Genomic DNA, 230,686 nt, shown 5'->3' on the forward strand with positions numbered 1-230,686 from the left:
CGCTTTTGCAATCGTGGCTAGCACTGGATGATTACGACTTTTACTTATGTGGCCCCACTGGCTTTATGCAGGCGACGTGGCAACTTTTACGTAGCGTAGGGGTGGCCGCAGATCGTATACGCTATGAGTTTTTTGGCCCCGCTACGTTGCTTGAGGCTGACACCTGTGCGTTACAGCCCGTTAAGGCAGAGGTGAAGACGTCAGGGGCTATGATTCAGCCAGACGACGCGACTTCAGCGGTCACGGCGACGCTTAAGGGTGCGGACAGCGTACAGTTTTTACCGCAATCCGAGGTGCACGCTTGGGACAGCGAGAGCGCTTCGCTGTTGGATTTCGCTGAAGCTCAAGGCTTATCGCCAAACTTTAACTGCCGATCCGGTTTGTGTAATACCTGTTTGTGCACCTTGGTGTCAGGCGAGGTGCAATACGTTGAAGAGCCTTTGGATCCACCACCGTCAGGAAAAGTGTTGTTGTGTTGTGCTAAACCAGTTGGTCCTGTTGTGGTGTCCGTTGGTGACCATTAAATCTTGCCAGTGAAACGGTAACGGTTACCGGGGTGCCACAGGGTAGCTTGAGAGGTGAATTTAGCCTTAGAGTAGGTAGACCGATTCATCAATAAGCAAGGCTGCTCGGTAGGGATGTCTAGTGAGGTTGCAATGCTGCTGGTGGGAAATCGGACTTCAATGGTGTAGTCGCCTGTGGGTAGGGGGGCGACTCGCATTAGGTATTCGTTAGGGGTCATCTGCTCCCAGTTTTGCCGTAGATAATCGGGTGCCATGGCGGCATCCACGACACGGTCCTCTAACTGGATGGGCGTGCCATTATCGTAATGCACAATCACGGAATGAAAGAGGGTTGCCCCCGGGGCGATGCCAAAACGTTGAGATTGAGAGGCCGACGCGGTGATGCTGTCAAGCGATAAGACTCGGCTAGTATGACGATGCCCACGTTCACGAATGTCTTGTGCAATGCTACGAATCTCGATCAGCGTAGATTGAAATTTAGGCTGAGCCACGTAGGTGCCCGAACCTTTAATGCGTATTAATAACTGATCAGCGGTTAATTCGCGCAGGGCGCGGTTGACGGTCATGCGTGAGACGCTGAATTGCTCGCATAACGCCATTTCAGTGGGAATGAGATCGCCCTCTTGCCACACGCCATTCTGTATCTGAGCCAAAACATAATTTTTAATTTTCAGATAAACAGGCTCTGCAGGGGTGTTCTTTTTGTTTTCGGATGACAACATCATGCTTTGTGGGTTTCCTGTGCAAGCACACCGAGGGCTAGGTGGTTTCCAGAATATGTATAGACATTTAAAAAATTTGACTATACATTGGAATTTAACCCCTACAAGATAACAGGATTCCATCCACTTTTCATCGGCTTAGCCGGATGCGAAGGCGTATGGGAATCACGAACCTCCTGACGGGCGCTAACCGTAGGCTAAGGGAGTCAAAGGACGGATATGGCGACACATTCAGAGTCAACAATACCTAACGACCCGCGCTTTGATGCAAGCCGCGAGATCCGTGCTCCACGCGGCAGTAACTTGCACTGCAAAAACTGGATCAGTGAAGCGGCATACCGCATGATTCAAAACAATCTGGATGCCGAGGTGGCCGAAGACCCTCAACACTTGGTGGTATATGGCGGAATTGGTCGTGCTGCGCGTAACTGGGAATGCTATGACCAAATTTTAGCATCGCTGCGCGAGCTTGAAGAGAACGAGACCTTACTGATTCAGTCAGGCAAACCCGTCGGTGTTTTTCGTACGCATGCGGATGCACCACGTGTTTTACTCGCCAATTCGAACTTGGTGCCCAAATGGTCCTCATGGGAGACTTTCCACGAACTGGATCGAGCAGGGCTGTTTATGTATGGGCAGATGACGGCCGGAAGCTGGATTTATATTGGTAGCCAAGGCATTGTGCAGGGTACTTATGAGACCTTTGCTGAAGCCGGTCGCCAGCATTATGGTGGTGATTTGGCTGGGCGCTGGATACTTACGGCAGGGTTGGGTGGAATGGGCGGAGCACAACCCTTAGCCGCCTCTTTTGCGGGGGCGGTCTCGTTAACGGTAGAGTGTCAGCAAAGCCGTATCGATTTTCGCTTGAAAACAGGCTATGTGGACGTACAAGCAGCAGATGTGGACGAGGCGATGGCTTTGATTCAGCACCATACGCAGCGTAACGAGGCCGTTTCTATTGCCTTGCTTGGAAACGCTGCTGAGGTGTTTCCCGAGTTGGTACGTCGTGCCAAAGCAGGAGGTATCAAGCCGGATCTGGTGACCGATCAAACGTCGGCTCACGATCTGATCAACGGCTATTTGCCCTTAGGTTGGACGATAGCGCAATGGAAGGCCGCACAGCAACGCACTGAGCAGCACACGGCGTTACAGCACGAGGCGGCACAGTCCTGCGTTAAGCATGTGCAAGCCATGTTGGACTTTCAAAGCATGGGCATTCCGGTGGTGGATTACGGGAATAACATCCGCCAAGTCGCGAAAGATAATGGGGTGGAAAATGCCTTTGATTTTCCGGGGTTTGTGCCTGCTTACATTCGTCCGTTATTTTGTGAAGGTAAGGGCCCGTTCCGTTGGGTCGCGTTGTCAGGTGATCCTGAAGACATTTACAAAACGGATCAAAAAATCAAATCACTTTTTCCTGACAATACGCATGTGCATCGTTGGTTGGATATGGCCAACGAGCGCATTGCGTTTCAAGGTTTGCCGGCTCGCATTTGTTGGTTGGGTTTGGGTGAACGCCATCGTGCCGGTTTGGCTTTTAATGAAATGGTGCGTAGCGGTGAGCTTAAAGCCCCTATTGTGATCGGACGCGATCATCTGGACACGGGCTCAGTGGCTAGCCCTAACCGCGAAACTGAAGCCATGAAAGATGGCACGGACGCGGTGTCAGATTGGGCCTTATTAAATGCCTTACTGAATACAGCGGGTGGAGCTAGCTGGGTTTCCTTGCATCACGGCGGTGGGGTGGGGATGGGTTACAGTCAGCACGCGGGTATGGTGATTGTTGCGGATGGCACAGACGCCGCTGCCGCCCGTCTTGAGCGAGTGCTGATTAACGATTGTGGCAGCGGTGTCATGCGTCATGCGGATGCTGGCTACGAACTTGCGATCAAAACGGCCCGCGAATTCGGCTTAAAATTGCCGATGATGAAATCCTAATCAGGTAGAGCGTTTAATGAGTAAACAGAAAGTCACCATCCAGCCCGGCAAATTAAGTCTTGATGTGATTCGTGATATTTGGCATGACAAGGTAGAGCTTGTGCTCAGCGCGTCGGCCATGGCGGACATGGAAGCCTCTTCGGCCATTATTCAGCGAATTATTCAGAAGGGGGACGCGGCCTACGGTATTAACACGGGCTTTGGGAAGTTGGCGCAGACGCGCATTCCCGATGATGATCTCGCGCTACTGCAGAAAAATCTTATTCTTTCGCATTCGGTAGGCGTGGGAGAGCCCTTGTCGGCGACGGTGGTACGGCTGATTTTGGCGTTGAAAGTGGCCAGCTTAGCGCGTGGGTTTTCAGGTATACGTGCCGAGGTGGTGCAGCGATTGTTGGATATTTATAACGCTGGCATTGTGCCAGTCATTCCTGCAAAAGGCTCTGTTGGCGCATCGGGCGATTTAGCGCCGCTTTCGCACATGACGCTAACCTTAATCGGTGAAGGCGACGCCTTCTATCAGGGGGCGCGCTTGCCCGCTATCGAGGCCTTGACGAAGGCGGGCTTAACGCCCGTGGTTTTGGAAGCCAAGGAAGGTTTGGCCTTAATTAACGGTACTCAAGTCTCTACCGCGTTGACGCTCAATGGATTGTTCTTGAGCGAAATTTTGTTCAAAAACGCGATAACAGCCGGTGCGCTTAGTGTGGATGCCGCCAAAGGCAGCGATGCGCCGTTTGATGCACGTGTTCATGAAATACGGGGTCAGGCAGGACAAGTCTATGCAGCATCCCTGTATCGTAAGCTGCTTGAGGGCAGCGAGATTCGTCACTCGCATGTGGAGAACGATAACAAGGTTCAAGACCCTTATAGTTTGCGTTGTCAGCCTCAAGTGATGGGGGCCATCTACGATGTTATGCAACAGGCTTGCAGTACCTTATTAATTGAGGCCAATGCCGTGACCGATAACCCGCTGGTGTTTTCGGGTAAAGAGGGTGAGCCAGATCAGGTGATTTCTGGGGGTAACTTTCATGCTGAACCCGTTGCGTTTGCAGCCGATATGCTGGCGATGGCCATTGCAGAAATCGGCTCGTTATCTGAAAGACGTGTGGCCTTATTAATTGATACTACGATTTCGGGCTTACCCCCGTTTCTGGTGCCGTCGGCGGGCATTAACTCGGGGTTTATGATTGCTCACGTGACCGCGGCAGCCTTGGCGTCTGAAAACAAGTCGCTGGCGCATCCTGCTAGTGTTGATAGCCTGCCCACCTCGGCCAATCAGGAAGATCACGTCAGTATGGCGACGTTTGCAGGGCGCCGTCTTATCGATATGGTTCAGAATACAGCCACCATTGTTGGCATTGAGATGCTGTGTGCCGCGCAGGGTATTGATTTTCATGCACCGCTGCACACCTCTGAGCCACTGCAACGGGTGATGACATCGATACGCGAGATTTCTCCGTTTTATAGTGAAGATCGCTACTTGGCACCCGATATTGATGGCATGACCGATGCGGTATTAACGGCGAAGGTGATACAGGCCGTGCCTGAATTATTTACCGCCGCGACCTAAAGGATTTCTCTGTTTACGCCACTACGCGTTTAACAGTCGGCGTAATGTTTGACGGTAATGGTGCAGGGCTTGATCTTCGTTCGGATGGCGTCCCTCTTTTATGTGTTGCACACCGGCGACATATACATCACGGATAGGATGGCTTGATCGTTCACTAAAGACAAGAGACGCTAACCACGTCTCGGGCGCGAGTTCTGCAAGGGTGGGGTGCTCCAGGTCCAGCACCATAAAGTCGGCTTGATTACCCACTGTGATGTCGCCGATGGGGCGTGCAGAGGCTTGGGCGCCACCTCGCAAGGCAGCGTCGAACAGTCGATCGGCTACTTGTGGCTGTTGGGCCGTGCTAAGTACATTGCGCTCGTGTCGCGTTAGCCGCTGACCGTATTCAAGTAAACGAAGTTCGCTACGCCAATCTACGCTGATATGGCTGTCTGAGCCTACGCCAAATGTTCCCCCAGCCTTGAGGTAATCGTGAGTGGGGAAAATGCCATCACCTAAATTGGCTTCAGTGCTTAAGCAAAGGCCAACCACGGCGCCGCTGTTGGCAATTTGGTTCAGCTCGGTCGGGTTGACATGCGTCGCATGCACTAAACACCAGCGTTGATCGACGTTGAAATGATCAAAAAGGTATTCAACCGGTCTCGCATCGTGGATGGCAAGGCACGCCTCAACCTCAGCAAGCTGCTCGGCGATATGAATGTGTATAGGGGCGTGCGGAAAATCGTGTTTTAGTCCTGCGATGAGTGTGTTTAACGAGACTTTGCTCACGGCGCGTAACGAGTGTGGGGCAACGCCATAATGGCGTTGTGAGCTTTCAGGAAAGTGTTCCCGTAGCTGTGTTAATAACGACAGTAGTTGGTCAGGTTCGTTCAAAAAGCGGACTTGGTCGGCCCTGGGGGCCTGTTCGCCGAAGTGACTGTACTGATATAAGACCGGCAGCAGGGTAAGCCCGATGCCTGCGCTTTGGGCGGCCATACAAATACGCGAGGCCAGTTCGCTTTGTTGCGCATAAGGGCGGCCATCGGCTTGATGATGTAAGTAATGAAATTCACAAACAGAGGTGTAGCCCGCTTTGAGCATCTCAATGTACAGCCAGTGTGCAATGTGCTGGATGTCTTCGGGGGTTAGCGCAGCGGCAAAGCGATACATCAGGTCTCGCCAACTCCAAAAGCTATCAGAGGCTGTACTGCGATATTCCGTTAAGCCCGCCATCGCGTTTTGAAAGGCATGAGAGTGCAAGTTAGGCATTCCAGCGATTAAGGCCCCACTCGATCGATGTGTGTCTGGGGGTAGCTGATGGTGCTGCTGCTGTGTTTTCAGTTCGGTAATGGTGCCGTTCTTATCCCAACAAAGTACGACATCTTGTTGCCACGCGCCGTCAATGCGTACGTAAGGGGCAAAGATGGCTGAAGCTCGACTCATGGCAGCACCGTAGATTGATCAATCACAATGCGCCCATTTTGTACGACGAGAGCACAACGATCATAGCCGCTCCAGTACACAAGTTCGGAGAGGGTTTCGATGTCCCATGCTACAAAATCGGCTTTGGCACCCACGCTTAGTATTCCTGTGACATCGGTATGCCCCAACGCTTGCGCGGCATGCCGAGTGACCCCTGCTAAGCCCTCTCTGACAGAGAGCCTGAATAAGGTAGAGGCCATGTTCAACATCAATAATAGCGACGTGGTGGGCGAGGTGCCAGGATTGCTATCGGTAGAGATTGCCATCGGCACACCGTACTGGCGTAAAAGCTCGATGGGCGGTAATTGGGTTTCTCGTAAAAAGTAGTACGCGCCAGGAAGTAAGACAGCCACCGTGCCCGCTTGGCTCATGGCTTGGATGCTGGCCTCATCCAGATATTCCAAATGGTCCGTAGACAATGCCCGATATCGTGCAGCTAATTGACTGGCGCCCATCAATGACATTTGTTCGGCGTGCACCTTACTGTCTAAACCCAGTGATTGCGCCTTATTCAGCACACGTTCTGTTTGCGCTAAATTAAAAGCGATGTGTTCGCAAAACACATCCACCGCATCAATAAGCCCCTCGGCTGCGAGAGCCGGCATCATCACATTACAAACTAGATCAATGTAATCGTCAGCCCTATCGCTGTATTCGGGCGGCAAGGCATGCGCACCCAGAAAGGTGGTGCGTACCGTCACGGGGCGAGACTCGCCCAAACGACGGGCCACGCGCAGCATTTTTCTTTCAGTCTCCAGATCCAAACCATAACCTGACTTGATTTCTATGGCCGTCACCCCTTCACGGCGCAAATTATCTAAGCGGCGTAGGGCAGAGCGATAGAGATCGTCTTCGCTGCTTTCTCGTGTGGCACGTACCGTAGAAAGAATGCCACCGCCTTGTCGAGCGATGTCTTCGTAGCGGGCTCCCGCCAGACGCATGGCGAACTCTTGTGCCCGATTGCCCCCATAGACAAGGTGAGTATGACAATCAATAAGCCCGGGCGTAACGATAGCCCTTTGTAGTCCGTGTTGAACGCTGTTTGAGTCCACATAAGTAGCAGGTAATTCGGCCTTCTTTCCTAACCAGACAATACGGTCATCGACCACCACGATGGCTGCATCGGCGATGAGCTTTTCAGGATCAGCCGTGGGAGCAAGCGTTAGGTCGGTCCATATTATCGGCTTGGTCATGGTGGCCTCCTCTGTATTTGTATATACATTATCATTCAGTTTTTAGGGCATGACAATGTGGCGTGGGGGTAAATACTAGGGCTTTAGCCCGCTTTAATGACGACTTACTGTTCAGGGGACTGTTGCGAATTGCTTTGGCATGGCATCATTTGTTAATAGCAAACGGTGTAGAGAAGCGTTATTACGGTAATCTATACCTTTGCTTTTTCATTACCTACGTTTTTATCGTTCTTATTCAGGGCCGGCGTCGTATTATGCAATCTCAATCTCCTTCTTTTACTTTCAGTCAACGCGCACAGAACTTAACGAGTTCGGCCATCCGAGAAATCCTCAAAATCACGACACGCCCGGAAGTGATCTCTTTTGCCGGTGGTCTACCCTCTGCGGATGGCTTTCCTGTAGAGCAAATTCATGATGCCTTCGATCGTGTGCTGAAGCGTGACGGTCGCGTCGCGTTGCAATACGGTCCTACCGAAGGATATGGGCCGTTACGTGAATGGGTGGCGTCCGAATTAGGTCGTGACGGTACCGACGTTAGCCCGCAAGAAGTATTGATTGTATCGGGCTCGCAACAAGCGCTTGATCTCTTGGGTAAGCTCTTCATTGATGCAGGAAGTAAGATTCTTGTCGAATCGCCCACCTACTTAGGCGCGTTGCAATCGTTTTCGGTGTTCGAACCTAATTATGTGTCGATTGCCACAGACGAAAATGGCTTGATCCCTTCTGAAGTTTCAGAGCCAAAAGCCCAAGGGGCGCGTTTTGTGTACGCCTTACCGAATTTTCATAATCCGATGGGCGTGACGCTACCTGCACAACGTCGTCAGGAGTTGGTTGAACGTTGTGCGGCGGCGAATATTCCGATTGTTGAAGATGACCCCTATGGCGAGTTGCGTTATTCGGGCGCGCATCAACCCAGTTTATTCAGTTTGGGGCGTAAGGCCGGTGCCACGGTCATCCGTTTGGGCTCGTTCTCGAAAGTGCTCGCACCTGGATTGCGCTTAGGCTATATCGTTGCGCCCGTTGAGATCATCAATAAGCTAGTGCAAGTTAAGCAAGCCACTGACCTACATTCTTCATCCATTACACAGATGGCAGTGTACGAAGTGGTGAAAGACGGTTTCTTAACGCAGCATTTACCCGCCGTACAAGAGCTCTACCATCGTCAATGCGACTACATGCTGGATGCGATGCAAGAGCATTTTCCAGATAGCGCTTCCTGGACACGACCTGAGGGCGGCATGTTTATTTGGGTGACCTTGCCCGCACACATTGATGCCGAACAATTGCTTGCTAAAGCGATTGAACGCAATGTGGCTTTTGTGCCGGGTGCGCCGTTTTATGTAAACGATGATTTTCAACGTAATACACTGCGTTTAAGCTTCGTTACGGTCAGTGAGGCGCGTATTCGCGAAGGGATTGCCATCTTGGGACAATTAATACGCGAAGCGGCATAAAACTAAGCGCTACAATGCTACGTTGGTAGCTGTGCTGGGCACAGCTACATTCTGTTCGTTTGCGCCATGCGCGAAGTGTATTGCTCCGAAATGTCAGTGAATAAGCCCGTTAATAATACGCATCCTATCGATTTAAATGACATGCGCCCCGATGACTGGGTGGCCCGATGGCTGCCATCATCGTGGGGGCCCTATGCGCGTTTGTGTCGTTTAGATCGCCCCGTAGGGACGTGGCTGACGTTGTTGCCCACCATTGCCGCACTCATTCATGCGGCAGATGGCTTACCCACCTTATGGCGGCTGTTCATTTTTTCGCTGGGTGCCTTGTTGATGCGCGGGGTGGGGTGCTGCTTTAACGATATCTTCGATAAAGATTTTGACCACAAAGTCGAACGAACTCGGTTTCGTCCTTTAACCAGTGGGCAGCTTAGTTTAAAAAACGCATGGATCTTTGTCGTCGCGCAGTTGGTCGTATGTGCCTTGTTATTGCTCGCGATCAATCCTTATAGTCGTTTGTTGGCCGTGGCACTTGTGCCCATTGTGATTATTTATCCCCTTTGTAAACGTTTCACCTATTGGCCTCAGGCAGTGTTGGGTATTGCGTTCAATTGGGGAATGTTAATGGCGTGGTCCGATACGCAAAATACGGTTCCTTTGGCGGCGATCGCCATGTGGTTAGGTACTGTTTTATGGCAAATTGGTTACGACGCCATTTACGGCTATATCGATATTCAAGATGACCTGAAATTAGGGTTGAAATCGGCTTCTATCCGTTTTGGGGACCGTGGCAAACAATGGATAGGGGGCTTTTATTTTGCCACCTTAGTCTTGTGGTGTTGGGCGGGCTTCCAATTAGCATTGAACGGCTTGTACTTCATCGTCTTGGCCGTCATTGCCCTGCATTTTGTTTGGCAAGTGATACGCTTTAATCCACGGGCACCAAGCCAAGGTTTAGGGTTGTTCCGTGCCAATATGACGGTGGGCGTTTTAATGGTGGTGGCCGCGTTACTTGGCACGATTTAGTGCCGCGCTTAAGCGGTTTACAAATTTGTTCCTGTTATTTCGTCGTCTCTTTGCCGCGCGTATGTAAAATAGGCGGGTTTTTTTATTTTTAACCTAAAGGTTTCAGGGTCCCGCTAGCGAAAAACGATACGCAAAATGCGTACGTTTTGTGACGACTGTCGGGCTTTATAAAAAGGTTGAACATGCCTAGTACTATGGAAATGATCGCGAGTGTGCTTTTTGCCATCGCTGTCATTCACACATTTTCAGTTCCTGTTTTTGCTCGCTTAGCGGACCGTGGTGGTAGCCATGCTGGTTTATGGCATTTGCTGTCGGAGGTTGAGGCGGTTTTTGGTGTGTGGGCTTGTGTGCTCGTCGCCTACATTGCTGTCTTTATTGGTTTAGATACCGCGCTTGACTACATGAATACTCGGAATTTTACCGAGCCAGCGTTTGTATTTGCCATTATGGTGGTGGCGGCCAGTCGGCCGGTGCTGGAATTAGTCGCTAAGGTGGTTAATGGGCTAGCTCGAGTGTTGCCATTGCGCCGTGAGTACGCCATGTTTTTTGTCATTATGGCGGCTGTTCCACTGGCAGGGTCATTAATTACCGAACCAGCCGCTATGACGTTGGCAGCGCTGATGATTCGGGATCGCTACTTTACGCATGCAACAAGCGACACCTTTAAGTATTTAACGCTAGGCGTATTGTTTGTAAACATCTCTATTGGTGGGGTGTTAACCGCTTATGCCGCACCACCCGTGTTAATGGTTGCCCAAACCTTTAACTGGGATACGGCCTTTATGTTTTCAAACTTCGGGGGTCGAGCCGCCGCTGCTGTTTTTATTAACGCTGCTGTACTGACTTTTATATCTCGCTCGTCGCTATTAGAAGCTGGTGCAAAAGAGCAAGAAACCCAGAGTGAAAAACAGGGGGGCACGGTTCCTTTTGGTGTGATTGGTATCCACCTATTGTTCTTGGTGGGGATCGTATTATCCGCACACCACCCCATCGTATTCTTAACATTGTTGATGTTATTTATTGGTTATACCCAAGCCTATGCGTCTTATCAGAACCCGTTGCTGATCCGTGAAGGCTTGATGGTCGGCTTCTTTCTGGCCGGCTTGGTGGTGCTGGGCGGTTTACAGAAGTGGTGGCTGCAAGATCTGTTGGGCGGTCTGTCGCCCATGGTTCTGTTCTGGGGGTCTACGGCCTTAACGGCGATCACCGACAATGCGGCGTTAACGTATTTGGGTTCGTTGGTTGAAGGTACCAGTGAACTTTGGCGTTATATGTTGGTAGCCGGTGCAGTAACGGGTGGCGGGTTGACGGTCATTGCTAATGCGCCGAATCCGGCGGGCTTTTCCATACTTAAGAACTGCTTTCCGAATGGTGCCATTTCACCGTTGCGCTTACTCGGGGCGGCGGCCATTCCTACCATGGTGGCCGCATTCATGTTTTTATTGCCCAATTCCTTTCATTAAAGCCTGAAAACAACAGGTTTTACGACTATCTGAGGGCACGGCCCGTGACGAGGTTGGCGAAACGATGCGCCAATTTACTAATCGGGCTAAAATCAATGCTTTACGGTTTAATGTGGGGCGTCTTGCTTCGTATGTTTTAACGTTAAACCTTTGGTCTTTCTTATTGTCTTTAGGTTTGAGTCGTGCCTATTTACGCTTATCAATGCAGTCAGTGCCAACACGCCGCAGACGTGTTGCAAAAAATGTCTGATCCCGTGCTTGAAGTTTGTCCTAGTTGTGGGCAAAACACCTATGTGAAACAAGTGACAGCGGCTGGGTTCAGATTAAAGGGTACGGGTTGGTACGTAACCGATTTCCGTGATGGTGGTAAAGCACCTGCAGCGGCTTCCCCCGCAACGTCCGACGCTGGCTCAGGCTCCAGCAGCAGTTCCAGTTAAGCCTATCGGGTGATGGTAGGCGCTACTTACCTAATTCGCTGTTCGCTGTAAGCGTATCCACAGTCGTTTTTAATAGCGCAGGCGCACCCCGTTGTAACGTGTTGGGCTTAGCTGTCGAACATTTTTAACCCATTATTTTCAGTTTACTTAGGGAGCTCTCCTAAATGCGTACCTGCTATACCGGTGAGGTCAACACCCAACATTTGGGGCAAACCGTAACGCTTTTTGGCTGGGTACATCGCCGACGAGATCATGGCGGTGTTATTTTTATCGACTTACGTGATCGATCCGGTCTGGCGCAGGTTGTAGTGAATCCGGAGAACGTCGAGGCGTTTGCCATCGCAGAGCGTATTCGTAACGAATACTGTTTGCGTATTACCGGTGTCGTGCAGGCACGCCCTGAGGGCACTGTGAACACTGAGCTTGCCTCGGGTGAAATTGAAATCGTTTGTTCCAACATCGAGATCTTGAACGCTTCGGTGACACCGGCGTTCCAGCTTGATGACGATAATTTATCTGAAACCACGCGCCTGACCCATCGGGTTCTGGACTTACGTCGTCCTGAAATGCAGAACAATTTAATGCTGCGCTACCGGGTTGCGATGGAAGTGCGTAAGTATTTAGACGGCTTGGGCTTTATCGACATCGAAACACCCATGCTGACCAAAAGCACGCCTGAAGGGGCTCGCGATTACCTTGTGCCATCGCGTGTGAACCCCGGTGAGTTTTTTGCATTGCCGCAGTCACCCCAGCTATTTAAGCAAATGCTGATGGTTTCTGGCTTTGATCGCTACTATCAAATCACTAAGTGTTTCCGTGACGAAGATTTGCGTGCCGATCGCCAGCCTGAATTTACCCAAATCGATTGCGAGGTTTCCTTTTTAAACGAAGTTGAAATTCGCGAGATTTTTGAAGACATGGTGCGTCATGTCTTTGCAACGGTTCAAAACGTCGACCTACCTAAGCCTTTCCCCACCATGACATGGGCGGAAGCCATGAAGCGCTTTGGCTCTGACAAGCCTGACCTACGCGTCAAGCTTGAGTTCACGGATGTGGCCGAGCTGATGCGTAATGTCGACTTTAAGGTGTTTTCGGGCCCAGCTAACGATCCTAAGTGCCGCGTGGTGGCCTTGCGCGTGCCCGGTGGTGGTGCGATGCCTCGTAGCGAAATTGATGCTTACACCAAGTTTGTGGGCATCTACGGTGCTAAAGGTTTGGCGTACATCAAAGTTAACGATGCCACGTCCATTCCTGCTGGGTTGCAATCGCCAATTGTCAAAAACATCAGCAATGATGTGCTAACGCAGCTTATCGAGTTAACCGGTGCGCAAGATGGAGACCTGATCTTTTTTGGTGCAGACAAAACGCAAGTGGTTAACGACGCCATGGGCGCTTTGCGTATCAAAATTGGCCATAGCGAGTTGGGTCGTGCCAACGGCTTGGTCGACGCTGGTTGGAAGCCATTGTGGGTCGTGGACTTCCCCATGTTTGAATACGATGACGAAACCCAACGCTACTATGCGGCGCATCATCCGTTCACTAGCCCCAAAGACGGACATGAAGATTTGCTGGAAAGCGATCCGGCGAACGTGTTGGCTAAAGCGTATGATATGGTGTTAAACGGTTGGGAAATGGGCGGTGGTTCGGTACGTATTCATCGTGCAGAAGTCCAAAGCAAAGTGTTTGCGGCGCTTAACATTGATGCCGAGGAAGCCAGCGAAAAATTTGGCTTCTTGCTTGATGCGTTGCAATACGGTGCACCGCCCCACGGTGGTGTGGCGTTTGGGCTTGATCGTTTAGTAACGATGATGGCGGGCGCAGACTCGATACGCGACGTCATTGCCTTCCCTAAAACACAACGAGCACAGTGTCTACTGACACAAGCACCTTCTAGCGTTGATGAAAAACAGTTAAAAGAGTTGCATATTCGTCTCCGACCACAGGAAGTAAAGCCTGCCTAAAGGAGGATTGCGGTGGCAGTAATCCGAGTAGTCAGTTACAACATTCATAAAGGGCGCACGGCTACTGGCAAGCGTGAGTCCATGGATGCGTTAAAGCTGGGACTCTACGGGCTGTCACCCGACTTACTGTTCCTCCAAGAGGTGCAGGGTCGCAACGATTTACGTGCGACCCTCAATGCGCAGCACGAGTTATTAGCAGCCGTGTTGCGCATGCATAATGTGTATGGTTGTAATGCTGTTCGTCAGCATACCGATCACGGTAATGCGTTGTTGTCCCGCTTTCCTATTCTGTATTACGAAAACGAAGACATTTCTGATCATAAGCTAGAGCAACGTGGTCTCTTGCATGCGGTGGTGCAGATCGAAGATCGCCATGTGCATTGCCTTGTTGTGCACTTGGGTTTGTTTTCAGGTGGTAGAACCCGGCAAATTTCGGCGCTGGTCGAGCGTATTAACCGCATTGTGCCGGAAGATGAGCCTTTACTCATCGCGGGTGACTTCAACGATTGGAATAATCGTCTGGCGCCTATCTTTGTGAAGCAATTGGGCTTGTACGAAGTCTTTTCGTTTGCCCCCGAGATGTATGCCAGTTCGCGGTTTAAGCTACGACAGCCCATGCAATGGCTGCGCGGTAGCCGAAATAGCGGTAAACAAAATAATGACGATATGGCCGGCTCTCCGGTTCTGGGTGTAGATGGCAATGCTCGTCTGACGCCTCCCCCTCGCACTTTTCCTGCGGTTTTCCCATTTTTACGCCTTGATCGTATCTATCAACGAGGCTTTGCTGTGCGCAACGCCCGTGTATTGCAAGGCGCTCCGTGGAAACAAATCTCTGATCACTCTCCCATTCTGACCGAGCTAGAACTGCCCTGAAAACCGCACGTCCTCGTTGCGCAACCCTTAACAGGGCTGTTGTACGGGAAAAAAGCCTAAGCTAAAGACTGGAATCCCGTCGCGTATTGTTATATGGTTAAACAGTTCCTCAATATATGAGTAACGGAAAGAAATATAGCCTGTACCTGATGATGATCTGCTGTGTTTGAAACAGAGGCGACGCTACGCTACTTCATGATGGTTGTTTCATCGATGAGGGTTTAGGTATCGATAATTAGATTGCTTTACTGAGGAGGTTTGATTCAATGAAAACCAAAGCAGCTATTGCTTGGAAAGCGGGTGAACCGTTAACCATTGAAGAAGTTGATTTACAAGGCCCACGCGCAGGCGAGGTCTTAGTAGAGATTAAAGCAACCGGTATTTGCCACACTGATTTATATACCCTATCGGGCGCTGACCCAGAGGGTTTATTCCCTGCTATTTTAGGTCACGAAGGCGCTGGTGTTGTGATGGAGGTGGGCGCAGGCGTTACCTCGTTAAAACCTGGGGATCACGTTATTCCACTGTACACACCTGAGTGTCGTCAGTGTAAGTCGTGTCTTTCACAGAAAACTAACTTGTGTACCGCTATACGCGCTACACAGGGTAAGGGTTTGATGCCGGACGGCACATCACGCTTCAGCATTGATGGCAAACCCATTCATCACTACATGGGTACATCCACCTTTGCTAACCACATTGTGGTGCCTGAAATTGCGTTGGCAAAAATTCGCAGCGATGCGCCATTCGATAAAGTTTGCTACATCGGTTGTGGTGTGACCACAGGCCTTGGTGCTGTGCTCTTTACCGCCAACGTTGAAGCGGGTGCTAACGTTGTGGTGTTTGGTTTGGGTGGCATTGGTCTGAACGTAATTCAGGGTGCCAAAATGGTCGGTGCCGATAAGATTATCGGTGTAGACCTTAATCCCGAACGTGAAGCCATGGCGCGTCAGTTTGGTATGACGGATTTTGTGAACGCCTCTGAAGTTGAGAATGTGGTTGACCATATTATTCAACTAACAGATGGTGGTGCCGACTACACTTTTGAGTGTGTGGGTAACACCAAAGTCATGCGTCAAGCCTTAGAGTCTTGTCACCGTGGTTGGGGTCAGTCAGTCATTATTGGTGTGGCTGAAGCGGGCGCCGAAATCGCCACACGTCCTTTCCAATTGGTTACAGGTCGTGTGTGGAAAGGCTCTGCATTCGGTGGTGCACGTGGTCGTACCGATGTACCGAAAATCGTTGACTGGTACATGGATGGTAAGATCAATATCGATGATCTGATTACTCACCATTTACCGCTTGAGCGTATTAATGAAGGCTTTGATCTGATGGAGCGCGGTGAGTCCATCCGCTCTGTTGTTGTGTATTAACGCTTAGTTTATACGTGTACCAAGCACGGGTTGCCTAGATCTAATCTATGCAACCCGTTTGTTTAATATCGAGCCGGTATTGTTATCAGTGAATGTCGCTTGACGTTGCTTAATAGGAAATTCATATGTCTGGTCAGTTAGAACTTATCAGTGAACACCGTTGTTTTGAGGGTTGGCAAAGGTACTATCAGCATGCCTCTCAAACTATTGGTTTGCCCATGCGCTTATCGGTGTATTTTCCACCTCAAGCAGGGGCCGAGTCCGCTAAAGAGGCTAACGCTGGGGCGAACGTGATGGGGGTCACGAAACTGCCGGTGTTGATCTACTTGGCAGGTCTAACGTGCACGGAAGAAACCTTCATGATTAAAGCGGCAGCGCAGCAGTACGCCGCCGAGCACGGCATTATTTTAGTAACACCCGATACCAGTCCACGTGGGGCAGGTTTTCCTGGCGAAGACGATGGTTGGGACTTTGGAACCGGTGCGGGCTTTTATGTGGATGCTACCGAGGCGCCATGGAACAAGCACTACCGTATGGAAAGCTACGTGGTGAACGAGCTATACGATATTGTCACCACTGTTTTCTCGGGCGATGCTGAACGCGTCGGTATCTTTGGGCACTCGATGGGTGGACATGGTGCTTTGGTGCTCGCTCAGCGTTACCCTGGTAAATTTAAATCGGTATCGGCCTTTGCACCCATTGCAGCACCCACTCAGTGCCCTTGGGGTGAAAAAGCGTTTAGCGGTTATTTGGGCTCTGACAAATCAACATGGGAGGCGTACGATGCTAGCTTACTTATGCAAAAGCAAAGTGCAGCGCCCTATCCCAAGGGAATATTAGTGGATCAGGGTTTAGCCGATAATTTTTTAGCCGAGCAGCTTTATCCCGAAGCGTTTGAGGCAGCGTGTGAGAAAGTTGGCCAGCCATTAACCTTACGTCGCCATGAAGGCTACGATCACGGTTATTACTTTATATCGACCTTCATGAAAGACCATATGCGCTTTCATGCCGAGCGTTTGTCATAAATACACTGTAGACTGTGTTAGCAACGACGCGCCTTCGGGCGCGTCGTTGCCCTTATATCGGCGTTCCAAAAGCTTAACGGCCCTAGTTTATCTGGATATGAGTAGACGTAATGATGTGACTTTTGATGTAAAACAGCTTGAATACGGAACCTTTTGATGTAAAAACTATCGTATAGGCTGTACTTGCAACATTAGCACTCATCAGAGTAGAGTGCTAAAATACAGAAGTATTAATGCAAATGTTGCTTGTGGCGACGTTATCAGCAGATCGCGAACAAGCACTTTTACAGGACGATTTATGACCCAAACTTCGCAATCCTTGGCCCTTGCTCCTGCCAATAATTTGGCAGCGGCGGTATCCAATCCGGGTGCTCTGGGCACAATTGAGGCCTATATTTCTGCGGTTAACGCCCAGCCAATGCTTACTCCAGAAGAAGAGCTTAGCTTAGGCCGTCGCTTAAAAGAAAGTGAAGACCTTGAAGCGGCACGTCGACTAATCATGTCGCATTTGCGTTTGGTGGTTTCCATTTCTCGTCAGTATCTGGGCTACGGCTTACCTCATGCTGATTTGATCCAAGAAGGCAATATTGGGCTGATGAAAGCCGTGAAGCGTTTTGACCCCGAGCGCGGTGTGCGCTTGGTTTCTTTTGCTGTGCACTGGATTAAAGCGGAAATCCACGAGTACGTGGTGCGCAATTGGCGCTTAGTTAAAATTGCGACAACCAAAGCTCAACGTAAGTTGTTTTTTAACTTACGACGCATGCGTCCCGAAGACGGGCAAACCTTGAACCCCGATGAAATCGATCATATCGCCCGAGAGCTAAATGTACGTCCGCAAGACGTAAGCGAAATGGAAATTCGCATGTCGGGCGGCGAGTTCGGTATCGAGCTTCAAAACGACGACGATGAATCTTTTGCGCCGATTAGTTATTTGTCTGACGAAGGCGAGTTCGAACCTACCCAAGTTCTGGAAACTCGGGCAGAACAGTCGTTGCAAGGTGAAGGGCTTGGAGCGGCTTTAGAGCAGTTAGATCCACGTTCGCGTCGCATTATTGAATCCCGTTGGTTGCAGGATGATAAAGGCTTAACGCTGCATGATTTAGCCGCTGAATACGGTGTGTCGGCTGAACGCATACGTCAGATTGAAGTGGCCGCCATGAAAAAGATGCGCAATTTGCTGCAGGTTGCTGCCTAGGTATGCAGACGAAATATATTTTTACACTTTAGCTTTGGGGTAATTTGAACTTAAGCCTCTAGCACGCCACTAACTTATATCAACAGCGCAATTGCACTTCCCTGAGCGTTGCGTTGGTGTGCATCGGCTTCGGCTTCTCCTCTTCCCCTCCCTATTGAAGCGGATGCGATTTATTGGGACACCCTTTGTGGTGTCCCTTTTTTTATGGTTGCGCAGACGATTGCAGGAGGCCGCTGGGGTCTTGAAACGGGACGACAGCTAGTTAACTAACGGTTTTCAGTAGCTGCTGTATATCGTGGCTAAGCTCGTCAGGTGTGGCATCCCCACGTAATAACACGCGGGCTTCGCCTGTGGCGTCAAGCAAATAAAACGACGAAGAGTGATCCATGGTGTACTGCTCGGGCGTAGGGCCTTCGGCTTTGGCGTAATAGGCTTTGAACGATTGAGCAGTTTTATGTAACTGGGCCGGTGAGCCGGTTAAGCCAATAAAGCGTTCATCGAAGGCGCGCACGTATTGGCTAATGACCTCTGGGGTATCGCGTTCTGGGTCCACCGTGATCAGTACCACCTGCACGTTGTCAGCATCAGAGCCTAGGCTGTCCATTGAGGCGGCTAATTGACTTAAGGCGGTAGGGCAGATATCTGGGCAGTGGGTAAAACCAAAAAACACAACGACCACTTTGCCGTTAAAGCTTTCGATGGTGCGTAAGTTGCCATTACCGTCGACCATGGCGAGTTCGCTACCTAAATCCGAACCACTGATGTTACTGCCGTGAAATTGCAATTCGGCTTCGCTAGGACCACAGGCACTTAGGCTTAGACTGAGCAGTATCAAAACAAACAGCATTAACCCGTTTTTAACGGAGAAACCAGACAATGCAGACATAAAAGGTGATGCTTATAGAAGGGGTAGGTAGGTTAATGGTATTAGAGCAGTGCTACCCAGTGATCAATTAAGAGTGCAGCGAACAATAGGGCCAGATAAATAATCGAGTATTTAAAAACGCGCCGAGAAAGCTGATCGGAATAATTTCGGTGTAAAAGCCAAGCGTAGTGGATGAAGCGACCACTTAGTAAAACGGCGGCAATTGCATATAAGGGCCCACTCATTCTGATCACGAAAGGCAGTAGGCTCGCCGCAAACAAAATGAGGGTGTAGAGTAAAATATGCAGGCTTGTGAAGGGGTTACCGTGGGTAACGGGTAGCATGGGTAAGCCTGATTTTTCGTAGTCGTTTTTACGGTATAGGGCCAGAGCCCAGAAGTGCGGTGGCGTCCAGATAAAAATAATCAGCACCAACAGCCACGCTTCAGCTGGCACAGCGTTAGCCACTGCCGCCCAGCCTAACGCGGGGGGCATGGCCCCCGATAAGCCCCCGATAACAATATTTTGTGGGGTGCGGGGCTTTAAGACCACGGTATAAATAATGGCGTAACCAATAAAGGTGGTGACGGTTAACCACATCGTGAGTTCGTTTACGAACACGTACAGGATCACCATGCCACTTAGGCCAACTAAGGTAGACATAGTGATGACCTGAGGGCTGCTGATGTCACCACTGGCGGTTGCGCGACGCGCTGTACGCAGCATGCGGGCGTCAAGTTCGCGCTCGATTAAACAGTTAATGGCAAAGGCGGCGGCAGCCAGTAGCCAGATGCCCAGCGTCGCGGCAATAACGGTCGTAGGATTGGGTAGGCCGGGGCTGGCAAGAAACATACCAATAACGGCACAGAACACCGCTAACTGGGTGACCCTAGGTTTGGTTAGTACCCAGTACTGACGCCAGAGAGTGCTCGGGCTAGCAGTTACAGTCGTCATGCAGCTTACTCCTTCACGAAGGTTTTAGAGCGCGATGTTCGGACTAATAATAAGATGCAGCACAGGATCATTCCTGCTGCTCCACCATTGTGTAGCACAGCAATTAGTAGGGGCCATTTAAAGAAAATAGTGGTTAGGCCGGTAAATAGCTGTAGACACAGTAATAACAATAGCAGTCTAGCAGGCCCTTGCAAAGCGGGTTTGTCCCGTAGCTTCCAGGCGGTTGCTCCCACAATGAAAAACACCACAAAAGCAAAATTCCGGTGTGTCCAATGAATGGCGGTGAGCGCCTCGCGTGGCAGGAAGTCTCCGGTTCGAGTCATGCCTAGGTCGCGATTAAGTGAGTATCCGCTGGCAAAATCCATGGGTGGGAATACTTGACCGTGACATAAAGGAAAGTCCATGCAGGCTAAGGCCGCGTAGTTGGTGCTAACCCAGCCACCCAAGGCGATTTGTATAAACAATAAAATGAAAGAGGCCAACACCAAGGGGTGCCAATGGCTATAGTCCACCTGTACGTTAGGTTGACGCTCGCGGGCAGCAAGCCACGTCAATAAAGACAATACGGTCATGCCGCCAAGTAAGTGGGTGGTGACAATGACTGGCATGAGCTTATGGGTGACGGTCCATGCCCCAAAAGCGCCTTGAACACATACTGCCACCAGTGTCACCCAAGCCAGAGCTGAGCTGCGTCCAATAAGCGAGCGATAACGTGTTGCCATGTACACAATGGCAATGATCAACAGGCCTAAGGTGGCGCCTACGTAGCGATGCAGCATCTCAATCCACGCTTTGGTGTGGCTTACCGGACCCCACGGCATGGCTTCATAGGCTTGCTGGATTAGCGCATTGGCGCCAATAGGGCTGAATTTTCCATAGCAACCGGGCCAGTCAGGGCATCCTAAGCCGGCATCAGCAAGGCGCACGAAGGCACCGAACATGATGAGGTCTAGGGTTAAGAACCACGTAAAGAAGACCAGACGGCGATAGCGTTTACGTACAACGTCGTCACTCATTCGTTAACCTATGCGTGAGTGATAAAGCAATTTACTGATGTCTTTGCGAACCTTTAAGGGGTCGGCATTAGGGGGAAACTCCAGCATGAGGTTACCCAGAGGATCGATAATCCACATACCGGCTTGCAGATAGGCGCCTTGCTGTTCGGGGGCGATCGAGGGGGCAAGTAATGCTGCTGCGCTGTCTTGATCTGTACGTAAAATACGTGTCCCCACATAGGCATCTTGTAGTGATTGTTCAGGGGTGGCGTCATCGGTAACCAACCAAACGCGGGCAATGCGGTCCACGTTCTTACCTTGGCTGGCATGCGAGTTACGCAAAATAAAAAGTTTGCGCACGCAGGCCTCGTCGCATTGACCACTGTCAACGCTTAATAAAACCCATTTGCCTCGTAACGATTCAAGATCAAAGGGCTCGCCGTTCAGGGTGTTGAAGTTGGCCGGAGCCGTCTCTAAAACGGGTTGCTGTTTAAGTAATGTGCCGTAATTGGAGCTTTCTGCAGGGCGCAGGCCAAGTGATGGAAGAAAGTAAGCCAGTGTGGCGAGCACAACGGGTGCCAACGACACGATAGCGATGAGAACCAGAGGAGTGAGTGAGCGTTTTCGGATCGTGTTAGGCATTTGAATCTCGTGAAAGCTTTTTGAAACGGCGTGAACGCCACAGTAAAACGATGGCTGCTACGCCTGCAATGGTGGCAAAGCCAAACCACTGTATGGCGTACCCTCGATTCTGATGAGCATCTAGATTGGGGTGTGGCCAGTCTTGAATCAAGTTGGGGTTTTCGCTAGGAAGCGACTCGTGAAGGAGTAATACATAGGGTCGTAATGTCAGGCCTGTGGCTTGCTGTAAGTCGGTTAAAGCGAGATTTTGTACGATGGGGGGTTGCCCGTCGGGGGTGGGTAACGAGGAAGCTAAGGTCTCTGCCTCGGGGCCCCAAAGGTTTGTTAACTCGTACATGCGTGGCACATGACTACGCAGCTCGCCTTGCACCGTAACGGGATCATCCACCGAGGGTGGTGGAAGTTGTGGTGTGGAAGACGGCGTGCGTTCAAGCCACCCCCTTAGCACAAGCACGGCCTCGCTGCTATCGGGTTCTAAAACCAACGGTGTTCCCACCCAATAGCCTGGGCGACCTTGATGATTACGATTTTCTAGGAGTACAGTAAGGTCTGGACGCCAATAACCGCTAGCGGACGATGGCTGCCAATTATGGGTTTCGCTTGGAGAGGTATTGAGATTTAGACGGGGCTGACTGCGGCCTTCGTGAATCTCTTGGCCGATGGCAAGGCGTTCTTGGGCTCGTCCTAATTGCCACACGCCAAGCCGAGCGCAGAGTGCACTCAAAGCAATTAACACAACCATAGCAACTAGGTTTTTTTTAGTCATTCCTTAGTGGCCATAACATCGTCATTGTGATTCGCTGGAGGCAATATGCATGTAGTGATTGTCGTGATGTTTTTGTTGATCATTCTCAGTATGGCGGTTTCCCTTGTCTTTTTACTCAAAGATAAACAAGGCGCCAACAATGTGGTCCTCGCGCTGACTTGGCGGGTGGGTTTGTCGATTGCGCTGTTCTTGTCAGTGCTAGGCGCCCACGCTTTGGGTTGGTTACCTAGCACTGGTTTTTCGTAATTTAGAACCAATACACGTACAAATACAAACCAAGCCACACCACGTCAACAAAGTGCCAATACCAGGCCGCCCCTTCAAAACCAAAGTGATGTTGGCTGGTGAAGTCACCCCTTGCTAGCCGTATCCAAACGACGGTGAGCATGGTGGCGCCGACAATGACGTGAAAACCATGGAAGCCGGTAAGCATGTAAAACAGCGCCCCATAAGACCCTGAGCTAAAGCGCAGATTAAGGTCGGCATAGGCGTGTACATACTCATAGGCTTGGCAGCAAATAAACAAGAAACCGAGCACCACCGTCAGACCTAACCAAATAACCGCCTTGCTGCGATTGGCAGCGCGAATGGCGTGGTGCGCAATCGTTAAGGTTAAGCCTGAGGTAAGCAGTAGGGCAGTGTTAATCGTCGGTAGCCAGAAAGGGCCGACGATTTCAAAGGGGGCGATGGTGCCTGCAGGACCAAAGTTAGGCCACGTGCCAGCAAAATCTGGCCACAACAAGTGACGGTGATCCAAGTCGCTGAGCAACGGGGTTGAGATTTCTCGCGTGTACCAAAGGGCACCGAAGAAGGCCGAGAAAAACATGACCTCAGAGAAAATAAACCAAGCCATGCTCCAACGATAGGAGCTGTCAACGCGTTGGCTGTTTAACCCAGTCTCTGATTCTTTAATGGCTTCGCCAAACCAGAAGTAGAGCGAGATAAAAAAGCAAAAAAGCCCAATGAAAAAAACCCATTTTCCGCCAGGGAAGTGGTTAATCCATAAGGCCGCGCCCAGAAGGCCGACCAGCATGGTTAGGCTGGTGCGTACTGGGTGCGAAGACAGTCCGGGCACAAAGTAGTAAGGCGCCTCTTTGGACCGAACAACTGGTTGGGCATCCATGCTCTTCTCCTTCGTTAGGCATTATCCCGATGTGATCCATAACGTGTAGGATCAACTTAAATAAGCAATAAATGCACGTGCAATAAAAATTAAAGCAATAACAAAAATAATCGTGGCGATCAGTGCGGCAATAATCAGCACCACCGGGTTCAAGGTGGCAATGTCTTCATTGTGTTCTTTACTGCGTCGTACCCCAAATGCGCCCCAGGCAATGGCTTTTAACGTCTGCCCTAAACTCATTTTGCGTCGACTTAATTTGCGTAAGTTATCGTCCATAATGTCACCCCAAGAGACTGCCACCACGTAGGAAAGTCCAAACCATAATGGCGATGACGATAGCGGCAAGAATCAGTCCGGTAATGCGATTTCGCCTGCGCTGCTCGGGGGTCATCCTGTGTCTCCTAAATGGTCTCTCTTCGCTTATTTGAAGGGAGGCGGTGTTTCAAAGGTGTGATGAGGGGCAGGTGAAGGCACGGTCCACTCAAGACCGTCTTCCACGTAGTCCCAAGGGCTGGCTGAGGCTGGCTCTCCTTTGCCCATCGCGGCACGGATCACAATGGCGATGAGAATCAGTTGAGAGAAGCCGAACCAGAACGCGCCGATGGTGGCAATTTGGTGGAAGTCGGTAAATTGCGAAGCATAGTCTGCATAACGTCGTGGCATCCCAGCTAAGCCCAAGAAGTGCATGGGGAAGAAGGTGATATTGAACGAAATCATGGTGGACCAAAAGTGGATCTTGCCCCATTTCTCGCTATACATGCGTCCGGTCCACTTGGGTAGCCAATAGTAGGCGCCGCCGAATAAGGCGAAGAGCGAGCCAGCCACCAATACGTAGTGGAAGTGGGCCACGATGTAATAGGTATCGTGTACGGCGATATCAATGGGCGCGACCGCCACAATAAGCCCCGTAAAGCCACCAATGGTAAACACGAAGATAAAGCCGATGGCAAAGAGCATGGGTGTCTCGAAGCTTAAGGCACCGCGCCACATGGTTGCCACCCAGTTGAAGATTTTTACCCCAGTAGGGATGGCAATAAGCATGGTCGAGTACATGAAGTAAAGCTGACCCGTGACAGGCATACCACTGGTAAACATGTGGTGAGCCCAAACCAAGAACGACAGAATGGCAATGGCGGCGGTGGCATAGACCATCGAGGCGTAGCCAAATAATGGTTTACGAGAGAAGGTGGGCACAATGGCTGACACAATGCCGAAGGCCGGCAAAATCATGATGTACACCTCAGGGTGACCGAAAAACCAGAATACGTGTTGATATAACACGGGGTCACCGCCACCCGCGGCGTTAAAGAAGTGCGTGTCGAAGTGTCGATCGGTCAGAAGCATGGTGACCGCAGCCGCTAATACCGGCATCACGGCAATTAACAGATAAGCGGTAATTAACCATGTCCAGCAAAACAAGGGCATGCGCATCATGCTCATGCCGGAGGTGCGCATGTTCAACACCGTCACAATAATATTAATGGCCCCCATAATTGAGGAGGCCCCCAATATGTGTACCCCAAAAATGACGAAATCCATTCCGGGGCCCATTTGTAGCGATAAGGGCGCATACATGGTCCAGCCCCCAGCAGGAGCGCCGCCCGGAACAAAGAAGGAAATCGTGAATAACGTAGCCCCCACGGGCAACAGCCAGAAGCTGAAGTTATTCATCCGTGCGAATGCCATGTCAGAAGCCCCAATCTGCAGGGGAATCATCCAGTTAGCAAAGCCCACGAATGCGGGCATAATCGCACCAAAAATCATGATCAGACCGTGCATGGTCGTGAACTGATTGAAGAGCTCTGGGCGGAAGAATTGCAATCCGGGCGAAAACAGTTCGGTACGTACCAGCAAAGCCAATACGCCGCCCTCTAGCAGCATGATGAACGAGAAGATGAGGTACATCGTCCCGATGTCTTTGTGGTTCGTTGCAAACAGCCACCTACGCCAGCCTTTAGGCGCACCGTGATCGTGGTCGTGAGTGACCGATGTGTTATCGGCAGCGGTAACGGTGTTCATTCTTTGCTCCTTCCTCCATGACTAAAGCCAGTTGGCTTTAGGGGGTATGCGCATCATTTTTTTTAAGCTTGCCAATTAACGTAGTGCACTGACATCACTGGGCTGGACCACCGGATCGGGGCCTTCACCCGCATTACTCCATGCTTGACGCGTGTAAGTAATGACTGAGGCGATTTCCACGTCATTTAATTGATCCCTGAACGCCGCCATGGCCGTGCCTGGATGACCGTTTAAGACCGTGAGGATTTGCTCTTGCATCGGTGCGAGCACATAGTTCTCATCGCCATCAAGGGCGGGGAAGACATTAGGCAAGCCTTGGCCGTTAGCTTGGTGGCAGGCCACACACGTTTGCGTATAAACGTCTTTGCCTCGAGCGATGAGCGTTTCTTCGTCCAGGGTGGTGACGCCTTCATCATCGTTAGCGGAGGCGGCTGCAGTTTGCTCGGCAGCCCAGGCTTCGTAGTCAGCTTGAGAGACGACTTCCACCACAATGGGCATGAAGGCGTGGTCGCGACCGCAAAGCTCAGCGCACTGGCCACGATATGTACCGATTTTTTCAGCTCTGAACCATGCGTCACGCAAGAAGCCGGGTATGGCATCTTGTTTGACACCGAAGTCAGGTACCATCCATGCGTGAATCACGTCAGCGGCTGTGATGATGACACGAACCTTTTTGTCCACCGGAACCACCAGCGGTTTATCGACCTCCATCAGGTAGGTATTGGATTTGGGTTCGAGGTTTTCGATTTGAGCTCTGGGGGTAGAGAGATTAGAGAAAAACGAGACGCCCTCGGCGGGGCCATCTATGTATTCGTAGCCCCAATTCCACTGATAGCCCGTTACCTTGACGGTTAGGTCGGCGCCCGTGGTGTCTTTCATGGCGACCACGGTTTTGGTGGCTGGAAGCGCCATGCCGATCACAATAATGAATGGGACAACCGTCCAGGCGACTTCGACGCCCAAGTGCTCGTGAAAGGTAGAGGCTTTGCGACCACTGGACTTGCGGTGCATGATGATGGAGTAGAACATGACTCCGAATACGGCGATAAAAATGATGGTACAGATGATGAGCATCATCCAATGTAACCATGCGATATCGCGAGCGATTTCAGAAACACCAGGAGGCAGGTTGAGTTGATTGACCCTTGGGCCGCCCGGCATGTCTGTGACTTGGGCGCTAACAGTACTGGCAGCGCAAAGGGTGATAAACCCTGTAAGACCTCTCCACATCTTCATGTAGTCCCTCGTTTTATGCTTGTTTATCACCATGCAAGGTGTACTGACTGCAACGGCAAGGAGAACGACTGAAATACGGCTTGGTACTGCTAACCAGCTTAGGCTGCGGGCTGATTACTGGATTCTTTTTATGGTATTCACTTTAGCGAAATTATAGCGAACAAGTTGAAAGCTTCAAGGGCAGGGTATGCCCTACGATGCTTTTTATGCAATTTCATACCTTGGCTTACCGCTAGTTGCGTGGCCATGAACTACAATCCGGATTATGAACGATAACACTAAGAAATCATTTTCCTCGGCGTTGGTACAGCGCTTTCAGACCTTGCTTTTGCAAACACAAGAATTGCCGCCTATAGGATGCAGACCATTGACCGTTTGTGGACGCGTATGCGGGTGGGCGCACGAGGGGGCGGTGCAGGTTTTACGTCAATTGGAAAACGTTTCTGTCGATGCGGAAGCGGTGCATATCGCCGCTAATGAGCCGCCATGCGAGCACGTTAACGAGCAGTTAGCCGACGTTGCTGTGGCGCTGAACGAGGCGGGTTACGTTAAAGCATGGCGAAATGAGTTGTTAGATGTCTTGGGTGAAGGCCTGCATCTTGGTGTGATTGAGCGTGGTGCGGTACGTCCATTAGGGCTATTGACCCAAGCGGTGCATTTAAATGCGTGGACACCTGATGGTCGGTTGTGGGTACAAAAGCGTGCTGCGCATAAACCGACCGATCCGAATATGTGGGACACGTTGGTAGGCGGGCTTGCAAGCGCTAACGAAAGTTTACATGTGTCGTTATTGCGGGAAAGCGAAGAAGAAGCGGGCTTGCTCGAAGGGCAGTTACAGGCACTTGAGCCGATGCGATTAATTTCGCGCATGCACCGACGATTACCTGAAGGGTATCAGGTGGAGAATGTGTGGGTGAATGATTGCATCTTAGAGGCGTCTACCACCCCGAAAAATTTGGATGGCGAGGTCAGCGAAATACGAGCGATTAGTCTTGATGAGTATTATGAGATGGCCTTTTCGGGCTTATTCACTATTGAGGCAGAAATTGTCATACTGGATAGTATTCGTCGACGCATGCAACAGTAAAAAATACTGAATGGTTTTAACGTTAAGCACTGACACACATTTATCAGGAGCACGGTTATGAAAAACCCTTTTGACATCCCTGGCATGATGGGCGCCGGTGGCGATTCGGCTGATCACTCAAAAAACCCTATTTTCGCATCCTTAGACATGATGCGTTCGGTATGGGAGTCCATGGGTGGCTCTGGCTTTGCTGGGGTCGGAGATTCTTCAGCCGCTTTTTTAGCGCCCGAAGAGTTAGAGACGCGTATTCGTGATTTGCGTGCCATTGAAAACTGGCTAAAGCTGAACCTTTCGATGTTAGAAAGTACCATCCAGGGGCTGGAAATACAAAAAGCCACGTTAAGCACCGTTCAAGAGTTTGCTCAACGAGCGGCACAGATGGCGAGTATGCCGGATGCAAACGCTGCCACTGATGATAAGGCGAAAGACGCTGCTGAAACGACGCCAGAGGCGCAATCCGCGCAGGCATGGTGGGGGCTGATGCAGCAACAGTTTGAAGCCATGGCCAACGCGACAACGGCATCCATGCAAAGCGCTCAAACCATGGCAGATACGCTAGCGTCCACGGTAGCTGAGGTGTCGGGCGATTCTACCTTTAGCAAACCGGCAGCAACGAAGACAGCCGCTAAGAAAGCGGCCAAGAAGGCAGCTAAAAAAGCAGCCACCAAAGCGAGCCGTACTGCAAGCTCTTCCACGAAAACTGCTTCAGCGGCAAAAAAAACCACTCGTACTACCCCAAAGAAATAACACCTGCTGTGTTTAGGAAAAATTTATGTTGAATGTTGTGATATTGGCAGCGGGTTTAGGCAAACGTATGCGTTCGTCTTTACCTAAAGTGCTACACCCTATTGCTGGTAAACCCATGCTAGAGCACGTGTTGGATTCGGCACGGGCGTTAAATCCCGAGCGGATTATCGTGGTGGTGGGCCATGGGGCAGAGGAAGTTCAAGCTAAATTTGCCGATCAGAACGATTTACGCTTTGTACTGCAACAGCCCCAACAAGGTACCGGTCATGCCGTAATGCAGGCTGTGCCACAGTTAGTGGGCGAGCAGGCTACCGACACGACAATCGTGTTGTATGGCGATGTGCCATTGGTGCAGGCTGATACTTTACAGTCCTTATTAGAAGCCAGACAACAGGGTTTGGCCGTGTTAACCGAGCATCTAACGGATCCCAGCGGATACGGGCGTATCGTACGAAACGACGCGGGTGGAATTACTCGCATTGTTGAGCATAAAGATGCCACAGATGCCGAGCGCACGATTAATGAGGTGAATACAGGCATTATCGCAGCACCTACCTCGCAGCTTAAAAACTGGTTAAGTCGCTTAGACAACAATAACGCTCAAAAAGAATACTATTTGACCGATGTGGTTGGTTTTGCTGTTGCCGATGGCGTAACGGTGGGCGCCGCTCACCCCACGCACGCTTGGGAAACCTTAGGTGTAAACAGTCGCGTACAACAGGCCGAGCTTGAGCGTGCATGGCAAAAAGAGCAAGCCATGCGTTTATTAGAGCAGGGCGTGACGTTGGCTGATCCTAATCGCTTTGATTTACGCGGTACCTTACAGTGCGGGCGTGATGTGTTCATTGATGTGGGTTGCGTGTTCGAGGGTGATGTCACCTTAGGCGATGGCGTGCATATTGGTCCGCATTGTGTGCTCAATAATGTCAGTTTGGGTGATCAAACGCGCGTTGAGGCCTTTTCGCATTTACATCAAACGCAAACGCAAGCGGCCGTCAAGGTGGGGCCTTTTGCACGGTTACGCCCCGGTACTCACCTAGGTGAAGGCGCACAAATCGGTAATTTTGTTGAAGTTAAAAACAGCCAGTTTGGACAAGGCTCTAAAGCCAGTCACTTAAGTTATATTGGTGATACGGTGTTGGGTCAGCAGGTCAACATCGGTGCGGGCACAATTACGTGCAATTACGATGGCGCGAACAAGCACCAAACCGTCATCGAAGATAATGTTTTTATCGGTTCTGACTCTCAGTTAGTAGCGCCGGTACGTGTTGCAGAAGGGGCCACGGTGGGCGCCGGAACGACCGTAACGTCGGACGTACCCGCAGGCGCATTGGTCATATCACGTACTCCACAACGAGTGATTCAGACTTGGGTGCGGCCTAGCAAGAAAAAAGCGGAGTCGTAAGCCACACGTGTTGCCCATAGAGAATATTGAAACGGATGAACAAGCAGCGGTAAAGAAAAAGGCCAAGTTGCCCGATGGGTTACCGATGCCGCAGCGCGTTCGCGCCGCAGCAACGTTACTGCTCGCCATTGCGATCACAGTGTTGGACGCGACCATGTCGAACGTGGCGCTGCCCACCATTGCGGCCGAGTTACGTATCGAGGCCTCGCAAGTGGTATGGATCTCGATTGCGTACAGCTTAACGGTGGTGATGACCTTATTGCCGTTGTCAGCGCTCGCTGATCGAGTCGGTTTGCGCCGTTTATTTATAGTGGGCACTTTTGTATTTTTGGCGGCTTCGCTAAGCGCCACCTTTGCGCAAAGCTTTACGTCATTGCTGTGCGCCCGTATTGCACAAGGGCTTGGCAGCTCAATGCTGATGTGCATGTTTGGCGGGTTGGTACGCAACATTTATCCTGCCAGTCGGCTTGCCATGGGCTTAAGCTTGAATGCCTTAACGGTGGCCTTAACCGCTGTCATGGGCCCTTCAGTCGGGGCGTTTATTTTAGGCGTGGCCTCTTGGCGTTGGATCTTTTTAATCACGGTGCCGCTCTGCGCGTTAACCTGGTTAGGCATACGCTATCTGCCAGAGGCCCCACGTAGCACGAAAAGCTTCGATTGGTTCGCTTGTTTATTAAGTGCACCGGTTTTTGGGTTGTCTATTCTGGGTTTGGACTTATTGACCTCTCAACCCTTATGGGCTGGGGCCTGTTTAACTATTGCGGCACTGTGCGCACGGCTTTTGGTTGCGCGATCATTAAAGCAAGAAGCACCTATTGTGCCGGTGGATTTACTTAAAATCACCGCGGTAGGCTATGCCGTATTAGCGTCGCTTTTTTCGTTCGCCTCGCAGATGGCAGCGATGATTGCACTGCCTTTCTATTTTAAGCAGGTGCTGGAATACAGCTACGGTGATATTGGCATCTTTTTGGGGGCGTGGTCTATCGGTGTGGCCGTTATGGCGCCGTTATCGGCTTACATGTCCAACCGTTATCCTGTCGCCATTCTGTGCGCGATTGGGGCAGGGGTAATGGCGATTGGGATGACGCTACTGCTGCTTATCGATGCTCAGCAGGCCTATGCCTTAGTCATTCTTACCATGCTGCTAAGTGGCATCGGCTTTGGCTTTTTTCAAACCCCCAATAATCGTGCCTTATTAGCGGGGGTTCCACGTCATCGAAGTAGCGCCGCTGGGGGCATGCAAGCCACCACACGTGTGTTTGGACAAAGCTTTGGCACGGCGCTGGTGGCGCTGGTATTTGGTGCGAGTGTGGCAAATGGCCCCGTGTTAGGGGTGGTCGTTGCCATCTTGTGTGCGCTGATATCGCTGGGCGTTAATATTGCGCGCCAATTAAACCCGGCCTCCGATCCCGAATTCTAACCTTGGTTATGTATGCGTATTTTGTTGTTAAACCTTGAGCGCGAAGGGCATGGCATAGCGCATCAAAGCGTGTTACTTGCCACCACCTTGCAGCAGGAAGGGCATCAAATTAGCTTGGTGGTTAACCGTTCAAGCTCATGGGCCCACAGTGCGGCAGCGGCTGGTGTGTCCATTATTGAGGTAGGCCACCCCATTGGATTAGCCTTTTACTTACTTCGTCATGCCAGTCAGTTCGACATTATTCATGTGCAAACAGCGGCGGCGTTGTCGGTGGTAGCAGGGCTAAAGGGCTTCATTAAAAATAAGGTGGTTTACACCCATGACGAGGGTGCTAAACAGGACGCTACTCGTGAAGTAGTGTCCATGCCTAAAGCGTGGCACCGAGTTGATGCCTTTGTGGCAACGCACGCTGGCGCTGCCACGGTGCTTCAGGACCTTGGTGTTGAGGTCGCGCTAATTCCCAATGCCATAGCCTTTGCGTCACCCAATATGGACGAAATTATGCGTTTTTCAGACGCCTATGATTTGTCGGGTAAATACGTGGTGGCAACGTGCGCGGCAGTAACACACGAGAACGACCCCGCTCTTAGTATTCGTGCCATACATGCCCTGTGGCAGAAGCGCCAAGATTTTGTGTTTTTGCATTTTGGCGAGGCTGGCGATGCGCACGCGTCAGCGCAGGCGCTGATTGCCGAGCTGGGATTGCAAGAGGTGTATCAGCTTGTGGGGCACGCCGATCGTCTTGAGGATATGTATCGTTTGATGCATGTTTTTATCTCAACCGCTAGCGATCGCTTACACAGTAGGCGTATTGTAGAGGCGTTTAGCTATGAAGCCGCTGTGGTAGCGAGTCATAGCCCTCGTGCTGCTGATTTGCTTGCCGATGGGCGAGGTGTGTTATGTGAGCAGGGCGATTTCAGTGCGATGGCACACGCCTGTGATGAGCTGCTTGAAGATGTTAACAAGCGACAACACTATACCAACGAAGCCGAGCGTTGGGTCAGTGAGGAGCATGCTGTTTCACGTATGGCTAATGGTTATCTTGATGTTTATAAATCACTCGTTTAAGGTGGTTTTATTTACGCCAGCTAATCGCTATAAGGAATGGCTACTATGTGTGGAATTGTCGGGGCTGTAGCACAAAAAAATATCGTTCCAGTGTTACTTGAGGGCTTAAAGCGACTTGAGTATCGGGGCTACGATTCTTGCGGTATTGCGGTTTATCAAAACGAGACACTTCGTCGTGCACGCAGCACAGACCGCGTCGCCGAACTTGCCGCACAGGTAGAGCAAGAGCACATCGAAGCCTTTACGGGCATATCCCATACCCGGTGGGCCACACATGGCGCACCTTCCACCTATAACGCACACCCACACTTCTCGGGTCATGCGGAGGGCAGCGCCCGTATTGCGTTAGTCCATAACGGCATCATCGAGAATCACGACGATTTACGCGCTGAGCTAGTGACGTTGGGTTATCACTTTGAAAGCCAAACCGATACCGAAGTTGTTGCGCATCTAATCGATCATTTGTATGTTGATGATTTGTTTGAGGCGGTAAGCCAAGCGACGAAACGCTTAGTGGGTGCCTATGCTTTAGCCGTAATCGCCAGTGCTGAGCCGCATCGTATTGTGGGCGCACGCCACGGCTCCCCCATGGTGTTGGGGATCTCTGCACAGGCGAACTATTTGGCCTCAGACGCGTTGGCATTGGCCGGAACCACGGACCAAATCATCTATTTAGAAGACGGCGATGTGGTGGATTTGCAGGTGGGGCATACGCAAATTCGTGACGTCGATGGTTCTGACGTTAAGCGCCCTGTGCACACGGTGCATTTGCATTCTGGCGAAGCCGACCTTGGACCGTATCGTCATTACATGCAAAAAGAGATTTTTGAGCAGCCACGTGCCGTGGGCGATACCTTGCAAGATGTGGATGCGATTTCGCCAGCACTATTTGGCGAGAGTGCGGCGGACAGCTTTGAGCAAATTGATCGAGTGCTAATTTTGGCCTGCGGGACCAGTTACTACGCAGGCTTGACCGCAAAGTATTGGGTGGAATCCATCGCTCGTATCCCAGTTAGCGTAGAGATTGCGAGCGAGTATCGTTACCGAGACAGCGTGCCGAACGCGAACACGCTGGTGGTGACGATTTCGCAGTCGGGTGAAACAGCTGATACCTTATCGGCGTTAAAGCATGCGCGGTCGTTGGGCATGGAGCATACCTTAACGGTTTGTAATGTGGCGACCAGTGCGATGGTGCGTGAGTGCAAGTTGGCCTACATTACGCGAGCCGGTGTGGAAATTGGTGTGGCTTCCACTAAAGCGTTTACGACGCAGTTGGCCGCTTTGTTTTTATTGGCCTTGGCGCTGGCTAAAGTGAAAGGCCATTTAGCAGCGGATCAAGAAGCTGATTTTCTAAAGGCCTTGCGCCATTTGCCCACCGCGATTGCTGCGGTGTTGGCGCTAGAGCCTCAGATTATTGATTGGGCAGATCGCTTTGCCAGTAAAGAGCATGCGTTGTTCTTAGGGCGGGGTATGCATTTTCCGATCGCCCTAGAGGGCGCCTTAAAGCTTAAAGAGATTAGTTATATTCATGCTGAAGGGTATCCGGCGGGCGAGTTGAAGCACGGGCCGCTAGCGTTAGTGACCGAGGCGATGCCGGTGGTGACGATTGCTCCTCGTGACGAGTTACTGGAGAAGCTTAAGTCGAACATGGAAGAGGTGCACGCTCGTGGCGGTGAATTGTATGTGTTTGCAGATGCCAATACGAATATTCTTTCAAGTTCGAGCATTCACGTGATTCGGATGCCTGAGCATTACGGAATGTTGTCTCCGATTTTGCATGCGATTACCTTGCAGCTTTTGGCGTATCACACGGCGTGTGTGCGGGGTACGGATGTGGATAAGCCGAGGAATTTGGCGAAGAGTGTGACGGTGGAGTGAGGGGTTATTGTTGCGCTGAAAGTGCGGCAAATTAATGAGGTTGTGCTATTTGATAATGATCCGTATCGCATTTTGGCTATAGAGGATGGCCAAGTTGTCTGGATACAAATAAACGCTGATAAAGCAGTTCCACAAGCTAGGGCTGAGTTGTTGCTAATGCAGTATTTAGATGAAGGCCGCTTAGTTAGAACTGATTGGACTGCCCAGTGAGAGGGTGGTTCAAGTTCAATGAGTTATAGGATAAAGGGGTGGTTAAGACTATTCTTTAGTGTGGACTGAGTCGATCAGGCCTTTATAGACTGCTCCCTACCACAGAAAAACAGTTCAATTCATAATTAAAATATAAGGATTGGCTTTATGTCTATACCGACGGATTGGTCTGTAAAGCATTTTAATGTGGTCTAAAAATAGTTTGTTATGTTTGTGCTCAGGTGCTGTGTAAGTGTTTTAGCTTGGTGGATTCTACACTTTCATTCTGACAGTTTGGTGTACTTCTCTTATACCGTTGAACACACATATGCAAGTGACGCGTTGAGCAAACTCTAATTAGTTTATCATTGTGTATAGGTTGTCTTGACTATAATTCAATATATCTTGTATTATTGAATTATGAATGAATCTCAAGTTATTAACTCCTTGTCTGCACTAGCTCACCAGGCACGATTACGAGTTTTTCGTGCGTTGGTCGTGGCTGGCGATGAAGGTATGACCCCGAGTGCGCTAACTAAACTGTTGGAGATTACGCCAACAGCGCTGTCTTTTCATTTGAAAGAATTGGCACATGCTGGTTTAGTGAGCCAAGAAAGGCAAGGTAGGAATGTGTTATATCGTGCGCTTTTTCCTATGATGAGTGAGTTATTAGCTTACTTAACGGAAAATTGCTGCCAAGGTGAGGCTTGCATCTCTGTTGACAAAACGGTAAATGTGACTGGGAGCTCTTCCTAGGGCCAATTTCGGCTGGCTTTAATGAGATTGGTATAGGAGTAGTAAGCCAGTGGATAGTAACTGCGATAGTTCATATGCAATCTGCTTTCTTCGTTAAAAAATATTGAGATTATATGAACGACAATCGTGCGACACCATTAAATGTATTGTTTCTGTGCACACATAACTCAGCGCGTAGTATTTTGGCCGAAGCATTGTTGAATGACATGGGTCAAGGTCATTTTAAGGCTTACTCTGCGGGTAGTACTCCAAGTGAAAATCAAAAACCTAATCCCTTTGGATTAAAAGTGTTGCAACGAGCAAGGGTATCGGTCGAAGGACTCCGCAGTAAGAGTTGGGACGAGTTTGCAGGCCATGAGACTCCTAAAATGGATTTGATTATTACGGTTTGCGATAACGCAGCTGGTGAGGTTTGTCCTTTCTGGCCTGGTCATCCTGCTACTGCTCACTGGGGTTACCCAGACCCTTCGGACGTGACAGGAACAGATGAGGAAAAGCTAGAGGCATTTGACCACACCATGCATATGATTCGGCGTCGTTTAGAGTTATTGGTCAATCTTCCTAAAGAGAAGCTTGAGCGAACCATGCTCCAGTCTACAGCTAGAGATCTATCCTCTCTCTAGAACTTTATTTTTCTCCGGTATGAGGCTCCGTACGAAAGCGAACGGAGCCTATTTAAGGTATTACTTATGCTAATTCCCATCCTGATTTTTATCCTTACGCTGGTACTTGTTATCTGGCAGCCGAGAGGGCTAGGTATTGGCTGGGGGGCATTAATTGGCGCAGCATTAGCCTTATCCTTTGGCGTAGTGCAATGGGCGGATATTCCTGTGGTATGGAATATTGTGTGGAATGCTACGGCCACGTTTGTAGCTGTCATTATCATTAGTCTCTTACTGGATGAGGCCGGTTTTTTTGAATGGGCTGCGCTTCACTTCGCTAGATGGGGAGGCGGGAGCGGGCTCAAGCTGTTTGCTTTGATTATCATTCTAGGCGCCGCTGTTGCTGCTCTATTTGCTAACGATGGGGCGGCGTTGATTTTGACGCCGATTGTTATGGCAATGTTGATTGCGATGGGGTTCTCAGCAGGTGCAACATTAGCATTTGTCATGGCAGCAGGCTTTATTGCTGATACAGCCAGTTTGCCGTTGATTGTCTCAAATTTGGTCAATATTGTATCGGCCGACTACTTTAACATTAGCTTTAATGAATATGCCTCTGTCATGGTCCCTGTCAACTTTGTCTCTGTGCTAGCTAGCCTTTGTGTGCTGATTTTGTTTTTTAGGCGTGATATCCCACACACATACAATCTAGGGCAGTTGAAAAGACCATCCGAGGCGATCAAGGATGGCACCACGTTTAAAGCTGGTTGGGTAGTGTTGGTATTGCTGCTTGTTGGTTTTTTCGGATTAGAGCCATTAGGTGTTCCGGTAAGTGCTGTGGCTGCTGTAGGGGCACTGCTTTTGTTGATTGTGGCTGCTCGGGGTAGTGTTATTAGCATTAAGAAAGTGATGCAAGGAGCTCCATGGCAAATAGTGGTGTTTTCATTAGGTATGTATTTGGTGGTCTATGGTTTACGCAATGCTGGTTTAACGGACTATATAGCAGTGTTGCTTAATAAATTCGCTGAGGGCGGGGTATGGGGTGCTGCTCTTGGGACCGGTGTGTTGTCCGCTTTATTGTCATCAATAATGAATAACATGCCTACGGTGCTTATTGGAGCACTGTCTATTGATGCTTCAACTGCTGAGGGGACTATTAAAGAAGCTATGGTTTATGCCAATGTGATCGGTAGTGACCTAGGTCCGAAGTTCACCCCAATTGGTAGCTTGGCCACACTGCTGTGGTTGCATGTCCTGGCTAAAAAAGGAACCACAATAGGTTGGGGGTATTACTTTAGGGTTGGATCGGTTCTCACTATACCGGTGTTACTGATTACTCTAGTGGCATTAGCGGTACGCCTTGGTGCTGGTACTTGAGCTTTGGAAGAGAGTTGAGCAATGACTGGTATTACGATTTATCACAACCCTGCATGTGGCACATCTAGAAATGTACTAGCCATGATTCGAAACAGTGGGGAGGAACCCAACGTAATTGAGTACTTAAAAACACCTCCAGATGCTGCTACGTTAGTAGCTTTGATCGATGCGATGGGCATGTCAGTGAGAGAGGTACTGAGACAAAAGGGAACTCCGTATGATGAGCTGCATCTTGATGATCCTAGTTGGACAGATTCACAGTTGATAGATTTTATGTTGCAACACCCGATCCTAATTAATCGGCCAATAGTGGTGACAGAGTTAGGAACTAAATTGTGTCGGCCCTCTGAGGCGGTATTGGATATCCTTCCGAAACGACAGCAAGGGGCATTCTATAAAGAGGATGGCGAGGCTGTGATTGATGAAAAAGGACAACGAATTGTTAAGTCATAATTTACCGAATATAGACGAGCAAAGCTTTAATGCTCCAGATATGGCCTCTTTGTTTCCGAACAAACATTCATTACACTCACCACGTATTTTACTGATGTATGGCTCTGTGAGAGAGCGCTCATTCAGTAGATTGGTAAGCGAAGAAGCTGCACGAATTTTGAAGAAAATGGGTGCGGACATAAGGATATTTGATCCAAGAGGGTTGCCACAACCTGACGGTGTAGAAGAAACGCATCCAAAAGTTGTTGAACTACGCGAGTTAGTTCAGTGGTCAGAGGGAATGGTTTGGACTTCGCCTGAGCGTCATGGGGCCATGACAAGTATTTTGAAATCCCAAATTGATTGGATTCCTTTATCAATCGGGGCGGTGAGACCAACACAAGGTAAAACTCTTGCAGTTATGCAGATTTCCGGCGGGTCGCAATCATTCAACGCTGTAAACCAGATGCGTGTTCTTGGACGTTGGATGCGCATGATTACGATCCCTAACCAGTCTTCTGTTGCTAAAGCATATTTAGAGTTTGATGAGCAAGACCGGATGAAACCATCACCCTACTATGAGAGGATCGTTGATGTGATGGAGGAGTTGATGAAATTTACTCTATTAACGCGGGACTGTGCGGAGTATTTAGTGGATCGCTATAGTGAGCGAAGAGAGAGTGCAGAGGAACTGTCTAAACGAGTTAACCAGAGCAGTATTTAACGACTCTTATGTCACTTAACCGTACGCACGTCACAATTGTTTTAGGTGTGGCACAGACGCTCTCATGGGCGTCTTCTTATTATTTATTAGCAGTACTAGCTGAACCTATTAGTCAGAAAGTAGAGATTTCTTATTCGTTTGTTTTTGGTGCATTTTCTCTTGCGTTGCTTGTTGCCGCAGCGATAGGGCCAATAGCTGGGCGTTTCATTGATAAGTTTGGTGGTCGTCCGGTTTTAATGACGAGTAATGTGGTATTTGCTGTTGGCCTGTTGATACTTAGTCAGGCAACACAAGCTTTTCATGTGTTTATAGCTTGGGCTGTGATTGGCGTAGCGATGGGCAGTGGATTGTATGAGGCAGCTTTTTCTGCCGTAGTGCATTTGTATGGGCAGAAGGCTAGGCCAGTGATTACTGGGATTACGCTTTTTGCTGGTTTTGCAAGTACAGTAGGTTGGCCGCTTTCTGGCTATTTAGAAGGCCTCTATGGATGGGAGACTGTCTGCATTGTCTGGGCTGCTTTGCATATGACACTAGGGCTCCCGCTGAACGCATGGTTATCGAAGGCAGCCTCCGAAAAAGGAAGTGCAGCAAGTATTGTTTCTATAGCGAAAGAGGTTGAAGGAGGCACGAGCGTAGAAGTTGAGGAGCATAACCGTCGACGTAATGCTTTTCTGATGGCGTACGTGTTCGCAGTAGCGTGGTTTATAAGCACGGCGATGGCTGCCCATCTTCCACAAGTTTTGCAAGGTAGTGGCGCTCTCTTTGTTGCAGCAATTGCGGCCGCGGCATTAGTTGGACCTGCGCAAGTAGCAGGAAGAATACTTGAGTATGGTTTTTTAAAGCAATCGCATCCTTTGCTTTCAGCTCGTATAGCTATTTTGGCACACCCTCTTGCGGCCCTATTTTTAGGAGTATTTGGTGCCTCTGCAATCTATGTGTTTACCGTTTTTCACGGCTTAGGGAACGGAATACTGACCATAGCGATTGGGACATTACCTTTAAAGGTTTTCGGGGCAGAGGGCTATGGTCAACGCCAAGGGTGGTTGATGGCTCCAGCTAGAGTAGTGCAGGCGGGCTCGCCTTTTTTGTTCGGATTAGCTTTAGCAAGTTGGGGTAGCTATGCCCTATGGTTATCTTCATTATTAGCGTTGAGCGCGTTTGTGGCGCTATGGTGTATGCGTATTAACACGCTACGATGAAAGGAGGGGAAATTCAGGTGCGCAAATTCTTGCGGAAGTTTCTTTGGTGGCAGAGGCGACAACATGGGTGACCTTGAGGCAGCCCGAGTTTTTACCTGATGATGTAGATGGGAGAGTACTCTTTGAACGAGCAACTGCGTGTTTGAAAGCTCAACAAGAGGGGAGAGATCCCACGAATTTACCTGGTGGTTTTGGGGATGTGGTAATGGTTCCTTCGGTCTTGGATGCAAGGGAGCGTGGGGTTCTGCAGGCAATTGAGCCTTTCGAACGATTTACACCAAATGGTGCAGTATGGAATGGTGGTATAGTTAAGAGCTTTGATGCAGTGATTTGGTGTACGGGTTTCCGTCCGGCTCTTCAGCCTTTGAGCTCTTTGGGTGTGGTTGTTGATTCGAAGGCTCAGGTCGATGGGACACGATCCACGCAGATTCTAGGGCTTTGGCTTGTGGGGTACGGTGAATGGACAGGTACTGCATCGGCAACGTTGGTCGGTGTAATGAGGACAGCGCGTAGTACAGCGCTTGAGTTGGATGAGTACTTAAAGCAGTTGTGATTGCTTTGAAAGCCCCTTGGCAGGGGCTTTTTTGTGTGGGTTTTTTATTTGGTTTGGGATAAGAGTATGGCTACTGACTTATTCGGGCCTCTTCCGCAGAAAGTAAGTGCAGCAATCCTACGCTTGGCGCATGGCTAGTATATAAATTATACTATGCAACCATTACCATTCCTTCTTGCTTTGACACTCAGCTGCAGATAATAAAAAACTATCTGGCTAGGTGGCTTTAATGTTCTGGTTTAATGAGGTAATTCTGGTGAAGCACCCCAGGCTCGAACAGAGGACCTGCGGATTATGATTCATGTGTCTCTTAAGTAGAAGCAAAGAGGTTCTAGTTCCGAACTATTTTGTCCGCCTACAAGCCCTGTTCTTGCAGATTCATTAGGCAGTGCTCGCTTCGCTGCGCGCTGAATCGTTCATCCCTAAGAGCAGGGTTTTTAAGATTAAAGATTACCCAAGCTATCTGCACTGCAGTGTGTGTAGGCCGTATTGACAGGCACTAACTACTGCGCGTCAGATAGGGCATGTACCGTAAACAGTTTTTGAGCTGTCTCTACCAATGTTTTGGCGATAAAAGAGCGGGGGCCCTGCGAGTCCCAAACCAGTCCGACCCGACGAACCGGTGGTGGGTTGGGGAGTGGAATGCGACAAATTTCTAATTGCGAGTTCCACATGGGGGGCCAATCAGGCAGTAGCGATACACCAAGGTTTCGGTTTATCAAGGTGGCGATGGCCATTAGGCTATTAATTTCCAACCGCTGGTTTGGATGAAGATTGTGGTCGCGTAGGTATTGCTCAGCAAGCTGTCCTCCCCATACGGTTCGGTCGTAGCGAATAAACGCTTCGGTAGACAGTAACTCGTGGGCTGAATGATGTTTCATTGATTGGTGTGCCACTACAACGAAAGGCTCTTCCATCAATACCGTCCACCGGCAGTTTTTTGCAACGGCAAACTGTGGTTCGACGACGATTGCCGCATCTAATTCACCAGCTGCAACAAGTCGGCAAAGTTCAACCGATGCACCCGGTAGTACGAACACGGCTAAGTCAGGGTAGCTGTCGTAGAGGCTTTCAAGGACTTGCGGCATGATACTGGTCAGCGCAGAGTTAAAGACACCGATGCGCAACTCACCAACGGGTACACCATCGTGAGCAATAGCTCGCAGATCGCGGATGTCGCGCAACAGGCTGCGAGAACGGTCAAGGATTTTAAGTCCCGCTTCGGTGGGTTTTACATACCTTCCTATACGGCGTAGTACCGTTACGCCGAGGTCAGCCTCAAGCGAGCGTATCCGTGCGGCAACCGCCGCTGGCGTAAGGTCTAGGCGACGGCTGGCCTCGGCAAAAGAACCGCTTTCCACTACCGTCACGAAGCTTTGTAAATAGCGAATATCCACATCGTAATTATACATATTCACTCTTGGATAATGCGTCGACGTTTTAGATGGGGGTCAGGCCAATGCTTTGCCGGGTACCGCGTCAAGCAATGCTTGGGTGTACGCGTGCTTGGGTTTAGAGAATAGCTCTGCTCCGGTTCCTTGCTCAACAATTTGTCCTTTTCGCATCACGATGATGCTGTCGCAAATATTAGATGCGACGCGTAAATCGTGTGTGATGAAGATCATTGAGAAATTCAGTTTTTTGCGTAGAGATTCAAATAGCTCTAAGACTTGGGCCTGAACGGAAACATCCAACGCGGATACGGCTTCGTCTGCAATGATCAGTGTGGGCTCCATTGCCAGAGCCCTTGCAATACAAATACGCTGGCGCTGCCCGCCGGAGAATTCATGAGGGTAACGGCTTAATACTTTCGGGTCTAAGCCCACAAGCGACATCAGTTCGCCGGCATCTTGCATGGCTTTTGCGGGGGCTGTGCCGTATTGCACTGGTCCTTCTATAATCGATTGGCCCACGGTACGGCGTGGATTCAATGATTTGTAGGGGTCCTGAAATATCATCTGTACCTTTTTACGGTACAGGGCCAAATCGGCACGTGAGGCATCAAGGATGGACTTCCCTTCAAAATGAACGGTCCCCCCTTCCGTTTGCTCAAAGCGCAACAGGGCTCGAGCCAGCGTGGATTTTCCTGAACCTGATTCGCCCACGACGCCGACGACTTCGCCTGCTCCTAAGGTTAAGTTTAGCGAATCCAGAGCAACGGTACGTTCTTTGGTTTTAGCGGCCGAGCGTGCGGGATAGGTAAGTCGCAGTCCCTTAACATCCAGCAGGGGGGCGGACGTTTTTTCTTTCGCTGGTTTGCTAAATAGCTTCGGAACGGCCGCCAACAGCATTTTTGTGTAGGGATGTTCAGGAGTTCTCAAGATTTGGTTAGGTAAACCTCGCTCCACAAGCTCGCCGTTTCGCATCACAACCACTTGGTTGGCCACATCGGCAACAACGCCAAGGTCGTGAGTAATCATCAACACCCCACTGCGGTGACGTTCAAGCAACTCTTTAAATAGACGCAGAATTTGCGCTTGAGTGGTGACGTCTAAGGCTGTTGTTGGCTCATCTGCAATAATAAGCGCAGGTTCTAGAGCCAGTGCCATGGCGATTACGATGCGCTGGCGTTGCCCGCCTGATAGTTGGTGTGGATAAGACTCTGCCATGGCTACTGGGTCAGGCAGTTGTACATCAACCATTAGCTCCTGAACGCGTTGCCTGACTTCAGTGTCTTGCAATTGCGGTTTGTGTATCTGTATGACCTCAGCGATTTGGTCTCCCACGCGCATAACGGGATTTAAGGCGGTTAAGGGTTCTTGAAATACCATGGCGATGCGGTTGCCGCGCAGCTCGCGTAGACGCTGGGGGTTGGCAAGTGTAATCTCTTCACCTTCCAACAGGATTGAGCCGCTTTCTATGTATAACGCGCTGCTGGGCAATAAACGCATTAGGCTTGAGGCTGTTACTGACTTACCTGAGCCAGACTCACCGACCAGACAGGTAATTTCTTGCGCACGAACGTCAAAGCTGACATCGTTGACCGCATATCGTTTTTTTCCTTCGTCGGCGATGCACACATGAAGGTTGCGCACCTGCAGAATGGCTTCACTAGACTCTTGCATTACAACACCTTCGAATTGTTAGACAGTTTGGGGTCAAGGCGATCACGCAGGCTATCACCTAGGATGTTTACGCTCAGTACGGTAAGAGACAGAAATATGCCCGGAAAGAGGATAATCCATGGTGCTCGCTGGAATACGGCCCGCCCTTCGGCCATTACATTTCCCCAAGTGGGTACATCAGCCGAAAAACCAACGCCGAGAAAGCCCAAGACCGATTCCATTAGGATGGCAGAGGCAAATACGAAGGTGGTCTGCACCACGAGCGGCGCAATGCAGCTTGGTAATATATGTCGCCACATGATTTTGTACGTAGGCAGTCCCAAACCTTCCGCGGCCTTTACGTATATTTCCTCGCGAGTCGTTAGCACCACACTGCGGAGCAAGCGGGCGATACGTGGAATTTCAGGGATAGCGATAGCAATAACAATGGAGGTTAAGCTGGCACCAAACAAGGAAACCAGAGCAACAGCCAAGAGAATGCCGGGAATGGCCATGATTCCGTCCATGATGCGCATCACGATGCTGTCTGTGAAACGGGAGACTCCAGCGCATAGGCCTACAATGACCCCGCCGATGGCCGCTATTAGCGCTACACCTACACCCACTAATAATGAGATTCGTCCACCGTGTAGGACACGAGCAAAAACGTCTCGTCCTAGCCCGTCCGCTCCAAACCAGTGTTCAGCACCGGGGGCTTGTAAGCGATGGCGTGGAAATAAGTGCAAAGGGTCGTACAGGCTTAACAGCTCTGCGAATATGGCAGATAAGACAATGAGACCCAAGCCGACCAAGCTGAATAAGGTGAGTTTATTTAATGAGCCGATACGACTCGGTTTTGTCTGAGGCATGTCGAGATTCAGTTTTTCAGTGTGCATAACTCAGTCCAGTTATTAATAGCGGATCCGCGGATCAACGAGTACGTAGATCAGATCTACCAATAAGTTAATGCCCACATACACGAGAGAAAAGAAAAGGATGAGACCCTGAACGAGGGGGTAGTCACGCGACATGATGGCGTCGATGGTTAGGCGTCCTACACCAGGAATGTTAAATACGCTTTCTGTGACCACGACGCCCCCGATGATGGAGGCAATACTGATGCCAACCACCGTGATGATGGGCACAGCGGCATTGGGTAAGGCATGCTTCCAAAGTACGCGTCGATCCGTGTTGCCTTTGGCTTTCGCCGTTCGAACAAAATCCTCGCCTAGTATTTCTAACAGGCTGCTGCGTGTGACTCGGGCAACTAGCGCCATCATTACAATTGACAAGGTAATGGCTGGTAGTGCCATGTGTTCCACGAAGCCGAAGAAGTCGCTAAACGGGCTTACATAGCCTTGTACGGGTAAAAGATTGAGGTAAAGCGAGAAAAAAAGAATTAACACATAGCCGATCACAAACGCTGGTACCGAGTAGCCAACGACCGAGAAGGCCATGACTAAACGGTCCAACAACGTGCGGTGGAACCACGCTGCAATGGCACCAGCTGGGATGGCGATGAGCAAAGTCAGGCAGATAACACTTAGAGTTAGAAAGAATGTGGGTTCCAATCGGCCCATAATCATGGAGGCGACCGATTGCTTGGTCAGAATTGACGTACCCAAATCGCCTTTAAGTAAATCTGCAAGCCAGATGCCGTACTGCACGGCTAAGGGACGATCTAGGCCCAAACTGATGCGCATGCTTTCGATTACCTCCGCGCTGGCGGTGTCTCCTGCCATAAGTAAGGCAGGGTCTCCAGAGCTTAGGCGTAATAGCAAGAAAATCAGCATTGTGACAATCAATATCACGGGGACAGTGCTTGCCAGGCGAACTAGAATTAATTTGAACATGCAGTACTCAACCTCTAAACAAAAACGTGCGCCTTAATTGTTTTTTTCAATATTCCAGTAAACAGATACAGGGGCTTGCGGCAAACGACTCACTGACTCGTGATGGGCCGAATAGTTGTAGTAACTGCCTAAGGGGATATAGAACACCAGTTCATAGGCCCGCTGTTGGATCTTGGCGGCAATAGCTTTTTGCTCGTCACGAGTGGTGGCTCTGGCAAAATCATCTTTCAGCGATTCCATAAGATCATCTTGCGACCAGCCGTCGTAACCGGTTTCCCCACGGGTATCGAGGTTGATATTGGCGATAGGCGACGTTAAATCCATCATGCTCCACCCACCAAACGCTACGCTCCATCCTCCTTCAGAGCTTGGTGTTTTGAGCTTACGGCGACTAAAGTACGTAGCAAAGTCCATTGATGGCATATCAACCTTCATGCCAATAGAGCGCAGCACTTGGGCCGTCATCGGGGCTAATCCTTGAAATGTCGGATTATCCGTAATATTTAGGACCACGGTTGACTCGCCGTCGTAGCCGCCTTGTTTTAGAAGCTCTTTGGCTTTTTCAAGGTCAGGTTCGACCACACCCAAGTCGCTGGCTAGCGGTGTATCACAACCAAATAAGGATTGGCATACCTTATAGCCGTCGGGATCACCAATCAAGGCGTCCATGAAGTCTTGCTGATTGATCGCGTGCAGCGCAGCACGTCGGTTTTCAATACTATTGAATGGGGGCTGCAACCAATTAAGGCGGATGGCAGGGCTTTGCATGTCCCCCGATCGATGGACGACAACCGATTCTTTGCCTTGCAGTAAGCCTGCCATGTCGTGGTTGAGGCGTTCGATAATATCGATTTCACCTTTTTGCAGGGCGTTTATGGCTGTTTGTGCGTCGGGAAATGAAATCCACTCTACTCGATCCACTTTCACCTCGCGGCCACCACTTAATGCGTCCATCGGTTCAGGGCGTGGGGTGTAATCTTGGTGCTTCTCGTAGACCACCCTTACACCGGGTTGGAATTCGTCTGCGACAAAACGTAGCGGTCCAGAGCCGATCACTTCACTGATGCTTTGATCAGAAGGTGTTTCAGCGATGCGCTTGGGCATGATGAAAGGGACATGTGAATTCCGTTTCGCGAGTGAGTCCAGCATCAAGCCGTAAGGTTCGCTAAGCTGAATTTTGAAGCTTTTTTCATCTATCGCTTCAATATTTTGGGTGATCGCGCCGATGCGACCGCCTGTAATATCGCGATTGAACCAGCGTTTGAGAGAGGCCACGGCATCTTCGGCAGTGACGGGTGCTCCATCATGAAACACCAAGCCATCTCGCAGGTTGAAGACCCACTCCAGTTGATCCTCGCTAACTGAATAGTCGCTTACCATCTGTGGCTTAGGCTCGTACTCGCTATCCAAAGAAAACAATGTTTCGTACACAGCATAAGCGTGATCACGAGTTATATCGGCCGTTGAGGTCATGGGATCAAGCAGCCGCAACGATGCGTGAGTTGCCACTTTTAACGTAACCGGCTCTTGGGCATTGACAGCTCCTGCTGGCGACAACGCCAGTATGGTGGCTGCAATCAACGGTTTATAAAATAATTTCATGTCTATCCTCCAGTTTTTAATTGTTGGGTTTCCCTTCTGGCCAGAAAGAAACCCCCGGTTTAGCTAATCCGCCTCCGATTCCCATCGGTGTTCCGTCTGCCCGCCAGCATGCTGCACCAGTCATCATGCCCGTAGCGTCAAATTGAATGGCATTCATGCCCCCTCCTATATGAGGGACAGGGCAGAGTTCGTGACCCATTTCAGTTAGTTCTGTATGCAGAACGTTGGGAAACTCATCTTCTATTTCTACGTGCTGGCCCTGAGTCCACACTCGGGGAGCCTCAACCGCTTGTTGTAGACTCATGTCGTGATCAATGATATTGACCACGCTTTGTAACGCCGAGGTATAGATGCGCGCTCCGCCCGGAAGGCCCAACGAGAAGTAGGGTTGATCGCCCTTGTACACAATGAGGGGCGATTGGGCGCTGGTCACCCGCTTGCCGGGTTGAATTGACATGGCGCCCCCTGGGTGGGGGTCGAATAAATACATGTAGTTATTCATCATGACGCCAGTTCCCGGAACTACCATGCGGGCACCGAAAAGACTGTTAATTGTGTGCGTTGCGCAGACGATATTGCCTTCACTGTCAGCGACGGTGACATGGGTTGTATTAGGCGACTCGTGATGTGGTAGCGCTGACGCGTAATGTCCCGCTCGATTTGGCTGGACCTGAGCCCAGCGTTTAGTTGCATAGGCTGCCGAAAGCAGGGTCTCTACAGGCGTATCGATAAAGGCAGGGTCTCCTACAGCCTGAGCACGATCCGACGCTGCGATCTTCATCACTTCAAGCAGTAGGTGGGTGCTAGCGGAAGTACCAAAACCTAAAGCACGCATATCGACATGCTCAAGCAGCTTTAGCATCTGCAACACATGTACCCCACCCGAACAGGGTGGGGGCGGGCCCACGATCGCGTAACCTCTGTAGTTGCCACATACTGGTTGACGCCATATCGCTTGATAGGAGCGGATGTCATCCATCGTCAATAGCGTATCAACGCTTGGTAACCAGGCTTCTAATGCGGAGCCCAAACTGCCTTGCCACAACGCGGCCGCGCCATCTTGAGCAATTTGCTCAAGGCTGTGAGCGTAGTCTTTTTGAATCAGCAGATCGCCCGCTGCTAAGGGGCGACCGTTGGGAAGGTAGATGGCAGACATTGCGGCGTCATTTCTCATATCCGCTACAGCGTCATTCAGGCATGCAGCGAAATAGTGACTGACAGCAAAGCCTTCGCGCGCATGACGAATGGCTGGTCCGAGTAATCGGCTCCAAGAGAGCTTGCCATACTTAGTATGAGTTTCATGCCAAGCCTTAAGATTTCCTGGAACAGCAAAAGAGCGAGGGCCTACACAGTTCTCGCGGCCTTTCACTTCCATATAATTGGGCCACGTGTCGGATATGGGTTCATAACAATCCGGGGTGGCGCCTTTGGGGGCGCAGGAAAGGCCATCGACGACGACATTTTCCCCACTGGCGGTTCGCAGTAATGTTGTGCCTCCGCCCATAATGCCGATCATCATCGGCTCAACAACGGTTAATGTTAGTAGTGCAGAAATTGCACCATCAATGGCGTTGCCTCCCAACGCTAGCATTTCGCTGGATGCTGCTGATGCTAAAGGGTGGTTGGTGACGCTCATTCCTTGTGATGCTAGCGCCGGATTTTTTTTGGTTCTTGGCGCGGGCATAGCATACGATGTAGATTCTTTAGGCCACATGTGACAATCCTCTTTTTTAGTTGCCGTAGTCTACTTGTCCATTACTGGATATTTAAATTTTTTTGTCGGGCGATGCAGAGCTCGCAACAAGAAAATCGAAATCTGCACCTTTATCAGCTTGCAGAACGGTTTGCAAAAATAAATGTTTATAACCTCGCGTGACGCCGTGCCTTTCTAACGGTGTGGGAATTTTCTCGGCCTGACGAGAAGCGAGTTCTGTTGGGCTAATGAGAAGGTCAATCGTGCGCTCACTGACTGAGAGACGGATACGATCGCCTGTGCGAACGCACATGAGCGGGCCGCCTAAGGCCGCTTCAGGTGTTACGTGCAACACAATCGTGCCAAAGGCCGTGCCACTCATACGACCATCAGAAATACGAACCATGTCTTTTACGCCGGCAGCGGCCAGCTTTTTCGGGATGGGGATATAGCCGGCTTCCGGCATGCCCGGAGCACCCTTGGGGCCTATGTTTTTCAATACCAAAACGTCATCGGCATTCACATCAAGATTTTCGTCGTCGATGCGGGATACGAGGTCGTCCATGTTATCAAAAACAACGGCGCGGCCTTCATGTTCCATCAGTGAAGGTGCTGCTGCAGATTGTTTGATAATGGCACCACCAGGGGCCAAGTTTCCGCGTAAGACAGCGACACCGCCTTGAGCATAAATAGGGCGATTAAAAGGACGTATTACGTCGGTGTTGTAGCTATCGTCATACTGGTCAATGATGTCACCTAGACATTGTCCACTGACCGACAGCGCATCCAGATGCAATAAAGGGCGTAATTCACGTAGCAACGCCTGCACCCCACCTGCTTTATGGAAGTCCTCCATATAGAATTGCCCTGTTGGTTTTAGATTGACTAAAACGGGGGTTTCGCGGCTCATTTGGTCTAGGCGATTAAGGTCTACACTCAAGCCTAGTCGGCCTGCAATGGCAGCCAAGTGCACAATTCCATTCGTAGAGCCGCCTAATGCCAATAGCACACGCATGGCGTTTTCAATGGCTTTTTCCGTCAATATTTTGTTAATGCCTTCACCCAGCTTGGCTAGCTCTACTGCGCGTGCACCCGTTTGTTCAGCAGTGCGCATGCGATCGGCGGTGACGGCAGGGGGGGTTGCGCCTCCAGGCAGCATAATCCCTAATGCTTCGGCGAGGCAGGCCATGGTGCTTGCCGTGCCCATTACAGAACAAGTGCCCACACTAGCGACGAGCTGATTGTTTACAACGCCCACTTCTTGTTCGGATATTTCGCCAGCACGAAACTTTCCCCAATAGCTGCGACAGTCTGTACAGGCACCTAGTCGAGTCCCTTTATAGGAGCCTGTTAGCATGGCACCGGTGGCTAATTGGATGGTAGGTATTCCCGCTGACGCCGCTCCCATTAATTGCGCTGGAATGGTCTTATCGCAGCCACCGATTAGAATAATGGCATCCATAGGCTGCGCTTTGATCATCTCCTCTACGTCCATCGACATGAGGTTTCGCAGATACATGCTGGTCGGCGTAGCAAAGCTTTCGTGTATGGATATAGTAGGAAAATCCATGGGTAAGCCGCCTGCTAGCATGACCCCGCGTTTTACCGCGGCAAGCAACTCCGGCATGTTCCCGTGACAAGGGTTGTAGGCGCTAGCTGCACCCGCGATACCAATAATCGGACGGTCCAAAGCCTCATCCGTGTATCCCGCACCTTTCAGAAAGGCTTTACGTAAAAATAAAGAAAACCCTTCATCGCCATAAGACGTTAGCGCCTTGCGCATTCCTTGGACCGCGTCAGAGCTAGTGATTGTTGTCTCTTTGTCATCGTTATTACTCATATCAATACTTAAGCCCTAAAAGCCATTGTCAGTTATTGATCTGAATCTTACGCATGGAAAGAACTTATAAAAAGCATCTAGTCATTTCTTCAGAGCATAATTTTTTTATTGTCTTCTGCCTACAAAAAAGCCCTGTTCTTGCAGATGAACGATTCAGCGCGCAGCGAAGCGAGCACCGCCTAGTGAATCTGCAAGAACAGGGCGTTTAAACTTGAGACTAATAAGATCAGTATTTCTGTAAAAACTGAAGAATGGTTTCCGACACAACCTGTGGTGCCTCTCGATGGGGAAAGTGACCAACCCCATCCAGCACTTGGCGCTCATAAGGCCCGCTAAAGAATGACTCTCGACCAGCAGAGTTGTCTGGGTAGGTACAACTATCGGCGCCACCGTGCAAGACTAGGGTGGGAACGGAAAGCACAGGAGCTGGGATGAGTCGTGCTTCATCTTGCGCATAGAAAGGATCGCCCTCGGCAAGCTCCCAGCGATGACGATAGGAGTGCAAAACGACCTCTGCCCAATCTTCTGTTTGAAAGGCTTTGGCCGCCTCATCAAAATCCGCCTGACTGTACCATCCTGTAGGCGCCCATGTATCCCACATCATCTTAGCGAATTCCTCTTTCTGATCTCTTACGAAATCAGCCCCGCGGGGGGTTGCCATAAACCAGTGATACCAATAATTACGTGCCTGAGGTAAGGACATTGATTGCTTGGGGTCATTCGTTCCGTATCCAACGGCTAGCATGACAAGGTGCGACCCTACGCCCTCGCGCAAACCACACGCATTGGCAACGGCGCGTGCGCCCCAGTCATGGCCGATTAGGGCAGGAGACTTAAGCTCCAGTGCGTCAATGAAATCAAGAAGGTCACGCCCTAAAGCCGATAGCTGACCACTACGAGGGGTTTCGGCATCCTTAAATCGCGTCGGGGCGAAGCCTCGTAGTGCAGGCATCAAGACGCGATAGCCTGCGTTTGCAAGATTAGGTGCCACATGGCGCCACGACTCAGGACTATCTGGCCACCCATGTACAAGCACCGCGGTTCGGCTTCCTTCTGGGTTTAGTTCTAGGTAAGCAATATCGAGTCTATTGGTTGTTATATAACGATATGTACTCATAACGGCTCTCACTTAATTCAAGAAAAGGGTAACGATTGCGTTAAGTGTACATAGACTATTGATGCTTATTAGTTAATAATCAAGTTCAATTGATGAGTTTTTGAGTTGAATGAGCAAATGATTACACCATCACTGTTTAACGGCCCTCTCTTGGAAACCGTACTGCTTCGCACATTTATGGAAGTCGTAGATAGCGGTAGTTTCGTCACGGCAGCAGAGCATTTGTCATTAACACCCTCGGCAGTCAGTGGGCACATAAAACGGCTAGAACAGATCGCTGACACCACTTTGTTATTGCGCACCACCCGTCGTTTAACGTTGACTGAGACCGGTAAATCCCTATATCCCTATGCAAAGCGCATTCTCGATCTCGAGCGCGAGGCCCGTGCGAAAGTGCAAGGCGCGCCGCTGCGTGGCCAGATACGTATAGGCGCTTCAGACGATTTTGCAACGTCGTGGCTTCCTCAAGTGTTACAACGTTTTCATCAATGGCATCCGGACACAACGATTGAGTTAAAAGTCGGTATTACCGTTGAGTTATTGCGCATGCAAGAGCGAGGGCAGCTTGATCTTGTATTTGGCAAGCAATGCAGTCGAGTGGAAACAAACGGTGCCTTATTGTGGGAAGAACCCCTGCATTGGGTTTTTAGTGCGGATCATTCGTTGTCATTGCACGCGCCGCTTCCGTTAGCCGTTTTTCCTGAGCCCTGCGTTTATCGAGAATCGGCTATTGCAGCACTGGATAAATCAAACCACGATTGGCGCATCGTTTTTGAAAGCAGTAGCATGGCGGGATGTCTATCCGCTGCACGCTCAGGGTTTGCTGTTGCCATTATTGCCGACAGTCAGCGCAGCCAAGATTTGCGTATTGTCGGTACGAAAGAAGGCCTCCCCCGACTACCCTCGGCCCGTTTTTATGCTTTTCCGACCAAACGTAATCCGATTACCGATGCATTGGTGGATGCTGCATGGCATGTTGGTCAGCAGAACCGCTTCAGTGCAAAGGCCTTGCACAGTTAAGGTAGAGCCGTGGGTGGTGGTTAAGTGCAGCTATTGGTACCGTTTGGCCATGTTGTCTTGATTAATCGTGTCAAATGACTCGTTCAATTGTGCGAATAGCCATTCTTTGAATGCGACCATTTTGGGTAAGTTAGCTTTGGACTCAAGATGAAGTAGGCGATGAAAAACCATCTGTGCTGGTTCGGGGCCCAAGGGCATCACCAATTTCCCGCTTTCTAGCTCACGCTCCATCATAAGTCGGCTTTCGATTGCAACACCAAGGCAATCCACGGCAGCACTGATCGTCATGAACGTTCGGTCAAACCTAGGGCCTCGCTTTAGGCTTAGTTCAACATTGGGGTGTTGCTTTGCCCAATCGCCCCATTTAAATAAGTTCACTTCAGAATGAATGAGGGTGTGGTGTTGCAAGTCTTCAGGAGTGCGGATTGGGTGCACCGTGTTCATTAGTTCTGGTGCACACACAATCGTTAACGGCTCTTTGGGAAACGGCGTCATATCCACTCCCGATTCCACCACTACCGTGCCGTAGCAGATAGCGAAGTCCGCTTGTTCTGCGACAAGATTGACATCACCCACGGACGCATTCAAGCGTAGATCGATATCTGGATACTGTGCTCCAAACCGCGAGAGCCTTGGCATTAGCCACTGCGTTGCGAGTGTTGGTACACAGTGTACGGTGAGCACATCACTCTTTCCGTGGTGTTCAATTCTTCGTGTTGCAAGCTCAATTAATCCGAATCCTTGGCCTATCACGCCGGCATAACGACGCCCTGCATCCGTCAGAATTACGCGACGATGGGCTCGGTGAAATAAAACAATAGCTAAGCGCTCTTCCAGATCGCGGATGTGATGACTGATTGCCGAAGGGGTCAGGTGCAGCTCGTCTGCGGCCGCTGCAAAAGAGCCGAGACGTGCAGCGGCCTCAAAAGCTTGAAGTGATCGTAGTGGTGGAAGTCTGCGCATTTTTCACATGAGTTTAACTAATCTATCCCACGAGTTTATTCGTTTGTATTCGCCATAAGCAATCCCTACACTACGCCAAAGCAAACTTAAACATCGCAGTCTAGCGAGATCATCGAGGCAAAACATGCAAAAACTTCTTCACGGAAAAGTCGCTGTCGTCACTGGCGCAGCATCTCCTAATGGCATTGGTCGTCGTACAGCACAAATTTTTGCTGAGCACGGAGCTCAGGTCGCCATTGTTGATTTGGATGGCGAGGCGGCCGCCACTGCTGCACAGGCAATAGGTTCGGATCACGCTGGATTGGCAGGAGACGTTACGAGTCGAGATGATTGCCAAGCAATAGCCGATCAAGTCCTTCAGCGTTACGGCAAGGTGGATATCCTCGTCAATAATGCTGGAATCACCCAGCCTGTTAAAACGCTTGAGATTTCAGCAAGCGATTATGAGCGCATTACCGACGTTTCTTTGCGCGGTACGCTTTATATGAGTCAAGCCGTACTACCAGCGATGGCGCTTCAAAGTTCGGGTTCGATCGTGTGTATGTCCTCAGTCTCTGCACAGCGCGGCGGCGGCATCTTTGGCGGTCCTCATTATTCAGCCGCTAAAGCTGGGGTTTTAGGCTTAGCCCGAGCCATGGCACGTGAGTTTGGCCCTGCTGGAATCCGCATTAATTCGATTACGCCGGGACTCATTCAGACGGACATCACTGCTGGCAAGCTGAGTGATGAAATGCGTACAGAAATCCTTAAAGGTATTCCTTTAAATCGCTTGGGCGAAGCGTCTGATGTTGCCAATGCTTGCTTATTCCTTGCAAGCGATCTCTCCGCTTATTTAACGGGTATTACGCTGGATGTAAACGGCGGAATGCTCATTCATTAAGGACAAAGTATGAACGCCGAAAAACTGACAGCATTGGAAGGCCACGCTTACAACATACGTCGCTACGCGTTACTAATGGGTGAGGTCCAAGGGCAGGGCTATATTGGCCAAGCGTTGGGCTGGGCTGATGTGTTGGCGGTAGCGTACTGTCATGCACTCAAATTGGATCCTGCTAATCCTCGCTGGGAAGGACGGGATCGGTTTCTGTTGTCGCACGGGCACTATGCCATCGCTCTTTATGCGGCTCTGATAGAGGCGGGCATTATTGCGGCCGAAGAGCTTGAAACTTATGGTTTTGATGATAGTCGCTTACCGATGTCAGGTATGGCTACTTACACCCCAGGTATGGAGATGTCGGGAGGGGCACTGGGTCAAGGCTTAGCCATCGCTGTGGGTATGGCGTTGGGTTTAAAGCATAAAGGTACAGATGAGTTTGTTTATAACTCGATGTCCGATGGAGAACTGGATGAGGGAGCAACGTGGGAAGCGGCTATGTCTGCGGCTCATCATCAGCTTTCTAATCTTATTTGTCTCGTGGATATTAATAGACAGCAGGCTGATGGTAACTCAAACAGTATTCTGGCCTTTGAGCCGCTCGCAGAAAAATGGGCGGCGTTTGGGTGGCACGTTCAACGGGTAGACGGAAATGATTTGAATGCGGTCGCCCAAGCATTTGATAGTGCGAGGCAGCTCGTCTCGAGTCAACCTCGGGTCATTTTGTTTGACACCCTGATGGGCAAAGGTGTGCCGTTTCTAGAGCAACGTGAAAAGAACCACTTTATTCGTGTAGAGGCCGATGAATGGCAGAAGGCAATCGCTATTTTAGATGCGAGCTATCAATCTCAACGTGAAACTGCTTTAAAAGGATCTGAGCTGTGAATACCACCGCCACTAAACCCAAGTTGACCACATCAGCGATGATCGCATCGATTGCTGCCGAAGGACAGCGGACAGAATCAGCGCCCTTTGGGCATGCCTTAGTCGCCCTTGCTAAAGAGCGGGCTGATATCGTTGGCATGACAGCAGATCTGGCTAAATATACGGATCTCCATATTTTCTCACAGGCTTTTCCCGAGCGATTTTTTCAAATGGGCATGGCAGAGCAGTTGTTAATGGGCGCCGCTGGAGGTATGGCAAAAGAAGGGCTCGTGCCTTTCATCACCACGTATGCTGTTTTCGGGACTCGTCGTGCCTATGACTTTATTCATCAAGTTATTGCTGAAGAAAACCTGAATGTCAAAATGTGCTGCGCCTTGCCTGGGCTGACTACTGGTTATGGACCCAGTCATCAGGCTACGGATGATTTAGCGATGATGCGCGCCATACCCGGTTTAACCATTGTTGACCCATGCGATGCACTCGACATACGTCAGGCCGTACCACAAATTGCCTCCCATGAAGGTCCTGTTTATATGCGTTTGCTGCGTGGACAGGTTCCCGTTGTGTTGGACGACTATGACTACGAATTTGAACTAGGCAAAGCTAAGTTACTGCAAGACGGTTCCGATGTGCTGATTATTTCTAGTGGTCTATTAACGATGCGAGCCTTAGAGGTCGCTAAGATGCTTCGAGACGAGGGCATCAGTATTGGCGTTTTGCACACCCCTACCATTAAGCCATTGGATGCTGACACGATCCTGCGTGAGTCTAAACGTTCGGGCAGACTTGTCGTTGTCGCGGAGAACCATTCGGTGATTGGTGGGTTAGGTGAGGCTGTTGCGTCTCTATTGTTACAAGCGCAAGTCACTCCAAACTTCAGACTGTTGGGGCTGCCGGATGCGTTTCTGGATGCTGGGGCACTGCCAACGCTACATGATCGGTACGGTATTTCGGCTGAGGTGATGAGCCAACGAATCAAGCAATGGCTTAAATAAAAACTTGCAGGTGCAATGCCTCAGGGTTTTGCACCTTACATACCAACAAAACGGAAGGAGATAAAGAAAATGAAGAAAATACTCATAGCAACATTAACAGCAGCATCTATGCTGGCGTCGACGGTGTCTGCCCAGCAAGTGCTTCGCTTGTCACATAATGGCGCGCCAGGCAATCCAAAATCGGACTCGTCATTACTCTTTGCCAAGCTGGTTGAAGAGAAAACCGAAGGTCGCGTCAAAATCCAAGTTGGCGGATCAGCACAGTATGGTGATGATGTAGAGTCACTAACCAACATGCGCTTGGGTACACTTGCTTTCAGTACAAACTCTCAGGGCGCTACCTCGGGGGTCATACCGGAGTTTTCCGTGCTCGGACTACCTTTTCTATTTCGAGACGCACAACATGCTTTTGATGTCATTGACGGGCCGGTGGGAGATGAGTTGGCAGAGCTTGCTAGCGCTAAAGGCTTAGAACTCCTTGCTTTATGGGACAACGGTATCCGACATACCAGCAATAATGTACATCCCATTGAGTCACCTGATGATTTGGCTGGACTAAAAATACGTACCCCACCCGATCCAATGACGATTGATATTTTCACGACCTTGGGTGCCAACCCATCGGCCCTTGCGTTTTCAGAGCTTTATATTGCGCTTCAGCAGGGCGTGGTAGATGGACAGGAAAACCCGTTATCCCATATCTACACGTCTAAGCTTTATGAATATCAAAAGTACATTACGCTTACGGGGCACAAATATGAAACGGCTCCGTTACTAGCTAGCAAGGCCATCTTTAATAGTTTTTCAAAACAAGACCAGGCCCTGATTAAAGAGGCGGCAATCGAAGCAGGTCAAGCTAATCGGAAGCAATCGCTTCAGCTTGATCAGGAGTTGAGAGAAACGCTTAGCAAAGCAGGCGTGCAATTTAACGAGATCAACCAAGCCGACTTTTCAGAAAAGACTAAAGCAGTCTATGACAAGTGGTCAAAAAACTATCCTGACCTTGTTCAGCTCGTCATAACAGAGGCGCAAGAACCATGAGTCAGCAAGACAGCACATTACTTAAAGCAGCGCTGTCTATTGATCGAGTGGTGACATGTCTTGCATTACTAGCAGCAATTGGCTCGCTGCTAGTGATGTTTGGTTCGCTATTGCTCGAAGTGATCATGCGCTATCTCACTAACGCAAGCTTAGGATGGACAACCGAAACACCTAATCTGCTGTTTCCTTGGCTAGTAATGGGAGGGGCGGTACTGGCAGCACAACATGGGCAGCATATTGTTGTAAAAGCGGTTTTACCGTTTTTATCAAAAAATGCCGCACGAGGGCTTTTCATCTGCCTTGAATTGCTAGCTCTGACCTTTTTTATCTATTTGGCCTATATCGGTTTGGATGTCATTGCAATTGTTGCAACGGAAGTCTATCCGGTGACCGGTGTCTCATCAAAGTGGGCGTATTTGGCGTTAATTGCAGGTTTTGGCGGAATTGTTTTAACGTCGTTAACCAACTTAATGCGTCTGTCCCTTACTCCTGATCCTTTTGTCATCAGAGTGCCGCTAGCGGAGGCAGAGATATGACGTTCTCAATGTTGGCAATATTTGGAGTCCTGCTTTTGCTGGCCATGCCTGTGGGCTATGCCTTAATTATCAGCTCTACTGCGGCGGCTGTTATTGCAGGAGGAATGCCGTCGGTCATCGCCGTGGTGAAGATTTTTCAGCCTACGCAAAGCTTCCCGTTATTAGCGATCCCATTTTTTATTCTTTCAGGGAATCTAATGATGGGTGGTGTACTGGGTAAGAAGCTTATTGAGTTTGCCACAGCTTTGGTGGGACGTTTTCACGGTGGATTGGGCCAGGTTGGTGTGGTCGGGTCGACCATCTTTGGGGGCGTATCTGGGTCTGCTGTGGCGGAGGCTTCGGCATTAGGGAGCATGATTATTCCGTGGCAAAAAAGAGTGGGGTACCCGCCTTCTTTTGGTGCAGCCGCTATCGCCTCGTCTTCCACCATTGCCGGGCTGATTCCACCCTCCATAGCACTGATTCTCTATGGTTCTATTTCGAACGAGTCCATTGCCGCACTATTTATAGCGGGCGTGGTTCCCGGAGCTTTTTTGTGTGCGGGTTTCATGCTGGTGTGCTACGTAAGCGGCAGGCTACGAGGTTTCCCTCGTCTAACAGAAACTCTTACCTTACGAAAACTTGGCAGAATTACCTTTGCTGCGCTACCAGCATTGTTAATGCCTATCTTCATTTTGATCTTGTTACGTGCGGGCATTGCTACCCCTACAGAGGTTAGCGTCGTCGCCGTTGCATATGGGTTTCTAATTAGTGCGTTTGTCTACCGAGATCTAAGCATTAAGCGCGTATACGATGCGCTGGTATTAACCGTCGTTACTACCGGTGTGGTCATGCTTGTGATTTCCGCTTCAAACTTGGTGGGTTATGTGTTGATTATGGAAGGAATTCCTAATGCTGTCGCACAATGGGCCATGGAAGTACTCGGTTCTCCCGTCTTAATTATTCTCATGATGAATATCATCATGTTGGCAGTAGGAATGTTTCTGGATTTACCAGCCGCCATACTTTTATTAGGACCAACCTTTGTCGCCATTGCCGAGGCAATCGGTTTAGATCTGGTGCAGCTGGGGATCATGATGGCGTTGAATTTAAGTATTGGCCTTTTCACTCCACCGGTAGGCACTACGTTATTTATTGCCGCAGCAATTTCACGACAACCTGTGGGTAGCGTCGTCAAAGAGCTTATTCCGTTCTATGGAGTCGTCTTACTTGCGTTGGTTTTATTTTCGTATGTGCCAGCCTTAACGATTTATTAGGTTGTTTTGGCACTAGGTAGGCGGTTCTGGAGAAACCGCCTGCCGACCCTCTGATCTTTTAGCCTTCATCTAATTAATAATTAATCTAAACCCGTCTTTCGTTACGCGTAAAAAGCTCTGTTCTTGCAGATTCACTAGGCAGTGCGCTTCGCTGCGCGCTGAATCGCTCATCTAAAAGAGCAGGGCTTTGAGGCCAGCGCTGCACTCCTCTTTGCTAATCCCACGAATACTTGTTTAACGAGGCATTTGGTAGAATCGGGAACCTAATAGCAGATTCATAAGCGGAGAGAGCGGATGTCGCGTGTGGTTCGATTTCATTCATTGGGCGGACCCGACGTGCTTCAACTAGAAGAACGCGCCACCCCTACGCCAAAGGCTGGCGAAGTGCTTATTAAGGTCGAAGCCATTGGCATGAATCGTGCAGATGTGATGTTTCGCACAGGACGCTATCTGGAAAAAGCCACGTTTCCCTCTCAAATGGGCTTTGAGGCATCAGGGATCGTACTGGCAGTAGGGGCCGATGTTGATCACGTTAGCGAAGGTGAAGCGGTAGGCGTCTTGCCGGGCTTTAACGTCAGTCAATACGGCACATATGGCGATCATGCCATTATCCCGCACGCCTATGTGCTACCGCAGCCGCAAGGCCTAACGCATGTTCAAGCCGCAGGGTTGTGGATGGCATACTTGACGGCGTATGGGGGGTTAATCGAAGCCGGGGGCCTCAAAGCGGGTGATGATGTCGTCATTTCCGCCGCGACCAGCAGTGTTGGCTTGGCCGCCATTCAAATAGCGCGCCACGCTGGTGCACGCCCCATTGCAACCACCTTAACAAGCGCCAACCGCGAAGCATTGATAGCGGCAGGGGCGCATGATGTGATTGCGACAGAGGAAGAGCCGTTAAGTCAGCGCTTGCGTGAGTACACCGACGGTGCGTTAAATTGTGTTTTTGATGCGGTAGGCGGTCCGCAAGTGATTGATCTGGCAGAGGCCATGGCGCCGAACGGTCGTATCGTTATACACGGAGCCCTCAGCCCCGAAGACACGCCATTTCCCTTAAAGCTGGCTTTAAAGAAAAGCCTTACCTTTAGGGGTTATGTTTATACCGAAGTCACCAAAAACCTCGACAATCTGGCACGTGCCCAAGGCTTTATCGCACAGGGCATCGCGGCGGGCACATTACGGCCGCATATCGACAAAACCTTCGCTTTGGATAAGGTAATTGATGCACATCGATACCTAGAGTCAAACCAGCAGTTTGGGAAGGTTGTATTAACAACCTAAGCCGTGAGTAACGGTTAAGGATGGCATCAAGTCAGCTTTCTTTCAGGTCTGTCGAGCAGGCGAATTATTTTCGATAACTATCAATTAGCTGGACGGTGCTCAACCCCCAAAACGTTCTGGTTTTAGGGATGAACGATTCAGCGCGCAGCGAAGCGAGCACTGCCTAGTGAATCGCTAAAATCAGAACGTTCTCCCCGAACCACCCAACTCCCACTCAAATACTTCCCCACAACAAGCCTCCACTTGTTGTATCCCACCCCCGTGCTTACCGCTACAACCTGTCTCAGCTTGTCCACCTTCAAGCACAGCGCTGTCACTTCAGTGTCATTTAACATTCACGCAAGTGTCACGGGCGCTCTCTATTATGCAGCTATCGTTCATACCAACCTGATTAAAGGGCATAAAAATGGTATCTGCAATTCAGGTCAAGAACCTCAGAAAAAGCTTTAATAAGAAGAACATACTGGCAGGCTTAGATTTAAACGTCGCCCAAGGCTCCATGGTCGCGCTAATCGGTGCATCCGGCTCGGGCAAATCCACATTGTTGCGACACCTCGCAGGCTTAACACAAGCCGATCAAGAAGTGGATGGCTCGGTAAGCGCTTTAGGTCAAACCATACAAGCAAAAGGCTCACTTAGCCGCGACATCCGCCGAATCCGCTCAGACATCGGCTACATCTTCCAGCAATTTAACTTGGTGGGACGCCTCTCGGTCATACAAAACGTATTGCTAGGCTGTTTGGGCCGCATGTCACGACTACGCGGCACCCTCGGCTTATTCAACAACGAAGAAAAAGAACGGGCGCTGCAAGCACTAGAGCGAGTCGGCCTGCTTGAACACGCCTACCGTCGCGCCTCCACCTTATCGGGCGGACAGCAACAACGAGTGGCTATTGCGCGTGCCCTCTGCCAACAGGCCGAAGTGATTCTGGCTGACGAACCCATTGCATCCTTAGACCCAGAGTCGGCGCGCAATGTGATGGAAACCTTAACCGACATCAATCAGAAAGACGGCAAAACCGTCATCGTCACCTTGCATCAAGTGGACTATGCCGTGAAGTACTGCCGTCATGCGATCGCCTTAAAAGCCGGCCGTAAACATTTTGATGGGCCGATAGCTGGGTTAACAACACAGTTTCTGAATGATCTGTATGGCTCAGATGTGGGTGGAAACTTGTTTTTTAGTGATTTTAATGAACCCGCGAAGCAACCTGAACTAAGCCGCCTGGACTTTGTGGCAGCGTAAATTTACATCCTTATTATTAGAGAGATAGGAATGAAGAAGATTTCCAAGTGGATCGGTACCTCTGTGTTGTGTGGGGTGCTGGCATCGGGCGCCGCCGTCGCCAATGAGCAAAAAGAATTGAACTTTGGGGTAATTTCAACGGAATCATCACAAAATCTGAAGCAAATGTGGGACCCGTTTTTAGCCGATATGTCAGAGCAAACGGGCTACAAAGTGAATGCGTTTTTTGCATCCGACTATGCCGGCATTATTCAAGGCATGCGCTTTGACAAGGTAGACGTAGCGTGGTTTGGAAATAAATCGGCCATGGAAGCAGTTGACCGTGCTAATGGTGAAGTCATCTACCAAACCGTGGATGCCGATGGTAACGGTGGCTACTGGAGCTTATTAATTGCTCATAAAGACAGCCCCATTAATAATCTGGACGACTTGTTCAAGAATGCCAAAGACCTGACCTTTGGAAATGGTGACCCGAACTCCACCTCTGGCTTTTTGGTGCCCGGCTACTACGTGTTTGCACAAAACAATGTAGACCCTAACAAGACCTTCAAGCGCACCTTGAACGGTAGTCATGAGGTTAACGCGTTATCGGTAGCCAATAAGCAGCTTGATATCGCCACCAATAACACCGAGTCACTAGAGCGTCTGGAAATTACCAATCCAGAAAAAGCCAAAGAAATTAAAGAGATCTGGCGCTCACCGTTAATTCCTGCTGATCCTATTGTGTGGCGCACCACGCTGGATGACGATGTGAAAGCAACCATCGATGCCTTCTTCACCAGTTACGGTGATAAGCCTGAAGAGTTGGAAGTACTAAAAGGCTTGCAGTGGGGAAAATTCAAAAAATCGGATAACGATCAACTGCTACCTATTCGTCAATTAGAACTGTTTAAAACACGCAGCGAGATTGAAGGCGACGAAAGAATGTCGGCTACCGACAAAGAAGCCAAGTTGAAAGAAGTGGATGCGCAATTGGATGAATTAAACAAAAAGATGAGTTCGTAATTCAGCTTTTACACGTTTATTTATAGGAAAAGCCCACACTTCGTTAAGTGGTGTGGGCACTAACACTCAATTATGACAACACTTTTATCCAGTGCAGAACTGCAAAAACCTAGCAAAAACAGTTGGCTAAGCCTACTGGGCTGGGGCCTGGTACTGGCTTTTTTAGCTTGGTCGTGGGAAGGCGCAGAAATGCGGCCTGCACAGTTATGGAAAGATGCCGGCAACATGGCGCAATTTGCTGCCGACTTCTTCCCACCTGACTTTAGGGATTGGCGCCTCTACCTCAAAGAAATGGTGGTAACGGTACAAATCGCGGTGTGGGGCACGGTACTTGCTGTGATTTGTGGTGTGCCGCTGGGCCTGATGTCGTCGGCCAATATCGTGCCGTGGTGGGTGTATCAACCGGTGCGCCGTTTGATGGACGCGCTGCGCTCCATTAACGAAATGGTGTTTGCCATGTTGTTTGTGGTGGCGGTAGGTCTGGGGCCTTTTGCGGGAACCCTAGCGTTATTTGTTGGTACCACAGGGGTATTGGCAAAGTTATTTGCTGAAGCGGTGGAGTCCATTGACCACGGTCCAATTGAAGGCATACGTGCAACGGGCGCCAGTTCACTGCAAGAAATTATTTTTGGTGTGATCCCTCAGGTGATGCCGCTGTGGATCTCGTACGTACTGTACCGATTTGAATCGAACGTACGTTCAGCAACCGTTGTGGGCATGGTGGGGGCGGGTGGTATTGGTGTGTTGCTTTGGGAAACCATACGTGGATTCCAGTTTATGCAAAGCGCAGCGATCCTACTCATCATCATCGCGATTGTCAGCATTATCGACATGATTTCACAACAGCTACGACGTTTGTTTATTTAATAACGCAGTTGGCAGTTCTCTGCCTTTTTTATTCGGCCAACATGTCTAGACAAGCTAATCCGATTTACCTATCGATTGCATCGGTACTGCGAGATGAGTTAGGCAATTATCAGCCTGGCGAGTTGTTGCCGGGGGAACTGCCTTTAGCCAAACGTTTTGAGGTGAATCGTCACACCATACGGCGCGCTTTAGATGTATTGGCCCAAGAAGGGTATGTGCTGCGCATTCAGGGCCGAGGGACAGAAGTGCTGGAGGCACCACTGCGTTACCCCGTAATGGGGAAAAGCGCCTACAGCGATTGGTTTAATGCTACCGGTCACGAGGCCGAGGCACGTTTATTGGGTAGTGTGCAACGGCCTGCCGAAGCGCTGGAAATTGAGCAATTGGGATTGTCGCCGCAGGAAGAAGTGGTGGAGTATCGCACCTTACGTCTGATTGATGACAGCCCCATTAGTTTGATTCGGCACTGCTTTGCAGCGCGTCATGCTGAGGTGTTGAAAGAATACAAAAAGGGATCAATGCGGCGCTATTTAAAACAGCAGGGCCACGAACTGACGCGAGTCTCCAGCTTAATCGGAGCGCGCCTACCGAGTACGCAGGAAGCGACTCGTCTCATGATGCCCGTGCAACGACCGGTGTTGACGGTGCAAACCGTATCAAAAAATCAGTACGAACAAGCGTTTGAGTTGGCATTAAGCGTAAGTCGAGCCGACCGGTTTCAATATCAAGTTCTCATCTAAGTAAGGGAGTTTATCGAATGACTGTGCAGTCAACAATGACTCAACGTCAGGAATGGATGCAGGTGCTAGCGCATGCTGGCGATGACTTGCAGCAATTTGAAGAGCAGTTAGCGGCGTTTGAGTATCGCTATATCCGCATTCCCGAGACTGGAATGGTCATGGCCCGTGGGCGCACCGGTGGGACGGGCCAAGCTTTTAACGTAGGTGAGGTGACCGTAACGCGTTGTGTGGTGCGTCTGGACGATGACGGGACTACCGGATACAGCTACGTGCTGGGCAGAAGCCAGCGCAATGCCAGCATTGCTGCGTTGGTGGACGCTTTACTTCAGGGGGCGAACAGTCAGCAGTGGATGCAGACCATCATTCGGCCTTTGCAGCAAGCACAGCAACAACGTCGAACGCAACGCGAGAGCGAAGTGGCGGGTTCCAAAGTGAACTTCTTTACGATGGTGCGAGGAGAGTAGGTCATGCAAGCAGCTAATTTAGTCCCCGCTTTTAACGATCCTGTCGGTGATGCGCAGCGCGTATTCCGTGTGCTGTTAAAGGCCTTGTCTGAGCCCGGCTTAACGCAGGAAGTCACGTTGGTGGATAGCCTTGAGACGTTAGACGGAGCCGCCTATGCGTTGGCCTTAACACTGTTGGACAGCAGCACGACCGTATGGTTAAGCCCGCAGTTTGCGACGGCTTTGATTCGTCAGAACTTGGCCTTTCATTGTGGCTGCCGTTTTGTGGAAACGCCCGAAGATGCCATGTTCGCGTTCCTATCGGCTGATGATACCGCGGTGCTAAGTCGGCTAAATATCGGTACTGAACGAGACCCTGAGTTCTCGGCAACAGCCATTGTGCAGTTAGCGCAATTGGATGTGGGCGATGAGCGGGTTTGGTCGGGGCCGGGCATTCAAGACTCTCGCAAGGTGGCGTTGCCGCTGGATGCAGAGTTCTGGCAGCAACGTGAACAGAGCAATCACTTTCCGCGAGGCGTCGATCTATTTTTTGTGGCGCAAAACCGGGTAGTCGGTCTGTCGCGCACGACGCACGTTCAAACAATGGTGGAGGCATAAGTTATGTATGTAGCCGTTAAAGGTGGTGAAAAAGCCATTGATCACGCACACGAATTACTGGCGCAAAAACGTCGTGGTGATCCTGCTATTCCCGAGTTAAGTGTGTCGCAAATACAAGAGCAGTTGTCCATGGCAGTGGCGCGAGTCATGACGGAAGGGGCTTTGTACGACCCGCAGCTGGCGGCATTGGCTATTAAGCAGGCGGCAGGTGATTTACAAGAAGCGATTTTCCTGCTGCGTGCCTATCGCACAACGCTTCCGCGTTTCGTGAATTCGGTACCCATGGATACCTCGGCGATGCAGATAGAACGCCGTATTTCAGCAACGTATAAAGACCTGCCCGGCGGGCAGTTGCTTGGGCCAACCTTTGATTACGCCCATCGCTTGCTGGATTTCAGCCTATTGGAAAACGACGATCAGCCCTTAAAAGAGATCTCCACAGAATCAGGGCCAGCGCAGCCATGCCCACGTGTGTTGGGTTTGCTTGAGCAAGAAGGCTTAATGCGCGTAGAGCAGCCTCAAGAGGGTGAGGTTGCTGACATCACTCGTGAGCCGTTGGATTTTCCTTCGAACCGGCAGCAGCGTTTGCAGATGTTGGCACGGGGTGATGAAGGCTTTTTGATGGCCTTGGCCTATTCCACGCAACGGGGTTACGGGCGCAATCACCCCTTTGCCGGAGAAATACGTATCGGACAGGTAGAGCTTTGGATTGAGCCCGAAGAGCTGGGCTTTCCCATCTCGGTGGGCGAGATTGAAGTGACGGAATGCGAAATGATTAACCAGTTTGTGGGCTCTAAAACCGAGCCGGTGCAGTTTACGCGCGGCTACGGCTTGGCTTTTGGCTATAACGAGCGCAAAGCCATGAGTATGGCGCTGGTGGATAGGGCCTTATGTTCGCCTGAGTTTGGTGAAGAAATCACCTCGCCTGCTCAGCAAGAAGAGTTTGTATTAATGCACTGTGACAACGTGGAAGCTGCAGGCTTTGTATCGCACTTGAAGCTGCCTCATTACGTGGACTTTCAGTCTGAGTTAGAGCTGATTCGTAAGATGCATCAGAGCGAAGTTAAATCGTCGGAACTTGAGGAGGCTTCGTTATGAGCGCCACGTTAACCCACGATAGCTACCGTAACGACACGGCCTATAACTTTGCTTATTTAGACGAGCAGACCAAACGGATGTTACGCCGTGCTTTGCTCAAGGCGGTTGCCATACCTGGTTACCAAGTGCCATTTGGGGGCAGGGAAATGCCGCTTCCTTACGGATGGGGTACCGGCGGTATTCAGTTAACGGCCGCTGTGATTGGGCAAGATGACGTACTGAAAGTCATTGACCAAGGCGCTGATGACACCACGAATGCGGTGTCCATCCGTCGTTTTTTCTCGCGCACGGCGGGCATACAAACCACCGAGAAAACCACCGAAGCGACCGTGATTCAAACGCGGCACCGTATCCCTGAATATGACCTGAGTAATGATCAGATACTGGTGTATCAGGTGCCGATTCCCGAGCCACTACGCTTTATTGAACCGTCGGACTCTGAAACAAAAGCCATGCATGCTCTCAACGATTATGGGGTGATGCATGTGAAGTTATACGAAGACATTGCCAAGTTTGGTCACATTGCCACGGCGTATGCCTATCCGGTTTTAGTGAACGATCGCTATGTGATGGACCCTTCGCCTATTCCTAAGTTCGACAACCCCAAGCTCGACATGAGTCCAGCCTTGATGCTGTTTGGAGCCGGTCGAGAAAAGCGGTTATACGCGGTGCCGCCCTACACCAAGGTCGTGAGTTTGGATTTTGAAGATCACCCTTTCGAGGTGCAGAAGTGGGAAGGTAATTGTGTGATTTGCGGCAGTGATACGTCCTTCCTGGACGAGATCATTACCGATGACACGGGAACGCGAGCCTTAGTTTGTTCAGATACCGATTATTGCGCCACCCGCGTGGCGGAGCAGGAGAAATCAGCATGAACGCGGTAACAGAACCCAGAGCGTGGTTTGATGCTTTGCAAGATGAGCCTTTATTAAGTGTGCGCGATCTGAGTCTTTTGTTTGGTCCCGATAAGGGCTGCCAAGAGGTGTCGTTTGATCTGTACCCCGGTGAAGTATTGGGCGTGGTGGGAGAGTCCGGCTCCGGAAAATCCACCTTATTGAGTGCCTTGTCAGGGCGAGCACGTCCACAACAAGGAAACGTAAGCTACCGCACCAAAGACCAGAAGCGGGTGGATCTTTACAGTTGTACCGAGGCCGAGCGTCGCACCTTATTACGTACCGAGTGGGGTTTTGTTGAGCAGAACCCACGCGATGGCCTGCGCATGGGCGTGTCGGCAGGGGCGAATATTGGTGAACGACTTATGGCACAGGGAATGCGTCACTACGGACAATTACGCGCTATGGGACAAGAGTGGATGAGCCATGTGGAAATCGACGCCGAGCGCTTTGATGATTTGCCCTCTACCTTTTCAGGTGGTATGCAGCAGCGGCTGCAAATTGCACGCAATCTGGTGTCGAGTCCACGCCTGATCTTCATGGACGAGCCTACCGGGGGTTTAGACGTGTCGGTGCAGGCTCGGCTACTGGATTTGCTGCGTGGGCTGGTGCGTGAATTGAATTTGGCAGTGGTGATTGTCACACACGATTTGGCCGTGGCACGTTTACTGGCTGATCGACTGATTGTGATGCGTCGGTCGCGGGTCGTAGAGACCGGTTTGACCGATCAGGTGCTGGATGATCCGCAACATCCGTACAGCCAGTTATTAGTGTCTTCCGTATTACAGCCTTAGGAGTTGAGATCATGCATAACATGATTGAGGTTAAGAATCTGCATAAAAGCTTTACCTTGCATCAGCAGCAAGGAGTCGTGCTGAACGTACTGGAACACATCAATTTTGAGGTGGCTGCCGGAGAGTGTGTGATTTTGCACGGCCAGTCGGGTGCGGGTAAGTCCACGTTGATGCGTACTTTATATGCCAACTACTTGGCGGGTGCCGGCAGTATTCGGGTTCTCCAGAACGGGGAATACATCGAGATGGTGGGCGCGTTGCCACGCACCATTATGGCCATACGTAAAGACGTGATTGGGTATGTGAGTCAGTTCTTGCGCGTTATCCCCCGTGTGTCGTGCTTGGACGTGGTGATGGAGCCTGCCTTGCTGCGAGGGTGGAGCAAAGCACAGGCGCAAGAGCGGGCTGAGGAATTGTTGACTCGCTTAGGTATCCCGCAACGGTTGTGGGGCTTGGCGCCGGGAACCTTCTCTGGGGGTGAGCAACAACGAGTGAACATCGCGCGTGGCTTTGTGGTGGGTTGGCCCATTCTGCTTCTGGATGAGCCAACGGCGTCTTTGGATGCTGCAAACCGTCAGGTTGTGCTCGAACTCATCAACGAGGCCAAGCAAGAAGGCTCGGCCATTATCGGTATTTTTCATGATGTGGTGGCTCGTGATGCGGTGATGGATCGCTGCATCGAGTTATCGACAGTGGAGTTAAGTCATGTCGCGTGAACAGGTTTATAGCAATGCCAAATTGGTGCTCGCCGATGAGGTGGTACATGGAACCGTGGTAATTGAAGACGGTGTGATTCGTTCGATTAGCGCGGGGCTGACGTCGGTTCCGAATGCAGTGGATTTGGGTGGCGACTATATAATGCCCGGCTTCATTGAGTTGCACACCGATAACTTAGAACGCTATATGAACCCGCGCCCCGGCGTGGATTGGCCTTCTATGCCTGCGGTGGTCGCTCACGATGCTCAGTTGGTTAGCTCAGGGATCACCACGGTGTTTGATGCCCTGTCGATTGGCGATGTGGATCCTAAGCAAACCCGCTTGAAACAGTTGCCCCGTATGATTCAGGCCATTGAGCAGGCCAGTAACAGTCAGGCATTGCGAGCGGATCATTATTTGCACTTGCGCTGTGAGGTCAGTCATGAGTTAACGCTTGATACCTTTAAAAACCTTGCGACGGAACATCCTTCATTGCGTTTAGTGTCAGTGATGGATCACACGCCCGGGCAGCGTCAATTTGTGAAATACGAAAAGTACCGTGAGTACTATCAAGGCAAATATCACTTAAGCGATGAGCAAATGGAAGCCTTCATCGTTAAGCAAAAAACCAATGGGCAAAAGTACAGCGATGTGTTCCGTAAGGAAATCGTCGCCTTTTGTCAGCAACGAGATATTGCGCTTGCTAGTCATGACGATGCCACACTGGACCATGTGGAAGAGTCGGCGGGCTTTGGCATGAGTATTGCCGAGTTTCCAACCACGGAAGTGGCGGCAGTGGGTAGCCATGAGCGCGGATTAAAAGTGCTGATGGGGGCACCCAATATTGTGCGAGGTGGCTCGCACTCGGGAAACATTGCCGCGGCCGATTTGGCTCGTCGGGGCGTGTTGGATATTTTATCCAGTGACTATTACCCTTCTAGCTTGTTGCGTGCGGTCAAAGGCCTGACGGATATGGACGAGGGCTATGCCTTACCCAAAGCGGTGGCAACCGTCAGTTTGGCCCCTGCTCAGTCGGTTAATTTGCATGATCGAGGTCAAATTAAAGAGGGCTTACGAGCCGATTTAATTCATGTGAAGAGTGTGGCTGATCAGTTTCTGGTGAGTCAGGTGTGGCGCGAGGGAAATCGGGTATTCTGATGACAGGAAAACTGGTCTATCTCGTCGGCCCTTCGGGAAGCGGCAAAGACAGCATTTTGCGAGAGCTTGCTCCCGATCTATCTTCTGACTTTGCTATTATGAAACGTGTGATCACCCGAGTCTGTTCTGCAGGCACGGAAGATGCAGAGTCCATCTCGCTTGATGACTTTGAGCAGCAAGAGGCCCAAGGTGAGTTTGCCTTGAGCTGGCGCGCCAATGGTTTGGCTTATGGGATCCGTTCTGAGTTAGACCAGCTTTTGGCTTTAGGCAAAACGGTGCTGGTAAATGGCTCTCGGGGGCACTGGGCGCAAGTTTTGGCGCGTTATCCGTCGGCTGTGCTGGTGTTGGTTAAAGTGGAAGACACGCTTTTGCGCGAACGGCTGATTGCAAGGGGGCGGGAGTCCATCCAAGACATACAGTTGCGTCTTGAACGGAATACCTATTTAGAGCAGGCGCTACGACATAAGGTAGCGTTGCTTCAGTCGCCCTTATGGGTACTGGATAACTCGCAAGAGCTGGAAGCTGCGGTTGCGTGTTTCCGTCAACATTTGTCATCGTTAACGGCAGGGCAAGAGGAGCGCTAATGAGCGTGAGCTTACGGTTTTTAGGAACGGGAAACGCGCCGCAGGTGCCGGTTTATAACTGTCATTGCGCGGCCTGCGAGCGTGCTAAAGCCGATGTTCGATTTCGACGTAGCCCCTGTAGTGTTGCTCTTGAGATTGACGGACAGCAATGGCTGATTGATGGGGGACAGACTGACTTAACGACCTTGTTTCCCGCCCCTGTTTTGAAGGGCATTTTGCAGACGCATTATCACGCCGACCATGCGCAGGGTTTGTTGCATCTGCGCTGGGGTGTGAATATGACGATTCCAGTGTGGGGGCCTAACGACCCAGAAGGGTTTGCTGACTTATATAAGCACCCCGGTATTCTCGACTTCTCACAACCATGGACCGAGTTCGAGTCTCGCCAAATCGGTAGCGTGCGTGTTACGGCTGTGCCGCTGAATCACTCTAGGCTTTGTATGGGTTATGTTTTAGAGCAAGGCTCGTTATGCATGGCTTACCTAACGGATACGGTCGGGTTGCCAGAGCGCACGCATCAATGGTTGCAGCAAAAAACGCTACGTTATTGCATCGTAGATTGTTCGGAACCGCCCGCTACGCAAACGCCGCGTAATCACAATGATGTAAACAGTGCCCTAGCCATGTGCGAGGGCTTGGCCATTGAGCAATTGGTGTTCACGCATATTGGACACGAGCTGGATGTTTGGTTGATGGAGCACCAAACGCAATTGCCTTCACACGTGGTGATCGCGGCCGATGGAATGGTGCTCCATCCTGATGGCTAGATCAGTTACAGCTGATCCGCTACCTTGGTCAGTTGTTGCATAAAATTGATACACTGTTTAAGTTGTTCGATTTCCACATACTCATCCGCTTTATGGCCTTGTGCCATCGAGCCGGGTCCGCACACGACGGTTGGAATACCAATTTGTTGAAATAAGCCGCCCTCAGTTCCGAACGAAAGCGTCTGGGTTTGCTCTGAGCCAATAATGCCCGCGACTAAGCGGCGCAAGGCTTCGCTTTCAGGGATTTCTTCTAAGGCAGGGTACGAGGCAATGGTTTCCCAGTGAAAATCAGTGTCGTGATTAACCTCGTGCATCTCGGGTAACAGCGTGGTCTGCGCGTAGGTTTGAATTTCAGAGAAAATGGTGTCGGGATCGTCTTCGGGAATGTGGCGTAACTCGAAGTCGATCTGGGCCAGTTCTGGGATGATATTTAAGGCCGTTCCGCTTTGGAATTTTCCCGTATGCAGCGTGGTGTAAGAGGGCTCGAACTGGTGGTTGTGTGGCCCTTGCTCACGTCGCTGTCGAGCAAGCTGGCGTAAGAATGACACGAGTTCGGCGCCATATTCAGCGGCATTCACGCCAAGGTGGGTTAATGCCGAGTGGCCCGTGTGCCCTTTTACCGAGCAGCGCCACGCCCGCTTCCCTTTGTGGGCCACCGCCACACGCATGCTGGTGGGTTCACCAATAATGCAGGCCAGCGGTTTTACGGGTTGGGTCTCCAGTTTTTCAATCAGTTTACGCACACCCACACAGCCGACCTCTTCGTCGTAGCTAATCGCCAAATGAAAAGGTATGTTGTCAGCGTGCTGAAGAAAAAGAGGCACATTCGCTAGCATGATAGCAAGGTAGCCTTTCATGTCTGCGGTGCCGCGGCCATACAGCTTGCCGTCGTGCTCGCTTAAATTGAAGGGGTCAACGCTCCAGTTTTGGCCGGTGACCGGCACTACATCGGAATGTCCCGACAAGCAAATACCCGATTGATTCGCATCACCGATGGTGGCGTATAAGTTGGCTTTTTTTCCTGTCTCGTCAAAGGTCAGGCTGGATGCTACCCCGTGCTTTTTGAGGTAATCCTCGACAAAGTGAATCAAGGCGAGGTTCGAGTTGGCGCTAACGGTATTAAAGCTGACTAAACTGCGCAGTAGCTCAACGGTGTGCTCTAAGGTAGTCATGACAAGCTCTCGTATCAATACAGGAAAAAGTAGCGGCACAAGCTGTCGTTAAGAAACGAGCGAAGCCTGTGCCGTTAGGTGCAGATAAGTGGGTTTACGAGTTCGCGTCGTCGATTAATGGCTCCCATTGGCCATCTTTTACGATGTAACGGTCAGCATCGATTTCAAGCAGAGTCTGCCCATTCTCATCGAAGTGCGTTAAGCCAACGGCACCTTCGTATTGGATATCACGAATGGCTTTGGCCAGTTTCGCTTTATCTTTAATGCCTTCTTTCTTAATGACTTCAAGTAGGATGTTGGTCGCATCGTAGCTGTATTTAGCGTACGTACCCGCAGCTTGATCAAAGTTTGCCGCAGCGTAGGCGTCGTCAAAGGCCTTCAAGTTAGGGTTGTCTTTTACCTTTTGCACGCTAGCGATGATGCCATCACCCTTTTCCTTGGTAATTTCGACTAATTTGTCATCAAAAATTCCCGAAATGCCCAGCATGGGAATATCTTGCATGCCTAAGTCGGTCATTTGAGTGCGTACTAACGCGGCTTCCGTTACCACGCCACCGAAGTAAACTGCATCAGGCTCATCAGAGCGAAGGCGGGAAAGCGCCGAACGGAAGTTGGTGGTGCCCACAGGCGACGCATCGGTGGATGTGACTTCACCGCCATATTCCTTGATGTAATTGGTGAATGCAGCGGTATTACTGGTGCCGTAGTCACTGGTATCGGAAATGATGGCAAAACGCTTCCAGCCTTTTTCTTTTAATGCCCATCGGGCCAAAGGCTCGTTCTCAATAACGGATGTTGGCACAACACGAGAGATTTCAGGGTGGCCGGCTTCCGTGATGCGTGGACTGATCGCGCCCCAAACAATGAAAGGCATTTTGCTGCGATGGAAAATGGGAATGGTTGCCAGCGCTACTGGGCTGTTCCAGTGACCGGTGGCGGCGACCACACGGCGATCATTTACTAATTTTAGTGCCGCTGATGCGCCAACAGTCGGGTCAGAGGCGTCATCCAATACAACCCCTTCGACCTGATAGGGATAATCCCCAGATTCATTCGCTTGCTGAATGGCTAATAAGAAACCGTTACGCGCCCCTTGACCTTCGTATGAGCTGCCTCCGCTAAGTGGGCCTAAAAAGCCTAGCTTAATGGTTTCCGCGGAATGGACGGCTGTACTTGTAGCAAATAGCGCTGAGCATACGACGGCAATACCGGTGATACGGTTTAAGAAATTCATTTTTTTCATGGTTGTCTCCTATATGAATTATTCACAGCCTTTTGTAGTACATGGAATAGCCCGTTGATCAGACTATTTTGTTCAGCTTTCTTTTCCTCCGTAGGTGAGTTCAGATCATGGTTAGAAGCTCGGTGCGCTTTTTGGGTTCTTAGCGCGTAATAGATAGTCTGGCATCTGGGGCTCGTAGCGCTGCCAGATTTCGGCCAGTTTGGTAATAGGCTTATCGTCCCAGTCCACACGCAAGTCGACAATCGGCCATGAGTCTGAACCATATACGATCAAACCCGCAGAGTGTTCATCGTCTTTTTCGCCGCCGGCATCCAGACCCGCCTGCAAAGCCGTTAAAAGACGTTGTGCCAAATGTTGTTCGTGGTTCTTCTCAAAGCTATCAATCATTTTTTGAGGGACTTCGTCGTTGGCCAACAAATTGCCCACCGCCACGCAGTTTTTACCTGTCGCACCCGCATGAATGCCTAAGGCCTCCTTCCCACTAAACCACGCGCTATCGCCATCGGTGTCAAGTACCGCTAATTGACGCCATTCGGTATGGGGGCGGGCGGCTTGTAAGTGGTTAAGCACCGCGTTAGCGCCGAAGCCTTGTTGTAAAAGCGTTAAGCCCAGTTGGCCCAAGCGCGGATCAGTGATGTTTTGGCTAAGTACAACCCCAGTATGCGAGCGCACCCAAACACAGCGGCTTGTGACGGCAATACTCGAGGTGGTAATGGCCGCGCCGACAGCACCCGTCTTCTCACATTTTCCAGCTATGGAATAAGTCATCTATCTCTCTCCGTGATTACCCTTGATCGCTTCTTTTTTTCCGCAATTTGTAATTTAAGTATACTACTATTGCATACATAAAACATTCTTAATAAATAGTTTGGATAGTATTTAATTATGATGTGCATTACTTTTACAAATGAGGTAATGCCAAGGAGGCGGGACTGAAATGACGGAAATAATCATTCAACAATCCGTGAACTGGTTGCTGATAGGTTGCGTCTATGCATTACTGGCGGTGGGCTTTAGCCTGCTATTTGGTGTGTTGGACGTGATCCATTTTTCACACGGTGATATTTCCATGACGGCACCTTTTTTTGTGCTGGCGTTGGCGATGTTGATGCCGGGTGAGATGTCGGCTGTGCAGTTGGCGTTGCTGTTTCTGATCGCGGTAGTGATAACCGGGATTTTGGGCGTCGTCATTGAACGGATCGTGATCCGTCCATTGCTGGACTCACCTCCTTTGATGGCGCTGGTCACAACGGTGGCTTTGGGAATTGTGGTGCGTGAGTTGATCCGTCATCTTTTCCCCGGCGGTAGTAACCCGCACGGTTTTTCTTTCCCCATAGGCGGAATTGCGACCTATGCATGGAATGTGGGAATCAGTTGGCTCTTGGTCGCTGAGGTGGCGTTAACCATTGGCATACTAGCGGGCATCTGGCTGTTCTTGCATCGCACGACATTGGGTATTGAGGTACGTGCCGTGACGCAAGATTTTGATGCAGCACGCTGGATGGGCATTAAGCCATCACGTATTTTCCGTATCACGTTCTTTATTTCAGCGCTAACCGGTGGTGTGGCCGCCTTACTCTATACCAGCAATATCGGCGCGGTACGCTTTGACTTTGGGGTTATGGTCGGCCTGATGGGCTTCTCGGCGGCAGTGATCGGCGGGTTGAGCAGTGTGCCAGGGGCCATTCTTGGTGGCTTGTTGTTAGCAGCGGTGGAAACGTTGGCGCAAGCTGTTATTCCAGATGGGTCTTCTTATCGTCTGGTGATTGCTTTCCTAGTGGTCATCTTGTTCTTGGTGTTTAAACCAGCAGGCCTGATGGGCAAAACGGTTGTAGAGAAAGTATAAGGAGCCTGAACATGAAAAATTTGATGACAGCCGACAGCCCCGAAATGGTTCGCCGTAATCCGGTCAGGGCCGTTACTGAAATTGTGGGTCTGCAACTGGCCGCCGCCGTGTGGCTCTACGCCTTTCTTAAAGTAGAAGATTGGCCCTTACTGACCGCGCTGTTCGCGATACCGGTCGTTTTGTTTGTACTGACTAATCGTAATCCTGGCCTTGAGCGTCGGATCGTGCAATCGTTTAAGGCGTTCCCTCGAACTGCCATGCTAGGGCTGGTCATTGTCGTGGTGCTGTTTCCCGTCGCGGTCGGCGAAGACACCTATGTTTTGCACTTGTTAATTATTGGCCTGCTTTATTCTGTTCTGGCCTTAGCGCTTAACTTTCAGTTGGGCAGTGCCAATATTCCTAACTTTGCCACGGGGGCGTCGTACGGCATTGGTGCGTATGTTTCAGCGTTATTGGCCATTCATTTTGGCATTAACTTTTGGTACGGTTTGATTGCCGCTGCCGCCGTAGCCACGTTTTTTGGCTTTGTGTTGGGCGTGCCTTGCATGCGTACGCGGGAATCGTATTTGGCCTTAGTGACCATTGCGTTCGGCATCATCATTCATCAACTATTAAATAATTTTGAATGGACGGGCGGGGCAAATGGGTTAGGGGGGATGCCGGCTCCAACCCTATTTGGTCATTCCTTTGATGATGACATCGTGTTGTTCGGCATTACGTTACCCAATCAGGCTAACTGGTATTACTTAGCGGGTTTACTGGTGGTGTTGTCGATTGTGTCGGCGGCTCGCCTACATAATTCGCGAGTGGGGTTAGCGTGGAATGCGCTGCGTAACGATGAGCTGGCTGCACGTTGTTCGGGCATTAATGTGACCCGTTATAAAGTGTTGGCCTTCATGGTAGATGCCTTCTTATCGGCTTTTGCTGGAACCGTTTACGCCTTCTATGTTAGTTACATCTCGCCAGATAACTTCACCTTCTTGGTATCGGTCACCATTATGACCATGGTGATTGTAGGCGGCATGGACAACATATTTGGGGTAGTGGCTGGCACATTGTTATTAACCATCTTGCCTGAAAAATTCCGTATGTTCTCTGATTATCGATTGTTGCTGTACGGCACCATTGTGATTGGCATGTTGATTATGCGCCCTCAAGGCTTATTCCCTAAACAATTACGTAAGCACGGAGGATAGCAATGACACACACTCCTGTTTTACAGTGTCGCAATATGGTGATGAAGTTCGGTGGTCTGGTTGCTACGAATGACGTATCACTTGAAGTTAACAAAGGGGACGTCCTGTGCTTAATTGGCCCAAATGGGGCGGGCAAGTCCACCATCTTGAATATGATCACCGGCATTTATCGGCCTACGAGCGGATCATTAATCTTTGATGGAGCAGACTTAACGAAGCTTGCGCCGCACGATATCGTGGCAAAAGGTATTGCTAGAACCTTTCAGAACAGTCGCTTATTTAGTGATCTGTCGGTGCTGGATAATGTGATTATTGGGATGCACACGCAGGGTAAAAGCGGCGTGTTAGACGCCTTCTTCCGGCCTAGGCGTGTACAGCGCGAGATGGATGAAGCGGCAGAAGAAGCAGGCAAGCTGTTGCAAGCGGTTAGCACGGAGCTTTACGAACAGCGCTATAAAGCGGCCAGTGATTTAGCTCAGGCCGACCGTAGACGCCTTGAGATAGCACGGGCGCTAGCGGCCAAACCAAAGCTAATCTTGTTGGATGAACCCTCAGCTGGCATGGACGAAAAAGAAACCTATGCCTTAGTTCAGGACATACGTCGTCTGCAACAAGATCAACCCGATTTGGCGCTGATTATTATCGAGCACGATATGCAAATGGTAGCGGCCTTGCCTGAGCGCGTCATGGTATTAGATTACGGCGTCAAAATCGCTGAAGGCACTTTTCAAGAAGTATGTGCAGTAGAGCGCGTACAGGAAGCGTATTTAGGAGGGTCTCATGCTTGAGCTAATAGGAGTGGACACAGCTTATGACGGCGTTCCCATGCTACGCAATGTGAACATGACGGTGAAAAAGGGTGAGTTGGTCTGCTTGCTGGGTCCGAACGGGGCCGGTAAAACGACCACCTTCAGAACCCTATCTGGATTGATCAAACCCACCAAGGGCACGGTGAAATTGCTGGGCGAAGATGTGATGAAAGTGGGCGCTGAAAGGGTGGCCCGCTTAGGGGTGGGCGTCGTGCCTGAAGGGCGCCGTTTATTTGGTTCGTTAACGGTCAGAGAGAATCTACTACTGGGTTGGCGAGCTGTAGGCGGGCGCGATAATTTCGGCGATGACCTTGACGCCATGTGCGTATTATTTCCGCGTATTAAAGAGCGCTTAACACAGCCAGCAGGTACCTTGTCAGGAGGCGAGCAGGCGATGGTGGCATTAGCGAGAGCACTGATTGCCAAGCCCGCTCTTATCATCATGGATGAACCGTCATTAGGCCTTTCTCCTAAGCTCATCGATGAGTATTTCGAGACCACCAATCAAGCCCGCCAAACGGGAACGACTATTTTATTGATCGAGCAGAATGCGCAAAAAGCGCTGGCGATTGCTGATCGCGCCTACTTCTTGCTTAAAGGCCAAGTAGCTGTGGAAGGCAGCGCGGAAGAGTTACGAAAAAATGACGTGGCGCGAGAAACCTATTTTTCATGATTTTTTGGAAGACGCTGCTTTGGCTTTCGTGTCTAGCACTCGATTCCAAGAAGCCAAAGCAGGGATGTGTTCTTGGCAAAACTCAGTGAAGTGTTGAATCACACGACGTTCTTGTGGCTGTTGTATACGCATTAAGCCTAAGGAAAGGGCTTGGTGTTTGTCGCTCAGGCGTTGGACGGTAAAGGGTTGACCGTCTAACGCTTGTAAGTTTCCTAAGGGGAAGTTCAACAGACCGACCCCACCGCCATTGGCCACAATGCCACGCATGACTTCAGCAGAGCTTGAGCGGTAGGCAATGTTTGGGGTGAGCTTTTCGTTACTGAATAGCGATAAGAAGTATTCGCGGCTGAGCGGTAAATCGAGTAGTACGTGGGGATACTTAGCCAAATCTGACAAGCTAAGGTCTGCTTTACCGACCAATGGATGATCAACCGGAAGGATGGCAAAAGGCGGCAAGGTGGCCAGTGGCGTGAATTCGATTTCCGGCGGTACCTGTAAGTCGTAACTTAAGGCGATTTCCAGTGAACCATCGAATAAGCGGTTAAACAATATTTCCTGATCGGCTTCCACAATGTCGAGCTGAATATCGGGATAGGCATTCAGAAACTGACGGCGCAAGCGCGGTATGGCTTGGGGGGCTAAGGACACTAAACAACCAAAGGCAATACGGCCGCTTAGTTTGTCACCGAGCTCCATCGCTTCACTTTGTAAGGCTTCGGCATGGCGCAATAACATTCGTGCGTCGCGCAATAAACTATGTCCGGCCTGCGTTAACGATAACCCTTGTGCATGGTGGCGTATGAATAGTTGTACCCCAAAGGTTTCTTCAATATCGGATAAGGCGGTGGATACCGAGGGTTGCGATACGTGCAGCAGTTTAGCCGCCGCTGTAAAGGATAAGGTTTCCGCTGCCGCAACAAAATAGCGTAGTTGACGCAGGGAATAACGTAGTTGGGTGATTTTCATAGTGCCAGCAAGTTTACCGTGTGTGTTGCATAGGATTGTATTATGCAATATGAATAAAAACAATGTTTTACAAATAACTGGCCATGTCGATAATGGTGGTTAAGCATCAAAAACAGAGACGGCTAATCACTCACGTGGTGTTAGTTGCTCTACAACATCAATAACGCTTTGTAGGATGAGTGGAGATGATAGAAAAAGTAGATACCCTTGTTGTGGGTGGTGGCCAAGCTGGTATTGCGGTAAGCGAACACCTGACGAATCAGGGCATCTCGCATCTGGTTTTAGAGCGTCACCGCATCGCCGAGCGCTGGCGCACCGAGCGTTGGGATTCGATGGTGTGTAACGGTCCGGCATGGCACGATCGTTTTCCGGGTTTAGAGTTTGAGGGTGAAGCGCCTGATGCTTTTATCCACAAGGAAGATGTCGCTCGTTATTTTGAGTCGTATGTAGAGAAATTTAACGTGCCGATGCGCACAGGCGTGGAAGTACAAAGCGTAAGACGTAATCAAGGTCGCCCTGGCTTTACCGTGGAAACCTCCGAAGGAACGATTGAAGCCTTACACGTGGTGGCGGCCACCGGTCCGTTTCAGCGCCCCGTGATACCGCCCATCGCACCCGTGTCGGACGGCTACACGCAAATGCATTCCGCACAGTATCGCAACCCCGATCAGTTGGCTGAAGGGGCGGTACTTATTGTGGGGGCGGGCTCGTCAGGCGTACAAATTGCGGACGAGTTACGGCGCGCGGGCAGACAAGTTTATTTGTCTGTAGGGCCTCATAATCGTCCTCCTCGCAGTTATCGTAATCGCGACTTTTGCTGGTGGTTGGGTGTGCTGGGTGAATGGGACGAACAAAGTGCCAAGCCGGGTATGGAACACGTCACCATTGCGGTAAGTGGCGCACGCGGCGGGCACACTATCGACTTCCGGCGCTTGGGTAATGAAGGCATCAAGCTGGTCGGTACGACGCGATCCTTTGAAGGTGACAGGGTACAGTTTGAGGAAAACCTAGCAGAAAACATCGCTAATGGAGACCAAAACTACTTAGCGCTACTGGATGCGGCCGACGAATACATTGAAGCGAATGGCTTGTCCTTACCCGAAGAGCCCGAGGCTCGAGTTTTACCCGAGGCACCGGACTGCGTAAAGAACCCCATACTCGAGCTAGATTTAGCGCAGGCGGGCATTAAGACCATCATCTGGGCTACCGGTTTTGCACTGGATTATCGTTGGCTACAGGTCGACACCTTTGATGAAAACGGCAAGCCTGTGCATCAACGTGGCATCGCTAAAGAGTCGGGCGTGTATTTTGTGGGATTACCTTGGCTTTCACGCCGTGGCTCATCCTTTATCTGGGGCGTTTGGCACGATGCTAAGTTCATTGCTGATCACATTGCCACGATCAATAAGTACGCCAGCTACAAAGCGGCCAATGAATAACGCTGATTTATTAATCATGATTTGTGAAGGTGATAAGAATGGTGCATAAACGTATCCGCCCTTTTAATACTAAAGAGACCTACCCCGAACAAAATCTGGATAACGACCTGTGTCAGGCTGTGGTCGCTGATAACATGGTTTTCGTGCGCGGTCAGATCGGACAAGACCTCGATACACGTGAATCAGTGGGCATCGGTGACGTAGCGGCACAAACGGAAAAGGCCATGCAAAACGTCGCCATGTTGCTTGAAGAGTCAGGCAGCGAATTAGGCGATATTTGTAAAATCGTTATCTATTTAACCGATATCCGCTACCGAGAAACGGTGTACAACGTGGTAGGCCGCTGGCTTAAAGGGGTGTATCCGGTATCCACAGGCTTGGTTGTGTCAGGGCTAGCCCGTCCGGAATGGTTGGTTGAGATTGATGTGACGGCAGTGATTCCCCGAGACAGAATACAAAGCTAAAAGCTTGTCCTTTTTATCGTTTACGTTAGCGCAATAAATAGAACGTCTCATTACAGTTTTAAGGCAAAGGTCTTGCTACTCTGAATACGTCATTCAATAGAAGGAGCAAGACATGCGTTTAAGAACATCTGTGTTTGCGGGAATGCTAACGGTAGGTGGGTTATTGGTAGGTTGCTCTACCCCTACTGAGATTACGACCGTTGATGGGCAAACGGTAACGTCTCCGGATAAGCCTGAAGTGAACGATAACGATGATTTTGTTACCTACGAGAAAGACGGTAAAGAGGTGCAGGTGAATAAGAACGAGGTGCGACGAATCGAAGAGGTTAAGTAAGTCGATTCATGCACCGCCGTTAGTAGGCTAGTAAAAACGAGCGCAGAAATGCGCTCGTTTTGTATGCTTACTCCCTGTCTTGTTTCTCATCTAGCGCTTGCGCCATCTGTAAATGCTCGCGCAGCTTAGGTAGCGTTTTGCTTATTAAGGCTTTCACCTCTGGGTCTTCAGCCGTCTTTTCTGCCTCTTCAAAAAGCTCAATGGCAGATTCATGCGCAGCCACCCCAATGCGATTCACATACATGGTGTCAAACGCATTACCCGTTAGGGCTTTTAAAGCGGTGATTTCAGTGGTTTGCATGATGGACGGGCCGTCCGGCGGAGTCATTCCTTTATCAGTTGCTAGCTTCATCGCTTCGTCGAGCATTTTTCGATGGTCATCGATCATCATCTGTGCAAATTGCTGCACATCGGCATTCTCTGTTTTCTCAAGAGCGAGTTCGCTGCCTTCAATTTCAGCATGGCTACTTTGAAGGGCATTTTCCATGAATTTATGATCGTCTGAGTTCAGCATAGATTCCTGACCTGGGGTAGGGGCATTGGGCGTCATTTGGTGAGCCTCTGGGCCGGTGGGCTGCACTTGACTGGAATTGGGACCAGCGGGTGGTGTTTGTCGAGTATCGGGGGGTGTGTTGGCGGTTTCTTGCTCTCCCGGACTTAGCGGTTGGCTAGGCGGGGAGGTCTGAGCATACGAACCGAAGCTAGCGAGTGTAAAAATGGCTGCACATACGGTAGTGATGCGTAAGGTTTTCATAACAACTCCTCGAAATTAACAGACACGCCGATAGGCGTTAATCTGTACCAGCAAGTTTTGTACCTGCTGGCGCGAGGCGAACTGTTAACGAAGTCGTGTTTAGGAGGGAATCGCTTACCGGTAGGTTATTTCATTCAAGATGTGAAATTTCTCGAACGCCGGATTTAGCAGCAAGAATTTTCTGTTTGATGGTGCTCTGAAACTTTGATTCGTTGTCAGGGGCAGCGACTCCACTTCCCTTTTTATGGTAAAGATGCAAGATGTAAGAGCCTAGCTTTCCGTCTTTGCGTGTAACGTTATTGAAGATCAAACGCATAATGAACTCGCTGTCCTCTCTTCCCCAGCCAATGAAATCATTATCGAAGCCGTTCACTTGTTCGTAATCCGATCGCCATACGGCGATATTGCATCCTACGGCCCCTTGCCAACGCTCCGGTCTTCGATATCTAAAAGATTGAAGTGGCCACTTAATAATGGGATGTATGCGCCGAATATGGCGCTGCATCCAGAGCCTTATTAAGGCTCTTCGGGTGAAGTCTGGCACATTTTTAGGGTCTTCTAATAGCTTAGCGGTAAGAGTGGGTGCTAATTGCACCCTAGAGCCCGCTACAAAATGCCCTTTTTGCGCTAGCCACACATGATCTGCGATGAAGCGAGGTGGCAAAAGACAGTCTCCATCGACAAAAATCAAATAATCCCCAGTGGCTTTTGCTACGGCTCGGTTGCGGATCATTGCTAAGCGAAAACCGGTATCGGAGTGCCAAGCATGTAGAATTTTTTTCCCCGTTGCTTGTTCCACCCGTTGAATGGTTTGAGCCGTGTCCTCTGTGGACCCGTCATCCGCTACGATAATTTCGTAATTCACATGATCTTTTTGACGGCAAGCCGTCATTAGCGAAGCCTCTAAGGCGGCGGGCCAGTTATAGGTGCTGATAATTAAGCTGACTTTCATAGTTATTTAGTAGGGAAGCGCTTGCGTTGATATACCTTGGTGTACTTGAAAAATACGCCTATGGCTTCACCGTAGGCAATGATAAAGCCACGAGTTCCTGACAAAACGCCGCCTTTTAAAAGATAGGATCGTACGAATCCGAACGCGCTTTTTAAAATAACAACTGGAAATGAGTACAAGCGAGCGCGGTCAGACTCGGCATAGAGTTCAGAGTAGTGTTGAGCCTTGTTCAGCATTTGTGCGACATCGGTTACGGCTTGATGCTCGATGCTGCCTTGTAAACGCGTGACGTGGCTGGTCTCATGCAGTTGAATTTTTTCGTGAACGGCGCTGTCGGTGAAGCGGTGTTGTTGACGATTATAGAGACGACACAGCCAATCATTTCCCCACCCATTGGTGCGTATGTGCTTGCCGCAGAAGTAATTGTTTCTTAGCACTTCACCCACTCTGTGTGGGTCATCGAACGACCAGCTTTGTAGGGCGTCTAGTAGTGATGTGGAAAGGCTTTCATCGATATCCAGAGAAAGCACCCAATCGGTACTGGCATGACCAGCTGCTGCGTTCTTGGTCGGCCCGAAGCCAAGAAAGGGGCCTTGGACTACGTGGACATTTTGATAGGACGCGAGACGCTCAAGGGTGTCGTCTGTGGACCCATTGTCATACACCACGACCTGTTGAAAATTGGCAAGCGAGCGAAGTGTACGTTCAATATAAGCAGCACCGTTTTTTACGATGATGACTGGGGTGATGTGTGTGTAGATATCCTTCATTTCATCGCAAAAAGGTGGTCAAAGTAGTGAAGATTATATCAGTGTGTGGGCCTATTACCTTTGCCCAGCCATGGTGAATCTGAAGGTGAGTGAACGACATAAAGCAGGGGACTTCCCTAGGTTAAGCGTGGTTTGATCGTGGTATCACGCGTTGCCCTTTCTTCTGGACTAGGTGAAGAGCACTATATTAGCGAGCAAACGCATCGGCTAAAATAAGCTTTAGCGCTGCTATTTACCTCAGTTTAAACCCGTCCGAGTATGTCAAAAAATAACGAAGAAACGCAAGCCGAGCTAACCGAGCTGCTTCAGTCTTACGATGTGACCGAGCAGATTGGTCATTTATTACGTAAAGCTGTGCAACGCCATACCGCTATCTTTCAACAGAATGTGGGCGATGAGCAGTTGACGGCAATACAGTTCGTGACCTTGTGCGTGCTAAGTGATCGAGGCCCCAGCTCGCAAGCCGAGCTGGTTGAGGCCACCGCAATTGATCAGGCGACCATACGAGGCATTATTAATCGATTAAAAGCGCGAGGGCTGATCACGCTTTCTTCAGGGCAGCTTGATCGTCGAAAGGTGATTGCAGAGCTAACGCCGGATGGCGTATCGTTATTGGCCACCACGATTCCGAAGGCACAAGAAATTAGCCGAATTTCGTTGGGTAAGCTTAATCCTGCAGAGCAAGTGGCGATTGTGTATCTACTCAAGAAAATGAACAGTTCGGATTTGGACGGAAATTAACACCTGAACAAGCCATGTACCGGTGCAACAATTAAGGGTACGCCACTTCAACGCGATTGCCGCCTTGATTTTTGGCACGATACAGCGCCTTATCGGCCGCCATCAGTGTGCTATCAAAGCTTTCTTGAGCACTATTCCATTGCGATACCCCAATAGATATTGTGATGGCTTTGCCCATGGGAGAGGGCGTGTTGGCAATGTCTGCGCGTAAACGCTCAGCAATACGTGCTCCATTTTCTAGATTAAGAGAAGGCAGCATCAATAAAAACTCTTCGCCACCGATGCGACAAACTTCGTCATTGGGGCGGGATAAGGCTTGAAGGCGTTGGGCTAAAAACACCAGTACTTCGTCGCCCATGGCGTGACCGTAGTTGTCATTAACGTATTTAAAATCGTCGATATCACAGGTGATGAGTACGAATTGACGGTTTTGCTCCATCCATGAGCTTGCCGTTAGTAGCATGCTTCGTCGATTGCGCAGCGAGGTGAGTGGGTCGGTTAAGCGTTCTTCGTCTAGCACCGTTAGTTTTTTGTTCAGCAGTCCCAAACCAACAAGCATCCCCTTTTGAATTTGCGAAGCCTCGAAATACCAGGAGTTAATTTGTTGGATACGTCGGCCTACGTCTTCGGTGTCCCAGTCAGAGGCCACTTTTGCGAGTTGGTGTAAGGGGGTGGCGATTAGCTTGGTTAAGTACCACAGCGCAATAATTAACAGCAGCAAGAAAGGCAGTGCAGAAAGAATGTTCTGTCGCAGTAGGATGTTCAGCTTGCTAAGTGCGACTTGTGTCGGGCGTTGGGCAATGACCTTCCAGTTAAGCGTGTCCACAGAGGCATAACCTAGCAGTACATCGTCGCCCAAGGGCGTCACGAGTTGTTGAGCCCCGGAGGTGGGCAGCGTTGCATCCATAATTGGATTGTCTTCACTAAGGGTCTCGCCGATAAGCGTACGGTTCTGGTGGTAAATGATCTGTCCACTTTGATCCAGAACGTAGACCTCAGAGCCGTCCTGATTGAAATGCTCTCCTAATAAGGCATTAAGGCTGTTGTCGGCTCGTAAATAAATAGAACCACCTAAAAAACCTAAATAGTCCCCGTCCTCATCAAAAAGAGGGTGCGAGATAAATAGCATAAGACGCCCAGTGTTACTGACATAAGGCTGGCTAATGAGTGGGCGCTTAAACAGTAGGGCTTGGCGCGCGCCTTCGCTATATATCAGTCGCCCTTGTAATCCTAAGCTTACAGGCGCAGTGGCTAAGCCTAAGGCGTTGTGGCTGGCAACCACAACGGAATTAAAACTATGGCTTTGCTCTTGAAGGCGAATGACTTCAGACTGAAGCGTATCGTGATCGTGGATGTTGCGTTGAATAATGGCGGCGCTGTAGGCCACTTGGTGCTGTAGCGACTCTAAAAAACGGTTGGTACTTTGTGCTAGTTTTTTCGCGTAAGCGTGATTGCTTTCTAAGCTATGTTGCAGCAGTAATGAACGTTGCGCCTGATGGTTACCCCAAAAGGTGTGCCAAAGGGTAAATAACGATGTGAGAATCGTTAACAGTAGTATCAGACGCCGTAAATCAACCTTAAACATTTTGCATAGACAGAGTAGTAAGAGAAAAGCTAAGACTAATAACGAAGCTGTATACCTAAGCTAGTATCATCATAAAACCAATAGGATTTTCTGTGTATAAAGAAATGTCAGGAATAAATTAAGCGCATTAATGAGCTAGCTAAAGATCGATTAAATACCGGAGGCGTGTACTATAAAGAGGCAGATATTACTCAACGGCAATTGAGTAATCCGTTATCGTAACGGGGTGGCCTTTTCGGGCGTCTCGACAATGGGAGAAAGTGGAATGAGTAACGTGAATAGTTTTGGCGCGCGTGCAAATTTACAGGTGAACGACCAGTCGTATCAAATTTACAGGCTTGACGCTGTTAAAGGGCCTGAGCTGGATGTGCACACACTGCCGTATGGCTTAAAAATTCTACTTGAGAACCTGTTGCGTACGGAAAATGGGGTGGATGTTAGCGCTGAAGATATTAAGGCCCTTGCGTCTTGGGATCCTAGCGCTAACCCTAATCGCGAAATTGCGTTCAGTCCGGCGCGTGTGGTGCTGCAAGACTTTACCGGTGTGCCGGCGGTGGTCGACTTAGCCGCTATGCGTGAAGCGATGTCGGCGTTGGGGGGTAATCCTGAAAAAATTAATCCGCTGGTGCCAGTAGAGCTGGTGATTGACCACTCTGTCATTGTCGATGATTTTGCGCACAATCAATCGTTTATGCGTAACGTGGAAATTGAGTACCAACGTAATATCGAGCGTTACGAATTTTTGCGTTGGGGGCAAGGGGCCTTTAACAACTTTAAGGTTGTGCCCCCCGGCACCGGTATTGTGCATCAGGTCAACCTAGAGCATTTATCACGTGTGGTATTCACCAATGACACGGATGGGGTTCGTGAAGCCTATCCCGATACCTGTGTGGGCACGGACTCGCACACTCCCATGGTGAATGGTTTAGGCGTGGTGGCGTGGGGTGTCGGCGGGATTGAAGCCGAGGCAGCCATGCTGGGCCAGCCCATTTCGATGTTAATCCCCCGTGTCGTGGGCTTTAAGTTGTCTCGGGCCTTATCCGAAGGGGTAACGGCAACCGACTTGGTGTTGACCATCACTGAAATGCTACGTAAACATGGCGTTGTCGGAAAATTCGTTGAGTTTTATGGGCCGGGTATTAGTGCGGTGCCCTTAGCCAACCGCGCCACCATCGGTAACATGAGCCCCGAATATGGTTCTACCGTTTCCATGTTCCCGATTGACGACGTCACGCTGGATTACATGAGGCTAACGGGGCGTAGCGCAGAGCAAGTGGCTTTGGTTGAGCACTACGCTAAAGAACAAGGGCTTTGGCATGATCCCACCCACGAGCCGCGTTACTCCGAGCGCTTAGAGTTAGATCTATCTACGGTTGTGCCATCCATCGCTGGGCCCAAGCGCCCGCAAGATCGCATTGCATTGAGTTCAGCACAGTCTGCGTTTCAGGCTGAACTGGCTGATTACCTCAAAGCTCACGGTGAAGCCGACTACGATGAAGCTTTAAAAGAGTCGTTTCCGGCTTCTGACGTGCCTTCTACCGATGCGCATGCGGCAGAGGACCGTAGCGTGAAGCTAGCCATGCCCACAGGCGAAAGCGTGTCGATCAGCGATGGCGCGGTGGTCATTGCGGCCATTACGTCGTGTACGAACACCTCAAACCCAAGTGTGATGGTGGCGGCCGGTTTGGTCGCCAAAAAAGCTCACGAACTTGGTGTTACACGTAAGCCTTGGGTGAAAACCAGTTTGGCTCCGGGCTCGCGTGTGGTGACTGACTATTACGAACGCTCTGGGCTTGATGTCTATTTAGATGCGCTTGGCTTTAACTTGGTCGGTTATGGGTGCACAACGTGTATTGGTAACTCTGGCCCGCTAATTCCTGAAGTCAGTGCCGCGATTAGCGAAAAGAATTTAACGGTGGCCTCGGTGCTGTCTGGTAACCGTAACTTTGAGGGTCGTATTCACCCCGAAGTGAAAATGAATTACCTGATGTCTCCTCCGTTGGTGGTGGCTTATGCCATCGCAGGCACGATGAACATCGATTTAAGTACGGATGTTATCGCGCATGATGCCAAGGGTAATCCGGTTTATTTGAAAGACATTTGGCCAAGCACTGAAGAGATTCAAAGCGTTGTTGATGCCTCGATTGCGGCCAGTATGTATCAGCAGGGCTACGAGGATGTCTTTGCTGGCGACGAACGCTGGCGTAATTTGCCCACCCCCGATAGTAAGCATTTTGTGTGGGCGCCCGAGTCTACGTATGTACGCAACCCGCCTTACTTTGAAGGGATGCAGCGCGAGCCTTCTCCGGTGCAAGATATCCATGGTGCGCGGGTGTTAGCGAAGCTGGGCGACTCCGTCACAACCGACCATATCAGTCCCGCAGGCACGATTGTGGCCATGACGCCCGCCGCCATGTACTTATCCGATCATGGTGTCAGGCCTGCTGACTTCAACTCTTATGGTTCGCGTCGAGGTAACCACGAAGTGATGATTCGGGGTACCTTTGCTAACGTACGACTGCGGAATCAATTGGCTCCGGGCACAGAAGGGGGTTACACCCGCGACTTGAGCTCTCCCGGGGCCCCCGTTACGACCATTTACGAGGCCTCAAGGCAGTATTTAGCTGCCAATATTCCCTTGGTTATTTTGGCGGGTAAAGAGTATGGTTCGGGTTCATCACGCGATTGGGCTGCGAAGGGAACCGTGTTGCTGGGGGTTAAGGCGGTGATTGCCGAATCGTTTGAACGTATTCATCGTTCGAACTTGCTGGGAATGGGGGTATTGCCTTTACAGTTTCCCGAAGGTGAGAACGCGCAGTCATTGGGCTTGCTCGGTGATGAAACCTTTACCATTAGCGGCATTACCTTGCTAAATAGTGGCAATATTCCGGCCACGGTTAAGGTGACAGCGGGAGACATCAGCTTTAACGCGATTGTGCGTATCGACACCCCATCCGAAGCCGAATATTACCGCCACGGCGGTATCATGCAATACGTATTACGTAATTTGCTATAAGGTTAAAGGTACTGATGTTGAAATTGGCCAAGTCATCGTCTGCTTGGCCAATTTTTTATGCGCCATGGTCAGTTATGAAAAAGCGATGAATCTGGACCAGACATGCACGCGTGGTGGTTGTGTCTAGCTGGTAGCGCTAGTGCTTTCGTTTTGGGTGACTTTGGTGCTATGGTGCCCTTGATGCGGCGTGACCGTGTGTTCACCCAGCGCTATATTGATGATCCAAAAATACCTATTATTCAGATGAGTTTGTCTCGTAAAAAAGGAGTTTTAGTATGAGTGTGCACAGTGAGATTAAGCGACGCACTGTCCCCGAGCTAATGGCATATAAAGGCGAGAAAAAGATTGTCTCGCTAACCGCTTATATTGCGCCTATTGCACGTCAGCTAGACCCCTACATGGATTTTATTTTGGTCGGAGACTCCACCGCGATGGTGGGCTACGCCATGGATAATACCTTGAGCATTACGGTAGAGCAGTTGGCGGCTCATGCTAAAGCAGTGGTGCGCTCTACGGCTAACGCTTGCATCGTAGTTGATATGCCTTTTGGTTCTTTTCAAGAGTCTCCTCAGCTGGCTTTTAAAAACGCTGCTTATCTATTGGCCACCAGTGGGGCCTCGGCAGTGAAACTTGAAGGGGGCGAGGCTCTCGCGGAAACGACTCGCTTTTTAGTCGATCGCGGCATACCCGTGTTGGCACACGTCGGCTTGATGCCCCAGTACGTGAATACTATGGGTGGGTTTAAGGCGCAGGGTATGAACGATGCCACCGCCGAACGCATCTACAACGACGCTATCGCGCAACAAGAGGCTGGGGCGTTTGCCGTGGTCTTAGAAGGCATTGCCGAGCCATTGGCGCGTCGCATCACACAAGATCTAGCGATTCCTACAATTGGTATAGGAGCCTCACCAGAATGTGATGGACAAGTGCTTGTAACCGAAGATATTCTGGGCTTAGGCGAAGGACGTATCCCCAAGTTTGCCAAACCCTTTGCCGATGTGGGTGCGCTTATACGCGAAGCTGCTTCTGATTACGCCTCGTCTGTGCGTGACGGTAGCTTCCCCACATTGGATCAGTGTTTTGGGGTGAAGAAACGCTAGGTCGTCGTTTCAACCTAAGCGTGTCAAGGTGTGGGGCAGCGCTCAGGTTTAGGGGCAGACGTGTCTGGCCCTTATTGGTTTCTCAACGTGGATGGAAATGGAAATTCGTCAACTCGAGGCTTTTGCAGCCGTACTTACAGCAGGAAGTGTGACAGCAGCAGGTCGCTTACTGGATCGTTCGCAACCTGTGGTAAGTCGTCAGGTGCAAGAGCTTGAGCAAGCCTTGGGCTTTACCCTGTTTCTTCGCACGCGCCCACAGGTCACGCTAACCGAGAAGGGGCGTGAGTTTTATGACGAGGTCCGCCCCTTATTGGCAGGGCTTGAGCTGCTTGAAACTCGAGTCAGAGAAATAGCCCGTGGCACAGGCCGTCCGTTAAAACTGGCGACCACGCAGTCGTTAGGCGTGGGCATTGTGCCGCAAGTGATTCATTTGATTGAGCAGTACGAGCCGCTTTTTCAGCAGAAACTGTATATAGACACCATGCTAGCCGATGAGGTGATACGCCAAGTGTCAGAGGGCGTGGTTGATGTGGGTATCACCAGTCTTCCTGTTGATTTGGGGACCTGTAAGTTGCACTGGTCGGGTCAGGCGCCTTGTGTATTGGTATTACCCGAAGATCACCCTTTGGCGCATCTGGACACCGTAGAGTTAAGCGACGTCGCTGACGATACCGTTATCTCAGTCTTTTCTCGTTATCGGCTGCGTCATCGCTTGGCCACGGCATTGGCCCGCTCACATCCGTCTCCGGATACGGTTCGACAAATTGAAACCTCATCGTCAATGAACGTCGTTAGTATGGTGGCGGCGGGTTTGGGAGTCGGTTTGGTTGACCCTTACGGTATTTGTGGCTTCTTGCCCGCCGGTGTGGTCGTCAAGAACGTCGCTAACTACATTCCGTCAATGATCGGTGTGGTTACACACCCCGAGCGAGCCCTTCATGCTCAAGCCCCGCGTCTTATTGAAGCCATCCGACAGTTTTCGGTAGAGCGCGTAGAGCACTTTACGATTGGTGATGACAGTGGCCTGCCCAGTAGTGCCGACCCCTCTGATGTGACAATAGATCACAGCGTAGAATAACTCGTTTTTTTAATTATTATTATGTCCAAAACTGAAAGCTTAGCCTCGGGTGTCGATTTTATCGATACGATGGCAGGAATTAGCGAAGAGCACACCTTATACGAGGTGCGACATGCTCGCAAAAAAGTGGTAGATGCCACGCAAGCGAGCCAACAATTATTTTTTAGCGCCGATTTACCGGGCTTAAGCTTGACCGAGCGTTACGTAGTAGCGTGGTATGCCAGCTCGCTTAGTAAAGCACCGTCTTTGGCAGGAGAGTACCGCCGGCAGTTGCAGCAATGTTCGGTCAGTGACGAGGTGTTAATGGCGATCGAGTTTGACCGTCCGACCGATGTTAGCGACACACGATTACAAGCCATTTTGCGTTTTACACGTTTACTGGTTCTTAGCCCCAAGCTAGGGGACCAAGAAGCCTTGCTTGATTTGAAGCAGGCTGGACTAAGCACCCCTTCAGTGGTTGCCTTAGCACAACTGATTGGTTACCTAAGTTATCAGATTCGTTTAGTCTCAGGTTTGCAAGCGATGAAAGCCTTAGAGGAAGCAAAATGAGCCAAACCCCTATACGCATTAATGGCTTCACTAACGAGGTCTTGAATTGGAAAGCATGGCTTGATGTGGTTGACCTTGAACAGGCCACGCCCAAGCAGATAGAAGTGTTAGAGCTAAGTCACCCACAAGCCAAACAACAAGACTATTACCGGTTTTTGGTGCACCAGCCCGAAATACTTCAACAGCGCTCTGAGGCTTACAACGCCATTATGTACGCGTCTGGCGGGCTTGCTCGTGCTGATCGCGAGCTAGGTGCTATGGTGGTTTCCGTCATCAATGCGTGCCCGTATTGCGTGTCGGTGCATGCACAGCGCTTTGAGCAATTGGAAAAACGTACTGACAGCGTTCAGCAAGCCTTTACCGAGCCCCGTGTGGCGGGCGTGAATGATCGCGAGAAAGCGATTAGCCATTTTGCGGGACGCATTACAGATAACCCTGAAAATCTAGGGCCTGATGATATTCAAGCATTAAAAGATCAAGGTTTAAATGAGGCGGAAATTTTAGACCTGATTCACACCACCTCTATTTTCGGCTGGGCGAACCGCTTAATGTTGAACTTAGGCCATGCTGAGAACAATGATTAAGTCATGAGCTGCGCTTTTGCACCGCTACGTCTCGTTCCCCAACGTTATTTAGGTCTGGCATGTTAGCGTGGTTTCAAGCCCCTGCTGGGCTGCTTATGTTGGGCGTGGCGGTGGGTGGGCTACTTGTCGGGTTCTTATTTATCGTTCATGGTGCGCGAACCCGCTTTGAGCGATTGCGTCTTGAGCAAGAGCATCAGCGTCTAGTTGCGGATTATGCTGAGCAACAATCCAGCGTTGCTCAGCAGCAGCAACATGCTTTGCAGCTTGAAAAACAGTTAGCCAGCTTGCAGGGTCATCTGGATGCAACAGCCGATCGTCTGGATGAAAGCCGGGATCGAAGTTCGTTTTTAGAGCAACAGCTTCAACAGTCTCGACACCAGGTCGCTGCGCTGGATAAGCAGTTGGCCGAGTTACAGGTGTTGCATAACGAGAAGCTACAGGCGTCAACACAACTGATTGAAGCGTTTGAGCAAGGCAAGCAGCAGATGCAAACCGAGTTTCAAAACGTAGCCAATCGTGTGCTTGAAGAAAAAGGGCGTAGTTTTCAGCAACATAGTCAGCAATCGCTGGATTCATTGCTACGGCCTTTTCGCGAACAGATCACGGCTTTTCAGCAACGTGTGGATCGGGTTCATGACGAGTCGATTAAAGGGCAGGCTAACTTAGGTGCTGAATTACGCCGAGTGCTAGATATCGGCTTGCAAATGAGCGCCGATGCGCAAAACCTTAGTTCGGCGCTTAAAGGCGATAAGAAACTTAGCGGTATATGGGGCGAGCTGCAGCTGGAGCAAACCTTGTCCTTAGCGGGGCTGGTCAAAGGCGACCACTTTCTTAGTCAGGCGTCGTTTAAAGCCGAGCAAGGTCAAACACGCTACCCCGACTTCGTCGTAAAACTGCCTGACGCTAAGCATTTAATTCTGGACAGTAAAACATCATTAGTCGACTACGAAAAAGCCGTCAGTGCTAACAGTGATGCCGAGCGTAGTGCGCATTTAGATGCGCACGTAAAGGCCATGAGACGTCACATTGATGATTTGGCCACGAAGCGCTACGACCAGCTTGTGGGGATAGGAAGCCCAGACTTTGTGTTCATGTTCGTTCCCATCGAGGCCGCCTACATTGAGGCGCTTAAGCATAAGCCCGATTTGTTCGAATATGGGGTTAAACGAAATGTGATTCTGGTTTCGCACACCTCGTTATTACCCATCTTGCGTACGGTTTCGAACTTATGGCTTATCGCTCGTAGCAATGAGCAAGCGCACGAGTTAGGAATGCGTGCCGCCGAACTTCATGATCAGGTGGTGTTGGTTACCGAACGTATGCGTCGGATGGGTGATAGTTTGCGACAACTGAATACGCATTTTAGTGCGAGTGTGACGGCGGTTGCTGGACAACAAGGCCTGCACGGTAAAATTAAACGCTTCACCGAACTTTCCGCTAAGGCAACCAAAGAGCTGCCTGAGCTTCAAACGCTAGAGTCGGATGTGGCGTTTGATATTCAGCGTCTGGATACGGCGTTGGAAGACCAGACAGCAATGACGAAGCCGAGCGATTCCAGTAAGTTGCAATAGCGTCTAATGCAAGGTGTGCGCTTTGATGTAGTTATCCCATTCTGATATGGGTATGGCTGGGGAAAATAAATGCCCTTGTAATGCCGAGCATTGGTAGTAATCTAAATACACGGCTTGATCGTTGGTTTCTACACCTTCAGCAACGGTATGTAGGCGAAGTTTTTGTCCTAATGACAAAACCGTGCGAACAATAATGGCGCTATCGCTGTCGAGATTAATGTCTTTAATCAAGCTGCGATCGATTTTCAGTTCATACACAGGAAGTCGTTTTAACGCGGCAAGATTCGAGTAGCCTGTGCCGAAGTCGTCAATGGCAAAACGTATGCCTAATTTGACGATACCCTCCATTAAATGAATGGTTTGTTGATGCTCTTCCATAAGCATGCCTTCGGTGATCTCAAAGATCAGACGGTTTGCGGGTGCGCGGCGTTCAGAGACAATAGCGCTAACTCGCTGTAAAAAGTCACGGTGCTGGAACTGTAATGGGCTGATGTTAATGGATACGGTAAATTGCTGTTCAGGATAGCGTAGAAGCAATTCGCAGGCTTGGATTAAGACCCAGTCGCCCAGTTTTGTAATTAACTGAGTTTCCTCGGCAAGTGATATAAAGCGATCGGTGGGAATAAGACCGCGTTCAGGGTGATGCCAGCGCGCTAGCATTTCACAACCTATAATTTCACGTCGTTGATTGAACTGAGGCTGCACATAAGCGTTAAGTTGCTCTGTGTTTAGTGCCTGAGTCAGGTCTCGTACCAGATTCAGCCGTTCTTCGATGTCTGCTGTCATGCTCTCATGATAAACAGAAATTTGGTTTCTTCCTGCATCTTTAGAATGATGCATGGCGGTATCAGCCTCTCGCAGCACTTCTTCAGCACTTTGTGTGGTGGCGTCTATGAAGGAAACACCGATGGAAACGCTCGTTAAGTGGGCTTGGGCTTCGATCAGCAGAGGCTGTTCTAGGGCTTGGCGCACCCGCTCGCTGATGAGCAATGCGGCTTTACGTGCTTCCTCATCGTGATCGCCTAAGCGGGTTAATAAGATAACAAACTCGTCTCCCCCAATGCGAGAAACGGTATCGTGTTCGCGCATCATTTGTTTAAGGCGTGCCGCTACGCGTTTTAGCATCAGATCGCCAATAGCATGGCCGCGAGCATCGTTAATGTGTTTGAAATGGTCGAGGTCAATGAACAGCACTGCGCCAATGATTTGGTATCGCCGTGCGGCGTGTAAGACGTTAGCTAAACGACTGAGTAATAACCGACGATTAGGCAGCTCGGTTAACGGATCAAAGAAAGCTAACTGATGGTTGGCCTCGCGGGTGGCCTTGTATACGGTGATATCTGTAGAAATGCCGCATAAGGCATCGTCTTGTTTGCCGTGCGAGGGTAGCGGTAATTTGATCGAGAAAAAGGTGCTTCTGATGCCGTTCGGGTCGTAGTGCTCTTCAACGGCAATGCGGTCGCCTCGAGTGATAACTTGACGGTCATTTTGTTTGATCTCTGCGGCAGCGCTGGGATGCACGCCAATTTCCAGATCCGTTTTTCCAATGATTTCACTAGGGCTGATATTGAAAAAGTCGCACATTTTTTTATTGGCATAACGATATCGCAGGTTGCGATCTTTGATATAAATGTGCGCTTCAATACTATCAAGAATGATATTAAGTCGTTCTTCAGACGCCGTAAGTTGCTTTTGTTGTTGGTTCAGTACATGCCGCAGACGAACAATAACCAGCAAGCTGCCCACTAATAACAAAAGCAGTAATAAAAACCCTCCCCAAAGCACGAATGGGGAAAGCGAGTTATTCGAACCGGAAGAGCTTACGGTTTCAGCGGCAACATGGGTACTATTCAGCAAGAGTAGACTGCCAAATAAGAGGCGGGCGATACTACGAATCCATACACTCATGATTGCTACGAAATAATCGGTTAAGGTTACGACATCCGACCGAAGAGGGCGATTACGGGCAGTATCTAGGCATAGGCCCGTATTGTAGGCATGGAATGGGTGGTTGCCTATCGCAAATTACAGAGAGAACGCATGATAGAGAACAGTATTCATATTGAAACCTTAGAGGTGGTGGTTACCGGAAAAGTGCAGGGCGTGGGGTTCAGGGCAGCAACATTGCGTCATGCTCATCTGTACAAGGTAACGGGTTGGGTGCGAAATGCACCGGATGGTTCAGTAGAACTGCTGTTGCAAGGTGATGTTAATAATATTGATTTGCTACTATCTTGGCTTCATAAAGGGCCAGAGCTGGCATCCGTTCAAAGTGTAGAAACTAGACGGTCTTATGACGATAAACGCTATGCGTATTTCCAATTACGATAGCGTAAGTGCGATGTGCTAGAAGATAACGTTATGCAGTAAGTAGGGCGATTTTAGGGAAAATACTAAGCAAAAGCGTCGCTTAAGCCGTGGCCTTAGCAGTACTATACGCCTTAATTCTTCACGTTATTTATTCTTTTATTCATAACGCCTATTTATGGTGCGACGTAAATAAGCAGTGAAAAGCATTGTGAATTCGTTCGCTAACTAGTGCAAAACCCCATAGTGCAAGTAGCGACTTATCGCTAATAATTAACCTCACTTACAGTTTGGGGTTGTGATTGCGAGACCAACAGCCTTTTTGAACTGAATAACACTGGGGTAATGGCACTGCTGCTTCTTCTGATGCATCTCGGTCTTTTACCTCAGTATGTGGTATCAATGATTTCTACAGAAAATAATCTGTGACCAAGTGGGGATAGCCCCAAAGGAGAAAAAGATGCGTAAGTTGTTTAACAAATCTATGTCTGGGAAAGGTGCGGCCTTAACAGCCGGTGCAGCACTCTGCGCTATGCTTGTTGCCCCGCTGCCAGCCGTTGCCCAGCAACAGTTTGTGAGCATCGGAACAGGGGGCGTAACAGGGGTTTATTATGCCGCAGGGGGAGCGATTTGCCGCTTGGTTAATAAAGATCGTGCCGACCACGGCGTGCGATGTTCAGTAGAATCCACAGGCGGTTCTGTTTTTAACGTCAACACCATTAAAGCGGGTGAGCTCGACCTTGGTGTGGTGCAATCTGACGTTGCCTACAATGCTTATCATGGCGCAGGCCAGTTTAGTGATGCTGGCGAGTACAAGAAATTGCGTTCAGTATTTTCACTGCACCCCGAGCCTTTCACTGTGGTGACTCGCAAAGAAGCCAACATCAGCGAGTTTAGCGATTTGAAAGGCAAGCGTTTTAACGTCGGTAATCCAGGATCCGGTACGCGTGCTTCGATGGAGCAATTACTTGAGAAAATGGGCACTGATCTCAGCTTTTTCTCGTTAGCTTCCGAGTTGCGTCCTGATGAGCACGGTCAAGCACTATGTGATGGTAAGATCGATGGCTTTTTCTATGGCGTAGGTCACCCATCTGCCAACATTCAAGACCCTACCACCACGTGTGGCGCTCAACTGGTCTCGTTAACGGGTGAAGCACCTGACGCGTTGGTTGAGGAATTCCCTTACTACGCGAATGTAAGTATTCCCGGTGGTTTATATCCTAACAATCCTAACGATACGGATACATATGGAGTGTTAGCTACATTTGTGACATCGGAAGATGTTGATGACGAGTTGGTTTATCAGGTGGTCAAAGCCGTATTTAATAACTTTGAAGACTTCAAGCGCTTACATCCCGCTTTCGGTTTGCTTGTGAAAGAGGACATGGTTGGTAATGGCTTAACCGCGCCTCTACATCCTGGTGCAGAGAAGTTCTTTAAAGAAGCTGGCCTACTCTAATTTGAGTGTTTAAAGCCCCATTGCGATTGATGTAAAGCATGGGGCGGTGTTATAGACGCCCGCTCTTAAGTAAATTTGTAGTGAAACGGGCTGCCCCAAAAGGGTGGCCCTCTTATTTGAGGGCCTAATAGGCTTAAAATGTATGACTAAAGCACAGGAAGTTCTAAACAGCGCTGGGGCTGACTCAAAAGAGGCAGAACTTGAGCAGCTGGTGGCGGAAATCGACCGTGGTGGCCGAAACGTTACAGGTATATTTGGTGCCGTTGTTTTTATCGGTGCCCTGATGTGGGCGGTATTTCAGCTCTGGTATGCCTCGCCGCTGCCGTTCAAGTGGCATATATTTATCTTTAATGATACTGAAGCGCGTGCTTTGCATTTGGCGTTTGCCATGTTTTTGGCCTATTTGGCGTTTCCTGCTACGAAGCGATCAAGGCGGGACACCATACCTATCCAAGACTGGTTCCTAGCCGTTGTAGCGGCGTTTTGTGGCGGCTATTTGTTTTTGTTCTACAACGAGTTAGCGCAACGCCCTGGCATTCCCACCACTCAAGATATTGTGGTTGCCAGTGTTGGTCTACTGCTGTTGTTGGAAGCAACGCGTAGGGCGCTAGGTGCCCCAATGGCTGTTTTAGGTGCTATTTTTATCACCTATGTGTTTTTAGGCCCGATGCTGCCCGATGCGCTAGCGCACCGCGGTGCGTCGCTCGAACGGTTAATCTCCCACATGTGGCTCACCACAGAAGGTGTTTTCGGGGTGGCTCTGGGGGTTTCCGTATCCTATATCTTTATTTTCGTCATGTTAGGCTCGCTGCTTGATCGGTGCGGAGCAGGGAACTACATGATGCAAGTGTCCTTTGCGTTGTTAGGTCACTTACGTGGCGGTCCGGCAAAGGTAGCTGTGATGTCATCCGCTGTGAATGGTTTGGTGTCGGCGTCCTCGGTGGCGAACGTGGTAACCACGGGTATTTTTACCATTCCATTAATGAAAAAAGCTGGTTATGGCGGTATCAAGGCTGGAGCGATTGAAACCTCAGCTTCCGCTGATAGCCAAATTATGCCTCCGGTTATGGGGGCAGCGGCGTTCTTAATGATCGAGTACGTAGGTATTCCCTATACCGACATTATCCGACACGCCTTCTTACCTGCCATGCTGTCTTATATTTCCTTGTTCTATATTGTTCACTTAGAGGCGCTGAAGATTGGTATTCAACCCATGGGTGGCACAGGCCGGGTGCGCACATGGTTCCAGAAAGTATTGGGTGTCGCCATGGGAGTGTCAGGTACCATCGCTGTTGTCGGCATGGTGTATTGGATAGGCGTTGGAGTGCAACAAATATTCCCACAGCACGCTTTTGGTATCTTGGTTTCGTTATTGGTGGTGCTGTATGTTTTCCTGATGTGGATCTCTGCTCGTCACCCTGAACTGCCGAAATCAGTTAGCGTAACCGACTTGCAGCGCCCCGAGGTTTGGCCAACGGTACGCACGGGTTTGTTCTATTTGCTACCAATTGGTGTGTTGGTTTGGAGTCTAACCGTCGAGCGTTTGTCTCCTGGTTTATCCGCCTTCTGGGCCGTTGTGACGATGCTGGTGCTGATGCTTACACAGCGCCCACTCATTGCCTTCTTTCGTAAGTTACCGATGGCGGGTGCGGTTAAAGAAGGGGTGGTGGATACGATTGGTGGGCTGCAAGCGGGCGCTCGTAATATGATTGGTATTGCGTTAGCGTGCGGCACGGCAGGTTTAATCGTTGGTGCAATCACGTTGACTGGCCTCGGTCTGCGCATGACCGCTTTCGTCGAGCTCGTATCCATGGGTAATGTGCTCGTGATGCTAGGCTTTACGGCTGTCGTGTGTTTGGTTTTAGGTTTGGGTATGCCCACTACAGCCAACTACATTTTGATGGCTACGCTAATGGCACCGGTTGTGGTCGAGCTAGGGGCACAAAGTGGCTTAGTCATTCCATTAATCGCTGTGCACATGTTTGTATTTTATTTCGGGCTAATGGCTGACGTCACCCCGCCTGTTGGGCTGGCGACCTTTGCTGCAGCCGCGATTTCAGGCGAAGATCCGCTTAAAACGGGTATTGAGGGTTTCAAATATGCCATGCGTACGGCTATTTTGCCCTTTATGTTTATCTTCAATCCGCTCTTACTGTTAATTGGAATTGGCAGTTGGTATGAACTCGTACTGGTGGTCACTGGTTCCATTCTTGGGTCGCTGGCTTTTGCCACAGTAACCATGCGTTGGATGCGTGTGAAGTCTAAATGGTACGAGGTGCTTATTTGCTTGCTCGTCACGTTTATGATGTTTAGACCTGACTGGTTCATGGACAAGATCGAACCGAAGTACGAGACCTTAGCACCAACTGAGATTTTCCAGCTGGCAGCTAATTTGCCCGAGATTGAAAGAATGGTTGTCATGATCGAAGGGGTCAACATCGAAGGTGATGAGATCTCTAAAACGGTTGCTACGTTATTGCCACCTCTGCCTGAAGGCAGTGATGCTACCGGCGAAGAGGCTGGACGTCAGCGCTTAGCCCTAGCAGGGGTCAATGTGATGGCTTTTGGTGACATGGTGCAAATTAGTAGTATTAACTTTGGTAGCCAAGCGCGTCGCGCAGGATGGGAGCAAGGCTGGGATATCGTCGGTGTGAAAGCCCCGAATCCGAGTCGTCCGTCAGAGTATTGGATGTATTTCCCTGCTTTTTTCTTGTTAGCTTTTGTTTACTGGAGGCAAGGGTTCCGCTTACGTAGCGAGCCCCAGCCTGTGCTGCAAGCAGGGACGCACGCCTCATAATAGGTTGTTATTGCAGCATTAGCGGTGTTCTCGCTTATTGATGGAAAAACCCCACGAGACTGTTTTATAGACTCGTGGGGTTTTTTGTGGACGTGGCTGGAATCAGCGATAATGTTGGTTGTTTTATTCTTACATAAACGTAGCCTGCTACGTGTAGCCATTGTGACGCCGTTACGACCCAATAAAAAAAAGAGCAGCCCCCGAGCCCCTTTGCCAATGAGGGACGGCGTGGCCCCTAGCCGAGTGTGGCTACCTCAAGGCTCGTGGCAACGCTTAGGCGAATTTTTACTGCAACGCTTTGACCGACTTGATCCCTCAGGGTTGGTCGATCGTGTTCAGCGGGGCGATGTGGTCAATAGCGCAGGCGTGCCCCTTAGTATGGAAAGCCCGTATCAGCCTGAGCAATGGCTTTGGTATTACCGAGAGGTAAAAAACGAGGTGGCTGTTCCTTTTGCATTAACCGTTTTGCACGCTGATGATTTTATTATCGCGGTGGATAAGCCTCATTTTTTAGCGAGTGTACCTACCGGTAATTACCTACGTGAGACCGCTTTAACTCGAGTTCGAGCTACCTTCGATAATGCTGATATCACGCCATTACATCGTTTGGATCGAGACACAGCAGGTGTTTTATTATTTTGTGTACAGCCTGCATTTCGAGGAGCCTACCAACGCTTGTTTCAAACGCAATCGATTTTTAAGCAATACGAGGCGGTTGCCCCGTCTTACACAGCACAAGCACTGCCATTGATACGACGCTCGTGCATTGAGGGGGTGGAGGGCGAGTTTGTTGTACGTGAAACGAATAACGAGGCCAATAGCGAAACCGTGATTGATGCCTTGAGCACATGGTATGACACGGAAAAGGCGCAATATTTAACGCATTATCAATTGCAGCCTTCAACCGGACGTAAACATCAATTGCGTGTGCACATGAGCGCGTTGGGCTGCCCCATTGTGAACGACAACTATTATCCGGTATGGCATAAAGATCGGCCGGCCCATGATTTCAGTCAGCCTTTGCAGTTACTGGCGCGACGTATTAGCTTTAAGGACCCCGTAAATGGTCGACTTAGAGATTACTGCAGTAAGCGACAACTAGCGTGTGTGCCGCCACAAGGCGCTAAATAACGATTCGTACTCTGCCGACGTGGTGAGCCCACTAGCATTGGCGAGCATCAATATCACCCGGCATTGCTGGGGTGAGAAAAACTGCCCACTAATGGTATGCAGTTGCTCGTCGAGCTCAGAGGTTGTGGTGGCACCTAAAGGAATACGGCTGCTACGTACGCAGGGAGTGTTATTGGCATGTAGCTGTTTTGCGCCGGCGTAGGCGGTGGGGCTTAGACTGCCATTACCTACTGATGCAATGACGACGCCAGCGCTGCCACTGTGTAGGGCTGCTTCATAAAACGCGGGGTTCGCATCAGGGTGGTCAAAAACAATATCGATGCGCGGTAAAGGTAATACGAGTGCATTCAAATTGATCAGGGCGGGCTTTGAATGCTTGGGGGCAGCCGCATGAAACTGCACGCCATCGGCGTTAATGGTGCCCACAGGGCCGCTATCGTTTGAATAAAATGCTTGAGTAGAGGTACTGTGCAGTTTGCATAACCGTGTTGCCAGATGAATGTTATCGTTTGCCACCACCAACACACCACGATGTGCGGCATCCGGGCTTAGAGCCACTTGCACGGCTTGATATAAATTCATGGGGCCATCGGCGCTAAGCGCAGAAGCTGGGCGCATCGCACCGACCATAACTACCGGCTTCGTGCTCGCTAAGCAAAGCTGTAAAAATAAAGCCGTTTCTTCCAGTGTGTCGGTGCCATGGGTTATCACGACGCCACTGATATGCGGTTGCTCTAAGAGCTGGGCTACGTGTTGTGCTATATCCAGCTGTATGGCGCTGGTCATGTTACGGCTATCAAGGTTACACACTTGATGGGTTTCTAGCGTAGTCAGATCACTCAACTGCGGCACGGCGGCGATCAGTTCGGCAACCCCTTGCGTGACAGCGTAGTCGCTCAGTTTGGTGGTTTTTTCAGTGGTTGCTGCAATGGTGCCACCAGTGGCCACAATGGCAATTGTTTTACGGTGACTCATGATAGCGGCGAGGATACCTTAATAGACGTTAACGGACAATTTTTAACCAGCGTTCGATAAGATTCACGACAACCAGCAAACTAAAGTTAATCAGCAAATACAACAATCCTGCGATCACAAAGGTTTCGATAATGGCGTAGTTTTGATTCATTAGCCGTTTAGCATGTCCAGTAAGCTCCATGACGGCGATGGTAGAGGCAAGGCTGGTGCCTTTAATGACTAGCACGATTTCGTTACTGTAGGCGGGTAAGGCTTGTCGTACGGCTAAAGGAAAAACGATACGATAAAAGCGCTTAAAGGGCGACATGCCAATGGCTTTAGCCGCTTCGATTTGCCCCGTGGGTATGGATTGGAAGCCTCCTCTAAAGACTTCGCTGATGTAAGCGCCGCTATTTAATGCAATGGCTAAGATAGCGCATTTTGCCCCATCGCTAAAGAGCCACCACAAGGAGGGAGTGTGTCGAATGAAACCTAAGGTGCCGATCCCGTAGTACAAAATAAAAAGCTGTACTAATAGTGGGGTGCCCCGAAATAATGTGCTGTACCCAAATGCAAAGCCCGCTACCCAGCGGTTCGTCGACATGCGCATCAAAGCAAACAATAGCCCGACGCCTAACGATAAGATGATCGAAACGATACCGATATAGACCGTAAGGCCCATACCCTTGAGTAAGGTGTCGACGGTGTAGTGAAAGAGCTCGGTATCAATCATGATATGGCTCTCATGCCGCGACCGAAATAGCGCTCTGCCATCACAAACATGGCTTGGCTTGCCAGCCCAACGATAAAGAACAGGGCGGCGGCGAGTAAATATAAAGCCAATGGTTCACGTGTGGCGGCCGCCCCAAGAACGGCAGCTCGCATAATTTCTACCAAACCGACTAAAGAGATTAAGGCGGTATCTTTTAGTGCGGTTTGCCAAACGTTATTCGAACCGGGCAGGGCATACCAAAACATTTGTGGAAGAATGATACGAAATAAGCGCTTATGAGCTGGCATCCCAATAGCTTTAGCGGCTTCAATTTGCCCTTCAGGAATGGCTTTAAGCGCCCCTCTGAAAACCTCAACACTGTATGAGCCAGAGATAATACCGATGGCTAATACACCCACCATAAGCGGGAACCAACGGTTTAGGCCTTCTTCCCAATTCAGGAAGGCTCCAAGGTCGGAAACAAACTGCACCGAACCAAAGAATAATAAATAAATAATCAGTAGCTCTGGGATGCTACGTACGATAGTGGTGTACAAACTAACGAGTCCACGTAATACCAGTGGACCGTTAGTTTTAATGCTGGCGCCGGTGATGCCAATGATGACGCCAAGCATCATGCCTAGGGTTGATACGAGCAACGTCATGCCGGTACCACGCAATAGCATCCAACCCCAGCCTTCCTGCAAGATGCGAATGATGGTATCGAGCATGGTGTTCGTCTAGTCCTGAATTACTTTTCTTCGCAAGCTTCGTAGTTAGCCAGATCAGTATCAAACCACTTTTCGCTGGCGGTTTTTACCGTGCCGTCTTCAATTAATTTGCACAGTGCCGCATCAACCTTTGCTTTGAGGTCGGTGTTGTCTTGGTGGATACCCACGGCAATACCGTAACCCAGCACCTCAGGATCAGAGGAGCCTTTGATCACGTACTCAGTAAGTGCGAAGTCGTCGTTCTTTAAGTTATTGAAAAAACGAGTTTGCGATGACAGATCAGCAAAGGTACCGTCTAAACGACCGGCGTCTAAATCGATTTGCATTTGATCTAAGGTGTCGTAATTACGAATGGTGGTGTTGGGTGCCATTTTGGCTAAATACGCACCGTGTGTGGTTCCACCTTGAACACCGATGGTTTTATCATCAATACCATTAAAAATGGTGTCGGCATCTGAGGCGCCGATGAGTTCGCTTTTCGCGGGCAAGATAAAGATGGCATCTTCAACGGCGTAAGGGACGCTGAAGTTAATGCGTTTAGCTCGCTCTGGCGTATAGGACATGCCCGAGATGATCAAATCGAAGCGATTGGCGCTTAGCGATGGGATTAGGCTATCAAAGGCTTGTACGACGAAATTGCAATCGGCTTCTAGCTCTTTACAGAGCGCAGCGCCCATATCGGCGTCAAAGCCGGTAACGTTACCGGAGGCATCGACCATGCTCCAGGGCGGGTAGCCGCCTTCGGTACCGATTTTGAGTGATGTGGCGGATACGGCTGTTAAGCTGAATAAGGCTAAGCTTGCGCCCAGTATGGTTTTTTGAATCATTTTCATAGTAAGAATCTCCCTAGGGGTCTGCTGTCGGTAGGGTTATGTATTCAGAATAAATAACACCTGTAAGTCCGGCTACTGATGCTACAACAAAACTGCCAAAACGTATTTCAGTGTAGGGGTGCTAAAAATTGACGTAAGCGCTGTGATTCCGGGTGCTCGAAGACGTCTTCCGGTGTACCTGACTCTTCCGTGACGCCATTATGCATAAAAATCACATGATTAGAGACTTCTTGCGCAAATTTCATCTCGTGCGTCACCAGAATCATCGTACGGCCCTCTAGGGCGAGGTCGCGTATAACGCGTAACACTTCGCCCACCATCTCTGGGTCTAATGCCGAGGTGGGCTCGTCGAACAATAAAACGTCAGGGTCCATGGCCAACGCTCTGGCAATGGCCACGCGTTGTTGCTGCCCACCCGATAATTGTGCAGGATAAGCGTGGGTTTTATCGCTGAGACCGACTTTAGCGAGCAATTCTAAAGCGTATTTCGTGGCGTGTTCACGAGACATGCCGTTAACGTGTACAGGGCCTTCGATCACATTTTGCAAGACGGTGCGGTGCGACCACAGGTTGAAGTTCTGAAACACCATGCCCAGCCGTTTACGCACACGTTCTAGTTGTTTGGTGTCAGCGCTAACGACCACACCATTACGCTGGGTGCGGCTACGCAGGACATCATCGCCAATATGAATCTCGCCTTGTTCTGGTACGACCAAATGATTGATACAGCGCAATAATGTGCTTTTACCCGACCCGGATGAGCCAATGATAGAGATCACTTCGCCCTTTTTAGCGCTAAATGAAATTCCCTTTAGTACTTCATTATCGTTAAATGTTTTGTGTACGTTGTCGACTTGTACAGCATACGGGTTTGGAGATTGATTCACAGTGACTGGCTCAGCCCAATTTATCTTTACAGACGTTTGATAGTTAATACAAAGCAGGTAATTATAAGTACTCTGTGCATCTCTGGTCGAGTTTAGCGACATATGACTATACATTCCCTTAGGGAATCTACCCAGACTGCGTTTGCGGTTATCCCTAACAAATAGGCCGCTCTGGTGAGCGGCCTAAGCGTTCAGTTTTAGCGTGTTAGGGATAAAGGCCGCGTAACTCTCGTGATTCAAGAATACGGTGGCAAGCGGTAATGAAGGCGGCGGTACGCAGTGTGACTTGATGTTCACGAGCGACGGCAGAAACGTCTGAGTAGGCGGCGCGCATCATGGCCTCAAGGCGACGATTAATGAGCTCTTCTTCCCAGAAGAAACTTGAGAAGTTCTGTGCCCATTCAAAATAGCTAACGGTTACACCCCCTGCGTTAGCGATGACGTCCGGAATCACCATAATGCCTTTATCGGTAAGGATATCATCGGCCTCAGGTGTGGTCGGACCGTTAGCCCCTTCGATAAGTATGCGCGTACGTACGTCGTGGGCATTCGCGGCGGTGATTTGTCCTTCTAGCGCTGCGGGAATCAAGATGTCTGTTTCCAGCGTCCAGAATTCGTCAGCTTGCATACGGTCAGCATTGGGAGCATTCAACACCCCGCCGGTTTCGTTCACATGTTGTTGTAAGGCAGTGATATCTAAGCCATTCGGGTTGTGCACCGTACCGGTGTGGTCTTGAACGGCAATGACGATGGCACCGGCTTCAACAAATAAACGTGCCGCCGTGCCCCCGACATTCCCCAAACCTTGAATAGCAATGCGAGCGCCTTGTAGATCCAGACCGATATCGCGAGCGGCTTCTACGCCCACGGTATAAACACCGCGGCCGGTGGCTTCTACGCGGCCTAAACTACCCCCTAACGCAATGGGCTTACCAGTGACGACGCCAGTTGTGGTGGCGCCGACGTTCATGGAGTAGGTGTCCATCATCCACGCCATGGTTTGTGCATTGGTGTTGACGTCGGGTGCCGGTATGTCTTTGTCTGGGCCAATAATCACGCCGATTTCGCTGATGTAGCGGCGCGTAACGCGCTCTAGTTCTTTCTGAGAGTAAAGCCTAGGATCGATTCTGACACCGCCCTTAGCGCCACCAAAAGGGACATTAACCGCTGCACATTTCACAGACATCCATGCAGAGAGTGCCATGACTTCAGAGAGGGTCACGTCTTGATGAAAACGAACGCCGCCTTTACCGGGACCACGCGTTGTGTTGTGCTGGACACGGTAGCCCTCGAAATGGGCGATGGTGCCATTGTCTAATTCGATAGGGATATCAACGGTTAAAATACGTTTAGGGCGTTTTAGTGTTTCCACCCATTTCCCTAGCTTACCGAGATAAGGAGCAACGCGCTCGACTTGCTCAAGGTAAATGCCCCACGGCCCAAGGTCGTGTGCATTGAGGTACGAAGGAAGTTGGTGCGTGGGGGGCTGAGACATATTCTCCTCGTTACGATCAAAAATGCAGAGGCTTTTTTATTGATTTAAAAAGCAAAAAAGTGCGTACGCAGCAATCGCAGGGCGTACACACCAATAACGTATTGTAGTGCTGAGCGTGGGACTTGTCCTGATTTCTACGTCAGAAAAGAAGAATAACGCTTATTAATGCTCATATCGAGCTTATTAGACATGAGAGGTTTAGGGCGTTTTGCGTTAAGGTAGCAAGGCAAAGCTTCGCTGTTTTTATTCCGTCAGTTTTAAAAGTGTGATGAACGTATGTTGCAACGACTTCAATCGATACAAGCGCGTATTGAGAACGCGTGTGAGCGTAGTCAACGAGATCCTAAACAAGTGGTACTACTTCCCGTAAGTAAGACCTTTAGTAACGACTCTGTAGTAGAGGCGCAGCACTTGGGTTTGACTCGTTTTGGAGAAAATCGCGCAGAGGATATCAAGGCGCGAGCCGAACAGATGAATGATCCGCAGCTTCAGTGGGTCATGATTGGTTATCTGCAAAGTCGTAAAGCACGAGATGTTGCCAAATACGCCTCTGAGTTGCAGTCCTTAGACCGTTTGTCGTTAGCCGAGGCGTTAGACCGACGGTTGCAGGCTGAGGGAAGGCAGTTAGACGTACTTATTCAACTAAAAACGGCCGTTGAAACGGCTAAATCGGGTCTTGATCCCGCCGAGCTGTGCGCTTTTCTAGAGGCCTTAAGGCCTTACCACAGCGTAAATCCGGTAGGGGTGATGACCATGGCAACGCAAACCACGGATGAGTCTGAAATTCGGCGTTGCTTTGCGTTGGCGCGAAACAGTGTGCATCAGGCTCAGCAGCGATTTCCCTCCCTGACCCGCCTATCCATGGGAATGAGCAATGATTTTGAAGTGGCCATTGAAGAGGGCAGCACTGAAGTCCGGGTGGGTACTGTATTGTTTGGAACACGCGATGTAGCGTAACCGTCATTTACACGTTACGGTTGCTATAAGCTAATTACCGTACGCAAGCACGAAGGCTGAGGTATATTTTCAGCATCCATCGCTATGTCGAACCAAATAAAGGAGATAACCATGAATTTCGCTAAGCTTAGCGCCGTTGCGGTCGCGGCGTTGATGACCTCATCATTTGCTCAGGCCAATACTTTAGAAACGGTAAAACAGCGCGGACACGTAGAGTGTGGCGTTACCACAGGGTTTGCTGGTTTTTCTGCGCCCGACGATCGCGGTGAATGGGCCGGTCTCGACGTGGATATGTGTAAAGCGGTTGCAGCCGCCACCTTTGGTGACGCTACTAAATTTAAAGCCGTTCCCTTGAATTCACAGCAGCGCTTTACGGCCCTACAGTCTGGCGAAATTGATGTGCTGGCCCGTAATACCACGGTGACGCAGCAGCGAGACACCGCCTTGGGCGCCATCAGTGCGGGCGTTAACTTTTATGATGGACAAGGGTTTTTAGTACCCACGGCCTTAGGTGTTAGCAGTGCTAAAGAGCTTGATGGCGCCACAGTGTGCATGCAAACGGGCACGTCAAACGAAAATACAATGGCAGATTGGGCCCGCGCGAATCAGATTCAGTACAAGCCAGTGGTTATCGAGCAGTTTAACGAAGTCGTTAATGCCTTTATTGCGGGACGATGCGATGTTTTTACTACGGATGCCTCGGGCTTAGCGTCGATTCGTATTTCTAAAATGACCAATCCTGACGAATACGTTGTTCTACCTGAAATTATCTCTAAAGAGCCTTTAGGCCCTTTTGTACGTCAAGGTGATGATGCGTGGTTGAACATTGTGAAATGGTCGCTGCATGCCATGTTAAATGCCGAAGAAATGGGTATTAACTCAACCAACGTGGATGAACACTTGGAAAGTAAAGATCCGAATGTCCAACGTTTATTGGGCGTAACGCCAGGCGCAGGTAAAAACTTAGGGCTAGACGAGAAGTGGGCCTACAACATTATCAAGCAGGTCGGCAATTACGGTGAAAGCTTTGAGCGTAATGTCGGCAAGGGCAGCCCTTTAGGCATTGAGCGCGGGTTGAATGCACAATGGACTGATGGTGGCTTAATGTACGGTTTGCCCATACGTTAAGGTTTGTGGCCGCGTAGAGAAGCTAAAACAGCCTCGCTAGCCGAGGCTGTTTTTATTGAGCTGCCTCACCACGTTAGCGAGGTTAAACGTTTCGTTTATACACCAGTGAGATGCGCGCAAAGGCAATTTGCAGTTCTTTGGTGCCCGCTTGAAACACCACGGGTCGGCCCCTAGCCGGAAAGCAGATTAGACGCTTAGAAAATAGTAGCGGAACGAATTTCGCATAACGCAGGTCTTCCCAGCTAATTTCTCGTCGCATGACCCATTGTTGCTGTATGCCTGTCTCGTTGATGGTGGTGCGGCCCACCAACATAAACCACGTAATGAGGATGAGACCGAAATAGCTGAACACAATGGCCCCAATAACGTAGGGGCTGGCTTGTTGGCCGCTGTCGGTTGCCGCCGTACTGATCAACTGTAAGCCGATGACGGCTGTGATAATTAATGCGGCAATGCCGATGGGCTTGGGCCAGGAGCGTCCTTGAAGGGGCAGGGGGGCAAGTTCGGCTAATAGTGCTTCGTGTTCGGCGGTGGTGGTAGACATGGGTTTAAGCGCAAGAGCCGGCGGTTATGGCATTACCGGCGCGGCTGACCGACGGTTTACCCAGTTGTTTTGAAATCCAAACGCCCGTTTCGACAACGGCATCAAAATCCACACCCGTGTGTATACCTAGGCCATTTAGCAGGTAAAGCACGTCTTCGGTGGAGACATTGCCGGTGGCCCCTTTTGCGTAGGGACAGCCACCCAAACCGGCGACTGAAGAGTGGTAAATAGAGACGCCGACTTGCAGCGAGGCATAAATGTTGGCTAAAGCTTGCCCGTAGGTGTCATGGAAATGCCCGGCAATTTGTTCTACAGGAACAACGTTGGCCACTGCGCGCATGAGGCTAGCCACTTGACCTGCGGTGCCCACCCCAATTGTGTCAGCGATATCAAACTCGATAACGCCTAAATCTTGCATGCGTTTGACCACATCCAGTACGGCTGCTTCCGGTACCGCACCCTGATAAGGACAACCTAAAGAGCAACTAATGCTGCCGCGTAGACGAATGCCATCGCGTTGCGCGGCTTTGGCGACGGGCTCAAAGCGCTGTATCGATTCGGCAATACTGCAATTAATATTACGCTGCGAAAAAGCTTCGCTGGCCGCCGTAAAAATAACGACCTCGTTTACGCCTGCGGCTAAGGCATCGTCGTAGCCCCGCAAATTTGGGGTTAGGGCCGAATAAAGGGTTGTAGGCAAACGGTGAATACCTTGCATCACGGCTTTGCTATCTGCCATTTGGGGCACCCACTTGGGCGACACAAAAGACGTGGCTTCTACATTGCTGAACCCTGCGTTAGCTAAGCGGTTAACCAGTTCGATTTTGATGGTGGTGTCGACAAGCTGGGCCTCGTTTTGCAGGCCGTCGCGAGGGGAGACTTCTACAAGTTTTACGCGTTCGGGTAAGGACATAGCAAAGGCTTAATGGATGGAAAGGCAGGGCCCAACAATATTGTATAGCGAGAAGCTAGCCGCGGGTTAGTCGTTGGTAGCTACCGTCGGGCAATTGGTGAATGACATTCATGATCTCAAGCTCAACCAGGGCCGTGGCTAAGTCTGAGGTTGGAAGTTGGGTGCGCTCTTGTAATCGTTCAGGAGAAACCAGATCGTATGACAGCGCATCTAGCACGAGCTGTTGCATGGGCGAGGCCGCGATGGCGTCAGCGTTGACGGTTGCCGATGCGTTGTGGTGCGCTGCGGGCAAAGGAAGGTGGGCTGGCAGTACGTTTTTAAGTTCGTCGTTGATGTCATCGGCAGAATCCACAAGCTTGGCACCTACAAGCTTGGCACCTTGGCGTATAAGTTGATGGCAGCCCTTAGACAGGGGTGAGTGGATAGAGCCCGGTATGGCGAACACTTCACGACCCATTTCGCCCGCTAATCGTGCCGTAATTAAAGAGCCACTTTTTAGCGCTGCCTCGACGACGACAATGCCATGCGCTAAACCCGCAACGATGCGGTTGCGTTTGGGGAAATGATACTGCAGTGCTTTCGTTCCTAAGGGAAACTCGCTAAGCAGTAGCCCTTGTTCTGCGATGGTATGAGCCAGATTGCGATTGGCTGCCGGATACACAATATCGATGCCGGTGCCCAACACTGCGATCGTACTGGCTTGAGGGTGTTGTGCCGCAAGGCTGCCTTTATGCGCGGCAGCATCGATACCCGTCGCCAAGCCGCTGATAATCGTCCAACCTTGACGACACAGGTGCTCGGCAAAGGCGAAGGCATTTTCATTACCTGCCGCTGTGGAACTTCTGGCCCCGACGATGGCCAAAGAAGGTAGGTTCAACAGTTTGGTGTTCCCTTTTGCGTACAGTAGCAACGGAGGGGTATGGCCAGTAAGTAGCGCCTGTGGGTAGGCTTGATCTGCTAAACTAATGATGGCGTTTCTTTCTTGCGTTGCCCATTCAAGGCTGCGTTCGATTAGTGTTGCTAGGGCGTCATCGGGCGTAGCCTTTAGTTGCGTGGCTAAATTAAGCGGCAGCAGTTTCGCAAGGGCCGATACTGATTGCGAATAGATGTCGTGCGGCAAGCCAAAATGCGTTAATAGCACTTGTGCTTGGCTCGGGCTTAGATTGGGCTCTAACGAGAGCCGTAACCAGTTTGCTAATTCAGGTTCATTGTCGATGTATGGCATGCCGATAAGTGTGGCACAAAACAAGTGCCAGAACCTAGGGTGGTGACCTATTTACCCATTGCTGCTATTTCGCATAACTCCAACCTTTTGTTTTAATGATACGTGTTCAAGGTCGAATTCAGGCCGATATGCCCTCGTCCTCGTAATTGTTTTATGATATCGATTGAACGCTTTTCCGGATTGTAATCATGGCTTTGCTCCCAATTCTTCATTATCCCGATCCTCGTTTGCACACGGTGGCTAAACCGGTGCAAGTGGTCGATGATCGCATTCGTCAGTTAGTGGCTGATATGGCTGAAACCATGTATGACGCCCCTGGTGTCGGCTTGGCTGCCACACAGGTCGATGTGCATGAGCGGGTGGTGGTGATTGATATCTCAGAAGAGGGTAATGAGCTTCTCGTGCTCATTAACCCCGAGATCACGTGGCGTAGCGATGAGCTACAAGTGTACGAAGAGGGCTGCCTTTCGGTGCCGGGGGTTTACGACAAAGTCGAGCGATCGGCAGAAATCAAAGTGCGCGCGCTCAATGAAAAAGGCGAAAGCTTCGAGTTTGAGGCCGATGGTCTGTTAGCAGTGTGTGTCCAACACGAACTTGACCACTTGTTGGGCAAGGTGTTCGTTGAGTATTTGTCTTCCTTAAAACGGGATCGCATTCGTACTCGTATCCGCAAGCAACAACGTGAAGCACAGAAAGTCTAATGCGTATTGTTTTTGCGGGTACCCCTGAGTTCGCACGTCAGGCGCTTGTTGCCCTGATCGAAGCCGGACACGAGATCGTATTGGTTTTAACCCAGCCTGATCGACCTTCAGGACGAGGGATGAAGTTGCGGCCCAGCCCAGTAAAACAAGAGGCGCTTGATCGCGGTATCGACGTGTCGCAGCCTCGCAGTTTACGCCTTGATGGTAAGTACCCTGAAGACGCTGCACAGTGCCAACAATTATTGAATCGCTTGGACGCCGATGTCATGGTGGTGGCCGCTTATGGGCTGATCTTACCGACATGGACATTACAGCAACCTCGGTTCGGTTGCTTAAATATTCATGCCAGTTTATTACCAAGGTGGCGTGGCGCTGCCCCGATACAGCGTGCGATCGATGCGGGTGATACTGAAACCGGTATTACCATTATGCAAATGGACGAAGGTCTGGACACCGGCGATATGCTTTGGATACGTCAACTGCCCATTCACCCTTCGCATACGGCGGCGCAGTTACATGATGAGCTTGCTGAGTTAGGTGCACAAAGTATTGTCGAGGCCATTGAGAAGCTTGATAACCATGCTTTGTCAGCCACGCCACAGCCGTCCGAAGGGGTGTGTTATGCAGAAAAACTTCAAAAGTCTGAGGCCCCTTTGGATTTTTCACGCAGCGCGGTTGACTTAGCCCGACGCGTTCGTGCCTTTAATCCTGTGCCAGGTTCAACCATCGAGCTGCCAGAGGTTACAGGGCCGGTTAAAGTGTGGATGGCACAAGCCTTGCCCCACGATCCCAACGCGACAGCGGGTGATATTGTTTCGGTCAGTACCGAAGGTATTGATATCGCGACCGGTGATGGGGTATTGCGTATTCTTGAGTTACAGCGGCCCGGAAGTAAGCGCCAGCCTGTAGACCAGTTTGTGATGGGCTGGCAGCCTAACTAAGGCTGTGTACGAGGTTGTTGCAGCCATTCAATCACACCGATAACCATGCCGCTGCCACATACAATAGCGATGCCTATCCATGTTAATGCGTCTGGAAAGTGACCCCAGATCATCCACCCTAAAGCACCGGCTCCAATGATCTGCAAATAGGTAAAGGGCGCGAGCATCGAGGCGGGTGCGCGCTGATAGGCTTGAATCTGTAGTAAGTGTCCGATGCACCCCCAGAAGCCTGTGGAACAAAGAATAAGCCATTCAAACAGGCTAAGTTGCTTGGCAACGGACCACATGCTGTCGAAATAGAAAGGAATAAGTAGGGTAGAGCCCACCGCTCCGACTAGGCCGCTCCAAATAAGGGTGGTCATGGCGTTATCAATCGCGACTCGGCGGGTTGCGATAAATTGCGTGGCGATCATTACCGCACCCACCAAACCAAACAGCACCCCAACAATCGGTAAGCCAGAGCTTGGACGAATAATGACGAGTACGCCGAAAAAGCCAATAGCAGCAGCAATCCATCTGGATTTTTTCGGGGGTTCGTTAAGTAACCATGGTGCAGCCGATAGCACCAGTAATGGTGCAAGAAAGTTGATCGCGGTCGCTTCGGCTTGGGGTAGGTAACTTAAGGCGGTGAAAAAGCAAAAAGTGGCCACGAGCATGACGAAGCCACGTACGAATTGGGCGCCTGGGCGTTTAGGAATAAAGACGGCGAGCCCTTTGCTGGGAAGCACCAGCATAAGGACTAATGCCAAGTGCACGATGTAGCGCACCCAACACATCAGTAATAATGGTGCACCAGCCGCCATGATCCATTTGCCACCAGCATCAAGTGCAGACAAGGCCCACGAAGACACAATTAAGATGAGTATGCCGAAAATCGGATTACTGTAACGGGTGCCTTTTGCATTTCGAGGAGCATGGGACCGAGTCGATAGCCGCATTTTTTGATACTCCGCGAATGCCAAACCAAGAAAAGGTGGTCTAAACCTCGCGGCCGTGCGAGATGTAGACCTTACTTATATTAAGCGATTATGAGCGAATTGCGTTCAGTACGGCCTCGATGCTTGCACCCACGTTCAATAGGTGGTGATCGTGCATTGCCGGAGCTGCTAACATTAGGCCAACAGGTGCGTCGTCAGTGTTGTGGCAAGGCAATGATAGCGCGCAGCCATCTAAGAAGTTGATGAGGGTGGCGTTACGTAAGATGAGGCCGTTCGCGGCGAAGTAAGCGTCATCTGAGACTACTAAGTCATCAATTTTGGGAGCGATAACGGGCACGGTAGGCATCAGGACCGCATCATACGAAGCTAATTGAGATTCGACGGCATAAATCCAGCGCTCGCGGGTACGTAGCAGTTCAAGATAATCAGCGACGTTTTGATCTTCGCCACGCTTCATGCGGGAAGCGACACGCGGGTCATACTGTTCGTAATGTGAATTGACCAGCTCGCGGTGGTGGCCCCAGGCTTCAGCGCAGACCAAACCGCCTAAGCGATTAATGTAGGGCAGCTCGTTAAATTCTGGAATTTCAATGTGGTCTACGGTAGCGCCAGCGGCTTCAATGGCCGAGATTGCTCTTTCTATCGCAACTTGTACGGGGGGCTCGATCCCTTCAAATACAAAATTGGTGGGGACCGCAAAGCGTAGTTGAGCCAGAGGAAGAGCGGAAGGGGCTACATAGCTTTCACCACTGATCACCGCATCGATAATGGCGCAACACTCTACGGATAAGGCCAAGGGGCCGCTTGAGTCTAGGCTATCAGCTAAGGGCATGACGCCATCTGAAGGAATACGTTCGGCAGTGGGTTTAAAGCCCGTCAGGCCACAAAAGGCTGAAGGTATGCGGATAGAGCCGCCTGTATCGGTTCCAATTGCGGCTACTGCCATGCCCGTTGCCACGGATACGCCTGCCCCTGACGAGGAGCCACCCGGAATGCGTCGGTTTTCTGCGTCCCATGGCGAATGTGGCGTGCCGTAGTGCGGATTAATACCAAGCCCAGAGAAGGCGAATTCGGTCATGTTGGTGCGACCAATGATGATCGCACCCGCATCCAGTAAGCGTTGTACCAGCAGGGCGTTCTGGGTTGCGGCGGGCGCATCATTGAGCAGCACGGAGGCGCCACGCGTGATATCACCTTGCTTGTCGAAAAGGTCTTTGATTGAAATCGGTAGCCCCTCAAGCGGTGAACGAGCCAAGCCCACACTACGTAAAATATCCGATGCTTTGGCGGCGGCCAGCGCCTGTTCATCATAGACCGTTAAAAACGTGGTGCTGCCTTGCCCTTCTGGCGCATGGATTCGGTCTAAGGCGGCGCGTGTTAGCTCATAGGATGTGGTCTCGCCGCTGTCGAGTGCACGTTGTAAGTCAGAAATGGTAGGAAACATAGTCGACAAGACTCCGATTTCAAGAGGTAGCGCCCCGTGTAAGAATGGGGCGCTATGTTTTGTTAAGCGATCTCAGGAAGCACATCAAGTGTGTAGCGATGGGTAATGCTGCGCTGTAACTGAGGATCATACAGCTCCATGATGAAGGTATGCGATGGTCGAATGCCACCAATGGCGCCCACCGTACCACATGTCATGCCTGCCCCTGCGGGGATGCTGTCTTGATTGAAGTGGCCTTTAATCAAGTTCATGGGGTTTTGCAGAGTGCTTAAGGGGCCTTCTTGGTACAGCACTTCGCTGTCATTCTCAATAATCCATGATCTTAAGATCAGCTCGTCCCAATGCGAGGCGACATCCGAGAACAACCAAGCATCTTTAGCAACGGGTTTGGCACAAATTTGCTTAGATAAGGCAACGCTATGGGCCTCTAAGTCGCGATCAGTATGATCAGAGGCGAGGCTAACCATAAGCTCGTCACCGTGGCTGAACATGAAAACTTCAGCTTCGCCTGATGAGCTAGGCCCTACTGCTTGAATGCTGGGCTCTTGGCTTAATTGATTCGCCGCCACTCGATAATAAAGAGGAACGGCGCTGGGACGAGGGACGCCAAGCTCTGCTAGCTCTTCAATGTGGTGTTCAATTGCCGCCATATCTCGACCGGCCCAACCTGCAATAATGCAGTGGGTGAAGTCAATATCGAGGGCTTCGGTATGGTCAGCGCGATGTAAAGTAAAAGTAAGTTGCATAGTGATTGACTACATTGAGTTCGTTTTAATTAGCCGAAGAGTCGTGGTAACAACAGGGCAATGTCAGGAAAGACAGCTAATAGCACAACCATGAGGAGCAGCATGAACACAAAAGGGATGCTGCCAACCATCACGTCGTTCATACTGCCGCTGGTGCGTAAGCTTTGAACCACAAATAGGTTGAGGCCTACAGGGGGGGTGATAAGCGCGACTTCCATCAAAATAATGATGACAATACCGAGCCATATCGGGTCGAAGCCCAAAGCGATCATGACCGGTGCCACGATGGGTATGGTTGTGATCATCATGGATAAGGTTTCCATGAAGCAGCCTAGTGTTAGATAAAACACCACTAAGACCAACAACATCATGGTGGGGGACACGCCGAGGTCAGTAATTGTGCTGGTCAAGGCGTTGGTGACGCCCGTGGCCGACATAATAAAGTTCATGAATGCCGCACCGATCACAATCAACATGATCATGGCGCTGGATTTCATGGTGCCTTCAAGTACCTCACGCATCATGCGCAGACTCAATCGTCCTGAAAAAGCCGCCAATATTAAGGCTCCGACTACGCCTAAAGCAGCTGCTTCAGTCGGTGTTGCGATACCAGCATAAATCGAACCGACCACTAATAAAAAGATAGCTAAGGGAGGAACCAGATGCGTCAGGCTGGCTAGACGGGCGGCCCACGTTGCGTTGATTCGTTGCCCGCCCCAGCTTGGTTTAAGTGCGCAGGTGATGGCGATGGCAAGCATAAAAAATACAGCCATACCGAAACCAGGCAAAATTCCAGCCAGATATAACTTAGGTACTGATGAGTTCGTTAATACCCCATAAATGACCAAGTTAATTGAAGGGGGGATCAAAATGCCGAGTGTCCCGCCAGCGGCAAGACTACCTAAGAATAAGGGCTCGTTATATTTATGCTTTTTGATTTGAGGTAGTGCAACGGTGCCCACTGTAGCTGCGGTGGCTACGCTTGAGCCGGAGGTGGCTGAAAAAATGGCGCTGGCACCGATGTTAGCGTGCATCAAACCACCGGGTAGCCATGATAACCACAGACTCATGGCGTTATACATGCGCTCGGCCAACCCTGAGCGAAGTAAAATTTCGCCCAACATGATGAACAGTGGGATCGCAACGAGCAAGAATTCGTTACTACTACCCCACGCGACTTCGCCCATCGCCCGAGTCAGAGGTAGCATGGAATATAAAGGGTCTAAGACTAAACCGACTAAGCCTAAGGCGGCGCCTACCGGAATGCTGATGCCGATAAACACTATCAGCACGATGATGGATGTTGCAATCATGCTTGATCTCCTTTAACCATACGTACACCAGCCTGAGCTTCCTCGTGGGCCTCTTCTTTTGCGCTGCGAATGCCGCAAAGCTCTTGCACAGACTGAAAGTTACCAGTGGCCAAGGCAACCGATGAACGGATCAACATCAATGTCAGCACAATACATAGCCAAATAAAGCCAGCAGCCCAAAGGCTTTGGGGGATCCATAGTGGCGTTCCAAGCAAGGTATTGGCCGTGGATTGTGAGGACCATGACTGCATGGCGACCTCCGTGGCATAGCGTGTTAAGTACACAATAAAGACGGCTAGCCCTACTAGCGCCAACCAATCGGCAATGGCAGCTAGGCGCGTAGGAAGAAGCTGATAAATGGCGTCAATACGAATATTGGCGCGTTGAAGTGTGGCAAAGGCTAACGCCCATGAAATACTGATCGCAAAGGCATAACCAGACAGTTCATCCGATCCGCCTAGCGGAGCATTGAAAAGCTTTCGTGCGATGACGTCCGCTGTAATGTAGAGAGCACTGATCAGCGTTAGGCTGCCTGCTACCCAAATCGCAAAACGCGATAGATTGGTAGCGCTCAGAATGAGCCGCCCTAGCAGGGAAGGAGACGAAGTGGTGGGGATCATTTTCTATACCATTAAGTGAATTTGTCCCCGAATGATTCGGGGACAATGTGCGTCAGTCGAGCGCTGACTTTTACCATTCAGGTACTTACTTGCTGGCAGTGAAGCCTAAGATAGGGCCAAGAAGGGTATTGAAGTTATCCACACATTCAGCCGAGCAGCGCTCTGCCCATTTAGGAACTACCACTTCAGCCATCGTTTTCTTCAATAGTTCGTGATCTTGCTCTGTGGGTTCAACCAACGTCATTTCACCTTTGACTTCTTGAGTGCACTGATCAGAACCTGTGTTGCAGTCGTAGCCTTCTTGAGTCTCTCTGGCAGCAGCCTCCCAAATTTCGTTGTACAGGTTTTGTATATTCGTTTCTAAAAACGCCTGTACGTCGGGGTCTAGCTTGTTCCAGTAAGCCTTGTTCGCCGCGTGGATCTGCTGATTCCAGTTAATCGGCAAGGTGTATAAATGCGTACTCACTTCGTACCATTTTGCGGAGTAGCCAGAGTAAGAGCCAGTGATGGCGCAATCGACGACGCCATTCTGCAAGGCGGGTACCACTTCACCAAAAGGGATGGTTACGCTGTTACCACCAAAAGCCTGTACAAATTCGGCTTGGGTGCGGCTGCTGGTACGCACTTTTTTACCCGCTAAGTCATGTAGGCCGCCGAAGTTGCCATTACAAAAAAGGACCTGTGCTGGGTAGGTAGACATGCCCAACACTTTAATGTTGTTCTTATCGTAGGCCGCTTCATAAGCAGGCATAAAGGCATCGGTAATTTTACGAGCGGTTTCAATATCGGGTGCTAAACCCGCTAAGTCGATGGCTTCGTTAATGGGGTTGTCACTGGCGAAGTAAGCCAAGGTGGCTGTGCCCATGGGAATCACGCCTTGACCTACGAGACGCATGATTTCAGGGCCTTTTAAGCCCATTTCATTGAAGCCTTTAATGTCGGCCGTGACCTTGCCGTCTGACAATTCGGGTATGGTCTGGGTCCAGAAAGGGTGCTCTGCGTTTTGATAGGCCGTAAGATTACTTAAGCCACCCACAACAGTGAGCTTGGTAGCTGGTAGTCCGCTAACAACTTCTTGAGCGACTACGCCTCCAGAGACGGCTAATACCGAGGCGGCAAAGGCAGAAAGTACTAAACGTTTCATACAGAATTTTCCTTAGAAAACGCAACATTAATGTCAGGCGCTCAGATGGCGCACGGGTGACAAGAGAATGACGTTATTGAAGCTTTGGCTTGATGCGGTGATCTAACTGCTAGAGCAAGTAAAAACAGGCGGTATGAAAAAAGCGCGAGGGTGCTGAAGGCCGCTGCGTGCTATTACCGTAATGTTCAAGTACCGATGACAAAGGCATTTGGCCCAGATGACTGGTCCTGTTGTCGCTCTGCAATTTTTCCACAGTATGGATTGCACCGTAAGCCGCAAGCAGTGTCCAATTGTTAGTTTCTATATGAGTCTATAAGGCTTGCTTATCAGCGTCGCTGGCGTTAGCAGCAACGTTTTGCGCTAACTTGGCAACGGTGCTAGCGGTGAAACTATCGGGAGAATCGACCCACGTTGCATAAAACTGTATGGCTGGTAAGGGGGCAGAAACGTCCAAAAGGCGCAGCTTTCCTTGTTCTAGCTCTTCTTCTATGACCACTTTGGCTAATACACTTGGGCCCATTCCGTGACGTGTCATTTGGACAATCGTGCTTAGTGAGGCACTACCGTAGATGCGGGGTGATTTCACGCCGGCTTTGTGCAATAAATCGCGTACGGTGTGGTAGGGAAGGCTGCCACTTGGGTAGGTGATGACAGGGTAAACACCTAGGTCCGAGATTTGTATTTGACGGCCGTGTAGTCGCAGTTCTGGGCTTGCTACCCAAGCAAGGTCATAGTCACACAAATGCAGACTGTGTTCTTTAGGGTCTTGGGTTTCGCCCACCAACATAGCGAGGTCGATTTGATAAGACAGTAACTGTTCGCGTAAGACGCTGCTGGTATCGACATGTATTTCAATGACCAGACTGGGATACTGCTGATGAAGCTCGTCGATAAGTAGGTGTAACCACGTTTGTACCAACGTTTCGGCAACGCCTAATCTGAAGGTGCCGCGTATCGCATTCTCTTCCTTGGCAACACGCATCATTTCTGTTCTGATTTCCAGCGCTTGGCGCGCGTGGGTCAGTAGCTCTTGGCCCTTTTCGGTAAGCTTAATACCTCGGGTACCCCGCTCAAAGAGCTTTACCGAGAGCGCGCTTTCTAAGCCCGCAATGCGTTGTGAGATAGACGGTTGAGTGGTGTTGAGTTTCTCCGCCGCCGCACGGAAGCCTCCCAATTGGGCAACCCAGACAAAAGCTTCGATTTGTTTGAAATCAATCATAAGTAAAAACAGGGTAAAGAGGCGATGCGGTAAGGGGCGTTTAAACGTAGCGTGGAGTCATTTTAAGGCTTAGGCATGACCTGATGGTGGCGACGTGGAATGAGGGCTTCGGTTTGTAGCGCCACACTACTATAATCGCGCCATGACTTTTAAAATACTCATTGTACGCACCTCATCACTTGGTGACTTAGTGCATATGTTGCCCGCCATCTCCGATATTGCCAAGCATGTTCCCAATGCGCAAATCGACTGGGTGGCTGAAGAGTCGTTTGCGGCGATTCCATCTTGGCATCCAGCGGTGAATGAAGTAATTCCTGTGGCGCATCGGCGCTGGCGTAAAACGTGGTGGGCACGAGACGTGCGGGAAGAGCGGCGTGCGCTAAAAGCCTTATTGGGAAGTCGCGAATACGACGTAGTATTAGATATGCAAGCGCTCATGAAATCCATTTGGTTGGTACGACAAACCCGAGGGGTGCGACACGGCCTGAATTGGAAGTCCGCACGAGAACCCTTAGCGTCTTTGTTTTATAACGTTAAGCATAAGGTAGGTTTTTGGCAGCCAGCCGTTATACGCCAACGCACCTTGGCTGCTGCTGCTTTTGGCTACGAATACGCAGGTGAGCCTGATTTCGGTCTGCAAGGTATTAGCGATAGGGTAGCGGTGCAGCCTTATGCGATTATCATGCCTTCAGCTAGTCGTGATGACAAACTGTGGGCCGTGGATAACTGGCATCGCGTGTTTGATTATTTACGTTCGTGTGGTTTACGTATTAGAGTATTAGCGGGAAATGAAGCTGAGACTCAACGTGCTGAGGCGCTTATTGCCGGGCGTGACGATGCGCAGGTATTGCCCAGAATGGGGCTGGATGGTGTAGCCGAACAATTAGCGGGTGCTACCATTATGGTAGGTTTAGATAGTGGGTTAACGCATTTGTCAGCAGGTTTAGGTCGTCCTACTATTGGCATTTATAAGGCGTCTACGCCGGTGCGCACACCGCTAGAAGGTCGCGCTTACACAGCGAGTTTGGGCGAACGTGGGCGTGAGCCTTCTGCAGAAACTGTACTTAGCGCGATAGAGCAAGCGCTCGATAGCGTTAAGCCCGATCTATCATTATTAGGATAACGCCGCGTGCTTACCGTTGATCTCGCTATTACTCGACAGTGGTTACTATTTTGAGTCGACACCTCTATACCCTGCTGCTGCGTATTGTGTCACCCCTATTGCTGGCGTGGATGGCCTTACGTGCCAAACGTGCCGGTGGAAAATGGTCAGTGTTTGGCGCAGCCCGCTTTGGGTATTACCGAGGTAACGGTTTAGAACAGCGGCCGATCTGGATACATGCCGTAAGTTTGGGTGAAACCCGGGCGGCGCATCCCCTTATCGCAAGTTTACTGAGCCAAGGTCACACTGTCTTATTAACCCAGTTAACGTATACGGGGCGCACTGAAGGGGCTAGAGCCTTTGCATCGGAAATCGCACAAGGACGCCTGACCCTGCAATGGTTGCCTTACGATTTCCCCGGCGCAAGTAAACGATTTATTGAGTTTTATAAACCTTCTGTCGCCGTCATTATCGAGCGCGAAGTGTGGCCCAACTTGATGCACGCTGCCAAGCGAGCTCAATTACCTGTGGTATTGGCCAGTGCCCGCTTTTCAGATCGCTCTTTGCACCAAAGTTTACGTATTGGTAGCTTAATGCGCGGGGCTTATTCCAGCTTTACGGCCATTTATGCTCAAACCCTAGAAGATGCCCAGCGCTTAGAGCAAGCGGGTGGGAAGGCTGTTCGAGTCTCTGGCAATTTTAAATTCGATGTGCAGCTACCAGTTGCGCAAGTTGAGCGCGGGCGTCAGTTTATGACGGCGGTGGGGCGCCCTGTGATTGTCATTGCCAGCACACGAGAAAGTGAAGATGCGATGTTCGTGCCCGAAATCGCACGGCTGATAAAGCGCGAGCAGCAACTCGATATTGATCCCGATAAACGCACGCTTTTTTATCTTATTCCTCGGCATCCAGAGCGCTTTGATACTGCTTACCAGATGTTGCAAACCAATGGCTTAACGACGGTCAGGCGGTCTGAACTCATTGATTTGGGTGATGGTAGTCATAGTGCAATCACGTTGTGTAGCGAAGCGGATGTGGTGCTGGGCGACTCGTTAGGTGAAATGCCGTGGTATTACGCCCAAGCTCATGTGGCGATCGTTGCAGGCAGCTTTGCGCCCTTAGGGGGGCAAAACTTCATTGAGGCATGTGCCTTGGGCGTGCCGGTTGTGGTGGGGCCCTACACCCGTAACTTTGAGCAAGCCGTTGCCGATGCCTTACATGAAGAAGCCGCCTATCGCGCACCAAGCGCAGTTGCTGCGATTAAGTTTGCGTCAGAGTTGTTGGACGACCGACAGCGTCAAAAACGCATGGGTGAGGCCGGAGAGCATTGGGTGCAGAAACACGCTGGCTCGGTAGAAAGGGTGGTAGTCGGCATCAACGAGCTACTAACAAGCTGATGCCTTGTTAACACACTACTTCAAAAAAGAAAGAACCGTGTTGATGAAAGCCTTGGGCTGCTCAATCACCGATACATGACTGGCATTTTCCAATACGGTTAGTTGGCTGTCTTTAATGCCTTTTTGTATGGCCTCAGACATCGCAACCGGTGTGCCTTGATCGTCTGCGCCAGCGATCACTAATGTCGGTGCTGAAATCAAATGCAGGCGATCGGCCGTATTGACCCCCGCCACGGCTTGGCAGCATGCCATATATCCTTGTAGGCTACACGACACCAGTAACCGCTTTGCTGCAGCAACTTGTGCAGGCTCTTCGTTGCGAAATGGCTCATTAAAATAGCGCAGCATGACGGCATCCGCAATGCTTTCTATACCATCGGCTTTCACTTTGCTTACGCGCTCTGCCCACACTTGCTTCGCGGCATCGGGGTAGCTAGAGGTCGAGTTGGCAATAATTAATTGATCCACCAGTTCAGGATGGCGAATGGCTAGCTCTTGCCCCACCATGCCGCCCATTGATAAGCCTATCCATGACACGGGGCCCAAATTAAGTTCGCGGATCAGTCGAGCGGCATCATTGGTCAGGTCTGCAATGCTGTAGGGGCCTTCGGGTGCCGCGGAGCGCCCGTGACCACGGTGGTCGTAGCTGATCACGTTGAAGTCAATGCGTAAGGCTTCGGCCAAGGCGTCCCACATACTAAGGTCGCTGCCTAAGGCATGGCTAAGTACGACGGTACGGGGCCGCCCATTATTGGCTTCGGTGTTGAGTGCTTTGCGGATCGAATAAAAAATCTTCGGGTCGTCGCTAGTGTAATCGCTATAGCCGTAACCGCTATGCTCGCTGTCGAAAGGCGATTTTTCGACCAATGCATGGCTAAACTCAGCACCAAGTTCTCGTAGGCATTGCAAGGCACGAGCGTAAGCGGTGTTGGCGGCGGGAATGCCCGCATAGATCGCGCTTTGCATTAGCACTTCACTTAATTCCTCAGTGCTTAACCCTTCGTCAGGACCTGCACGCAGCGCGCTTTTTACATGTAGCTCATACTCATCCCAATTGCCCATGGCGATGGTCATGGCGAGCGCAATCATATAGCGGCTTTTATGCTTTAAGCCTGGACGTCCCCAAATTTCATGCCACGCAAAGCGCGTGGTTAAGTTCTGAAAATCGGCGTTAAATTCATTGGCATGTGCAAATGAGCGGTCAACCCATTCATTACCTAAGGTTTTGCGTCGATTCTGCAAACCGCGTTCTAAATCAGTGTGATATTTCATGGTAAGAAAAAACAGAAGCTAAAAGAGGGGGCGAATGAAGTGCTGTTGGTGTGAGCGATGGAGCAAAGAGGGAGGCGCGTCAGAACACACGGGTCGGGCTTCGATAGCCACTACTATAACGATCTTATAACGACTCAGAAATTCAGCGAAATAAATGTCCGGCATGCGGACTGGCTAAACGGGGTTGGAGATATTGTGTTTGCACTGCGGACAAAAAGACAAAGCTTGTTTAAGATCTTTCTATTCGGCTTTTATCGAGTAAATCATAAAACATTCGTAGGATCATATCGCCATCAGGAACGATCCATTTTTAATGGGTAAATGGGATGATATTGAGCGATAAGTTAAATGAATCGATGCGTTACGGATGGTAAGTTTTAATTAACTAATTGGATATAAGCTGATAACAATAAATTATTTAAAAAGCCCTTCATAAGAAAGTAGCGCACATTAAATAATTAGTGTTTATGCCAGCATGCTAGCTAACGTAGCAGGTACAAAAAAACCCGCCATAAAGACGGGTTTTTTTTAAGCACTGTAATTAATTACAGAACTTGTACCGATTTAGCTTGTGGGCCTTTTTGGCCTTGAGCTGCTTCGTAAGAAACGCGTTGGTTCTCTTCGAGTGATTTGTAGCCACTGCCCAAGATGTCGGAGTGATGAACGAAAAGATCTTTACCACCGTTTTCGGGGGAGATGAAGCCGAAGCCCTTTTCGTTGTTGAACCATTTAACAATACCAGTTTCTGTTTGCATGATTTGCAATCCCTAATGATAATTACGAGCAACTTGCTCTAAGAACAGATTGTCAAGGTGTAAAAATCAGGGCAATTAGTACTGTTAAATACTGTATTGATCAAACTTTCGACGAACTTGATAACCTACAAATCTAATCGTATTACGGAGCTAACACCTAGTCAAGCATTAAGCGGTGCAATTTATGATCGGATTGACTATCTTATCTTCGTAAAAATTATAGCTAGCATCTTCCCCCCTCCAAGCTTACAGCCCGTGGTATTTACGGCCAAATTCTAGCGTTGCCTTGAAAAACCCCGATTTACTACCACAATCGTATCGTGTTCCCTCGTATTGATACCCGAATACATCACGTGCTTTTAATAGGCTAGCAATGCCATCGGTCAGTTGAATTTCGCCTCCGACTCCTGCTTGGGTGCGACGCAAATGATCGAAAATTTCAGGCTCCAATACGTATCGACCAACCACTGCTGATGTCGAAGGAGCATCCTCAGGTTTTGGTTTCTCTACGATAGCATTTAAATGTGTAGTATGTGTGTCAATGATTTGTCCCGAAATGATTCCATATTTATCAGTTTCTTCCGGCTCAACCTGTTGTATTGCCACGATACTTCCGTTGTGTTGATGCGCCGCTTCTACAAGTTGACGAGCGACGGGGGTGGTGGCGTCAATTAAGTCATCGGCCAGCATCACCAGAAAAGGCTCGTTCCCAACGATGGGTGCGGCGCATAACACCGCATGGCCTAGGCCCAATGGGGCGGGCTGGCGGGTGTAAATACAGCTTACGTACGACGGAATAATGTTTTGAATACTGTCTAAAAGTTCTTTTTTGTTTTTACGTTGTAGATCGGCCTCAAGCTCGGGGTTACTATCGAAGTGATCCTCAATGGCACGCTTGTTGCGTCCGGTGATAAAAATCAATTCGGTCACGCCAGCAGCAATGGCCTCTTCTACGGCATATTGAATTAAAGGCTTATCTACCACTGGCAGCATTTCTTTAGGCATGGCTTTAGTGGCAGGTAAAAAACGTGTACCCATTCCTGCAACGGGAAATACGGCTTTGCGAATTGGCTTCATGGTAAAAAAACCTTAAATGAATAACTGTTCTTAGTGGCTAGGTAGGGGTGGGCCTACCGCAATAGAATTCGGATGAATCGGTATGGCAGGGCTTAATGTTCGCCCTAACTCGCTAGGAGGCGTGCCAAAAAAACCCTGCCCAAATGCCAACACCATAAGATTGGCAATTAAAAAAATAGAAATAATAAATTTCATCATTAATGTATTGGGTAATGGGCGGTGTAAATATCGCTGGCGCTATTCTAGTTTAAAAACGGCTTATATCGAAACTTAGCCTACGCAGAGTTACCGTGTAGCGTACGAGCAAGCATGGCAAGACCGTCTAAGGCGGGCGCGGTGCACCAACGTGGTGATATGTCGAAAGATTGTCGTCGTTGCGCGCATTGTTGTGTGGCTGACTGCAATTCAGACTCGACATAATTGCGTCCACCCCCACTACAAAAAAGCAGCGGCGCGGTGTTCTGCTGTTCTGCCGTGACCAGCCATTGACGCAATACGGCCCCAGCTTGGGCGGCCGCAATGCCCGAGGTGATGGCCGAGCGCGTGTCGTTCGGAAAAGCCGCAAGGCTTCCTTCACCTAAGCCTAATTTAGCCGTGTGAGTTGCCAGCGACTGATGCATGAGGTGTGGCCCAGGCAGAATAAGCCCACCAGCGAAATGATATTGAGCAGCTTGACTGTCGTACAAAACGGTATCGATCGTCGTTGCGGTGCCAAAGCTAGCGTGAATAAAGGATTGGGGTTGGTTGCCTAGCGCGTTGGTCAGGCCGATAGCACTAAACCAACGGTCGGGGCCAAGTTTCTCTGGTTGTTGGTATGCGTTGCTAAGGAGTGGGTGGGGGGTGGTGCTATCAAGCCACTGTATGGTTAGCGACCAAGGTAATACAAGGCTTTCAAGCTGAGCAGCCAGCGCATCATGTGCGACCTTAATGCCATAGACGGCATGAATGGGCTGTTTGATGTGTGTTAGCCAATCTGACACTTGCGGCATGTCTTCATGCGCAAAGGCCACGGGTGCGATGTCCAAGAGAGGTGCGTCAGTGTGAAGCAGCCCTAACTTGGTTCGCGTATTGCCCATGTCGATTAATAAGATTGTCATCAGTGGGGCCTATCGTTGGGTAGGACGAACGGAGACTTCACCGACAGAGATGGCCTCGTTGCCCCGCGCCGTGCGCAGTATCAGTTGCCCCGTTTCATTGACCCCATCGGCAATACCGGTATAAAGCGTTTGCCCGTTTTCAATAATAGACACATTCTGTCCTTGCAGCGCATCGACCTCAGCGTAGCGGGTGTGTAAGTCATTGAAGCCGTAGGCCGTGGTTTGGTTCATGGTTTGATACCACGCTTTAGCGACGGTAGCCACGATATCAGCATGACGATGAGCCGCGATATCTGGGCAGTCGTTGCAAACGTCTTGCCAATCGGCCACGTGTCGATGCAGTGTTTGGCTAAGTGCACGGGCATCACTTAGGTTGATGCCAATGCCAATCACAACCACATGGTGGTCGGCACTGCTGGGCGAGGTACTCGCACGCGTGACTTCGGTCAGAATGCCGGCCAGCTTTGCACCGTACCAGAGTATGTCGTTAGGCCACTTAAGACTCAGGGCTACCCGATGACGAGCTGGCAATAAAGAACGTAGGGCTTCACAGGCCGCCACGCCTGCCAGCGGAGAAAGCGTCGCTAATGACCGGGCAGGTAAAAAAATGTCGAAGGCGCATGAAAACATGAGGTGAGCACCTGCGCGATTTTGCCACGTGCGTCCGGCGCGACCTCGGCCTTCTTCCTGCAAGTGGGCGCCCAACAACCAAGGACGCACGATCGACCCTGTGCCAGAGCGAGCACGTTGAATAAGGTCGGCATTGGTTGAACCGGTACGCTCTACCCATTCAATATGATTGAATGACTCAAGGGCTTGTTGCAGTTGTGACCTAAGTCGGTTTGCAGAGGTAAGTGGCAAAGTCTCGTTTGACATAAAGTAGTGGCCCTGTAGGGTTGTCAGGGTCGACGGCAAAGTTCTGGTTAAAATGGTTTTTATTTATTATCGCATTTAGACATGACACGTACTAATAACATTCAGTTCAAGGGTGAAGCGGGCATCATCGACTGCGCGTTGGATTGGCCTGAAGGCGAGGCCAGTGGTTGGGCGCTTGTCTTACACCCGCATCCATTGCATGGTGGCACTCGAAACAATAAGGTGGTTACGACCATTGCTAAGGCCTGTGTTCAGCACGGCTTGGTTGCGGTTCGTCCCGACTTTCGTGGTATTGGCCAATCCGAAGGCAGTTTTGACAATGCCGTCGGGGAAACCGACGATATGTACGCGGTAGTCACTCAGTTTCAACAGGCCTATCCAGAGCTAGCTGCGGGAACCTGGGTGGTGGCTGGTTTTTCGTTTGGAACTTCTGTGGCGGCTCAACTGTCTTCTCTGTTGGCTGATCAACAAGAGCGAGTACCGCAGGCCTTAATTCTGACGGGGCCTGCTGTTGAGCGTTTCCGTTTCCGTGAACTTGTTTTACCTGAAGCCACTTTTTTATTGCACGGAGAGCTAGACGAGGTAGTACCGTTATCTGAGGCGATGGATTTTGCACGTAACCAGAATTTGACGCTTACAGTAATACCCGACTCCACGCACTTTTTCCACGGTAAACTAGTGCAATTGCGCGAGAGCGTTGCGCAGCAATTACGCTTGTTGCCGTAGGTCCATCGTTTGGCCGTTATCACGGTCGCCGCCATCCACCAATAAAGCATGTCAATGATTTCACATACCCGTTTTTCTGTTCACTGCTCAAAGGCGCTCGCCGCCCTCGTTATCTCTGGGCTACCTTTTGTAAGTGTCGCGCAAACGCCAAGCGTTGAGACCGCGGCGCCGACCCCTGAGTTAATCGAAACTGTAGGACAACTGTCCACGATTCCCGTACCTGTATTAGGAGCCACGGCATGGCTTAGTCTGGATGCGAATAGTGGACAAATTATTGCGGCTAAAGATTTACATCAACAAGTCGAGCCAGCGTCGTTAACAAAATTGATGACGGCGTATTTGGCATTTGATGCCCTAGAAAGTGGACGCTTAACCCTAGAACAAGAGGTATTGGTTTCTGAAAACGCATGGCGAACCGAAGGGTCACGCATGTTTATCAACCCCAATAGTCATGTTTCAGTACACGAACTGTTGCTGGGTATTATTGTGCAGTCAGGTAATGACGCCACTGTGGCCCTAGCTGAAGCCATCGCCGGAAGCGAGAATGCCTTTGCAGCGCTAATGAATGAAGAGGCGGCGAAACAAGGTTTAGCGGACACACATTTTGTGAATGCCAGTGGTTTGCCTGACCCCACTCACTTAACAACGGTACGTGATCTTGGCGTATTGGCGCAAAACTTAGTCACGCGCTTCCCGCAGTATCTACCGTATTACAGCGAAAAAGAGTTCGAATACAACGATATTAAACAGCCTAACCGTAACCGCTTGCTGTGGCTGGATCCCACTGTTGATGGGTTGAAAACGGGTCACACCAAATCGGCGGGCTATTGCTTGGTGTCGACCGCTTTGCGGGACGGACGTCGCATTATCTCGGTTGTAGTCGGCACAACCAGTGAAGCAGCACGTGTTGAAAACAGCCTTAAGCTGTTAAATTGGAGTTTCCAAAACTTTGAAACTGTCGCGCTTTACGGTGCTGATGACCCCGTCGTGACGGCACGGGTTTGGGAAGGTGAGGCCGATACGGTAGGTTTAGGTACTCGCTCTGCCTTATCGGTGACGGTTCCTCGCGGCATGGCCGCTAATTTGCAACCCGTCGCTGAGTACACCCAGCCACTCATCGCCCCAGTAGAAGCGGGTACCGTGGTAGGAAATGTTAGCTTAACGCTTGATGGTGTGGTGTTAAGTCAAGAGTCGCTGGTGGCATTACAGAATGTGCCGCAAGCCGGTTTCTTTGGTCGCATGGTAGATAAAGTGCGGATGTGGTTCGAATAATAGCCATCACTTTTAAAACAGAAGGCCCAAGGGTATTGGGCCTAGAACTGAGACGAGATGAAGCATGATTACAGGCGTAGATCCCGATAATGTAGTGTATTTGAATGGCGACTATGTGCGTCTCGCCGATGCGAAAATCTCGGTGCTAGACCGAGGCTTCGTCTATGGCGACGGCATTTATGATGTGGTGCCAGCCTATCACGGTAAAGCGTTCTTGATGGATGCCCACTTAGCCCGTCTAGAGCGCAATTTGGCCGCGGTACAGCTTGAGGTGGGCTGGTCACGCCAAGAGTGGGAAGATTTGGTGCTTGATATGCTAGCGCGTTCGGGTCGTGGTCGTGACTGCATGGTTTATATCCAAGTCACACGTGGCGTGGCTAAGCGCGACCATGCGTTTCCGGCCAATACCAAACCGACCGTGTTTTGTATGGTGAACCCCTTTGAACGCCCCAACGAAGCGCGTACTACCGGTCTGACGGCAGTTAGGCTGGACGACATACGTTGGTTGAAGTGCGATATTAAATCGGTATCGCTATTGGGTAACGTTCTAGCCAAACAAGTGGCGGTAGAGCACGGGGTAGACGAAGTCATTCAGTTCAGAAATGGCTTTTTGACAGAAGGTGCTTCCTGCAATATTTGGGTGGTACGAAACGGGGTGTTGTTGGCGCCACAACGTAACCACCTTATTTTAGAAGGGGTACGCTATCGTCTACTTGAAGAGTTAGCCGCCAAAGCCGATATTGCGTTCGAGTCACGGCCCATCTCTGAAGATGAGGTCAATACGGCGGACGAACTGATGCTAAGTTCGGCCACAAAAGAAGTACTGCCCATCGTTCGCTTTAATGACAACGCTGTGGGTACAGGTAAGCCGGGTCCTGTTTATGAAAAACTACGCGCTGGTTACGATGAGTTAATTCGTGAGCTAGGAGACGAACAGTGATTAGTCCTGAAGATTCATTAATTGAATACCCTAGTGAGTTTCCCATCAAAGTGATGGGAAAGGCCGTGCCTGAGCTAGCCGAGGTATTAACCGAGGTTGTGCTGCAATACGATCCCACTCTTGACCCAAGCGGGATAGAGTTTCGTCCTAGTAAGGCAGGCAACTACATGGGGTTGACGTTTAGGGTCACGGCGACCTCGCGTGAGCAGCTTGATAACCTGTATAAGGCCTTGCATGCTCACCCCTTGGTATCCATTGTTCTTTAAGTAGACAGATAGCCCAAACATGAGTATTCAAGTACGTCGTTTAGCAGGCCTTGTCGATTATCAATCGGTTTGGCAGGCCATGAGTGATTACACTGACCATCGCACGTACGACAGTCATGATGAAATCTGGTTACTTGAGCACCCTCCGGTCTACACTTTGGGGCAGGCGGGTTTGGCCGAGCATGTATTGAACGCTAACGGCATTCCTCTTGTTAAAACGGACCGGGGCGGGCAGGTAACCTACCATGGGCCAGGGCAGCTTGTGGCCTATTGTTTGCTGGATCTTCGGCGATTAGGCCTGTATGTCAAAGAGTACGTTGCGCTGCTCGAGGGTGTTGTCATCGAGGTCTTAACCGACTTGGGGCTGCCATCCGCCTGCACTAAAGTCGGCGCTCCGGGGGTGTATGTGCCGGCCAGCGCCGTTAAAGGTTTAGCGCGTGGTGCAGACGAGCTGGTAAAAATTGCGGCCTTAGGTATTAAGGTGCGACAAGGTCGGTGCTATCACGGCTTGTCGTTAAATGTTGATATGGATTTGGCCCCTTTTGCGGGAATTAACCCATGCGGTTATCAAGGCCTAGAAACCACGGACCTACGACACTGTGGTGTTGAGGTCACGGTAGAACAAGTGGGCGAGCTTGTTTCGCAGAAGCTAGAGCGAGAGTTAACACAACGCCAAGCATCTATCGCTGTGGTGTAATAGGATATTGAGGGCAATAAGTCGTGTCTTATTACCTCAGTGAATACTGTCAATAATAAACAGGCCCTAGCCCTTAAGGGGCCTGCGGCCGTACAATTATTATTGAATTCTAATTTTGCCAACAGGTTTGGCTGCTGGTTTTGTACTTATGACCTCTATCGTTAATACCCCTGAACAACGCAAACCAACGGTTCGTCCTCGTGATGAAACTTACAATGCGTCGGCGAAGCAAACGGCTCAAGCCAAGACATCGCGTATTCCTATTAAGGTGGTACAGGCCGAGCGCCTAAAAAAACCAGAGTGGATACGTGTCAAAGCCGCGGCGCCGAACTCCAAATTTCATGACATTAAGCGCATTTTGCGCGAAAGCAATTTGTTTAGTGTCTGTGAAGAGGCATCGTGCCCGAACATTGGCGAGTGTTTCGGCAACGGTACGGCCACGTTCATGATCATGGGCGAGAAGTGTACGCGTCGTTGCCCCTTCTGTGATGTAGGGCACGGGCGCCCTGATCCTCTTGATCAAGACGAGCCGCGTAACCTTGCCGCCGCGATTGGGAAAATGCGTTTATCCTACGTGGTGGTCACCTCGGTAGACCGTGACGACCTACGCGACGGAGGGGCCGCGCACTTTGCCGAGTGTATTAACGAAATTCGTAGTGCGTCGCCGAGTACATCCATCGAAGTCTTGGTACCTGATTTCCGCGGACGTCTTGATAAGGCGCTGGATATCATGGGTGAAACACCACCCGATGTCATGAACCACAATTTGGAAACTGTGCCCCGTTTGTACAAACAGGCTCGTCCAGGCGCTGATTATCAGCACTCGCTAAAGTTATTGTCTGATTTTAAAAAATTACGCCCCGAGGTTCCGACTAAGTCGGGACTCATGGTGGGATTAGGCGAAACTGACGAGGAAATACTCGAGGTCATGCGCGACTTGCGAGAGCATAACGTTGATATGTTGACCATTGGGCAGTATTTGCAACCTTCAGAGCATCACTTACCCGTGTTGCGTTACGTCACGCCTGATCAGTTTAAAGCCTTAGAGAAGGCAGCTTACGAAATGGGCTTTACGCACGCTGCTGTCGGCGCCATGGTACGTTCGTCTTACCATGCTGATAAGCAAGCCGAGGCAGCCGCGCTGGCTTCTTAAATGTAGCTGGTTCAGCATAAAAAACCGCGTTTATTCGCGGTTTTTTTATGGGCTATCGTAGCCACGTGATCGGCGTTTGGTCGTGATGTTGCAGCCAGTCGTTCGTGGTCTTGAAGTGGCCGTTACCGATAAAAGGTATGGGGGCTTTGGTGGCGGCCAACGGCGAGGGGTGATTGGATCGCAGCGTTAAGATTGGCCCGCAAGGCTGGCTTGCATCCATCAGTTTTTGTTTGGCTTGGGCATGAGCGCCCCACAGCAGAAATACTTTAGGTGTGGGGTAGTTAAACAGATGGCGTAGTAGGGCGTCAGTAATGGCTTCCCAACCTTTGCCGGCATGCGAACCCGCTTTGGCATGCTCTACCGTCAATGACGTGTTCAGTAACAGCACACCTTGAGCTGCCCAATGGCTTAAGTCATGACTCGACGCAGGCGCTGACTCAGGGTATTCAAGGGCAAGCTCTTTGAAAATATTGCGCAAGCTGGGTGGGCAGCGCACGGTGTCTGGAACAGAGAACGATAAGCCTTGCGCCTGTTCGGGACCGTGATACGGGTCTTGCCCTAAGATAATGACCTTCACCTCGTGCGGAGCGACGAGCTCTAGCGCCTTAAACGGATGTTTAGGGTAAATAAGGGATGCGGCTTTCCGTTGCTGCTCAAGCCAATGATTTAATAGCTCAAGCGAACGCTGGGTCTCTGGGCTGGACAAGGCTTTTTGCCAGCTTGAGGGAAGCCCCTGAGCGTGAGCCATTAAGCTGGCTTCTAAGCAGTTTTGAGGACGAGTATCCATCAACGTAAGTTGCTGAGAGTGATTCGGTGCGCTCATTGTGTCTATCATCAACGCAGCGAGACGTGAAGGCCGACTGGGCTTATCACGTTTTCGCTTGCAAACGGGCCCTTAGGCACTAAAGAAGATCTCTTCCAACGCGACGCCGGGATTCGGTTGACGCATAAACGCTTCGCCCACCAAGAAGGCATTGACGTTGTTGGCGCGCATGGTATCGACGTCGGCGCGAGTCAAAATACCGCTTTCCGTGATGACCAGCTTATCGTCAGGAACCTCGTCTAGCAGTGACAAGGTGTTATCAAGTGAGACTTCAAAGCTGCGTAAGTCGCGGTTGTTGATGCCTAGTAAGCTGGTTTGCAGTTGTAAGGCTGTATCGAGCTCGTCGCGGCCATGCACCTCAACTAACACATCCATTCCTAGTTCTAAGGCTAGCGACTCAAATTCACGCAGTTGTTGAAGCTCAAGTGCGGCCACGATCAGTAATACGCAGTCGGCGCCCATGGCACGAGCATGAATGATTTGATAGGGGTCGATCATAAAATCTTTACGTAACACGGGCAGAGAGCAAGCGGCTCGGGCCTGACGTAAATGATCGTAGGTGCCTTGAAAATACTGTACATCGGTTAATACCGATAAGCAGGCGGCACCATGGGCGGCATAGGATGCGGCGATGTCACTGGGGTTGAAGTCCTCACGAATGATGCCTTTAGACGGTGAGGCTTTTTTAATTTCAGCGATGACCGCTGATAAACCGTTTGCGTTTTTATCGTTTAACGCGCGGGCGAAACCCCGTACATCTTTGCGGTTTTTTGCTTCGCGTAGTAGTTCTGACTCGCTGCGTAGCTGCCGTGCGGTGGCAACCTCCGCTTTTTTAGTCTCTAAGATTCGAGCGAGTATATCGTTCATGACGTTAACTTCCGTGTGTAAGTGCAGAATTCATCTAATTTGGCCCTAGCAGCGCCAGATGCCAAGGCCTCAAAGGACATGGCTAGACCTTCGTCGATGCTGGAGGCTTTGTTAGCCGTGTAAATGGCCAGACCGGCGTTGAATCCAACGATATCACGGGCTGTGCCGGGTGTGTTGCTAAGCGCTTCCTTGATGAGCTTGGCGGACTCTTCTGGGGAGTCGACCCGAATGCTGCGGTTAGAGCTCATCGGAATGTTGTAGTCTTCGGGGTGGATCTCGTATTCGCTGATTTTATCGTCTTTTAACTCACCAACTAAGGTGGCGGCGCCGGTAGAGGCTTCGTCCATGCCATCACGGCCATGCACGACGAGCACGTGTCGGGCGCCTAAGCGCTGCATGGCACGGACTTGAATGCCCACTAGATCGGCATGGAAAACGCCCATGAGTTGGTTGCCAGCGTTGGCGGGATTAGTCAGTGGCCCCAAAATGTTGAAAAGTGTTCTTACACCCAGCTCTTTGCGTACTGCAGCGACGTTTTTCATGGCACCGTGATGGGCGGGGGCGAACATAAAGCCAATGCCAGTGGCTTCAATGCATTCGGCAACTTGTTCGGGGCTGAAATCCAAGTTAACGCCTAAGTATTCAAGTACATCAGCACTGCCCGATGACGATGAGGCGCTGCGCCCGCCGTGCTTAGCGACTTTGGCTCCGGCTGCAGCGGCAACAAACATGGACGCCGTAGAAATATTAAAGGTGTTGCTGCCGTCTCCACCTGTACCACACATGTCGAGCAGGTTAGCCGCATCGGGGGTGTGTACGGGCACCGAGAACTCGCGCATGACTTCGGCGGCTGCAGCAATTTCACCAATGGTTTCTTTTTTTACGCGTAAGCCCATTAGCAGTGCGGCGGCGATTTGTGGGGACATTTCACCGCGCATCAACATGCGCATTAGGTGCAGCATTTCATCGTGGAAGATTTCACGATGTTCGATACAACGTACGAGTGCCTCGGTAGGAGTGATGGGGGTCATGATGGTCCTTAAGCGTTTGTGGGTTTAGATGGTTAAGAAGTTCTTGAGTAGTGCGTGACCATGCTCACTAAGAACGGATTCTGGGTGGAACTGAACGCCGCTAATAGCGTGGTCCTTATGCCGCACACCCATAATTTCACCATCATCAGTTTGCGCTGTGATTTCTAAACAGTCAGGTAGGCTTTCCCGCTCTATGGCCAATGAATGGTAGCGGGTGACGTTAAAGGGTGAAGGAAGATTAGCAAAAACATCCGTATTTTGATGTGTAATGCTGGAGACTTTACCGTGCATGATTTGTTTGGCGTGCACGATTTTTCCACCGAAGGCCTCGCCGATGGCCTGATGCCCTAAGCACACGCCTAAAATGGGTAGTTTGCCCGCGAAGTGACGGATCAGCGGAATGGAAATGCCGGCATTAGCCGGGGTGCTGGGCCCCGGTGAGACGCAAATACGCGTTGGGTTCAACGCTTCAATCGCTTCAATGGTGATTTGATCGTTGCGGTGAACAGCGACTTCTATCCCTAGCTCGTTGAAGTACTGCACGAGGTTATAGGTAAACGAGTCGTAATTATCAAGCATTAGCAGCATAGGGCACCTAAACAGTAAATTAAATAACGCGTTGTACGTAACAATGGAGCACGCTTAGATAGGCTCGTCTAAACCAAATTGCACTTGTTCTGCTGCGCGTAATAAGGCTCGCGCTTTGGCTTCGGTCTCTTGCCACTCTGCTTCGGGGTTAGAGTCGGCCACAATGCCAGCTGCGGCTTGCACATATAACATGCCGTCTTTAATTACACCGGTGCGTATGGCGATGGCAAGGTCCATCTCGCCGCTGTAACTTAAGTAGCCTGCCGCACCACCGTAAATTCCGCGTCGTACGGGTTCGAGCTCGTCGATAATTTCCATGGCTCGCACCTTTGGGGCTCCAGTTAAGGTGCCTGCGGGGAAGGCGGCCCGTAATACGTCAAGCGTAGAGAGGTCTTCAGCAACTTCACCGCATACGTTAGACACCAAATGCTGTACGTGGGAGTAACGCTCGATAGACATGGTGTCTGTGACTTTCACCGTACCACCTTTCGCGATACGTCCAATGTCGTTGCGGGCGAGATCAATCAGCATGACGTGCTCGGCGCGCTCTTTGGGGTCGGCGAGCAAGTCTTCTGCAAGTTGCTTGTCTTCCTCAGGTGTTGCGCCACGTTTGCGGGTACCGGCTAAGGGGCGAATCGTGGCGATTTGCTTGTAGTCACCGTCCACCAGCTCTTTTTCTTGGCGCACCAAAATTTCGGGTGAGGAACCAACGACTTGAAAGTCATCGAAGTTCCAGAAATACATGTAAGGGGATGGGTTTAATGAGCGTAAGGCGCGATACAACGATAGCGGTGAGTCTCGGAAAGGCTTCGTGATGACCTGTCCGACCTGGACTTGCATGACTTCACCGTCGGTGATGTATTGTTTGGCTTGTTTGACGGCTTCAAGGTAGTCCGCCTTATCAAAGTCGCGACGCTCGCTGGTCTCTAGGCTGGCATAGGCGTAAGGAATAACAACCGGAGTACGCAGTTTCTCACGCAGTTCTTTTAGACGGCGACGTGCTCGGTTGTAGCTTTCAGCAACGTTGGGGTCAGCGTAGACAATTAAGTACGTACGGCCTGCCAAGTTGTCCACAATCACTAGCTCGTCGATGTGCAACAACATAATGTCTGGTGTGCTGCCGTATCCAGCGGGAAACGGTTTGGTGGGCGCGCCCAGCGAGGGTTCGATATGGCGGACGGTGTCGTAGCCAAAGTAGCCCGCCAGCCCGCCTGCAAAGCGAGGCATACCGGGGCGCAGGGCGACGTTAAAACGTGCTTTGTATTCGTCGATAAACGCCAAGGGGTCGCCCTCGTGGGTCTCGATGACTTCGCCTTTGTGTACGACTTCGGTAAGGTTGCCCGTTGCACGAATGACGGTTTTGGCAGGCAAGCCGATGAACGAGTATCGACCGAAACGTTCTCCGCCAACGACGGATTCAAGTAGGCACGTGTTACGTCCGCCTTCAGGCCCATTGTGCGCAAGCTTTAAGTAGATAGAGAGAGGGGTATCCAAATCGGCATACGTTTCCGCAATCAGAGGTATACGATTAAACCCTTCTGCTGCGAGTGCTTGGAATTCGATTTCTGTCATGGAGAGGCCTGTAAGTATGCGGTTGAGCAAAAGCCGGGACAGAAATAAAAAAAGCCCGGCTAACTGATAAGTTCCGGGCTATTTTCTGAGAGGGTGAAGTTGTAACTACCGCGTATATACGCTAACAACCACACCGAGACAGCGAGTAGGCTACCCGGAACACAAACGCCACCAGCGCCAATAAGCGCCAGTAATAAAAACGTGTGTGTGGGTAGCAAACATAATGTCTAACAACAGTAAGAATATTTACAGTGAGGGCGAGTTTAACGCCCACCTTGCCGCTTGGGCAATGGAATCAACTATACCATCAGCATCTAAAGTTTGCACGTCTATTCCTTCGGTGTAGCCGTAAGGTACAAGCAGTACGTCAATCTTGGCGGCCCGTGCGGCCAAAGCGTCGTTGGCCGAGTCGCCAATGACTAGTGCGTCTTTAGGGTCGACATTCAGTTGCTCACACGCGTAGTAGAAAGGCAGCGGGTGTGGTTTTTTCTCGGCGGTGGTGTCTCCACCAATGATCTCATCAAAGTAAGAGGCGAGCTGAAGTTTATTCAGAAGTGGGATGGTAAAACCGATGGGTTTATTGGTGACCACAGCAAGTTGGCAGCCCATGGCCTTAAAGGCCGATAAACCGTTAAAGACGTCGCTGTAAACAGTGCTTTTTTCACCATTAAGGCGTTCGTAGTGCTGCGCAAATAAAGCGCGAGCTTGTTGATATTCGTTACTGTTTTCTGTAACACTCGCATTGCTGTAGCGTAAGGCGCGTTGGACTAAAACGTCTGTGCCTTTTCCCACAAAGCTTGTAATAATTGTTAACGAAAGCCTTTCGTAACCTAAGGCTTCCAGCATGGCATTCGTGGCGTCAGCGATATCAGGGATAGAGTTTACCAAGGTGCCGTCCAGGTCGAGCAATACTGCCTTGTAGCGCATCGTTACATGTCCCGTGAAAAGAAAGTGTGAAGATAAGAATTGTAAAGTATAAAACTGAAAGAAGCGGCTATCGCCTGCTCACATTGATCGATTGTTTTTGTTGCGAAATTGATAGAATTTGTTAATGGCAGTAGGATTCGATGTTAAAAATATCCTTTTTTGAGACGACAAAATCATCAGACGTATAACGGTGCTTAAGGTGTAACATGCTCACTGATTTTGAAGAGATATTACAAAATAAAGCGTTAACGTCGCTGTTTCAACCTATTGTCGATTTACGCACAGGTGGGATTTTAGGTTACGAGGGGTTGATTCGAGGCCCTGAAAACTCCGCTTTCCACTCTCCGTTGGCGTTATTCGCTACAGCCAAAGAGCATGAAAAAACGCACGAGCTTGAGCGTTTATGTTGCGAAGTCCATGCCCAGCGTTTTCGCGATCTGGCCCTACCCGGTAAGCTGTTTTTAAACTCAAGCCCCTGCTTATTGCGCCGTGAAAGCGACAGCGTTACTAATACCTCCGACTTAATGACGCTTATCCATGGTAACGATACTACCGATATTGTCATTGAGCTTACCGAGGGTGATGCCATTGATGACTACCAAGGGCTTCGCTGCGCCGCACATGACTACCGAGCACTTGGCGTGCAGTTGGCGATTGATGATCTTGGTGATGCGTTCTCTAGCTTAATCTTATGGTCAGAGCTACGACCCGATTACGTAAAAATAGATAAGTATTTTGTTAGCGGTATTGGCTCAGATCCGCTTAAGTTGCAGTTTGTGCGTTCGATTTGTGAAATCGCGCGGCAAGCGCAAACCATGGTAATTGCAGAGGGCATTGAAACCGCCAGCGAGCTGATCGAGTTGCGCCGTTTGGGGGTGGCCTATGGCCAAGGCTATTACTTAGCGACGCCACAGCAATATCCGCCCCTTGAGCTGCGTGAATCCCTTTTACCTGTATTCAAAAGTCCGTTTGGTGCGTCGCTTAGCGGCCCGTTGACGCAGATGAATCAACCAGTGACAGTGCGGAGGTTGCTACATAAGGCACCTGCGGTTTCCGAGGCCACAGCGACCAACGTGGTGTACGATCGTTTCCAAAAAGACACTGATCTTGACGCACTGGTGATATTACGTTCGGGGCTGCCCGTGGGCTTGTTGCGTCGCGACAAGCTGTTTGATCGTTTGGCTCGTCCTTTTCATCGAGAGCTATACGGAAACCGTCCGTGCATCGATATGCTCGGGTATAGCCCTTTAATTGTCGATCGAAATACAAGTTTGCATGACCTCAGTCAATTAATTGCTGACGGACCAGCCCATTACATGACCGACGGTTTCATCATCACCCATGATGGGCAATATTTGGGTGTAGGGTCCAGCTTTGAATTAATGCGCGAGATTTCGCAGTTGCAGTTGCGAGCGGCCCGTTATGCCAATCCGCTGACGCAGTTGCCCGGCAATGTGCCCATCAATGAGCACATTGATTTGCTGCTGGGGGGGCAGCAACCCTTTGCCGTCTGCTATGGTGATCTCGACCATTTCAAACCCTTTAACGATTTATACGGTTACCGCAAAGGTGACGAAGTCATTCAATTGACGGCCGCGCTATTTCTTGAGCACAGCGAGCCCGAGTTGGATTTTGTGGGGCATGTGGGGGGTGATGACTTCATTATTATTTTCCGCAGTTCAGACTGGGAATCCCGCTGTCGACGCATTCTTGAAAAGTTGCCCTTGGCTTTTCGCCATGTCTATCGTTCAGAGCATCTTGAACAGGGGGGTTACGTTACCGAAAATCGCCAACTGGTTCGAGAGTTTCATCCGCTGATTAGCCTGTCGCTAGGTGTTTTGCATGTGCACCCCGAGCACCTGTACTCAGGGGGGTTAATAGCAGAAATGGCCTCAGCGGCTAAAAGCCGAGCCAAACAGTTATCCAGTAACTCGCTCTTTATTGATCGCAGTAAGCCCCTAGAGGCCCAACCTAGCGAGGCGGCTGAGGGTTTTCTTTTGAGTAAATCGTAACCGTATTAAGCCGATTCGGCGTTATCGGCCTTGGCGATTTCGTGGCGCATGGTATCGATGACGGTTTTGTAATCTGGCTGATTAAAAATCGCCGAGCCTGCTACAAAAGCATCCGCACCCGCGGCGCGAATGGCGCCAATATTATCCACATTAACGCCGCCATCAATCTGTAATCGAATGGGTTGACCGCCATTTTCAACCCAGCGGTCGATTTTCTGTCGTGCGGCGCGTAGTTTTTCTAAACTATGAGGAATAAATTTTTGACCGCCAAACCCTGGGTTCACAGACATCAGTAAGACTAAGTCTAGTTTATCCATAACGTGGTCCATCCACTCTAATGGCATGGCGGGGTTAAACACTAAGCCCGCCTTACAGCCTTGATCACGAATTAGCGAAAGGGTGCGGTCTACGTGAGGGGTAGAGTCAGGATGAAAACTAAGCCAGTTCGCACCGGCTTTAGCGAAAGGCTGGATTAAACTGTCTGGTGACTCGACCATCAGATGCACGTCAATGGGCGCTTCAGTGTGAGGGCGTAAAGCGCTGCAAATCATTGGGCCAAATGTTAAGTTAGGGACGTAATGGTTGTCCATAACATCGAAGTGAATCCAGTCTGCACCGGCGTTCACGACATTCTTAACTTCGTCGCCCAGTTGAGCGAAGTCGGCGGATAAAATACTGGGTGCGATGCGGGCAGCTTGTTTGTGAGACATGGAATTAATTAACGAGTAAGGTGAGTTATGACTGAGCGGGTACAAGTGTGTCATCATTACAGCCTATTTCGCGCAGAGGGTGTCTGCGACAAATGAATGTATTTTATATAAGGGCCATTCAATCATGAAGCCTGAAGACATTGTGGTGACTGTAACGCCTCAGTACCTACCTGAGCAATCCGAACCCGGACATCATCAGTATATTTTTGCTTATACGGTACGAATTACGAATAATGGTGCAAAATCAGCACAAATTATTAGCCGGCATTGGGTCATTACAGACGGTGATCAGAAAACGCAAGAAGTGCGTGGTTTGGGTATTGTGGGTAAGCAGCCGTTATTAGGGCCGGGGCAAAGCTTTGAGTACACCAGTGGCTGCCCGTTACCGACGCCGGTAGGAACCATGCGAGGCTCCTACCATTGTGTAAGCGAAGACGGCCTGGCTTTTGATGTGCCAATTACTGAGTTTGTGTTGGCGATTCCTCGAACTTTGCATTGAGATTTTTATGAGCCTAAAACGATTTCTCAGCTTAAGTCCTTTTGTTGTGCTGTTGGCGGCGTGTTCTACCGTCAGTATTGATTCGGATGGCGTTGTGTCTTCCTCTGATGCAAAGCCCAGCGCCGTTGCGGATGATATTGCCCTAAAGCCCTTGAAGATACCGGCGTTAGCCGAGCTTGTAGAGACACCCTCTCGTGCACTGGCAGCAAAGTATCAGGCGGTTAATTGGTCCACGTTGCCTGGCTGGAAAAATGATGATTTACAGCATGTTTGGAAGGGTTTTCTGAACAATTGCAAAGGCTTAATGCGCCCGGTCAGTGGTTCGCTAACCATGCCCGCACGTGCAGCGCCCCGAGCATGGCATGGCGTGTGTGAGGCTGCCGTACGCAGTGGGCAGTCTGAAACAGGGGCGAGTACGGCCTTTGTTCGGCAGTTTTTTCAAGAGCATTTACAGCCATGGCGTGTGTTAGACGCCGCAGGTAAGCCTGCCTCGAATACCGTGACGGGGTATTACGAACCCCTTATTAAAGCGTCAACGCGTAAGGATGGCGAATACCAGTGGCCCTTATATGCAACGCCGTCTGATTTGTTAACCATCGATTTGGGCACCATCTATCCCGAGTTAGCGGGCAAGCGGATTCGAGGCAAATTAGACGGTACACGTGTGGTGCCTTATGACACCCGGGCTGAGATCGCCGCCAATACACAGCGACAGCCTAAAGCGATCGTCTGGGCAGCCGATCCCGTCGAGGCTTTCTTTTTACAAATACAAGGGTCAGGGCGCGCTGTCTTGCCAAATGGTTCGGCAGTAAGGCTGGCTTACGATGACCATAATGGGCACCCTTATGCGTCGATTGGTCAGTGGCTGGCCAAAACTGGGGAAATGCCCTTAGCGCAAACGTCAATGCAAAACATTAAGGCTTGGGCAAAGCGTAATCCTGGCCGCGTGCAAGAAATGCTAAATGTGAACACGGCAATGGTGTTTTTCCGTGAAGAGAAAATTGTGGACCCTTTGCTTGGCCCTAAAGGGGCTTACAGCATTCCTTTAATCGCAGAACGAGCGATTGCTGTGGATCCCACCTTTGTGCCCTTAGGGTCTCCGGTATTTTTATCCACGCATTACCCTGCCTCACAAAAACCGTTGCAACGCGTCGTGTTTGCTCAAGACACTGGTGCAGCGATTAAAGGTGCCGCGCGTACTGATTATTATTGGGGTACGGGTGATGAGGCAGGCGCGAATGCAGGTCGTATGAAACAAAACGGACAGATGTGGGTGTTATGGCCCAAGGCAGCAGGAGCACCAACAGCACGATGAAAGCGCAAAGCATAGTAGTGTGTGGGGGCGGTATTGCCGGTATGGCGTGTGCGTTGGGGTTGGCACGTCGTGCCTTTGACGTCAGGGTGCTAGCGCCTGATACGCACCGTGCCCCACCTGAAGCCGATCGCTACCACCCCCGTGTTTATGCCATTTCGGCAGCCAGCCAGCAGTTCCTAGCCGAATTGGGCGTGTGGGATTTAATGGAGCAGCGTCGCTTAACGCCCGTATCCGCCATGGAGCTGTATGGTGATGGAGGAGGGCACTTGCAACTGGAGGCTTGGCAAGATGCGCGACACACCCTTACGTGGATTGTCGAGTCTGGAGAAATCGAACGCGTATTGCGCCAAGCACTGAAGGTTTACGGTGTTCCTTGGCTTGATGACCATTTTGCTTCTCGTGACGCCAATGTCGTGACCACTAAAAGTGGGCAGTCACTAAAGGCCGATTTGCTCGTGGGGGCGGATGGCGCAAACTCGAAGGTTCGCACTCAGGCCGGGATTAGTCATCAACATAAGGCTTATGGTGACAGTGGCATGGTGACCCATTTGAATGCAGAACTGGCTCACCAAGGCGTGGCGATGCAATGGTTTACGGGCGATTCAATCGTGGCGCTGCTTCCCTTACCAGATACGGCGCAAGGGCCGCAGGTGTCGATGGTGTGGTCCGGCCCTGACGAACTCATATCAGAGATGATGGCGCTTGAGCCAACAGAACAGGCCCAGCGGTTGTCAGTGTGGCTTCAGGCCGTTACGGCCGACCGTTTGGGTAAGCTAACGGTGCGCTCATCGTTGCATGCCTTTCCCTTAAGTCTGGATAAGTCGGGAATGGTTAGTCAGGGGGTCGCATTGGTTAGCGATGCAGCGCATCGTATCCACCCGCTTGCTGGGCAAGGGTTAAATTTAGGGTTGGGTGATGTGGATGAACTTATTCGTACCTTGGTAGCCAAACCCAAACATGCAGGTGTGGGCGACCTGCGTGTACTAGAGCGATATCGTCGAGCACGGGCCGAGCCGATTGCGTCAATGAGCTTTGTGACCGATAGCTTGCACCGTTTATTTGTATCTCCGTCGTTGCCCGCTGTGTGGTTACGCAACACAGGGATGACCGTGTTGAATCATGTCCCATTTTTGAAGCGTCAATTCATTGCAAATGCCGCTGGAATTCGTCCTCGCGATCGCGATTAAGCGCATCGTAGGGCTGGAGCAAATATGAAGTGTAAACCTACGATGTGGGCCTTGAGCCTGATGACTGCTTTTTACCTAAGTGGCAGCAGTTTGTTAGCGCAGTCAGTACAAACAACGCAAGCTGCTGAGCCGTCAGCCAAAATAACCTCTACGGTGACGCCATCTGATGAGCCAGCAGAGGTGATTAGTACTAAAGACCTTCAGCGTTTTGAGGCGATTCGTGAGAAATTTGAAACGGGTTTTCAGGGGGTGAAGGTAGATGGTGTCACATCGACCCCGTTTCAAGGCTTGTTTGAAATTCGAATTGCCAATGATGTCCTGTATGTGAATGAAGAAGTCAGCTTTGTCTTACAGGGCGCTCTTGTTGACGTGGCAACGCGTACCGATTTAACGGCTCAACGTTTGGAGGCCATCAACCGTGTTGATTTTTCCAGCTTGCCCCTTGATAAGGCCATACCTTATGTGAAAGGTGATGGTAGCCGTCAAATTGCCGTGTTTGAAGACCCCAACTGTATTTACTGTAAGCGGTTGCACGAAAGCCTATCTGAAATTGATAACGTCACCGTTTATTCGTTGATGTTTCCGATACTTAGTCCTGACTCGTTGGTTAAAGCCGAGAGTATTTGGTGCGCTGAGAACCCCTCGCAAGCGTGGCAAGACTGGATGTTAGCTGGAATAGAACCTACGCCGATGACATGCGAAAACCCCATCGAACAGACGCTACAGTTTGGGATGAGTTTGGGCATTGAAGGAACACCAGCCATTATTTTTAGTGATGGTACACGTGTGGGTGGATGGTTGCCAGCCGAACAGCTTGAGCTAAAACTCGACAGTATCCAGCCTTAATCCGGCAATAAACGGAAAACTTCTGTTTGTTTTTGCGCGCTGGGGTAAATCTCGGTGCGTGGAACCAACTAAAACACCTAGTTTGTAAGCAAAAGAAACATGGCTAGATATTGCGTCTCGACATTTTTAGTCTCTTTTTCCCATTTTTAAGAAATATTATTGTTTCAATTGTTAGGATTGGATAATAAACCGTTTAAAAATGGGGTCTTTACGCTTTTTAACTTTGCCTTCGCGCGAACTGTGTTGAAAATAAAAGATACGCTAACACATGTGTGTTACGGATAAATGTTGCAACACTGTTACGTTTAGAGAAGGCAGAGCAGAATGAAATATGCAAAGCAGCTTGTGGTTGTATTTGACCTTGCTGCACGATGCCACGCCTTGATTGAGGAGCTTAATAACTTGGGCGTTCAAACCAAGTTAAGTTCCAGTGACCCTTCAGAGTTAAGGTCAGTGGTTAGAAGCATTGATAACCGAGCTGACATCGTGTTCGTGCACACGGATCCTCAGCATCTTGCGCAGGTGATTACTGAGTTAAGGGCGCTTGTGCCCTACAGTGGCATTGTGGCGGCCAGCAACCTTGAGACGCCAGTAAGGCGAGCAGAGCTTTTGATGGCTGGCGCCGATGTGTGTCTTCCTGTGCAAAGCACAGGGGCTGAGCTCATTGCCATACAACGGGCTCAGCAGCGTCGTGCCGACCATTTGTCGGTGACACCGCTGGTGGCGTCTGTTAGTGACACGGCACCGAAAGAACCAAAACTTCCCCGCTGGTTTTTACGTGACAACGGCTGGACCCTTGTATCGCCAGAAGGGGTGGAAATGAAGCTGACCTACGGCGAGAAATTCTTTATTGAGTTATTGCATCACCATTCAGATAATGGCGTAAGTCGAGATCAGTTAATGGCAAGTAAGATCAGCGCTACGCAGAACAGCCGGGCGGTGGACTCGCTCATTAGTCGTCTACGACGTAAAGCGAAGCAGGCAGGGGCCGATTTGCCCATTAAGTCTGTGCATGGTTGGGGCTATAGCTTTGCTGGTGAGCTGATTGGAAGTGCGCCGCATCAGCCGCTTACCGTTAAAAATGAGTTTGAGGCTTCTGAGCGTAATGATGAGTTCAGTTCTAGCGTGCGCCTAACTACTGAAATTATGGATCGTTATCATCAACGCGCTACCTTGCAACTTGATGCGTTGGCATTGATGTTTCAGGCAAAGATCAATGCCAACACTGGAGTACAAGATGGGGTAGACGTGTTGATTTATTGGCGTCAGAAAAAAGGCGATTTAGTGCGGCTTACTGATGCCGAGCTACGGCATTTGGATACGGCAGCCTTGTCGTGGTTGTACGATTGCGCTTTTGAGCTATTGGCTAGTGAGCTGGCCAGTTGGGCCTCTGATTACAGTCTTCGGATGTCGGTGACGTTATCCATACCCTTGCGAGTGTTAGAGCGAAATTACCCTTCGCTAATACAGAAAACCTTAGCACTGGGGTTAAACGATGGTCGTTTAGAGCTGGCGGTGATGGGTTACGAGGTTGACGTTAACCATCTGACTACCCAAACCATGTTGCATGACTTCGCGGCGATACGGGTCCCTGTATGGTTAGATAAGTATGTGGGCACGGCCGAGAACCTGTCTTATCTTGAGCAATGGGAAATTCGTGGTGTGCGGCTTTCTTATGACGCGCATGATCAAGCGTTATCGCGCGCTCAGCTTAAATCGCTAATTACCATGACATGTAAACTGTGTGCAGGTTTAGGTATAAAAACGGTGATTACCGGCGTTTCGTCTGCCGCAGACAGAGCGGAACTTATCGATGTGGGTGCCGACTATTTGCACGGTGATTTTATCGCTCTACCGCTATCGCGAGACGGCTTGCTGCTTGCCATGGCAAGTGGCTTGAAGGCAACCACGCTGTAACTGAGCAGTCGCACTAGACCCCCGTTTTGAGGACAAACCACTGTTATTCAGTGTGACGCAACCAACTGTAATTATTAATGGTTCTCATTATCGTTTGGGGCTATGATATGGGCTTTGTTATTTTCGTGTCCACGTTGTTTGTTGCCGTGTTTGCGGCCTGTGGTGAAAACGATGTGGTGCGCTTAACTGGGCTATGTATGCGGCGTTATTTGGGTGGTTTAGGGGTTTTATTATGGATGGCGCTGCCTGTTTCAGCAGAGGAGGCGGTACGCGAACAGTACCGCGTGGTGCATCTGCAGAAAGAAGAGTTATTGAGTGGTACGTGGCAGGGGCCTTTGCGTTCTACCCTGTACATTGAAGGATCTTCTCACCTTAAGCGCGACCTTAAGATCGGTGATTATGGCGAAGGTGCCTTTCGGTTTTTAGCGCCGCAGACAGGTGTGTACCAGTTGCGTGCTACGGGCTTAGAGGGCTTGGATGTAGACAGTAGCGCGCGTCATATTGCGTCTGTCGTGTTGGCCCAAGCAGGTACTGACCCATATTCCAAACTTACCAGCCCGACCTTAATCGCTTTGTCACAATCCCTAGAGCAAGGTGGAAACACAGTAGCGTTTTGGAAAGCGATGCAGCAAGAACGCACGCCCTTGATCGAGCCCCACTCTGAAACGCAGAAGCGGGTGACTTTTCTGTGGAGGGGCGAACATCGAAATGTGCGCTTACTGGGCGGGCCGACGTCTGACATTGTGTGGATGCAGCGTTTGGCGGACAGTGATGTGTGGTACGCAACTTTTATTGTGTCGGACCAAACGGAACTTAGCTATCAAATGGCACCGGACGTGCCACTGATTCCAGAGGCAAGCGCTACGGTAAATCGACGTTTGGTGCAGGCAACGGCACAGGCAGACCCCTTAAGTCATTTTTATTTTCCTGAAAGCGTAGCGCCAAATGCCGACCTTTCGCGACGCTCCTCTGTGCTGCACTTAGCTAAGGCACCACCTAGGTTTGAGATTAATAGGGCGACCTTACAAGGCCGTCTGGATTTTCATCAGCTACACAGTGCGGCCTTGGGCAACGAGCGCGAAGTGGCGCTGTATTACTCTCCCTCGCCCGATACGCAGCGTCAGTTGCTTATTTTGTTTGACATGGGGGCTTACGCAGGTCGGGTGAATGCGCCAGCGCTTGTAGAAACCTTAGAAGCGGCGGGCTGCATTGGTGCTACAGATATGATTTTGGTGGGTAACCCCAGTGTGGAAACGCGTTCGCGTGAGTTGCCCCCTAACCCGAAGTTTGCCGATTTCATCGTCAATGAATTATTGCCTTACGCGGCCTCGCATGGCCTTCAGGCTCCTGCTGAGGGCGCGATGGTAGCGGGTTCTAGCTTTGGTGGCTTAGCGGCTAGTTACGTTGCACAACGTTATCCACAGGCCATAGCCAAGGTGATTAGCCTTTCGGGTTCGTACTGGTGGAGCCCTGAGGGAGAGCCTTCAGAATGGAGCACGCGTAGTGTTTTAAACTCAGACACCTTGCCGTTGCGGTTTTTCTTAAGCGCGGGTGAGTATGAAGGGGGGCGCCCTGGGCGGCCCAGTTTGCTAAGCAGCAATCAGCATTTTCATCAAGCGCTTGTTCAGAAAGGTTATGACGTGCATTTCGAGCATTATTACGGCGGCCACGATTATTACAGTTGGCAGCGCTTGCTGGCGCAGGGCTTACAGCACTTCAGCGATAAGCAGTGCGCGCAGCAATAACACGAAAAGTCGTGCGCGTGTCGGGGCGCTATTGATCTAAGGTAGCGCCGCCGTCGACTCGTAAGTCGTGCATGGTGACGTGGTTGGCTTGGTCAGACAACAGAAAAATCACGGTTTGTGCAATGTCATCGGGTGTGGCGATTTTTTGTAAAGGGATGCCCAAGCGGTATTGAGCAAGAGAGCCTTGAATGACGGTCTCTTTAGAGCTACCTTGTTCCCACATGGCGCGTTGCATGGCGGTGTCCGTCGAACCCGGCGATACAATGTTCACGCGTATTCCGTACGGGGCTAGCTCAAGCCCTAAGCATCGTGATAATTGCGTGACAGCAGCTTTGGAGGCGGCGTAGGCGGCCATGCCGGAACGCGGTGCGGTGGCCGCATTTGAGCTGATGTTCACGATGGCACCTTTTCTTTGCGCAATCATGTGTTTAGACACGACATGGCACAGGTTGAATACCCCCGTGGTATTGGTAGCGAAGGTATTGGCCCACTGCTCAGGGTTTAACTCAACGACCGAACCCATTTGTAAGCGTCCTGCGCCGCACACCAACTTATCGATGCGGCCAAACTGCTGTAATGCCGTATTGATGGCGTGTTCAACGGCGTTAAGGTCACTTACATCGGCTTGTAAGGCTAACAGTTGTGCGCCGTATTGGGTTGAGAGCTCGTCCAGTGCCGACACGTCCAGATCCATGGCTGCGACTTGGGCACCTAGGGCGAGTAATTGCTGTGTAATGGCAAATGCGATACCGCTGCCTGCACCGGTAACCACAACGGTGTTTTGTTTAAAATCGGCGCTCATGACGTATGGGCTCCTGAGTTAGAAAGTTGAGCTTCGAGCTCGTTTCTGTTTAGGCTGACGCCGCAACGCTGTGACACATAGCGCACGGCCATGGCGTGATCCTCTGCACTAAAATCAGCCACGGCATCCTGCACTAAAAATGCCTGAATATCGTTCATGAACGCGACCAGAGCGGTCGTCATGCACCCAATATGGGCGTAGATTCCCGTAACAATAAGCTGATCTCGGCCCCACGCTTTCATCTGCTCTTCTAACGGTGCTCGGAAGAAGGCACTGTAACGCCATTTGGTTTGTACGATATCGTTTTCGTTGGCTGCTAATTCAGGGATGACAGCTTGCTCGGCGAGGGCGTTGGGGTCGCTTAAGCCGGGGCCCCAGAAGTCGGTTAGCAATCCGCGGTTTTCAGGGGATTGCTCGGTGGGTTGCGCGGTGTAAACAACAGGTATGCCTGCCGCCGCGCAGGTGGCCTTAATGGCTTGAATATTAGCAACGAGCGTGGGGATAGGCTCTGCATTAACATCAAATTTATTCAAAAAGAAGTGCTGCATATCGTGTATTAACAATACGGCACGAGAGGGCTCAAGTTGCCAGTTCACACGATTGGCGACGGGCCCTGTGGGCATGGGGTAAGAAGGTAGGGTAGGGATACTCATTGTTGAATTCCGTGTTCGATTAATTGGGGATCTATAGCCAAAGCATTGAGCATGGTGCGCAGTTTATTTCCAGTCTCTAAGCGCTCGCTTTGAGGTTGTGAGGCTGAGACGATGCCCGCTCCGGCGTAAAGTTTTATTTGTTGTTTTTCATACTGGCCGCAACGAATCGCTACCGCCCATTCGCCATCGCCATTGGCGTCACACCAACCGGCCGCGCCAGCAAAGTATTCGCGATTAAAAGGCTCTGTGTTTTCGATCAGCGTACGAGCCGCTAAGGTGGGCGAACCGCACACGGCTGGTGTTGGGTGCATGGCTAGCGCTAACTCTAACGAGCAAGCATAGGGCGCCTTTAAGCGGCCTCGTATGGGGGTGGATAGGTGCCAGAGGGTCGCTGTTTTAACTAAAGAGGGACCATCGGGTACATGAAGCTCTGAGCAGAAAGGGCGTAACGCGTTGACGACCATATTGATCACAATGGCGTGTTCGTGGCGGTCTTTTTGGGACGCGAGCAGTCTTTGGCCGATGCGCTCGTCTTCAATCGGGTCGATGGCACGGGCGGCTGTGCCGGCCAGTGGGTTAACACTTACCTCATGGTTTTCGCGGCGCACTAGTAGTTCGGGGCTGGCACCAAAAAAGCAGGCATTGTCATCGTGCTCATCTTCTAGGTTGATACCAAAGCTATACCCCTTGGGGTTCAAGCGGATCAGGTTCTCAAGTAGCTGACGTCGCTGCAATGCGGCTTTCAGTTGCACTTTCATGGTGCGTGCTAACACGATTTTATTAAGCGGCTTATCGTCCAGCGCTGGTAGTGTTTGTTCAACAAGCTGTTCGAACTCACGCGCTGAGGGGTGAGGCGCCAAGGTAGCTTGCGTGTAGGCGGTAGGTGGGGGTGTGGTAGTAGAAAGATGCAGCGAGTGGTAAGTGCTTACCGAGTCGGGGACAAAGAGATAAGCGGGCTTATTGGTGTTAAAGGGTAAAACACCCAGATAAAGCTCGGGTAGTTGTTCGGCTTTCGCGCTCTTTAATAACTGCTTAGCCTTAGCGGGTAGCTGTCCATCGGCATTCGAGGCGCGCAGCAATAAGCGTTGCCCCTGAGCCATAATCGACCGTGTGGGTGACGTGAAGGCACTGCTACGAGCGGTGTAGGCTTTTAGCCATTCGCTCAACGCAGGGCCCGGAGCGCTAATAGCGTGTGAGGGTGCAGAAATTTCAGGCATAGATAGCATGGTGTTGACAAGAGTTTCAGAGTGGCCTGCCCCAATGCTATCGAGGCAGGCCTAAGGCGTTATTTACGCTGGATATGGGTTAATAAATCGTCAGTTGACGGTTCAGCATTAAGGGCTTTGTGCACCAGATATAGGTTTCCTTTGCCGTCTGTGCTGAGGTGGTTGGGTTGTTTGCCCGCTTGAAGGTTAGCGACAAGCTCACCCTTTAGATTGATCACGGCAATGTCACCAGATGCTCTGCTAGCCACGTAGGCGTGTTGTGTGCTTTGGTCCCAAATTACGTTGAGCGGGCCAGCGCCAACGCTGACGTTATGCAGCGTTTTGCCTGTTTTTAGATCGACAAGCAGTACGTTATCGCTGCGCTGAGACGCGACAAAAAGCACGTTCTTCTTAGGCGCCACGGCCACACCACTTGCACCGCGAGCCAGAGGTAGCGTTATCACTTGTTCTTGCTCTTGTTTCTTAAGATCAATGACAAACGCTTCGTTAGTATTGATGCTAACGGTGTAGAGCTTGGCGTTGTCGCTGTCTAGGGCAAGGCTCATTGGGCTAGGGGTTTCGCGTCCCGCTGAACGTAATTGAATGGAAGGTAATGGCTCTAGTGTCTGGGTATCAAAAACAGCAATTTCACCTGTGCCCACGGGCGAGGCGTACGCACGATTGGCTTTGCTGTCGATGATGACGTCTCGTGCATGTGTTACCGCACCGTGTTCGAACTGTTTAACCAAGCTGAGGTCGTCTTGTTGATAAACCGCGACGGTGTTTGTGCGGGTGTTGGTAACCCAAATGGTATCGTTCGCATCGTCAACGGCAATGCCGTATACCGCTTGAACCTGTCCATCATCTCGCTTTGAGTCAAGCGATGGGGTAACGCGGGCTTCAATACTCAGATCCGTTGGTACAACTTTTAAAATTTCGGATTGGGTAACAGGTGGACGTCCTACTGAAGAACTTAAGTAGAGACGGTTGTGTTTAGGGCTGTAAGCACTTTGGTATAAACCACGAGTGATAGGCGCTGAGTGGGTTTCAAATTGTTCGGCACCCATATGGGCGAGATCCGGCGAGATCTTTAATTCAAAAACCGAGGCCGATGAGGGGTTAACGGTTTGCACAACAATAGGGTGCAATCCAGTGACGGCATCAGCAGGGATGGATGCACTTTGCTTAAAATCCCCTTTTTCATCGGCTTTGATGGTGTCGTTATCAACGATTGACGTGCCGCTGCGTAGTAATTGAATTTCTTGACCAGGACGGAAACCGCGACCTTGAAGCTGCGCCTCACCGCCAGGTAACACGATGCCTTGGCTTGATACGCTGCCCTTAAATTCAAGTTCAGGTTGATCAAAAACAGGGCTAGCGACAGCACTTACACCACCGAAACCGAGTAATAACGCGGCGAGCAATGGGGTGGTGCGTTGTAATAGCTTTGAACTACGAATGCAAAAAGTATTGATTTGCATTACTGCTCCTTAGGAAAACAAAATCTCAGTAAATAGCCGAGAAAGGGAGGTTGAATAAATGGCAGAGCTGTTTTAGCGAGGCGTGTTGCAGAATGCGCCGCTACGTGTGGCCGTTTACCGTTTTTAACGCGTTATGGCGACTGGCAAACAACCCTGCTGAAAGCGTACAGGCGCAACCGCCTACGAAAAGGGCGAGGGATGGGCTAAACCATTTCGCCATGCTGCCCATTTGTAGGTTTCCAGCAGCAGTGCCGATAGAGGATTGGGTCATCCAAAGTGCAGACATACGGCCTAAAAGATGATCGGGAGTATGGCGTTGTACCAGTGTCATGCGCAACATTTTTGATAGGGTGTCAGCCGAACCCATGATGGCTAAAGCGATCATGGATGGATACAGGTGAGTGCTTTGAGAGAGCGCGATGATGGCAAGCCCCCAAACGAGTACGGCCCCAATAATAGTGATGCCTGGGCGCTTTAAAGAGCGTATCCATCCACTACTCAGTGCCGTTAATGCGGCCCCGATGGCGGGTGCAGCGTATAAGGCACCGGTGACGCTTGCCCCTTGTCCAAGTACCACGTCGCCCCACTCGGGTAGCAAAGCCAGAGGGGTCGCAAAAACCACAGCGACAAGGTCGATCAGCAGCAAATTACGCAGCAGCGGCGTGCGCAGCATGTAATGAAAGCCTTCAGCAAAGGCATGGATTGCTGAACTGGGTTTGCCATCGCCGCCCCGTGGAGGGAGGGCCGGTAAAGCAGACAATAAAAACGGGGTGGTTAAGACGCCCACCAGCACGATGCTATAGCACATGACCAACCCACTGGGGCTAGCAATCAGAGCCCCCGCTAGAAGTGGGCCAAGTACACCGCCCAGTTGCATGGACAACCCGGAAAGTGCCGCGGCCGAGGCCAAGTGCTGTTTTCCTACTAGGGCTGGGGTGGCAGACATCATGGCTGGAATACTGATCCCGCTTGCGGCCCCTCCGATCATGGCCGCGATATAAATCAAAGCGATCGAAGGTGTAGACAGCAGCGTATTAATGAGAAACAGCAAGACGCTAAGCACGTAAACACTTCGGGACCACATCATTAGCTTACGTCGATCGATGCGATCAGAAAGCACACCGCCAATTAGCAGCGCGATGACCATGGGAACCGCCATGCTGACACTTAACAGTGCGACGGCGACGCTGGACTGACTTAATTCGTAGAGCTGAATGCTGGCAGCGACCAGCATCATGCCGGTAACCAGCACGGAAGCCGTACGCGCCGCGTAAGCGTAGCGAAAGGCGCGGCTTTCGCGCAAAGGGCTGATATCAATGATAAAACGACTTAAGGACATGCTACGGCCTGATGCTGTGTTTGCGCTGAGCGCAGTCGAGGGTGAAGAACGCGTAAGATATGTTGCATCGCGTCGCTGTTGGTAAGGTGGGCGTGAAGGGATGGCACGTCGTGGATGTCGAGCGAAGCGACCCACGGTGCCCACATCACTGGGCGCAGATTGTCCTCTTGGTGATCCAGTGCGGCTCGAAAATACAGTATTTCATGATTCAAAAAACTGTGATGGTGTTCGCGTACGACGTGATTGTTAAGTTCGACTGAGCGGAAAACACCTTGTAATTGTTCGTTGCTGAGCTCACCTAAAGCGTGGCCACTGCGCCGTAGAAATCCGATAACGCCGCTTTCGTCGAGGCTGACATCCGGCAAACTGTCGGGGTCGTAGCCCGCGATGTACAGCAACGCTTTATAACGATCCTCAGGCTCGGGGGCGGCGCGGTCGCGCCAGACGTCACTGGGGTAGGCATCAAGCATTGTTAAGGTGCCCAGCGTTAGCCCACGTTCAGCGAGTATTTGTGCAACCTCATGCACCATAATGCCCCCTACCGACCAACCCAATAAGTGATAAGGACCGGTGGCTTGCAGTGCTTGGATTTGATTGGCGTAGTCAGTTGCCATCTCTGCCAGCGTTGCAGGGTGCGGAAGGTGTGTATGCAAACTACGCGACTGCAGCCCGTAAACGGGTCTCTCCCCCTCAAGATTGCGTGCTAAAAAGCCATAGCACCAACCTAAGCCACCCGCTGGGGGTAGGCAGAACAAGGCGGGTTCGGGCGTTGTGTTAAGGGCGGACCGAAGCACCAATAACGGGTTAAAGCCCGCCGTGTTGGCCATCGATGGGGTATGGGTGGCGTGATCGAGATATGACGCTAAGCGCTCTACGCTTGGGTTCTCGAAAATGGCGCCCAAACTTAAGCCTAAGCCTGTGCTTTCGCGTAATTGGCTGATGGCTTGTGCAGCAAGTAAAGAATGCCCCCCTAGTGCAAAAAAATCGTCATTGGCGTAGGGTGGGTTATCCAGATTCAGTAGTGTTTGATAAAGCGCAGCCACTCGATGTTGGGTGTCCCCCTCTAAAGTTTTACCGGCTTGCACGCCGCGTTCGGGTGCAGGTAAGGCCTTGCGATCAAGTTTGCCATTGGCGTTCAGGGGCAGCGCGTCCAGCCACACGATAGCGCTGGGTATCATTGCGTCAGGAAGTCGCGTGTGTGCGTAGGCCAGTACCGTTTCGCTATGTGGATTGTGGTCTGGCTTGGCCACCAAATACGCTGCAATATAGAGTTCACTCGGTTGATCTTCGCGTGCAATGACCACGACCTCTTGAACTGCGGGGTAATTAGCAAGGCAAGATTCGATTTCGCCTAACTCAATGCGTTGTCCACGCAATTTAATTTGATGGTCGGCGCGTCCGAGATAAATAATGGCGCCATCATCGCGCCAACGAGCGATGTCGCCCGTGTTGTAGAGACGGATGTCTGGATCGGCACTGAAAGGGCTTTGTATAAATTGTTGTGCGGTTAAATCCGTACGGCCCAAATAACCTTCGGCCAGTTGTTGCCCGCCGATGTATAACGTGCCCGCCGTATTGGGCGGAACCGGACGTAGGTAGTCGTCCAAAATATACAATTGCGTATTCCAAACCGGCTTGCCAATGGGCACAGGGTCACTAATGGCATCCTCAGCAATAGGCCAAAAACTGACGTCCACGGCGGCTTCCGTTGGCCCATAAAGGTTGTGCAGTTGTCCGCGAATCTGGGAATAGAAACGTTTGCACAGCGCAGCGCTTAAGGCTTCTCCACTACAAAACACATAATCAATAGACAAGCCTTGACTACGTGGTTCACTTAGAAACACGTTAAGCATAGAGGGCACAAAGTGCACCACAGAGATGCGCTCGGCTTCTATGAGTTCCAGCAACGCATAAGGGTCTTTGTGTTGCTCGGGTTCGGCAATCACCAGTGGGGCACCGCACAGCATGGGTAAAAATAATTCCCATAATGACACGTCAAAGGTGTAGGGTGTTTTTTGAAGAAAACGTGCCGTGTGGTCAAGTTGATAGTGCGTTTTCATCCATATCAAGCGGTTCACAATGGCACGGTGACTGACCACGACTCCTTTAGGGTCGCCGGTAGACCCAGAGGTATACAGCACATAGGCAGGGTCTGACGGGGCGGGAGGACGAATGGTCTGCGTTGATGCAGGCACGTCAATAAGGTCGCGCACCGTAACGGCGTTCGATGTGGCTTGCTGGTTGGATGTAATCACCACTTTAGGAGTGGCAATGCTTAGAATGCGTTGCGTTCGTTCGGTCGCTTGGCTGGGGTCCAAGGGAAGGTAGGCGGCACCTGCTGCTAAAATGCCGTGCAGGCACAACACCATATCGCTGCTACGCTCAAGCATGACCGCAACCAAATCGCCACGTTTTACGCCCATCGCTGCAAGACGGTTGGCGATATTCGTGACGTGGGCAGCGAATTGCTTGTAGGTGGTCTGCTCGCCTTTGAACACCAAAGCGGTGTGATCAGCGAATTCAAGACATTGCTGGGCGACGAGTTCATTAAGCGTTGAGGAAGGAATAGGGTGCTGGGTTAGATTTTGCTCGCCTACCCAATACGCCTGTTCGTCTGGTGTGAGTGAGGGCACGACCTGCAGTGAAGGTGCTGCTAAGGCTTGCTCTAAAAAATGCAGCAGTCGTTTTAAATGGGCATCAATGTCGTTTTGTCGATAAAGCTTAGGGTTCGCTTCGAGCTCTATGCGTAATCCACTGGCATCGGGTGCCGACCTAAGGTTGATATTGATGTCTTCAACAGGCCCAGCGCACAGCACGCGCTGCTTCGCTTCTACGCCTTCAAGTTCGTATGGGGCGTCGAAAGGCAGAATGTTGACGAGGGGCCCGTGCAAGCGTCGCATGCCTTGAAGCAAACCTAAATCACGACGTAGCTGTTCGCTACGGTAACGGCCGTGTCGGCGTGCCTGCCGTATGCTTTTTGCACTGTCTTTTAAAAAATCTTTGATGCTGGCACGTTCATCAATGTGCAGCACTAAAGGCGCGATATTCATGACGGTAGCAACAGCCCGTGCACTGATGTTTCCAAGACGTCCCATCCACGGCATACCCAACACCACTTGCGACTGACGCGTATGACGCTGCAGATAGGCCGCACACAGAGCGGTCAATATGTCGGGCCAACTGCACTCATACTGTTCTTGTGCGGCGAGTAATAGCCCTAATGTCCGCTGTTGAACGGGGGCGTGAGCGTACAGGCAGGAGTGTGCTGTGAGGGCGGCGCTGGCGCTAAGGCTGGCCACCTCTTCGGCGCCGTCTAGCTGTTGCAACCAGTACGATTGGTTTTGCGCGCGTACTTCACTGCTGCGATAGCGCTCATCGTCTGCAATAACGTCGATAAACGAGGTCAGTGGCTTGGCGTGGTCTTCGTGACCCTTGCGCCAGATTTCGTATAACTGTGTCGCTCGGTTTTCAATCAGCGCCATCCCATAGCCATCCGCTGCCAAATGATGGACGCGTTGGTACCATTGGCAATGTGTGTCGCTAATGCGATAAAGCCTCTGCGAGGCCAAGGGCGTTTGTGTCGGGTCAATAGCCGTCAGGTAATCGGCCTGCATGGCCTGTGCGCTGACCGCTAAGGCATCAGCATGATGACGTAAGTCAATGACTTCTAAGCTCGGGCAATACGATGGGTCTAGGTATTGCCGCGGGCCATCTGCCGTGTCAATCAGACGCAAGGACAACGCATCGGCCTCACGTAGCGTTTGATTAATGGCCTTAACCAGCAACGAAAGCTCAACTTGCCCCATAAAGTCGGTGCAATGAGCGGTATTAAAAATAGGATTCAAGGGGTCTAGGCGCTGTGCATACCATAAGCCTTCTTGTGCTTCGGTTAACAAGAAGGTTTGCTGGGTGTGCGCGGCAGAATCCGATACGTGGTGATCGTTGCTAAACATGATGAAAATAACGCGGCAGTAAAGGAATCAGTGGTGCTTAATGATCGAGGGAGGCATTCACGATTGCCCACCAGTGTTCGAGGGACGCGTTTTCTGCCATTTCAGCAAATTCAATTTTTGCGCCAGCTTCGCGCCAACGTGACGCTAAGGTCATGGCGCGCATGGAGTCCAAGCCCAGATCCATCAAGTTGTCGTTATTGAGGATATCAGAGGGGTCTTCGTGCAGCATCGCTGCAATATCGGCGCGCATGCGCTCGAGAGTGAGTGGGGTGGTCATAATGAGTCTGTGGATTGAGTCAATTGGGCTTGAAGTTGTGCACGCAGCATTTTGCGGCTGATTTTGCCAGCGGCAGTTTCACTAAAGGCGGTAACAAATACGATCTGATCAGGGACTTTAAAGTCGGCAATACCGCGCTCACGCACCCATTTTTTCAGTTCGCTAGCACGTGGTTTTTCACCCTTGGGGATCACAAAGGCGCAACTGCGTTCGCCAAGGTAGTCATCGGGTACCGAAACGACGGCGGCATCAAAAACCTGAGGGTGAGACAGCAAATGGTCTTCAATTTCCTCAGCGGAAATTTTTTCTCCCGCTCGGTTAATGTGATCGCCGGCTCGACCTTGAACAATGAGGTAACCGTTTTCCGTGACTTTGACGATATCGCCGGTGCGGTAATAGCCCTCGCTGGTAAACGAGCGTTGGTTTGCCTGATCGTTATTGTGATAGGCGCGAATGGTGTAGGGGCCTCGGGTGAATAGATGGCCGGTTTCACCTTGGGCAACGGGCACGTCGTTATCATCGACCACACGAATTTCGTCGTCTGGGCTGATAGGGCGTCCTTGCGTTTCGATGATGGTTTCAAGGTCGTCATCAAGACGTGTGTAATTCACCAACCCTTCAGCCATGCCGAATACTTGTTGTAGCGTGACGTTTAAGATGGGTTTTACGCGTCGGGCGACTTCAGGAATAAGCTTCGCACCGCCGACCTGTAGCACTTTTAATGAGGAAAGCGAATGCGGGCTTTTGGGGGCGGCTTCTAACCACAATAACAACAGCGGTGGGACGAGACTAGAAACGTTCACTTTTTCTGCTTCGATTAGCGAAAAGCATGCCTCTGGACTGGGGGATTCGCTAAGCACAACACGTCCACCGGCGTATAAAGTGCCAAAAAATCCGGGTGAACTCATGGGAAAGTTATGGGCAATCGGTAAAGCGCCGAGGAAAACACTGTTGGCATCTAGGCCGCAAATGTCCGCACTTTCTCGTAGCGTGTAGAGGTAATCATCGTGGGTACGTGGTATCAGTTTGGAAAGACCAGTGCTACCACCTGAAATTTGCACGAAAGCGACGTCTTGCGGGTTGGGCACAGAGGCCTCAATGGAAACCGGCTCGGTGCTTTCTTGCAAGGCGTCGAATGAAATGAACTCTTGAGCATCGCCCACCACAAACACACTTTTTACAGTAGGACACCGAGTTTGAAGCTCGCGAGCTAAACCACGGTAATCGAATCCGGCATGAGTATCTGCACACAGGTAGCCGTCTGCTTCGCCGGTTTTCGCAAAGTGCTCAATTTCGGTAATACGATGAGCGGGTAGCGCATAGATAGGAAGGATGCCCGCCCGAAAAAAACCAAAGGCCGCGCTAATAAATTCAGGAATATTAGGTAGCTGAATGATGATTCGGTCGCCGGGTTTAAAGCCAGCTTGTTGCAACCTTAGGGCGATCGTAGAGGCGCGGTGATCAAGCTCTTGGTAGGTCCAGCGCTTATTTCCGCCCACAATCGCAATGCGATCTGGATGCGCTTGGGCGCGCTCTCGCAGCAGCTCACCAAAGGTTTCACCTTTCCAATAACCCGCTTGTTGATACCGGCTAACAAACTCAGCAGGCCACTCTTGATGAATAGGAATATTTTTCGTCATGATAATGAGAACTATTACATATATAACGGCATTTGTCAGTTTTACAGTGCTAGCAGTTGCGCCAAACCGAGCGTGTGAGACTGAACCGTAGGGGTCGTGCCTTCGCAGGCGATTGCACAGGCGTAGCGCTTTGGGCTGTCAATTAAGGCGTATTGATAAGACGCAAGCTCTAATTCGCTTGGAGCCGACTTGACGGGTGCATAACGCCGACTTGGCGGGTGTAAGGTGATCAGCGTAGGGTCGACGCGCAAGCCGATCCCTTTTGCCTTAAGTAAGGCCTCTTTGCAGACCCAGGCTTGATAGAACGTGGCAAGGCTATGGCTCACCCAGGGCTCATTTTTAAAGTAATGTGCCGCGAGCGTTTTGACTTCCACATCACGCTGGTATTCGATGTCTATGCCCACAGGGGACGAGGCAAAGGCAATAGCGATTTGCTGTCCTGAGTGCGAAAGGTTGAAATGCCATGGTTCGTGTTCAGCCTGCTGCGCAATAAAGGGTTTGCCTAACGAATCATGGCGAACAGAGGCTGGCTTCGTGGCAGAGGGGTTGTGTGCTCGCCATAACTTATAAAGCGTAGCGTAAGCTAACTGACGTATTTGTTGATCGGCTTGACGTTTTAATGAGCGCACCCGTACCCAATCGGCTGCATGCAAGCAGGCGAAATAGGAGGCCTCCAATTGCTGAAATAATGAGGCGTTTAGGTGATAAACGTGTGCGAAACTCATGAACCGTTAAGAGACTAAAAATGATAATCGTTCTCATTTTAAAACTCTTTCTGACGAAAAGCCATGCTTGTCACTGAGATTTACGCTGTGTGAACACGGCAATGCTGTGCAGGGCGGCCGCGCTCAGCATAGGGCCATGCTGTTGAGACTTAAAGATACTCAAGTCAGTGTGTAGTCGAGCCTTACCGCGCAGGCTTTGCATGAGCTCATCAATCAAAATTCGTGTGGGTGAGCCATTACGCCGTTCTTCCCCTGACTGGGCCGGTTTGGCATGCCATTGCTCATTTTCGCCCACCATCAGGTGCAGATGATTGGGACGAGCAAATGCGGCTGGCTGGCTGAGTTGAAGCAGTAAGGGCCAGTGCCACCACAGGGCGGGGCTTGCCGCATAAAAATGGTTAAAGACTGAAGGTTGCTGGCAAAATAGCTGATAAAGGCAATAGAGTCCGCCATAGGAATGACCAAATAACCCCATCTTGTTGGGGGCCACAGCCAAGGCTTCGCTAAGCAGAGGGCACACGGTGTGATGCAGAAAGCGAGAGAAGTCATCGGCACCGCCGCAGCGCCAATTTTCTACGCGGGGGTCTATCTGATGGGGGCCTGGTGCGTTAGGGGTATAGTCAAAAGCACGACGAGCAGCGGTCTCAGCATGATCAAGGCCATAGCCTAAGCTAGCAATGTGTATGTGCTGAGGCCCTTTTGTGCGTTGCAACGCTTCGATGTCGGATTGCAGCCAATCACCATCTAACATCAATAATAATGGGGCAGGCTCGGGCGTGGACGCGGGCCAGTAGCGCAGAAGGTGCACTTGTCCGGCCGCATCAGACACAAATTGTGTTTTCATGTGGGCATTCTGGTGGCTAAGGGCTTAGTCCTTTTCGATTGACACCATGTAGGTACCTTCTAAGGGCACAGTGAGAAAACGCTCGTTGATTTCAGCTAAGGTGTCGCTGGCCGATACATCGCTGAACGGTTCTGGGTGTATCCACGAAGCAAGGGCTTCAATAAAGATGACGTGTAAGGGCGAGTCGTTAAACGCATGCCAGATTCCGTGAGCATTACCCGATTTCATGGCAGGAAGCGAGCCGAGTCGATTGGCCGAAATAATATGCGCTAAGCTGCTTTGCGCTTCGGCATGCGTGACGTGCGTACCAATACGTAAGCCATCGTTGGTGCGTTTGCCGGCGCCGGTACCGGTCGCAATATAAACCGTCGGTTCGCTGCTATAGATGTATTCGAAGTTAAGGCGGCCCGTGACGGTTTTCAGCACATCGTTAGCAATGTTGTGTCCGCCAGCATAACTGATCATATCGTTGAAAGTGCCCGTGCCTGGCGAATTGCAGCAGTCAGTGCTTCCTGCATGAGCGTGCACAAAAACGGGAGGGCGTTTTTCAGGGGCAATGGCGGCTAAGCGTTCAGACACGCGCTGCATGTGTGACTCGTAAAGCTCAATAAACGCTTCTGTGCGCGAGGTTTGACCGACTGCGCTTCCCAGCGCGCGTAAGCTTGGCACCGTGTTGTTAAGGGGGTCGATGAAGAAGTCGATAATAATGACCGGAACGCCCGCCGCGTCAAAATGACGTAATAGCACTGATTCGTCAGGTGATTGGCCTTTAGCGATTCCAGCAAAGCTTGCCGTCAGCACGATAAGATCCGGTCGTTGAGCAAGGGCTTGCTCGACGGAGAAACTCTCTGCCGTATGCCGTGCCACCGTGGGCACTTCGGCAATCTCAGGAAAACGGTCGAGATAGTTTTGGTATTCGTTTGAGAAAGAGGTGCGAAACTCGTCAGACCAACCCGCCAAGATACTAACGGGCTCGGGGTGCAGTAAGGCTAAAACAGGTAAATGGCGGGCTTGTGCCAACACCACGCGCTCTGCGGGTTGTTCAAGTTCTACCGTTCGGCCCAACGCGTCGACGACGGTGATGGGTTGGGCTGCAGCGCCGAAAGCGACCAAGCTTAATGCCGCCGTGCACAGTAAAGATAACAGAGTGTTTTTCATCGTTAATGTACCTACAAGATAGGGGCGCGCAGCCCGTCGATCATGACTTGGTTACTGCCTTTAGAGCAACGTTCAATGCGTGCCTCTACGCCATAGCCAGCGGCCAGCGACTCAGGTGTGATCACTTCGTCTGGTGTGCCTTCGCCTAAGAGCTCGCCTTTTTTGATGAGCACAGCGTAATCACTATGGCGTAAGGCCACATTTAAGTCGTGCAGCACGATCAATGTGGTTAAACCATGTTGATAGGTTTCCTGACGCAGTAAGTCCATGACATGAAACTGATAGTTCAAATCCAGTGCAGAAAGCGGTTCATCCAGCAGTAAGAGTCGAGGCCGACGGATCAAGGCTTGCGCGAGACCTACCAGTTGTTTTTGCCCCCCCGATAGCTGGTCTAAGTAGTGCATGGCAAGGTGTTCAATGCCCAGCCGTTCTAAAAGCTCAAGGATGGCACTATCACTGACGGCCTGAGATTCGGGTGCTAACGCCGAGGCTTTGGCTGCCACCAACACTGACTCAAACACACGTAAGTGGACGGCAGCCGGTAGAGATTGGGGCAGATAAACCACGTGCTGAGCACGTTGTTCGAAGTTAACGTTATTCAGGTTGGTATCGTTCAAAATAATGTCGCCCTGCTTAAGCTTCAACAAGCCAGCTAGCGCTTTAAGCAAGGTCGATTTACCACTGCCGTTGGGCCCAAGTAGTGAGATCACCTGCCCGCTTTTCAAGGGCTGCAGGCTGAGGTCGCGAACGATAGTTTGCTTGCCATAGGCAAGGCTTAAGTTTTTAACTTCTAACATATCAACTACTTAGTTTGGCGGCGCAGCACCACCATTAAGAAAAATGGCACGCCAACCAGTGAGGTGACGATTCCTACTGGAATAATAATGCCGGGCGCAATGTTTTTAGAGGCGATGGAGGCAAGCGAGAGAATTAGCGCCCCGATGAGCGCACTGCCTGGCAAGTAAAAACGGTGATCTTCGCCAAATAAACGTCGTGCGATATGGGGTGCGATTAAGCCGATAAAGCTGATGGTGCCCACAAATGACACGGCAAGAGCCGCCATGAAACTGATGCGCAGTAACGACGTTAACCGTAAGCGCTGAACATTAATACCGAAGCTGAACGCGCGGTCTTCGCCTAGACGAAGGGCGGTCAGTTTCCACGAGTCGCGTATGGCGAGCGGCAAAATAAGCAGTACCGCTAAAAACATGACCCCGACCTTAGGCCATGTGGCGCGAGATAAACTGCCCATGGTCCAGAAGACCAAGGATTGCAGGTCTTCAGCGCTGGCAATGAATTGCATTAACGACACTAAGGCATTGAAGGAGAACACCAGCGCAATGCCAAATAGCACCAAACCCGAACTGCTCATTGAGCCCCAACGGGCCACAGCGTCAAGTAATAGCGCTGAAAACAGTGCAAACATGAAGGCATTGGTCGCAACCATCCATGAATGGGGTATTCCGGGCAGCGATAAATTAAGAATGATGGCGAGCGAAGCCCCGAAAGCCGCGGCAGACGAGATGCCCAAGGTAAAGGGGCTAGCCAGTGGGTTATTTAAGATCGTTTGCATTTCTGCGCCCGCTAACCCTAAGCCTAGACCGATGGCCACGGCCATCATCGAGTAGGGAAGGCGTAGTTGCCACACAATGACACTGGTGGTGTTCTGTTCGCCCATGGGGCTAATCAGTGCTTGCCATAACTCTTTCCAACTGAGGGCCGAAGGGCCTAGCGTGAAGTCGGCCAAGGTGGACAGAACAATGGCAAATACCAAAGCCGCCATCAGTAGCCATCGATACTGCACAAGTTCGTGGTAACGGCTGGCTGCGGATTGAGAAGAGTCAATAGAAAGCATTAAGGACTTAAATGAGAACTGTTTACAAAAATAAGAGTATAGTGGATTGATTACCCAACCGTGCGTAAAGATAGAGCATTGTTGTCATGAATTATGTACGTTTTGAACTGAAAGCCGCTCAAGGGCTGATTTTTAGAATCAATCTGGCTTGGCCGCAGTGTGTTCCTCCCGCTAAAGGATGGCCCGTCTCGTATGTGTTAGATCAGAACGAGTTCTGGACGGCATTAAGCGTTACCCAAGATCAAGCGGCACCCTATGTATTGCGAGGTGATGCGGAAGGGGTGGTGGTCGGAATTGGTGTTTCAACGCCCGCGCAACGTAAGTACGTGTATACCCCGCTTATTGATCCCAACTACTCGGCGACACTTCAGCCAGAAGGCTCGGGCGGCTATGCGTTATTGGCGGAGGCGTTGGTCGGTGAGCTATTGCCGATGGTAGAGCAGATGCTGCCCATCAATCCGTCCAAACGAACGCTGTGCGGTCACTCTTTAGCTGGTTTGTTCGTGAGTCACCATATGTTGACCGACGTGATTCGTTTCAATCGTTATATTATTTCTAGCCCGTCGGTGTGGTGGGCTGATTTTTATTTGTTGGTCCATGCATCGCAGTGTTTAAGCGCGCGGCGCGTGCGCATGCAGTCAGAGGTGTATTTAACGGTGGGGCAGTATGAGCAAGGAGCAAGTCCTCGCGATTTGAGCCTACCGCTTGAGGCGCAGCAGTGCAATGAGCAACGCCGCCAGCAACGAAAAATGGTCACGGGGGCAGAGCAGTTAGCCCGTATCTTGCGTACATATCCGTGCTTTACGGTGCATTTTGGTGTGATTGACGACGCTGATCATGGCAGCGCATCAACGGTAGCGTGGCAACGTGCGTTTCGTTAGGCTGAATGGTCGGATATCGATCATTGGCCATACAGGCGACGCAGAAAAAAGGTAAAATACAAGATTGCCCCGTCTAACGTTTGCGGGGCTATTTTATTTTTGATAACGGTGTCCAAAACTGTGGCACCACCCCATTTTCGTAATGGGACTAATCTGTATTCGGAGTCCACCATGTCTGGCCCTATGCTTTACGAGCGCACGATTGCTTTAAATAAAGCTGATCACCATGATTTAAAAATTGATATTAACGAGAACCACTATCAATTTGCGCGTACGACGAACGCGATGCCGTTATCGATTAGCGAATTCGCTGACGCCTCACGCCATTATCCGGTTGTGTTCATACAAAGCGAAGAAAATCAGTTTCACGTTGTGGCGCTAATGGGCTTAGAGCATGCGACCAACCTTTTTGTGTCGCCGGATGGGGCCTGGAGCCCAGAGACGTACATCCCCGGTTTTGCTAAGCGCTACCCTTTTATCTTAGGTACGACAGAAGATAAAAACGCGTTGGCGGTTTATGTGGATGAGACCTATCCGGGCTTAGGGAAAACAGAAGGCTTGGCCTTTTTTGAAAACGGGGAAGAGTCTGCCTACTTAAAACAGTTGATGGAGTTCTTGCGCGTTTATCAAAACGAGATCGCTGTAAGTCAGCAGTTTGCCAGCCGTTTATACAAAATGGGCTTACTTGAGCCACGCTCGATTACCGTTACCCAAGAGGGTGAAGAAAAAGTTCTTAGCGGTTTCTGGGTGGTGAACGATGAAAAATTCGGTAAGTTAGACGATAAAATGGTGGTTGAAATGTTCCACAATGGCGCCTTAAGCTTAATCGAGCTGCACCGTGCGTCGTTGGGCAATATACAGAATATGGCTCGTCGCGCAGAACGCCTACTGGCGAAGTAACTGCTGTGAGGCGCGTTGGGTCGGTTTGATCCGCTTATAAAACCATGTCTTTAGCCAGTCTAATGACATGGTTTTTTGTTTGCGCTATACAAGTCTGGGCTTAACGGCCAAAATAAGTTTATGACACCTACTTCCGCCATCGCACGATTTATTCCAAAAAACATACAGCCCACGCCTGAGCAGGCGGCCATTCAACTGTCGCAACGTCGAATCAGCTTAGTGCATGCGAATGCGGGCGCGGCAAAAACAACGACCTTGGCTTTGCGCATCGCGGAAGCGCTGGCACGTGGATTAGCGCCAACAAAGGTGTTGGCGTTGGTGTTTACGGATGAAGCCAAAGACGTATTGCGTGAACGACTGCTGCAAATTGGTGTGCTTCCCTACCAACTACGTCAGTTACGTATACGTAGCTTTGAGGGCTTTGCGATTGAGGAATTAGCTAAACGGGAAGACACGTCCGTTGCGTCTTACCGTCGCGCCGACGAGTTGCGTCCCTTTGTGCTTGAAGCGATTAAGCGGGTAAGCACCAAATATTCGCATCGTTATCCTTACCTCGATATTCGCACGCATCAGGTGGCGATAAGTCAGTTCATCGATTGCCAGCAGCGGCTTAAAGCGTCGATGTTATTGGAAACTGAAGAGTTAGGGCTAGAGCTAGAAGATATCGCGATTAATGCGAAAGCAACGCTAACCGATTACCTAACTGCCATCGAATACGAAGCATTGCGTAACGATAGTTATGAAGGGGTGGTTTTTAGGGGGCCGTATGACGCGACCTATGATCTCGCTAAAGGCCTTAATCAAGAGCCCTACTGGCACGAGATTTTGCCCGAGTACCGTTTGATCGTGGTAGATGAGTTACACGATTTGAACGAGGCCTCTTTTTGTATTTTATGTGCCTTACTGGAAAAGGGGGACGTGTACTTTGTGGGGGCGGGCGATAAAGATCAGGTCATACATAGCGAGTTGGGGGCGGATGAAGGTTTTTTACTTGAGCGGTTTAAGCAGCGCTATGACCATGCACGTTCGTTTCCTCTGACGCAAACCTATCGACATGGTCCGCACTTGGCTTTTGCGGTTGAGCACTTTAAGAATAAGTTGGTCAGCTCGGCGCTGGCAGAGCGCACGCAAATAGCACCATTTTATTATGATCATGCTGATTTAAATGCCGGGGCAGATGCCTGCTTGCAGGCCATTAAAGCGTGGACGGATGCCGGCAATAATTTAAACGAATGCACCATTTTATTAAGGGATGTGCATCAGTCTGTCGCCATAGAAAGTGCACTGCTGGCGCGACGTGTTCCCTATGTGGTGCAAGGGTTTAGGCCTTACTTAATGCGGCGTGAAATTACGTTTATCCGAGGCTTGATGGCCTTGGCGCTATCGGCCTTAGGTGAAATTCCGCAGCCGAGTTTACGCCGTGAAATCGTCAGTGCTTTGGCTTTTTTTGCTGAGTTAAGCCTTTCGGATGACGATTTAAGCTCAGCGCAAGCAGATATCGCTGAGCACCCCGAGATGCTGTCTTTCTTTTTTAGTGGCCAAATTCTTCGCACAGCGCCCGAGTTGCCGGCTCAACGTATGAATCAAGCGGTGGAACATTTGCGTGAACAGGCGCAAGGAGCGCCCGCCCACGAGGTGTTACAGCATATCGTTGATATTCTGGATTTGTCGGCGTTGGCACAACGACTATTTGTGCACGAACAACACGCGTTGGTTATTAGCCGTTCTATTGCCGAGCTTATTCGTGTGGCCCAGTTACAGCAATTAAGTGTGCAAGCCTTTTATCGTTGGTTGATCGGTTTGGATACGTTGGTTGAGCCGTCGAATCCGTACGGGCAGGCGGTGCGCATAGCGCGTATCTCCAGCGCTAAGGGTAAAGAATACCCACACGTTATTTTGCCTTATCTGCAAAAAGATGAGTTTCCGCTCAATGCGTTGACCACGGTAGAAGAAGAAAACTTGTTTTACGTTGCGGTGACACGCACACAAGTGCGCTTGAGCTTACTGGCGCCTAAGGATGAGGCATGGCGTAGTTCTTTCGTGGCGCGTTTGGGTATAGAGCAAACTCAAGATCGGGCCGATCAAACGGTGGTCGCGAATCGTACACGAGTTGATGCGCAGCCTTATGTACAGGCCATGGCTGAATCGGGATCCACTCGCTTTACGGTGCGTGATCCGTCTCCCTCCGCAAGCGGTGCTCGCGTTGACCTCGACGTACCCTTTGCAGAGAAAGATCAGGCTAAAGCATTGGGGGCTAGATGGGATCCGGCGGTGAAGCGATGGTACGTGCCTGCCGGTGTGGATGCTGAAGCCTTTGAGCCTTGGTGGCCTCGTCGTTAACCCCTTAAATCGTAGGCGATATTTTTTAAGTTGTTCTAGATAGGCTGAATGATATTCAGCCTATTTTTTTGCCTAAGGCTGACATAAAAGTCAGTTTTATGTCAGTTACTTAAGTAAATTTAATGCTCGCTAATACCGATTATTCGTACTATCCCTAATATTTTTAAGTCGGGAATAAATAGATACTGACTCATATGTCAGTTTAAGGTTCGAAGAAATGAAAGACGATAAACAGGATTATGGATCGCGTGTGATCACTCCAGAAGGTGGCGCAAGTTATTGGCAGCCTGTGCCTGCTAATGGGTTTGTGCGCACGCTTTTTAATGCCAAACAGTTGGGTGCGCACACCGCGTTTTCTGCGGGTACGCAAACCATCGACCCCGGAAGCTTTGTTCGAGAGCATATGCACGATGCGCATGAAGAGCTGATTTACATCGTTGAAGGTGAGGGCACGGTGGTGCTGGACGGTGTTGAGCATGCGTTAGCGCCCGGTGCCTCCCTTTTTCTGGCTCGTAACAGCACGCATAAATTTCTGAATCCGGGGCCGGGGCCACTTTCGTTTTTCTGGGTGTTGATGCCGGGTGGGCTCGATGATTTTTTCCGTCAAATAGGTCGTCCTCGTTCGGCAGGTGAACCGGCTCCAGCCCCATTCCCTCGTCCCGAAAACATCGCGGAAATTGAGGCCAATACGGTCTTTGGTTGGACTATGAAGTAAACGATTTCATTTAGAACAAAGGATTAGCCTGTGTACATAGAAGAAAGAGACTACCGGATTAAGCCGGGGTTGGTGAATCAGTTTGTAGCGACGTACGAAGCGCACGGCTTAGCACTGCAGAAACAGTATCTGGGTAACTTTCTTGGCTACTTTATTTCAGAGGTGGGCGAGTTAAATCACGTAGTGGCGCTGTGGAGTTACGACAGCCTAGACGAACGAGATCGTGCCAGAACGGCCATGATGGCCGATAAAGAGTGGTTGAAATATCTGGATATGGTCACTGATCTTATTGATACCCAGAACACTCGCATCTTAAAACCGGTTAGTTTTTCCCCTATTCGATAATTGACGCACATGAAAAATATAGGAATTATCGGCAGCGGGCTAATTGGTTCGTCGTGGGCCTTGTTGTTTGCAAGGGCAGGATTGAATGTTGCGCTGTATGACGAAGAGCCTGAGCATCTGGACAATGCCCAACGTAGCATTGCCGAAGCGATCCATCATTCACGTGTCTTGCTACGCGAGGGCGAGGACGTAAACACGCTATTAGCGCGTATCACCTTTGTGAACACGCTTGAAGCAGCTGTGCTGGATGCGAACTATATACAAGAAGCCATTTATGAGCGTCTCGATATCAAAGAGCAGCTTTTTGCTCGCCTTGATGAGTTAGCGCCTAAAGAGACAATCTTAGCCAGCTCTACCTCTACCTTTGGAGCGTCTGAGTTTACGGAGAAGCTGAAAGGGCGTGACCGCTGTGTCGTGGCGCACCCAATGACACCACCCCATTTGATGCCAGTGGTGGAAGTTGTCGCTTCGCAGTGGACCTCCGATGCGGTGTTGGCGAGTACTAACGCCTTAATGCTCCGTGTAGGACAAGTGCCGGTGCGAGTAAAACAGGAGGTGCCCGGTTTTGTGCTTAACAGGTTGCAAGGCGCCATGTTAACGGAAATGTTTGAGCTGATTTCGGCAGACGTGATTAGTGCCTCTGACGCTGACCTCATTATCAGTCAAGGGCTAGGGTTGCGCTGGGCCACCTTGGGGCCGATCGAAGGGGTGGATTTGAATGCGCCCACCGGCGTTGAGGGTTATTTAGAGCGCTATGGCCACATTTTTAATGATATGGCGGCGGAAAAAGGCTTACCTCCACCCGTGAACGCTAATTTGATTCAACGCCTACATCAAGAGATGCGTGCGCAGCTACGTGTAGATCAGCTTGATGCTAAGCGTGGTTGGCGGGATGAAACCATTGCTACGATTCTGCTCCAGATGCAGGGAGCAAAAGGACATAAACCATGCTCTTTATAAAGATTGTCGATCGGCTAAATGGCTTGATACGTTGGGTGCTCGCTGCATTGCTGGTAGGGATGACGGTGTGCACGCTTTGGCAAGTGATTGTTCGATTCTTACTCGGTGCCTTTGACATTAATGTCTCGGCGCCGTGGACGGAAGAGCTGGCGCGTTACATGATGATTTGGGTCATTTTCTTAGGTGCAGCGGTGGCATGTAGAAAAGCACAACTTATCTCCTTAGATATCGTGGTGCACAGTGTCCCTCAGCGCTTAGGGCGGGGCCTTCGTTATTTGTCCTTGCTGATTTGTTTCGCTTTCTTCGGGCTGATGTTTAATTTGGGCATGCAGTTTCTGGAGTTTGGTGCGATTGAGTCTAGCCCCGTATTGTCTTTACCTAAGAATTGGGTGTATGTGTCGATGCCTATCGGTTTTGCGTTAATGATCCTCAACACGGTGGCCTTGATGGTGGAAGCCTACTGCACGCGTACGGATATCCGTTTTGCTGGTCAAAGTTTAGGGCAGGAGTAATTATGGCTTCAGGAATTGTTTATTTATTGTTGCTGTTCCTTATCAGTGTACCGGTCTCGTTAAGTCTAGGGATTGCCCCGCTTCCCGCACTACTCGACAAAGGCATACCGCTAATTTCAGTGCCGCAAACCATGTTTGAAGCCATGGACTCATTTGCACTGATGGCGATTCCTTACTTTGTGTTAGCGGGGCGACTCATGCAAACCGGCGGCATCGCGTCGCGGCTAATTGATTTAGGGATGGCCTTAATTGGCTGGGTCAAGGGGGGGTTGGGTGCTGCGGCGGTACTAACTACGATGTTTTTTTCCACCATTAGTGGTTCGTCTTCCGCAACGACTGCCGCTATCGGGGGAGTGATGATTCCTGAGATGGAGCGGAATAAATACCCACGTTCGTTTTCCGCATCCGTCATTGCAGCCTCTGGCGAATTAGGTGTGATTCTACCTCCCTCGGTACCGATGATTATCTATGCCATGCTAACCGGAACATCGGTTGCCCAAATGTTCATGGCTGGCATTGTTCCGGGGTTGATGATCGGTGGTTCATTGATGTTGACCATCATTATTTGGTCGTCGATCAAAGGTTATGGTACTGCACAGCCTGTGACGATGGTCGAGTGGCTGGCGGGCGTGGGCAAGGCAACCAAAGCGGCCTCGCTGTCATTGCTGATGCCGGTTATTATTTTGGGCGGTATTTACGGCGGATTGTTTACTGCAACCGAAGCGGCTGTGGTTGCCGTGGCTTATGCCTTTATCGTTGGCACATTTATTTATAAGGAAATTCGCATCCGTGATTTACCGCGAATTTTTTGGGATTCGGCCACTACATCGGCCATTGTGCTGCTAATTGTAGGGTTTGCCGCTGTCTTTGCGTATGCCTTATCACTGTATCAAGCCCCCCAAAAGGTAGCGGCGTTATTGCTGGGGGTGTCCGATAACCCCTATGTTTTCCTATTGGTGGTGAATATCGCGCTGCTTATTATCGGCTTGTTCATGGAAACCTTTGCAGCCATTTTAATTCTTGCCCCTGTTCTCGCTCCTGTTGCCGTGAGCTTAGGCATTGACCCTGTGCATTTTGGGTTGGTGGTTATTGTGAACTTGGCGGTAGGTATGGTGACACCGCCCGTGGGCGTTAACCTTTTCCTGATTTGTGGCATCGCTAATATCAGCATGGAAAAACTGATGCGTCCTTTGAGTATTTTCTTGGCCGTTTTGTTCGTTAATCTACTTTTGATTACGTATGTACCGCTGCTCATTGCAGACTTTTTATAAAAAATGAGAGAAATTGGAGACCTTATGAAAACCACAGTTAATGCCTTATTAGGGGCATCGTTATTGACGTTGTCGATGGGCCTACAAGCCAAAACCATCGAGATCAATATTGGTCATGCGTTAAGTGAAAACAGTTCCTATCAAGTCGCGGGTCATCATTTTGCGAAGTTGATGGATGAGAAAACCGATGGCCAAGTTAAAGTGACCATGTTTCCCTCCGGAAGCTTAGGGGGCGAATTAAAGCTGGTACAGGGCGTGCGCACTGGTGTGGTTGATGCCTTGATCGTAGGCCAGCCTTCCTTAGAGAATACCGTACGCGAGTATCGGGTTTTGTCTCTGCCGTACTTATTTGATAATTACGAGCAAGCCAACACGATCATGCAGGGCGAGGTAGGCGATAAACTGCTTGATGAGCTTGATAAATATGGCATGAAAGGGTTGGGTTGGGGAGCCATTTATGCGCGCAGCATGGCCTCAATGAAACCCATTAAAAATCTGAGCGACATGCAGAACTTAAAAGTGCGTGTTATTCAGTCTCCTGGTTACGTAGAAGCGTACAAAGCGCTGGGCTCGCAGCCTACACCGACTGCCTATGCCGAGCTCTTTATGTCGCTACAGAATGGTGTCGTCGATGCGGCGGAGCTTAGCCCAGATCAAACCGTGGGCGATGGCTTTGCAGAAGCGATTAAGCACTACTCGGTAACAGAGGTTCATCAGCTACCAAGCTTGTTTATCATCTCTAAAGCGAAATTCGAGAGTTACCCAGAAAACGTGCAAGAGGCGATTGTCGAAGCGGGTAAAGATGCGATGCGTGTGGCCGTTGATTATCAGAACCAGAAAATCGTCGAAGCTTTTAACACGATGCAAGAGCATGGTGTGCAAATCGAGCGCCCTGATTTGACGAATTTCCGTGCCGAAGCACGAGCTGCTTGGGATACCATTACGAAATCTGCTCCGGGCGGTGAAGAGTTCGTGCAACAAATCGAAGCTGCTAGACAGTAAAGGCTTTAGGCAATGACTCCTTTCCAGATCCCGCTTGATGATGGTGCAGTACTGGTTGGTGAAACCATAGGCCAAGGCGCACCGGTGCTGTTGATTAGTGGTTTAGGTGGTACCTCGGCCTTTTGGAAAGGGGTCAGCTTTGATCACGATAAAGTTCAGTTGATACGTTTTGATCAACGTGGCATTGGACGCTCGTCCCGGGGTGAGACGCCCCTTAGCATCGAGCGACTGGCTGCCGATTGTATTGACGTTTTGTCGCACTTGAATGTAGGGGCCGTTCATTGTGTGGGCCATTCAACGGGGGGCTGCATCGCGCAGTCGCTCGCGCTGACGTACCCAGAAAGAATCGCCTCATTAGTGTTAAGTGGAACATGGGCTGGGCCTAACGAGTATATGCAAACCTTATTCGAGTATCGTTCTCGGCTATTGCGCAATGACGCGGCGCTTTACGAGCAGCAAGGATTGTATCTGTCGTATCCGCCTGATTACCTATGGAACCAGCCCCCTTCTTTTTTTGCAGGTAACGCCTCAGTCTGGTCTGAGCAGCGTAAGCAGATTGTGCAAGAGCGCATTGCGGCATTGCTGCGCTTTGATGCACGCCCTGATTTGGGGGCGCTACGTATTCCTACGCTGGTATTAAGTGCTGCCGACGATGCGGTAGTGCCCGCACCGTTACAACTCGAGCTGCAGCAGCGAATTGCGCAAGCCGAGTTTCAGCAATGGCGTACCGGTGGACATTTTTTTCCTTTGACGCTGTCATCGGCCTATAACGAGGCCTTGGCGACGTGGTTGAATGGTTTATAAACACATGACATATCGCATTGCTTTTATTGGACTTGGCGCAATTGGCCAAGATGTACTGAGCGAGTTACAGCCTTTATTTGGGCAGTTGCAGGCTGAAGTGTCGGTGCTTCGTCGTAAAGACACGGGCACCGAAATCGAGCTAGGCCCAGAGATTAACGAGTGCGCTGATATCGAAGAGCTGTTGGCGTTAAAGCCCAATCTGGTCATTGAGGCGGCCTCTCAAGAGGTGGTGAAGCAGCACGTGCCCGCTTGTTTGCGCCAAGGCATGACTGTTGTGGTGACCTCGGTGGGGGCGCTGGCTGATGAGGCGCTTTTAGCGAATTTAATCGAGCTGGCTCACACCCATAAAGGGCGAGTGATTGTGCCTTCCGGAGCAGTAGGTGGACTTGATTACATTCAGTCGGTACGTAGTGCACCAGATTTGAACGTCACCTACGAATCGCGTAAACCTGTGCAGGCATGGCTTCCCGAATTGCAAGCTTTAGCGATTGATGCCAACTCGGTAACGGAAGAGCTGCTGCTTTTTGAAGGTAATGCGGCGCAGGCGGCCTTGCGTTATCCAAAGAATTTAAATGTGGCTGCTACCATCGCTTTAGCGGGGGTAGGAATGGAAAATACACACGTCAAAGTGATTGTTGACCCAGCCCTGACTAAAAACAAACATGTGATTGCAGTCAGTAGTCAGTTTGGGGAGATGAGACTAGAGCTTATGAACACCCCCTCACCAGCGAACCCGAAGTCATCGTGGATTGTGGCGCAAAGTATTAGCAGTGTGATTAAACGAGAGTTTGCTTCGTTACAGTTACGCTAAAAGGATGGGTCTACATTGGTATACAAACAGTCTCGCTTGCTTGCCAATGTAGAATGGGTGCAGAGAAGGCGACTGCTATAATTTCGCCTTAATCCTTTTGTATTCCCCGCTTCCAAAGAATGAAAAAAAATTTAAGCGAACAGTTACCCATGCGCGAGCGAATCAAAGAGGTGGCTACACGGATGCTAATTGCCCATGGTAGCGCTGGATTTCGCTTTCAACAGATTGCCCAAGAGCTGAGCTGTACGCGGGGTAACGTTCATTACCATTATCGGCACAAACACCAGCTGATCGAAGAGGTGACCATCGAGTATTGCCAACGCACGATCGGACATTTCGATCAGATTTGGCTGTCAGACTTCACCTTAAGCGAGAAAATACACCAGAGCATGCAATTTAATCGCTCTCGGTATCTGGTGTTTAACCCCAGTGGCAATACCAGCTATCCCTGGAGCTTGATTGCTCGCATGCGATCGGAAAGAGATCAAATTTCGCCTATCGCGCGCGAAGCCGTGACTCTTTACACGAATAAGCTGCAGTTCTGTATCAACTCCGGCATGCGCCAGGCTGTAGATCGCGGAGAGCTTTTGCCCGAAACCCCCGTTGAGACGGTGGCATGGCTACTGATTGAAATGGCCAATAGCGCGGACCCTATTACCCGGGATGCAGGAAGCTTTGATCGCTTGCGTATGATGTACGAGGCCTTTGAGCGTTTGATTTACGATGCTTACGGTGTGGCTCAGCCTAGTCGAGGCTGAAGAATAACGTCATTGGCATGGCTCAATTGTTCGGGGCGCATACCCAACCACGAGTTCAGTCCCAGCTGTTGCGCGGCTGAGCCCAGACGTAAGCCCTGAACTTCTGTTTTATGAAGTACCAGCTGTAAGTCCCAGTCCAGCTCGATCCCCGAATACAGCTTTACCCATTCAATTACCTGTAGGTAGGCACGTTGTTGAGGCAGGAAAGATTGAAATTGACGGTGGCTTAATGGCCCAAAAATAAGACGAAACTTATATTGAGCGCTATAGGTTTTACGGCCTAGGGGGGCAAGTTCATTCAGGGGTTGCCGTTGACCTAAGCGTAGTTGCTGAGTTTGAGGCAACGTAATCCATTGCGGTATGTGTTGAGCCACTTGCACGGCAACCCCAAAAAAGTGTTGAAGAATTTGCTGTAATCCTTCTCCACAGCGTCTGGAGTTGGTCAGTAAGCCTGCATAGTAAAGGCGAGCATGGGGGGCAATCAGCGGTTTGCTTTGTGCGCTGGTTGAGCAAGGTAAGTCTTGATGGCTCAGGCTTGCGCCATAACGGCTAAATGGCTCATCGTGACGATCCAGGCTGACGGCGTTTTGATGATTTGCCCACGCACGGTAAAACAAACTAATCAAACGATGGTGAAACACATCAGTAAAGGCCGTCAAGCTTTGGTCGCGCTGCTGGTGTAGGCGTTCGTGTGCGTACTCAGTCAGGTGCAGGGGCAGTGGTCCATTTGGACCAAAAAGGCCAAAACTAGCGATGTGGATACTGGGTTTTGCCGAGTCCTGATACCGTATTGCACGGATCGTAGAGGGAGCAAAAGCCAGCGAGGGCAGTTGTCCTAATCGTAAGGGCTCATGCTGCGGTAAGACGTTATGTCCCAACGGACGAGGCAGCGCATACGAGGATTCTAAGCGCCGCAGTAAGGCATACAGATCGTGCTCGTAAGGTCGCTGTTCGAGCTGCTGCCATAAGCGTGTTAAGTGTGTTTGGGTATCCATAGACACGCTAGTCTAGTGAGCCAATGTGAAAGAGATTTGAAAACCCAGCCTTAGTAGGCAATTGTTACATGGCGATTAATGCCATTGTCACAGAGCATTCTTAGAATTCACCTGTTCGAGTTCACAGGGGGTCAGGGATGAATCGGGTCGTGACGGCGCACAGTAGCTTAGGGGCAGGGCTGTTGTTCAAACAGCTCATTGGTAAAGAAAGTCTCTCTGAAGTCTACGAGTTTGAGGTGGAGCTATTGAGCGAAGATGCCTCGATTGAGGCTAAGGCGTTATTAGGCCAAAGCTTTAGCCTTGAAATCGACGTGGATGGTTTGCAGAAGCGCTACTTAAATGGCGATGTGATCAGTTTTAGCTATATAGGCCAAGAGCTGGGCGGCAGGCGTCTTGCTAGATATCGTGCTCAAGTACGTCCTTGGTTGTGGTACTTGAGCCGTAATCGTGACTGCAAAATCTACCAAAATATGACCGTGGTGGATATTCTTGACGAGGTTTTAGGCTCTTATCCCGGCTACAGTTTTAGTAAACGATTAAGCGCTAGTTACAGCCCTTACGAGTTTTGTGTTCAGTATGAAGAGAGTGACTTGGATTTTATCCAGCGCTTGATGGAACAAGAGGGCATTTATTACTACTTTGAGCACCACGTGGATCGGCATGTGCTGGTGTTATGTGATGACGTAAGCGCGCACGATATGTTGCCGCAGCAGCCCTATATTCCCTATTTCCCGCAAGATGCCAACACGCTTGTCACTGAGCAAAGTATCAGCGCATGGCGCAGTCATCAGCAGTTGCAAGGCGTGGAGTATGTGGTGGATGACTATGACTTTAAAAAGTCAGCCGCCAGTTTGCGTCAACAACGTCGTGTCCCTTATTCCATTGAACAGGCTAATCGAGAAGTCTACGATTGGCAGGCGGGTTATGTCGACCCAGACCAAGGGGAGCATTACGTGCGTGTGCGTGTTGAAGAGGCGCACTCAGCATCAAGCCGTATCGAAGGTGAGGCCAATGTGCGTGCGTTGGCGCCTGGCTATGTGTTTGGTTTAAAGCACAGCCCGAGACTCGTTGATCTAAAAGATTATTTAATTGTATCGGTGCACTACTACCTAACCGAGGCGGGCTATTTTTCGGGCGACGCCGGTGGCGTGGGGGAATACCGTTTTGAGTTTACGGCTCAAGATGTGCAGGTTCCTTACCGAGCCCCCTTGGTGACGCCCCGACCTAAAACGAATGGGCCGCAAACGGCCGTGGTGACCGGTCCAGCCGGTTCTGAGGTTTATACCGATGAGTATCAACGCATTAAAGTGCACTTCCGGTGGGATCGTTATGCTCAGTTCGATGAAAACGCATCGTGCTGGATCCGAGTGTCGAATGATTCGGCAGGGGCGGGTTTTGGTTCAGTGATGGCACCGCGCATTGGCCAAGAAGTGATTGTGGACTTCATTGGTGGCAATCCAGATCGGCCTGTTGTGACGGGCAGGGTCTACAACGATAAGCAGCAACCGGGCTTTACGCCATCACCCACGCAGTCTGGCTTTATCAGTCGCTCGTTTGGGGGAGGCAGTGCAGCCAATGCGAACCATTTACTGTTTGACGATGCCGCGGGTAACGAGCAAGTTCACCTTCATGCCGAGCGCAACTACACTAATAGTGTGGAGTTATCGACCTTAGAAAGCGTAGGCGTGGATCATCACCATACGGTAGGAAACAATCACACCATTTTGGTGGGGGTGGATAGCCATCTTGACGTGGGCAGTAACTCCACCATTAAGATTGGAACTGACTTAGATACGACCATCGGTGTGAATGAAATCCGCAACGTGGGTGGCACACAAGAGGTGACCGTGGGCGCGGCAGCCACACACACGTACGAGGATAGTTTCAAGAAGACGGTGTTTTCTGCTGCCACTTATCAATATGACACCACACGCGATGTGACGGTGGACGGGCTGGTAACTGACACGTTTACGGCGGGACAGACCCAAGAGATTACGGGGGCGGTCGCTCGAAATATTGATGGCACCTTAACAGAGACGACGACAGGCAACGCGTCGTATACCTATAACTCGGATTATTACCAGAAAGTAACGGGCACGGTTACGACTGAGCACGAGTCATCCACGTTCAATGTATTTAACGCCCCCACGCTTCAAACGTACAACGCGTTGGTGTTCGAGCTGGCACCCATCGCTAAGTTAACGTTTGGTGGCATTGATACCAAAGTGATGGCGAATGTGAATAACCTTTTTGCTGCCAAATTCGAATGGGTGGGTGTAGAAAAGAAACTCGTGGGCAGCGTGAGTCAGATCAAGGCTGCCAAATTAGAAGCCGCTGCGAAAGCACATGAATATCAGATGATCAAGACTAAGGCCAATGTGGCCGTTCGCAGCATTATCGGTATTAAGCAGTCACAAAAAGGCATGCAGTCAGAAATGACGGGGCTAAAAAAACAAGTGGCTGGCTTAGACAGCCGAGTGAACGGTTTGACCTCCATTGGGTAATTGTTTAGCGGTTGCGATGAATAAGAGTGGGGCGATATGAGTGCATTGTCGGCGTGTGTCACGAAAATAGGAAAATTGTTCGTGAGTCATTTTTTATTGTGGGTGCCTTTGGTGTTGTGGCTGTTTCCGTTCGCCGCCTATTGGGAATACGGGCCAGGCCGACAGTTGTATGTGCTATTGGCCATCTTGATCCCGATTTTGACGCTGATCACTTACGTCATGGTGCGCTATCACCTGGAATATCGTGAAGCGTATCAAGACAACACGGCACTATTGAATCGGCTGACCAAAGAGGGAAGCAAGGTTCAGGCTACGGTGGTGGAGGTAAGCCAAAGCAACGCTTACATCAATGAAATGCCAGTGCTCAAAATTACGATTCAGTACTTTTTTGAAAGCGTGTCCTACCAAAAAACCATTCCTAAAGTGGTGTCTTACGACAATTTGCATTTGATCACTGAGGGCAGCACTCGATGGGTGTGGATTGATAGGCAGAACCCTCGCCTTGTTGTAATGCCCTGATATGTCCATCAAAGTGATCAAGCCGTTACGGCTGTCTCTGCTGTATCGGCCCTATCGTTGGCATGCTGAAAACCATTTATGTATAGCGGCGATGGCACTGGTCGATTTGTCCACGGATCAACCCAAAGTGTTATCGGACATTGAGCTATGGCGTGATTGCGTGCCGCAAATGGATTGTGAAGGCGTGCTGGATTTGGTACTGCCCAAAACCGTGCCTGAGTATTTGATCGCGGCCAGTGCCTACACCGCGCACCAGAACGACAAAACAAAAGTTGCAGTAAAGGCACGCGTTGCCGAGCTGGAAAAAACGTTAATCGTTTTTGGTGAACGGCGCTGGTTAGATGAGCGAACGATCTCCGAGCCGGAAGCCTTTGAGCAAAAAGCGATTTCGTGGAGCACGACATTTGGTGGGCCGAAGTATTCGCTTAACCCGTTGGGTAAGGGGATGGAGGCCCACAAACAGGAAAATGGTCTGGTTTATGAGCCATTGCCCAATGTGGAAGGCTTAGAGCAGCGTGTGATACGTCGCGGACAAGGTGGTGAGGCCGTAAGTTTTGGCCCCTTAAATGTGTTGTGGCCACAACGATATCAACACGTGGGTACGTATACCGAGGAATGGAAAAAGCATGAGTTTCCTGGCTTCTTTCCTGACCTGAACCCGCTCATGTTTAATGCGGCTGCGCCAGATCAGCATTGGGCGACACGTGATCAAGTGCCGCTGGGTGAGTCCTTTGCCTTTTGGAATATGCATCCTCGTTTACCGTGTTGGGAAGGCCGTTTACCCAACTGGAACGTGAGATGTTTTGCTGAGGTGCAGGACGCCGGGCAATCGCACGTTAAAGAAGTGGCTATGCGAGCCACGACAGTGTGGTTTCTTCCGGATCAAGAGCGTGCTGTGCTGATTTACCATGGCTCTTTAGCGGTTTCTGAACATGACGCCAGCGACGTTCGTAAATTGATGCCTGCGCTAGAGGAAGCAGCGATGCCGCCTTTAGCACTCTCGCATTATCAAGAAATTATGCGCAAGCGAGCGGACCCACAACAGGGCGGACTTTATGTGGATGCGGACGATCAGCTTGTACCACTGGCCTTACACGGGCCGCTTAGCCTCGACATGCCGGATGTGTTTCGTCATGCGGTGTGGGTGAAGATGCGTAACCGGCTGCAGCAATTGCAGGCGGAAATGGCCGCCGAGTTAGCAAAGGAGGGGCACAACCCCGACGAGTATTTTTTAGAGATGGTGGGGCCCCCTCGTCGGCATGATGAGATGGATTTAACGGATTCAGCGTGGCAGCCCAAAAGTATTGAAGAAGAACAACAGGCCATGCTCATGCAGATGGATGAAGATCATTTGGCTGAGGTAGAGCAATCCTCGTTGTCGACAGAAGAAAAGCAGAGATGGATGGACCAGCGGCCAAGTCGCTTTTTAAACGAGGCGCTACAGTCGGAGCAGACGGGCGAAAAAGGTCCGCCTGTGAGTATATTGGCGCAATTGCAAAGTGCTCAAGCCTTGCAACAGGGCTTGAAGAAAGGGCAGGTCGATGTGGAGGCCTTAGACCGCATCAACCCTGATTGGGCCTTTGATGCGACGCACCGTGAGCGGGTCGCGCAAAGTCAGCTACCTGAGGGTGAAATCGAGCCTGAGTTGGGCGATACCTTTGCGTTAATGGATGATCCTGCCTTCTTGTTGCAGATGGAGCGCTTGGACGCTTTGCAACGCCAGATGTACTTACTTTCTGTGCAAACGCAGTCGCCCGTAGAGCGCCTGAGCGACGAACAAAGTGACGGCCTACGCCAGCAGTTATTAGCACGACATGCCAATCAAGAAAGCCTGCAAGAGCTGGATTTAACCGGTGCGATTTTGTCTGGTTTGCCTATGGCCCATGCCGATTTTTCAGGGGCGTGGCTGGAAGGGGCCGACTTGCGTGATGCGGTGTTTGAGCACTGTGTGTTTGATTCGGCGGTACTAGCAAGAACCCAATTACAAGGCGCTCGTTTTGTAGAGTGTGTGTTTGAGGGGGCCAACTTATCGTTTGCAGCGCTGCAAAACACGACGTTTAGGCAATGCCGTTTCAAGCAAACGGTCTTTGAAGACGTACAGCTACGTCAAACCGTGTTTGCCGACTGTGATTTTAGCGAGATGTCGTTGGCTAAGCTCGAACTAGACGCATGCGTTTGGGAAGGTGGGCAATTTAACCTAAGCATGTTTGACGAGCTAAACATCACAGATTGCACCTTCACGTCCACCCGTTTCGACAAGGTGTCGTTTCAAAACACACAGATTCAGGGTTCACGCTTTGTGGAAACATGGTTTCAAGGTTGTGGCTTTTTTATTTCCGAGTTTGAGCAAGTGTTGTTTGATGAGGCTGTTTTAAAGAACTGCGCCATCCATTATCAAAGTCGAACCACTGACGTGGTGTTTAACAAGGCCGATCTTAGCCAGTGTTTTTTTCGAGAGATGGATTTGGGGTCGGTGGATTTTGGAGGCAGCCGCATACAAATGTGTGACTTTTCGCTTTGCTCGATGGTGGGTACGGTCATGACGCAAGTGGATGCGGAAAAAGCCAATTTTTCGGGGGCGATTTTGCACCAAGCCGATTTTCGTCAGGCTCATTTAATTGACGCCGACTTCACCGGCGCTGATCTACGCTTTACCAATCTTAAGCAGGCCAATTTGTTCAGAGCGAACTTGGCACTAGCGCATCTTGATGACAGCACAGTGCTGCATGAGGCGTATGTCAACGAGGCGAATGCCTACCCGCTGCGCAACCCGCGGGATGTCGTCAATGGATAAGGAAGCCGTACTAGCCTTAGCCCACGTGGGTGAAGTGATTAGCGATGTGACCTTACGCGATTTGGACTTCAGTGACTGTGATGTGTCGGCGACCACTTTTGAGCATGTGAGCTTCATTCAATGCGTGTTCCGTCGTAGTCAGATGCAAGACAGCACATTTATTCATTGCCAGTTTGAAGACGTACTGTTTGAGAACTGCACGTTGCAGGGCAGCATTTGGCAAGACTGTGTACTTGAGCAAAATGTACGCTTTATCTCGTGCGAGCTGGTGAATACGATGATGCAGGCGGGTTCGGCGCGAACGGCGCTGTACGAGCATTGCAATTTGCAACATGTGAGTATTAAGGATACGGCTCTGGATCATGCCCGCTTCGAGGGAGGGCAATACACGCATGCGGTGATGTACAAATCGAGCCTAATGGGTACGCAATTCGTGTCGGTGCTATTAGACCAATTTACCTTTTATCAGGTGGACTTGCGCGGTTGGCGCTGGGACGAGCTGCGTCTAGAAAAAGTCGTGTTCATGGAGTGTGAGCTAAGCGGACTTGATTTCAGCCATGTCGTGTTACCGATGTGTCAGTTTTTAGATTGTGTGATGCAAGGCTGTGTGTTTGATCATGCCGACATTAGCCAGTCCAGTTTTAAGGGGTGCGTGCTTGATGAGGCCTCGTTTGACCAGACGCAAGCCACGTATGCCTTGTTTCCTGAGACTCGCTTGGCGGGAGCAAGTTTTAGAAATGCTCAGCTTGGCAACAGCCTTTGGGTGGACAGTGCGGCAACTAGCGCTAACTGGCATCAGGCCCATTTGACGCAGGCGGTATTTCATCGCGCTGATTTGCGAGAGGCCGTGTTTAGCCAATGTCGCTTGGATGCAGCTGATTTTTCGTATGCCCTGTTGCTGGGTGCTGATTTCTCTGGTGCAAGCATGGCACGCACCCAGTTGCATGCGGCCGTGACGGATGACCCCTTACTAAAGAAACGGCCGCAAGTATTAGCCAATGATCCCGCTCTTTATGAGGCTGAGCTGTGGACTCAGCAATACCGTTAATAAAGGAACACCATGTTCAGTAATACACAGATGATGGGCCTTGATTTGGGCTTCCCCGATGTGTGCTTAACGCCACCCGCGATGACGCCTATTCCGTACCCAGATATCGCCTTAGGTCCTACTGCCATTCCGGTCTGCTTCAATATTTTGCATTGCTTTGCACCGGTGCACAATTTGATGACCATTACCCCCATCACGAACGGTGACAATGCCGGTTTGGCATTAGGGGTGATTTCACGTCGTGTGATGGGGCCTTCTTCGCCGCGTACCGGTGCTTTTACGTGCTTGAGCCGTTATGCCCCCACGACTCGGCTTACATCGATCAACACGCAGAACGGTATTAATACGATTGGTATGCGTATTGTTCCCAGTCAGCCCAAGGTATTGGTGCTGGCTCCTTAACTTATCGCTGTCATGCAGCACCTTACGAGTCAGATATGTCAGAGTTGAATCGCGCGGCGTTGTTCGCAAAACTGAATCCGGTTAGTTATCAGGCCTTAGAGGCTGCAACGGCATTTTGTAAGTTACGTGGCCATGCTTACGTAGAGCTGGTGCATTGGGTGCATCATTTATTGCACAGCGAACAGAGCGATTGGCCGTTGCTGGCGCGGCATTTTCAACTGGACGAAGAACGATTAGCCAAAGACATCGTGGTGGCTTTAGATCGCTTACCCCGAGGGGCGAGCGCGATTTCTGATTTGTCTGGCCACATTGATATGTTGGTAGAAAGTGCATGGGTTTATGCCTCGTTAAAACAGCACTCGACCCAAATACGAAGTGGGCATCTCTTGATTGCTGTGTTGAACCATCCCACTTTGGCGCAGGTGCTCTATGGCGTTTCAGCACAGTTTAAGCGCGTCGTGATCGCGGATCTGGATAAGGCGCTAGCAGAAATAAGCCAGAACTCGCTAGAACACCTCCAACATCAGGATGACCACGCTCAGCCTGAAGCCTTGAGTCAGCGAGAGGGGACAGCCTTATCGGAATATGCTGTCAACCTCAGTGCAAAGGCCCGAGCAGGTGCCTTAGATCCGGTGTTGGGTCGCGATGCTGAAATTCGCCAGATGATCGATGTGTTACTACGCCGCCGCCAGAACAACCCCTTACTGACCGGAGAGGCAGGGGTGGGTAAGACGGCTGTGGTCGAAGGCTTAGCCCAGCGACTGGCGCAAGGCGAAGTACCCCCCGCTTTGCAGAATATCGAGTTATATCAACTTGATATCGCCTTGTTGCAAGCCGGGGCCAGCATGAAAGGGGAGTTCGAGAAGCGTTTGGTTCAACTGATTAATGACGTACAAGGTAGCGCGACTCCCATTATTTTGTTTGTGGATGAAATTCACACCCTCATTGGCGCCGGTGGGGCAGAAGGGACAGGGGACGCAGCGAATTTGTTGAAGCCGGCGTTAGCACGCGGTCAATTACGCACGATTGGTGCCACCACCTGGGCAGAATATAAAAAACACATTGAAAAAGATCCGGCGCTGACAAGACGATTCCAAGTGGTTCAGGTCGACGAGCCCAGTGCTGAAAAAGCGCACATTATGTTGCGTGGGGTTGCCGAAAAACTGGCGGGTCATCATCAGGTGTTAATTCTTGATGAGGCCATACGCAGCGCCGTACAGTTATCGCAGCGTTATATTCCTGCTCGGCAATTGCCGGATAAAGCCGTGGCATTGCTCGATACCGCTTGTGCTCGTGTCGCTGTCAGTCAACATAGTCAGCCCGCCGAGCTAGAGCAAGCCCATCGTCTGTGTGAACAGCTTGAAGTCGAGTTGAGTTTGGCCCAGCAAGAATGGCAGGTTGGTATTGGCACTCAGGATCATCTTAATGAGTTGGCGCAACGCTTAGCGGCAGCGCAGGATCAGGTTACCTATTGGCAGCAACGGTGGGAGACTGAGCGCGACATGGTGCAGAGCATTGTGCACCTGCAACAGCAATTGCGTGGCGTTATTAATGAAAATGAGGACGAAATTGCAGCGGAGTCGCAATGGGAGATTTGGCAGAGCCAGCTACTGGCTAAGCAAGAACAGCTCGCGTTGTTACAAGCTCAACACCCGTTGGTCTTTGCTGTGGTGGATTCGACAGCGATCGCGGCGGTGGTGGCCGATTGGACTGGTATTCCTATCGGTAAAATGGTGAAAGACGAGTTGGACCATGTGCTGAAGTTAGCTGCTCATCTAGGCCAACGGGTGATCGGGCAAGATCATGCGTTGGAGCAAATTGCACAGCGTATTCAAAGTGCGAGAGCGAGGGTGCTAGACCCAGATAAGCCGGTAGGCGTGTTCTTGCTTTGCGGACCCAGCGGCGTGGGTAAAACGGAAACTGCTCTGGCGTTGGCAGACAGCTTGTATGGTGGCCAACATAACGTTATCACCATTAACATGAGCGAGTTTCAGGAAGCACACACCGTATCTGGTTTAAAAGGCGCTCCTCCGGGTTACGTGGGTTACGGTGAAGGGGGGCGTCTTACCGAGGCGGTGCGACGTAAGCCCTACAGTGTGGTCTTACTTGATGAAATTGAAAAAGCGCATCCGGATGTGCATGAGCTGTTTTTTCAAGTATTCGATAAAGGCTGGATGGAGGATGGGGAAGGGCGTCGAGTCGATTTCAAAAATACCGTCATTCTTCTGACCTCTAATGTGGGTACGGATGTCATTGCGAAACGATGCGCCCAACCTACCCCTGCGGATGTTGAGGAATTGTCCACGCTCTTGCGTCCTGCGTTGCTGTCCGTTTTCCCTCCCGCCTTACTGGGGCGCATGGCGGTCATACCTTATTTCCCCTTAAGTGATGAGGGGTTGACCCGCATAGCGCGCTTACAGTGGCAGCGCTTAGCGCAACGAGTGCGCCTGCACTACGAGACTGAATTGCTCATGGATGATGCGGCGTTAGCTCTTTTGTTGTCACGTTGCGCTCATGAGGAGTCGGGTGGACGTATGATTGAAGCGATGTTGAATCAGCATGTGTTGCCATCGCTTAGTCACTACCTGCTCACGGCATCGCTACAAGAAAACATCGCTCCTACCATCGAGTTAGGAGCGCAAGAGCATGCCTTTGTGTGGCGTTACTTCAATAACGATAGCAACTGATCATCGTCAGTCGCTGCTTTGGAGCGTAACTGCTCCAAGGGGTCGGCTGGGTTTCGGTTGATGTGATCGGTCATCGAAAAAGGGTGCGTTAGGTTGGCTGGGTCAGCGCCAACCGGCACTGTGCCGGGCCCATTCAGCAATTCTGCAAAGGGGTCTTCGGACGGTGTCGGAGTGACGCCTACGGTAGACGTCAAAGACGATGGGTGGTATTCGTGGCTATCGACGGTATCGCTCTGAAGCGGCGGGGCTGAAGTCTCTTGCGCGGGCTCCAGCGCTGCGACGACCGTCGTAGGAACCACTGCAACAGCTTGCGGCACCTGCGCTGGCTCGTGGGCCTCTTGTTGCCAATTTACGATTAAATTTCCCATTTTCAAGCTTTGGCTGATATCCCAGTTTACCGGTCGACCTAAGGGCAACGGGCGTTCGTTTAGCAATACCGATGCCTGCAGGCTTAGGTTAATCACCTCTATGCCTTGCCCTGATACGCGCACGGCTAATTGAAAGGCGGCGATAAGCTCGGCTGTGGGCTCCAATTTTATGGTGCAAAGAGCATGGGTTCCGATCAGCAGTCCAGACGGGCTTAAGTCATACGTTTTAGGGGCGTGATTCGTATCGTAAATATGTAGGGTACGACTCATGATTACTCCTGTTTGATCCAGATGCGCGTAGAGCGGACTTTGCGGCTTTCATCAGCAAAAATGGGGCCCCACTGCGGGTGAGAGTGCTCGGCGGCAGTCAACTGATATCCAGGGTTGGTCTCAAGAAGTTGGCGGAAGCTGGCTCGGCAGGGCTGAGTGTCGCCCAATGAGCAATGGCTAAAGGCTTGATACTTAAGCGCGTCACTTCGGAAGAGCACACCATCGCTTTCTGTTAACGGGTCGTCATCTAAGGATGCCAGCAGGTTCTTGTATTCACCGTTCACGTATTGTTGCTCGATGAGTTCAAGGCGAGCTTGTTCTTCATCGCTATAACCGCCGAGCTGCTTGGCGTGCTCTGTCGGAGGAACAGAGGAGCACGCAGCTAAAACGAGTAAAACGCCAAGCAGTGCAAAACGCTGGATAGGTAAAGATTTAAGGGTAAATGTAAGAGTTTTTTTAGACATGAGGCTGTAATAAACCTTATCAATAATGGCTGCAGTGCATGGGAAATTAGCCTATTGCCACATACGTAATGAGAGCATCCTACAAGACTCGAATGACAATAATGTGTAAAGCCTTTGTATTGAAAAGCGGTGGTAACGGTGAATAGCAGACGACAATTTATGACGTGGTCCGCCAGTCTGGCGGCGGTGTTTTTGTCGGGTTGCGCCGCTACGGCAAATAAGATTGCTGTGCCTTATGCCATTCATTTTCATGGCAGCAGTGATCAGAACCCCAATGCACAAAATCAGGCTGCTCCCATACAAATCATGGTGTTTCAGTTAAAGGCTAAAGATAAGTTTGAAGCGGCTGATTATTTCGGTCTGCAGCAACAAGCTGATGCCCTGCTAGGGGATCAATTGCTATCACAAGATGCCCTGATGCTATTGCCCGAAGCAGAGCAAAACATCGAAGCGGCAGGCCATGTGGAGGCTCGCTACGTAGGAATTGTGGCCGGCTTTCGTGAGTTAAACCAAAGCCAATGGCGTCTGGTGGTGCCGCTGCCTGAGGCCAAAAGTACGAATGTTTATAAGTTCTGGCAGTTCTCTCCAAGCCGCTCGCGATTACACATCGCCGTTGGTAAGAGTGATCTGCGCGTTATGCCCAATTAATCGTTTCACGTATTCACTTACATGATCTCTCCTAAAATTATTTGGACCGAGGGCATGTTCCTTCGTCCTCAACATTTTCAATATTTTGAACAAAACCTGAGCTCTCAAGCGCAATTGCGGCAAAAGGCGGCGAACACCCACTTCTGGGGTTTTCAGGATTTGGACTTGGATCAAAGTGCGTTGGCTTTGGGTCAATTGCAGCTTCATCAAGCAAGTGGCGTGCTACCGGATGGCACGGTATTTGCGATGACGGCGGCGCAGGCGCCTAAACCGTTGATGGTGCCTACGGGAACCTACGAGCAAAAAGTGTACTTGGCGCTGCCGCGCTTACGGTCCGAGGGCAGCGAGGTGGAGTTTTCGTCAACTGCACACAGCGCGGCTCGTTATGGCGTGATCGAGAACGAGTTGAGCGATCGTTGTGATCAAAACAATGCCCCAGCATTGGTTCAGCAAGGAGTGCCTCGTTGGCAGTTGCTGTTAGAGAGTCAAGTGGATGGCGATTGGGTGGTCTTACCCATCGCAAGGATCAGCGAGAAAAAAGCAGAAATGGGCGTGGTGTTGGACACCGCTTATATCCCGCCAGTATTGCATTATCAACTAGCACAACCTCTGCATGCATACGTGAATGAAGTGTATGGGCTGTTAACGGCACGCAGTGAGTTGTTGGCGCAGCGCATGCGACAGATCGGTCGTCTGATGACAGGGGACATGGCAGAGCTCATGTCGTTACAAGCGTTAAATGCGTATCGTAATCGCGTATGGGGGGTACTGCAGTTAGCGCGACAACATCCCGAACAACTCTATTTGTTGATGCTTGAAGTATTGGGCGCGGTTAGTACCCATACCCGAGCTGAAAAACAGCCGGATACCTGGCCCCTTTATGTGCACGATGATTTGCAGCAAAGCTTTAAACCGCTGGTAGAGCAACTGCGTTTGGCATTGAATACCCTTCTGGAGCAGGTCGCGATACGAATCGAGCTGCAAGATCGAGGTCAGGGGCTTCGCTTAGGACACATACCCGATTCGCAGCTGCTGCAGCATGCGCAAATTGTACTGGCCGTGCGAGCGGATATTCCGGAAGAACAGTTACGCCAGCATTTTCCAGCACAGGTAAAACTAGGGCCTATCAATCGAATTCACGATCTGGTTCATCTGCAATTGCCAGGCGTGGTGCTACGTAGTTTGAGTCATGTCCCGCGCGAGCTGCCGTTGCATACTGGTTATGTGTATTTTGCGTTAGAGCAGCACGGCGACATGTGGCGACAGTTACAGCAACAAGCCAGCCTAGCGCTGCATTTGGCTGGCGAGTTTCCGGGGTTAGAACTTGAATGCTGGGCCATTAAGAAAGGGCTTGATGAGCGATGAGCCTGCCTACGAAAAGCGCGCTGCTTGAGGCCGCTAACCCTTTGCTCAGTATTATTCCCAAAATTCGATCTAGCCAAAGCCATCCTAATCCCAGACAGTTACGCCTGCGACTGATTGATGAGATTCGACAGTTTGAGTTGCGAGCTCAACAGGCCGGTATCAGCAATGAAACCATATTGGGCGCCCGCTATTGTCTTTGCACCGCCTTGGATGAAGCAGCGGCGTTAACGCCATGGGGAGGAGGGGGCGCATGGTCAGCCAATAGTTTGCTTGTCACCTTTCATAACGAAGCGTGGGGCGGCGAGAAGTTTTTTCAACTATTGGCCAGACTGAGCCAAAACCCGGCCGTTTATCGAGATCTCTTGTTGCTGCTCTATTATTGTTTAGCGCTGGGTTTTGAGGGTCGTTATCGCGTAACCGATAATGGCCAGTCGCAATTGCAAACCATTAAACAGCGCGTGCTTCACAGCATCCGCAGTGCCAGTGCGACGTATCCGCCCCCCTTATCGGCTCAATGGCAAGATAAGCCGGTGCAGCGTCAATTAAAACGGTTACCTATACCACTTTGGGCCGTTGCAAGCCTTGCTGCAGCCATTGCGCTGGCGTTTTATCTCAGCCTTAGTTGGTCGTTGGGCGCGCGGTCTGATGCGTTGTTTAAGGGTATCGTCGCGGTGTCTACCCCGACGGTGGACGTGCGCTTAGCCGAGGAGACAGCCTCAACGGCGCCCTCTCGTGTTCATCTTGCGCAGTTTTTAGCAGCAGAAATCAACGAAAACTTATTAACCGTGCGTGATGAGGCTGACCGCAGTGTCATCGTGCTACGGGGCGATGGCTTGTTTGAGTCTGGCTCTGACAGTGTGCACGGCGAGTCGTTGCCTGTGTTAAGCCGCGTGGCGGATGCTCTTAATGCGACAGAGGGAGCCATTCTGGTTACCGGCTATAGCGACAATATACCGATTAAAACCGTACGTTTTCCGTCTAATTGGGAGCTTTCCCAAGCGCGGGCTGATGCGGTGAAAAACTTGTTGGATCAGCGTTTACACAACAAAGCGCGGGTACGAGCCGAGGGTAAGGGCGAGGCCAACCCCATTGCGCCGAACGACAGCCCCGCTAATCGGGCAAGAAATCGACGGGTAGAAATCATGTTGTTGGTAGCGCCGGTAGCAGGAGAACAGCAATGATCATTAGTCGGTTGATGTCTATGTTGATGAGTCGCACGCTGTGGGGCTTGCTGGGCTTGTTAGCACTGTGCTATTTGATCTGGGTCGCTGGGGCGGCGATTGCTATTAACCAGTGGTATCCCTTAGAAAGTCGCACAGTGCGGCTTGTGGTTATCGGCTTGATTTTGGGTCTCTACCTTCTTCGTATCCTGTGGCGCAAATGGCGTGAAGGTCGGCTCAATGCGCAATTGTTGAAACAATTGCGCCGTCCTAGTCGTAAAGAGAAAGGCACATCCACCCATAAACAGCAAGACAACGTCGAAATACAAGCCCTTAACGATCGCTTTGATGAGGCTGTGACCTTATTGAAAACGGCACGCTTTAGTCAGAAGCAGGGTGAGCCAGCGTGGATGGGTAAGTTTTCAAGGCAGTATCTGTACCAGATGCCTTGGTATATGTTTATTGGTGCGCCCGGCTCTGGAAAGACCACGGCTTTGGTGAATGCCGGACTGACGTTTCCTTTGGCGGATACCTTTGGTAAGACAGCCTTAAAAGGGGTTGGGGGCACGCGCAATTGTGACTGGTGGTTCACCGACGAAGCCGTATTGCTTGATACCGCTGGGCGTTACACCACCCATGAAAGTGATCCGGTCAGTGATGAGCAAGAGTGGCAAGGGTTCTTACAGCTACTGAGTCGTTATCGTGGCCGTCAGCCCATCAATGGTGTCATCTTGACGGTAAGTTTGTCGGACTTGCTCAGTGCTAACGACACCGATAGAGCGCAGCATGCGGCGGTGCTACGTCAGCGGCTGAACGAGCTGCAAAAACAATTGGGCATTCACTTTCCCGTCTATGTGCTTGTAACAAAGATGGATTTATTAAGTGGTTTTGAAGCGTACTTTAGCCAGTTTGATCGGAACGAGTTAGAGCAGGTCTGGGGCTTTAGCTTCTCTTATGAGCAAAGCCAAAGCAGTGATTTCGACTTTTTGACCCAATATCGTCAAGCGTTTCAATTGCTGCACCAGCGATTGGAAGCGGGGCTTGCCGATGAGCTAGAACGACAACCCGATGCTGCACAGCGAGCGCAGGCTTTTTTGTTACCTCAACAGTTTGCGGCCTTGCAAGACCTGTTGGGGTACTTCCTTAGCGACGTCTTCGCTAGTTCACGTTTCGACGCGTACCCACCGCCTCGGGGTGTGTATTTCAGCAGTGGTACACAAGGCGGCATGGCGTTTGATCCCGTTAGTGCACAACTCGGCGAGGCCTTAGAACTGACGCCAAGCACAGAGGCAACCCCAAAAGACAGCACAAAAGGGAAAAGCTATTTTCTGTATCAGTTGCTTAAAGACGTGGTCTTTAAAGAAGCGGGTTTGGCTGGGCTAAACATGAAATGGGAGCGTCACTATCGACGTTTGCAGTGGTTAGCGTACGGCACTTGCACTTTGCTGTTGGTATTGATGTTGGCGTGGTGGTGGATCAGCTTTCAGAACAACAGCCGTTACGTGCAGGATGTTGAGCAAAAGGTACCTGTGTTAAATGACATTGCCGAGGCCACGGTGATCACGCAGGCGGCAGACGTATTGGCATTAATGCCGTTTTTGGATGCCAATTGGGAGTTGGCAGCAGGCGAAGGCTTTTATCCACCGGAAAGCCCATGGTCCTACACCGCAGGCTTATATCAGGGCAATAAAGTTCAAGCGGCTAGCCAGAGTATTTACCGTTCGGTTTTAGAAACGCAGCTACTGCCTCAGGTGGCCCGCCTGATCGAACAAAGCGTAGAACAAGCGCCCGCGTACGATTTAGAGCAGCGTTATGAAGCATTACGCGCCTACTTGATGCTGTATGACTCGGCTCGCTACGACGCCACCTTTTTAAAAGGTTGGGTGTTACGCCAATTGCAGCCCGTTTTGCCCGCAGACTATACCCGTAATCAGTATCAGCGCTTGGGCATGCATCTGGATAATCTGTTGATGGCTCAGGTTTGGCACTCGCCTTTTGCGAAGAATGAAGCGTTGGTGAAAACAGTGCGTGACGAGTTAGACCAGTATGGCTTAGCCGAGCGAGCGTACAGCCGAATGTTGCGTTTGCATGCTAATGGCGGACCCGAAGACAGCAGCTTGATATCGCTGGCGGGGGCGGAAGCCACTATGGTGTTCGAACGCAGCAGCCTTAGAGCGTTAAATGAAGGCGTGCCCAGTTTGTTCTCGTATGACGGTTATTGGAATGTTTTCTCAAAACGCGTTGATGCGGTAACGGAGCAACTTTATAACGATGACGCATGGATCTTAGCCATTAGTCAGAATCAACCGCCTCGCGCTACCGTGATCACCGATGTGCAGCGTCTTTACTTCGCCGACTATGTAAAACGATGGGACGCTTTTCTAGGGGACGTGCGTTTGCGTAGCCCTAATAGTTTGATTGATGCTATCGAGCTGGCACGAAGCGTGTCAGCGACAAATTCTCCCTTAGGTCGTTTTATTAAGAATGTTGCTTTCGAAACCACGCTATTGCGTGAGGACGAGAAGCACCAGCGTTCTATTCTGGATCGGGCACGAGAGCGGGTTAATAGCTCCACACAAAGTTTAGAGCAAATGTTCGGGCCCCTTAATGTTGATGGAGCGGTGCGCACGGACTCTACCCCTGAGCGCCTAGAGCAGATGGTGGACCGTCACTTTGTGAAGTATCACGAGCTTGCTAACGCGGTGAACGCGAGTACACCTGCGCCCATCGAAGGCACCATCGCGCTGTTAAATGAGCTTTATACCTACCTGACAGCAGCAGATTCCGCACTGCGAAGCCAGAGCCCGCTGCCTCAGTCAGAAGTGCTTAGTAAGCTACAAGCGGAATCAGGTCGTATGCCAGATGCCGTCGGCGATATGTTGGAGCAACTGGCGTCTCAGTCGGCTGCTGCCGTAAGTACGGTACGGCAACAGCAAGTGGGTGAAGGGGTGAATGCAACGTTGGGGAATTACTGCCGACGCACGATCGCAGGACGTTATCCCTTTGCACAAAGTGACAGGGATGTGGCCCCTAATGATTTTGCTCGCTTTTTTGGCCCTCAGCAAATGATGGAACAGTTCTTCAATCAAGAGCTTGCTGGCTTAGTGGATCGTTCGGGAACGCGCATGCGATTTAAGCCGGGAATTGATGGGCGTGAGGCGGAGGCAACGCGTTACTTACATTCGTTTGAACAAGCTGGCGCCATACGTGATGTGTTCTTTGCTGCGGGCAGCTTGGAGCCTTCGTTCAGGGTGGCTGTGCGAGTGGTGGACATGGACACCCGTATTAATCGCCTCAGTGTCGATGTGGATGGCCAAGTCTTGCACTATGCCCATGGCCCTCAAGTCGCCACCACTGTTCGCTGGCCGGGCGAACGAGGTAGCAATCAGGTGGTATTGGGGCTGATGCCACAACAAGGGGTTTCAGGAGTGAGTGCGGCCGGACCGTGGGCGCTACATCGTTTGATCGATAAGGCCAGCAATGTGCGTCGCGGTGCCTCGCCCGAAATCACCTTGGCGACGTTCAATTTGGACGGTCGGTCTTTCACGTTAGAGTTTAGAGCCTATTCAGCCTCAAGCCCGTTCAATCTGGCGGCGATCAAGGGCTTTACTTGTCCAGGGAAGGGGTAAGGGCCATGGGTGGTTTGACGATTGATCAATGCTATGAGCGTTTAGGCTGGTACGGAAAGCTTTCTGCCGCAGGGGATTTTGTTCATCGTCGCATTGATGGTGAGCTTATCAATTTTTGGTATCAGTGGATTAATCAAAGCCTGCAGCAACAGAAACAGGCGTTACGGCACGAAAATGCAAGCCGATATTTGCAGGCCCCCATTTGGAACTTTGTGTTGCCCACCACATTAAGTCCCGATAAAAACACGCTGCAAATTGGGTGTTTGGCCCCAAGCCAAGATCGAGTCGGACGCCTGTTCCCCTTGCTGGTGACACTCGTGGTTGGCGCCGAGCAATACCATCCGCAGTTAATTGATGGTTCAGCCCGCTTTTTGCAAACCATGGGGAAAATGCTACGCGTGGCCACGCAGCAGGGCTGCTCTGTACCGCAATTTGATGCAGCGCTGATTGATGCCACGCCATGTATCACACCGATGATTCAGGTGGCAGCCCCCGTGCAGCAGGGCGATGATGCCATTCTTTCTATTCTCAATTTTGGTCACGAGACGCCGCCCATTGCGCACATTGAAGAAGAGCGCTTGGCGTGGCCTGAGTTGTCGAAATGCTTTCACCCCCATTCACAGAACAGTTACTGGTGGACCAATCAGGCCACCGGTGCAGCGCACCGAGCCTTGGTGCATGGCGGGGGCCTAACCCCACTGTTATTTGGCCGTCTATTTCTGGAACACGCTTAACACTATGCAACCCCATTACATTGTTCAAGACGCAGAGCCGCACTGGCTGCCCTTATCCGAGTCGGACGTGGGGAAAAAGCCGATTACTGAAGCGCAGTTATTACAGCTTGCCTCTGAGCTGGGTAACAGTTTGGTTCAACACCAAGCACAACAGGCGTTGTATGGCCAATGGGATAAGCAGAATATTTATGTGCATGAAGGCCATTGCTACTTGATCGATAGAACGCCGTCCGAACCGTCTTTTCTAACGGCGTTTGAGCAACTTGCCAATGATCCCAGTTGGCCCGTGGGCGGCGCCGTCGATGTGTATGGCTTAGGGATGCTTCTACGATATCTCTTAACCAAGGAGACGCTTCCTTTGGCTAGCGCGCGTTGGTTAGAGGATTTAACACCGCTAACAGGAGGAGGCATAGAGCACATACGGCCCCGTTTATTACGGGCCATTGATTTGGCGACAGAGCTGACACCCACTCTGCGTTTAAGCAGTGTGCAAGAACTACTGCTCTATATGGACATATCGCTAGAAGAAACCCAAGCGCACGTACCGGCGGTAGTGGCGACCAACGTGCAAATAGAAAGCGCAACGGAAGCAGATAGTTTGCCTTCGGCGCCTGTAGCGACCACGCGTTCAGAGCCTCTGCGCGCGTCACGGCAAACCCCTTGGCTGTACGCCTTGTGCGCGGGCCTTTGTTTGGTTGTCGTCGTCTTGCTTTATAGCCTGTGGAGTAATGATGAAAAGCCTACAGCCGCGGCTGAAGTCACGCTTGACGACACAACTGAAGGTGAGGAACGGAATGCCTTAGCTTTGGTGGCAGAGCCTGTAGAGCCGCACGTTATGGCTAATGCTGAAAGGCCAGACGAGGATCACTGGGGTGACGACCAGAGGGATGAGCCAAGTGTGATGTCGTCAGTGTTAGACCCTGTTGAAAACGACGAACCAAACACGTTTTCGGCCGAAGCCGAAGAGACGATTGAGACGGGTTCAATCGACAACACCCTGCACGTTGAAAACGAAATGTCACCGCTCGTAGAGGCCCCCGAGGAACCCGCAGAGACTGTGCAAGCCGTGCCGACAGCTCCTCGCTCGGCGTCGGAGCCGTCGGCCAACGAAGCCAGGGCAACGGTGGAGGTGCAATTAGCGATTTTTCCGTGGGGCGACGTGTACGTCAACAATCAACGACGTGGTGCTAGCCCTCCGCTAAAAACGTTGTCGCTGCGCCCAGGCACCTACCAGATCCAAGTGCGTAACGGTAATTTGCCCCCGTACACCACCAGTCTGGAGGTTACCGAAGAGAGCGAGTTAACAATCAGACATAGATTTTAATGCTTAGAGAACACTATGAATCTGACTTAAAAATGTCAGCTTTCAGCAATCGAACTTTCATCTTAGGTCCATAGAATTCTGCCTATGACAAACGACGACAACGATCTGTTATTAGCCAAATGGGCAGCGCAACAAGGCGGGTTGAATCTGGAGTACGACGCCCGTTTCCTGGCCCTGCAACAAGCGGCGACAGAGAAACCTGAACAGCAGTTTGGTAACACCATTATCGAGGCAGAAACCCCTGAGTGGTCGCAGGTGCTTAAGCAAGCGGATGATTTGCTGCAAGACACCGCTGATTTGAGGGTGTTGCTGCTCCATACGTGGGCTCAAGTCGAGCGCCATGGCTTGCGAGCCTATGCCGAAGGGTTAGCGTTGTTACTGCGCGTCTTTAACGAGTTGTGGGATGAGGTGCATCCGCGCTTGAACGAAGATGGCGAGCATGATCCTTTTCCGCGAATGAACAGCTTAGGGGCTTTTGTGGACATGCAGGGCTTGTTTAAAGCCGTTAGAGCCAGTGCATTACTCACGGATCAGCATGGTTTTCTGAGCCTTCGTGATGCTGAAAGTGTGCTGGAAGGCAGCCGACCTGAGTTGTTTGCAGGAGGGCGCTTACGTTTGCACGAGTTATTGAAGCAAGCGCGCCAAGACCCTGAGTCGCCGATGTCGATGTTGTGCTTAATAGAGCAACGCCTAGAGGCGATACGCGATGTGGTGCAAGACCAGTTGAGTGCGGAGTGGACCCCCGATTTTTCAGTGGCGTTGCTTTGCGTTAATGGCATCACGCAGCTCGTGAGCCGTAGCGAGACGCTTGCTGAACCGTCGGCGGGGTCGTCTGAACCGGATCACATCGTTGAGGAGCCCAGTTTGCGCGTAAGTGCACAAACGCCTGCGGCGATACGTTGGGAGGATGTGACGCTACAAAGTCGAGATGAAGCCATGCAGATGTTAGAGAAAGTATGCAGCTATTTTGAGATACACGAGCCCAGCCACCCCGCCCCTTTTTTACTTAAACGCGTGCAGCAAACCATTCCGATGCGTTTCCCCGATATTCTGCAAAATTTGATTCCATCGGGGGCAGATCAATTCGAGATGTGGATGCCCAAAGGGGAGTGATAAGCATGACAGCCATAGGCAAGTCGGCTTTGGTCAACAACAAGTCAGGAGAAAGTGATGAGCAGTAGTGGACAGAAGTTTATCGCACGTAATCGTGCGCCACGGGTACAAATCGAGTACGACGTTGAGGTGTACGGCGCTGAACGTACGGTGCAATTACCGTTTGTGATGGCGGTGATGGCTGACTTAGCGGGTAAATCGACAGTTGAACAGCCTGCCGTCGCCGAGCGTGACTTTATGGAAGTGGATGTGGATAACTTCGATGAGCGCGTAAAGGCCGTCGCTCCACGAGTGGCTTTTCAAGTTCCTAACACCTTAAGTGGTGAGGGTAACCTCAACGTGGATTTGCAGTTTGAAAGCATGGATGATTTTGATCCGGCTCGTATTGCCGAAAAAATCGAACCCTTAAAAGCCTTGCTTGAAGCGCGTACCCAACTGGCCAACTTGCTGACTTATATGGACGGTAAGACCGGAGCAGAAGCGCTCATCCAGAAGGTGCTTGAAAACCCAGCACTATTAAACAGTTTAGTCGCTCAAGCCCATACCGGTGCAGAGAGCGTAATCGGTGAGACAGACACGGATGTCGCACCTGAGCAAGGATAAGGCATGCTGACTACCCAACACACTGAATCGCAACGCCAAACGCACGTCGCCAGTGACGAGCTAAGCCAGTTGCTGCAAAAAGAGTTTAGGCCTAAGACGGAACAAGCAAAAAGTGCGGTGGAAACGGCCGTACAAACGCTAGCAGAACAGGCCTTAAGCCAGACGGTGCAGCAGTCTGATGATGCGTATGTCACCATTCAAGCCATTATTGCGGAAATTGACCGTAAGCTGACGGATCAAATTAACGAAGTGCTGCATCACGATGACTTCCAGAAAATGGAAGGGGCATGGCGAGGCTTGCATTATTTGGTGCGAAACACTGAGACGGATGAACAGTTAAAGATTCGGGTAATGTGCCTGAGTAAAAATGAGTTAGGTCGTACGCTAAAGCGGTATAAGGGCGTAGCCTGGGATCAGAGCCCCATCTTTAAACACGTGTACGAGACGGAGTACGGTCAGTTTGGCGGTGAGCCTATTGGGTGCATCGTGGGTGATTATCACTTTGATCACAGCCCCCCCGATGTTGAGCTGCTCGGAGAAATGGCGCGCATCAGTGCTGCCGCACATTGCCCTTTTATTGCCGGTGCGGACCCTGCTGTTATGCAGATGCAAAGCTGGCAAGAACTTTCGAACCCACGCGATTTAAGCAAAATTTTTACCAATACCGAGTACGCCGCATGGCGAAGCCTTCGGGAATCTGAAGACGCACGCTACATCGGTTTGGCGATGCCTCGATTCTTGGCTCGCTTACCGTATGGGGCGCGTACCAACCCCGTTGATGAGTTCGATTTTGAAGAAGACACCGATGGGGCTGACCACAGCCGTTATGCCTGGGCCAATTCAGCCTATGCCATGGCGGTAAACGTGAATCGTTCGTTTAAAGAATATGGCTGGTGCACATCCATCCGTGGCGTAGAGTCAGGTGGAGCGGTTGTGAATTTACCCACTCATACCTTTCCTACGGATGACGGCGGGGTGGACATGAAGTGCCCCACTGAAATAGCGATCAGTGATAGACGAGAAGCCGAATTGGCTAAGAATGGCTTTATGCCGCTGGTGCACCGAAAAAACTCAGACTTTGCAGCGTTCATTGGGGCGCAGTCTTTACAGAAGCCTGCGGAATACCACGACCCCGATGCGACGGCGAATGCCCGCTTAGCCGCACGTCTACCGTACTTGTTCGCATGTTGTCGTTTCGCCCACTACTTGAAATGCATTGTTCGTGACAAGGTTGGCTCTTTTCAAGAGCGCGATGACATGGAGCGCTGGTTAAACGACTGGATCATGAATTACGTGGACGGAGACCCCGTCAACTCCTCGCAAGAAACGAAAGCGCGTAAGCCATTGGCTGCGGCTGAAGTGCAGGTGCAGGAGATCGAAGATAACCCGGGCTATTACGCAGCACGCTTTTTTCTGCGCCCGCACTATCAGCTTGAAGGCTTAACAGTGTCGTTACGCCTGGTCTCTAAGCTGCCCTCGTTGAAGCAGAACGAGGCATAGGTTCGATGCTTGTTTGATGCACACCCGCGTAACCAATTTTTGGAAACGGGCTGTTCTCTTTTAACTGTACTTATATGCGATAGGGAGAAGTACTGTGGCAGTAGATATGTTCATGAAAATTGAAGGCGCCAATGGCGAATCTAAAGACGCAAACCATAAAGACTGGACCAACATTCAGTCCTTTGCATGGGGAGCCACCCAGCCCGGCTCGATGTCCTCGGGCGGAGGCGGTGGTACAGGTAAAGCCAGCTTCAATGATTTGCATGTGGTCGCGCTGATCGATCGCGCCACGCCAGCGGTGTTGCAGCATTGTGCGACCGGTAAGCATTTAGGCAAAGTGGAAGTGTCAGTGTGCAAGGCAGGTGGTGAGCAGGTGGAATACACCCGCATCACCTTAGATGATGTACTCGTTACTTCCGTGCAATATCGCGGTGTGCAAGAGGGCGATGCCGTTGAAGTCAGTTATGCCTTCCAAGCGGCCAAAGTGAAGCAGCAGTACTGGGAGCAAACTGATAAAGGCGGTAAAGGGCCTGAGTCGGTGGTGGGCTACGACATTAAGCAAAACAAATTAAGCGCTTAAGCCGTTGACCGCATGATGCAGTGCGTTAGCCACCGGTGTGGTAACGCACTGCATCTGGTTTGCATTGTTAAGGTGGGCAAGCTTGAGTATGTATAAGAATGCAAGGGACCGCTTACAGCCTGCGTTGTTGGATCGCTTGCGTGACGACCGCCCCGAGCAAAAAATGGAAGTGCAGCAGCAGTGGGTGCTTAGCTTTGAGCAGTTAAAAAAAGCAGTACTACGTGATCTGGCGTGGCTGTTAAATACGATCAGTCTGTCGGCTCATGAAGATTTACACGCCTTCCCCCATATACGAAATAGCACATTGAATTTTGGGATCTCTGCCCTAGCGGGCAAACGACTGTCCGAAATTGAGTGGACGGAGGTAGAGCTTGCGGTGCATGAAGCCATCGTGCAGTTCGAACCGCGTATTCTTCCAGAAACGCTGATGGTGCAGTGTCTGAGTAACGCACTCGATTTACAGCAACATAATGTGATTGCCTTGTTGATTAAGGGGCAGTTGTGGGCGAATCCCTATCCGCGCGAGTTACTGGTGCGAACCGAGATCGATTTGGAAAGCGGGCAGATTGCGTTAGAAGAAATAAACGAAGAGGAGTTCCAATGACTTTATTATCGCACCAGCACTACCCTGCGTACGACCCCGTGCAGTTAATGGGGATTGTGGAGGCGGTAGACGAACCGTTTTACACCGTTTTGTGTGACGGGAAGGCATGGCGTTGTCGACGTGCAGCCAGTTGTTTGTTACGCCCCGAGCTGGGGGATAGCGTCTTGATTAGCGGGCCTGATCCCGAGCGTGTGTTCTTATTGGCTGTGATTGATCAAGCCCAGCCCGAGCAGTCCACCATACGTGTGGACGGCGCACTGCGCATCGTCAGCAGCGAGCTTGATCTCACAACAAAACGTGGGGTATGGCGAGTTGAACAGCTGCAGTTTTATGGCGCTAAGCTTGCCGCCCAAATTGGTGTGACGCGTTTTGTGGGAAAAGCCTACGAAGCGGTGTTGGATCGCATTCGCTCAATGAGTCGCCATTCGGTAAGGATCACGTCTGAAGTGGATAAAACTCGTGCCGGCACGGTCGATGTACAGGCCGAGCATGCCGCCCGTGTGCATGCGAAGTTCACGACGGTGACGGCCGGAGAGCTCGTTAAAGTCGACGGTAAGCAAATCCATATGGGTTAACACCCTTTCCCCCGCGTGCGGGCAGGATACTATGCGGCAATTTTTAGACTACTACAACGACGAACTAGCCTTTATGCGCGAAATGGGCAAAGAGTTCGCCGAGCAGCACCCCAAAATCGCAGCCCGACTGGGGATGAAAGACATCGAGGTGGCAGACCCCTATATCGAGCGCTTGCTAGAGGGTTTCAGTTTTTTGACGGCGCGCATCCAAATGAAAACGGATGCCGAGTACCCTCAGTTTACGGGCAATTTACTTGAACTGTTGCAGCCGAATTACACTGCACCCGTGCCGTCCATGACGGTCCTACAGTGTAAGCCCAGCTTTAATCAAGGAAGTTTAGCCAAGGGGGCAACCCTTCCGCGTGGCACTGTGCTACGGGGGCAGGTGCCCAAAGGGGAGCAAACGGCGCCAGAGTTTACAACCGCTCAAGAAGTTTGCTTAAGTCCTTTGCATATCTCAGACCTCCGTACGGGCCCCGTGCCTGTCGCGTTAAAAGAGGCCGCCTTACGGCACGGCTTGAAAGCCCAGTCGTTGCAGCGCGTGTTGACCTTGCGTTTTGATTTGCAAGGTGGGGTGTTATTAAACGATTTGAAGCTTGATCAGATCATGCTTTATCTGCATGGCCAGAATACACAGATGTATGCGCTGCTCGAATGGTTGATGACGCAGACCCAAGGCATCGTTTGTCACGATACGCAGCAGCCTATGCGGTGGCAGCATTTTTTGTCGGCTGATGCCTTACGGCAAGAAGGGTTTGATAACGAACAGGCCTTATTGCCTGCCGACCCTAGGCAGTTTCAAGGGCATCGTTTGCTACAAGAGTACTTTGCCTTTGCCGAGCGTTTCTTGTTCTTAAGCATTAACCATATTCAACGCGCCATTGCGCTGCCTGACGCTTTACAGCAACGACAAACGCCTAAAGACAGTGACGTGGCGCCGCGCAGTTTTGAGCTGTCATTTTTGCTGGCCACCGCTCATCCCGATCTAGAAGCCATCTTGCGTCCCGAGCATTTCGCGTTGCATTGCACACCAGCGATTAATTTGTTTAAGCGACAAGCCGATCGAGTGGCGCTGCAGAATAATCAACATCAGTATCACTTGGTGGTGGACCGAACTCGGCCTTTGGATTTTGAAGTGCACTCGGTAGAGCGGCTTATTGCCTATGCTGGGCAGGGTAACCAGCGCGAGCAAGCATTCAGGCCGTTTTATCAAAGCATCGCGAGTGACACTGAAAATTACGGCGCCTACTACGCGGTACAGCGCCAAGAGCGATTGCACTCAGACCAAGCGAAACAGTACGGCACGCGTAGCGCATACCTAGGTAGCGAGGTCACCTTGCAATTGGTGGATCAGGCGCAAGCCCCTTTTAATCCACACTTACGGCATTTAGCAGCCAGCGTCTGGTGCAGTAATCGAGACTTACCGTTGTTAATGTCGTCGGGTACTGAGCAGGATTTTGTGCTGAAAAGTATCTCGGCTCCTGTTGACGGCATACGCATGCTACGAGCGCCTACCTCGCCACGCCCGCCCTTAGCGAGGGGCGAATATGCGTGGCGCTTAATTAAGCAACTTGAACAGCATTACTTCGCCTTTGATCAAAGCAATGAAGCACAAGCTGTTGCGCACTTACAAAACATTCTCGCCATTCATGCCAATCAAAGCGACCCGCACTTGAAGTTACAGCAGCAAGGCATACAAGGTGTCTCGTCAGAGGTGATGCATCAACGTTTGCCACTACCGGGACCGATTGTTTATGGACGGGGTGTACGTATAACCGTGCGTATGGATGAAAGTGTGTTTGCAGGTCTTAGCCCTTACGTGATGGGTGCAGTGTTAGAGCAGTACTTCAGCCGCCACGTGGCGATCAACATCATGGTGCAATGCCGCTTAGTGTCGGTACAGCGGGGCATTATCGCAGAGTGGCCGGTCAGAACGGGCGCGCGGCCTCAGTACTAAATTAGCAAGGTTAAGAACGAAATAGGGGGCAAATACAACCGGTACACTCGCGAGAATGTTAAAGTGTACACACTATGAGCCAATGGTAGTAATGTGAGTAATACCTTTGGTTCTTTTATGTAATTACTCGTATACTTCGGTGGTATACGATGCAATTTGCATCCACACTATCCTGAAGCTTCAATCATCTGGAGGACGCCATGGTTAAGATGAACCGGCGGCAATTCTTTAAGGTGACGGGTACAACGTTGGCGAGCTCTAGCCTAGCATTATTAGGTGCAGCACCCACTCCGGCGATGGCCGAAGTTCGTCAATATAAGTTGGCGCGTATGACAGAAACGCGTAACACCTGTCCGTACTGTTCCGTAGCCTGTGGTGTACTCATGTACAGCCTTGGCGACGGCGCAAAAAATGCCCATCCCCGTATCATGCACATTGAGGGCGATCCCGATCACCCTGTGAACCGCGGTACGCTCTGTCCTAAGGGGGCGGGTCTCGCCGACTTTATTAATAGTCCTAATCGACTAAAGCACCCTGAGTACCGAGCCCCCGGTTCAGATTCTTGGGAGCAAATTTCGTGGGATGATGCGGTTGATCGTATCGCTCGCTTAATGAAAGATGACCGTGACGCCAATTTTATTGAGCGTAACGAAAAAGGTGAAAAAGTTAATCGCTGGTTAACCACCGGCATGCTGGCAGCTTCTGCTAGCTCTAATGAAGTGGCTTATATTACGCACAAAGTGATACGTAGTATGGGCACATTGGCATTCGATAACCAAGCCCGTGTCTGACACGGCCCGACGGTGGCAGGTCTTGCCCCGACGTTTGGCCGAGGTGCGATGACGAACCATTGGGTCGACATCAAAAACGCGGACGTTATTTTGATTATGGGCGGTAATGCCGCCGAAGCTCATCCCTGTGGTTTTAAATGGGTTACCGAAGCAAAAGCGCATAATAAGGCGAAGTTGGTCGTGGTCGATCCCCGCTTTACACGCTCGGCTTCCGTAGCTGACTACTACGCGCCTATTCGTACCGGTACCGACATCGTCTTCTTAGGCGGGGTCATACGCTACCTGATCGAAAACGATAAAGTTCAACACGAGTACGTTCGTAACTACACCGACTTATCGTTCGTGGTTCGAGAAGATTTCGATTTCGAAGACGGCTTGTACTCTGGCTACAACGAAGAGAGTCGTACTTACGATCAGTCCAGTTGGGATTACGAGTTGGGCGAAGATGGCTATGTCGTTACTGACCCTAGCTTGCGACACCCACGTTCCGTGTTCCAGTTGCTGAAGAAACACTACGAGCGCTACACCCCCGAAATGGTTGAGCGAGTCTGTGGTACGCCCGCAGATCAGTTCATCAAAGTGTGTGAGATGTTGGCTTCAACATCGGGCCCTGATCGTGCCGGCACGATTCTGTACGCTTTAGGCTGGACGCAACACTCGATTGGCTCACAGATTATTCGTACCGGTGCCATGGTGCAGTTGCTGCTGGGTAACATCGGTATTCCCGGTGGCGGCATGAACGCGCTGCGCGGACACTCGAATATTCAAGGTCTTACTGACTTAGGCTTAATGTCGAACTTGTTACCTGGGTACCTTACCTTACCCAAAGATAGCGAGCAGACTTACCAGTCATTCCTAGACACGCGAGCTCAGCAACCGTTACGTCCTAACCAGCTAAGTTACTGGAGTAACTACGGCAAGTTCCACGTCAGCTTGATGAAAGCCTGGTGGGGCGATTCGGCAACAGCCGAGAACAATTGGGCTTACGATTACCTGCCTAAAATGGATAAAAGCTACGACATGCTGCAGGCTTACGAGCTGATGCACCAAGGCAAAATGTCAGGTTATATCTGTCAAGGCTTTAACCCATTGGCCGCTGCGCCGCATAAAGGCAAGTTGCTTCAGTCGTTCTCGAACTTGAAGTTCATGATTGTGATGGATCCGTTGCAGACGGAAACGTCCGAGTTCTGGCGTAATTACGGCGAGCATAACGATGTGGATTCGTCACAGATCCAAACCGAAGTGATACGCTTGCCCACCACGTGTTTTGCTGAAGAAGAAGGCACGTTGGTAAGTTCCGGTCGCTGGTTGCAATGGCACTGGAAAGGTGCTGAACCTCCAGGTGAAGGGAAAAGCGACATCGAAATTATGGCGCTTATTTACCATCGCATCCGTGAGCTGTATGAGGAAGAGGGTGGTGCATTCCCCGACCCGATTCTCAATCTTGACTGGAAGTACAGTCAGCCGCTTAACCCAAGTGCTGAAGATCTTGCGAAAGAGATTAACGGTAAAGCCATTGAGCCAATGCGCGATGCGAACAATCCCTTAAGGGTGGTTCGTCAGGCGGGCGAGCAGCTTTCTGGTTTTGGCGAGCTACGTGATGATGGAACCACCAGTTCAGGCTGCTGGATTTACACCGGTAGCTGGACCACCGAAGGCAACCAGATGGCTCGCCGTGACAATAGCGATCCGACAGGTATAGGTCAAACGCTGAATTGGGCGTGGGCCTGGCCGGCAAACCGTCGCATTTTGTACAACCGTGCTTCGGCTGACGTGGCGGGTAAACCGTTTGATGCTAAGCGACCCTATGTTTACTGGGACGGTGCAAAATGGGGTGGGGCAGACGTTCCTGACTATAAGCTGGATGAGAACCCAGCCAATGGTATGGGGCCCTTCATTATGAACCCTGAAGGGGTGGCTCGATTCTTTGCACGCAAAGGTCTGGTCGAAGGTCCTTTCCCGGTTCATTACGAACCCTTCGAGACGCCGGTGGGTTACAACCCGCTGTTCCCTGATAATAAGCTGGCTATCAGTAATCCTGCGGCACGGGTCTTCGAGCAAGATTTGGCCAATATGGGCAAAGTGGCTGACTTCCCTTATGTGGGTACCACGTACCGTCTAACCGAGCACTTCCATTACTGGACGAAGCACGTCAGACTCAACGCCATTCTTCAACCAGAGCAGTTTGTTGAAATTGGCGATGCGTTGGCTAACGAGCTGGGCATTGTGCAGGGCGACCGAGTCAAAGTGTCTTCTAACCGGGGTTATATCAAGGCGGTTGCCGTGGTAACCAAGCGCATTAAAGCGTTAACGGTGGAAGGTAAAACGGTGCACCAAGTAGGTATTCCGTTGCACTGGGGCTTTGTTGGGTTAGCAAAACCGGGCTTCCTAGCCAATACGTTGACTCCGTCAGTGGGGGATGGCAACACGAACACACCCGAGTTCAAGTCATTCTTGGTCAATGTCGAGAAAGCATAGGAGCGTAAATTATGTCATTGCAATCATTAGATATTAAGCGCGTCTCTGCCACCACGACACCACCTCCTACCGTCCGCCAAGAAGTGGTCGGTGGCGGGGTGGCCAAACTCATCGATACGAGTAAGTGTATAGGCTGTAAAGCCTGTCAGGTTGCTTGTATGGAGTGGAATGATCTACGAGACGATATCGGTACGAACATCGGGGTGTACGATAACCCTGCTGATCTTACCGATCAGTCGTGGACACTCATGCGTTTTGCAGAGTACGAGAACCCAGAAGGTAATTTAGAGTGGCTCATCCGTAAGGATGGCTGTATGCACTGTGAAGATCCAGGTTGTTTGAAAGCGTGTCCTGCACCTGGGGCAATTGTTCAGTACAACAACGGTATTGTGGATTTTCATGAAGAAAACTGCATCGGCTGTGGCTACTGTATTACGGGTTGTCCTTTCGATATCCCCCGCATCTCTGAGAAAGACAGCAAGGCTTACAAATGTACCTTGTGTTCCGATCGCGTTGCCGTGGGACAAGAGCCTGCCTGTGTGAAAACCTGTCCTACTGGTGCCATTGTTTTTGGCACTAAAGAAGACATGATTAAACACGCTGACGATCGTATCGTTGATCTACAGTCGCGCGGTTTTGATAACGCGGGTCTTTATGATCCAGCAGGTGTGGGCGGCACGCATGTTATGTATGTGCTGCATCACGCCGATCAGCCAGAACTCTACAACGACTTACCCAAAGATCCGAAGATTAGCCCCATGGTTAGTCTGTGGAAAGGGATTAGTAAGCCGTTAGGGGTTGCCACAATGGCGGTAGCCGCATTGGCTGGTTTCTTCCATTACATTCGTACGGGTCCCGTTGAAACGGACGAGGAAGACGAACGTAAAGCCGAGGAGAGTACTCATGAATGAGGTTAACAAACCCAAATTGATCCCTCGATACACTGCAAGTCAGCGTATTAATCACTGGATCATCGCGATTACTTTCATTTTGCTCACGGCTTCTGGCTTGGCACTGTTTCATCCTGCTTTTTACTGGCTCAGTAATTTGCTGGGTGGCGGGGTATGGTCGCGCATTTTGCACCCTTTTATTGGGGTGCTCATGTTCGTCTGCTTTGCGGTGCTAGCTATACGTTTGTTCGGCCATAACCTGTTGACTCGTTCTGATATCGAGTGGCTAAAGCGACCAGGCGATGTGCTCAATAACCGTGAAGAGAACCTTCCTGAGGTCGGACGTTATAACGGCGGACAAAAACTTCTGTTCTTCGCTATGATTCTCTTGATGGTGGGCTTGTTAGCAACGGGCTTTGTGATGTGGCGCTCGTACTTCTCGTATTTGTTCCCGATTTGGGGCATACGTTTAGCGTCCTTGTTGCATGCGCTCTTTGCGTTCCTGCTGATACTCGCGATCATCGTGCACGTTTATGCGGCGATCTGGGTGAAGGGAACCGTGCGAGCCATGACTCGTGGTACGGTTACACCAGGCTGGGCTTGGAAGCACCACCGGGGCTGGTTCCGTCAAATGCGTAACAACGGTACAGACCCTCGTAAGTAATTGCCTTTAAGCTTTTACTGACATGGCTGCCCCAAGTATGGGGCAGCCTTATTTTTCAGGAGAAACGGTTTTGCAGCGAATTCTTGCACGCGGCGAAATAGAAAGCCTCGATCACACTCATATTCCTCGCTTACGTCTGCCAGTTAAGACGGCAGTCTTTGTTGATCGAGCGGCGCGATTGCGCCGGCTCGCAGAAGAAAACCCCTTGGCTGATTATTTGCACTTAATGGCGAACGTCGTTGACGGGCAGCATCAGGCTTTGAAGCAGCTAGCGGTTACAGGGCCAACGGTTGAGCGTATTGAATTAGCGCAAACACACGGCATGCCTCCGGTTCAAGCCCTAGGCTGGGAGCGTGATCCAGCGTGGTTAGGCCTATTGGCCAGTTTGCTAGACCATCTGTTAGCGCTTAACGAGGTACCCCAACAAGCGAAAAACGTCATCCAAGCCTTACGTGAGCGCATTGAGACCGAACCTGCAGCCATTGACGCCCAAGCGGATGCGATTCTTGCCGAGCTAGAGGAAGGAGTAGAGGTTGCCAACGCGCCCTTTATTATGGCGGCGTTACAAGTTTACTGGACCAGTCTAGCGGCTGATTTCAACGAAAGCGACATGCCGGTGGTAAGCCCTAAAGGCGTGTGTCCGGTATGCGGTAGCTTGCCCGTGGCCAGTGTGGTGCGTGTGGGTCAAGCAGAAGGTATACGTTATTTGTGTTGTTCGTTATGTTCGTCTGAATGGCATTTAGTACGGGTCACTTGTTCACACTGTAACGACAATCAAAGTATTGCCTATCAGTCGATAGAGGACGGGCCTGAAGGGATTAAGGCTGAAACCTGCGATAAGTGCCACACCTACAGAAAAATTTTCTACCAAGAGAAAGCCTTAGGCATGGATCCGGTTGCGGACGATTTGGGAAGCCTGATGCTTGATATCTTAGTGGGCGAAGCGGGTTATAACCGAGCCAGTGCTAACCCTTTATTGTGGCAACACACACAGGCTGACTCATGACGATGAGCGATATCACAGACGATTTGAGTAATGAAAAAGCCAGTCTCGCTGATATCCCTTCGTTGGAACGCCTACTGGGCACACCCTCAGGACGGCGCTTGATGGCTGACGTGGGGCGTTCGCGCCTTACGGCGGTGCTGCGTCAGTTACTTGACGAGCACCGTAGCCAAATTACGCAGGCTCAGGTCGAGCTTAAGGCCCTTGCACCCGACGCGCTACTTGACGAAGTCCAGCTACGCATGGCGAAGCAAGATCAGTCTCGTTTACGTGCTGTGTACAACTTAACCGGAACGGTTTTACACACGAACTTAGGCCGAGCCTTATTGCCCGACGAGGCCGTACAAGCGGTGGTTGCTGCATTAACCACACCGGCTAATTTAGAGTTCGATCTGGCAACAGGGCGCCGCGGTGATCGCGATGATCTTATCGAAGAGCTGGTGTGCGAACTGACGGGTGCTGAAGCGGCGACGGTTGTTAACAATAATGCAGCGGCGGTGTTGCTAACCTTGAATGCGCTATCGAATCGGCGCGAAGTGGTGGTGTCCCGAGGCGAGCTGGTGGAAATCGGTGGCTCGTTCCGTATACCGGACATCATGCAACGCGCCGGCTCGCGATTGGTTGAGGTGGGTACGACCAATCGCACACACCGTAGTGATTATGAAAATGCCATTGGGCCGCGCACAGCGATGCTACTCAAAGTGCATTGCAGTAATTATGCGGTGACTGGCTTTACACATAGTGTGCCCATTGCACAGGTGGCTGAATTAGCTCGCCAGCATAACGTACCCAGTGCGGTCGATTTGGGCAGTGGCACGTTAGTGGATCTTACCCAGTGGGGTTTACCTCGCGAAGAGACTGTGCGTGAAACCATCGAGGCTGGGGCCGATATTGTCACCTTTAGCGGCGACAAGCTATTGGGTGGGCCACAAGCAGGGCTTATTGTCGGGCGCGCTGACTTAATACAGAAAATAAAGAAAAACCCCTTGAAGCGGGCTTTACGGGTCGGGAAGCTGACCTTGGCCGCACTCGAGCCCGTGTTAGCGCTTTATCGTGAGCCCGAGCTATTGACGCAGCGTCTCACTACCCTGCGGTTACTGACTCGCCCGCAAGCACAAATGCGCGAACAAGCGCAACGGTTACTTCCCTTGCTGCAACAGGCCTTAGGTGACGCCTATCAGGTGCATGCTGATGCCATGTTCAGTCAAATCGGCAGTGGAGCATTGCCCATTGATCAGCTACCAAGCTATGGGTTGCGTATTGAGTATGCGGGTGCGGGTCGCTCAGGGCGAGCATTGAAAAAGCTGGAAACGGGGCTACGACAGTTACCGCGCCCCGTGGTGGGTCGCATTGCTCACGATGCCTTGTGGCTTGATTTGCGTTGTTTAGAAGATCGCGATGAGGCCGCTTTTACTCAACAATTTTCCACGATACTCCTATGATTATCGGCACGGCAGGACACATTGACCACGGTAAAACCACCTTAGTTCAAGCGTTGACGGGTGTGGACACTGATCGGTTAAAAGAAGAAAAGGCGCGTGGTATCTCTATTGAGTTAGGGTATGCCTACGTGCCCTTAGCGAATGGCGACATACTGGGGTTTATTGACGTTCCGGGTCACGAACGTTTAATCCACACCATGACAGCCGGTGCCAGTGGCATTGATTTTGGTTTGTTAGTGGTGGCTGCAGACGATGGCGTGATGCCGCAAACGCGCGAGCATCTGGCTATTTTGTCCATGTTGGGTGTTTCGCAAGGCGCGATTGCGATTAGCAAAGCCGATCGTGTTGACCCGACACGACTACAGGACGTGCAGCAGCAGGTAATGCAGTTGGCGCAAGGTACTTTCTTGCACGATATGCCACTGTTCGAAGTCAGTGCAGCGACTCCCGATGATGCAGGTGTGGCGCGATTACGCTCGCACTTGCACGAGTGCGCACAGGCAATGCAAGCACACAGCGGTAGTGGTCTGTTTCGCTTGGCCATAGACCGAGCCTTTACGCTTAAAGGCCATGGCACCGTGGTGACGGGCACGGTACATGACGGGCTACTTCACGTAGCTGATGACAGCATTGATTTACGCTTAATGCCTTCAGGGCAAAAATTGCGTGTGCGCAGCATTCATGCACAAAACCAACCTTCTGAAACGGCTCGGGCAGGGCAGCGTTGTGCCTTAAACCTGAGTGGTATTGATAAGGAAGCCATCTCACGTGGCGACTGGGTGGCCGATGCACGTTGCTTTGTGCCGTCACGTAATCTGGATGTACGGCTGCAACTGTTAGCCGATACCGGAGCGACGGCACGTACGTGGACGCCAGTACACGTGCATCTGGGCGCGTCGCATTTTTTAGCGCACGTCGTACCCTTGTCTGAAACAAACCTAGCAGCGGGTGAGCAGGGCTGGGTTCAGCTGGTGTTTGATCAACCCGTCTGCGCCATGGCGGGCGATCGCTATATTATTCGCGATGCGCAGGCTAAGCAGACCATTGGTGGCGGGGTGGTATTAGACCCTAATGCGCCGCAACGTAAGCGTCGTTCACCTGCACGTTTGGCATGGCTCGCTGCGGTGTCAGCACTGCATGCTGACGCCAACGCCGATTTGCAAGCGGTATTGCAACAAGCGCCGTGGGGTGTAAACGAACACGACGCGATGCGACTATTGCGTCGCGCGGTCGACGATCTGGCTCCACCTGAGGGCGCATTATGGGTGGAGACACGCAGTACACAGGCGCCGCGAGTTTTAATATGGCAATCCCATTGGGATGCCTTGGTAGAGCAAACGGTACAGACCTTGCAGGTGTTTCATGAAAACTGGCCTGACGAGCCGGGCGTGAATGCTGCTCGCCTACGCCGTATGGCGCTACCAACGGCTCCCGATACCTTATGGGCAGCGCTTTGCGAGAGTCTATTGGGGTTGGGCTTGCTTGCGCGAAATGGGCCATGGTTGCATTTGCCCGGTCATGCCATCACCTTAAGTGGTCAAGAGGCCGAGTTAGCCGAACGTATACTGCCTTTAATCGAGCAAGGCGCTTTTAATCCGCCATGGGTGCGCGATTTGTCGGCACAATTGAGCGAGCCTGAAGAGCTTGTACGTCATGTCCTGCTTAAATTGCTACGTCGGGGGGATGTGTACCAAGTGGTGCGTGATCTGTTTTATCATCGCACGCAAATCGTGCGCTTAGCCGAATTGATTAGTGCAGTCGCAAGCGCTGACGGCTTAAGTGCCGCAGAGTTTCGCGATCTGATCGGACAAGGCCGTAAACGTAGCATTCAGATTCTTGAGTTTTTTAACCGTGCTGGCTACACCCGCCGGTTACGTGACCGGCACGTGGTGTACAAAGGTAGCGCTGACGTCTGGCAACGGCTATCATAATAGCTCTTCTTGGAAGGCAATCGTGTCCGGTGGCATGGCTGGGCTTCAAACCCAGTTGAGGGCGTCAGACGCTCTTAGGTAGGTTCGACTCCTACTGCTTTCCGCCAAATGCCTATCAACGGTGCGCCATGAACGATCTCTCATCTCCTAGCAATACACCTCGCCTCACTTCACTGTCCCATGGTGGGGGCTGTGGGTGCAAAATCGCCCCTGGCGTTCTAGCAGAGTTATTGGCGGGTATGCCCGCTGCACAACCTTATGCGGCATTGTTAGTGGGTAACGAGACATCGGACGATGCCGCCGTTTATCAGCTGAACGAACAGCAAGCGCTTATTGCCACTACCGATTTTTTCATGCCCATTGTTGATGATCCTTACGACTTTGGACGTATCGCAGCGGCCAACGCATTGTCTGACGTTTATGCAATGGGCGGTACACCTATCATGGCGTTAGCACTGGTAGGAATGCCGGTTAATGTGCTTCCGAAGTCCGACATTGCGGGCATTTTGCAAGGCGGCGCGTCAATTTGTGAGCAGGCGGGCATTCCCGTGGCCGGTGGCCATTCTATTGATTCTGTCGAGCCCATTTATGGTTTAGCGGCGATGGGTCTGGTGCACCCTAAAAATATAAAACGTAACTCTCAAGCCCAAGCCGGTGACGTGCTGGTGCTAGGAAAAGCCTTAGGGGTTGGGATATTGTCTGCAGCCCTCAAGAAAAACGTTTTAGACGATCAGGGCTACCAAGACATGATCGCCAGCACCACCCAGTTAAACACGCCGGGTGCTGCCTTAGGAGCATTGAGCGGTGTGCATGCCATTACCGACGTGACGGGCTTTGGTTTGTTGGGGCATACCTTAGAACTTGCGCGTGCTTCGGGGCTATCGGCACGCTTGCGATACGCAGATCTTCCTTGGCTTGCGGGGGTAGAGGGTTTCGCCGAGCAAGGTGTTATTACCGGCGCTTCGGGGCGTAACTGGACATCGTTTGGTGAGTCAATCCAGCTTGATGCAAAAATTAATGATACCCAACGTGCGTTGTTATGTGACCCTCAAACCTCGGGCGGCTTGCTAGTGGCTTGTTCGCCTGAGACGGTGGCTGAGGTGTTGGATATCTTCCATTCCGAAGGGTTCAGTCATGCCAGCGTTGTTGGTGAATTGCAAAGCCAAGGGCCGCTGGTTCAGGTAGACGGCTAAGAAAGCAGATTTTACTTAGGCCGGGGGCTGATACCCCAATAGTTTTGAAAGCTCAAGCGCGGCCCCACGTACGGTAGTGACCAACTGCTGCGAGTCGATGTTGCCTTTCGTTAAGTGGCTAACCGGTATGGTGACTCCAAGCGCCGCGATAAGCTCTGCCTGACTGTTGCGCACGGCAACGGCAACGCTTGCCACTTCGGGCTCAAAGTATCCCTCATCCAGACCATAGCCTCGCTCAGCATCTTGATGAATCAGTTCATACAGCGCTTCGGTGGTTGTGGCGGTGCGGGCAGAGAACTGTTGTAAGTTGTTGTCGGGGTACAAGCGCTGTAAATCGTCTAACTGCATATCACTTAACAACACACGCCCTAAAAGAGTCGCGTGTACGGGAAGTCGTGTCCCCACGTGTACGGAACTGACAAAAGGCGTAGGGGCCGCCACTTTGCCAATAATGACCACTCGGTCTTCGTCGCGCATAGCTAGATTACACGAAAAGCCGGTTTCATCGCGCACGCGCTCAAGTATGGGTTTAGCCAATTCGGTTAGCTCTAACGATGCTAAATACTCGAACCCCAACCTAAGAATTGCCATGCCCAGACGGTAAGCGTGCCCCCCTTCTACCCGCTGTACAAAGCCCAAACTTTCTAAAGTGTTGAGCAAACGAAAAGTCGTGGTGCGTGGAATTCCCAGTCGTTTCGCGAGTTCGGGGGCGGCCAGCACTTGTTCATTTCTGTTGAATTCTGACAACAAACGCAGACCGCGCTCTAGTCCGGGTACGGAGTAACGGTCTTGTGTTTGTGTGGGTGACTGCTCGCTCATTCATCTCTCTTTTATTAAGCCTTGATCTGCAGCACTAAGTATAAGTGGGAGGCGGTTTTTGGGACAGCACTGCCTTTAGCGATCAACGTGTTACGACATATAAGCAGTTGGTTTAAAGGGTTTCTACCCATTTATTTTTCACTTCAACTAAAACTATACTGCATTTGTTCCAGATATAAAACAGTGTTCCATATGTGGTTCATAAAATCAAATGTTAATCCTTGGGAGGAGAGAATGTATCTACGCAAAAGCGCTGCGGTTTTAGCTCTAATGGTGCCTGTGGCCGTCTGTGCTCAAAATAGCAACGTTCAACTGTATGGCGTGATCGATAGCGGTGTCAGGTATGACAAGGCTGTGGATGGCTCAAGCAAATTTGGGGTCGCCAGTGGTATTGCAGGGCAATCTCGTTTTGGCTTGAGAGGCAGTGAAGATTTAGGTAACGGCTATTCCGTGACCTTTGTGCTGGAAGGCGGATTCCTAACAACGACCGGTACGCATACACAAGGAAGAATGTTTGGTCGACAAGCCACTGTGGGTTTAAAGGGTGGGTTTGGCGAGGTGCGCATTGGCCGTCAGACAGTGTTTGGCTACGCATGGTCGCCCTTTATTGCTAGCCCGTTTGGCGTGGCTTGGTCGGGTAACTCGGTCGGTTCTACCTTTGGCTATAAAAGTGGTGACTACGGTCCCGATGGCCGCTTAAGTAACGCCATTATTTACCAAACCCCTGTTGTAGGTGGCGTAGAAGCGGGTATTGGTTATAGCTTTTCGACGGACGATGTACAGGCTCCTGGCGCATCGAATAACAACCGAGTGTTGACAGCAGGTTTGCGTTATACCGGTGGTCCCTTACGTGCGGCCTTGACCTATGAACGCTTGAATCCGAAACGCGACACCAATAGACGTAGCGCGCAGAACTATCAATTGGGTGTTTCGTACGACTTTGAGGTTGTCAGAGTGTTTGCTGGTTTTAACGAGCAGCGAAATATCAACTCCAACCCCACACCCGGATACATCGCCGCAGGTAACCATCGCGACCGAGCCTACAGCCTAGGGGTGTCGGTACCGACTGGAAAATCCGGAACCACCATGCTGAGCTATCAGCGTGCAGTGCTATCGAAAAATCATGGTTTGGCCGCCGCTTATCGTCATCAGTTGTCGAAACGAACCAGCCTCTATGCCATGGGTAACTTATATAAGGTACGTAACCACACCACAGAAACGAATCACAACAAACGACAGTTTGGTGTGGGGGTTCAACACGCTTTTTAATGTGGTTTTACAGAGTAAACGAGGAAAAAATGAACGATTTGAAGCCTGAGCACGATACACCCATTCCAGACCAAGAAAATCCGCTGTTTGAAAGTTGGAAACGACCCAAGGACAAGACGTTACAGGAATGGATTGAAACCCGAGTGTCTCGTAAAAAAACGCGTCAATACGATTGGAACGCATTAGGTTGGCAAGCCGATGTTGATCCTTTGTACCGACGTGCGCAGACACGTTATATCGGTACAGGTGCTGCAGGCGTTCAGCATGATGACAATGTGATACCTGCGGAGCACTTCACTTTCTCAACCATGATTCTACCCGCGGGATGTGAGGGCCCTCTGCATGTGCACCACGACGTGGAAGAAGCTTTTTTCATCTTACGCGGTGATGCGGTCCGACTGTTCTTAGAGTATCAGGGAGAGCGCTGTGAGCTGGTGTTGAACGAGCGCGATGTGATCTCGGTACCTCCAGGCGTATACAGAGGCCTGCGCAATGAGAGTCAAGAAGAAGCATTAATGTGCGTCATGTTGGGAGCAAATCGTCCAGACCTACCGGAGTATCCCGCGGATCACCCCTTAACTGCAGCAAAGAAAGCACGTGCTCAAGCTGCTGCAATGTTAAAAAGTCAGACTAAAGCGTAAGACGGAGACAAGTTATGAACCGTAGAAAATTTCTGATCAGTAGTCTCGGCGCTATGGGTGCCATGAGTCTGCCCTTTGCTTCAAGTGTTGCCTTTTCACAATCCACAGGCATTTACACCTACCTCACGCCAATGACGTTGTCGTTAGCATTCGCGCCGATTCTGTACCCCAGCGCAGTGGGTGATTACGACAAAATGGGCTTGGATGTGAAAGTGGAAGTGGGGCGTGGTGCAGGCCAAGTTATTCAATTAACTGCCGCCAAACAGGTGGATTCTGGCCGTACCGGCGGAGCCAATTACATGGCCGCTCGAGCTCAAGAAAACTCAGATGTGATTGCCTTTGCCACCATCGCACAAATTTCACCCTTTGTCGTGATTTCATCTGAAGAAAAAGCCGTTCGCTCAGTACAAGAGCTGGAAGGGAAGATTGTAGGCATGGCCTCCTTCGGTGGCTCCATGGAAGCGACGTTGAACCTCATGTTGGCAAAAGCGGGCATTGATCCTAAGTCAGTGCGCCGAGAGCGTGTGGCAGATGGCCCGGCATCGTTTGCGATGGTAGAGGCTGGCCGTATTCACGCCTTTTTTGGTAACACTAGTACCGTGTCTCGCTTACGTGCCGAGGACTATCCTTTGCAAGTGATGGCGGTTGATGACGGCGTGCCTGGACAGGTATACGTAGCTCGTGAAGCCGAATTGGCCGAGAACCGTGCCCAGCATGTGACCTTTTTGAAAGGCGCACGTGAAGCGGTGCTGCGTATAGCAGACATGAATGACCAAGAGTTGCTTGACGTTATTCGAGTCATTGGCAGTAAGTATGACGTGCCAGGCATCGAGAAAGAGGACATCGCGCTGAGCGATCTTAAAGGTAATCGCGAACTGTGGTTAGCACAGGGCAAAGACAACGTACTACGTAATGTTCCTGAGCAATGGGAGCAAGGGCAAAAACTGTTGTTGGACGCCGGCCTGATGAACGAGACCTCTCGTAATCTTTACGATAACGCTATTTGGGAGGCGACCCTTGCCTGATCGTAAGCAAGTAGAACAAGGCGAGCGACAGAAGGTGGTTAGCTTTGACAATGTGTCAAAGCACTTCGAAACTCGCACGGGCACCACCATCGCGTTAGAGCGCGTAAACCAGCATATTTATGCAGGTGAGTTTGTCGCCGTGATCGGTCCTTCCGGTTGCGGTAAATCCACCTTGTTGCGTTTGTTGTGTGGGTTAGAGCAGCCAACAGAGGGCAAGGTGGTTTTGCCCTTTAATGGCGCGGATGCTAACTCAGCGATCGGTGTGGCCTTCCAAGAGCATCGCTTATTGCCCTGGTTGAATATTAAGAAAAATATTCTCTTACCTAAGCTCATGCACGGCAGTGTGACGGCCGAAGATGAAGAAAGGGCCATGGTATTAAGCGAGATGGTGGGGCTAAAGGGCTTCGAAGAAAAACGCCCTTCTGAGCTCTCAGGGGGGATGCGTCAGCGTGCATCATTTGCTCGTGCGCTATTTTCTCGTCCGAGCTTGTTGTTGTTGGATGAGCCCTTTGGCGCGCTGGACGCACTGACTCGTGAAAAAATTATTGCGGATGCTGAGGCAATTTGGTTAGACCAAAAGTTTGGTGCCTTCTTGATTACGCATTCCATCAGCGAGGCGGTTCATCTAGCAGATCGGGTACTCGTTATGTCAGCTCGCCCTGGGCGAATCGTGGCAGAAGTGCCCATCACGCTTGAGCGGCCACGTACTAACTTCTTGAGTGACCCTGAGTTTGCTCGACTTTGTGACGAGTTGCGTCATCATCTGGAGCTATAACGTGAATCGACTCCTTATTCAAATTAGTTCGGTGGTGGTTTTTTTCCTATTGTGGAAAGGCTACGTGTCATTTTTTGGCGTGTCCCCTTTAGTCTTGCCACCACCTGAAGACGTGCTCAATGCATTGATCCGATTAATGCAGCGCGACGATACGTACTATCACATCTATACGACGCTGGCTGAATGCTTAGGTGGCTTCGTTATTGCTGTTGTTTTCGGTACGGTCATGGGGCAGCTGTTGGGTCGAATTGCGATTCTGGATACGATCTTTAAGCCTTTTGTGATTGCCTTGCAGTTGACGCCTAAAGTGGCTTTGATTCCATTGTTCATTCTTTGGTTTGGCTTTGGCATCGAATCAAAAATCATTATTTCTGCATTGCTGGCATTTTTCCCCGTGTTCTCCAACAGTTACTTAGGCGCCAAATCTGTTGATACCGGCTTGATCGAAGTGTTCCATGTTGGGCAAGCCACTTCTTGGCAACGATTCAGACTGTTGGTTATTCCAGCATCGCTTCCCTACATTTTGACCGGAATGGAAATGGCGATCGTGCTTGCCATTATTGGCGCCGTGGTGTCAGAGTTCGTTGCTGGCTCCAGAGGGCTTGGCTATTTGGCCACCATCAAGCTGCAAGACTTAGAGGTTGATACCTTATTTGCGGTGGTCATTTTGCTTGCCATGATTGGGTTTGTGCTCTATTTCACCGTGGGCTCGCTTCGCAAAGTTGTGATTCCATGGCATGAGTCCGCACAAAAAGCGAAGCATTAAAAAAGGGGGCGGTTATGCAAGATCATTCTTCCTCGGCCCCTCATTTCTCTTTTTTGCAGAGTGAGGGGATGGGTGAATGTTTTGTGTTGTTGCATGGCATTAGCTCCGGCGCGGCCTCTTGGTCTAAGCAGTTGGCCGCTGATGGAGCGCATCATTGTCTATTGGCATGGGATGCGCCGGGCTACGGGGGGAGTTCCTTGCTGGACACCCCCACCCCGAATGCCAAAGATTATGCACAACGCCTAAAGCAACTTATCACTCAGCGCAATATCAAGCGCTTCACCTTAGTGGGCCATTCGTTGGGTGCGCTTATGGCCAGTGCCTATGCCGCGATGTACCCCGAGGATGTGAGTCGACTGGTATTGGCCAGTGTGGCCCAAGGCTATGGCTTAGCAGACGAGCAAAAAAAGCAACAGGTTTACCAGTTGCGCCCTCAGATGTTGGCTCGTCTTGGTCCTAAGGGCTTAGCAAAAGAACGGGGACCCGCCTTGTTAGGGCGGCCCACGGCTGAGAATTTAGCCTTGGTTAAACAGGTGATGGCAAGGTTGACGCAATCCGGCTTTGAAGGGGCCTCTTACCTGTTGGCTTATGACAGTATCGAGCATTACTTAGGGGGGGTGTCGTGCCCCGTGCAAATGCTGGTCGGAACACTGGATACCATCACCCCGCTGGATGACATGCGGTTGCTACAGCAACGTTATCCACATATCGAATTGAGCGCGATAGAACAAGCCGGACATCTGCTGTATGTGGATCAGCCTGAACGGTTTTCGTCTTTGGTTTTTAAGGCATAGGCCAAATTGACCTCAAATCATGGCGTATTAAAACATGAGTTTTCTTATTGAGAATAAGGTGGCTGTTGTCACAGGCGGTTCGTCGGGTATTGGTTTGGAAACAGTCCGGCTACTGCTACAGCAAGGCGCAAAAGTTGCATGGTGTGGACGCGACTCGTCGCGCTTAGCGGCATCGATGCAACATCTAGCCGTGGATTTTCCGTCCAGTGCGATGCACAGTCAGCCCTGTGATGTATTGGATGCGACGTCGGTCGATCATTTTATGACGTCTGTAGTTGAACGCTTCGGCCAAGTGGACATGTTGATTAACAATGCGGGTCAGGGGATGGTGGCCGGCTTTGAGCAGACGCAAGACGAGGACTGGCTGAATGAAGTGAAACTTAAGTATTTCAGCGTGTTGAATCCGGTGAAATGCGCATTGCCACATTTACGAAAGTCGTCGATAGCATCCATCAGCAACGTGAACTCGTTGTTGGCACTTAAGCCCGAGCCACACATGATTGCTACCTCCGCGGCGCGTGCAGGTCTATTGAACTTAAGCAAAAACTTAGCGCATGAATTATTGAAAGATGGTGTGCGCGTGAATTCCATTTTGCTTGGCATGGTGGAATCAGGTCAATGGCGTCGGCGTTTTGAACACCGTTCAGATCCAAATCAAGGTTGGGAGGAGTGGATAGCCGGCATCGCACAGAAGCGTGGTATTCCGATGGGACGTTTGGGCAAGCCCATTGAAGCGGCTCGTGCACTGGTTTTCCTTGCGTCGCCATTATCGTCATACACCACCGGCTCAGTTATTGATGTGTCGGGTGGATTCAGCAAAGAAATATAGGTTGAGAATAATGAAGAAAATCGCATTTATTGGTTACGGGGCGATGGCGAGAACCGTGCGCGAGCATTTACCTGACTCGTTGCAGTTGGCTTGGGTTGTGACCATGGAAGGCAGTCAAGAGGCGTTACAGCACGAGCTAGGTCCAGACGTTCAGGTGGTAACGCATAGTCGAGATATTCAGGGTGCCCCTGATTTGGTGCTAGAGATGGCAGGACAAGAAGGGCTTAAGGCTCACGTCTTCGATGTGCTGCAACGAGGGTGGCGTCTTGCCGTGATTTCGGTGGGTGCTTTTGCCGATGACGCCTTTGAACGGGCGGTGCGCCAGGCGGCAGCGCAACACAATACGCAGGTTTTGGTGTTAGCAGGAGCCATTGCTGGCGTAGACGGCCTCGCCGCAGCGCGTGTGATGGGGTTGTCCAAGGTTGTTTACCAAGGTAGAAAACGCCCAGCCAGTTGGAAGGGAAGTCATGCTGAGACATTGGTTGATTTGGATGCGTTAACCGAGGCCACAGTGTTCTTCAAAGGAAGTGCACGAGAAGCGGCTCGCCTCTTTCCCGCTAACGCCAACGTAGCCGCAACGATTGCACTGGCAGGGGTAGGCATGGATGACACACAGGTTGAACTTATTGCCGACCCAAGTATGACGCGGAATCAACATCAAATACGAGCCGAAGGAGGGTTTGGTGAAATGCAGATCGAGATGCAAGGCGTGTCACTCGCCAATAACCCCAAAACCTCAACCTTAGCGGCCTTAAGCGTGGTGCGGGCCTGCTTGCAGGTTGATGGCGGTCTTGTGGTGTAACCCAGGCAGAGAAAATGAAAGCATTGTATATAGCGGGTGAGTGGCGAGAAGGGCGTGGACAAGTCGGACAGAGTTACTTTCCGGCTGATGGCAGCTTGAACGCTGAGTTTTCCACAGCCAGCCCGGAAGACGTGAACGAAGCGATTGAACGGGCGGATGCAGCATGGCAAGCCCCCCAGTGGCGTGATAGCTTACCGACAGTGCGGGCACGTGTTTTATACCGGGTGGCCGAGCTAATTGAGCGAGATGCTACGCGTCTTGCCGCCTTACAAACCCGAGACAATGGAAAGCCGCTGAGTGAGACACGTGGTTTGGTGATGAGTGCGGCGGCCACAGCGCGTTATGTGGCGGCCAGTTTAGAGACGCTGGACACCGAGCTAACCAATCCGCGATCCCAAGACTTGTTAACACTAAGCGTACACGAACCATTGGGTGTTATTGCGGCGATTACGCCTTGGAATTCTCCCATCGCGTCTGAAATGCAAAAGCTGGCGCCTGCTTTAGCGGCTGGCAATGCGGTGATCTTAAAGCCAGCAGAGTTAACCTCGTTGGTGGCCTTAGAGCTAGCGAAGCTATTTGAAGAAGCTGGTTTGCCCAAAGGGCTGTTGAGCGTGTTGCCGGGTAAAGGCTCCGTCGTGGGGGACGCCATCGTACGGCACCCACTGGTCAAGAAAATTTCGTTTACCGGCGGAACGCGCACAGGACGTCAATTGGCGCATATTGCCGCCGAGCGTTTGATTGGCACCTCGTTAGAGCTTGGCGGGAAATCTCCTACGATCGTACTGGAAGATGCCGACGTGGATATCGCTGTGAATGGCGTTATTTACGGTATTTTCAGCTCAGCGGGTCAAGCGTGTATTGCGGGCTCCCGCTTGTTTGTGCATCGCCGCCTTTATCACGACTTTGTAGAGAAACTGACAACTAAAGCGAAAGCATTACGCGTTGGCCATCCCGAGCACGAAGGCACGCAAGTGGGGCCGCTGATTGACGAGAAACACCTGCAGTCAGTGGACGCCTATGTGCAGCAAGCCATTGCTGAGGGTGCAGAGGTGTTACTGGGTGGTTATCGACTAGAGCAAGGCGAATTTGCCAAGGGCAGTTACTATGCGCCCACCATTCTGTCTGGGCTTTCGAATCAGGCGACGGTGTGCCAGGAAGAAATTTTTGGACCCGTCTTGGTTGTAATGCCGTTTGAAGACGAAAGCGATTTAGTGGTGGCCGCCAATGACAGTGTGTATGGATTAGCGGCGGGCATTTGGACAGAGAACTATCGCCGAGCATGGCGTTTAGCCAGGGCGCTAGACGTAGGCACCGTTTGGATCAACACGTATAAGAAATTTTCGATTTCCACTCCTTTTGGTGGTTTCAAAGAAAGTGGCGTAGGGCGGGAAAAAGGGCGTCTTAGTATTTTGTCCTATATGCAGCAAAAAAGTATTTATATCGGCCTCAATGATCAGCCCGACTCGTGGTGCGACAGTTAAGGAAAAAACAATGACAGAAAAAGTAACGGTTGGAGAAGCCATTGCACGGCTGCTTGAGGCACATAAGGTCCAGACGCTGTATGGCGTCGTTTCCATTCATAATTTGCCCATTGCCGATGCCATTGGTCGACGTGGAAAAATTGATTTTGTTTGTGCGAGAGGTGAGGCGGGTTGTGTCACCATGGCCGATGCTCAAGCCCGCTTTGAAGGCTTAGGCGTTGCGTTGACGAGCACGGGAGCTGGGGCCGGAAACGCGGTTGGCTCGCTAATTGAAGCGTGTAATGCGGCCAGTCCGGTTTTGCACTTAACGGGACAAGTTGAGCGAGAATACCTAGACCGTGATGCTAGCTTTATTCACGAGGCTAAAGATCAGCTTGGTTTTTTGCGATCTGCCAGTAAAGCCGCGTTTCGTGTGACGCATCCAGAACAGGCAATCGGTATCGTGCGTGAGGCCATCCGTGTGGCAACGACGGTACCGATGGGGCCTGTTAGCGTCGAGATTCCCGTCGATGTTCAGGCGGCCGAGATTGAACTGCCTAACGAGCTGCATCCGGTGCAAGCACTGTGTCTTCCTACCTTAAACAGCGAAGACCGCTCGTTATTACATCGTAAGCTTCAGCAGGCGAAACGACCCATTATTTGGGTTGGCGGCGGTGCCTTGCATGCGACGCGTGAAATACGGGCATTGGCTGATCTGGGTATTCCGGTCGTAAGTTCTACCCATGCGCGTGGCGTACTGGCTGACAGCCACCCACGTAGCTTAGGCGCTTTTCATAATGCCGAGAGTGTTGAGAACGTAATTCAGGGGGCTGACTTAGCGGTCGTGGTGGGTTCGCGCTTACGCAGCAACGAAACAAAAAGCTATACCTTGCCGTTTCCGAAGGCCTTAATCCAGATCGATGCTGTACCTGTGGCGCAGCAACGAAATTACACGGTGCAGCACTTTATTTGTGCCGACGCGAAAGAAGCGTTAAGCGCTGTAGTGCAAGACCTCGGTAAACATCGTTTTGAAGACCCTAAATACGATGAACAAATTCAACAAGCGCGTGCTGAGGCCGTGACGCAGCTACGCGATCAACTAGGGCCTTACGCCGAGATATGTTTTGCCTTACGTCAGGCGTTGCCCGATGACGGCATTCTTGTGCGCGACATCACCATGTCGGGCAGCACATGGGGAAGTCGTTTATTTCCTATCGAGGCCCCCCTGCGTAATATCCATTCTTTAGCAGGGGCAATCGGTTTGGGTCTGGCGCATGCTATCGGTACCGCTAAGGCAAATCCAGATAAAAAAGTGGTGGCGTTAGTGGGTGATGGCGGCTTAATGCTAGGTATTGGCGAAATAGCCACCATGGTGCAAGAGCAAATAAATATCGTTTTGCTGGTGATGAACGATGGGGGGTATGGTGTGATGCGAGGTATACAACGTCGCTATTTTGATGACCGGCAATACTTCAATCGTTTACACACGCCGAGTTACCGTGACTTGGGGGCGTCAATGGGGTGTCAAAGCTACTTAGTGAAGTCTGTGTCCGAATTTGATGAGGTCATTCAACAGGCGGTTGCCCTTAAGGGGCCTTCGGTTGTTGAAGTTGACATGGCGAGTATTGGACCCTTGAACTTCGCTGGACCACCACAAAAGAAATTGTATTAGCGCGATTCCTGTTGAAGGTATCGTGGTGCAGGCCAAATGTGTGTGGACACGGTGGCCTGCATTGCCGAATCATCTGTTGCTTCAGGGGCGTCTTCGGGTGTGCAGTGCTGAAGTGCTGCCTGTAGTTTTTCTAGCGCCGCTATCCCCGTACTGCCTTGCGTGACCTCGTTCCACCATAGGCGATGCACACTCCGTACTCGCACCGGAATAGAGGGTAGGCCAACGCGTTGAGCCATCGCGAGACGGTGCAGTCCCCGGTTAACCTTTACGATTCGCCCATGGCGTGTAATCGCAATGCCCAAGGCGTCTTTGCCTCGCGACGGGTCAAAGCCGTTAATGGCCATGTCGTCCATAAAATCAATGTAAATCTGCAGGTAGTCTCGAATCTTTTCCGAGCTGTCGAGTAGCACCCCTTTTTGGTGCGAAGCCCAAGGAGACCCCTGTTCAATACACGCCATTAACTTCTGAAAATGCGTTGTACGTTCAAGCTGACCTCGGTTTTCATCCAGTTCACTAATCAGTTGATAGCGTGAGCCATCACGTAAATCCTCACTGTATTGATCCCACGAACCATTCCAAATAAAGGCTAACGAAGAGGGGCGTTTCTCATCGCTTTGAGGGTTGGGCTCGGTAATACGTGTCAGTTTACGAGGGTCTACATGCAGGGTAAGGGCGTCGTCTCCCAGCACTTCTTCAATAATATGACGTGGTAGACCAAAGGCTTCCACGCATTGACTGGCGGTTTTGTTTTGCATCCAGCGTTGAAGCAAGCGGCGGCCAAGGGGGCGACCAATGTATTGCTGTATGGCGAGACGGTATTTAACCGTGAGGTGTGCGACTAAAACGCGTTGTTTGATCTTGGGGGTCGTGAGCGGTGCAAAGGCCTCATCCGCACCGGGGCCAAGCATCCCCGATGTGTACTTGAGTGTTAACAGTTCTTTCCAGAATCTTTGCATGGTTTCGCGCTACGTAATGCTTATTCCTTTTCTTCGTGCGGTGACAAGAGTGTTAAAAAGAAGGTAATAGGAATAAGTCGTGGTTTTGGGAAGTCGCTTGCTAAGCAGCTCTTTCACAAAGCCTAGACATCAGGATATTTTTATCCTTGGTTTTTTGCTTTGTCATGCCCACAGGTCTTAATTTTCGGCGTTATCGACCTTGTTGGGATGAGACATTATCATATCATTTAATACATTTCTGTACAGACCGAGACTGAGTCTTTACATTTGGAATACATTTATCGCGATAAAGCTGTTGATTCATGGTTGCTAAAGAGAACAGGGCGCATTATTCGTAGCCCAAACCGTAGGGGGTCGTGTTTGGGCTACCGCGTTACTGAAGCATAAGTATTCGGTTAGATGACACCGCTGACTAAGTTTTCGCTGCGTAAGGCGGCCAGATCCAGCACGCCTTCTGGCGCTCTTTCTTTAAGTCCGGTATCTATTAACGCTAAAAGCTTCTTTTCTTGCGCACGTGCCAAATCTTCAGCTTCTTCTAGGCTGACGGCGATAAATCGAAGCGTAGAGCTGGGAGGACGTCGGCTTAGTACGGGAATGTCGACTGAGATGACGGTAGCGATTTTTGGGTAGCCGCCCGTGGTTTGTGCATCGGCTAACAGCACAATGGGTAGCCCAGAGCCCGGCACTTGTATGGCTCCGCTAACAATGCCATCCGAGACCAAGTCATAGCCGCTAACGTGCGCTAAGGTGGGGCCTTCTAGTCTAAACCCCATTCTGTCGGCTTGGGTAGACACCGTGTATTCAGAATGCAAAAAGCTATGCAAGGCTTCATCGCTAAAGTAATCCGCCTGAGGGCCGAGCACCACGCGTATGTCTTGGGTATAGCCATAGTCAAAGGTGGCATCCAGTTCGAGCTCCGCTCGTGTGGCAACGTGGCTGAGTGTCAGTGGAATGGTCTCGTTCCGCTGCAAGGTACGACCTGTTAAGCCTCCTAAGGCTCCGCGCACATAGGTGGACGTGCTTCCTAGTTCAGGCGCCACGTCTATGCCACCCTCGATGGCGAGATAGCTGCACAGAGACTCACCAAGTTTGGTGACGCGAATTTTGTCGCCGCGTATGGCGCGAGCGCTGCGTCCTGCCGGAATAACACGCGTACGTGAGCCGATGATTTCAAACGTACCATCACAACCAAAAAGGGCCACTCGTACGGAATCGGCTTGCACCTCAACGGTTAGGCCGTGCAAAATCATCTCAAGCACGGGTGTATTGGCCGGATTGCCAACTAGCGCATTGGCCAGCCGCGCACTTACTTTATCGAGTGCCCCCGAAACTGGAACACCCACATCTTGATAACCGTAACGGCCCATGTCTTGGATGGTTGTGTGCATGCCGGGGTCAAGCACGGTAATCACTGCTGTCATGATGAAACCTTCTCAATTAGTACGTTAAAGTGGTTTGCCTCAACATCGTCACGGATGGTCTGAAACTGTGCGGCGCTGACAGGTTCAAAACGGACTTTGTCCCCCGGACGAAATAAGGCAGGGGATTGACGCTCTACATCAAAAAGCTTGACGGGAGTGGCGCCAATTAAGTGCCAGCCACCGGGGCTCTCTAATGGGTAGATGGCTGTCATGGTGGAAGCAATGGCTACCGACCCGGGGGCCACTCGCATGCGGGGGTCTGCTCGCCGAGGGAGGACGAGCCTTTCAGGAAGATCCCCCATATAAGGGTAGCCGGGCACGAAGCCCAACATATACACATGAAAAAGCGTGTTGCTATGAGTTTCAACCACTTCTGCCGGACTCATGCCCGTTAAACGTGCTACGTCTTCTAAGTCGGGCGCGTGCTCTCCTTCGTAGCAAACAGGAATACTAAGTTGTCTTGCTTCAGAGGCTTGAGAATCCACGTTGTCCAGCAGGGTTGCCAAACGGGCTTTCAATTCCGAAGCACTGGTTTGTAGAGGGTCGTAGTTGACCAGTAGTGACCTAAAGGTAGGCACTAAATCGGTGACGCCTGAAACGGCATTTGCACGGATTTGGCGGCTAAGCTGTAGCACACGTGTACTGAGCTCACGGTCAATAATGTCACCGAACTGCACCACTATTGCTGTGTCTCCTGCATTTAAAAAATGCACTGTCATTTTTTTACTCCCAGATTGCTCATTGTTGAACATCACAAGGTGATCGATAAAAACTGAATCTAAGTGTGGTCGTATTGTCTTTCTATTAATAGTACAATATACTGACTGCGAAACATATACATAATTATTTCAAACAAGAACGAGCTGGAGACGATTTGGTGTGCATAGGTAGTTGGCACACAAGCCTTGGTCGTAATCAGCACTACTTTTGAGGATAGTGAAATGACTCTGGCGGTAAACCTTAATGCTGATATGGGTGAAGGATTCGGTGCCTACGATATCGGTGACGACAATGCAATTCTAAAAATTATCCGTTCAGCAAATATTGCATGTGGGTTTCACGCTGGTGATCCGCTCACCATGCGTCATGTCATCGAGCGAGCTGGCGAAGAGGGTGTCAGCATCGGTGCCCACCCAGGATTTAACGATTTATGGGGGTTTGGCCGTCGTCGTATTCAGATGAGTGCGAACGATCTGGAAAATTTAATTGCCTATCAGATTGGTGCGCTTCAAGCGATGGCTACATTTTCGGGTCAAAAGGTTACCCACGTGAAGCCACATGGTGCCTTGAACAACATGGCCGCCGAGAATTATGACTATGCAGCAGCCATTGGTCGCGCTATCAAAACGGTAGATCGAGACCTCATTTACGTGGCGTTGTCGGGCTCAGAGATGGAAAAAGCGGCGCTTGATTTAGGGCTGACCTTGGCTCGTGAAGGCTTTTGCGATCGTAGATACGATGACAACGGTAATTTGGTGTCGCGCTCGATTGCGGGTTCGGTCATCAAAGATCCGCAAGAGGCCACTGATCAAGTGGTGCGAATGGTGGTTGAAGGTGAAATTCTCACCGTCTCAGGTAAACGTATTAAGCGTCGCGTTGACTCATTGTGTGTACACGGGGACGAGCCGACGGCGGTTGCATTAGCGGCGAAAGTACGAGAAGGCTTGGAAGCGGCAGGCGTTAAGGTCGTTCCCCTTACAGAAATGAAGTTGGCCTGATTGCCTCAACGCATCGGTCTCAATTTATCGTAGGAGCTTTATATGCAGAAATTACCTACCATTGCCGTTCTTGGTGGCACAGGTGCTTTAGGGTCGGGTTTGGCTAAACGTTGGGCGCAAGCTGGATACCCTGTCATTGTGGGTTCCCGAGCCGCTGAAAAAGCGCAAGAAGCAGCCGCGCAACTGAGTGTGCCTGCTGGTGCGCCCGCTGCACGTGGAAACAGCAACCTAGAGGCAGCTCGCGAAGGCGACATTGTGGTGTTAACCGTGCCTTACTCGAATCACAGTGCGTTGTTAGATGAAATTAAAGACGTCGTAAACGATAAGATCGTGATCGATGCGGTCGTGGCGCTGGCGCCGCCTAAGGTGGCGGTAGTCCAATTGCCCGCTGAAGGGTCGGCCGGCATCATCGCTCACAACGCTATTGGTGAGCAGGCTCATGTGGTTTCCGCCTTTCAAAACGTAGGAG

Annotated in this window: 213 protein-coding genes, 1 tRNA gene and 1 pseudogene (2 of these 215 only partly in view); 136 read left to right on the top strand and 79 right to left on the bottom strand. The window is 50.7% G+C overall.

The features are described 5' to 3' along the window. Positions 1 to 524, top strand: partial view of a 2Fe-2S iron-sulfur cluster-binding protein gene (locus tag AC2UZI_RS01840; protein ID WP_486942123.1) — the 3' end only. Its footprint begins 661 nt before the window's first position; the window shows 524 of its 1,185 coding nt (coding positions 662–1,185); the start codon falls outside the window, past its left edge; the stop codon is at positions 522 to 524. Here the strand turns inward: AC2UZI_RS01840 and hutC are convergent. Next, positions 521 to 1,249 (bottom strand): histidine utilization transcriptional repressor HutC, encoded by a 729-nt coding sequence (hutC, locus tag AC2UZI_RS01845; protein WP_486942124.1) that lies wholly within the window; start codon positions 1,247 to 1,249, stop codon positions 521 to 523. The two genes, AC2UZI_RS01840 and hutC, sit on opposite strands and share 4 nt — an antisense overlap. Before the next feature lie 216 nt (positions 1,250 to 1,465). Here hutC and hutU point away from each other — a divergent pair, with 216 nt between their 5' ends. Beyond that, entirely contained in the window at positions 1,466 to 3,184 is a 1,719-nt protein-coding gene (hutU, locus tag AC2UZI_RS01850) for a urocanate hydratase (protein ID WP_486942125.1), read from the top strand. Between the two features lie 16 nt (positions 3,185 to 3,200). Continuing rightward, positions 3,201 to 4,751 carry a histidine ammonia-lyase gene (gene hutH, locus AC2UZI_RS01855; protein WP_486942126.1) on the top strand — a complete coding sequence of 517 codons (1,551 nt, stop codon included), beginning with the start codon at positions 3,201 to 3,203 and terminating at the stop codon, positions 4,749 to 4,751. A 21-nt stretch (positions 4,752 to 4,772) separates the two neighbouring features. Here the strand turns inward: hutH and AC2UZI_RS01860 are convergent, their stop codons facing one another. Together AC2UZI_RS01860 and hutI are read right to left on the bottom strand one after the other, a co-directional pair. Next, positions 4,773 to 6,173: a formimidoylglutamate deiminase gene (locus AC2UZI_RS01860; protein ID WP_486942127.1), complete on the bottom strand. Its 1,401-nt coding sequence runs from the start codon at positions 6,171 to 6,173 to the stop codon at positions 4,773 to 4,775. After that, positions 6,170 to 7,405, bottom strand: a complete 1,236-nt coding sequence (hutI, locus tag AC2UZI_RS01865) for an imidazolonepropionase (RefSeq protein WP_486942128.1) — start codon at positions 7,403 to 7,405, stop codon at positions 6,170 to 6,172. The genes AC2UZI_RS01860 and hutI overlap by 4 nt, the downstream gene beginning before the upstream one ends. Positions 7,406 to 7,659: 254 nt before the next feature. Between hutI and AC2UZI_RS01870 the strand changes: the two genes are divergently transcribed. The 9 genes from AC2UZI_RS01870 (at position 7,660) to rpoH (ending at position 18,209) form a co-directional block, all read left to right on the top strand. After that, complete coding sequence (locus tag AC2UZI_RS01870) at positions 7,660 to 8,859, top strand: aminotransferase-like domain-containing protein (RefSeq protein ID WP_486942129.1); 1,200 nt, start codon at positions 7,660 to 7,662, stop codon at positions 8,857 to 8,859. Between the two features lie 90 nt (positions 8,860 to 8,949). Beyond that, the gene (gene ubiA, locus AC2UZI_RS01875) at positions 8,950 to 9,882 is read left to right on the top strand and encodes a 4-hydroxybenzoate octaprenyltransferase (RefSeq protein ID WP_486942130.1); all 933 of its coding nucleotides are present in this window, start codon (positions 8,950 to 8,952) and stop codon (positions 9,880 to 9,882) included. Between the two features lie 182 nt (positions 9,883 to 10,064). After that, entirely contained in the window at positions 10,065 to 11,345 is a 1,281-nt protein-coding gene (locus AC2UZI_RS01880) for a putative Na+/H+ antiporter (protein ID WP_486942131.1), read from the top strand. A gap of 182 nt (positions 11,346 to 11,527) precedes the next feature. Continuing rightward, positions 11,528 to 11,782 (top strand): FmdB family zinc ribbon protein, encoded by a 255-nt coding sequence (locus AC2UZI_RS01885; RefSeq protein WP_486942132.1) that lies wholly within the window; start codon positions 11,528 to 11,530, stop codon positions 11,780 to 11,782. A gap of 164 nt (positions 11,783 to 11,946) precedes the next feature. Continuing rightward, positions 11,947 to 13,743: an aspartate--tRNA ligase gene (aspS, locus tag AC2UZI_RS01890; RefSeq protein WP_486942133.1), complete on the top strand. Its 1,797-nt coding sequence runs from the start codon at positions 11,947 to 11,949 to the stop codon at positions 13,741 to 13,743. 12 nt (positions 13,744 to 13,755) lie between these two features. Then, positions 13,756 to 14,616, top strand: coding sequence for an endonuclease/exonuclease/phosphatase family protein (locus tag AC2UZI_RS01895; RefSeq protein ID WP_486942134.1), 861 nt, complete (start codon positions 13,756 to 13,758; stop codon positions 14,614 to 14,616). A gap of 266 nt (positions 14,617 to 14,882) precedes the next feature. Continuing rightward, the gene (locus AC2UZI_RS01900) at positions 14,883 to 15,989 is read left to right on the top strand and encodes an S-(hydroxymethyl)glutathione dehydrogenase/class III alcohol dehydrogenase (RefSeq protein WP_486942135.1); all 1,107 of its coding nucleotides are present in this window, start codon (positions 14,883 to 14,885) and stop codon (positions 15,987 to 15,989) included. 125 nt (positions 15,990 to 16,114) lie between these two features. Then, entirely contained in the window at positions 16,115 to 17,014 is a 900-nt protein-coding gene (gene fghA / locus AC2UZI_RS01905) for an S-formylglutathione hydrolase (RefSeq protein WP_486942136.1), read from the top strand. A gap of 298 nt (positions 17,015 to 17,312) precedes the next feature. After that, complete coding sequence (rpoH, locus tag AC2UZI_RS01910) at positions 17,313 to 18,209, top strand: RNA polymerase sigma factor RpoH (RefSeq protein ID WP_486942137.1); 897 nt, start codon at positions 17,313 to 17,315, stop codon at positions 18,207 to 18,209. A 262-nt stretch (positions 18,210 to 18,471) separates the two neighbouring features. Here the strand turns inward: rpoH and AC2UZI_RS01915 are convergent, their stop codons facing one another. The 5 genes from AC2UZI_RS01915 to AC2UZI_RS01935 are packed head-to-tail and all read right to left on the bottom strand — an operon-like array spanning position 18,472 to position 22,430. Next, positions 18,472 to 19,095: an SCO family protein gene (locus AC2UZI_RS01915; RefSeq protein WP_486942138.1), complete on the bottom strand. Its 624-nt coding sequence runs from the start codon at positions 19,093 to 19,095 to the stop codon at positions 18,472 to 18,474. A gap of 41 nt (positions 19,096 to 19,136) precedes the next feature. Further along, complete coding sequence (gene cyoE / locus AC2UZI_RS01920) at positions 19,137 to 20,027, bottom strand: heme o synthase (protein WP_486942139.1); 891 nt, start codon at positions 20,025 to 20,027, stop codon at positions 19,137 to 19,139. Between the two features lie 5 nt (positions 20,028 to 20,032). Further along, positions 20,033 to 21,043, bottom strand: coding sequence for a COX15/CtaA family protein (locus tag AC2UZI_RS01925; protein ID WP_486942140.1), 1,011 nt, complete (start codon positions 21,041 to 21,043; stop codon positions 20,033 to 20,035). Between the two features lie 3 nt (positions 21,044 to 21,046). After that, positions 21,047 to 21,664 (bottom strand): SCO family protein, encoded by a 618-nt coding sequence (locus AC2UZI_RS01930; protein WP_486942141.1) that lies wholly within the window; start codon positions 21,662 to 21,664, stop codon positions 21,047 to 21,049. Further along, on the bottom strand, positions 21,657 to 22,430 hold the full coding sequence (locus tag AC2UZI_RS01935; protein WP_486942142.1) for an SURF1 family protein: 774 nt from the start codon (positions 22,428 to 22,430) through the stop codon (positions 21,657 to 21,659). The genes AC2UZI_RS01930 and AC2UZI_RS01935 overlap by 8 nt, the downstream gene beginning before the upstream one ends. A 45-nt stretch (positions 22,431 to 22,475) precedes the next feature. Here AC2UZI_RS01935 and AC2UZI_RS01940 point away from each other — a divergent pair, with 45 nt between their 5' ends. Next, positions 22,476 to 22,676 carry a DUF2909 domain-containing protein gene (locus AC2UZI_RS01940; protein ID WP_486942143.1) on the top strand — a complete coding sequence of 67 codons (201 nt, stop codon included), beginning with the start codon at positions 22,476 to 22,478 and terminating at the stop codon, positions 22,674 to 22,676. Position 22,677: 1 nt separating this feature from the next. Here AC2UZI_RS01940 and AC2UZI_RS01945 read toward each other — a convergent pair whose 3' ends face one another. The 5 genes from AC2UZI_RS01945 to coxB form a co-directional block, all read right to left on the bottom strand. After that, on the bottom strand, positions 22,678 to 23,553 hold the full coding sequence (locus AC2UZI_RS01945; protein WP_486942144.1) for a cytochrome c oxidase subunit 3: 876 nt from the start codon (positions 23,551 to 23,553) through the stop codon (positions 22,678 to 22,680). Positions 23,554 to 23,604: 51 nt separating this feature from the next. Then, a complete protein-coding gene (locus AC2UZI_RS01950; protein ID WP_486942145.1) occupies positions 23,605 to 23,829 on the bottom strand; it encodes a DUF2970 domain-containing protein in 225 nt (74 codons plus the stop codon). A 4-nt stretch (positions 23,830 to 23,833) separates the two neighbouring features. After that, positions 23,834 to 23,944: a cytochrome oxidase small assembly protein gene (locus AC2UZI_RS01955; protein WP_486942146.1), complete on the bottom strand. Its 111-nt coding sequence runs from the start codon at positions 23,942 to 23,944 to the stop codon at positions 23,834 to 23,836. 29 nt (positions 23,945 to 23,973) lie between these two features. Further along, positions 23,974 to 25,572 carry a cytochrome c oxidase subunit I gene (ctaD, locus tag AC2UZI_RS01960; protein ID WP_486942147.1) on the bottom strand — a complete coding sequence of 533 codons (1,599 nt, stop codon included), beginning with the start codon at positions 25,570 to 25,572 and terminating at the stop codon, positions 23,974 to 23,976. A 75-nt stretch (positions 25,573 to 25,647) separates the two neighbouring features. Further along, on the bottom strand, positions 25,648 to 26,808 hold the full coding sequence (coxB, locus tag AC2UZI_RS01965; RefSeq protein ID WP_486942148.1) for a cytochrome c oxidase subunit II: 1,161 nt from the start codon (positions 26,806 to 26,808) through the stop codon (positions 25,648 to 25,650). Between the two features lie 265 nt (positions 26,809 to 27,073). Between coxB and AC2UZI_RS01970 the strand changes: the two genes are divergently transcribed. From AC2UZI_RS01970 to AC2UZI_RS02030, 14 genes and pseudogenes are all read left to right on the top strand, one after another. After that, complete coding sequence (locus tag AC2UZI_RS01970) at positions 27,074 to 27,895, top strand: NUDIX hydrolase (RefSeq protein WP_486942149.1); 822 nt, start codon at positions 27,074 to 27,076, stop codon at positions 27,893 to 27,895. Between the two features lie 57 nt (positions 27,896 to 27,952). Then, positions 27,953 to 28,642: a PhaM family polyhydroxyalkanoate granule multifunctional regulatory protein gene (locus tag AC2UZI_RS01975; RefSeq protein WP_486942150.1), complete on the top strand. Its 690-nt coding sequence runs from the start codon at positions 27,953 to 27,955 to the stop codon at positions 28,640 to 28,642. Between the two features lie 25 nt (positions 28,643 to 28,667). After that, positions 28,668 to 30,047, top strand: a complete 1,380-nt coding sequence (glmU, locus tag AC2UZI_RS01980; protein ID WP_486942151.1) for a bifunctional UDP-N-acetylglucosamine diphosphorylase/glucosamine-1-phosphate N-acetyltransferase GlmU — start codon at positions 28,668 to 28,670, stop codon at positions 30,045 to 30,047. An 85-nt stretch (positions 30,048 to 30,132) separates the two neighbouring features. Continuing rightward, complete coding sequence (locus tag AC2UZI_RS01985) at positions 30,133 to 31,467, top strand: MFS transporter (RefSeq protein ID WP_486943692.1); 1,335 nt, start codon at positions 30,133 to 30,135, stop codon at positions 31,465 to 31,467. A gap of 12 nt (positions 31,468 to 31,479) precedes the next feature. Beyond that, positions 31,480 to 32,535, top strand: a complete 1,056-nt coding sequence (locus AC2UZI_RS01990; protein WP_486942152.1) for a glycosyltransferase family 4 protein — start codon at positions 31,480 to 31,482, stop codon at positions 32,533 to 32,535. A gap of 45 nt (positions 32,536 to 32,580) precedes the next feature. After that, entirely contained in the window at positions 32,581 to 34,413 is a 1,833-nt protein-coding gene (glmS, locus tag AC2UZI_RS01995) for a glutamine--fructose-6-phosphate transaminase (isomerizing) (protein WP_486942153.1), read from the top strand. Between the two features lie 21 nt (positions 34,414 to 34,434). Further along, positions 34,435 to 34,623, top strand: a complete 189-nt coding sequence (locus tag AC2UZI_RS12865; protein ID WP_505335100.1) for a hypothetical protein — start codon at positions 34,435 to 34,437, stop codon at positions 34,621 to 34,623. 399 nt (positions 34,624 to 35,022) lie between these two features. Continuing rightward, positions 35,023 to 35,358, top strand: a complete 336-nt coding sequence (locus tag AC2UZI_RS02000; RefSeq protein ID WP_486942154.1) for an ArsR/SmtB family transcription factor — start codon at positions 35,023 to 35,025, stop codon at positions 35,356 to 35,358. Positions 35,359 to 35,471: 113 nt separating this feature from the next. Next, positions 35,472 to 35,981, top strand: coding sequence for an arsenate reductase ArsC (locus AC2UZI_RS02005; protein ID WP_486942155.1), 510 nt, complete (start codon positions 35,472 to 35,474; stop codon positions 35,979 to 35,981). Between the two features lie 66 nt (positions 35,982 to 36,047). Further along, the gene (locus tag AC2UZI_RS02010; RefSeq protein ID WP_486942156.1) at positions 36,048 to 37,337 is read left to right on the top strand and encodes an arsenic transporter; all 1,290 of its coding nucleotides are present in this window, start codon (positions 36,048 to 36,050) and stop codon (positions 37,335 to 37,337) included. A 21-nt stretch (positions 37,338 to 37,358) separates the two neighbouring features. Further along, entirely contained in the window at positions 37,359 to 37,790 is a 432-nt protein-coding gene (gene arsC / locus AC2UZI_RS02015; RefSeq protein WP_486942157.1) for an arsenate reductase (glutaredoxin), read from the top strand. Then, the gene (gene arsH, locus AC2UZI_RS02020; RefSeq protein WP_486943693.1) at positions 37,759 to 38,493 is read left to right on the top strand and encodes an arsenical resistance protein ArsH; all 735 of its coding nucleotides are present in this window, start codon (positions 37,759 to 37,761) and stop codon (positions 38,491 to 38,493) included. The genes arsC and arsH overlap by 32 nt, the downstream gene beginning before the upstream one ends. An 8-nt stretch (positions 38,494 to 38,501) precedes the next feature. Beyond that, positions 38,502 to 39,692: an MFS transporter gene (locus tag AC2UZI_RS02025; protein WP_486942158.1), complete on the top strand. Its 1,191-nt coding sequence runs from the start codon at positions 38,502 to 38,504 to the stop codon at positions 39,690 to 39,692. Positions 39,693 to 39,699: 7 nt separating this feature from the next. Further along, positions 39,700 to 40,245, top strand: a pseudogene (locus tag AC2UZI_RS02030) (pyridine nucleotide-disulfide oxidoreductase); the annotation flags it as partial. A 503-nt stretch (positions 40,246 to 40,748) separates the two neighbouring features. Here the strand turns inward: AC2UZI_RS02030 and AC2UZI_RS02035 are convergent. From AC2UZI_RS02035 to AC2UZI_RS02070, 8 genes are all read right to left on the bottom strand, one after another. After that, positions 40,749 to 41,657 (bottom strand): LysR family transcriptional regulator, encoded by a 909-nt coding sequence (locus AC2UZI_RS02035; protein ID WP_486942159.1) that lies wholly within the window; start codon positions 41,655 to 41,657, stop codon positions 40,749 to 40,751. A gap of 39 nt (positions 41,658 to 41,696) precedes the next feature. After that, on the bottom strand, positions 41,697 to 43,310 hold the full coding sequence (locus tag AC2UZI_RS02040; RefSeq protein WP_486942160.1) for a dipeptide ABC transporter ATP-binding protein: 1,614 nt from the start codon (positions 43,308 to 43,310) through the stop codon (positions 41,697 to 41,699). Beyond that, positions 43,310 to 44,185 (bottom strand): ABC transporter permease, encoded by an 876-nt coding sequence (locus AC2UZI_RS02045; protein WP_486942161.1) that lies wholly within the window; start codon positions 44,183 to 44,185, stop codon positions 43,310 to 43,312. Before AC2UZI_RS02045 ends, AC2UZI_RS02040 begins: the two co-directional genes overlap by 1 nt. Before the next feature lie 15 nt (positions 44,186 to 44,200). Further along, on the bottom strand, positions 44,201 to 45,142 hold the full coding sequence (locus AC2UZI_RS02050) for an ABC transporter permease (RefSeq protein WP_486942162.1): 942 nt from the start codon (positions 45,140 to 45,142) through the stop codon (positions 44,201 to 44,203). 33 nt (positions 45,143 to 45,175) lie between these two features. Continuing rightward, entirely contained in the window at positions 45,176 to 46,744 is a 1,569-nt protein-coding gene (locus AC2UZI_RS02055) for an ABC transporter substrate-binding protein (RefSeq protein ID WP_486942163.1), read from the bottom strand. Between the two features lie 16 nt (positions 46,745 to 46,760). Beyond that, positions 46,761 to 48,380: a gamma-glutamyltransferase gene (gene ggt, locus AC2UZI_RS02060; protein ID WP_486942164.1), complete on the bottom strand. Its 1,620-nt coding sequence runs from the start codon at positions 48,378 to 48,380 to the stop codon at positions 46,761 to 46,763. Positions 48,381 to 48,510: 130 nt separating this feature from the next. Beyond that, on the bottom strand, positions 48,511 to 50,277 hold the full coding sequence (locus AC2UZI_RS02065; protein WP_486942165.1) for an IlvD/Edd family dehydratase: 1,767 nt from the start codon (positions 50,275 to 50,277) through the stop codon (positions 48,511 to 48,513). A gap of 226 nt (positions 50,278 to 50,503) precedes the next feature. After that, positions 50,504 to 51,394, bottom strand: a complete 891-nt coding sequence (locus AC2UZI_RS02070; RefSeq protein ID WP_486942166.1) for an alpha/beta fold hydrolase — start codon at positions 51,392 to 51,394, stop codon at positions 50,504 to 50,506. 117 nt (positions 51,395 to 51,511) lie between these two features. Here AC2UZI_RS02070 and AC2UZI_RS02075 point away from each other — a divergent pair, with 117 nt between their 5' ends. Continuing rightward, positions 51,512 to 52,414, top strand: coding sequence for a LysR substrate-binding domain-containing protein (locus tag AC2UZI_RS02075; protein WP_486942167.1), 903 nt, complete (start codon positions 51,512 to 51,514; stop codon positions 52,412 to 52,414). A gap of 30 nt (positions 52,415 to 52,444) precedes the next feature. Here AC2UZI_RS02075 and AC2UZI_RS02080 read toward each other — a convergent pair whose 3' ends face one another. Beyond that, the gene (locus AC2UZI_RS02080; RefSeq protein ID WP_486942168.1) at positions 52,445 to 53,377 is read right to left on the bottom strand and encodes a LysR substrate-binding domain-containing protein; all 933 of its coding nucleotides are present in this window, start codon (positions 53,375 to 53,377) and stop codon (positions 52,445 to 52,447) included. 124 nt (positions 53,378 to 53,501) lie between these two features. On the opposite strand from AC2UZI_RS02080, the gene AC2UZI_RS02085 reads away from it, so the two are divergent. From AC2UZI_RS02085 to phnP, 20 genes are all read left to right on the top strand, one after another. Continuing rightward, positions 53,502 to 54,257: an SDR family NAD(P)-dependent oxidoreductase gene (locus AC2UZI_RS02085; RefSeq protein WP_486942169.1), complete on the top strand. Its 756-nt coding sequence runs from the start codon at positions 53,502 to 53,504 to the stop codon at positions 54,255 to 54,257. A gap of 9 nt (positions 54,258 to 54,266) precedes the next feature. Then, entirely contained in the window at positions 54,267 to 55,136 is an 870-nt protein-coding gene (locus AC2UZI_RS02090) for a transketolase (RefSeq protein WP_486942170.1), read from the top strand. Beyond that, positions 55,133 to 56,131 carry a transketolase family protein gene (locus AC2UZI_RS02095; protein WP_486942171.1) on the top strand — a complete coding sequence of 333 codons (999 nt, stop codon included), beginning with the start codon at positions 55,133 to 55,135 and terminating at the stop codon, positions 56,129 to 56,131. Before AC2UZI_RS02090 ends, AC2UZI_RS02095 begins: the two co-directional genes overlap by 4 nt. Before the next feature lie 69 nt (positions 56,132 to 56,200). Beyond that, complete coding sequence (locus tag AC2UZI_RS02100; RefSeq protein ID WP_486942172.1) at positions 56,201 to 57,172, top strand: TRAP transporter substrate-binding protein; 972 nt, start codon at positions 56,201 to 56,203, stop codon at positions 57,170 to 57,172. Continuing rightward, a complete protein-coding gene (locus AC2UZI_RS02105; protein WP_486942173.1) occupies positions 57,169 to 57,708 on the top strand; it encodes a TRAP transporter small permease in 540 nt (179 codons plus the stop codon). Before AC2UZI_RS02100 ends, AC2UZI_RS02105 begins: the two co-directional genes overlap by 4 nt. Continuing rightward, a complete protein-coding gene (locus tag AC2UZI_RS02110) occupies positions 57,705 to 58,964 on the top strand; it encodes a TRAP transporter large permease (protein WP_486942174.1) in 1,260 nt (419 codons plus the stop codon). Before AC2UZI_RS02105 ends, AC2UZI_RS02110 begins: the two co-directional genes overlap by 4 nt. Positions 58,965 to 59,258: 294 nt before the next feature. Next, positions 59,259 to 60,245: a zinc-dependent alcohol dehydrogenase family protein gene (locus tag AC2UZI_RS02115; RefSeq protein ID WP_486942175.1), complete on the top strand. Its 987-nt coding sequence runs from the start codon at positions 59,259 to 59,261 to the stop codon at positions 60,243 to 60,245. Positions 60,246 to 60,651: 406 nt separating this feature from the next. Beyond that, complete coding sequence (phnC, locus tag AC2UZI_RS02120; protein WP_486942176.1) at positions 60,652 to 61,491, top strand: phosphonate ABC transporter ATP-binding protein; 840 nt, start codon at positions 60,652 to 60,654, stop codon at positions 61,489 to 61,491. A 30-nt stretch (positions 61,492 to 61,521) separates the two neighbouring features. Then, positions 61,522 to 62,496: a phosphonate ABC transporter substrate-binding protein gene (phnD, locus tag AC2UZI_RS02125; protein ID WP_486942177.1), complete on the top strand. Its 975-nt coding sequence runs from the start codon at positions 61,522 to 61,524 to the stop codon at positions 62,494 to 62,496. Between the two features lie 72 nt (positions 62,497 to 62,568). Beyond that, positions 62,569 to 63,363: a phosphonate ABC transporter, permease protein PhnE gene (phnE, locus tag AC2UZI_RS02130; RefSeq protein ID WP_486942178.1), complete on the top strand. Its 795-nt coding sequence runs from the start codon at positions 62,569 to 62,571 to the stop codon at positions 63,361 to 63,363. 41 nt (positions 63,364 to 63,404) lie between these two features. Continuing rightward, positions 63,405 to 64,103, top strand: a complete 699-nt coding sequence (gene phnF, locus AC2UZI_RS02135; protein ID WP_486942179.1) for a phosphonate metabolism transcriptional regulator PhnF — start codon at positions 63,405 to 63,407, stop codon at positions 64,101 to 64,103. Between the two features lie 17 nt (positions 64,104 to 64,120). Continuing rightward, positions 64,121 to 64,567, top strand: a complete 447-nt coding sequence (phnG, locus tag AC2UZI_RS02140; protein WP_486942180.1) for a phosphonate C-P lyase system protein PhnG — start codon at positions 64,121 to 64,123, stop codon at positions 64,565 to 64,567. A 3-nt stretch (positions 64,568 to 64,570) separates the two neighbouring features. After that, a complete protein-coding gene (gene phnH / locus AC2UZI_RS02145; RefSeq protein ID WP_486942181.1) occupies positions 64,571 to 65,164 on the top strand; it encodes a phosphonate C-P lyase system protein PhnH in 594 nt (197 codons plus the stop codon). Between the two features lie 3 nt (positions 65,165 to 65,167). After that, positions 65,168 to 66,262, top strand: a complete 1,095-nt coding sequence (locus tag AC2UZI_RS02150; protein WP_486942182.1) for a carbon-phosphorus lyase complex subunit — start codon at positions 65,168 to 65,170, stop codon at positions 66,260 to 66,262. Then, positions 66,259 to 67,137, top strand: coding sequence for an alpha-D-ribose 1-methylphosphonate 5-phosphate C-P-lyase PhnJ (locus AC2UZI_RS02155; protein ID WP_486942183.1), 879 nt, complete (start codon positions 66,259 to 66,261; stop codon positions 67,135 to 67,137). Before AC2UZI_RS02150 ends, AC2UZI_RS02155 begins: the two co-directional genes overlap by 4 nt. After that, positions 67,134 to 67,949 carry a phosphonate C-P lyase system protein PhnK gene (gene phnK, locus AC2UZI_RS02160; RefSeq protein ID WP_486942184.1) on the top strand — a complete coding sequence of 272 codons (816 nt, stop codon included), beginning with the start codon at positions 67,134 to 67,136 and terminating at the stop codon, positions 67,947 to 67,949. Before AC2UZI_RS02155 ends, phnK begins: the two co-directional genes overlap by 4 nt. A gap of 11 nt (positions 67,950 to 67,960) precedes the next feature. Then, positions 67,961 to 68,665 (top strand): phosphonate C-P lyase system protein PhnL, encoded by a 705-nt coding sequence (gene phnL, locus AC2UZI_RS02165; RefSeq protein ID WP_486942185.1) that lies wholly within the window; start codon positions 67,961 to 67,963, stop codon positions 68,663 to 68,665. After that, positions 68,655 to 69,803: an alpha-D-ribose 1-methylphosphonate 5-triphosphate diphosphatase gene (locus AC2UZI_RS02170; protein ID WP_486942186.1), complete on the top strand. Its 1,149-nt coding sequence runs from the start codon at positions 68,655 to 68,657 to the stop codon at positions 69,801 to 69,803. The genes phnL and AC2UZI_RS02170 overlap by 11 nt, the downstream gene beginning before the upstream one ends. Further along, on the top strand, positions 69,776 to 70,387 hold the full coding sequence (phnN, locus tag AC2UZI_RS02175) for a phosphonate metabolism protein/1,5-bisphosphokinase (PRPP-forming) PhnN (RefSeq protein WP_486942187.1): 612 nt from the start codon (positions 69,776 to 69,778) through the stop codon (positions 70,385 to 70,387). Before AC2UZI_RS02170 ends, phnN begins: the two co-directional genes overlap by 28 nt. Next, positions 70,387 to 71,154, top strand: a complete 768-nt coding sequence (gene phnP, locus AC2UZI_RS02180) for a phosphonate metabolism protein PhnP (RefSeq protein ID WP_486942188.1) — start codon at positions 70,387 to 70,389, stop codon at positions 71,152 to 71,154. The genes phnN and phnP overlap by 1 nt, the downstream gene beginning before the upstream one ends. 5 nt (positions 71,155 to 71,159) lie before the next feature. Here phnP and argE read toward each other — a convergent pair whose 3' ends face one another. The 3 genes from argE to AC2UZI_RS02195 all read right to left on the bottom strand — a co-directional run bounded on the left by argE (position 71,160) and on the right by AC2UZI_RS02195 (position 74,337). Beyond that, positions 71,160 to 72,326, bottom strand: a complete 1,167-nt coding sequence (argE, locus tag AC2UZI_RS02185; RefSeq protein ID WP_486942189.1) for an acetylornithine deacetylase — start codon at positions 72,324 to 72,326, stop codon at positions 71,160 to 71,162. A gap of 94 nt (positions 72,327 to 72,420) precedes the next feature. Further along, complete coding sequence (locus AC2UZI_RS02190) at positions 72,421 to 73,569, bottom strand: branched-chain amino acid ABC transporter substrate-binding protein (RefSeq protein ID WP_486942190.1); 1,149 nt, start codon at positions 73,567 to 73,569, stop codon at positions 72,421 to 72,423. 111 nt (positions 73,570 to 73,680) lie between these two features. Beyond that, the gene (locus AC2UZI_RS02195) at positions 73,681 to 74,337 is read right to left on the bottom strand and encodes a DUF1028 domain-containing protein (protein WP_486942191.1); all 657 of its coding nucleotides are present in this window, start codon (positions 74,335 to 74,337) and stop codon (positions 73,681 to 73,683) included. A gap of 169 nt (positions 74,338 to 74,506) precedes the next feature. On the opposite strand from AC2UZI_RS02195, the gene AC2UZI_RS02200 reads away from it, so the two are divergent. The 4 genes from AC2UZI_RS02200 to AC2UZI_RS02215 are packed head-to-tail and all read left to right on the top strand — an operon-like array spanning position 74,507 to position 78,093. Further along, complete coding sequence (locus AC2UZI_RS02200; protein WP_486942192.1) at positions 74,507 to 75,415, top strand: branched-chain amino acid ABC transporter permease; 909 nt, start codon at positions 74,507 to 74,509, stop codon at positions 75,413 to 75,415. Positions 75,416 to 75,426: 11 nt separating this feature from the next. Next, positions 75,427 to 76,611 carry a branched-chain amino acid ABC transporter permease gene (locus AC2UZI_RS02205; protein WP_486942193.1) on the top strand — a complete coding sequence of 395 codons (1,185 nt, stop codon included), beginning with the start codon at positions 75,427 to 75,429 and terminating at the stop codon, positions 76,609 to 76,611. Positions 76,612 to 76,613: 2 nt separating this feature from the next. After that, complete coding sequence (locus AC2UZI_RS02210; RefSeq protein WP_486942194.1) at positions 76,614 to 77,399, top strand: ABC transporter ATP-binding protein; 786 nt, start codon at positions 76,614 to 76,616, stop codon at positions 77,397 to 77,399. Beyond that, positions 77,392 to 78,093: an ABC transporter ATP-binding protein gene (locus AC2UZI_RS02215; RefSeq protein WP_486942195.1), complete on the top strand. Its 702-nt coding sequence runs from the start codon at positions 77,392 to 77,394 to the stop codon at positions 78,091 to 78,093. The genes AC2UZI_RS02210 and AC2UZI_RS02215 overlap by 8 nt, the downstream gene beginning before the upstream one ends. Here AC2UZI_RS02215 and AC2UZI_RS02220 read toward each other — a convergent pair. Beyond that, complete coding sequence (locus AC2UZI_RS02220) at positions 78,088 to 79,059, bottom strand: LysR family transcriptional regulator (protein ID WP_486942196.1); 972 nt, start codon at positions 79,057 to 79,059, stop codon at positions 78,088 to 78,090. The two genes, AC2UZI_RS02215 and AC2UZI_RS02220, sit on opposite strands and share 6 nt — an antisense overlap. Positions 79,060 to 79,244: 185 nt before the next feature. Between AC2UZI_RS02220 and AC2UZI_RS02225 the strand changes: the two genes are divergently transcribed. The 3 genes from AC2UZI_RS02225 (at position 79,245) to AC2UZI_RS02235 (ending at position 81,296) form a co-directional block, all read left to right on the top strand. Next, positions 79,245 to 80,498 carry a flavin-containing monooxygenase gene (locus AC2UZI_RS02225; RefSeq protein ID WP_486942197.1) on the top strand — a complete coding sequence of 418 codons (1,254 nt, stop codon included), beginning with the start codon at positions 79,245 to 79,247 and terminating at the stop codon, positions 80,496 to 80,498. A gap of 38 nt (positions 80,499 to 80,536) precedes the next feature. Beyond that, positions 80,537 to 80,962: a RidA family protein gene (locus AC2UZI_RS02230; RefSeq protein ID WP_486942198.1), complete on the top strand. Its 426-nt coding sequence runs from the start codon at positions 80,537 to 80,539 to the stop codon at positions 80,960 to 80,962. Between the two features lie 112 nt (positions 80,963 to 81,074). After that, positions 81,075 to 81,296: a YgdI/YgdR family lipoprotein gene (locus tag AC2UZI_RS02235; protein ID WP_486942199.1), complete on the top strand. Its 222-nt coding sequence runs from the start codon at positions 81,075 to 81,077 to the stop codon at positions 81,294 to 81,296. Between the two features lie 67 nt (positions 81,297 to 81,363). Here AC2UZI_RS02235 and AC2UZI_RS02240 read toward each other — a convergent pair whose 3' ends face one another. The 3 genes from AC2UZI_RS02240 to AC2UZI_RS02250 all read right to left on the bottom strand — a co-directional run bounded on the left by AC2UZI_RS02240 (position 81,364) and on the right by AC2UZI_RS02250 (position 83,772). Beyond that, complete coding sequence (locus tag AC2UZI_RS02240) at positions 81,364 to 82,050, bottom strand: DUF4142 domain-containing protein (protein WP_486942200.1); 687 nt, start codon at positions 82,048 to 82,050, stop codon at positions 81,364 to 81,366. A 130-nt stretch (positions 82,051 to 82,180) separates the two neighbouring features. Further along, entirely contained in the window at positions 82,181 to 83,002 is an 822-nt protein-coding gene (locus AC2UZI_RS02245; protein WP_486942201.1) for a glycosyltransferase family 2 protein, read from the bottom strand. A gap of 2 nt (positions 83,003 to 83,004) precedes the next feature. Further along, a complete protein-coding gene (locus AC2UZI_RS02250; protein WP_486942202.1) occupies positions 83,005 to 83,772 on the bottom strand; it encodes a glycosyltransferase family 2 protein in 768 nt (255 codons plus the stop codon). A 258-nt stretch (positions 83,773 to 84,030) separates the two neighbouring features. Here AC2UZI_RS02250 and AC2UZI_RS02255 point away from each other — a divergent pair, with 258 nt between their 5' ends. Beyond that, on the top strand, positions 84,031 to 84,513 hold the full coding sequence (locus AC2UZI_RS02255; protein WP_486942203.1) for a MarR family winged helix-turn-helix transcriptional regulator: 483 nt from the start codon (positions 84,031 to 84,033) through the stop codon (positions 84,511 to 84,513). A 31-nt stretch (positions 84,514 to 84,544) separates the two neighbouring features. Here AC2UZI_RS02255 and AC2UZI_RS02260 read toward each other — a convergent pair whose 3' ends face one another. Further along, entirely contained in the window at positions 84,545 to 86,098 is a 1,554-nt protein-coding gene (locus AC2UZI_RS02260; RefSeq protein ID WP_486942204.1) for a sensor domain-containing diguanylate cyclase, read from the bottom strand. Between the two features lie 265 nt (positions 86,099 to 86,363). Here AC2UZI_RS02260 and acnA point away from each other — a divergent pair, with 265 nt between their 5' ends. The 6 genes from acnA to rmuC all read left to right on the top strand — a co-directional run bounded on the left by acnA (position 86,364) and on the right by rmuC (position 93,996). Continuing rightward, positions 86,364 to 89,114 (top strand): aconitate hydratase AcnA, encoded by a 2,751-nt coding sequence (acnA, locus tag AC2UZI_RS02265; protein ID WP_486942205.1) that lies wholly within the window; start codon positions 86,364 to 86,366, stop codon positions 89,112 to 89,114. Positions 89,115 to 89,389: 275 nt separating this feature from the next. Further along, positions 89,390 to 90,214, top strand: a complete 825-nt coding sequence (gene panB / locus AC2UZI_RS02270; RefSeq protein WP_486942206.1) for a 3-methyl-2-oxobutanoate hydroxymethyltransferase — start codon at positions 89,390 to 89,392, stop codon at positions 90,212 to 90,214. A 97-nt stretch (positions 90,215 to 90,311) separates the two neighbouring features. After that, positions 90,312 to 91,292: a LysR family transcriptional regulator gene (locus AC2UZI_RS02275; RefSeq protein WP_486942207.1), complete on the top strand. Its 981-nt coding sequence runs from the start codon at positions 90,312 to 90,314 to the stop codon at positions 91,290 to 91,292. 21 nt (positions 91,293 to 91,313) lie between these two features. Continuing rightward, positions 91,314 to 91,841 (top strand): CMD domain-containing protein, encoded by a 528-nt coding sequence (locus AC2UZI_RS02280; RefSeq protein WP_486942208.1) that lies wholly within the window; start codon positions 91,314 to 91,316, stop codon positions 91,839 to 91,841. Then, on the top strand, positions 91,838 to 92,425 hold the full coding sequence (locus AC2UZI_RS02285; RefSeq protein ID WP_486942209.1) for a peroxidase-related enzyme: 588 nt from the start codon (positions 91,838 to 91,840) through the stop codon (positions 92,423 to 92,425). Before AC2UZI_RS02280 ends, AC2UZI_RS02285 begins: the two co-directional genes overlap by 4 nt. A 59-nt stretch (positions 92,426 to 92,484) precedes the next feature. Next, positions 92,485 to 93,996, top strand: a complete 1,512-nt coding sequence (gene rmuC, locus AC2UZI_RS02290) for a DNA recombination protein RmuC (RefSeq protein ID WP_486942210.1) — start codon at positions 92,485 to 92,487, stop codon at positions 93,994 to 93,996. Between the two features lie 3 nt (positions 93,997 to 93,999). On the opposite strand, the gene AC2UZI_RS02295 is transcribed toward rmuC, so the two are convergent. Continuing rightward, positions 94,000 to 95,904, bottom strand: coding sequence for a sensor domain-containing protein (locus AC2UZI_RS02295; RefSeq protein ID WP_486942211.1), 1,905 nt, complete (start codon positions 95,902 to 95,904; stop codon positions 94,000 to 94,002). 132 nt (positions 95,905 to 96,036) lie between these two features. Here AC2UZI_RS02295 and AC2UZI_RS02300 point away from each other — a divergent pair, with 132 nt between their 5' ends. The 4 genes from AC2UZI_RS02300 to AC2UZI_RS02315 all read left to right on the top strand — a co-directional run bounded on the left by AC2UZI_RS02300 (position 96,037) and on the right by AC2UZI_RS02315 (position 101,690). Further along, positions 96,037 to 96,327, top strand: coding sequence for an acylphosphatase (locus tag AC2UZI_RS02300; RefSeq protein ID WP_486942212.1), 291 nt, complete (start codon positions 96,037 to 96,039; stop codon positions 96,325 to 96,327). A gap of 460 nt (positions 96,328 to 96,787) precedes the next feature. After that, entirely contained in the window at positions 96,788 to 97,762 is a 975-nt protein-coding gene (locus AC2UZI_RS02305; protein WP_486943694.1) for a TAXI family TRAP transporter solute-binding subunit, read from the top strand. Positions 97,763 to 97,904: 142 nt separating this feature from the next. After that, a complete protein-coding gene (locus AC2UZI_RS02310; RefSeq protein ID WP_486942213.1) occupies positions 97,905 to 100,559 on the top strand; it encodes a TRAP transporter permease in 2,655 nt (884 codons plus the stop codon). Between the two features lie 111 nt (positions 100,560 to 100,670). Continuing rightward, on the top strand, positions 100,671 to 101,690 hold the full coding sequence (locus AC2UZI_RS02315) for a pseudouridine synthase (protein ID WP_486942214.1): 1,020 nt from the start codon (positions 100,671 to 100,673) through the stop codon (positions 101,688 to 101,690). Here the strand turns inward: AC2UZI_RS02315 and AC2UZI_RS02320 are convergent. The 6 genes from AC2UZI_RS02320 to AC2UZI_RS02345 all read right to left on the bottom strand — a co-directional run bounded on the left by AC2UZI_RS02320 (position 101,658) and on the right by AC2UZI_RS02345 (position 107,302). Next, positions 101,658 to 102,665: an asparaginase gene (locus tag AC2UZI_RS02320; protein WP_486942215.1), complete on the bottom strand. Its 1,008-nt coding sequence runs from the start codon at positions 102,663 to 102,665 to the stop codon at positions 101,658 to 101,660. The genes AC2UZI_RS02315 and AC2UZI_RS02320 overlap by 33 nt on opposite strands. 28 nt (positions 102,666 to 102,693) lie before the next feature. Further along, positions 102,694 to 103,377: an ABC transporter permease gene (locus AC2UZI_RS02325; protein WP_486942216.1), complete on the bottom strand. Its 684-nt coding sequence runs from the start codon at positions 103,375 to 103,377 to the stop codon at positions 102,694 to 102,696. Beyond that, positions 103,374 to 104,087 (bottom strand): ABC transporter permease, encoded by a 714-nt coding sequence (locus tag AC2UZI_RS02330; RefSeq protein WP_486942217.1) that lies wholly within the window; start codon positions 104,085 to 104,087, stop codon positions 103,374 to 103,376. The genes AC2UZI_RS02325 and AC2UZI_RS02330 overlap by 4 nt, the downstream gene beginning before the upstream one ends. 20 nt (positions 104,088 to 104,107) lie before the next feature. Beyond that, the gene (locus AC2UZI_RS02335) at positions 104,108 to 104,920 is read right to left on the bottom strand and encodes a transporter substrate-binding domain-containing protein (RefSeq protein WP_486942218.1); all 813 of its coding nucleotides are present in this window, start codon (positions 104,918 to 104,920) and stop codon (positions 104,108 to 104,110) included. A gap of 107 nt (positions 104,921 to 105,027) precedes the next feature. Then, positions 105,028 to 105,807 (bottom strand): ABC transporter ATP-binding protein, encoded by a 780-nt coding sequence (locus AC2UZI_RS02340; RefSeq protein ID WP_486942219.1) that lies wholly within the window; start codon positions 105,805 to 105,807, stop codon positions 105,028 to 105,030. Positions 105,808 to 106,012: 205 nt separating this feature from the next. Further along, positions 106,013 to 107,302 carry a Glu/Leu/Phe/Val family dehydrogenase gene (locus AC2UZI_RS02345; protein ID WP_486942220.1) on the bottom strand — a complete coding sequence of 430 codons (1,290 nt, stop codon included), beginning with the start codon at positions 107,300 to 107,302 and terminating at the stop codon, positions 106,013 to 106,015. A 276-nt stretch (positions 107,303 to 107,578) separates the two neighbouring features. Here AC2UZI_RS02345 and AC2UZI_RS02350 point away from each other — a divergent pair, with 276 nt between their 5' ends. Beyond that, the gene (locus AC2UZI_RS02350; protein WP_486942221.1) at positions 107,579 to 108,259 is read left to right on the top strand and encodes a YggS family pyridoxal phosphate-dependent enzyme; all 681 of its coding nucleotides are present in this window, start codon (positions 107,579 to 107,581) and stop codon (positions 108,257 to 108,259) included. A gap of 111 nt (positions 108,260 to 108,370) precedes the next feature. Further along, positions 108,371 to 109,387 carry an amino acid ABC transporter substrate-binding protein gene (locus AC2UZI_RS02355; RefSeq protein WP_486942222.1) on the top strand — a complete coding sequence of 339 codons (1,017 nt, stop codon included), beginning with the start codon at positions 108,371 to 108,373 and terminating at the stop codon, positions 109,385 to 109,387. Between the two features lie 82 nt (positions 109,388 to 109,469). Here the strand turns inward: AC2UZI_RS02355 and AC2UZI_RS02360 are convergent, their stop codons facing one another. Genes AC2UZI_RS02360 through dprA form a run of 3 tightly spaced genes read right to left on the bottom strand, consistent with a single transcriptional unit; the run spans position 109,470 to position 112,069 of the window. Continuing rightward, on the bottom strand, positions 109,470 to 109,931 hold the full coding sequence (locus AC2UZI_RS02360) for a hypothetical protein (protein WP_486942223.1): 462 nt from the start codon (positions 109,929 to 109,931) through the stop codon (positions 109,470 to 109,472). Positions 109,932 to 109,935: 4 nt separating this feature from the next. After that, positions 109,936 to 110,844, bottom strand: coding sequence for a hydroxymethylglutaryl-CoA lyase (locus tag AC2UZI_RS02365; protein WP_486942224.1), 909 nt, complete (start codon positions 110,842 to 110,844; stop codon positions 109,936 to 109,938). 55 nt (positions 110,845 to 110,899) lie between these two features. Beyond that, on the bottom strand, positions 110,900 to 112,069 hold the full coding sequence (dprA, locus tag AC2UZI_RS02370) for a DNA-processing protein DprA (RefSeq protein ID WP_486943695.1): 1,170 nt from the start codon (positions 112,067 to 112,069) through the stop codon (positions 110,900 to 110,902). Between the two features lie 188 nt (positions 112,070 to 112,257). Between dprA and def the strand changes: the two genes are divergently transcribed. Further along, a complete protein-coding gene (def, locus tag AC2UZI_RS02375) occupies positions 112,258 to 112,770 on the top strand; it encodes a peptide deformylase (protein ID WP_486942225.1) in 513 nt (170 codons plus the stop codon). Then, on the top strand, positions 112,770 to 113,711 hold the full coding sequence (gene fmt / locus AC2UZI_RS02380; protein ID WP_486942226.1) for a methionyl-tRNA formyltransferase: 942 nt from the start codon (positions 112,770 to 112,772) through the stop codon (positions 113,709 to 113,711). Before def ends, fmt begins: the two co-directional genes overlap by 1 nt. Here the strand turns inward: fmt and AC2UZI_RS02385 are convergent. The 7 genes from AC2UZI_RS02385 to AC2UZI_RS02415 all read right to left on the bottom strand — a co-directional run bounded on the left by AC2UZI_RS02385 (position 113,708) and on the right by AC2UZI_RS02415 (position 121,135). Then, positions 113,708 to 114,649: a DMT family transporter gene (locus AC2UZI_RS02385; RefSeq protein WP_486942227.1), complete on the bottom strand. Its 942-nt coding sequence runs from the start codon at positions 114,647 to 114,649 to the stop codon at positions 113,708 to 113,710. The two genes, fmt and AC2UZI_RS02385, sit on opposite strands and share 4 nt — an antisense overlap. Before the next feature lie 88 nt (positions 114,650 to 114,737). Next, entirely contained in the window at positions 114,738 to 116,093 is a 1,356-nt protein-coding gene (locus tag AC2UZI_RS02390) for an amidase (RefSeq protein ID WP_486942228.1), read from the bottom strand. A gap of 62 nt (positions 116,094 to 116,155) precedes the next feature. Beyond that, positions 116,156 to 116,839 carry a DUF2848 domain-containing protein gene (locus AC2UZI_RS02395; RefSeq protein WP_486942229.1) on the bottom strand — a complete coding sequence of 228 codons (684 nt, stop codon included), beginning with the start codon at positions 116,837 to 116,839 and terminating at the stop codon, positions 116,156 to 116,158. 29 nt (positions 116,840 to 116,868) lie between these two features. After that, positions 116,869 to 118,152, bottom strand: a complete 1,284-nt coding sequence (locus AC2UZI_RS02400) for a TRAP transporter large permease (RefSeq protein WP_486942230.1) — start codon at positions 118,150 to 118,152, stop codon at positions 116,869 to 116,871. Next, positions 118,149 to 118,772 carry a TRAP transporter small permease subunit gene (locus tag AC2UZI_RS02405; protein ID WP_486942231.1) on the bottom strand — a complete coding sequence of 208 codons (624 nt, stop codon included), beginning with the start codon at positions 118,770 to 118,772 and terminating at the stop codon, positions 118,149 to 118,151. The genes AC2UZI_RS02400 and AC2UZI_RS02405 overlap by 4 nt, the downstream gene beginning before the upstream one ends. Before the next feature lie 85 nt (positions 118,773 to 118,857). Continuing rightward, the gene (locus AC2UZI_RS02410) at positions 118,858 to 119,916 is read right to left on the bottom strand and encodes a TRAP transporter substrate-binding protein (protein ID WP_486942232.1); all 1,059 of its coding nucleotides are present in this window, start codon (positions 119,914 to 119,916) and stop codon (positions 118,858 to 118,860) included. Between the two features lie 310 nt (positions 119,917 to 120,226). Then, the gene (locus AC2UZI_RS02415) at positions 120,227 to 121,135 is read right to left on the bottom strand and encodes a LysR family transcriptional regulator (RefSeq protein WP_486942233.1); all 909 of its coding nucleotides are present in this window, start codon (positions 121,133 to 121,135) and stop codon (positions 120,227 to 120,229) included. A 142-nt stretch (positions 121,136 to 121,277) separates the two neighbouring features. On the opposite strand from AC2UZI_RS02415, the gene waaC reads away from it, so the two are divergent. Beyond that, a complete protein-coding gene (gene waaC / locus AC2UZI_RS02420) occupies positions 121,278 to 122,258 on the top strand; it encodes a lipopolysaccharide heptosyltransferase I (protein ID WP_486942234.1) in 981 nt (326 codons plus the stop codon). 50 nt (positions 122,259 to 122,308) lie between these two features. Then, positions 122,309 to 123,634, top strand: a complete 1,326-nt coding sequence (locus AC2UZI_RS02425; protein WP_486942235.1) for a 3-deoxy-D-manno-octulosonic acid transferase — start codon at positions 122,309 to 122,311, stop codon at positions 123,632 to 123,634. A 15-nt stretch (positions 123,635 to 123,649) separates the two neighbouring features. On the opposite strand, the gene pcaCD is transcribed toward AC2UZI_RS02425, so the two are convergent. The 5 genes from pcaCD to AC2UZI_RS02450 all read right to left on the bottom strand — a co-directional run bounded on the left by pcaCD (position 123,650) and on the right by AC2UZI_RS02450 (position 128,711). After that, positions 123,650 to 124,906, bottom strand: coding sequence for a bifunctional 4-carboxymuconolactone decarboxylase/3-oxoadipate enol-lactonase PcaCD (gene pcaCD / locus AC2UZI_RS02430; RefSeq protein WP_486942236.1), 1,257 nt, complete (start codon positions 124,904 to 124,906; stop codon positions 123,650 to 123,652). A 545-nt stretch (positions 124,907 to 125,451) separates the two neighbouring features. Continuing rightward, a complete protein-coding gene (locus AC2UZI_RS02435; protein ID WP_486942237.1) occupies positions 125,452 to 125,661 on the bottom strand; it encodes a cold-shock protein in 210 nt (69 codons plus the stop codon). 246 nt (positions 125,662 to 125,907) lie between these two features. After that, complete coding sequence (galU, locus tag AC2UZI_RS02440) at positions 125,908 to 126,738, bottom strand: UTP--glucose-1-phosphate uridylyltransferase GalU (protein ID WP_486942238.1); 831 nt, start codon at positions 126,736 to 126,738, stop codon at positions 125,908 to 125,910. Positions 126,739 to 127,013: 275 nt separating this feature from the next. Then, positions 127,014 to 127,835, bottom strand: coding sequence for a type III pantothenate kinase (locus tag AC2UZI_RS02445; protein ID WP_486942239.1), 822 nt, complete (start codon positions 127,833 to 127,835; stop codon positions 127,014 to 127,016). A gap of 9 nt (positions 127,836 to 127,844) precedes the next feature. Next, entirely contained in the window at positions 127,845 to 128,711 is an 867-nt protein-coding gene (locus AC2UZI_RS02450) for a biotin--[acetyl-CoA-carboxylase] ligase (RefSeq protein WP_486942240.1), read from the bottom strand. Positions 128,712 to 128,792: 81 nt separating this feature from the next. On the opposite strand from AC2UZI_RS02450, the gene AC2UZI_RS02455 reads away from it, so the two are divergent. From AC2UZI_RS02455 to lipA, 6 genes are all read left to right on the top strand, one after another. Further along, positions 128,793 to 129,437, top strand: coding sequence for an alpha/beta hydrolase (locus tag AC2UZI_RS02455; protein ID WP_486942241.1), 645 nt, complete (start codon positions 128,793 to 128,795; stop codon positions 129,435 to 129,437). A 54-nt stretch (positions 129,438 to 129,491) separates the two neighbouring features. Further along, positions 129,492 to 130,709: a D-alanyl-D-alanine carboxypeptidase family protein gene (locus tag AC2UZI_RS02460; protein WP_486942242.1), complete on the top strand. Its 1,218-nt coding sequence runs from the start codon at positions 129,492 to 129,494 to the stop codon at positions 130,707 to 130,709. Positions 130,710 to 130,773: 64 nt separating this feature from the next. Beyond that, positions 130,774 to 131,649, top strand: coding sequence for a D-amino acid aminotransferase (locus AC2UZI_RS02465; protein WP_486942243.1), 876 nt, complete (start codon positions 130,774 to 130,776; stop codon positions 131,647 to 131,649). Next, a complete protein-coding gene (locus AC2UZI_RS02470) occupies positions 131,646 to 131,915 on the top strand; it encodes a DUF493 family protein (RefSeq protein ID WP_486942244.1) in 270 nt (89 codons plus the stop codon). Before AC2UZI_RS02465 ends, AC2UZI_RS02470 begins: the two co-directional genes overlap by 4 nt. Before the next feature lie 19 nt (positions 131,916 to 131,934). Then, on the top strand, positions 131,935 to 132,612 hold the full coding sequence (lipB, locus tag AC2UZI_RS02475) for a lipoyl(octanoyl) transferase LipB (RefSeq protein ID WP_486942245.1): 678 nt from the start codon (positions 131,935 to 131,937) through the stop codon (positions 132,610 to 132,612). Between the two features lie 148 nt (positions 132,613 to 132,760). After that, the gene (gene lipA / locus AC2UZI_RS02480; RefSeq protein WP_486942246.1) at positions 132,761 to 133,765 is read left to right on the top strand and encodes a lipoyl synthase; all 1,005 of its coding nucleotides are present in this window, start codon (positions 132,761 to 132,763) and stop codon (positions 133,763 to 133,765) included. A 52-nt stretch (positions 133,766 to 133,817) separates the two neighbouring features. Here the strand turns inward: lipA and AC2UZI_RS02485 are convergent, their stop codons facing one another. From AC2UZI_RS02485 to AC2UZI_RS02510, 6 genes are all read right to left on the bottom strand, one after another. Then, the gene (locus tag AC2UZI_RS02485; RefSeq protein WP_486943696.1) at positions 133,818 to 134,552 is read right to left on the bottom strand and encodes a uracil-DNA glycosylase; all 735 of its coding nucleotides are present in this window, start codon (positions 134,550 to 134,552) and stop codon (positions 133,818 to 133,820) included. Positions 134,553 to 134,660: 108 nt separating this feature from the next. Further along, positions 134,661 to 135,455, bottom strand: coding sequence for an indole-3-glycerol phosphate synthase TrpC (gene trpC / locus AC2UZI_RS02490; RefSeq protein ID WP_486942247.1), 795 nt, complete (start codon positions 135,453 to 135,455; stop codon positions 134,661 to 134,663). Next, positions 135,452 to 136,486 carry an anthranilate phosphoribosyltransferase gene (gene trpD, locus AC2UZI_RS02495; protein ID WP_486942248.1) on the bottom strand — a complete coding sequence of 345 codons (1,035 nt, stop codon included), beginning with the start codon at positions 136,484 to 136,486 and terminating at the stop codon, positions 135,452 to 135,454. The genes trpC and trpD overlap by 4 nt, the downstream gene beginning before the upstream one ends. Before the next feature lie 24 nt (positions 136,487 to 136,510). Next, positions 136,511 to 137,074, bottom strand: coding sequence for an anthranilate synthase component II (locus tag AC2UZI_RS02500; protein ID WP_486942249.1), 564 nt, complete (start codon positions 137,072 to 137,074; stop codon positions 136,511 to 136,513). A gap of 54 nt (positions 137,075 to 137,128) precedes the next feature. Continuing rightward, the gene (trpE, locus tag AC2UZI_RS02505) at positions 137,129 to 138,646 is read right to left on the bottom strand and encodes an anthranilate synthase component I (RefSeq protein WP_486942250.1); all 1,518 of its coding nucleotides are present in this window, start codon (positions 138,644 to 138,646) and stop codon (positions 137,129 to 137,131) included. 246 nt (positions 138,647 to 138,892) lie between these two features. Next, a complete protein-coding gene (locus AC2UZI_RS02510; protein ID WP_486942251.1) occupies positions 138,893 to 139,573 on the bottom strand; it encodes a phosphoglycolate phosphatase in 681 nt (226 codons plus the stop codon). A 206-nt stretch (positions 139,574 to 139,779) separates the two neighbouring features. On the opposite strand from AC2UZI_RS02510, the gene AC2UZI_RS02515 reads away from it, so the two are divergent. After that, a complete protein-coding gene (locus tag AC2UZI_RS02515; RefSeq protein ID WP_486942252.1) occupies positions 139,780 to 141,585 on the top strand; it encodes a GGDEF domain-containing protein in 1,806 nt (601 codons plus the stop codon). A 5-nt stretch (positions 141,586 to 141,590) separates the two neighbouring features. On the opposite strand, the gene rpe is transcribed toward AC2UZI_RS02515, so the two are convergent. Further along, a complete protein-coding gene (rpe, locus tag AC2UZI_RS02520) occupies positions 141,591 to 142,295 on the bottom strand; it encodes a ribulose-phosphate 3-epimerase (protein WP_486943697.1) in 705 nt (234 codons plus the stop codon). A gap of 124 nt (positions 142,296 to 142,419) precedes the next feature. On the opposite strand from rpe, the gene apaG reads away from it, so the two are divergent. From apaG to AC2UZI_RS02550, 6 genes are all read left to right on the top strand, one after another. Continuing rightward, on the top strand, positions 142,420 to 142,794 hold the full coding sequence (gene apaG / locus AC2UZI_RS02525) for a Co2+/Mg2+ efflux facilitator ApaG/CorD (RefSeq protein ID WP_486942253.1): 375 nt from the start codon (positions 142,420 to 142,422) through the stop codon (positions 142,792 to 142,794). Between the two features lie 7 nt (positions 142,795 to 142,801). After that, positions 142,802 to 144,109, top strand: coding sequence for a murein transglycosylase A (gene mltA / locus AC2UZI_RS02530; protein WP_486942254.1), 1,308 nt, complete (start codon positions 142,802 to 142,804; stop codon positions 144,107 to 144,109). Further along, the gene (locus AC2UZI_RS02535) at positions 144,106 to 145,296 is read left to right on the top strand and encodes an FAD-dependent monooxygenase (RefSeq protein WP_486942255.1); all 1,191 of its coding nucleotides are present in this window, start codon (positions 144,106 to 144,108) and stop codon (positions 145,294 to 145,296) included. The genes mltA and AC2UZI_RS02535 overlap by 4 nt, the downstream gene beginning before the upstream one ends. Positions 145,297 to 145,320: 24 nt before the next feature. Further along, positions 145,321 to 146,142, top strand: a complete 822-nt coding sequence (locus AC2UZI_RS02540) for a DsbC family protein (RefSeq protein WP_486942256.1) — start codon at positions 145,321 to 145,323, stop codon at positions 146,140 to 146,142. A 324-nt stretch (positions 146,143 to 146,466) separates the two neighbouring features. After that, complete coding sequence (locus AC2UZI_RS02545) at positions 146,467 to 148,059, top strand: EAL domain-containing protein (RefSeq protein ID WP_486942257.1); 1,593 nt, start codon at positions 146,467 to 146,469, stop codon at positions 148,057 to 148,059. A gap of 77 nt (positions 148,060 to 148,136) precedes the next feature. Further along, entirely contained in the window at positions 148,137 to 149,804 is a 1,668-nt protein-coding gene (locus AC2UZI_RS02550; RefSeq protein ID WP_486942258.1) for an alpha/beta hydrolase-fold protein, read from the top strand. 28 nt (positions 149,805 to 149,832) lie between these two features. Here the strand turns inward: AC2UZI_RS02550 and dhbA are convergent, their stop codons facing one another. The 13 genes from dhbA to AC2UZI_RS02615 form a co-directional block, all read right to left on the bottom strand. After that, positions 149,833 to 150,606: a 2,3-dihydro-2,3-dihydroxybenzoate dehydrogenase gene (gene dhbA, locus AC2UZI_RS02555; RefSeq protein ID WP_486942259.1), complete on the bottom strand. Its 774-nt coding sequence runs from the start codon at positions 150,604 to 150,606 to the stop codon at positions 149,833 to 149,835. Continuing rightward, positions 150,603 to 151,259, bottom strand: a complete 657-nt coding sequence (locus tag AC2UZI_RS02560; protein WP_486942260.1) for an isochorismatase family protein — start codon at positions 151,257 to 151,259, stop codon at positions 150,603 to 150,605. Before AC2UZI_RS02560 ends, dhbA begins: the two co-directional genes overlap by 4 nt. After that, complete coding sequence (locus AC2UZI_RS02565) at positions 151,256 to 152,476, bottom strand: isochorismate synthase (protein WP_486942261.1); 1,221 nt, start codon at positions 152,474 to 152,476, stop codon at positions 151,256 to 151,258. Before AC2UZI_RS02565 ends, AC2UZI_RS02560 begins: the two co-directional genes overlap by 4 nt. A 68-nt stretch (positions 152,477 to 152,544) precedes the next feature. Beyond that, on the bottom strand, positions 152,545 to 153,945 hold the full coding sequence (locus tag AC2UZI_RS02570; RefSeq protein ID WP_486942262.1) for a YncE family protein: 1,401 nt from the start codon (positions 153,943 to 153,945) through the stop codon (positions 152,545 to 152,547). Between the two features lie 100 nt (positions 153,946 to 154,045). Beyond that, positions 154,046 to 155,284 (bottom strand): enterobactin transporter EntS, encoded by a 1,239-nt coding sequence (entS, locus tag AC2UZI_RS02575; RefSeq protein WP_486942263.1) that lies wholly within the window; start codon positions 155,282 to 155,284, stop codon positions 154,046 to 154,048. After that, positions 155,275 to 159,237 (bottom strand): non-ribosomal peptide synthetase, encoded by a 3,963-nt coding sequence (locus AC2UZI_RS02580; protein WP_486942264.1) that lies wholly within the window; start codon positions 159,235 to 159,237, stop codon positions 155,275 to 155,277. The genes entS and AC2UZI_RS02580 overlap by 10 nt, the downstream gene beginning before the upstream one ends. 37 nt (positions 159,238 to 159,274) lie before the next feature. Further along, positions 159,275 to 159,514 (bottom strand): phosphopantetheine-binding protein, encoded by a 240-nt coding sequence (locus AC2UZI_RS02585; RefSeq protein ID WP_486942265.1) that lies wholly within the window; start codon positions 159,512 to 159,514, stop codon positions 159,275 to 159,277. Beyond that, complete coding sequence (locus AC2UZI_RS02590) at positions 159,511 to 161,154, bottom strand: (2,3-dihydroxybenzoyl)adenylate synthase (RefSeq protein WP_486942266.1); 1,644 nt, start codon at positions 161,152 to 161,154, stop codon at positions 159,511 to 159,513. Before AC2UZI_RS02590 ends, AC2UZI_RS02585 begins: the two co-directional genes overlap by 4 nt. Positions 161,155 to 161,195: 41 nt before the next feature. Then, positions 161,196 to 161,879, bottom strand: a complete 684-nt coding sequence (locus AC2UZI_RS02595; RefSeq protein ID WP_486942267.1) for a 4'-phosphopantetheinyl transferase family protein — start codon at positions 161,877 to 161,879, stop codon at positions 161,196 to 161,198. Positions 161,880 to 161,949: 70 nt separating this feature from the next. Continuing rightward, complete coding sequence (locus tag AC2UZI_RS02600; protein WP_486942268.1) at positions 161,950 to 162,723, bottom strand: alpha/beta hydrolase; 774 nt, start codon at positions 162,721 to 162,723, stop codon at positions 161,950 to 161,952. Positions 162,724 to 162,747: 24 nt separating this feature from the next. Beyond that, the gene (locus AC2UZI_RS02605) at positions 162,748 to 163,881 is read right to left on the bottom strand and encodes an ABC transporter substrate-binding protein (RefSeq protein ID WP_486942269.1); all 1,134 of its coding nucleotides are present in this window, start codon (positions 163,879 to 163,881) and stop codon (positions 162,748 to 162,750) included. An 11-nt stretch (positions 163,882 to 163,892) separates the two neighbouring features. Beyond that, positions 163,893 to 164,678, bottom strand: a complete 786-nt coding sequence (locus tag AC2UZI_RS02610) for an ABC transporter ATP-binding protein (protein ID WP_486942270.1) — start codon at positions 164,676 to 164,678, stop codon at positions 163,893 to 163,895. 5 nt (positions 164,679 to 164,683) lie between these two features. Beyond that, positions 164,684 to 165,736, bottom strand: coding sequence for a FecCD family ABC transporter permease (locus AC2UZI_RS02615; RefSeq protein WP_486942271.1), 1,053 nt, complete (start codon positions 165,734 to 165,736; stop codon positions 164,684 to 164,686). 86 nt (positions 165,737 to 165,822) lie between these two features. On the opposite strand from AC2UZI_RS02615, the gene AC2UZI_RS02620 reads away from it, so the two are divergent. From AC2UZI_RS02620 to AC2UZI_RS02675, 12 genes are all read left to right on the top strand, one after another. After that, positions 165,823 to 166,617 (top strand): alpha/beta hydrolase, encoded by a 795-nt coding sequence (locus AC2UZI_RS02620; RefSeq protein WP_486942272.1) that lies wholly within the window; start codon positions 165,823 to 165,825, stop codon positions 166,615 to 166,617. Positions 166,618 to 166,788: 171 nt separating this feature from the next. Continuing rightward, the gene (locus AC2UZI_RS02625) at positions 166,789 to 167,517 is read left to right on the top strand and encodes a SapC family protein (protein WP_486942273.1); all 729 of its coding nucleotides are present in this window, start codon (positions 166,789 to 166,791) and stop codon (positions 167,515 to 167,517) included. A 120-nt stretch (positions 167,518 to 167,637) separates the two neighbouring features. After that, positions 167,638 to 169,857: a DUF5710 domain-containing protein gene (locus AC2UZI_RS02630; RefSeq protein WP_486942274.1), complete on the top strand. Its 2,220-nt coding sequence runs from the start codon at positions 167,638 to 167,640 to the stop codon at positions 169,855 to 169,857. A 217-nt stretch (positions 169,858 to 170,074) separates the two neighbouring features. After that, a complete protein-coding gene (locus AC2UZI_RS02635) occupies positions 170,075 to 170,572 on the top strand; it encodes a cupin domain-containing protein (RefSeq protein WP_486942275.1) in 498 nt (165 codons plus the stop codon). A gap of 30 nt (positions 170,573 to 170,602) precedes the next feature. Then, positions 170,603 to 170,917: an NIPSNAP family protein gene (locus AC2UZI_RS02640; protein WP_486942276.1), complete on the top strand. Its 315-nt coding sequence runs from the start codon at positions 170,603 to 170,605 to the stop codon at positions 170,915 to 170,917. A gap of 9 nt (positions 170,918 to 170,926) precedes the next feature. Beyond that, positions 170,927 to 171,877: a 3-hydroxyacyl-CoA dehydrogenase gene (locus AC2UZI_RS02645; protein ID WP_486942277.1), complete on the top strand. Its 951-nt coding sequence runs from the start codon at positions 170,927 to 170,929 to the stop codon at positions 171,875 to 171,877. After that, entirely contained in the window at positions 171,865 to 172,389 is a 525-nt protein-coding gene (locus AC2UZI_RS02650; protein ID WP_486942278.1) for a TRAP transporter small permease, read from the top strand. Before AC2UZI_RS02645 ends, AC2UZI_RS02650 begins: the two co-directional genes overlap by 13 nt. Before the next feature lie 2 nt (positions 172,390 to 172,391). Next, complete coding sequence (locus AC2UZI_RS02655; RefSeq protein WP_486942279.1) at positions 172,392 to 173,660, top strand: TRAP transporter large permease; 1,269 nt, start codon at positions 172,392 to 172,394, stop codon at positions 173,658 to 173,660. A gap of 24 nt (positions 173,661 to 173,684) precedes the next feature. Then, positions 173,685 to 174,662 carry a TRAP transporter substrate-binding protein gene (locus AC2UZI_RS02660; protein WP_486942280.1) on the top strand — a complete coding sequence of 326 codons (978 nt, stop codon included), beginning with the start codon at positions 173,685 to 173,687 and terminating at the stop codon, positions 174,660 to 174,662. 12 nt (positions 174,663 to 174,674) lie between these two features. Then, complete coding sequence (locus tag AC2UZI_RS02665) at positions 174,675 to 175,466, top strand: alpha/beta fold hydrolase (RefSeq protein WP_486942281.1); 792 nt, start codon at positions 174,675 to 174,677, stop codon at positions 175,464 to 175,466. Between the two features lie 4 nt (positions 175,467 to 175,470). Then, the gene (locus AC2UZI_RS02670) at positions 175,471 to 176,277 is read left to right on the top strand and encodes an aspartate dehydrogenase (RefSeq protein WP_486942282.1); all 807 of its coding nucleotides are present in this window, start codon (positions 175,471 to 175,473) and stop codon (positions 176,275 to 176,277) included. Positions 176,278 to 176,396: 119 nt separating this feature from the next. Next, positions 176,397 to 177,035 carry a TetR/AcrR family transcriptional regulator gene (locus AC2UZI_RS02675; protein WP_486942283.1) on the top strand — a complete coding sequence of 213 codons (639 nt, stop codon included), beginning with the start codon at positions 176,397 to 176,399 and terminating at the stop codon, positions 177,033 to 177,035. Here the strand turns inward: AC2UZI_RS02675 and tssG are convergent. Beyond that, positions 177,017 to 178,030: a type VI secretion system baseplate subunit TssG gene (tssG, locus tag AC2UZI_RS02680; RefSeq protein WP_486942284.1), complete on the bottom strand. Its 1,014-nt coding sequence runs from the start codon at positions 178,028 to 178,030 to the stop codon at positions 177,017 to 177,019. The two genes, AC2UZI_RS02675 and tssG, sit on opposite strands and share 19 nt — an antisense overlap. 137 nt (positions 178,031 to 178,167) lie before the next feature. On the opposite strand from tssG, the gene AC2UZI_RS02685 reads away from it, so the two are divergent. The 6 genes from AC2UZI_RS02685 to tssH all read left to right on the top strand — a co-directional run bounded on the left by AC2UZI_RS02685 (position 178,168) and on the right by tssH (position 187,984). Beyond that, positions 178,168 to 180,534, top strand: coding sequence for a type VI secretion system Vgr family protein (locus tag AC2UZI_RS02685; protein ID WP_486942285.1), 2,367 nt, complete (start codon positions 178,168 to 178,170; stop codon positions 180,532 to 180,534). 81 nt (positions 180,535 to 180,615) lie between these two features. Beyond that, positions 180,616 to 181,053: a hypothetical protein gene (locus tag AC2UZI_RS02690; RefSeq protein WP_486942286.1), complete on the top strand. Its 438-nt coding sequence runs from the start codon at positions 180,616 to 180,618 to the stop codon at positions 181,051 to 181,053. A 1-nt stretch (position 181,054) separates the two neighbouring features. Next, positions 181,055 to 183,847, top strand: a complete 2,793-nt coding sequence (locus AC2UZI_RS02695) for a DUF2169 family type VI secretion system accessory protein (protein ID WP_486942287.1) — start codon at positions 181,055 to 181,057, stop codon at positions 183,845 to 183,847. After that, entirely contained in the window at positions 183,804 to 184,895 is a 1,092-nt protein-coding gene (locus AC2UZI_RS02700; protein ID WP_486942288.1) for a pentapeptide repeat-containing protein, read from the top strand. Before AC2UZI_RS02695 ends, AC2UZI_RS02700 begins: the two co-directional genes overlap by 44 nt. A 12-nt stretch (positions 184,896 to 184,907) precedes the next feature. Then, positions 184,908 to 185,297, top strand: coding sequence for a DUF4150 domain-containing protein (locus AC2UZI_RS02705; protein ID WP_486942289.1), 390 nt, complete (start codon positions 184,908 to 184,910; stop codon positions 185,295 to 185,297). A gap of 35 nt (positions 185,298 to 185,332) precedes the next feature. Then, positions 185,333 to 187,984 carry a type VI secretion system ATPase TssH gene (gene tssH, locus AC2UZI_RS02710; protein ID WP_486942290.1) on the top strand — a complete coding sequence of 884 codons (2,652 nt, stop codon included), beginning with the start codon at positions 185,333 to 185,335 and terminating at the stop codon, positions 187,982 to 187,984. Here the strand turns inward: tssH and AC2UZI_RS02715 are convergent. Continuing rightward, positions 187,960 to 188,622 carry an FHA domain-containing protein gene (locus tag AC2UZI_RS02715; RefSeq protein ID WP_486942291.1) on the bottom strand — a complete coding sequence of 221 codons (663 nt, stop codon included), beginning with the start codon at positions 188,620 to 188,622 and terminating at the stop codon, positions 187,960 to 187,962. The two genes, tssH and AC2UZI_RS02715, sit on opposite strands and share 25 nt — an antisense overlap. Positions 188,623 to 188,624: 2 nt before the next feature. Continuing rightward, positions 188,625 to 189,086, bottom strand: coding sequence for a TssQ family T6SS-associated lipoprotein (locus tag AC2UZI_RS02720; RefSeq protein ID WP_486942292.1), 462 nt, complete (start codon positions 189,084 to 189,086; stop codon positions 188,625 to 188,627). A 159-nt stretch (positions 189,087 to 189,245) separates the two neighbouring features. On the opposite strand from AC2UZI_RS02720, the gene tssJ reads away from it, so the two are divergent. The 21 genes from tssJ (at position 189,246) to selD (ending at position 215,270) form a co-directional block, all read left to right on the top strand. Continuing rightward, complete coding sequence (gene tssJ, locus AC2UZI_RS02725) at positions 189,246 to 189,734, top strand: type VI secretion system lipoprotein TssJ (protein ID WP_486942293.1); 489 nt, start codon at positions 189,246 to 189,248, stop codon at positions 189,732 to 189,734. A 21-nt stretch (positions 189,735 to 189,755) separates the two neighbouring features. Next, entirely contained in the window at positions 189,756 to 191,099 is a 1,344-nt protein-coding gene (tssK, locus tag AC2UZI_RS02730) for a type VI secretion system baseplate subunit TssK (RefSeq protein ID WP_486942294.1), read from the top strand. Continuing rightward, positions 191,096 to 192,280 carry a DotU family type VI secretion system protein gene (locus tag AC2UZI_RS02735; RefSeq protein WP_486942295.1) on the top strand — a complete coding sequence of 395 codons (1,185 nt, stop codon included), beginning with the start codon at positions 191,096 to 191,098 and terminating at the stop codon, positions 192,278 to 192,280. The genes tssK and AC2UZI_RS02735 overlap by 4 nt, the downstream gene beginning before the upstream one ends. Next, positions 192,277 to 195,888, top strand: a complete 3,612-nt coding sequence (gene tssM / locus AC2UZI_RS02740) for a type VI secretion system membrane subunit TssM (protein ID WP_486942296.1) — start codon at positions 192,277 to 192,279, stop codon at positions 195,886 to 195,888. Before AC2UZI_RS02735 ends, tssM begins: the two co-directional genes overlap by 4 nt. Before the next feature lie 5 nt (positions 195,889 to 195,893). Beyond that, positions 195,894 to 196,622, top strand: a complete 729-nt coding sequence (gene tagF / locus AC2UZI_RS02745; protein WP_486942297.1) for a type VI secretion system-associated protein TagF — start codon at positions 195,894 to 195,896, stop codon at positions 196,620 to 196,622. 4 nt (positions 196,623 to 196,626) lie between these two features. Continuing rightward, on the top strand, positions 196,627 to 197,946 hold the full coding sequence (locus tag AC2UZI_RS02750; protein ID WP_486942298.1) for a serine/threonine-protein kinase: 1,320 nt from the start codon (positions 196,627 to 196,629) through the stop codon (positions 197,944 to 197,946). A gap of 84 nt (positions 197,947 to 198,030) precedes the next feature. Next, on the top strand, positions 198,031 to 199,059 hold the full coding sequence (tssA, locus tag AC2UZI_RS02755; protein WP_486942299.1) for a type VI secretion system protein TssA: 1,029 nt from the start codon (positions 198,031 to 198,033) through the stop codon (positions 199,057 to 199,059). Positions 199,060 to 199,116: 57 nt separating this feature from the next. Further along, positions 199,117 to 199,662, top strand: coding sequence for a type VI secretion system contractile sheath small subunit (tssB, locus tag AC2UZI_RS02760; protein ID WP_486942300.1), 546 nt, complete (start codon positions 199,117 to 199,119; stop codon positions 199,660 to 199,662). A 3-nt stretch (positions 199,663 to 199,665) separates the two neighbouring features. Continuing rightward, a complete protein-coding gene (gene tssC, locus AC2UZI_RS02765; RefSeq protein ID WP_486942301.1) occupies positions 199,666 to 201,162 on the top strand; it encodes a type VI secretion system contractile sheath large subunit in 1,497 nt (498 codons plus the stop codon). A 94-nt stretch (positions 201,163 to 201,256) separates the two neighbouring features. Next, a complete protein-coding gene (locus AC2UZI_RS02770) occupies positions 201,257 to 201,742 on the top strand; it encodes an Hcp family type VI secretion system effector (RefSeq protein WP_486942302.1) in 486 nt (161 codons plus the stop codon). Between the two features lie 88 nt (positions 201,743 to 201,830). After that, positions 201,831 to 202,346 carry a type VI secretion system baseplate subunit TssE gene (gene tssE, locus AC2UZI_RS02775; protein WP_486943698.1) on the top strand — a complete coding sequence of 172 codons (516 nt, stop codon included), beginning with the start codon at positions 201,831 to 201,833 and terminating at the stop codon, positions 202,344 to 202,346. After that, positions 202,343 to 202,921: a DUF3540 domain-containing protein gene (locus AC2UZI_RS02780; protein ID WP_486942303.1), complete on the top strand. Its 579-nt coding sequence runs from the start codon at positions 202,343 to 202,345 to the stop codon at positions 202,919 to 202,921. The genes tssE and AC2UZI_RS02780 overlap by 4 nt, the downstream gene beginning before the upstream one ends. A gap of 31 nt (positions 202,922 to 202,952) precedes the next feature. Beyond that, complete coding sequence (tssF, locus tag AC2UZI_RS02785) at positions 202,953 to 204,878, top strand: type VI secretion system baseplate subunit TssF (RefSeq protein WP_486942304.1); 1,926 nt, start codon at positions 202,953 to 202,955, stop codon at positions 204,876 to 204,878. A gap of 200 nt (positions 204,879 to 205,078) precedes the next feature. Further along, positions 205,079 to 208,147, top strand: a complete 3,069-nt coding sequence (fdnG, locus tag AC2UZI_RS02790) for a formate dehydrogenase-N subunit alpha (RefSeq protein WP_486942305.1) — start codon at positions 205,079 to 205,081, stop codon at positions 208,145 to 208,147. A gap of 11 nt (positions 208,148 to 208,158) precedes the next feature. Next, a complete protein-coding gene (gene fdxH, locus AC2UZI_RS02795; RefSeq protein ID WP_486942306.1) occupies positions 208,159 to 209,058 on the top strand; it encodes a formate dehydrogenase subunit beta in 900 nt (299 codons plus the stop codon). Continuing rightward, positions 209,051 to 209,701, top strand: coding sequence for a formate dehydrogenase subunit gamma (locus AC2UZI_RS02800; RefSeq protein ID WP_486942307.1), 651 nt, complete (start codon positions 209,051 to 209,053; stop codon positions 209,699 to 209,701). Before fdxH ends, AC2UZI_RS02800 begins: the two co-directional genes overlap by 8 nt. Before the next feature lie 70 nt (positions 209,702 to 209,771). Next, complete coding sequence (fdhE, locus tag AC2UZI_RS02805; RefSeq protein ID WP_486943699.1) at positions 209,772 to 210,707, top strand: formate dehydrogenase accessory protein FdhE; 936 nt, start codon at positions 209,772 to 209,774, stop codon at positions 210,705 to 210,707. A gap of 2 nt (positions 210,708 to 210,709) precedes the next feature. After that, a complete protein-coding gene (selA, locus tag AC2UZI_RS02810) occupies positions 210,710 to 212,146 on the top strand; it encodes an L-seryl-tRNA(Sec) selenium transferase (protein WP_486942308.1) in 1,437 nt (478 codons plus the stop codon). Next, a complete protein-coding gene (gene selB / locus AC2UZI_RS02815) occupies positions 212,143 to 214,077 on the top strand; it encodes a selenocysteine-specific translation elongation factor (protein ID WP_486942309.1) in 1,935 nt (644 codons plus the stop codon). The genes selA and selB overlap by 4 nt, the downstream gene beginning before the upstream one ends. A gap of 11 nt (positions 214,078 to 214,088) precedes the next feature. Next, positions 214,089 to 214,184: transfer RNA gene (locus tag AC2UZI_RS02820), tRNA-Sec, on the top strand. A gap of 21 nt (positions 214,185 to 214,205) precedes the next feature. Next, positions 214,206 to 215,270 carry a selenide, water dikinase SelD gene (selD, locus tag AC2UZI_RS02825; RefSeq protein ID WP_486942310.1) on the top strand — a complete coding sequence of 355 codons (1,065 nt, stop codon included), beginning with the start codon at positions 214,206 to 214,208 and terminating at the stop codon, positions 215,268 to 215,270. A gap of 15 nt (positions 215,271 to 215,285) precedes the next feature. Here selD and AC2UZI_RS02830 read toward each other — a convergent pair whose 3' ends face one another. Beyond that, positions 215,286 to 216,089: an IclR family transcriptional regulator gene (locus AC2UZI_RS02830; RefSeq protein WP_486942311.1), complete on the bottom strand. Its 804-nt coding sequence runs from the start codon at positions 216,087 to 216,089 to the stop codon at positions 215,286 to 215,288. Positions 216,090 to 216,323: 234 nt separating this feature from the next. On the opposite strand from AC2UZI_RS02830, the gene AC2UZI_RS02835 reads away from it, so the two are divergent. From AC2UZI_RS02835 to AC2UZI_RS02880, 10 genes are read left to right on the top strand one after another with little or no spacing between them, the layout of a single operon-like run. Beyond that, a complete protein-coding gene (locus tag AC2UZI_RS02835; protein ID WP_486942312.1) occupies positions 216,324 to 217,358 on the top strand; it encodes a porin in 1,035 nt (344 codons plus the stop codon). 29 nt (positions 217,359 to 217,387) lie between these two features. Continuing rightward, on the top strand, positions 217,388 to 217,999 hold the full coding sequence (locus AC2UZI_RS02840) for a cupin domain-containing protein (RefSeq protein WP_486942313.1): 612 nt from the start codon (positions 217,388 to 217,390) through the stop codon (positions 217,997 to 217,999). A 14-nt stretch (positions 218,000 to 218,013) separates the two neighbouring features. After that, positions 218,014 to 219,024, top strand: coding sequence for an ABC transporter substrate-binding protein (locus AC2UZI_RS02845; RefSeq protein ID WP_486942314.1), 1,011 nt, complete (start codon positions 218,014 to 218,016; stop codon positions 219,022 to 219,024). Then, positions 219,017 to 219,799: an ABC transporter ATP-binding protein gene (locus tag AC2UZI_RS02850; RefSeq protein WP_486942315.1), complete on the top strand. Its 783-nt coding sequence runs from the start codon at positions 219,017 to 219,019 to the stop codon at positions 219,797 to 219,799. Before AC2UZI_RS02845 ends, AC2UZI_RS02850 begins: the two co-directional genes overlap by 8 nt. Position 219,800: 1 nt before the next feature. Beyond that, on the top strand, positions 219,801 to 220,565 hold the full coding sequence (locus AC2UZI_RS02855) for an ABC transporter permease (RefSeq protein WP_486942316.1): 765 nt from the start codon (positions 219,801 to 219,803) through the stop codon (positions 220,563 to 220,565). 14 nt (positions 220,566 to 220,579) lie between these two features. Further along, positions 220,580 to 221,359, top strand: coding sequence for an alpha/beta fold hydrolase (locus AC2UZI_RS02860; protein ID WP_486942317.1), 780 nt, complete (start codon positions 220,580 to 220,582; stop codon positions 221,357 to 221,359). Between the two features lie 34 nt (positions 221,360 to 221,393). Then, a complete protein-coding gene (locus AC2UZI_RS02865; protein ID WP_486942318.1) occupies positions 221,394 to 222,188 on the top strand; it encodes an SDR family oxidoreductase in 795 nt (264 codons plus the stop codon). 10 nt (positions 222,189 to 222,198) lie between these two features. Beyond that, a complete protein-coding gene (locus tag AC2UZI_RS02870) occupies positions 222,199 to 222,990 on the top strand; it encodes an aspartate dehydrogenase (RefSeq protein ID WP_486942319.1) in 792 nt (263 codons plus the stop codon). 14 nt (positions 222,991 to 223,004) lie between these two features. Next, a complete protein-coding gene (locus AC2UZI_RS02875) occupies positions 223,005 to 224,471 on the top strand; it encodes an aldehyde dehydrogenase (RefSeq protein WP_486942320.1) in 1,467 nt (488 codons plus the stop codon). A gap of 10 nt (positions 224,472 to 224,481) precedes the next feature. After that, positions 224,482 to 226,122: a thiamine pyrophosphate-binding protein gene (locus tag AC2UZI_RS02880; protein ID WP_486942321.1), complete on the top strand. Its 1,641-nt coding sequence runs from the start codon at positions 224,482 to 224,484 to the stop codon at positions 226,120 to 226,122. On the opposite strand, the gene AC2UZI_RS02885 is transcribed toward AC2UZI_RS02880, so the two are convergent. The 3 genes from AC2UZI_RS02885 to pxpB all read right to left on the bottom strand — a co-directional run bounded on the left by AC2UZI_RS02885 (position 226,119) and on the right by pxpB (position 229,218). Beyond that, positions 226,119 to 227,078 (bottom strand): hypothetical protein, encoded by a 960-nt coding sequence (locus tag AC2UZI_RS02885; protein WP_486942322.1) that lies wholly within the window; start codon positions 227,076 to 227,078, stop codon positions 226,119 to 226,121. The genes AC2UZI_RS02880 and AC2UZI_RS02885 overlap by 4 nt on opposite strands. 395 nt (positions 227,079 to 227,473) lie before the next feature. After that, entirely contained in the window at positions 227,474 to 228,499 is a 1,026-nt protein-coding gene (locus AC2UZI_RS02890) for a 5-oxoprolinase subunit C family protein (RefSeq protein ID WP_486942323.1), read from the bottom strand. Further along, positions 228,496 to 229,218 (bottom strand): 5-oxoprolinase subunit PxpB, encoded by a 723-nt coding sequence (pxpB, locus tag AC2UZI_RS02895; protein WP_486942324.1) that lies wholly within the window; start codon positions 229,216 to 229,218, stop codon positions 228,496 to 228,498. Before pxpB ends, AC2UZI_RS02890 begins: the two co-directional genes overlap by 4 nt. Before the next feature lie 222 nt (positions 229,219 to 229,440). Between pxpB and AC2UZI_RS02900 the strand changes: the two genes are divergently transcribed. Continuing rightward, positions 229,441 to 230,217: a LamB/YcsF family protein gene (locus AC2UZI_RS02900; RefSeq protein WP_486942325.1), complete on the top strand. Its 777-nt coding sequence runs from the start codon at positions 229,441 to 229,443 to the stop codon at positions 230,215 to 230,217. A gap of 42 nt (positions 230,218 to 230,259) precedes the next feature. Further along, positions 230,260 to 230,686: the 5' portion of an NADPH-dependent F420 reductase gene (gene npdG, locus AC2UZI_RS02905; RefSeq protein ID WP_486942326.1), read on the top strand. 239 nt of this gene lie beyond the right edge of the window; 427 of the gene's 666 nt are visible here — the first part of the coding sequence; its start codon is at positions 230,260 to 230,262; its stop codon lies beyond the right edge, outside the window.

Source organism: Paenalcaligenes sp. DL 463 (assembly GCF_057475185.1).

Coding starts and splice junctions, on each gene's coding strand:
- AC2UZI_RS02305 (WP_486943694.1), top strand. CDS start 96,788: ATGTCTGGGAAAGGTGCGGCCTTAACAGCCGGTGCAGCACTCTGCGCT.
- dprA (WP_486943695.1), bottom strand. CDS start 112,069: ATGCCATACATCGACAATGAACCTGAATTAGCAAACTGGTTACGGCTC.
- AC2UZI_RS02110 (WP_486942174.1), top strand. CDS start 57,705: ATGACGTTCTCAATGTTGGCAATATTTGGAGTCCTGCTTTTGCTGGCC.
- AC2UZI_RS02635 (WP_486942275.1), top strand. CDS start 170,075: ATGAAAGACGATAAACAGGATTATGGATCGCGTGTGATCACTCCAGAA.
- AC2UZI_RS02395 (WP_486942229.1), bottom strand. CDS start 116,839: ATGCAACTTACTTTTACTTTACATCGCGCTGACCATACCGAAGCCCTC.
- phnC (WP_486942176.1), top strand. CDS start 60,652: ATGGTATCTGCAATTCAGGTCAAGAACCTCAGAAAAAGCTTTAATAAG.
- AC2UZI_RS02000 (WP_486942154.1), top strand. CDS start 35,023: ATGAATGAATCTCAAGTTATTAACTCCTTGTCTGCACTAGCTCACCAG.
- AC2UZI_RS02840 (WP_486942313.1), top strand. CDS start 217,388: ATGAACGATTTGAAGCCTGAGCACGATACACCCATTCCAGACCAAGAA.
- AC2UZI_RS02565 (WP_486942261.1), bottom strand. CDS start 152,476: ATGCCTGAAATTTCTGCACCCTCACACGCTATTAGCGCTCCGGGCCCT.
- lipA (WP_486942246.1), top strand. CDS start 132,761: ATGACCTCTATCGTTAATACCCCTGAACAACGCAAACCAACGGTTCGT.
- hutU (WP_486942125.1), top strand. CDS start 1,466: ATGGCGACACATTCAGAGTCAACAATACCTAACGACCCGCGCTTTGAT.
- AC2UZI_RS02210 (WP_486942194.1), top strand. CDS start 76,614: ATGACACACACTCCTGTTTTACAGTGTCGCAATATGGTGATGAAGTTC.
- AC2UZI_RS02705 (WP_486942289.1), top strand. CDS start 184,908: ATGTTCAGTAATACACAGATGATGGGCCTTGATTTGGGCTTCCCCGAT.
- AC2UZI_RS02515 (WP_486942252.1), top strand. CDS start 139,780: ATGCTCACTGATTTTGAAGAGATATTACAAAATAAAGCGTTAACGTCG.
- AC2UZI_RS02580 (WP_486942264.1), bottom strand. CDS start 159,237: ATGTTTAGCAACGATCACCACGTATCGGATTCTGCCGCGCACACCCAG.
- AC2UZI_RS02880 (WP_486942321.1), top strand. CDS start 224,482: ATGACAGAAAAAGTAACGGTTGGAGAAGCCATTGCACGGCTGCTTGAG.
- galU (WP_486942238.1), bottom strand. CDS start 126,738: ATGAAGCCAATTCGCAAAGCCGTATTTCCCGTTGCAGGAATGGGTACA.
- AC2UZI_RS02650 (WP_486942278.1), top strand. CDS start 171,865: ATGCTCTTTATAAAGATTGTCGATCGGCTAAATGGCTTGATACGTTGG.
- AC2UZI_RS02040 (WP_486942160.1), bottom strand. CDS start 43,310: ATGCAAGAGTCTAGTGAAGCCATTCTGCAGGTGCGCAACCTTCATGTG.
- AC2UZI_RS02245 (WP_486942201.1), bottom strand. CDS start 83,002: ATGAAAGTCAGCTTAATTATCAGCACCTATAACTGGCCCGCCGCCTTA.
- AC2UZI_RS02590 (WP_486942266.1), bottom strand. CDS start 161,154: ATGACGAAAAATATTCCTATTCATCAAGAGTGGCCTGCTGAGTTTGTT.
- tssC (WP_486942301.1), top strand. CDS start 199,666: ATGCTGACTACCCAACACACTGAATCGCAACGCCAAACGCACGTCGCC.
- AC2UZI_RS02055 (WP_486942163.1), bottom strand. CDS start 46,744: ATGAAATTATTTTATAAACCGTTGATTGCAGCCACCATACTGGCGTTG.
- AC2UZI_RS02890 (WP_486942323.1), bottom strand. CDS start 228,499: ATGACAGCAGTGATTACCGTGCTTGACCCCGGCATGCACACAACCATC.
- ggt (WP_486942164.1), bottom strand. CDS start 48,380: ATGAGCGTCACCAACCACCCTTTAGCATCAGCAGCATCCAGCGAAATG.
- phnG (WP_486942180.1), top strand. CDS start 64,121: ATGACTGTGCAGTCAACAATGACTCAACGTCAGGAATGGATGCAGGTG.
- AC2UZI_RS01955 (WP_486942146.1), bottom strand. CDS start 23,944: ATGACCCCCGAGCAGCGCAGGCGAAATCGCATTACCGGACTGATTCTT.
- AC2UZI_RS02410 (WP_486942232.1), bottom strand. CDS start 119,916: ATGAAACGTTTAGTACTTTCTGCCTTTGCCGCCTCGGTATTAGCCGTC.
- AC2UZI_RS02620 (WP_486942272.1), top strand. CDS start 165,823: ATGAATTATGTACGTTTTGAACTGAAAGCCGCTCAAGGGCTGATTTTT.
- ubiA (WP_486942130.1), top strand. CDS start 8,950: ATGTCAGTGAATAAGCCCGTTAATAATACGCATCCTATCGATTTAAAT.
- AC2UZI_RS02275 (WP_486942207.1), top strand. CDS start 90,312: ATGGAAATTCGTCAACTCGAGGCTTTTGCAGCCGTACTTACAGCAGGA.
- AC2UZI_RS02250 (WP_486942202.1), bottom strand. CDS start 83,772: ATGAAGGATATCTACACACACATCACCCCAGTCATCATCGTAAAAAAC.
- AC2UZI_RS02700 (WP_486942288.1), top strand. CDS start 183,804: ATGCCTACCCGCTGCGCAACCCGCGGGATGTCGTCAATGGATAAGGAA.
- fmt (WP_486942226.1), top strand. CDS start 112,770: ATGCGTATTGTTTTTGCGGGTACCCCTGAGTTCGCACGTCAGGCGCTT.
- AC2UZI_RS02875 (WP_486942320.1), top strand. CDS start 223,005: ATGAAAGCATTGTATATAGCGGGTGAGTGGCGAGAAGGGCGTGGACAA.
- tssG (WP_486942284.1), bottom strand. CDS start 178,030: ATGGATACCCAAACACACTTAACACGCTTATGGCAGCAGCTCGAACAG.
- AC2UZI_RS02325 (WP_486942216.1), bottom strand. CDS start 103,377: ATGATTGATACCGAGCTCTTTCACTACACCGTCGACACCTTACTCAAG.
- tagF (WP_486942297.1), top strand. CDS start 195,894: ATGGGTGGTTTGACGATTGATCAATGCTATGAGCGTTTAGGCTGGTAC.
- selD (WP_486942310.1), top strand. CDS start 214,206: ATGAACGATCTCTCATCTCCTAGCAATACACCTCGCCTCACTTCACTG.
- AC2UZI_RS02605 (WP_486942269.1), bottom strand. CDS start 163,881: ATGAAAAACACTCTGTTATCTTTACTGTGCACGGCGGCATTAAGCTTG.
- AC2UZI_RS02435 (WP_486942237.1), bottom strand. CDS start 125,661: ATGCAAACAGAAACTGGTATTGTTAAATGGTTCAACAACGAAAAGGGC.
- AC2UZI_RS02050 (WP_486942162.1), bottom strand. CDS start 45,142: ATGTTCAAATTAATTCTAGTTCGCCTGGCAAGCACTGTCCCCGTGATA.
- AC2UZI_RS02535 (WP_486942255.1), top strand. CDS start 144,106: ATGAAAGCGCAAAGCATAGTAGTGTGTGGGGGCGGTATTGCCGGTATG.
- tssF (WP_486942304.1), top strand. CDS start 202,953: ATGCGGCAATTTTTAGACTACTACAACGACGAACTAGCCTTTATGCGC.
- tssA (WP_486942299.1), top strand. CDS start 198,031: ATGACAAACGACGACAACGATCTGTTATTAGCCAAATGGGCAGCGCAA.
- AC2UZI_RS01950 (WP_486942145.1), bottom strand. CDS start 23,829: ATGGACGATAACTTACGCAAATTAAGTCGACGCAAAATGAGTTTAGGG.
- hutH (WP_486942126.1), top strand. CDS start 3,201: ATGAGTAAACAGAAAGTCACCATCCAGCCCGGCAAATTAAGTCTTGAT.
- panB (WP_486942206.1), top strand. CDS start 89,390: ATGAGTGTGCACAGTGAGATTAAGCGACGCACTGTCCCCGAGCTAATG.
- AC2UZI_RS02005 (WP_486942155.1), top strand. CDS start 35,472: ATGAACGACAATCGTGCGACACCATTAAATGTATTGTTTCTGTGCACA.
- AC2UZI_RS02090 (WP_486942170.1), top strand. CDS start 54,267: ATGAACGCCGAAAAACTGACAGCATTGGAAGGCCACGCTTACAACATA.
- coxB (WP_486942148.1), bottom strand. CDS start 26,808: ATGAAGATGTGGAGAGGTCTTACAGGGTTTATCACCCTTTGCGCTGCC.
- AC2UZI_RS02150 (WP_486942182.1), top strand. CDS start 65,168: ATGTATGTAGCCGTTAAAGGTGGTGAAAAAGCCATTGATCACGCACAC.
- AC2UZI_RS01935 (WP_486942142.1), bottom strand. CDS start 22,430: ATGACTAAAAAAAACCTAGTTGCTATGGTTGTGTTAATTGCTTTGAGT.
- AC2UZI_RS02310 (WP_486942213.1), top strand. CDS start 97,905: ATGACTAAAGCACAGGAAGTTCTAAACAGCGCTGGGGCTGACTCAAAA.
- AC2UZI_RS02035 (WP_486942159.1), bottom strand. CDS start 41,657: ATGTATAATTACGATGTGGATATTCGCTATTTACAAAGCTTCGTGACG.
- AC2UZI_RS02460 (WP_486942242.1), top strand. CDS start 129,492: ATGATTTCACATACCCGTTTTTCTGTTCACTGCTCAAAGGCGCTCGCC.
- AC2UZI_RS02860 (WP_486942317.1), top strand. CDS start 220,580: ATGCAAGATCATTCTTCCTCGGCCCCTCATTTCTCTTTTTTGCAGAGT.
- AC2UZI_RS02360 (WP_486942223.1), bottom strand. CDS start 109,931: ATGTCTACCACCACCGCCGAACACGAAGCACTATTAGCCGAACTTGCC.
- AC2UZI_RS02080 (WP_486942168.1), bottom strand. CDS start 53,377: ATGCGCAGACTTCCACCACTACGATCACTTCAAGCTTTTGAGGCCGCT.
- AC2UZI_RS01915 (WP_486942138.1), bottom strand. CDS start 19,095: ATGTCTGCATTGTCTGGTTTCTCCGTTAAAAACGGGTTAATGCTGTTT.
- dhbA (WP_486942259.1), bottom strand. CDS start 150,606: ATGAGCGCCGATTTTAAACAAAACACCGTTGTGGTTACCGGTGCAGGC.
- AC2UZI_RS02655 (WP_486942279.1), top strand. CDS start 172,392: ATGGCTTCAGGAATTGTTTATTTATTGTTGCTGTTCCTTATCAGTGTA.
- AC2UZI_RS02085 (WP_486942169.1), top strand. CDS start 53,502: ATGCAAAAACTTCTTCACGGAAAAGTCGCTGTCGTCACTGGCGCAGCA.
- AC2UZI_RS02685 (WP_486942285.1), top strand. CDS start 178,168: ATGAATCGGGTCGTGACGGCGCACAGTAGCTTAGGGGCAGGGCTGTTG.
- AC2UZI_RS02390 (WP_486942228.1), bottom strand. CDS start 116,093: ATGTTTCCTACCATTTCTGACTTACAACGTGCACTCGACAGCGGCGAG.
- acnA (WP_486942205.1), top strand. CDS start 86,364: ATGAGTAACGTGAATAGTTTTGGCGCGCGTGCAAATTTACAGGTGAAC.
- AC2UZI_RS02070 (WP_486942166.1), bottom strand. CDS start 51,394: ATGAGTACATATCGTTATATAACAACCAATAGACTCGATATTGCTTAC.
- trpD (WP_486942248.1), bottom strand. CDS start 136,486: ATGACCCCCATCACTCCTACCGAGGCACTCGTACGTTGTATCGAACAT.
- AC2UZI_RS02595 (WP_486942267.1), bottom strand. CDS start 161,879: ATGAGTTTCGCACACGTTTATCACCTAAACGCCTCATTATTTCAGCAA.
- rpe (WP_486943697.1), bottom strand. CDS start 142,295: ATGTCTCACAAACAAGCTGCCCGCATCGCACCCAGTATTTTATCCGCC.
- AC2UZI_RS02630 (WP_486942274.1), top strand. CDS start 167,638: ATGACACCTACTTCCGCCATCGCACGATTTATTCCAAAAAACATACAG.
- AC2UZI_RS01945 (WP_486942144.1), bottom strand. CDS start 23,553: ATGGATGCCCAACCAGTTGTTCGGTCCAAAGAGGCGCCTTACTACTTT.
- fdxH (WP_486942306.1), top strand. CDS start 208,159: ATGTCATTGCAATCATTAGATATTAAGCGCGTCTCTGCCACCACGACA.
- AC2UZI_RS01900 (WP_486942135.1), top strand. CDS start 14,883: ATGAAAACCAAAGCAGCTATTGCTTGGAAAGCGGGTGAACCGTTAACC.
- tssJ (WP_486942293.1), top strand. CDS start 189,246: ATGACGTGGTCCGCCAGTCTGGCGGCGGTGTTTTTGTCGGGTTGCGCC.
- AC2UZI_RS02215 (WP_486942195.1), top strand. CDS start 77,392: ATGCTTGAGCTAATAGGAGTGGACACAGCTTATGACGGCGTTCCCATG.
- tssB (WP_486942300.1), top strand. CDS start 199,117: ATGAGCAGTAGTGGACAGAAGTTTATCGCACGTAATCGTGCGCCACGG.
- glmS (WP_486942153.1), top strand. CDS start 32,581: ATGTGTGGAATTGTCGGGGCTGTAGCACAAAAAAATATCGTTCCAGTG.
- def (WP_486942225.1), top strand. CDS start 112,258: ATGGCTTTGCTCCCAATTCTTCATTATCCCGATCCTCGTTTGCACACG.
- arsH (WP_486943693.1), top strand. CDS start 37,759: ATGAAAAAGGACAACGAATTGTTAAGTCATAATTTACCGAATATAGAC.
- AC2UZI_RS02665 (WP_486942281.1), top strand. CDS start 174,675: ATGACTCCTTTCCAGATCCCGCTTGATGATGGTGCAGTACTGGTTGGT.
- lipB (WP_486942245.1), top strand. CDS start 131,935: ATGAGTATTCAAGTACGTCGTTTAGCAGGCCTTGTCGATTATCAATCG.
- fghA (WP_486942136.1), top strand. CDS start 16,115: ATGTCTGGTCAGTTAGAACTTATCAGTGAACACCGTTGTTTTGAGGGT.
- AC2UZI_RS01970 (WP_486942149.1), top strand. CDS start 27,074: ATGAACGATAACACTAAGAAATCATTTTCCTCGGCGTTGGTACAGCGC.
- AC2UZI_RS02545 (WP_486942257.1), top strand. CDS start 146,467: ATGAAATATGCAAAGCAGCTTGTGGTTGTATTTGACCTTGCTGCACGA.
- AC2UZI_RS02330 (WP_486942217.1), bottom strand. CDS start 104,087: ATGCTCGATACCATCATTCGCATCTTGCAGGAAGGCTGGGGTTGGATG.
- tssM (WP_486942296.1), top strand. CDS start 192,277: ATGATCATTAGTCGGTTGATGTCTATGTTGATGAGTCGCACGCTGTGG.
- AC2UZI_RS02645 (WP_486942277.1), top strand. CDS start 170,927: ATGAAAAATATAGGAATTATCGGCAGCGGGCTAATTGGTTCGTCGTGG.
- aspS (WP_486942133.1), top strand. CDS start 11,947: ATGCGTACCTGCTATACCGGTGAGGTCAACACCCAACATTTGGGGCAA.
- AC2UZI_RS02540 (WP_486942256.1), top strand. CDS start 145,321: ATGAAGTGTAAACCTACGATGTGGGCCTTGAGCCTGATGACTGCTTTT.
- argE (WP_486942189.1), bottom strand. CDS start 72,326: ATGACTACCTTAGAGCACACCGTTGAGCTACTGCGCAGTTTAGTCAGC.
- hutC (WP_486942124.1), bottom strand. CDS start 1,249: ATGATGTTGTCATCCGAAAACAAAAAGAACACCCCTGCAGAGCCTGTT.
- AC2UZI_RS02235 (WP_486942199.1), top strand. CDS start 81,075: ATGCGTTTAAGAACATCTGTGTTTGCGGGAATGCTAACGGTAGGTGGG.
- AC2UZI_RS02660 (WP_486942280.1), top strand. CDS start 173,685: ATGAAAACCACAGTTAATGCCTTATTAGGGGCATCGTTATTGACGTTG.
- ctaD (WP_486942147.1), bottom strand. CDS start 25,572: ATGAACACCGTTACCGCTGCCGATAACACATCGGTCACTCACGACCAC.
- AC2UZI_RS02345 (WP_486942220.1), bottom strand. CDS start 107,302: ATGTCTCAGCCCCCCACGCACCAACTTCCTTCGTACCTCAATGCACAC.
- AC2UZI_RS02835 (WP_486942312.1), top strand. CDS start 216,324: ATGTATCTACGCAAAAGCGCTGCGGTTTTAGCTCTAATGGTGCCTGTG.
- trpE (WP_486942250.1), bottom strand. CDS start 138,646: ATGACAGAAATCGAATTCCAAGCACTCGCAGCAGAAGGGTTTAATCGT.
- glmU (WP_486942151.1), top strand. CDS start 28,668: ATGTTGAATGTTGTGATATTGGCAGCGGGTTTAGGCAAACGTATGCGT.
- AC2UZI_RS02285 (WP_486942209.1), top strand. CDS start 91,838: ATGAGCCAAACCCCTATACGCATTAATGGCTTCACTAACGAGGTCTTG.
- AC2UZI_RS02720 (WP_486942292.1), bottom strand. CDS start 189,086: ATGTCTAAAAAAACTCTTACATTTACCCTTAAATCTTTACCTATCCAG.
- AC2UZI_RS02615 (WP_486942271.1), bottom strand. CDS start 165,736: ATGCTTTCTATTGACTCTTCTCAATCCGCAGCCAGCCGTTACCACGAA.
- hutI (WP_486942128.1), bottom strand. CDS start 7,405: ATGACCAAGCCGATAATATGGACCGACCTAACGCTTGCTCCCACGGCT.
- AC2UZI_RS02445 (WP_486942239.1), bottom strand. CDS start 127,835: ATGACAATCTTATTAATCGACATGGGCAATACGCGAACCAAGTTAGGG.
- AC2UZI_RS02115 (WP_486942175.1), top strand. CDS start 59,259: ATGTCGCGTGTGGTTCGATTTCATTCATTGGGCGGACCCGACGTGCTT.
- AC2UZI_RS02600 (WP_486942268.1), bottom strand. CDS start 162,723: ATGAAAACACAATTTGTGTCTGATGCGGCCGGACAAGTGCACCTTCTG.
- AC2UZI_RS02405 (WP_486942231.1), bottom strand. CDS start 118,772: ATGATCCCCACCACTTCGTCTCCTTCCCTGCTAGGGCGGCTCATTCTG.
- AC2UZI_RS02045 (WP_486942161.1), bottom strand. CDS start 44,185: ATGCACACTGAAAAACTGAATCTCGACATGCCTCAGACAAAACCGAGT.
- AC2UZI_RS02570 (WP_486942262.1), bottom strand. CDS start 153,945: ATGCAAATCAATACTTTTTGCATTCGTAGTTCAAAGCTATTACAACGC.
- phnF (WP_486942179.1), top strand. CDS start 63,405: ATGTCTAGACAAGCTAATCCGATTTACCTATCGATTGCATCGGTACTG.
- AC2UZI_RS02865 (WP_486942318.1), top strand. CDS start 221,394: ATGAGTTTTCTTATTGAGAATAAGGTGGCTGTTGTCACAGGCGGTTCG.
- AC2UZI_RS01925 (WP_486942140.1), bottom strand. CDS start 21,043: ATGAGTGACGACGTTGTACGTAAACGCTATCGCCGTCTGGTCTTCTTT.
- tssK (WP_486942294.1), top strand. CDS start 189,756: ATGATCTCTCCTAAAATTATTTGGACCGAGGGCATGTTCCTTCGTCCT.
- AC2UZI_RS01930 (WP_486942141.1), bottom strand. CDS start 21,664: ATGCCTAACACGATCCGAAAACGCTCACTCACTCCTCTGGTTCTCATC.
- AC2UZI_RS01870 (WP_486942129.1), top strand. CDS start 7,660: ATGCAATCTCAATCTCCTTCTTTTACTTTCAGTCAACGCGCACAGAAC.
- AC2UZI_RS02885 (WP_486942322.1), bottom strand. CDS start 227,078: ATGCAAAGATTCTGGAAAGAACTGTTAACACTCAAGTACACATCGGGG.
- AC2UZI_RS02195 (WP_486942191.1), bottom strand. CDS start 74,337: ATGACTTATTCCATAGCTGGAAAATGTGAGAAGACGGGTGCTGTCGGC.
- entS (WP_486942263.1), bottom strand. CDS start 155,284: ATGTCCTTAAGTCGTTTTATCATTGATATCAGCCCTTTGCGCGAAAGC.
- AC2UZI_RS02075 (WP_486942167.1), top strand. CDS start 51,512: ATGATTACACCATCACTGTTTAACGGCCCTCTCTTGGAAACCGTACTG.
- phnP (WP_486942188.1), top strand. CDS start 70,387: ATGAGCGTGAGCTTACGGTTTTTAGGAACGGGAAACGCGCCGCAGGTG.
- AC2UZI_RS02260 (WP_486942204.1), bottom strand. CDS start 86,098: ATGTTTAAGGTTGATTTACGGCGTCTGATACTACTGTTAACGATTCTC.
- AC2UZI_RS02670 (WP_486942282.1), top strand. CDS start 175,471: ATGACATATCGCATTGCTTTTATTGGACTTGGCGCAATTGGCCAAGAT.
- AC2UZI_RS02255 (WP_486942203.1), top strand. CDS start 84,031: ATGTCAAAAAATAACGAAGAAACGCAAGCCGAGCTAACCGAGCTGCTT.
- AC2UZI_RS02240 (WP_486942200.1), bottom strand. CDS start 82,050: ATGAAAACCTTACGCATCACTACCGTATGTGCAGCCATTTTTACACTC.
- AC2UZI_RS02610 (WP_486942270.1), bottom strand. CDS start 164,678: ATGTTAGAAGTTAAAAACTTAAGCCTTGCCTATGGCAAGCAAACTATC.
- AC2UZI_RS02170 (WP_486942186.1), top strand. CDS start 68,655: ATGTCGCGTGAACAGGTTTATAGCAATGCCAAATTGGTGCTCGCCGAT.
- phnH (WP_486942181.1), top strand. CDS start 64,571: ATGCAAGCAGCTAATTTAGTCCCCGCTTTTAACGATCCTGTCGGTGAT.
- trpC (WP_486942247.1), bottom strand. CDS start 135,455: ATGAACGATATACTCGCTCGAATCTTAGAGACTAAAAAAGCGGAGGTT.
- AC2UZI_RS01975 (WP_486942150.1), top strand. CDS start 27,953: ATGAAAAACCCTTTTGACATCCCTGGCATGATGGGCGCCGGTGGCGAT.
- AC2UZI_RS02560 (WP_486942260.1), bottom strand. CDS start 151,259: ATGAGTATCCCTACCCTACCTTCTTACCCCATGCCCACAGGGCCCGTC.
- AC2UZI_RS02830 (WP_486942311.1), bottom strand. CDS start 216,089: ATGAGCGAGCAGTCACCCACACAAACACAAGACCGTTACTCCGTACCC.
- AC2UZI_RS01880 (WP_486942131.1), top strand. CDS start 10,065: ATGCCTAGTACTATGGAAATGATCGCGAGTGTGCTTTTTGCCATCGCT.
- AC2UZI_RS02105 (WP_486942173.1), top strand. CDS start 57,169: ATGAGTCAGCAAGACAGCACATTACTTAAAGCAGCGCTGTCTATTGAT.
- arsC (WP_486942157.1), top strand. CDS start 37,359: ATGACTGGTATTACGATTTATCACAACCCTGCATGTGGCACATCTAGA.
- AC2UZI_RS02295 (WP_486942211.1), bottom strand. CDS start 95,904: ATGAGTGTATGGATTCGTAGTATCGCCCGCCTCTTATTTGGCAGTCTA.
- AC2UZI_RS02550 (WP_486942258.1), top strand. CDS start 148,137: ATGGTTCTCATTATCGTTTGGGGCTATGATATGGGCTTTGTTATTTTC.
- AC2UZI_RS02750 (WP_486942298.1), top strand. CDS start 196,627: ATGCAACCCCATTACATTGTTCAAGACGCAGAGCCGCACTGGCTGCCC.
- pxpB (WP_486942324.1), bottom strand. CDS start 229,218: ATGACAGTGCATTTTTTAAATGCAGGAGACACAGCAATAGTGGTGCAG.
- AC2UZI_RS02230 (WP_486942198.1), top strand. CDS start 80,537: ATGGTGCATAAACGTATCCGCCCTTTTAATACTAAAGAGACCTACCCC.
- cyoE (WP_486942139.1), bottom strand. CDS start 20,027: ATGACGACTGTAACTGCTAGCCCGAGCACTCTCTGGCGTCAGTACTGG.
- AC2UZI_RS02510 (WP_486942251.1), bottom strand. CDS start 139,573: ATGCGCTACAAGGCAGTATTGCTCGACCTGGACGGCACCTTGGTAAAC.
- AC2UZI_RS01985 (WP_486943692.1), top strand. CDS start 30,133: ATGCCGCAGCGCGTTCGCGCCGCAGCAACGTTACTGCTCGCCATTGCG.
- AC2UZI_RS02350 (WP_486942221.1), top strand. CDS start 107,579: ATGTTGCAACGACTTCAATCGATACAAGCGCGTATTGAGAACGCGTGT.
- AC2UZI_RS02385 (WP_486942227.1), bottom strand. CDS start 114,649: ATGCGGCTATCGACTCGGTCCCATGCTCCTCGAAATGCAAAAGGCACC.
- rmuC (WP_486942210.1), top strand. CDS start 92,485: ATGTTAGCGTGGTTTCAAGCCCCTGCTGGGCTGCTTATGTTGGGCGTG.
- tssE (WP_486943698.1), top strand. CDS start 201,831: ATGTATAAGAATGCAAGGGACCGCTTACAGCCTGCGTTGTTGGATCGC.
- AC2UZI_RS02200 (WP_486942192.1), top strand. CDS start 74,507: ATGACGGAAATAATCATTCAACAATCCGTGAACTGGTTGCTGATAGGT.
- AC2UZI_RS02010 (WP_486942156.1), top strand. CDS start 36,048: ATGCTAATTCCCATCCTGATTTTTATCCTTACGCTGGTACTTGTTATC.
- phnK (WP_486942184.1), top strand. CDS start 67,134: ATGAACGCGGTAACAGAACCCAGAGCGTGGTTTGATGCTTTGCAAGAT.
- AC2UZI_RS02845 (WP_486942314.1), top strand. CDS start 218,014: ATGAACCGTAGAAAATTTCTGATCAGTAGTCTCGGCGCTATGGGTGCC.
- AC2UZI_RS02450 (WP_486942240.1), bottom strand. CDS start 128,711: ATGTCAAACGAGACTTTGCCACTTACCTCTGCAAACCGACTTAGGTCA.
- selB (WP_486942309.1), top strand. CDS start 212,143: ATGATTATCGGCACGGCAGGACACATTGACCACGGTAAAACCACCTTA.
- rpoH (WP_486942137.1), top strand. CDS start 17,313: ATGACCCAAACTTCGCAATCCTTGGCCCTTGCTCCTGCCAATAATTTG.
- mltA (WP_486942254.1), top strand. CDS start 142,802: ATGAGCCTAAAACGATTTCTCAGCTTAAGTCCTTTTGTTGTGCTGTTG.
- phnL (WP_486942185.1), top strand. CDS start 67,961: ATGCATAACATGATTGAGGTTAAGAATCTGCATAAAAGCTTTACCTTG.
- waaC (WP_486942234.1), top strand. CDS start 121,278: ATGACTTTTAAAATACTCATTGTACGCACCTCATCACTTGGTGACTTA.
- AC2UZI_RS02225 (WP_486942197.1), top strand. CDS start 79,245: ATGATAGAAAAAGTAGATACCCTTGTTGTGGGTGGTGGCCAAGCTGGT.
- AC2UZI_RS02465 (WP_486942243.1), top strand. CDS start 130,774: ATGATTACAGGCGTAGATCCCGATAATGTAGTGTATTTGAATGGCGAC.
- AC2UZI_RS01860 (WP_486942127.1), bottom strand. CDS start 6,173: ATGAGTCGAGCTTCAGCCATCTTTGCCCCTTACGTACGCATTGACGGC.
- AC2UZI_RS02780 (WP_486942303.1), top strand. CDS start 202,343: ATGACTTTATTATCGCACCAGCACTACCCTGCGTACGACCCCGTGCAG.
- AC2UZI_RS02315 (WP_486942214.1), top strand. CDS start 100,671: ATGTTGGTTGTTTTATTCTTACATAAACGTAGCCTGCTACGTGTAGCC.
- AC2UZI_RS02735 (WP_486942295.1), top strand. CDS start 191,096: ATGAGCCTGCCTACGAAAAGCGCGCTGCTTGAGGCCGCTAACCCTTTG.
- AC2UZI_RS02585 (WP_486942265.1), bottom strand. CDS start 159,514: ATGACCACCCCACTCACTCTCGAGCGCATGCGCGCCGATATTGCAGCG.
- AC2UZI_RS02155 (WP_486942183.1), top strand. CDS start 66,259: ATGAGCGCCACGTTAACCCACGATAGCTACCGTAACGACACGGCCTAT.
- AC2UZI_RS02675 (WP_486942283.1), top strand. CDS start 176,397: ATGAAAAAAAATTTAAGCGAACAGTTACCCATGCGCGAGCGAATCAAA.
- phnD (WP_486942177.1), top strand. CDS start 61,522: ATGAAGAAGATTTCCAAGTGGATCGGTACCTCTGTGTTGTGTGGGGTG.
- apaG (WP_486942253.1), top strand. CDS start 142,420: ATGAAGCCTGAAGACATTGTGGTGACTGTAACGCCTCAGTACCTACCT.
- AC2UZI_RS02715 (WP_486942291.1), bottom strand. CDS start 188,622: ATGAGTCGTACCCTACATATTTACGATACGAATCACGCCCCTAAAACG.
- pcaCD (WP_486942236.1), bottom strand. CDS start 124,906: ATGAAATATCACACTGATTTAGAACGCGGTTTGCAGAATCGACGCAAA.
- phnE (WP_486942178.1), top strand. CDS start 62,569: ATGACAACACTTTTATCCAGTGCAGAACTGCAAAAACCTAGCAAAAAC.
- AC2UZI_RS02355 (WP_486942222.1), top strand. CDS start 108,371: ATGAATTTCGCTAAGCTTAGCGCCGTTGCGGTCGCGGCGTTGATGACC.
- AC2UZI_RS02500 (WP_486942249.1), bottom strand. CDS start 137,074: ATGCTGCTAATGCTTGATAATTACGACTCGTTTACCTATAACCTCGTG.
- tssH (WP_486942290.1), top strand. CDS start 185,333: ATGTCAGAGTTGAATCGCGCGGCGTTGTTCGCAAAACTGAATCCGGTT.
- selA (WP_486942308.1), top strand. CDS start 210,710: ATGAGCGATATCACAGACGATTTGAGTAATGAAAAAGCCAGTCTCGCT.
- AC2UZI_RS02190 (WP_486942190.1), bottom strand. CDS start 73,569: ATGAAAAAAATGAATTTCTTAAACCGTATCACCGGTATTGCCGTCGTA.
- AC2UZI_RS02800 (WP_486942307.1), top strand. CDS start 209,051: ATGAATGAGGTTAACAAACCCAAATTGATCCCTCGATACACTGCAAGT.
- AC2UZI_RS02870 (WP_486942319.1), top strand. CDS start 222,199: ATGAAGAAAATCGCATTTATTGGTTACGGGGCGATGGCGAGAACCGTG.
- AC2UZI_RS02280 (WP_486942208.1), top strand. CDS start 91,314: ATGTCCAAAACTGAAAGCTTAGCCTCGGGTGTCGATTTTATCGATACG.
- AC2UZI_RS02625 (WP_486942273.1), top strand. CDS start 166,789: ATGTCTGGCCCTATGCTTTACGAGCGCACGATTGCTTTAAATAAAGCT.
- AC2UZI_RS02220 (WP_486942196.1), bottom strand. CDS start 79,059: ATGAAAATCACCCAACTACGTTATTCCCTGCGTCAACTACGCTATTTT.
- AC2UZI_RS02065 (WP_486942165.1), bottom strand. CDS start 50,277: ATGAGTAATAACGATGACAAAGAGACAACAATCACTAGCTCTGACGCG.
- AC2UZI_RS02400 (WP_486942230.1), bottom strand. CDS start 118,152: ATGATTGCAACATCCATCATCGTGCTGATAGTGTTTATCGGCATCAGC.
- AC2UZI_RS02455 (WP_486942241.1), top strand. CDS start 128,793: ATGACACGTACTAATAACATTCAGTTCAAGGGTGAAGCGGGCATCATC.
- AC2UZI_RS01940 (WP_486942143.1), top strand. CDS start 22,476: ATGCATGTAGTGATTGTCGTGATGTTTTTGTTGATCATTCTCAGTATG.
- AC2UZI_RS02695 (WP_486942287.1), top strand. CDS start 181,055: ATGTCCATCAAAGTGATCAAGCCGTTACGGCTGTCTCTGCTGTATCGG.
- AC2UZI_RS02320 (WP_486942215.1), bottom strand. CDS start 102,665: ATGAGTCACCGTAAAACAATTGCCATTGTGGCCACTGGTGGCACCATT.
- AC2UZI_RS02100 (WP_486942172.1), top strand. CDS start 56,201: ATGAAGAAAATACTCATAGCAACATTAACAGCAGCATCTATGCTGGCG.
- AC2UZI_RS02335 (WP_486942218.1), bottom strand. CDS start 104,920: ATGAAAATGATTCAAAAAACCATACTGGGCGCAAGCTTAGCCTTATTC.
- AC2UZI_RS02415 (WP_486942233.1), bottom strand. CDS start 121,135: ATGATTGATTTCAAACAAATCGAAGCTTTTGTCTGGGTTGCCCAATTG.
- AC2UZI_RS02205 (WP_486942193.1), top strand. CDS start 75,427: ATGAAAAATTTGATGACAGCCGACAGCCCCGAAATGGTTCGCCGTAAT.
- AC2UZI_RS02485 (WP_486943696.1), bottom strand. CDS start 134,552: ATGGATACTCGTCCTCAAAACTGCTTAGAAGCCAGCTTAATGGCTCAC.
- AC2UZI_RS02025 (WP_486942158.1), top strand. CDS start 38,502: ATGTCACTTAACCGTACGCACGTCACAATTGTTTTAGGTGTGGCACAG.
- AC2UZI_RS02365 (WP_486942224.1), bottom strand. CDS start 110,844: ATGTCCTTACCCGAACGCGTAAAACTTGTAGAAGTCTCCCCTCGCGAC.
- AC2UZI_RS02300 (WP_486942212.1), top strand. CDS start 96,037: ATGATAGAGAACAGTATTCATATTGAAACCTTAGAGGTGGTGGTTACC.
- AC2UZI_RS02900 (WP_486942325.1), top strand. CDS start 229,441: ATGACTCTGGCGGTAAACCTTAATGCTGATATGGGTGAAGGATTCGGT.
- AC2UZI_RS01990 (WP_486942152.1), top strand. CDS start 31,480: ATGCGTATTTTGTTGTTAAACCTTGAGCGCGAAGGGCATGGCATAGCG.